Raw genomic sequence first — 224,838 nt, forward strand, 5'->3', positions numbered from 1 at the left:
TCGCTGCGATGCATCCGTACCTCACGGCGGTGTTCGGGAACCCCTCCAGTCACCACACGGCGGGCGAGGCCGCGGCGAGCGCGCTCGACGACGCCAGAGGCCGGGTGGCGAGCGTGCTCGGCATGCGCCGCGGCGACGTGGTGTTCACCGCGGGAGGCACCGAGGCGAACAACCTGGCCCTCAAGGGCATCATGCTCGCGGCACTCGACGCCGGGCGGAGGCACCTCGTGGTGTCCCCCATCGAGCACGAGTCGATCCTCGAATCCGCCGACTACCTGAGCCGCTTCCACTCCGTCGCGGTCACGAGACTCCGTGTCGACGCCGCGGGACGCATCGAGCCGTCCGCCCTCGCGGAGGCGATCCGCGAGGACACGGCGCTCGTCTCCCTCGGCCACGCGAACAACGAGATCGGCACGGTGCAGGATGTCGCGGCTCTCGCAGCGGTGGCCCGCGCGGCCGGCGTCCCGCTTCATCTCGACGCGGTGCAGTCGGCCGGATGGCTGCCGCTGCGAGATCTCGGCGCGGATGCCGTGTCGATCGCCGGGCACAAGCTCGGCGCCCCGAAGGGCACCGGTGCGCTGGCGGTGCGCGGTCGGGTTCCGTTGGAGCCGCTGCTGCACGGCGGCGGTCAGGAGCGCGGACGCCGCTCCGGCACCGAGAACGTCGCCGGCGCCGTCGGCCTGGCGACGGCCCTCGAACTCGCCGAGGCCGAGCGGGAGGTCGCGTCCGCCCGCGTCGGCGCCGCGACGGCGCGGTTCATCGCCGGCGTGCTGCGCGCCGTTCCGCAGGCGGCTCTCACCGGGGATCCCGACCACCGACTCCCGGGCACAGCGAGCTTCACGTTCGCGGGAACCAGTGGCGAGGCGGTGCTGCTGGAGCTGGAGCGCCGAGGGGTGATCTCGTCCAGCGGGTCGGCGTGCGCGGCGGGCAGCGACGAACCGTCTCCCGTGCTCCTCGCCTGCGGCGTCCCGCCCGAGGTCGCGCAGACCTCCGTGCGGTTCACGTTCGGCCGGGAGCCCCTTCCGGACGACGCACCGGAGCGCCTGACGGCCCTCGTCACAGAGTCCGTGCGAGCGGCCTCGGTCTGAGGCGCGGCCATAGACTCGGCTGGTGACTGCATCCGCCCCGATCGTGACGATGATCGTCCCCGGACGTGACATCGCCGCCTTCGCCCCGGCCGCCCTCGCCTCCCTGCGCGCCCAGACGGAGACCCGCTGGCGCGCGATCCTCATCGACGACGGCTCGGCCGACGAGACCGGAGCGATCTTCGCAGAGGCCGCAGGCACCGACCCCCGGTTTACCGTGCTCAGACACGAGGCCTCCCGCGGACTCGGCGCGGCCCGCAACGTCGGACTCGCCCTCGTCGACACCCCGTATCTCGGCTTCCTCGACGGCGACGACGAACTCGCCCCGGAAGCCCTGTCGCGCCTGACCGGGACGCTCGCCGAGACCGGGAGCGACTTCGTCGCGGGCGCGTACGTGCGACTGCGCCCGCACGGCGACTCATACAACGCCGGTCGCGTGCAGCCGTGGATCTCGGCGGCGACCGATCCTGAACGGCTCGGCGCGTCTCTCGCGCAGCACCCGCGAGCGGTGTCGAACATCGTGGCCTGGTCGAAGATCAGCCGCACCGGCTTCTGGCACGATCTCCGTTTCCCCGAAGGCGTCGCGTACGAGGATCAGATCGTCGCCCAGCTGATGTACACCCGGGCCCGTTCGTTCGACGTCATCCCCGACGTCGTCGTGCGCTGGCGGGTGCGCCCCGACGGCACCTCGATCACGCAGGGGAAGTCTCAGCTCCCTGTTCTGCGGGATTACCTCGTCGCCCTCCGCGGCGGCATCCGGGTTCTGCAGGACGCCGGCGAGCGCGCGGCCGTCACCGCGCGGCTCGACCTGATCCTCGCGATGGACATGCCCTCGCTGCTCGACATCGCCGCGACCCACGACGACCCCGCCTACGCTGCCGAGGTCGCCGTGTTCATCGACGAGCTCCGCGCGCTTCCGGAGTTCGCCGATGCCTCCCCCGATGAGGCGATCGCCGCGGCGCTCTCCTGGTGATTCGACGAACGGTGATTCCATGAACGACTACCTCGACGCGCTCTTCTCACTCGAGGGCCGCACCGCCGTGGTGACCGGCGGCAGCTCGGGCATCGGCCGCGGCATCGCCACGGCATTGGCCCGTGCCGGAGCGTCGACCGTCATCGTCGCCCGAGGGGCCGAGCGCATCGACGAGACCGTGCGCGAGCTGCAGGAGAGCGGATGCCGCGTCGCCGGTGTCGTCGGCGATCTCGGCACCCGTGCGGGCATCCACGCCCTCGCCGAGGCGGCGGCCGAACCCTTCGGCGACCCGGACATCCTGGTGAACTCGGCCGGCATCAACATCCGGCCGCCCTACGCGGAGATCACCGAGGACGACTGGGATGCCACGATGACGGTGAACACCCTCGCACCCTTCCTGCTCGGACAGCACTATGCCCGCGGAATGATCGAGCGCGGGTACGGCCGGCTCATCCACATCAGCTCCCAGCAGGCGCACCGCGCGTTCGTCGGCAGCGGCATCTACGGCGCGTCCAAGGGCGCGGTGGAGTCCCTCATGCGGTCCGAGGCCGAGGCCTGGGGCGGCACGGGGGTGACGAGCAACACGCTCGTCCCGGGGTTCGTCCTCACCCCGCTCAACGCGCGACTTCAGGAGGACCCCGAGAAGATCGCCGCCCTCGCCGCACGCACCATGATCGGTCGCAACGGTCTGCCGAGCGACTTCGCCGGTGCGGCGGTCTTCCTCGCCGGGGCAGGCTCCGGCTACGTCACCGGGCACTCGCTCTTCGTCGACGGAGGCCTCTCGGTGCACTGACCGGCACCCGCGCCACGCTCAGGTCTCGGCGGGATAGACCCGCTCGTCGACCCTCGGCTCGGCGAGCAGCGGGACCGCAGCCGTGAGCGCGGCCACCGCATCGGCGCCGGCGGAGTCCACGGGCGCACGGTCGGCCCTGCGATCGGTGAGCGCCGCCTGGATGCCGCCGGTCACCGCGTCCTCGACGACCGCCTCGGTCGCGAGCACGCGCGAGGCCGCGACCTGCTGGGCGGCGAGCTCGGCGTAGAGGCCGTCGTGGGCGAGCAGCTCGGCGTGCGTGCCCGACTCGACGATCCGGCCGGCCTCGACGACGTGGATGACGTCGGCGCCCATGACCGTCGACAGCCGGTGGGCGATCGACAGCGTGGTGCGGCCCTTCGCGGCCTCGTCGAGCGCCTCCTGCACGACGCGCTCCGAGACGGTGTCGAGAGCCGAGGTCGCCTCGTCGAGGAGGAGGACCGGCGGGTCCTTCAGCAGCACGCGCGCGATCGCGATGCGCTGCTTCTCGCCGCCGGAGAGCCGATATCCGCGTTCGCCGACGACCGTGTCGTACCCGTCCTCGAATCCGGCGATGATGTGGTGGATGTTCGCCGCCGTGCACGCCGCGATCACCTCCTCCTCGCTCGCCCCGGGGCGGGCGTACAGGAGGTTGTCGCGGATCGTCGCGTGGAAGAGATACGTCTCCTGCGAGACGATGCCGACATTGTCGATGATCGACTCCTGCGTCAGCGCGCGCACGTCGGCGCCGGCGAAGAGCACCGAGCCGCCCTTCGCCTCGTAGAGCCGCGGTGCCAGGTAGAGGATCGTGGTCTTGCCGGCACCGGAAGGCCCGACGAAGGCGACGTGCTGTCCGGGCTCGGCGACGAAGGAGACGCCGTCCAGCGTGGGCCGGGCCTCCGCCGACGCGTCGGGATAGCGGAACACGACGTCGGCGAACTCGATGCGTCCGCGCGGACCAGGCGCATCGTCCACCGAGATCGCGTCCGGGGCGTCCTCGATCTCGGGGACCAGGTCGAGGTACTCGAAGATCCGCGCGAACAGCGCGGAGGAGGTCTGCAGGTCGAGCGAGACGCGCATGAGCCCCATCAGCGGCATCAGCAGCCGCGCCTGCACGGTGGTGAAGGCGACGACCGTGCCGGCGGTGATCGCGTCGGTCCCGCCGGTGATCAGGTAGCCCGAGACGAGGTAGATGACCGCCGGAACGCTGGCCATCAGCACCTGGACCACGGCGAAGAAGCCCTGACCGCTCATCGCCCTGCGCACCTGGAGTGTCACCTGGTTGCGGTTCTCCGCCTGATACCGCTGCGACTCGGTGCGCTGCCGGTTGAACGCCTTCGAGAGCAGCATGCCCGAGACGCTCAGCGTCTCCTGCGTGATCGAGGTCAGCTCCGACAACGACTCCTGCGTCTCCCCCGCGATCCGCGCGCGCACCTGGCCGACGCGACGCTGCACGAAGATCAGGAACGGCATCAGCACCACCGCGATGAGGGTCAGACGCCAGTCGATGAGGATCATGGCGACGAGCGACGCCACCACCGTCACGACGTTCCCGAGGATGCTGGTGACCGTGTTGGTCAGCACGCCGGAGACTCCGCCGACGTCGTTCTGCAGCCGCGACTGGATCACGCCGGTCTTGGTGCGGGTGAAGAAGCCGAGCTCCATCGCCTGGAGGTGCTCGAACAGTTTGACGCGCAGGTCGCCGGTGACGCTGTTGCCGACCGTCGCCGTCAGCCAGGTCTGCGCGACGCCCAGCACCGCGGAGAACAGGAAAAGTCCCACCATGGCCGCGACCAGCCAGGCCAGCAGCTCGAGCTGCGGGCTGCCGCCGTCGACGGGGAAGAGCGCGTCGTCGAAGATGCGCTGGACGATCAGCGGAGGGATGACGGCGATGGCCGCACCCGCGACGACCAGGATGCCGGTGAAGAAGATCCGCCACCGGTACGGGCGGAACAGCGCGATCACGCGGGCGCCGAGACCGCTGATGCGCGGGGCCTCGGCGTTCAGCCTGCGCTGCGCGTCTTCGTCGACGCCGCGGAACCCGCCGCCGTGCCCACCACCTCTGCCACCGCCCATGCTCATGGCGCCAGCGTACTCAGCGCAGCGGACACCGAGGGCCGTGGGATCCGCTCTCGGCGGATTTCGTCGGGATCGGAATGAAATGTCCGACCCTGTGGTTACGCTGAGAGACTCGCGCGATCTCTCGCACATCCCCCTCATCTCGTCGCCCAGGAGGCCGCCTATGTCTGCCGTCGATACCGGCTCCATCCCGACCACCCGCACGCCCTCGTCCGGCGAGATCTCTCGCACCGACATGCGTGTCATCTGGCTGCTGCTCGTCGCCGCCTTCGTCGCCATCCTCAACGAGACGACCATGGGCATCGCGATCCCCCACCTGAACACCGATCTCGGCATCCCGCCCGAGCTCGGCCAGTGGCTGACCAGCGCCTTCATGCTGACCATGGCCGTCGTCATCCCGACGACCGGCTTCATCCTCCAGCGCTTCACGACGCGCCAGGTGTTCATCGCGGCGATGGTCGCGTTCTCGCTCGGCACGCTCGTGGCGCTCGTCGCGCCCGGATTCGGCGTGCTGCTGGTCGGCCGTGTCATCCAGGCCGCAGGAACCGGCATCATGATGCCCCTGCTGATGACGACGATCATGAACGTCGTGCCTCCGCAGTCGCGCGGCCGCATGATGGGCCGCGTCGGCATGGTCATCTCGCTCGCGCCCGCGATCGGCCCGACGCTCGCCGGTGCCGTGCTCGAGGCGTTCAACTGGCGTGCGCTCTTCGCCATCGTGCTCCCCATCGCGCTCATCGCCCTGGGTATGGGCGTCAAGTGGATGACGAACCTCGGCGAGACGCGTCGCGTCCCGCTCGACGTGCTGTCGATCCCGCTCGCGGCTCTCGGCTTCGGCGGGCTCGTGTTCGGCCTGAGCCAGTTCGGCGGCGAGGGCGGCTCCGGTGAGACGACCGGCATCATCGCCCTGGTCGTCGGAGCCGTGACACTCGGTCTGTTCGTCTGGCGTCAGCTCCTGCTGCAGCGCGTCGACGACGCGCTGCTCGATCTGCGGGTCTTCCGTGCCGGCAACTTCACCTTCGCGGTCATCATCATGACGATCCTCGCGCTGTCGATGTTCGGAACACTCACCCTGCTCCCGCAGTACCTGCAGAACGTCGCGGGACTCAATGCCCTGCAGTCCGGGCTGATCCTGCTGCCGGGTTCCGTGCTCATGGGTCTGCTCGGCCCGGTGATGGGGCGCGTCTACGACTCCCGCGGCACCCGCCCGCTGCTGATCCCGGGAACCATCCTCGTGTCCGCCGCGCTGTTCTACTACTCGACAGTCGGCGAGCACACCGTGTGGTGGGTGCTCATCATCGTTCAGGCCGCGATGTCGGTCGGACTCGCGATGTCCTTCACGCCGCTGTTCTCCGCGTCGCTGGGCTCGCTGCAGCGATCGCTGTATTCTCACGGCTCCGCCGTGCTGAACACGCTGCAGCAGGTGGGTGGCGCTGCGGGCGTCGCACTGCTCACGGTGACGTACTCCGCGATCCTGCACGCCGGAGAGAGCGAAGGCCTCTCGACGGCGACCGCCGGTGCGCCGGGGGCGCGCATGGCGTTCCTGATCGCGGCGATCATCTCCCTGGCCGCGGTGGCGCTGAGCCCGTTCGTGCGCAAGCCCGCTGATGACGCGGGCGAGGGATCCCACGGCGGTCACTGACCGACACGGATCGCACCACTCGGTGGCGTCTGCCCGCTACTGCGTCTTCGGCGCAGGGAAGTGGCAGACGCCACCGCTGCAATAACCGGCCGCATCGGCCTCGAGCAGGTTCAGAGCACCCGCGAGCGGCGGGGGCGCGAGAGGCGCATCCTGTGCTGCGGTGTCCTGCTGCGTCTTCTTCATCCTTCGATGGTACGCCTGCCGGAGGCCACCGGCGCCGCCCGCCCCTTCCCCGCGTGATACGCCCGGCGTATCGTTCGCTGTGATGCCGGGGCGCGTGCGCGCTCCGGCGACCGCAGCGAAGGAGCCGCCATGATCATCGAGACGCCGGGAGAGGCCGCGGCAACGGGCCATGTCGCCGAGATGTATGCGGGCGACATCGACGACGACGGCTTCGTCTTCGGGCACACACGCGCGATGGCGGTGAATCCCGACGCGCATGCCGCCTTCGAGGACCTGATCGGCGCGATCGTGCCGTCGATCGGCATCCGCGTGTACGAGGCGGCCACGCTCGGCGCGGCGCGGGCCATCGGCTCCACCCACTGCCTCCTCGCTCACGGCCGCAAGTCGCTGCGAGCCGAGGTCCTCGACGAGGACGCCCTCGCAGCCTTCGCGGCGGGAGACGACGCCGGATTCACCCCCGCCGAGCAGGTGGTCGTCGCGTATGCCGCGCGACTGTCGGACGACCCCGCCTCGATGACGGATGCCGACACGCAGGCCCTGCGCGACGTCGGCTATTCGGACCGGCAGATCGTGGACATCACCCTCGCGGCGGCGGCGCGGAACTTCTTCAGCCGCGCTCTGCTCGCCCTCGCCGTGCCGGTCGACGAGGTCCCTGGCCTGAATCCGACCATCGCCGCCGCGTTGACGCGCTCGAACGCCGCCGGCCGCTCGCAGCCGACAGCGGATGGATAGCCGGTCTCCCCTACGGTTGAGCCATGCTCAAACGACTCCTCGCCCGCTTGTTCTGGGCGTTCAGCCGCTGGACGCTCACGAGTGAAGGCGCACCGACGCGCCCGACGGTGCTGGTGGGCGCACCGCACACGTCCAACTGGGACTTCGTCCTGATGCTCGCCATCGCGTGGCGCCTCGGCATCGACGTGCACTGGCTCGGCAAGAAGAGTCTCTTCCGCGGGTGGCGGGGTCCGATCATGCGTGGACTCGGCGGCATCCCCGTCGATCGAGCCGACCCGGCGCGCGTGGTGAAGGATGTCGTGGGCCAGGTGCATGCCGGCACGGTCTTCGGGCTGGTCGTGACGCCGGACGGAACCCGCGGCGGCAACGAGTACTGGAAGTCCGGTTTCTACCGCATCGCCCGCGAGACGGGGATGCCGGTGACCCTCGGGTTCGTCGACCGCACGACCATGACCTCGGGTCTGGGACCGACCATCGACCTCACCGGCGACGTGGCTGCCGACATGGACCGCATCCGGGCGTTCTACGCCGACAAGGCCGGCGTGCGGCCCGAGCGGCGGACAGAGCCGCGCCTGCGCGAGGAGGACCCGGCGGCTTCGCCCGACGCCGCCTGACGAACGGGCCGCTCCGGTCAGTCCTTCGACGCGGTGTGCGCCCGGGCGTAGGCCAGGTCCTTGTCGGAGAGCTGCTCCACCATCCCGACGACGGCTCCGGTCAGCACGCGGATCTCCTCTCGTACCGCCTCATCGAGAAGGTGTGAGTCGCTGTCGAGCACGGACTGCTGGGCATCGGGCGACAGGTCCGACCACCAGTCGTCGATCGGGGGAAGGGTCATCTTTCCTTCTTTCAGAGGGGTCGGGCAACGGGCTGGACATCACCGGATCACCGGCACGACACTGAGATCATGACAGCGGATCTGCCTCCTGACGAGCCCGACATCGACGATCGGGCCGACGGTCGCGACGAGACTCCCAACGAGAGGGCGGACCGGAACTGGCTCGAGCTCCTGCAGGAGCTGCGCGTCATGCAGACGGGTACGCAGATCCTCACCGGCTTCCTCCTCGCCGTGGCCTTCCAGCCGCGTTTCACCGACATGGACGAGCTCCAGCGCGATCTGTACGTCGTCCTCGTCGCTCTCGCGGCGATCGCGACGATTCTCGCGCTCGCGCCGGTCGGCATGCACCGCGCGCTGTTCGGGCATCGCCGCAAGCCCGACCTGGTGCGGATCGCCGCCCGCATCGTCCGGATCGACCTGGCCGTGATCGGAGCGCTGACCATCGGCGTGACCACCTTGATCGTCGACTTCACGGTGAACCGCACGGCCGGCATCATCGCGCTCGTGGCCGCGCTCGTGCTGGTCGTGGCGCTGTGGCTGGCCCTGCCGCGGGCGATGCGCGGGCGGCCCCGCTCCGACGACACCGGAGAAGAGTGATCCCGCGCACCTCGCTCAGCGGCCGGCGGGGCTGCGGTTCTCCGCGCTGACCATCCACGCGAACTGCTCCAGGCGCTCGATGACCGCGTGCAGGATGTCCGCCGATGTCGGATCGGCCTCGTCGACGTCGTCGTGCACATCGCGCATCGTCGAGACGACAGCCTCGAGGCGGACGGTGATCAGGTCGATGGTCTCCGAGGTGGAGACCTCGCCGGCCGGGAACTCCGGCAGCGTCGTCGTGGCCGAAACCGTGACGCTGCGTCCATCGGGTACGGCGTGCAGTGCGCGCATGCGCTCGGCGACGGTGTCGCTGAAGGCGCGTGCGTCGTCGATGATCTCGTCGAGTTGGCGGTGCGTGTCGCGGAAGTTGCGTCCGACGACGTTCCAATGCGCCTGCTTGCCCTGCGTCGCCAGCTCCAGCAGGTCGACGAGCACGGCCTGCAGGTTCGCTGCCAGATCGGGCGAGGCGGTGAAGCCCTTCTCGGCGTTCTGGCGCCGGGTCGTCTTCGCTCCGCCCTTCGGCGTACCGGCGGTCTTCTTGGTCGTCTTCGTGTCAGCCATGGGGCGACGCTAACGGGGGCGGAGACGCACGCCGAGGGGGTTGACACCGGTGCGCGCGCGCCTCGAATGTGGCCGGAGGACAGAGAGGCGGACCCGTGACCGACGACCAGCAGCAGAGATCGCAGATCGAGATCAGCACGATCCAGGACAGCGACGCCGGCGAGGTGCTGACGGTGCAGCGCGCCGCCTTCGTGTCGGAGGCGGCGATCTACGGCAGCGTCGACATGCCCCCGCTGACCCAGACGCTTCCCGAGCTGCAGGCCGAGCTGCGCGCGGAATCGGGTTTCGTCGCACGGATCGGCGGACGACTCGTCGGCGCGATCCGTTTCGTCGAGCGCGACGGCCTGCTCTTGATCGGGCGGATAGCGATCGCGCCCGACATGCAGGGCGAGGGCATCGGACGGATGCTGCTCGACGCCGCCGAGGAGTCCTCCAGCGCCGATGTGGCCGAGCTCTTCACCGGCAGCCTGAGCGAGGCGAACCTGCGGCTCTACGAAGCCTGCGGCTACGAGGAGCATGAGCGCGTGCCGGACGGCGACGGGACCGCCCAGGTCTTCCTCCGGAAACGTCTGCGAGCTTGAGAGCCTCCTGACAATCGCGGCAAGGGGGTTGAGCCGATGGACGAGGTCCGGCATCGTGGCCCGGACGTGTCGCGACCGCGGCATGCCCCAACCGGAAGGAGAGTCTCGTGCTCACCCTCACCGACAACGCCACCGCCATCGTCTCCACCCTCGTGAGCCGTCAGAGCGAAGCCCCGGATGCCGGTCTGCGTATCCACTCCACCACCGCTCCCGACGCGCAAGGCGGCGCCCGTCTGGCCGTCCTCGTGACCGCCGACCCGGAGCCGCAGGACCAGGTCGTGGAGATCTCCGGCACCCGCCTCTTCCTCGATGAGGGGGCCGCAACCGCGCTCGACGACAAGGTGCTCGACGCCGGTGTCGACGGCGAGGGCGCCGTCTCGTTCGCGGTGATGCCCAAGGTCGCCTGACGACACAGGATTCCGGATGCCGCGGCCCTCAGGGGTCGCGGCATCCGTCGTCTTCGGGTCGAGGCGCGTGGCGCCACGGCACGCCTCGGGACCCGCCCCTAGCATCGAGGCATGCGAACTCGTGCGCCCCGTGTCGTGATCGTCTCCGCCGTCGCGATCCTCACCGTCATCGCCGCCGGGTGTGCGCCGACAGCGGCACCGCAGTCCACCAGCTCGTCGGGCTCCGCCTCGCCGTCATCGTCGCCGTCCGAGACACCGGAGACAGCGGACGCGCGGGTGACCATCGACGGTCTGTCGATCGACGAGGGCCCGCTGATCGCCTATACCGACCACGACGCCGTGCTCGCGGCGCTCGGAGAGGTCGTGGGGCCCGTCCCCGAGGCGCAGGGACCCGACGCGTACGGGTTCACGTCCTATGACTGGGACGGCGCCGTCCGGCTGAACGTCCCCGAGTCGGGGCCGGCCGCGCTCTGGATCGGGAGCGACGACACCCCCGGCGTCGTGTTCACCGTCGCCGACGGGATCGGCATCGGCTCGAGCCGCGCAGACGCTCTGGCGGCCGGCGCCGAAGAGCTCCCGATGGACGACGACGGCGACGGCGTGAACGACTATCTCGCGGTGGGCACCCGCGAGGTTCCCGGCACGATGTCGCTCGTCCGTCCGGGAGAGGTCGGCGTGCAGTACGTCATGCTCGCGCTCGACGGCGACACGGTGTCGAAGATCTTCGGCCTCGCCGACGACTTCAGCGATCTCTGAGTCGAGACCGCTCGTCAGAGCTCGGTGACGCGACCCGACTCGACACGCCACCGACGGTCGGTGTGCACCGTGGCGAGCATCCGTCGGTCGTGCGTCACCAGCAGCAGCGTCCCCTCGTACGATTCGAGCGCCTGCTCGAGCTGCTCGATCGCCGCGAGATCGAGGTGGTTCGTCGGCTCATCGAGCACCAGGACGTTGGTGCCGCGGGCCTGCAGCAGGGCGAGCCCCGCTCGCGTGCGCTCCCCCGGTGACAACTCGTCGACCGGGCGACCCACGTGGTCGGCTTTGAGTCCGAACTTGGCGAGAAGCGTGCGCACCTCACCGGTGGCCATCTCGGGCACGAGCTCCTCGAAAGCCGCCGCGAGCGGCTGGGAGCCCGCCAGCAGGGAGCGCGCCTGGTCGATCTCGCCGATCTGCACGCTCGCTCCGAGACTCGCCGTGCCCTCGTCCGGATGCTGTTGCCCGAGCAGGGCGCGGAGGAGGGTCGACTTGCCCGCGCCGTTGGGACCCGTGATCCCGATGCGCTCCCCCGCGTTCACCTGCAGCGACACCGGGCCCAGAGCGAACTCACCCTGCCGGTACACCGCGGAGCTCAGGGTCGAGACGACCGAGCTGGAGCGCGGCGCCGCGGCGATGGTGAACTCGAGCTGCCACTCCTTGCGGGGTTCCTCGACCTCCTCGAGCCGCGCGATCCGACTCTCCATCTGCCGCACCTTCTGCGCCTGCTTCTCGCTGGACTCCGTCGAGGCTTTGCGCCGGATCTTGTCGTTGTCGGGTGCCTTCTTCATCGCGTTGCGCACGCCCTGACTCGACCATTCCCGCTGGGTCCTGGCGCGGCCGATGAGGTCGGCCTTCTTCTCGGCGAACTCGTCGTACTTCTCGCGCTGGTGGCGGCGCACCGTGGCCCGCTCCTCGAGGTAGGCGTCGTACCCGCCGCCGAACACACGGTTCGAGCCCTGCGCCAGGTCGAGCTCCAGCACCCGGGTCACGCAGCGCGCGAGGAACTCGCGATCATGGCTCACCAGGACCACGCCGCCGCGGAGTCCGCGTACGAAGGCCTCCAGCCGCTCGAGACCGTCGAGATCCAGATCGTTGGTCGGCTCGTCCAGCAGCGCGATGTCGAAGCGCGAGAGGAGCAGCGCCGCCAGCCCGACACGAGCCGCCTGACCGCCGGAGAGCGAGGTCATCAGGATGCCGTCGGCGTCGCCGCCGTCGAGTTCGAGTCCCAGGTCGGCGAGCACGGCCGGGAGTCGCTCGTCCAGGTCGGCGGCGCCGCTGGCCAGCCACCGGTCGAGGGCGGTCGAGTAGGCGTCTGCCGGGTCGACGCCCGGGGCGGCGAGCGAAGGGTCGCCGAGCGCGGCCGCGGCGGCATCCATCGCGATGGTCGCCGCGGCGCATCCCGTGCGACGGGCGATGTAGGCGGCGATCGTCTCACCGGAGATGCGCTCGTGCTCCTGCGGCAGCCATCCGACGAACGCGTCGGCTGGTGCCAGCGTGATCGTCCCCGCCTGCGGCTCGTCGATGCCCGCGAGCAGGCGGAGCAGGGTGGACTTCCCCGCCCCGTTCGCGCCGACGACTCCGACGACGTCTCCCGGCGCGACCGTCAGATCGAGCGAGTCGAAGAGGGTGCGGTGGCCGTATCCGCCGGCCAGGCCCTGGGCCACGAGAGTTGCGGTCATGACTCAATCCTGTCATCGCGCGGACGCCGGGCTCGCACCCGATCCGCCTGCGGGACTCAGTCGGAGTGATGCGCGCTGTGGTCTTCCAGGTCGGGTCTCGCCCGCAGCGCGTCGGCGATCTCCTCCTCCGGGCGCGGTGCGATCGTCTCGTCTTCTTCGAGTTCCGGAACGGTCGGCTCTCCCGGAGCGGGGATGTGCTCGTGCGAGGAGCGGTCGTTGTGGTCGGACACGGCGAACCCTTCGATCGGCGGCATGCCCAGAGTACGCCGACATCCCGATGGAAGACGCGTACGCTGAAGACCTGCCGCGACTCCTGCGGGAAAGGACTTCTCCCCCGTGAAACTCACTCAACTTCGGCGTTTCGTCGCCGTCGCCGAGACGCTGCATTTCCCCCGAGCGGCAGAATCCCTCGATGTGTCGCTGGCGGCTGTGTATTCGTCGATCGAGCAGCTCGAGGAGGAGGTCGGCCATCCGCTCTTCACGCGCGGAGGCGACACGCGCCTGACGAAAGCCGGCGAGCTTCTGCTCGAGGAGGCACGAGAGCGGATCGCCGCAGCGCCGGCACCGAGCGCGAAGCCGGTCGTCCCGGCGGGTGGCAAGGCCAAGGCGTCCAAGGGCAAGGGCCGCGCGCCCGTGGTGAAGGGTCAGCCGAAGCCGTACAAGAAGCGCCAGGGGCGCTAGCTCCGCGAAGACGCCGAGGTCACAGGTCGACGGCGTCGTGCCGGGCGACCGCGAAGGTCTGCCCGGGATACCGCAGCCCCGAGAAGTACATGTTGGTGTGGGCGACGATCTGCTCCCCCGAGATCGGCACGCCGTCCCACTCCGTGTCGACCGTGGTGTGCGCGTCTCCCACGAGGGTGACGTCGTATCCCTCCGCCGCCGCGCGCTGCATCGTCGTGCGCACGCAGAAGTCCGACTGCGCGCCGGCCAGGACGAGGTGTGTGACCGCAAGACGATCGAGGGTCTCGCGCAGGTCCGTCTCCGCGAAGGCATCGCGATAGCTCTTCCGGACCAGCGGTTCTCCGTCGTGACGAGCCAGCGGCGGGGCGAGGTCCCATGCGGGCGTTCCGTCGCCGACCGGATCGTGGTGCACCCACACGACAGGCACATCCGCCGCGCGGGCGCGTTCCACGAGAGTCGCGGTGCGCGCGAGGGTTCCGTGTTCGTCGAAGCAGCCCGGCATCACGCCGACCTGCGCGTCGATCACGACGACAGCGGTACGCGGCATCCGTGCGGATGTTTGCGCGGAGGGCGAGGTCATCTCAGTCCCAGTCGAGGTATTCCTCGATGTTCACCGCGGTCTCGATCGGGTGCGTCATCGGGAACAGGTGGTCACCACCGGCGATCATCTTCACGCTCGCGCGCTCGGGCACGGTCGACTGCAGACGCTCGCCGTTGGCAGGCGCCGTGGTGGTGTCGTCGGACCCCTGGATGATGAGCACGGGGATCACCGGAGCGACGGGGATCTCGTTCTCCTCCACGCCGAGCAGGAGCAGGCCGTTGACGCGCTCGTGGTGGGATGCGGCGAGCGCACGTGCGATGGTGCCTCCGAAGCCATGACCGCCGACCCAGGTGTCGGTGAGGCCGACGTGATCGATCACCGCGAGGACATCGTCGACGCGCTCCTCGAGTGAGATGTCGGCGTCGCCGGCGCGGTAGCCGATGCGCAGCACGTGGAATCCGGCTTCCTCGGCGAGGTAGTGCCCGACGACGCCCAGGACGTCGGCGGGGAGCCCCTGCTCCTGGATCAGCACGAGCTTGACGGGCCCGTCGCCTTCGTCGACGAAGGGAACGGCGCGGCCGTCGGGCTCGAAGGTCTGGGTGTCGGTCATCGGCGTCAGTCTCCTCGTGCCGTCGGTGTCGGAAGCGCAGGCGGAACGAACTCGGCGGACGCCTGCGGCCGGACCGCGGCTCACGCCGCCTTCGTCCAGCCTATCCGGATGCCGTGGGCGGCACAGAAGCCCGATGCTCCGCGTCGAGACGGCCCTCGGGATCGTGTCGTGGATTCAGCCGGGCTGCCCCGGGCCGAACGACTGCCCGTTGAATGCGGAGAAGAACAGGGTGAACCACACGATGAAGAAGATCAGCTGCGCCAGGGCGCCCAGGACTCCGATCACCATCGCCCAGCGAGCGAGCCCCGCCCCCGATTCAAGGTTGCCGGGCGCGCGCAGCTGCCGCAGCGCGAACACACCGAGAATGAGTCCGGCGACAGGGATCACGAACGCGGCGATGAAGCCGACGAGGGACAGGGTGTTCGTGCGCGGTGCAGTGGTGGCCGTTGTCATCGGGACCTTCCGAGGCTTCGTGTCGCCAGGTGGGCCCATCGCGACGAGTCGACTATAGAAACATTCTGGTGGTTCGTCGCCTCTTTCCGCATGCGCGAGATGCTACGAGACACGCCAGGGGTCGAGCAGGTCGACCCCGGTGTGAGCGAAGTCTTTGACGTTGCGTGTCGCGCACGTGGCCGAGTGGGCGAGGCAGATGGCAGCGATCTGGGCATCAGCCGTGCTGATCGGGCGCCCCGCCGCCTCTCGCGCGAGAAGGACTCTCGCGTAGTGAGCTGCGGAGGCGTCATCGAAGGCCAGGATGGAACGGGTACCGCGAAAGGGGTCGATCGCCGCGTCAACGCGAGCGGTCAGCTCCGCTTTCCGACGGCCGTCCGGGAGCCTTTCCAGGCCCGCCAACAGCTCAGCGAGTGTCACCGCAGTGATGGAGACTTCGTCGGTACACGCCTCGAGCCAGGCAACGACTCGCTCATTCGGCGCGGATCGGAAGACCTCCGAGATGACGTTCGTGTCGAGGACGATCACTCGAAGTCCGCAGCCCGCGCGACGTCATCACGCTTCGGAAGCTCCAGGTCATCCGCAGCACCCCCTTGCTGGGCGGCGTGCATGAGAGCCAGCCCGATGTGCGGTCTCCGAGCGGCCCTGGTCAGAATCTCACGAACCTCGGCCTCCATGGAACGTCCATGGCTCTTCGCCTGCGCGGCGAGTTGCACTTTGACCGACTCATCGAGTCCACGAACGATGATCGATGCCACGGGACGACCACCTCCTTGCTTGATATCATGCATGATATCAAGCAACGTGGAGGATCTGTCTCGCATGCGTCGAGCCTGCACACGCACACGCCATCCTGGGAACAGATTCGAGCGATTGTGGACGACTCTCAGGGACGCGCTGGGAGTGCAGAGCAGGTGAGGCGAGTCTGCGGTTCACCCGAAGCAGTCCACGCCCAGGGGCGCCACGGCCACGCAGTCATGCTTGGCAGGGTCGTAGTACTCGACACCGTCCGGAAGCACAGGCCCCGGCTCGCCGAAGAACGCGCGATAGTCATTCGGGCACCCCTCGGTGCCGCCGCACTCGAAACCGTCCGGGTAGATGAGCCAAACCTGGTGACCCTGCGCCCACTCGGGCAGCTCCGGAGGGTACTCCTGGGGCGGTGTGGGGGCAGGCGTCGGCCAGGGAGGTGCCGCCTGTGGCGCTGTCGTGTCGGCGCACCCTGCAAGCGCGCCGATCGCGAGGACGAGAGCGGCGAGGGTCGTGGTGAGCGGGGCAGCGCGGCGCATGAGGACATGTTCGCAGATGGACACTCACACCTGGAGGGTCCCGGCAGAACCCGAGCGTCGTCCGAATGAGTACGCTACCCGTACGGTGGCCGATTCCGGCAGCTGCCATCGCACCGACCGCCAACAGAACTCTGGAGACGCGCGTGACCGAGACGTACCCGATTCAAGCCGCATTCGCATCGGCACTCGGCACCGCACGCGCCGATGAACTTCTGACCAAGCTCGACAACTACTCCAATCAGCCGAATGCCGTCGCGGGTGCAGCGAAGAGGCCGAGCGACCCGGAGGTCGAAGCGAGCGCGCATGCGGCCTTCGCGGCGGCGACCCCCGAAGAAGTCGATGTGGAACTCGACTCGATCGGAATGTGGGGCCTCCTGACGCTCGCAGCGCGAGCCGACGTCACCATCCTCGACAGTCTTCCCGCAGAGCGTGCGGACAACCCGAAGGTGGCCACGATCAGACGTGCGGCCGCGAAGCATCGGAAGGGGCTGGCCGACGCCGACGGTCGCGGCTGACCCCCGAGTCGGGTGGGGTCAGTTGTTGAAGCGGAACTCCACCGGATTGCGTCGCCGATGGGCATCACGCTCAACGGTCGGCATGGCCCTCCTATTGCGTGGTGATCAGCATCTGCTCGTGCGTCACCGTTTCTCCGAGGATCCCGCCCCTTGCGTCGATGAAGACGATATCGACATCTCCCAGTCCGGTCCAAGGCTCGGGGCTCGTCTCCTCGGGGAAGATCCCGCCCAATCCATCGACCGCACGGAGGATGTCGCGATCGTAGGCGAACCGGCGCCTCACTGCCGTCGGACGCGACCGGACGTAACCATTACTCGGTCCAACACCGACAGTTCTCGTCGACCTGAGGTGAGCGAGCTGAGCCATCAGAGCATGGCCCTCGTCGTCTCCGCGATTGAAGACGAACTCGATATGTGAGGTTCGCGATCGCAGCGATTGCATCCACTCTCGCTGTTCGTCGCTCGATGGGTAGTGACGATGCGAAACAACCAATGGTCTCACCTGTCCTCCGCGATCCGACTAATACGGCCTGATCCTAGCCGTCACCTCAGATCGCCCAGTCAGTTGTTGAATCGGAACTCCACGACATCACGCTTCCGTCGTCGCGAGTCGCCAGTACGTCGGACGCCACCAATACAACTGGGTGTCCTCCTCCGGCCAGGGCGTTCCGACCGGAACCTTCTCGTAGTCGTCTCGACCCAAGTCGATCATCCGCCAACCCGGGTCCATCACGTCAGTCTCGTTCGGCTGACGAGTGTGCGACGACAATTGCAGGTCTGAGGCACCGTACTGCCGGAAGTTGGTCTGAGCATCGATCAAGCTCGGGGCGTTCGCGCCACCCCTGTACTCGGGATATCTCAGCTGAACGGCATCGTCCTCCCACCAGCACACGTCACAGATCTCGTATGAGCCAGGTGGCCCACTCAGCGTGAGATAGCCGCAACACGGACAGGGGTACATCGAGTCAGCCCTACTTGCTTCAACCACCCTCAGTTGTTGAAGCGGAACTCCACGACGTCGCCGTCCTTCATGACGTAGTCCTTGCCCTCGAGGCGCGCCTTGCCCTTGGCACGGGCTTCGACGACCGAGCCCGTCTCGACGAGGTCGTCGAACGAGACGATCTCAGCCTTGATGAAGCCCTTCTCGAAGTCGGTATGGATGACGCCGGCGGCCTGCGGCGCCTTCGACCCCTTGGGGATCGTCCAGGCGCGAGCTTCCTTCGGACCAGCGGTGAGATACGTCTGGAGCCCGAGGGTGTCGAAGCCGATCCGCGCGAGCTGGTCGAGGCCCGACTCGTCCTGGCCGGTCGACGCCAGCAGCTCAGCGGCATCCTCCGGGTCGAGGTCGATCAGCTCGGACTCGATCTTGGCGTCGAGGAAGATGGCCTTCGCGGGCGCGACGAGAGCGGCGAGCTCGGCCTTGCGGGCATCATCCGTCAGCACCCCCTCGTCGACGTTGAAGACGAAGATGACGGGCTTCGCGGTGAGCAGCCCCAGCTCGCGGATCGGCGTCAGATCGATGCCGGCGACCGACAGCAGCACACCGCGCTCCAGAGCGTCCTTCGCGGCGATCGCGGTCTCGAGCACGACGGGCTCGATCTTCTTGCCGCGCACTTCCTTCTCGTAGCGGCTGATCGCCTTCTCGACGGTCTCGAGGTCGGCGAGCATGAGCTCGGCGTTGATCGTCTCCATGTCGGATGCCGGGTTCACTGCACCGTCCACGTGCACCACGTCGTCGTCGGCGAACCCGCGCACGACCTGGGCGATCGCGTCCGCCTCGCGGATGTTCGCCAGGAACTTGTTGCCCAGCCCCTCGCCCTCGCTCGCACCCCGCACGATGCCGGCGATGTCGACGAACGACACCGCTGCGGGGAGGATCCGCTCGCTGCCGAAGATCTCCGCGAGCTTGTCGAGACGCGGGTCGGGCAGGTTCACCACGCCGACGTTCGGCTCGATCGTCGCGAACGGATAGTTCGCCGCGAGCACGTCGTTCTTGGTGAGTGCGTTGAAGAGGGTGGACTTGCCGACGTTGGGCAGGCCGACGATGCCGATAGTGAGAGCCACGGAGGACGAGTCTACCTGTCGGTCCTCGCGTGGCCCTGCGAGTCAGTCGCGTACCGCGCGGAACGCCCTCGTCACGTAAGGGAGATCGATCGTGTCATCGCCGTGGAGGCCGAGCTCGTCGAACAGGGCATCCATGTCCCGCCGGATGCGTGCCTTCTCATCGTCGGATGCCGTGATCACGTAGCTGCGCGACGACGCCATGGTGTGCAGCAGTTCGCGGGTGATGGGTCGGACCCATTCCCAGCGCTGCTGCGCGAGCGGACCGAACGGCGCCGCGACGACGGGGTCTCCCGCGGCGAGCATGATCTCGGCATTGCTGCCGTGCATGATCTCGGTGAGCCGTCGCACCCAGTCCACGCGCTCGTCGCGGATGTTCCAGATGAGTCCGAGCACTCCCCCGCTGCGCACGACGCGCCCGATCTCGGCGGAGGCCGCCACCGGCTCGACCCAGTGCCACGCCTGGCCGAGCACGACCGCGTCGACGCTGTCATCCGGAAGCGGCAGGCGCTCGGCCGTCCCGACGAACGCGGGGACCCCGGGGACCGCGGTGCGCAGGGTCGCGAGCATCTCGGGGTCGGGATCGACGGCGACGACCTCGGCGTCCGGTGCACCGAGGAGGGTGCGCGTGAGCTTCCCGGTCCCGGCGCCCACATCGGCGATGCGACGCGAACCGTGCGGCAGGGCGTCGAGCATCCATGCGACCGCCGCGAAGGGGTACTCCGGCCGACCGACCTCGTAGCTGTGGGCCTGCACGCCGAAGGATGTCGCCTGCTCGTCCGTCATGTCGCCAGCCTACGGCGAGCCTGCGATCCGACGCCGAAATCGCGAGGGAGAGTGGATCCGTGCCACTGGACTTCACTGCGATCGACTTCGAAACCGCGAACTCCAGCCCGGCCTCCGCCTGCTCCGTCGGACTCGTCCGCGTGCGCGGCGGCGAGGTCGTCGCGACCGCCGGATGGCTGATCCAGCCTCCGCCCGGGCACGACGAGTTCCAGGAGTGGAACGTGCGCATCCACGGCATCCAACCGCAGGACGTGGTCTCCGCCGCCACCTGGGCGGACCAGTTCGACCGTCTCTGCGGCTTCGCGGGCGCCGACGTCCTGGTCGCCCACAACGCCGGGTTCGATCTCAACGTCCTGCGCCGGGCGGCCGAGGCCACCGACATGCTGTGCCCGCCGTACCGCTCGCTCTGCAGCCTGCAGGTCGCCCGCAAGACGTATCAGCTCGACTCGTACCGCCTGCCGGTGGCCGCAGCCGCCGCAGGGTTCGCGGAGTTCTCGCACCATGACGCCCTGGCCGATGCCCGCGCCTGCGCGCAGATCGTGATCGATGCCGCCCGCCGCCACGGCGCCGCCGACGTGTTCGCGCTCGCCGACGCGCTCAGCCTGCGGGTGACGGAGCCCGCGGTTCCCGCTCTGGAGCGCGCCGTCGCCTGACGGGGATCGCCGCGCCTGAGCGGGGCTGCCCCGCAATGTCGGATGCCGGCCGCATCATGAGAGACATGGATGCTCTCTCGCTCGTTCTGGTCCTCGCCGCACTCGCGGCGGGTGTCGCCGTGGGCTGGTTCCTGCGCGCAGGACGAGGGGCCGCCGACCTGGCACGGGCAGAGGCCGAGCTTGCAGCCGCGCGCGACGACCGGGATCGCCAGTACGACCTCTACCGCGACGCGGTCGAGCACGCCCGTACGGAGCAGCGCGCGGAGGCGCTGCGCGTCCAGCAGCAGAACGCCGTGCTCACCGCCCTCGCGCCGGTGCGCGAGAGCCTGCAGCAGATGCAGTCGAAGGTGACGGCGATCGAGCAGGAGCGGCAGGCGCAGTTCGGCACCCTCGCCGAGCAGCTGCGGCGCGCGCAGGAGTCCGACGAGGCGCTGCGGGCCACGACCGAGTCCCTGGCCGGGGCCCTGCGATCCACCGCGACGCGCGGCGTCTGGGGAGAGACGCAGCTGCGCCGGGTGGTCGAGGCGGCCGGCCTCACCCGCCATGTCGACTTCGACCTGCAGTCGACGATCTCGTCCGACCGTGGCACCGGTCGCCCCGACATGGTCGTCCGCCTGGCAGGCGGCACGTCGATCGCCGTCGATGCCAAGGTCCCGCTCGATGCGTATCTCGAGGCTTCCGCTCTCCCCGCCGGAGACGCTCACGAGCCGCAGCGACGTGCGCACATGCAGAAGCACGTCAAGGCCGTGCGCGCCCACGTCGATGCGCTCGCGAAGAAGGCCTACTGGTCGGGCCTCGACGCCAGTCCGGAGTTCGTGATCTGCTTCCTGCCGAGCGAGTCCCTCCTCGCCGCGGCGATCGACGAAGACCCCACGCTGCTCGACTACGCCTTCAGCCGTCGTGTCGCGCTGGCCTCGCCCGTCAACCTCTGGGCCGTGCTGAAGACCGTCGCCTATGCCTGGACCCAGCAGGAGGTGTCGACCGAGGCACGGACCCTGCTCAATCTCGGAACCCAGCTCTACGAGCGGCTCGGCACTCTCTCCGGCCACGCCGACGACCTGCGACGAGCACTGGAGCGCACCGTCGACAGCTACAACAAGTTCGCCGGTTCGCTCGAGACCCGTGTGCTCGTGACGGCGCGACAGTTCCCTGGCGTCGACGCCTCGGGCCTTCCCGCCGCGCCGGCGGTCACCGCAGGGGTCACCCGCCGCTTCACCGCACCGGAACTCGTCGGCATCGACGGCGAGAAGTCCGACGCCCCGGTCCGCGCGGATGTGGGAGAGGTGCGCGCACGCCTCGACGACGTGTGAGTCAGGCGGCGCCCGGAACGCCGCTCAGCAGCACGATGACCAGACCGCTGGTGGCGAGGAAGGCCCCGATCATCCACCATGCGCTGATCTCATGACCTTCGTCGAGACGCTTGCGGAAGAGCACGTCGGCTCGTCGAGCGGGGTCGCTGACCGCGGTCTGCGGTGGAGCCGTCGGAGCCGGAGCTATCACCTCGGCGTCGGCGCTCACCCGGAGGATGCGCCCCGTGTTGGTCGTGACGATCTTCGTCGGGGCGGCCTTCGAGCCGCTCGTATGCTGCGTTGTCATCTGTTCGCCCTCCTGGTGCCTGCGGTGCCTGGCGGCTCCGTCGACGGCGACAAACCCAGGGACAATTGTGACACGGCACCCCGAGGAAGCGTGGATCACGACGTCTCGACCCGATACCGGGTCGGTAACGATGACACGGCACCCCCGCGCACAGATCGCTCGCCGAGCGGCCCGTACGACTATGCCGGGCGACTCAGAGCCACTTGGAGACGAGGTGCTCCGAGGCGATGCGGCGAAGGGTGCCCGATGCTCCGCGAAGCACGACGCTCTCCGTGTAGACGAAGCCGCGCTCCCGGCGCACGCCGGCGACCAGCTGGCCGTCGGTGACGCCGGTGGCGACGAAGATCGTGTTCTTGCCCTGCACGAGGTCGTCGGCCTCGTAGACCTTGTCCATGTCGAGGCCGGCGTCGATGCCCCGCTGACGCTCATCGTCGTCACGCGGCCAGAGCCGACCCTGGATGTGGCCGCCGAGCGCCTTGATGGCGCAGGCCGTGACGATGCCCTCCGGGCTGCCTCCGACGCCCACGCACATGTCGGTGCGCGCGTCGTGACGAGCCGCGTTGATCCCACCGGCGACGTCTCCGTCGCTCATCAGGCGGGTACCGGCACCGGCGTCGCGGATCTCCTGGATCAGCTGCTCGTGCCGCGGGCGATTCAGCACCGAGACGACGATCTCGTCGACGGGCTTGTCGAGTGCCCCCGCGAGTCGGCGGATGTTCTCGCCGACGGGGAGGCGGATGTCGACCACACCGACGCCCGCGGGGCCCGTGACGAGCTTGTCCATGTAGAACACCGTCGATGCGTCGAGCATCGTGCCGCGGTCGGACACGGCGATCACCGAGAGCGCGTTCTGCCGGCCGGCAGCAGTGAGAGACGTGCCGTCGATGGGATCGACCGCGATGTCGCAGAGCGGCCCGCGGCCGGTGCCGACGACCTCCCCATTGAAGAGCATCGGGGCGTTGTCCTTCTCGCCTTCGCCGATGACGACACGGCCCTGGAAGTCGACCGTTCCGAGGAACGCGCGCATCGCGTCGACGGCGGCTCCGTCGGCGGCCTCCTTCGCGCCGCGGCCGATGAACGGCACCGCGCGGATCGCCGCCGCCTCGGTCGCGCGCACCAGCTCCATCGCGAGGTTGCGGTCGGGATGAAGAGGGCTCAGATCCGCTGTCAGACTCACCATGCGGTCAGCCTATCGATCAGCCATTGTGAACAGCCCGGCTTTCGGCCCATTTCACGTGAAGGAATCACGATTCTTAACAGTCCGGCAGGAGTCCTGGCCGCTCAGCGCCTCGGAGCCTGCGTCATCGACCCACGCACCCCGATAGAGTGACTGCTGTCCCGGCTTCCCCTATCGCAGGAGTTCTCATGCCCGTCGCCACCCCGGATCAGTACGCCGAAATGCTCGACCGCGCGAAGGCCGGCGGCTTCGCGTATCCCGCTTTCAACGTCTCCAGCTCGCAGACGATCAACTCCGTCCTGCAGGGCCTCACCGAGGCCGGCTCCGACGGCATCATCCAGGTGACCACCGGCGGCGCCGACTACTTCGCCGGCCACACGGTCAAGGCCCGCTCCACCGGCGCGCTCGCGTTCGCACGCTACGCCACCGAGGTCGCCAAGAACTACCCGGTCACCGTCGCGCTGCACACGGACCACTGCCCGAAGGACGCGCTGGCCGGCTTCGTCGAGCCGCTGATCGCGGCTTCCGAGGAAGAGGTCAAGGCCGGACGCAACCCGATCTTCCAGTCCCACATGTGGGACGGCTCCGCCGTTCCCCTCGCAGAGAACATCGAGATCGCCAAGGATCTCCTCCCCCGCATGAAGGCCATCAACGCGATCCTCGAGGTCGAGATCGGCGTCGTCGGCGGCGAGGAGGACGGTGTCGCGCACGAGGGCTCGAACGACGCCCTCTACACGACCTTCGCCGACGTCGACCAGGCCGTTCAGGCGCTGGGCCTCGGCGAGCAGGGCCGATACATCGCCGCCCTGACCTTCGGAAACGTGCACGGCGTCTACAAGCCGGGCGGCGTGAAGCTGCGCCCCGAGCTGCTGGGCGAGATCCAGCAGCAGGTCGCCGCGAAGTACAACACCGGCGCCAAGCCGCTCGACCTCGTCTTCCACGGCGGCTCCGGCTCGACCGACGACGAGATCGCCCTCGCGGTCGCCAACGGTGTCATCAAGATGAACATCGACACCGACACGCAGTACGCCTACACGCGTGCGATCGCCGACTACATGTTCAAGAACTACGACGGCGTCCTCAAGGTCGACGGCGAGGTCGGCAACAAGAAGCAGTACGACCCGCGCGCATGGGGCAAGATCGCCGAGACCGCGATGGCCGCCCGCGTCGTCGAGTCCACCCGCCAGCTCGGCTCCTACGGCCAGTCGAAGAGCTGATCCGCCCCCTGGGTCGCTGAGCTCCGTCCCCTGGGTCGCTGAGCTCCGTCCCCTGGGTCGCTGAGCCTGTCGAAGCGAAGGGGTGCCCGGCCGATCGGCCGGGCACCCCTTTTCTGCGTCGATGGCGGGATCAGCTGCCGCCCATGTTCTCGACGTACGACATGAAGGCGGGATCGCCGAACATCGGCACCGCCAGGCACATCGACGCGATCAGCATCGTCACCACCGCGCCGACGAGGGGAATCCACCAGGCGACCTTCGCGCTGCGGAGCCGCCGGATCGACGCCCACGCCGTGAGCGACCAGCCGACGACCAGCACGACCGCGGCGACGGTGCCCCACAGCTTGCCCTGGTCGTAGTTCGTGAACTCGCCGTCGATGCCGAGGATCTTCATGCTCTCGTTCATCACCCGCGTGAGGTCGAGGTACGACAGCGCGGTGACGATCACGTTGATGAGGCCGTAGGCCAGCAGCCCGATGGTGACGAACCGATCGACGGGGTGGGGACGACGCGGAGCGGCATCCGCGATGACGGGCTCCGGTGCGGGGGCCGTGAAGACCGGTTCCGCCACGACCTCGTTCAGCGGCGGGAGCCCGGCCGCCCTCCGCTGCTCCTCGGGGGTTGCGAGTTCGCCGTACTGAGGACGCTGATCGGTCATCCCGCCATGCTAATCGCCGCGGCTCTGAGCGGCTCACAGCCGACGCAGGCCGAAAATGATGGCGGCCCCGGAGAATTGGGGACTCCTCGGGGCCGCGGACTCGGAACGCTGGGGACGCTCGTCATCCAAGTGGGCTCACGCAGAGCTGGGGACCCTCCGCGAACCTGTAGTGCCGTTTGCACAGACGCCTACGGTTCTGATCATAGGAAAGCGCATGTCCGGCGCGCTAGAGCCGAAACTTCAGATGGTGAACTCGACGTCGGGTGCACCCGCATCCAGAGAATCGGCGCCGAGCTGCAGCGACAGTCTCCGCGCGATGCTCTGCAGCCGCGACACCAGGGCCCGATCCACGACAGCCAGCTCCGAAGGCAGCGAGATCGCGAGCGACGCGGTGATGTTCGGGGCGATCACCGGCACCGCGACGCAGGTCGCCCCGATCGCGTACTCCTCCTGATCGACGACCCACCCCGGAGAGTGCTCGAGCTGCGTCAGCAGCGTGGCGCGATCGCTGATCGTGCGCGGGGTCAGCTCTTCCAGGCGATGCCGCGCCAGATAGTCGAGCCGGTGCTCGTCCGGCAGCTCCGCGAGGATCTGCTTGCCCAGCGCCGTTGCATGGGCGCTCGACTGCAGGCCGACCCAGAGCTCCACCCGCGGGTTGTGCACGGCATCCACGATGTCGACGAGGTGCATCTCGCCGTCGTCGAAGCGCGAGAGGTAGGCGGTCGCGCCGACCTCCTCCGTCACGTTCCTCAAAGCGGAGCGCACGCGGGCGAGGAAGACGCCGCGCGAGTCGATCTCCTGCTGGAACGACGGGAACCTGGTGCCGAGCACGAGACCGTCGGGTTCGGCCGACAGGTATCCCTCGTGGATGAGCGTGCGGATGAGGTTGTACGTCGTGCCCGGGGTCAGTCCGGTGGCGGCGGCCAGCATCTTCGCCGGCAGCGGACGAGGAGAGTTCGCGACGATGTCGACGAGGCGAAGAGCGCGCTGCACCGACCCGATGAGGGTGGGCTCGCCCTCCGTCGGGCTCACCGCTACGCGCCTCCTCCTGAGGCACGACCGCCGAGCGCCCGGGCGTCGCGCTGGCCGGCGGAGTCCTGACGAAGCTCCTTGGGCAGAGAGAACATCAGATCCTCCTCAGCCGTCTTCACTTCTTCCACGTCGCGGTACCCCGCGTCGCTGAGAGCATCGAGCACCTCGCGGACGAGCACTTCGGGGACGGATGCCCCACTCGTCACGCCGACGGTCTCGACGCCGTCGAGCCATTCCTGCTTGACCTCTTCGGCGTAGTCGACACGATACGCCGCCTTGGCGCCGTACTCGAGGGCGACTTCGACGAGCCTGACCGAGTTCGAGGAGTTCGACGATCCGACCACGATCACGAGATCCGCGTTCGCGGCCACCTTCTTGATCGCGACCTGACGGTTCTGGGTGGCGTAGCAGATGTCGTCGGACGGCGGATTGTGGAGCTCGGGGAAGCGCAGACGGAGACGGTTGACGGTCTCCATGGTCTCGTCGACCGACAGCGTGGTCTGTGAGAGCCAGACGACCTTGGACGGGTCCTTCACCTGCACCGTGTCGGCCTCGGCCGGCGAGTTGACGATGGTCACGTGCTCGGGGGCCTCCCCCGCGGTGCCCTCGACCTCTTCGTGTCCCTCGTGGCCGATCAGGAGGATCTCGAAGTCGTCCCGGGCGAACCGCACGGCCTCGCGGTGCACCTTCGTGACCAGTGGACAGGTGGCGTCGATCGCGTGGAGTCCGCGATCGGATGCCGCGTTCACGACGGCCGGCGAGACGCCGTGCGCGCTGAAGACGACGTGGGCTCCGGCGGGGACCTCGTCGACCTCTTCGACGAAGATCGCGCCCTTCTCCTCGAGCTCGGAGACGACGTGGATGTTGTGCACGATCTGCTTGCGCACGTAGACGGGTGCGCCGTAGCGCTCCAGCGCCTTCTCGACGGCGACCACGGCGCGGTCGACGCCGGCGCAATAGCCGCGGGGAGCGGCGAGCAGAATCCGCTTGTGTCCGACGATCGGGTTATCCTGAAGCCGCCCTGCCGCCGCGCGCACGCGTGGGATGCGGGGGACGGGGAGATGAACGGCAGTCGAAGTCACCCCTTGATTCTACCGGCGCGTGCCTGTGGAAGGCCGGGATGCCGCCACACGACGCGAAGGCACGGAACGGGAGCAGATGACAGTCTTCGAAGCGGCCGCGGGTCCGGGCGAGACGCCGCCCGCCGACGCCGTCGCCCCGCGCGACTCCACCTCGGATGCACCCACCTCCGTCGCACGGTTGAATGCGACGATCCGCGACTTCATCGCGCGCTGGAACACCGTCTGGGTGGAAGGCGAGATCACCTCGTGGAACGTCCGGGCCGGGAACATCTTCGCCCGGCTGAAGGACACCCAGTCCGACGCGCAGATCTCCATCCGGATCTGGTCGAGCGTGCGCCCACGCATCCCCTCCGATCTCGGCGTCGGCGATCATGTGGTCGCCGCGGTCAAGGCCGACTACTTCGTCAAGGCCGGCGACTTCAGCTTCGCCGTCTCGGCGATGAAGCACGTCGGGCTCGGCGATCAGCTCGAGCGCCTCGAGAAGCTGCGCGCGCAGCTCCGCCAGGAAGGGCTGTTCGACGCCGCCCGCAAGAAGCGTCTGCCGTTCCTCCCGCACGTGATCGGCCTGATCACGGGTGAGCGCTCCGACGCCGAGAAGGACGTGCACCGCAACGCCGAGCTGCGCTGGCCGCAGGTGCGGTTCCGCACCGAGTACGCCGCCGTGCAGGGCGACCGCTGCGTCCCCGACACCCTCGCCGCCCTCAAGCGACTGGATGCCGACCCCGAGGTCGACGTCATCATCATCGCGCGCGGCGGAGGCGACCCGCAGACGCTCCTCGGCTTCAGCGACGAGCGACTCGTGCGCGCCGTGGCCGCGGCATCCACACCGATCGTCAGCGCCATCGGGCATGAGAACGACCATCCCCTGCTCGACGACGTCGCCGACCTGCGCGCATCGACCCCGACGGATGCCGCGAAGCGCGTCGTCCCCGATGTCGGCGAGCAGCGCGCACTGATCGCGCAGCTGCGCTCTCGGGCGACTTCGCGGCTGACCCAGCGCCTGTCCCACGACATCGCCCAGCTCGAGCAGCTGCGCTCCCGGCCGGTGCTGCGCTCCCCTGCGCCGATCATCGACGCCCGCGCGCAGGAGCTGTGGCTGCTGCTCTCGCGAGGCCGCGACACGATCACCCGGCAGCTCGACACGGCCGGACGCCGCACCACCGAGCTCCGCGCCTCGCTGCGCGCCCTGTCGCCGGCCGCGACCCTGGCCCGCGGCTATGCGATCGCGCACCTCGAGGGCGGCGTGATCCTGCGCGATGCGGCAGACGCGCCGGCCGGAAGCGCCCTGACGATCACCGTCGATCGCGGCTCCGTCGCCGCGCGCTCGGAGGGCGAGATCGCCGAAGGCTCCTGAGCCGGGCACCCGCGACGCACGCCGTAAGATGGAGGAGTGAGCGCCCTGAACGAGATCCCCGTCGAGACGCTGTCGTTCGAGGCAGCCCGCGATGAGCTCGTCACCGTCGTCGCCGAGCTCGAGCAGGGCTCCCCGACGCTCGAGCACTCGCTCGCCCTGTGGGAGCGCGGCGAGGCACTCGCCGCCCGGTGCGAGGAGTGGCTCCTCGGCGCGAAGCGCCGTCTCGAGGCCGCCCGCGCCGCGGCATCCGACTCCGACTCCGCCGGCGGAGCATCGTGAGCAAGCAGCCGCCGATCGTCGCCGAGCTCGGCCGCCCCGAGACGCCGGACGAGACCGCCGCGCGCAAGGCCGCATCCAGCAAGGCGTACCGAGGCAGCCAGACGGTGCGGAACCTCGTCGCGGCGCTCCTGGTGACCGTGGCTGTCGTCGCCGTGATCATCTTCGCCGTCCCGCGCGGCGAGCCGGTGAAGGCCGACGAGATCGACGTCGCCGGCATCGCGGCCGGCGTCGAATCGACCATGGACAGCCCCGCGATCATCCCGGAACTCGATGACTTCTGGCGCGTGAACGCCGCCGAGCTGCAGAGCGGTGCCACCGTCGTGTGGGAGATCACCCTCGCACCGGCCGCCGACGACGAACGCGGCTTCATCAAGGTAGCCCAGGCGTTCGACGCCGATTCCTCGTGGGCGCCGCAGCGCCTGAACGGCAACGCCCCCACCGACGAGGTGCGCATCGGCGGACTCGACTGGGACGTCTACAAGCTCGGCGACGCAGGCGCGAACGCCAACGTCAGCTACGCGATCGGCACGCAGGCCGGAGACGACTACGTGCTGCTGTACGGCTCGCGCTCCGCGGCATCCACCGCCGACCTCGCAGAATCCCTCGTGCCGCAGATCCGCGCTCTCTCGGAGGCTTCATGACGAACACGCTCACCCCCGCCGCAGCCTGGCAGCAGATGCAGAAGGGGAACGCCCGTTTCGTGCGCGACGAGCCCCAGCATCCGAACCAGGACGGCGCCAGGCGCCAGCACCTCGCCGCGGCGCAGCATCCGGTCGCCACGCTCTTCGGATGCTCGGACTCGCGTCTCGCGGCCGAGATCATCTTCGACCTGGGCCTGGGCGACCTCTTCGTCGTGCGCAATGCCGGGCAGGTCCTCGGCGAGTCGATCGTCGCGAGCCTCGAGTACGCGGTCGCCGTGCTGGAGGTGCCGCTCATCGTCGTCCTCGCGCACGACTCCTGCGGTGCGGTGCGCGCGGCGATCGACGGCACCGCCATCGACGCCGCCCCGCTTCCGCCGCACATCTGGCGGCTCATCGCCCCGATCGTGCCCGCGGCGCGCAAGGTGCTGCACGAGAGCGGCGGCACCACGGTCGCCGAGATCGACGCCGAGCTCGTCGGCGAGGAGCACCTGCGCAACACGGTCAAGGACCTGCTGCAGTCCTCCGAGCTGATCAGCAGCGCCGTCGCCGATGGCCGTCTGGGCATCGTGGGCGCCAACTACCGTCTGGCCGAGGGCACCGCGTCGCCGGTGGTCACGGTCGGGATCGACACCGAGGGGGCCACCCCCGCAACCAAGGAGGGTTCGGAATGACCGAGCAGGACTACCGCATCGAACACGACACCATGGGCGAGGTGCGGGTGCCCCTGAACGCGCTCTACGGTGCGCAGACGCAGCGCGCCGTGGAGAACTTCCCCATCTCGGGCAAGGGGCTGGAATCGACGCAGATCGCCGCCCTCGCCCGCATCAAGAAGGCGGCGGCGCTCGCGAACAAGGAGCTCGGCACGCTCGACGGCGCCATCGCCGACGCGATCGCGCAGGCCGCCGACCAGGTCGCCTCGGGTGCGCACGACGGGGAGTTCCCGGTCGACACCTACCAGACCGGTTCCGGCACGTCGTCGAACATGAACATGAACGAGGTGCTCGCGACCCTCGCGACCGGCATCCTCGGCGCGAGCGTCCACCCGAACGACCACGTGAACGCCTCGCAGTCGTCGAACGACGTGTTCCCGACCTCGGTGCACATCGCCGTCACCCAGGCGCTCATCGACACCCTCATCCCCTCGCTCGACCACCTCGCCGTCGCTCTCGAGGCGAAGGCGGAGCTGTGGAAGGATGCCGTGAAGTCCGGTCGCACGCACCTCATGGATGCGACGCCCGTCACCCTCGGCCAGGAGTTCGGCGGCTACGCCCGTCAGGTGCGCCTCGGCATCGAGCGCGTGCAGTCGGCGCTCCCCCGCGTCGCCGAGGTCCCGCTGGGCGGCACCGCCGTCGGCACGGGCATCAACACCCCGCTCGGCTTCCCGCAGAAGGTGATCGCGCTGCTCGCCGCCGAGACCGAGCTGCCGATCACCGAGGCCAAGGACCACTTCGAGGCGCAGGCCAACCGCGACGGCCTGGTCGAGGCGTCCGGCGCGCTCCGCACCATCGCGGTCTCGCTCACCAAGATCAACAACGACCTGCGCTGGATGGGCTCCGGTCCCAACACGGGTCTCGGCGAGCTGCACATCCCCGATCTGCAGCCCGGATCGTCCATCATGCCCGGCAAGGTCAACCCGGTCGTCCCGGAGGCCGTGCTCATGGTCTGCGCCCGCGTGATCGGCAACGACGCGACGGTCGCGTGGGCCGGGGCATCCGGTTCCTTCGAGCTCAACGTCGCGATCCCCGTCATGGGCACCGCGCTGCTGGAGTCGATCCGTCTGCTGTCGAACGCCTCGCGCGTGCTCGCCGACAAGACGATCGACGGCCTGCAGGCGAACGTCGAGCGCGCCGCCGCGTTCGCGGGCATGAGCCCGTCGATCGTGACCCCGCTGAACAAGCTCATCGGCTACGAGGCTGCTGCGAAGATCGCCAAGCACTCCGTGGCCAAGGGCATCACGGTGCGCGACGCCGTGATCGACCTGGGCTACGTCGAGCGCGGCGACCTCACGCTCGAGCAGCTCGACGAGAAGCTCGACCTGCTGTCGATGACGCACCCCGGCTGAGCCCGGAACGACGCAGACGCCCCGATCTGCTGACGTCGCCCCGTTCTGCTGACCTTTCCCGAAGGTTGGTCAGCAGATCGGTACCGCGTCAGCAGATCGGGGCGTTTTGCACAGGAGGGCGGCAGGAACAAGTTGTGCACGGGGAGTGTGATGGTGGACTCAGCACCGGCCGCAACGCGGGCAGGCTGCAGAGATGCTCTCGGCACCAGACACCATTCGACGCCTAGGCGGGCTCGCACGCGGCACCCATCTTCAGACGCTCGGCTTCACGCGACGCGCGCTGTCACGAGCCGTTCGACGCGGCGAGATCGAGCGCATCCGCGACGGAGTGTTCGCCGCCGGGGTCATCTCGCCGCAGGTCCGGGCGGCGACTGCCCATGGCGGGGCGCTGACGTGCGCGAGCGTGCTGCAGCTGCTGCACGTCTGGGTGCTCTCCCCCGTGGTCGTGCCGCATGTCTGGCTCGGAGCCGATCGTCATGCTCATCCGCATGCCGGCTGTGTGTGCGTCTCGCATTTCTACCGCGGCGCGCGACCGCCGCTTGGACGGGTCTCGGTCGAAATGGCGCTCGCGCACTTCCTGCGATGCGCCGGCGACGAAGCGTTCTTCGCCGCATACGAATCGGCGTTGCGTCTGCGGCTCCTGACGAACGCAGCGCGTGCGCGCCTGAGTGCGATGATCCCCGCGTCCGCTCGCTGGCTCATTCGTCTTGCGCGCACGGATGCCGACAGCGGCCTGGAATCGATCCTCCGCCTGAGGTTGTACGTGATCGGCATCCGTATCGATTGCCAGATCAGCATTCAGGGAGTCGGTCGCGTCGACTTCGTGATCGGGGATCGCCTCATCCTGGAGGTCGACGGCAAGGAGAATCACGATGGCACGACCATGCGCCACAAGGATCTGGCTCGGGATGCTGCGGCATCCGCGCTCGGGTACGAGACTCTCCGCTTCGACTACGCGCAGGTCGTGCATGACTGGCCGACGGTCCAATCCGCCGTGCTCGCCGCCTTGATCCGACTCGAGGACCACGCGTGACCCGTTCGACGGGCGATGCCCCGATCTGCTGACGTTTCCTTCAGAGCAGTCAGCAGATCGGGACACATCCCGCAGAGCGGGACGCGTCAGCTGAGCTCTCCACCCTCCAGGAGCTCGGTGACGAGGGCCGCGATTGCCGAGCGCTCGGAGCGCATCAGCGTCACGTGTCCGAACAGATCGTGCCCCTTCAGGGTCTCGATCACGCTGGCGATGCCGTCGTGCCGCCCGACCCGGAGGTTGTCGCGCTGACCCACATCATGCGTCAGGATCACCCGCGAGTTCTGGCCCATCCGGCTGAGGACCGTCAGCAGCACGTTGCGCTCCAGGGACTGCGCCTCGTCGACGATCACGAAGGCGTCGTGCAGCGAGCGTCCGCGGATGTGCGTGAGCGGGAGCACCTCGAGGATGCCGCGCTCCACGACCTCCTCCATGACATTGCCCGACACCACGGAGCCGAGCGTGTCGAACACCGCCTGACCCCACGGGCCCATCTTCTCGCCCTGGTCACCGGGGAGGTAGCCGAGCTCCTGCCCTCCGACGGCGAAGAGCGGACGGAACACGATGATCTTCTTCTGCTGCTGCCGCTCCAGCACGGCCTCGAGTCCGGCGCACAGCGCGAGCGCCGACTTGCCCGTTCCCGCCCGGCCGCCGAGGGAGACGATCCCGACCTCCTGGTCGAGCAGCAGATCGATCGCGATGCGCTGCTCCGCCGAGCGCCCGTGCATTCCGAAGATGTCGCGGTCGCCCCGGACGAGGCGGTACTCGCCGTCGCCGGTCACCCGGCCGAGTGCCGATCCGCGCTCCGAGTGGATGATGAGCCCGGTGTTGATCGGAAGCCCGCGGGCCTCCTCGCTGATGCCGACCTCGCTCTCGTACAGGTCGCTGATGTCGTCGCCGGAGAGATCGAGCGTGGAGATGCCGGTCCACCCGGAATCCACGGCCTGCTCGGCGAGGTACTCCTCGGCCCGGATGCCGAGCGACGCCGCCTTGACGCGCATCGGCAGGTCCTTCGAGACGATGGTGACGTCTTGGCCGTCCTGAGCGAGGTGCATCGCGACCGAGAGGATGCGCGTGTCGTTGTCGCTCAGGCGGATGCCGGCGGGCAGCACCGACGGGTCGGTGTTCGCGAGCTCCACCCGGAGGGTCCCGCCTTCACCGACCTCGACCGGGAAGTCGAGTCGCCCGTGCTCGATGCGCAGGTCGTCGAGGTGGCGGAGCGCCTGCCGGGCGAAGTAGCCGATCTCCGGATCGTGGCGCTTGCCCTCGAGCTCCGTGATCACGACCACCGGGACGACGACCGAGTGCTCGGCGAACCGGAAGAAGGCCTGCGGATCGCTCAGCAGCACCGACGTGTCGAGCACGTAGGTGCGCAGGTCCTGATCCGGCTCGGCGGACGATGCCCGCCTCGTCGTCTTACGGGTGGACTGCTGCGCGGTGCTGGTGGACTGCTGCGCTGTACGTGTGGTCACGACCCACTCCCGACCCGGGGATGATCCCCGCCTGAGAACGAGTCGACCTGGGGCCACGAGTCGCTAACCGGAAGGCCGACTCGATCGGGCTCCTTGCCCGATGCCTAGAACGTACGACTCTTCGACGGCTTAACCGCGCGACGACACGCCATGATTCTTTACGCGCTGATGAACGTCTCGTTACCGAAGGCCGCGAGCGCCTCGTCCAGCAGCTGGAGAGTGGCGGCATCCGTGCCGGCATGCGCGGCGACGCGGACCGAGGACCCGCGGGCGGTGACCACCAGGCCGGCGTTGGCCAGTGCGGCGGCCAGACGGGCCGGCTCCTCGGGCGAGAGCGCGACGATTCCCGCTCGTGCCGCACGGTCCCGGGGCGAGCTCACCGCGATACCGTGACGGTCGGCGATCTCGAGGATCGTGTCGACATGCTCGGCGATGCGCGCCTCGATCGCCGCCACACCGGCGTCGCGGATGTCGCGCGCGCCGATCGCCAGACGCCCGGCCGCGAGCGTGTCAGGCTGGCTCACCGTGAACGCCTGAGCGGATGCCGCAGGCGCGGGCAGCTCGTCGACGACGAGCCCGGGGACCACGGTGCCCGTGATCCCGGAGAGGACGGGGGTGATCCGCTCCCTCGCGCGGGGCGAGAACCACGCGAATCCGCTCCCCCGGCCGGCGCGCAGCCATTTGTATCCATGGCCGACCACGACGTCGGCGGCGGCGTAGTCGACGTCGACGACGCCGAACGACTGGACCGCGTCGACGATCAGCAGCCGATCCGGCCCGATGAGCTCGCGGAGAGCCGGCAGGTCGGCGCGGAATCCCGTGCGGAAGTCGACGTGGCTGACAGCGAGGGCCGTGACCTCGTCATCCAGCGCCTCGGCGACGGCATCCGTCGTCATCCGTCCGTCAGCCGGCGTGACCCAGCGCGGCGTCAGCGCGCGGTTCGAGGCAGCCGCTGCGCGCTCGAGCGTGAGGCTCACACTGGGGAACTCGGCCGTGCCGGCGATCACCGCGCCCGTCATGCCGTAGAGGGCGTGCATGAGGCCCTGTGTCGACGACGGCTGCAGCGTGACGTCGTCCGCCTCGGCGCCGAGCAGCTCGGCGACCAGCTCCTGCGCCTGCCCCACACGCTCCCACACCAGGGACAGGGAGGAGGGACGCCCGCTGCCGAGGAGGTCGGCGTCCGCGAAGATCTCCTCGCGCACCGACGGCGACAGTGGGCCGAACGCGGCCCAGTTCAAATAGCCGGACTCGTTGTCGAACGTGCCGACATACTCCTCGATGGTGCTCACCGCGTCATTCTGGCACGCCTCGTCACCGCGGACGGACCAGTTCGGCCGAGGGCTCAGCGCCCGAAGCGGCGATCCCTGTCCGCGTAGTCGCGGATCGCACGGAGGAAGTCGACCTGCCGCAGATCGGGGCCGAGTGCCTCGACGAAGTAGAACTCGCTGTGCGCGCTCTGCCAGAGCAGGAAGTCGCTGAGCCGCTGCTCTCCGCTGGTGCGGATCACGAGGTCCGGATCGGGCTGACCACCCGTGTAGAGGTGCTCGCCGATCATCTCGGGGGTCAGGTGCGCGGCGAGATCCTCGAGGGTGCCCCCCGAAGCCTCGTGCTTGGTGATGATGCTGCGCACGGCGTCGACGATCTCATGGCGTCCGCCGTAGCCGACCGCCAGGTTCACGTGCAGGCCGGTGTGCTCCTTCGTGCGCTCCTCGGCGTCGGCGAGCACGCGGGCGAGCTCGGACGGAAGGATGTCGGCGCGGCCGACGTGCTGCACCCGCCAGTTCTCCTCCCGCGAGACCGCCTCGGCCAGCTCCGCGATGATCTCGATGAGGTCGGCGAGCTCCGCGGAGTCCCGCTTTCGCAGATTGTCGCTGGACAGCAGGTAGAGCGACACCACGCGCACACCCAGCTCGTCGCACCAGCCCAGGAACTCGCGCATCTTCGCGGCACCCGCCCGGTGCCCCTCCGCCGGAGTCGTGAACCCGAGCTGCCGCGCCCACCGCCGATTGCCGTCGATCATCATGGCGACGTGGTGCGGCACGGACGCCGGATCGAGATGGCGTCGCAGCCGGCTGGTGTAGAGCCGGTACAGCGGTCCGCGCCCCGGGCTCTCGCGTGACATCACCCACCTACGCTACCGTGTCGGGCTCATCTGCGCCGTGTGCGGAGGCTGGGGATATGTACCTGCCCGGGCATGCGCGCCCGCCTAGAGTGAGCACGTGAGCACTCCCGAGTCGTCCGAGCCCGAACTCCCCCAGCTGCCGCTTCTCGAGGAGGCGGAATCGGAGGCCGGGGTCGAGATCAGGCCGACCTGGCGCGGATGGATCCACGCCGGCATCTTCCCCGTCGCCCTCGTCGCCGGGATCGTGCTGATCGTGGTCGCGCAGGGCGGGGCGGCGAAGTGGGCGGCGGCGGTCTTCATGACGAGCTCGCTGCTGCTGTTCGGCAACTCCGCGCTGTACCACCGCTTCGACTGGAAGCCGAAGGTCAAGCTGATCCTGAAGCGGATCGACCACGCCAACATCTTCCTGCTGATCGCCGGCACCTACACGCCGCTCGCGACCCTCGCCCTCCCGCCGGGGAAGGGCGCGCTGCTCCTCGCACTCGTCTGGGGCGGGACCGTGGTCGGCATCCTCTTCCGCGTCTTCTGGATCCACGCGCCGCGCTGGCTCTACGTCGCCCTCTACCTGCTGATGGGGTGGGCTGCCGTGATGTTCATGGCCGACCTGCTCGCGGCGAACGCCACGATGATGGTGCTCGTCATCGTGGGCGGCCTGCTCTACACGGGCGGGGCGATCGTCTACGCGCTCAAGAAGCCGAACCCGTGGCCCGGCCGGTTCGGCTTCCACGAGATCTTCCACGTGTGCACGGTACTCGCGTTCCTGTGCCACTGGACCGCGTGCCTGCTGATCACACTGGAGCCGCTGTCGCCGTCGCTGGGCGCCTGACGCCTGCTCAGGTGGAGCGCGGGTCGTCGTCGCCCTCGCGGGTGATCGGCAGGTCCGCATCGGTCTCCGTCGCCTCGTCGGCGGCCCGTGCGGCCTCTTCGGCGTCGAGCTCCTCGCGCACCTCCTCGCGGTACCGGACACGGCGGATGCGTCGGTTCATGTCCCAGATGAGGAGGATCACGGCGATGAGCACCACCACGATCGCGGCGAAGCCGACGAAGCCGGGAGTCACAGCCTCCGGAGCCACCGTCATGACGGGTGTCGGCATCGGAGTCTCGGACAGAGAGCGCATGTGTCGGCCTTTCGTACTCAGGTCGCATAACCTGGTATCACCAGCCTAACGACCGGAAGACCGCACCCGTGACGACCGCAGAAGAGCTCGACGAACGCTACGGCCGCACCCGCACGCGACGGACGCCGTGGATCATCGGCGGCATCGTCGCCCTGCTGGTGGTCGGAGCCTTCGGCTGGATGATCGTGGCCCAGTCGATGAGCTCCGTGGATGCCGACGACCTCGGCTTCGACCTCGTCGACGAGCACACCGTCGACGTGCGGTTCCAGGTCACCGGCGTGCAGGGCAAGGACGTCGTGTGCGTGGTCGAGGCACTCGACGAGGAGTTCGGCGTGGTCGGCTGGAAGGTCGTCGAGATCCCCGCAGGAGACAGCCACTCGCAGGCCGTGTCGGCCTCGGTCCCGACCGTCTCCGCTGCCACCACAGGTTTGGTGAACACCTGCTGGGTCGCCTAGACTCTTCGCAGACAGACGACGCCCTGGCACCGTGCCGGGGCGTCTTGGCATATCCCCCGCAGTTCGCCGGCGGGACCGAAAGAAGGAGCTTCGTCATGTCCACCGACGCTCAGGTTCCCTTCCTCACGCAGGAAGCATATGACCGGCTCGTCGCCGAGCTGGAGCACCTGTCCACCACCGGCCGCGACGAGATCGCCAAGCGCATCGAAGCCGCCCGTGAAGAGGGCGACCTCAAGGAGAACGGCGGCTACCACGCCGCGAAGGACGAGCAGGGCAAGCAGGAGGCCCGCATCCGCACCCTGGAGGGTCTGCTGAAGACCGCGAAGGTCGGCGAGGCCCCGGCCAGCCGCGGCATCGTCGAGCCCGGCACCGTCGTCACCGCGGTCGTCGCGGGCGGCGAGGAGGTCTTCCTCCTCGGCAGCCGCGAGATCGCCGCCGGCGGCAGCGATCTCGACGTGTACAGCGAGGCGAGCCCGCTCGGCCAGGCGATCCTCGGCCTCAAGGTCGGCGAGAAGTCCTCCTACGAGGCTCCGAACGGCCGTTCGATCGCCGTCGAGATCGTGAACGTGGAGACGTACACCGGCTGACGTCGGTCACACGCGAGCGCCCCGGTGTCCCTGAGGATGCCGGGGCGCTTCGTCTCTGCCGGGAGATCAGTCGGGGACGACGATCGGCTCGAATCCGGCCCGGCGCAGAGTGTCGAGCGTGTGCTCGGAGTGCTCGGGTCCACGCGTCTCGACGCTGAGCTCGAGGATGACGTCGCTGATCTGCAGGCCGTGGCCATGGCGCGTGTGCATGGCCTCCATGACGTTGGCTCCCGCCTCGGCGATGAGCTCGGAGACGCGCGCGAGCTGACCGGGCCGGTCGGGAAGCGGCACGCGGATCGTCAGGTACCGGCCCGAGGCCGCCAGGCCGTGCGAGACGACGCGCTGCAGCAGCAGCGGGTCGATGTTGCCGCCGGAGAGCACCGCCATCGTCGTCCCGGATCCGGTGACCTTCCCGGCCAGGATCGCCGCGACGCCCGCGGCGCCCGCCGGCTCCACGACGACCTTCGCCTGCTCGAGCAGCACGAGGATCGCCCGCGCCAGGTCGTCGTCGGAGACCGTGACGACCTCGTCGACGAGGTCTTTGATGATGTCGAACGGGATGGCGCCGGGACGCGCGACGAGGATGCCGTCGGCGATGGTCGGGCGCGTGACGATGTCGACGGGCTCGCCCGCCGCGAGCGACGGCGGCATGGCGGCCGCGTTCTCGGCCTGCACGCCGATCACCCGAACCGTGCGTCCGAGCTCGGCCGCACGGGCCTTGACCGCCGCGGCGACGCCGGCGATGAGGCCCCCGCCGCCGATGCCGAGGACGATGGTGTCGACGTCGGGGGCGTCGTCGAGGAGCTCGAGGCCGAGCGTGCCCTGGCCGATCACGACGTCACGGTGGTCGAACGGGTGGATGAGCACGGCCCCCGTGCGCTCCGAGAAGTCGGCCGCGAGGCGCAGCGACGTCGCCACGGTCTCGCCCTCGAGCACGACCTCGGCACCGTAGCCGCGGGTGGCCAGGAGCTTGGGCACCGGCACCCCCAGCGGCATGAAGATGGTGGCGGGGATCCCGAGCGCCTGAGCGGCCAGCGCGACGCCCTGCGCGTGGTTCCCGGCCGACGCCGCGACGACGCCGCGGGAGCGCTCTTCGGCGCTGAGTCTCGACAGACGGTAGGCCGCGCCGCGGATCTTGAACGAGCCGGTGCGCTGCAGGTTCTCCATCTTCAGCAGCACCGGAGAGCCGAGCACGTCGGAGAGCGCGCGGGACGGCAGCGTCGGCGTGTGCGAGATCACCTCAGCCAGGCTCTGAGCCGCGTACTCGAACTCGGAAAGGCTGGGGACTGCGCTCATCGATTCCTCCGTCGCCGCTCGCGCGGCACTGTGCTCCAGATCAGATCTCCGCTCGGGGCGGCGCCGGTGCGCCACGATCCCGAGCTCAGGGTCACCGCTGCGACGTTGACGAACGCCGCCAGCGGCACCGCGAACAGTGCGCCGGGGATGCCGGCGATCATCGCACCGCCGGCGACGACGAGCACGACGGCCAGCGGGTGCACCTTGACGGCGGAGCCCATCATGATGGGCTGCAGGATGTGTCCCTCGATCTGCTGCACCGCGAGCACCACGACGAGCATCCACAGCGCGATCCACGGTCCGTTGTAGACCAGCGCGAGGAAGACGGCGATGGCGCCGGTGGCGACCGCACCGACGATCGGGATGAACGAGCCGAGGAAGACAAGCACGGCGACAGGCAGTGCGAGCGGGACCTGCAGGAGGAAGGCTCCGAGGCCGATGCCGATCGCGTCGATCGTCGCGACGAAGAGCTGGGTGCGCGCGTAGTTGACGATCGTCCGCCAGCCGTTGCGGGCCGCGCCGTCGACCGCCGGGCGGGCGTTGCGCGGGAAGAGCTTGACGGTCCAGCGCCAGATGCCGCCGCCGTCGGCGAGGAGGCAGATGAGGCTGAACAGCGCGAGGAGCGCTCCGGTGACGACATGCCCCAGCGTCGTGCCGATCGCCAGCGCGCCCGAGAGCAGCGCCTGCGTCTGCTCCTCGATCATCGCGAAGCCCTGGTCGATGTAGTCGGCGATCTGGCTGTCGGACAGCTGCAGGGGGCCCTCGTGCAGCCAGACCTGGAAGCCGTCGATGGCCTTCGCGGTGCTCTCCTGCACGGCGGGGAGCTCGACGCGGACCTGCCACACGACGAGCCACACGAGTCCGGTGACGATCGCCGCCGTGCCGATGAGCGACACGGCGATGGCGGCCCACCGCGGGAACCGGTGGCGCAGCATCCACTCGAAGGCGGGCCACAGCAGCGCCGTGATGAGGATGGCGACCATCAGCGGGATCACCAGCAGCTTCAGCAGCATGACGAGCCAGATGAAGACGCCGAGGACCGCGGCGATGAGAAGCAGCCGCCACGAGTATGCGGCGGTGATGCGCAGCCTCGGGGGCACGGCCTCGTCGGCCTCGGTCGTCACGGTGCGGTCGGTGGAGACCGGGCGCGGGCGGAACAGGTCTCGCAGCCGGGGTCGCTGGTCCTCGCTCATCGCCCAAGTCTACGGCGGTCGCACGGCGGCTCACGACGCGATGTCACCGGCCGGCGATACGCTGACGACGTGACAGACACCCTCAGCCCCGCCCAGGCTCGCCGCATCGCTCTGGCCGCTCAGGGATTCACCCGCGCTCGTCCGGCATCCGTCTCCCGTCGCCATGTGGATCGGGTGATGGAACGACTCGGCGTGCTGCAGATCGACTCGGTCAACGTCTTCGCGCGTTCGCACTACCTGCCGCTGTTCTCGCGCCTCGGCGCCTATGAGCCGGCGCTGCTGGACCGCGTCTTCCTGGCCCGCACCACGCACTACGTGGAGTATCTCGCCCACGAGGCCACCTTCATCCCGATCGAGGACTGGCCGCTCTGGCGCTTCCGCATGGACGATTTCCGCCGGCGGTGGGCGGGCGAGGACTCGTGGCTGAGCGCCAACGCCCGCACGGTCCGGTGGGTGCAGGACGAGCTGCGCACGCGCGGCCCGCTGCGCCCTGCCGACCTGCGCGCCGATGCCCCGCGGGAACGCGGAACGTGGTGGGACTGGGACGAGGTCAAGCTCGCGCTCGAGCACCTCTGGCGCACGGGCGACGTCGCCGTGAGCGGACGCCGCGGCTTCGAGCGCACCTACGCGCTCGCCGAGCAGGTGATACCCGACGCCATCCTCTCCCGCGAGATCCCGCGCGCCGAGGCGATCCACGAGCTGATGCGCCGCGCCGCGCGATCGAGCGGGGTCGCGACGCAGTCCGATCTCGCCGACTACTACCGCATCAAGGATCGGTCGACGGTGGCACGGTCGATCGCCGACCTCGTCGATGCCGGCGAGCTCGAACCCGTGCACGTCCGCGGCTGGGAGCGGGGCGGAAGACCGATCCCCGCCTGGCGCCACCGTGACGCGGTCCTGCCACGCAGGATTGACGCCGCGGCCCTGCTGACCCCCTTCGATCCGGTGGTCTGGTTCCGCGATCGAGCGCTTCGCACGTTCGACCTCGACTACCGCATCGAGATCTACGTCCCCGCCGAGAAGCGGAGGTTCGGCTACTACTCCCTGCCCGTCCTCGTCGGCGACCGCATCGTCGCGCGGGTCGATCTGAAAGCCGAGCGCGCGACGTCGACGCTGCAGGTGCAGTCCGCGTGGTGGGAGCCGCAGGCGCGAGCCGAAGACGCGGGTCGCATCGCCGAGGAGCTCTCCCTCGCGGCGGCCTGGCAGGGGCTCGAGCACATCTCGGTCTCGGGCTGGGGCGACGCGACCGCCGCGATCCACGACGCTCTTCGCGGCCGCGCCGACGCTTCGATCCAGCGCCATCTGCACGCCAGGGAAAGCGTGTCATGACGCGGCGCCGGTGGTGGCTCGTCGGAGGCCTGGCCGCTCTCGTGGTCGCCGCCGCGGGCGGGGTGCTGATCTGGCAGTCGCTCGCTCGCCCCGGCACCCCGCAGGAGGCGGCGAGCGCCTACGTGCGCGCGCTCGAGTCCGGCGACCCGGCGGCCGTTGCGGCGACCGGAGCAGACGTCTCCGCGACGGCGCTCGGCGCGTTCGCCGGGGCCAGCGCTCTCATCGACGACGCCGAGGTCACCGGGGTCGAGCAGAACGGCGAGGCGGCGGCGACGGCGGACATCTCCTTCCGCCTCGGTGAGGAGAAGCGGACGGCACGGCTGGACATCACCCGGGTCGACGGCCGCTGGACCGTCGGGGCGTCCGCGCTCGGCACCGCGACCGTGACGGCCGACCTGGGTTCGTCCGTCCGCCTCGGCGACGAGACCGTATCCGTCGGCGAGGCGGTGCTTCTGCTGCCCGCCGAGTACGCCGTCTCCGCCGCGCCCTCGTCGCTTCTCGACGGCTCGGCGAACCTGCTCGTGCTGCCGGGCGAGGATGTCGAGGTCACGGTCGAGGTCACTCCCCTGCCGGCGGCGATCGATGCCGCACAGGAGCAGCTCGACGAGCACCTCGCGGAGTGCACCGCATCAGACGACTCGACGCAGGCTCCGACGACGCCGGTCGGCTGCGGCATCCGCATCCCCTGGGGGACGGAGTTCCGCGACGTCACCGACATCCGCTATCGCATCGAGACGTCACCGGAGATCACCCTGGACGCGACGGGGTTCCTCGCTGACGGGGGCGTTCTCATCGCGACCGTCACGGGGACGGGGCAGGACGGCACGGAGCGCACGACGACGTACCGCACTGATTCCTGGAGCATCCGCGGCGACATCGAGTTCACCGAGGAGGAGCTGGTCCTCACGGCGTGGTGAGAGATGCCTCAGCGGCGGGTTTCGACTCGCTGCGCTCGCTCAACCTTGATGCGCAGAGCGCATCAGAACTGCACGCGCGGCGGCTCCGAGATCGCGCCGCTGTCGGCGACCTCGAAGAACTCGCGCTCGGTGAAGCCCAGCCCCTTGGCGAAGAGGTTGTTCGGGAACACCTTGATCTTCGTGTTCAGCTCGCGCACGCCGCCGTTGTAGAACCGGCGCGCGGCCTGGATCTTGTCCTCGGTGTCGACGATCGCCTGCTGGAGCTGGAGGAAGTTCTGGCTCGCCTGCAGCTGCGGGTACGCCTCGGCGACGGCGAAGAGACTGCGCAGCGCCTGCTGCAGGTGTCCCTCGGCGATGCCGGCTTCCCCGGGACCGCCCGCGGACAGCGTCTCGGCGCGTGCGCGCGTGACGTTCTCGAAGACGGCCTTCTCATGGGAGGCATACCCCTTGACCGTCTCGATGAGGTTCGGGATGAGGTCGGCTCGTCGCTTGAGCTGCACCGTGATGCCGCTCCACGCCTCATCGACGCGGACGTTCAGCTGCACCAGCGAGTTGTACGTGGCCCAGAGATAGATGCCGACGAGCAGGATCACTCCGACGACGATCAGTACTGGCACGAGCCATTCCATCAGAGGCCCACCCTTCCTCGTGTTTCTCCCATCCTAGACGCGCTGTCTGCACGTGCACTGGGGATCACGCGCTCCGGCGCCGTCCGAGCGGGTCAGTCGCCCAGCACGCGGTCGAGATAGCGGTTGCTGAACCGACGCTCGGGGTCGAGGCGGTCGCGCACGGCGACGAAGTCGTCGAACCGCGGGTAGATCTCGCGCAGCGTCTCGGCGGTCTGCGTGTGGAGCTTGCCCCAGTGCGGCCGCCCTCCGTGCTCCTGCATGATGGCCTCGACGGCCCCGAAGTACTCCGTCGGATCGGCACGCCAGTAGCGGTGCACGGCGATGTAGGCGCTCGATCGCCCGTGGGCCGTGGAGAGCCACCGGTCGTCCTGCGCGGCGAAGCGCACCTCGACGGGGAACTCGATGCGCCAGCCCCGGTGGTCGATGAGCTCTCGCACGGCGCGGAACGCCGGGACGACGTTCTCGGCGGGGATCGCGTACTCCATCTCGCGGAAGCGCACCGTGCGGCTCTGCGTGAGGACGCGATTCGACAGGTCGGTGTACTCGCGATCTCCGGTGAGCTTCACCGCCAGCCGACTGAACGGCGGGGTGACGGCCGGGACGAGCTGTCCTGCCGCGCACACGAGCCGATAGACGCCGTTGGACAGCAGAGTCTCGTCGATCCACTTCCCCACCGTCGGGAGCGGCTTGCGCACAGCCGATTCAGGCAGGCGGGACTGCCGCTTGGTGAGCGCGACATCGGTGTGCGGGAACCAGTAGAACTCGAAGTGGTCGGATGCCGAGACGTGGCTCTCGATCTGATCCAGCACGTCCTCCAGCGGCATCGGCTCGTCGACCGCGTGCATGACGAACGTCGGGACGCACTGGAGGGTGACCTCGACGATGATGCCGAGCGCGCCGAGTCCGAGCGCGGCGGCGGGCAGGAGTTCGCTGTTCTGCTGCTCGTCGATGCGGAGGAACTCGCCGGCGGCCGTGATGATCGTGAGGCCGACGACCTGGGTGGCGAGCCCGCCGAAAGCAGCGCCGGTGCCGTGTGTGCCGGTCGAGATCGCCCCGGAGATCGACTGCCGATCGATGTCGCCGAGGTTCTCCATCGCCAGGCCGTACGGTGCGAGGAGCGCCGGGATCCGATGCAGCCGGGTGCCCGCGAGCAGGGTCACGCGCCCGGTGACGGCATCCGCCGAGACCAGGCCCTGCATGTCGTCGAGTTCCAGCAGCACGCCCGGCGCGACGGCGATGCCCGTGAAGCTGTGACCGGCACCCACCGCCTTCACCGTGAGCCCGTGGTGCACGGCGGCGATCACCGCCCGCTGCACACCCTCGGGGCTGCGCGGACGCTCCACTCGCACAGGACGGACCGACGCCGACCGCCCCCAGTTCTGCCAGGTGCCGCCGATTCTCGTCACAGGAACGCCTTTCCCTCGCCGCGGTAGGTCGGCAGCTCGTCGATGATCTCGTCACCGGAGACGAGGTGGTACCGCTCGATCCGCTCGGCCGGCTCGCCGCTCTTCGCGTGCCGGAACCAGACCCGGTCCCCGACGCCGAGAGCGGTCGCCGCGGGGCCCTGCAGCGGTGTCTGCACCTCGCCGGCGGCCTCGCGAGTGAGAGTCCGGAGACTTTGCGGCCAGACCGGCTTCGGCTGACGTGAGGCGACGGCCGGGCCCGATGCGATCCACCCCCCGCCGAGCACGGTCGCGATGTCGCGAGCCGGACGACGGACGACATCGAAGGCGAAGGCGGATGCCGGAGCCGGCTGGAACGACCGATAGCCGTCGAACAGGTGACCACCGAGGAGCCCGCTGCCGGCACTCGCCTCGGTGAGGGACTCGTCGCTGCCGGTGAACTCGAGCGACCCCGTGCCTCCGCCGTTGAGGAACTCCATCGGCGCGAGGGCGGTGACGGCCTCGACGATCGCCGCCCGGCGCTCGCGCAGCTCGGCGCGCGACCGCGCCTGCACCATGCGGATCAGCGGCGCATCGGACCCGGCGTCATCGCCCTGACCGGCGATCTGCGCGTCGTACATCTGCAGCCCCACGAGCCGGAAACCGGGGCGCGCGATGACCTTCCGGGCGAAGCCGGCGACCTCTCCCGCGGTGAAGAGCGCCGAGCGGCGGACGCCGATGTGCCCGAGGACCGAAGACTTCCACGAGGCGTCGACATCGACTGCGACGCGGATCTCCGGACGTTCGCCCGGCCCCTTGATGCTGTCGATGAGGTCGAGATGCGCCGGGTCGTCGACCATGAGCGTGATGCGGCGCGCCGCCTGCTCATCGGCGAACAGGCTCTCGAGGCTCGTCCGGTCCACCGTCGGGTAGGCGAGCACGATGTCGTCGTGGGTCTCGGCGAGCCAGAGGGCCTCCGCGAGAGTGAACGCGAGGATGCCGCGGTACCCGGGGAGCTTCAGGACGGCGTCCAGGACCGCACGCACGCGCACCGACTTGGATGCGACGCGGATGGGCAGGCCACCGGAGCGCACCAGCATGTCCATCGCGTTGTAGCGCAGCGCCTCTCGGTCGATCACCGCGACCGGCGCGGGCAGGTGCTGCGTCGCGGCGGAGAGGCGAGGCCAGTATCGAGCCGGATCCTGCCACTCGGGGGCAACCACGGGGGCACCCGGAACGGGGCTCAGTTCTTCGGTGAGGTCGAGCACTCCCCCACCCTATGGCTTCTCGGACTCCGGATCACGTCCGGCGGCACCCCGTCGCACGCACCGGTCGCCGATAGGCTGGCGGCGTGGCCCCCGTAGCCCAATGGCAGAGGCAGGCGACTTAAAATCGCTTCAGTCTGGGTTCGAGTCCCAGCGGGGGCACGCCGATCCTCGGAACCGTGGCACACGCCCGTGTCACTACCTCGTCGCGGCTGCGGCTGCAGAGCCGGCCGCGACGGGCGCCTTCTCATCCGCGCCCTTGATGACCCAGTACACGACGGCGACGGCGAGCAGTCCGATGAACGGTGTGAGCAGCACACCCCAGGCGACGCCCATCGGAGCGAAGCCCACCGAGAACGCGGCCACGTCCCAGAGGCCGTGCAGCACCATCGCCCACACCAGGGAACCCGTCACCCTGCGCACGATGTAGAAGCAGGTCCCCGACATCGCCGCGATGCCCGCCTGCGAAAGCGCGCTCATCAGCGGATCGCCGAGAGCGGCGTTCACCAGGTGCATCGCACCGAACAGGAGGCTCGTCAGCAGCCAGACCCAGACCTCGGAGAATCTCGACCGGAACGCCGTGAGAAGGAGACCGCGAGACATCAGCTCTTCGCAGAATCCGACGCAGACACCCAGCGCGAGGAGCGAGAGGAGGAAGGACGTGTCGAACTTCGACCAGTCGGTGTTGAGGAGGTTGGCGATCGCGACGACGAGCATGATCGCCGGAACGAAGATGGGCCACTTGTGGTGCGATCGGCTTCGCTCGAAGAGTGCCGGGCGCCACCAGCCGAGGAGCGAGGTCGTGATCGCGAGGAGCACGCCGGCGACGGCGAGATCCATCACGGCACCCCGCCAGGTGGTGTCGGCCGACTTCCCGATCTCCGTGAACCCGACCCCGCTGAGCTTCGTGACGGCGAAGATGACGATCACGTAGCCGACGTAGATCGCGAGGCCGATCCAGACACGAGGATGCACACGCATGGCACTGCCCTCCGATTCACCGCGACGGACGGAACGCGCTCAGCGTAGCGCTCGATCAGTGCGCCGCGGAAGATCTGTGCTCACTCGTCGATCACGGCAGGTTCCCGTCGAGCAGCGGCCGCCTCGCGTATCCGTCGCACGACCAGGACCACCAGCGCGATCGCGATGGCCGTGTACACCGCGTAGTCCAGGTATCCGAGGTAGTGCTCGAGCTTCTCGTGCTGCGTGCCGAGCGCCGCGCCCACTCCCAGGAGCAGCGCATTCCACAGCCCGCTGCCGAGGATCGTGTAGACGCTGAATGTGAGCAGATTCATGCGCGATGCCCCGGCCGGGATCGAGATCAGGCTGCGCACGCCCGGCACCATGCGGCCGACGAGCACGGTCCACGCGCCGCTCCGCGCGAACCAGGCCGCGCCCCGCTCGAGATCGGACCTGCTGACGAGGCGCGTGCCGGCGAGCAGCCGGATCGCCCGCGCCATGCCGATGGCCGATCCCAGCCCGTAGAGGAGCAGCGCTCCCAGCCACGACGCGAGCGTGCTCCAGAGGAGGAGCCATCCGAGGGTCAGCTGTCCGCTCTGGCTGAGATAGCCGGCGAACGGCAGGATCACCTCGCTCGGGATGGGCGGCACCAGCACCTCGAGGAAGACGAGCACCCCGACACCGATGTCTCCGAGTGCCGTGAGGACGTCGGCCGCGAAACCGCTCAGGCCGGTGAAGCCGTGGTCGGCATCCGTCATGCGATCCCCGCCTATCGTCCGAAGATGTCGCCGAGCCCCGGGATCCCGAGGTCGCCGAGACGCTCTCCCCAGCCGGTCGCGGTCTCGCCGAGCCCCGACACCGCCTCGCCGGCGGATCCCATCAGCTCCTCCGCACCGCCGGTGAACGCTTCCACATCGACGCCCGAGGCGAGCGCCTCCAGATCGACACCGTCTGCCAGTGCGCTGAAGTCGACGCCGAGCCCCGCAGCCTGCTCCAGGAGCGGAGCAGCGACGGTGCTGAGCACCGCGCCGCCCGCGACCGCACCGAGGATGCCGACCGCCGCGCCTCCGGCCAGGACCGCGGCACCGCCCGTCCCGCTCCCGCGGACGCGGGACAGGAGTCCGCGCATCCGCCCCGGACGCAGGGCCTCGGCGCGTCCGGCCGCGCGCGCGAGGTCATCCGGCGAGGAGGAGTGCGGGCGCTCGCCCGGTGCGAGTTCCGCGCGCATGCGCTCCTCGACCAGGGTGCGCTGCTGCGGCGTCAGGCGGGCGAACGCGTCACGATGGATCTGCTCGATGCGCTGCGGATCGGCGGTGTTCATCAGGTAGTCGTAGCGCGCGATCGCGGCTCGATCGGCGTCGGTCCCTGTCGTGGCCGCTCGAGCTCCCGAGGCCGATCCGATGTGCGCTGCCGTCGCACCGGGAGCGGGCGGCGGCGCGTACGGGTCTGCGGCGGCGAGAGGCGACGGCGGGGCGGGCACCCGGCGTTCTGCGGGGTGCGGGGCACTCTCCGACGGACCTCGCACGGCGTCGACGGCGCCGCGGAGCACGCCGCCCCAATCGGTCGATGACCGGGATCCGTCAGCGGGACTGCCGCTGCGCGCGGACCCGGAGTTCTTCTCCAGGGCTTCGGAGGCGATGCCGATCAAGCGGGAGAGCTTTCCCATGATGGTCCCTTTCGTGGGGCGGTGCGGGCCACCGGGATTCCACGACGTCGGACGACGGCAAGAGTCGAGGCAGCCCGCAGAGCGGGTGCCAAGGTCTCCTCCACCCTCTCGGGCCGACGGGCCGGGACACGATCTCGTGTCCGTAATGACGACTCCGCCGCAGACGGGAGTACTCCCCTTGCGCGCTCGACATTACCGAGCCGAGCTATGCGTGACCTCCACGCCGCGCGCTGGAACGCGAACAGCCCTCCCCGGCAGAGGGAGGGCTGTTCGGACGGGGTGAGCCGAGGTGCTACTTGGCGGGGACCTTCTCGGCGACAGGCTTCTTGGCCGGAGCCTTCTTGGCCGGAGCCTTCTTCGCCGCCGGAGCCTTCGCGGCCGGAGCCTTCTCGGCTGCCGGAGCCTTCTCCGTCGCGGCAGCGTCGACCGGGGCCTTGTCGTCGGGGACCGCGCCGGTCACGGCGGTGGTCGTCGCGGCATCCGACGACGGCGAGGCCGGAACGGCGGGCGCGGCGGGAGCGGCTGCACGCGGACGTGCCGCGAACTCCTCGAAGACGTAGCGCGGGTTCTGCACCGTCTCGAGGTTCACCAGGTCGCGGCCGAGCCACAGGTTGTTCCACCAGCCCCAGATCACACGGAACTTGCGCTCCCACGTGGGCATCGCGAGGCCGTGGTAGCCGCGGTGGGCGACCCACGCGACGAAGCCCTTGAGCGCGAGCTTTCCGGACTGGAAGACACCGTTGTAGAGGCCGAGACCGGCCACGGCGCCCATGTTCTTGTGGAAGTACTCCTTCGGGGTCTCCCCGCGGAGCACGGCGACGATGTTCTTCGCGAGCAGCTTCGCCTGACGCACCGCGTGCTGGGCGTTCGGCACGCAGAAGCCGCCGACGCCACCGCCGGAGAGATCAGGGACGGCCGAGACGTCACCGGCAGCCCAGGCGCCTTCGACGAAAGCCTCGGGGGTGCCGACGCGGAGGTCCGCGCGGGTCTGGATGCGACCGCGCTCCTCGACGGGCAGGTCGCCGCCGCGGACGACGGTCGGGTTCGCCATGACACCGGCGGTCCAGACGATCAGGTCGGTCGGGATGACCTCACCGGTGGAGAGCTCGACGTTTCCGTCGACAGCGCTGGTGAGCTGCGTGTCGAGGTGCACGTTCGCACCGCGCTTGGCGAGGTCCTTGAGCACCCACTCGCTCGTCTTCAGCGAGACCTCGGGCATGATGCGGCCCATCGCCTCGATGAGGTGGAAGTGCGTGTCGTCGAACGTCAGCTGCGGGTACTTCGACACCAGCGACGAGGCGAGCGAACGCAGCTCGGCGAACACCTCGATACCGGCGAAGCCACCGCCGACGACGATGACGGTGAGCAGTCGGTCGCGCTCGGGACCGGCGGGCAGGGACGCCGCCTTGTCGAAGTTCGACATGAGGCGGTCGCGGATCGCGACGGCCTCTTCGATCGTCTTGAGGCCGATCGCGTTGTCGGCGATGCCCGGGATCGGGAACGTGCGCGAGACGGCGCCGGCGGTCACGACGATCTGGTCGTACGCGAACTCGTACGGCTCACCGAGCGGCGGCGTGATCGTCGCGGTCTTCTCGGCGTGGTTGATGTTCGTCACCTTGGCGGTGATGACGTTCGTGCGCTTGAGGTGACGTCGGTGCGCGACCACGGAGTGCCGAGCCTCGATCGAGCCCGCGGCGACCTCGGGGAGGAACGGCTGGTACGTCATGTACGGCAGCGGGTCGACCATGGTCACCTCCGCCTCGCCCTTGCGCAGGTGCTTCTCGAGCTTCCACGCGCTGTAGAAGCCCGCGTAGCCTCCACCGACGATCAGAATCTTGGGCACAGTGCTGTTCTGAGGCACAGGGGAACAACTCCTTGGAGTCAGGAATGTGGCGTACGAGAAACGCGCGCCGATCGGATGCGCCGGGCAGCTGCGGTGACGCCAAGCGCTATCAGGATACCAGGGACTGTGAGGGCGATGAGCGGCAGGGTACCGTAGCGCAGCGAATCAGCGCTGGGAAGCAGCGGTGAGCCCGCCTCGGTCGGCGCGTCGGCATCCGGGAGCGGCTCGACGGCGACCGGAGTGATCGTCGGCTCGGGCTGCGGCTCGGTGTCGGCGCGCCGGAAGAAGTGGATCCATTCGGCGAGATCCCCCATGGGATTCTCGTCCACCGGGGCGATGTCGGCGGAGATCGCCGCCGCCGCATCGACGAGCCCGAAGCCGTACAGCGGATCCCTCGGCTTCACGGCGTCGGCGACGGGCATCGCGGTCTTGATGATCCGGTTGATGACGTCGATCGCCTTGATGTCGGGATGCGCCGAGCGGATCAGCGCCGCGACGCCGGCCACGATCGGGGCGGCACCGCTGGTGCCCCTCCAGGAGACGACCTCGCCGTTCGCGGAGACGCCCAGCAGACCTTCGCTGGGAGCGGAGATGCCGATCGTGATCCCCTGCGTGGAGGCCTCGACGCTGGCCGTACCGGTCTGATCGACGCCGCCGACGGTCAGGACGCCGGGGATCGTGGCCGGCGCACCGATGATGTCGGTGCCGCTCCCCCGGTTGCCCGCGGCGACCACGACGACGACATCGTGCTCGAAGGCGTAGAGGAACGCGTCGTCCCAGCTCTCATCCCAGTCGAGCGTGTTCGTGGTGAACGACAGGTTGATGACGTCGGCGCCGTTGTCGACGGCCCAGCGCATCGCCTTGGCGACCTGCTCGGTGAACGGCACGGCCGCCGCCGCACCGAACCCCACGGAGATGGACAGGAGGTTCGCCTCGGGGGCGACGCCGATCATGCCGGTGCCGTCGGGGGATCCGCGGCCGGCGGCCAGCGACGCCACCCAGGATCCGTGGTTCCCGTCGACCGCTCCGACCGGCGTGCGGCCGTCGGGGGTGCCGGTCCCGGAGACGTCGGTCCCGCCGATCACGGCGTCGCCGAACGTCTGCGGAACCTTGCCGATGCCCGTGTCGATCACCGCGATCGTGACGCCGGCGCCCCTGGTCGTCTTCCAGGCCTCGCGGATCTTGGCCCCGTCGAGCCAGTACTCCGACGCGCGCACCGGATCGGTGGGGTTGTCGGGGATCGGCGGAGGCGTCGCCGTCGCGCCGAGGAGCAGGACGGATGCCGCCACGACCGCGAGGGCCGTGACGCTGCGCAGCATCCGTCGCGGGCTCACGCCGACCGCGCCGCCTCGTCGCGGGTCGCCGCACCGGGGTCCTCGCAGCGGCACACCGACGGCGACCAGGAGGATCGTTCGAGTGCGATGTCGCCGATCGGATTCACTCCCGGCCCTGCCGCGAGCGCATGCCCCGCGAGGGCGTGCAGGCACTTGACGCGGGTGGGCATGCCGCCCGCCGAGATGCCGTCGATCTCCGGCACGTCGCCGAACCGCCCGCGATCGGCCAGATACGCCTCGTGTGCGGCGAGATAGCCGGCTGCGACCGCCTCGTCGTCGGCGAGGAGAGCCGCGAGCTCCGGCATCACCTGCGTGGCCTCGAGGGTCGACATCGCCGCCGTCGCGGACGGGTGGGTCAGGTAGTAGAAGGTCGGGAACGGCGTTCCGTCGGGCAGCCGCGGTGTCGTGGCGACGACCGTCGGGTTGCCGCAGGCGCATCGCGCCGCGATGCCGACCACACCGCGTGCAGGGCGGCCGAGCTGCGCCGAGATGACGGCGAGCTCGGCGGGCGTGGGGGCGGGGAAAGGCGGCGTGGTCACCCCACCAGCGTAGGGGAGCCGCCAGGGAGGATGCTCGGAGCGAACATTCAGGGAGCGACGGCCGCGGTGTCGCTGAGCCCTGTCGAGACGAGGGTGCGCAGCAGCTGCGGCATCCAGTCCGCCGGCTTCTCCTCGAGAGTGTCACTGACCGGATCCTGCTCCCGCGGAAGCGCGGAAGGGTCGAGGTCGTTGTCGATCAGGTACACGACCTCCCCCGGCTTCACGTAGTACAGGCGCTCACGGGCCTGGGTCGTGATGTAGGCGGGATCGCTCCAGCGCTCGCGCTCCGCGATGAGATCCGCGATCTCGTCCTCGCTGACCTTCACGGAGGCCTCGAGCGCCGCGATCTTCTGCCGCTGATCGATGAACGTGCCGAGCGTCGGCACGAGCACCCACGCTCCCAGCACGACGAGGGACAGCATGATGACGGAGAAGGCGGAGAGACGGATGCCGGAAGCCCATTCGCGGACATCGACACCCTGGGTGCTCCCCTTGGCGCGCGTCCGCCCCGGCGCGGACGCCGCTCGAGCGTCGGCCTTGGCGCGCCCCTTCTTGGGCGTCGACGGCGGGGACGCCGGAGCCTTCGGAGACGCCGAAGGAGGAGCCGGTCGTCGTACCACGGCTCCTCCTCCGGTCACCGCTCAGGCGGTGTGAATCTGACTTCTTTCTGAGCGCAGGCCGGGCTCAGCCCTGGTAGCGAGGGAAGGCCGAACGTCCGGCGAACACAGCGGCGTCGCCCAGCTCCTCCTCGATGCGCAGAAGCTGATTGTACTTCGCGACGCGCTCGCTGCGGGCAGGCGCACCCGCCTTGATCTGACCCGCGTTCGTCGCGACGACGAGGTCGGCGATCGTGGTGTCCTCGGTCTCGCCCGAGCGGTGCGAGAGCATCGCCGTGTAGCCCGAGCGCTGCGCCAGGCTGACCGCGTCGAACGTCTCGGTGAGCGTGCCGATCTGGTTGACCTTCACGAGCAGCGAGTTCGCGACGCCGCGCTTGATGCCGTCGGCGAGGCGCTGCGGGTTGGTGACGAACAGGTCGTCGCCCACGAGCTGGACCTTGGTGCCGAGCGCATCGGTGAGGTGCTTCCAGTTGTCCCAGTCGTCCTCGGCGAGAGCATCCTCGATCGTGACGATCGGGAAGTCATTGACCAGACCGACGTAGTACTCGGTCAGCGCGGCGGCGTCCCAGTCCTTGTTGTCGAGACGGTAGACGCCGTCCTTGAAGAACTCGGTGGCGGCGACGTCGAGGCCGAGGGCGATGTCGGAGCCGGGCGTGAAGCCCGCCTTCTCGATCGCCTTGACCAGGAAGTCGAGGCCCTCGCGGTTGCTGGGCAGGTCGGGGGCGAAGCCGCCCTCGTCGCCGAGGCCCGTGGCGTAGCCGGCGGCCTTCAGCTCGGCCCGGAGCACGTGGTAGGTCTCGACACCCCAGCGGAGCGCCTCGGAGTAGGTCTCGGCGCCGATCGGCGCGAGGAAGAACTCCTGCATGTCGATGCCGTTGTCGGCGTGCTCGCCGCCGTTGATGACGTTGAACAGCGGAACGGGCAGCACGTGCGCGTTCGGGCCGCCGAGGTAGCGGAAGAGGGGAAGGTCGGCGGAGTCCGCCGCGGCCTTCGAGACCGCGAGGCTGACGCCGAGGATGGCGTTGGCGCCGACGCGCTTCTTGTTCTCGGTGCCGTCGACCTCGATGAGGATCTCGTCGACGATGCGCTGTTCGCTCGCCTCGACGCCTTCGATGGCCGGGCCCAGCTCGTCGATGATGGCCTCGACGGCCTTGAGCACGCCCTTGCCGCCGTAGCGGCTCTTGTCTCCGTCGCGCAGCTCGTACGCCTCGAACGCACCGGTGGATGCACCGGAGGGGACGGCGGCCCGCTGGACGATGCCATCGTCGAGGAGCACCTCCACCTCGACGGTCGGGTTTCCGCGCGAGTCGAGAATCTCGCGTGCGCCTACAGCCTCGATCAGTGCCACTGATGTGCTCCTTGCTCAGAGAAAACGTTGTGTGGAGCGTCGTCGGTCCGCGCTCAGTCTAGCCCGGCCCCTCGACAAGCTCAGGGACCCGTCAGACGACGAGCGCGAGCGCGACGCCGTCCCAGCCCTTCGCGCCGACCGTCTGCAGAGCCGTCGCGTCGAACCGCGGGTCGTCGCCCAGCATCCGCAGCCCGTCGCGGGTGCCGATCACCTTGGAGTCCGTCGAATCGTCGCGCACGATCTCGCCCTCGCGCCCGATGTTGTCGAGCACGATCACCGTCCCCGGATGGCCGAGCTTCGCCGCCCAGTCGAGGTAGACGGTGTTGGACTCCTTGTCGGCGTCGATGAACACCAGGTCGAATCCGGCGATCAGGGTCGGCAGCACGTCGGCGCCGCGTCCGACGCGGATGTCGACGCGATCGCCCACGCCGGCCGCGTCGATGCTGGCTCGTGCGACGGCGGCGTTGTCCGCCTCGGCCTCGATCGTCACGACCCTCCCCTCCGGGCCGACAGCGCGGGCCAGCCAGATCGTGGAGTACCCGCCGAGCGTGCCGATCTCGAGCACCCGCCGCGCGCCGCTGATGCGGACGAGGAGGTCGAGCAGCTTGCCGGCCACCGGAGCCACCTCGATCTCGGGAAGGCCGGCTGCGCGCTGCGCCTCGAGCGCCGCCTCGAGCGCCGGGTCGTGTCCGACCAGGGTGTCGGCGAGGAAGGCGTCGGCCTGCGACCATGCTGCGGGGGTGGATTCCATGCCCTCAGCCAACCGTCGGCCCGGCGACGAGTCAAGAGCGTGGAGCGGAGAGCAGCCTTCCCGGTGCGCCGGCGAGTTCCGGCTGCCGCCGGAACTGCCCGGTGGCCGCGAGGGCCCCGATCACGACGGCGAGGACGATCCAGCCGGCGACCCCGAGCGGTCCGGCCAGGCCCAGGTCGGGCTTCGCAGCGGCGAAGATGACGATGAGCCCGCCGGCGGCGTTGAGCGAACCGTGCGCGAGGACCGCCGGCCAGACCGACGCAGAGCGCAGTCGCAGCCAGCCGAGCAGGATGCCCCAGGCGACACAGCCGCCGATCATCAGGAGCACCCCGCTCAGGTCGGTGCGGCCGAAGTTGTAGCCGAGGAGGATGATCGGGCTGTGCCAGACGCCCCAGATCGCGCCGCTGAGAAGCAGCGTCGGCCACGTGCCGAGCGGACGGAGGGCGGGGACCAGCCATCCCCGCCAGCCGAGCTCCTCGCCGAACGCGGGGATCGCGTTGAGGAGCGCCGCCAGCGGGATCATCGCGATCTGTGCGAACACGACCACCTCGACCGGTGGCATCGGCGCGCCCGCAGGAAGAGCCTTCTGCAGCTCCGCGGCGAAGGCGGCGAACGTGAGATCGAGCCGGACGAAGCCGAGGGCGGCGGACACGAGGATGCTCAGCCCGACCAGCAGCGGCGGCACCAGCCAGGCGGCGACCATCAGCCAGACGATGCGCTTCGCCGGACGCAGCGGCCACAGGCCCAGGAAACGCGCGCGTTCCCCGCGCGCCGGGGTGCGCAGAGCGAAGGTGACGACGAGCGCCGCGATGGCAGGCGTCAGCATCATCACCGGCAGCAGTGCGGCTGCCAGGGGCTCCGCCAGGCCGTCACCGAGCCACAGAGGCAGCGCGACCAGCCAGGCGAGACCGCAGGCGAGCACCGTGAAGACGATGACGGCACCCCAGGGCACCCGTCGCGTCTCGAGCAGCGTGGAGTCGTTCATGAGGTCGCCTTTCCCTGGTCGGTCCGGGTCGTGCCGTGCGGACGTGCACGGTCGACGTAGGCCTGGAGCAGCGCCGCGGCCTCCTCGGCGCCGTCGATCGTCGCGAGGAACGGTCGTCGGCCGCGACGCGCGACCTCGATCGCGGGTCCGCGGCGGATCACGATGCCGGTCCGACCGTCCAGGGCGATGCGCCACCCCCACCCGCCGAACTCCCCGAACGGCGAGACATCGACCGCGCGCGCGGACTCGACCTCGTCGAGCGGGATCTCGATGCGGGGCCAGCCGATCAGCGCCCTGGCGGCGAATCCCTCGGGCGTCACGCGCACACGGAACGCGGTGGTGGCCACCATCGCGAAGGCGACGACGAGCACCACGACCGCGACGACCCACCCGCCCTGCACCCCAGTGCCGAGCATGAAGGCGGCGAGCGCGGCGAGCGAGAGCAGGAGCAGCAGGAGGACGGCGACCGCGGCGCGCGGCATCGAGGTCGTGGCCAGCCAGACGACGCGCTCCCCCTCGGCGATGCGCACGATCTGACGCGATTCGAGCGTGGGACCCGACTCGGGGCCGACCCGGGGCTGCACCGCCCAGGCGACGGCACCGACGGCCGCGAGCGCGGCGAACGATCCGAGCATCACCAGGCCGATGCCCGGCACGTCGGCCTCGGGCGCGAGATCGCGCTGCATCGCGAGCGAGCCGAGGCTCATGGCGGTGGCGAAGGCGGCGAGGCCCGCGGCCAGTGCGCCCATGAGCCGTGCGGCGCCGCCCCAGTGCGCACCCACCGCGGCGAACGTCGTGATCGCCATGAGCACGGGAAGCACCAGACCGACCCCGAGCAGGATCCAGAGATAGGTGGATGCCGGGGCGAACCCGTCGGCGCCGCTGACACCCCAGTGGACGGCGACCTGGTCAGGCATCGACGGCAGCCAGGCGACGATCACCGCGACGCCGATGGCCGAGATCACGACGGGCACGACGACCGCGACGAGGAAGAAGGTGAGACGCGCTCTGCGCAGCGGCGCCGGCGGTATGCGGGTCAGGTCGTGTGCGGTCATGGCGAGACCTCCTCGGGGTTCCTGGGGGCGTTCTTCTCGGATCGTGGATCGCGATGCGCGTGCACGATGCCGGCGAGCGTCTCAGCGGAGACGCCGAGGGCACCGGCCCGGCGCACGAGCGCGTCGATCTCCTGCGCGAGCTCTGCCAGCGGCGCCGCCGACCCCGCGATCACCGCTCCCCTGCCACGGCGGAGGTCGACGAGTCCCTCGTCGCGCAGCCGCTGATAGGCGTGGAGAACGGTGTGCTGATTGATGTCGAGGGCTTCGGCGACGTCGCGCGCCGCGGGCAGCCGGTCTCCCGGAACGAGAGCACCGGCGAGGATGTCGGAGCGGATGGACGCCGCGACCTGGTCGTACAGCGGTCGGGGACTGTCGGTATCGACGCGGATCAGCATCGGCACTCCTCCTCTCGAATCGCTACTTATTCTAAGTGAACTAGAACAACTGTGGCAACCCTCCAGTCGTCTTGGACGGTGTGGCGCGCATCCGGGACACTGACGCCATGCGCATCACTCCCCGCCGTCTCGCCATCGGCATGAGCCTCTGGATCCCCAATCTCTTCAGCGGCATCCGCATCCGCCGGTTCAGCGAGGACTGGACCCGCGCGACCGTCGAGCTCCACGTGAACGTCTTCACCCGCAACTACGTCAAGACGGCGTTCGGCGGCTCGATGTCGGCGATGACCGACCCCTACTTCTTCATGCTGGTGATGCATCAGCTCGGGCGCGATCACGTCGTGTGGGACACGCGCGGCGAGATCGAGTTCCTCAAGCCGGGGCGCGGCGTGCTCACCGCCGAGTTCGAGGTCTCGAAGGAGAAGGCCGACGAGATCCGCGAGCGCGCCCGCGGCGGAGCGAAGGTGCTCGAGTGGTTCGAGACCGTGATCACCGACCGTGACGGAGACATCGTCGCGAAGGTGCGCCGGGAGGTCTACATCCGCGAGAAGAAGCGGGTCACCGCCGCACGCGGCTGACCGGACCCTGTCGTTCACCCGGGCATGCGACGATGTCGCCATGCCCCTCGCCCGCCGACTGACGCTCGGAGACGCCGTCGCGATCGGCCTCGGCTCCATGATCGGCGCCGGCGTGTTCGCGGTCTGGGCACCTGCGATGGGCGTGGCCGGCAGCGGCATCCTCGTCGCGCTCGCGATCGCCGCCGTCGTGGCGTTCTGCAACGCCACCTCGTCGGCCCAGTTGGCCGCGGTGCATCCCGTCGCCGGAGGCACCTACGCCTACGCCCGTGCGGAGATCGGCCCCTGGTGGGGATTCATCGCCGGGTGGAGCTTCGTGATCGGCAAGATCGCGAGCGGCGCGGCGATGGCCATGACGTTCGCCGCGTACGCCGCCCCCGAGGGCTGGCAGACGCCGGTCGCCGTGGTCGCGGTGGCGGCCCTCGCCACGGTGAACTGCTTCGGAGTGACCCGCACCGCCCTGCTGACGCGGATCCTCGTGGCGTGCTCGCTGCTCGGTCTCGCCGTCACGGTCGCCGTCGGGTTCGGGTCCGCCGCCGCGGCATCGCCTCCTCCGCTCCCCGACGCCTCCGCGTACGGGGTGCTGCAGGGCGCCGGGCTGCTGTTCTTCGCGTTCGCCGGCTATGCGCGGATCGCGACCATGGGCGAGGAGGTCGTCGATCCCGCGCGCACGATCCCCCGCGCGATCGTGCTCGCCCTCGGCGGCGCGGTCGTCGTCTACGCTCTGGTGGGTCTCGCGGTCATCCTCGTACTCGGGGGCGACGCCGCCTCGTCGACCGCCCCGCTGGCCGATCTCCTCGTCGCCGCCGGATGGCCCGCGCTCGCACCGCTCATCCGGGTGGCCGCCGCCGCGGCCTCCCTCGGCGCGCTGCTCGCCCTGCTCACGGGCATCGGACGCACGACCCTCGCGATGGCCCGCGAGAGCGACGTGCCGCGGTTCCTGGCGAAGGTCGACGAGCATCGTCAGGTGCCGCAGCGCGCGGAGATCGTGATCGCCGCGATCGTCATCGGCATCGTGCTCGTCGCGGATCTCCGCGACGCGATCGGCTTCTCCTCGTTCGGGGTGCTGCTGTACTACCTGATCGCCAATGCGGCGGCCTTCCGGCAGACCGGACCCGCGCGCCGCTATCCGCGCGTGCTGCAGGTCGTCGGGGCGCTCGGCTGCCTCGTGCTCGTGAACAGCCTGCCGGTCATCGCCTCACTCGTCGGGACGGCGGTCGTCGTCTGCGGCGTCGGGTACCGGATGCTGCGCCTGCGCCTCGCCCGCCGCTGAGTCGACGGCGGACGCGGAGCGGTACGTCCGCGGAGCGATCCCGAGCACGGACTGGAAGTCCCGCGTCAGGTGCGCGTGATCGGCGTACCCGAGTTCGGCGGCGATCCTCGCGAGATCGGTCGCCGGCTCGTCGCGGACCAGCTGGGCCGCCTCCTGCAGACGCCGCCGACGGATCATCGCGGCGGGCGACAGACCCACGTGCCGGTGTGTCATCCGCTGCAGCGTGCGCACCGACACCGCCAGTCGCATGGCCGCCTCCTCGGGCGTGAGCGCGGCGTCCTCCCCCATCAGCGCGTCGGACAGGGCGTTCGCCTGACGTGCGGCCTCGCCGGGTCGGCCGATCCGCTCGCCGAGCCACCGCGAGAACGACGCGACCGCGCGCTCCCTGTGCCCCTCGCCCGACTCCATGGCCGCGGTCACGGCATCGAGCAGTCCCGGCGCGTCGACCCGTGTCTCGGTATCGATGAGCGCAGCCGGCTCCTCGACGAGAGCGGGCACCGCGGCGGGGCGCAGCAGAGCCCCCACGGCCCAGCCGCGTCCGCGCAGGTCGCGGTGCGACACGCGGGTCGTCGCGCCCGACAGCGAGACCCCCTCCGGCTCGACCACGAGGTTGAGCGCGGGATACGAGACGATCTCCTGCCGGGACGAGCGCCCCGGGGCGATGTCCCACTCGGGGATCCAGAACCACGCGACGAGGTCTGCCGCATCGGCCGGTGCCGACAGCCGATGGAACTCCGGCAGGCGCGCCGGGTACAGGATGCCGCGGGTCGGATTCACCATGGGCCCAGCGTAGGGTCCGGCCCCGACACCGCGGAGGACCGAGGTTGGCGCAGATCTTCAAGCCGCCGGCATCCTGCCCCTCGTACCGTGAGGACATGACTGATGAGACCCCCACCACCGGCGCGAACGGCACCTACACGACAGACGGACGACCGAACAGCGCGACGTCGCTCACGCCCTTCCTCGCGATCCCGGGAGCGAAGCAGGCGATCGAGTTCTACCGGGACGTCTTCGGCGCGCGCGTCGTCGACGTGACCGAGTTCGACGGCGTCGTCGCCCACGCCGACCTCGACTTCGGGCTCGGGCTCCTCCAGCTCGGCGAGCCGAGCCCCGACTACCACCTCGTCCCCTCGCCCGAGGGCGACGACGACTGCTATTCGATGGGCCTGTACGTGCCCGACGTCGACGCGGTGGTCGAGAAAGCCGTCGCCGCGGGAGCGACCGTGCGCGAAGCTCCTGCGCCGTTCGTGTCGGGCGACCGTTTCGCCAGCATCCGCGATCCGTTCGGCGTGCGCTGGTCGGTGATGACCCGGGTCGAGGACATCTCCGACGAGGAGAGCAGCCGGCGCGTGGCCGAATGGGCCGAGTCGTTCACCTCGGCTCCGGCGGACGCCGCGAGCTGACGGCGACCTCGGCAGCGCGGCACACGGCAGGGAGCAGCGCCTCCGCCGTGCGCCGGTAGCCGAGGGCGCTCGGGTGGAAGCGGTCGAGGCTGAACATCGCCTCCGGCTCGTCGAAGAACATCGGCCCGACCGCGCGACGCAGGTCGACGGGTTCGGCGCCCGCGTGCCGCGCCGTCTCCGCCTGGATGTCGGCGAGGCGGCGCGACATGCTGGAGGCCAGGCGCCGGAGCGGCTGCGGCACCGGGCGCAGCGCGCCGAGGTCGGGACACGTGCCGACGACGATCTCGGCACCCGCCTCGCGCAGCCGTCGGATCGACTCGTGCAGGTGCTGGGCCGAGAGCGAAGGCGGAAGGCGATGCGTGACGTCGTTCCCGCCCACGACGATCACGGCGATGTGCGGACGATAGGCGGCGGACAGCCCGTCGAGCTGCGCCGGAAGATCCGGGGACTCCGAGCCCACGATCGCCGCGGTGTGCAGGCGCACGGGACGGCGCATCCGTCGTGCCAGTCCCTTCGCGAGCCGCCCGCCGAGCGTCTCCTTGCGCCGTTCCGCGCCGAGCCCGGCCGCGATCGAGTCGCCGAGGATCAGCAGGTCGATCGGGTCGCCGTCGAGCGACCGGCGCCAGACGCGATCGGCATCCAGCGACTCCTCGCCCAGCGGCTTCCCGATCCGCTCCCTGGCGAGCGCCGCCTGCCGGGTGAGGACGAGACGGATGCCGACGAGGACGGCCGCGACCGCGAGGCCGGCGACAAGACCCCGGAGCACCAGGACGCGGATACGGCTCACGCCTCGATTCGACACGATGGTCGTGAACGCGGCATGAACTCCGCCCGACATCCGTGCCTTCTCCGGACAGTCGGGTCGGGTCAGCGGCTCAGGACAGGGGCTTGAGCTCCAGCTCGCCGCTGCCCGCCGACACCGTCGCGAACGCGGTGTAGCCGTCGGCGGCCGAGCGCTCGAGCAGCGCCTTGAGGTTCTTGGTGCGACGCTCGAGACGAACCCGTGCACCGCCCGCGATGAGACGGGCCTTGTGCGCGACGAGCTCGCCGACGGGAACGTCGGCGTCGTGGATGAGCACGACGGCTTCCGCCGCGGCATCCGGTTCCGCCGTCACGAGGTCGACCAGGCGTTCGAACCCGAGCGAGAACCCGACGGCGGGAACCTGCTGGCCGAGGAAGCGGCCGATCATGCCGTCATAGCGTCCGCCGCCGCCGAGCGAATATCCGACCGAGGGGTGCGCGAGCTCGAAGATCGTGCCCGTGTAGTAGCCCATCCCCCGCACGAGGAACGGGTCGAAGACGAGCGGGATCTCTGACGCCTGGGTCCCTGAGCCCATCGAAGAGCCTGTCGAAGCACGCCCGGCAGCCACGGCGTCGCCGATGCCGACCAGGTGCGCGACGATCTCGTCCGGTGCACCCTCGGGCAGCGCCTTGCGGATCTGCCGCTCACCGTAGGGGTTGTACTCCATGGTCTGCGGACGCCGCAGGAACTCCTCGAACGCGTCGACGGGTTCCGTGCTGCTCCCCTGGCGGAGTGCACGCTCGCGGAGCTCGGCCCCGACGCCCTCCGGACCGATCTTGTCGAGCTTGTCGATCGTGATCAGCACACCGGGCCGCTCGTCGGCCGTGAAGCCGAAGCTGTCGAGCATCCAGTCCAGCACCCGCCGGTCGTTGATCCGTACCGTGGCGCCCTCGAGTCCGAGTGCGTCGACGGCGTCGAGCGAGGCGACCATGAGCTCGGCCTCGGCGCGCGAGGAGTCATCGCCGATGATGTCGATGTCGCACTGCACGAACTGACGGTAGCGGCCCTTCTGCGGACGCTCGGCTCGCCAGACGGGTCCGATCTGGATCGAGCGGAACACCCCGGGAAGCTGTCCGCGGTTGCTCGCGTAGAACCGGGCGAGCGGCACGGTGAGGTCGTAGCGCAGCCCGAGATCGGACAGCTCGGCCGGATCCTCCGCCGCCGCGCGGATGGCTTCGGCGTCGAGACCCCGCCGCAGGATGTTGAACGACAGCTTCTCGTTGTCGCCGCCGATGCCGGCGTGCAGGCGGTCGTAGTCCTCGACGACCGGCGTCTCGATCTCGTCGAATCCGTGCGCGAGGTAGCGGTCGCGGATGACGGAGAGCACGCGCTCACGGCGCGCCTTGTCGGCGGGGAGGATGTCGCGCATGCCGCGCGGCGGGTTCACAGTAGCCACGGTCCCATCTTCCCAGGTCCGTCGCCGCGACCGTGCCCGGTCGGTCTCAGGCGCCCGCCTCGGCGGTGCGCACCTCGTCCTCGAGCGTCCGCAGCCGCTCGCGCAGGGCGCGCTCGGCATCCCATCCCTCGGCACGCGCGGTCGCCACCAGCGCGAGGAGCGCGTCTCCGAGCTCGGCCTCGGATGCCGGAGCGGCGGCATCGGCCCGTGGCACGATCCCCGCCCCGGCGGCCCGCCCGACGAGCTTCTGCGCGAGCGCGAGCGCCGGCATCCCCCGGGGCACGCCGTCGAGCACGCTCGTCCTGGTGCGCTTCTCCGCGGCCTTCGCCGCATTCCAGTGCACGAGCACCTCTTCCGGCGTCGTGGCCACCTCACCGGCGAACACGTGCGGATGCCGGCGCACCATCTTCTCGGTCAGCGTCTCCGCCACGTCGTCGATGTCGAAGGGGTCGTCCGGATCCTGCGCGGCGATCGCCGCGTGGAACAGCACCTGCCAGAGCAGGTCGCCGAGTTCCTCGCGCAGATCGGCGCGAGTGCCGTTCTCGACCGCGTCGATGACCTCGTGCGACTCCTCGATCAGGTACGGGACCAGGTCGCGGTGGGTGATGCGCTGCGACCACACGCAGCGCTCGCGCACCTGGCGCATGGTCTCGGCCGCGGCGCGCAGCGGGTCGTCCACGTTCGCGCGGGGTTCGGGGCCAGTGCTCACGCTTCCTCCTTCGATGCCTTCGGATGCGCTCCGGCCGGTGTCGCTCACGACGACGCGGCCGCGACCCGACGGTACCAGCGCGCGCGCAGCGACACGATGATGCCCGAGAGCACGAGGGCGATCAGCGAGCCGACGAGCACGCCGAGGATCGCCTGGTCGCGGATGCCGCCGTCGTCGGCGAATGCCAGGTTGGCGAGCAGCAGCGAGACCGTGAAGCCGATGCCGCCCAGAGCGCCCGCCGCCAGGATGTCCCCGAACGGCAGGGCCGGCGGCGCGCCCTTCGGCCGGATGCGCATCGCGATCCATCCGAACAGCGCGATGCCGAGGATCTTGCCCACGGGGAGCGCGACGACGATGGCCCAGAATGCCGGCGACAGCTGCGCAGGCGAGAGGGCGGGAATCACCACGAAAGCCGCGACGAACGCGAACACCGGCAGGATCACACCGTTCACGGTCGGCTCGAACGCGTGCCGCGTGCGCCCGGCGGGCACGGGCGACATGACCAGTCCGAGCATCACGCCGGCGATCGTGGCGTGGATGCCGGAGGACGCGACCAGCCCCCAGGTCACGACCCCGACGATGACCATGGCCACCGCGATCAGCACATGTCCGTGTTCGTGGAGCAGGCGGCTGAGCACCCAGAACGCCGCGACGCCGACGACCGCGAGCCCAAGCAGCAGCCACTGCACATCGTGTGCGAACAGGACCGCGATGAAGATGATGCCGATGATGTCGTCGAGGATCGCGAGCGCGAGCAGGAAGACGCGCACGCTCGACGGCAGGCCGCGACCGAACATCGCCAGGACGCCGAGGGCGAAGGCGATGTCGGTGGCGGTCGGGATGGGCCACCCCGTCGCCGTGTCGCCGCTGCCGGCGATCAGCAGGTACACCGCGATCGGCACGAGCACGCCGCCGGCGGCGGCGATCGCGGGCTGCACCGCCTTGCGCGGGGAATCCAGCTCGCCGTGGGTCAACTCATGCCGCAGCTCGATCGCCACGACGAGGAAGAAGACGGCGAGCAGCCCGTCGGACACCCAGTGCGCGACCGACAGGTCGAGCCCCGTACCGGGCACGGCGATGTGGAAGTCGAGGACGGCGGCGAGCGCATCGTGTGAGGGGAGGTTCGCCAGAAGAAGGCCGAGCCCTGCCGCGACGAGCAGGAGGACGGCGGGGAACTGCTGGCCGCGGAGAGGGTTCGCTGAGATGCGCATCCCCTCCATCGTAGGTCGCGGGGTGAGAGCGTCCTCGGGCGTCATGCGTTCAAGACACCCCGACCGACGGGGATACTCTCGAAGGGTGACCCCCGCACAGAGCTTTCCCGAGCCCACGAACACCGAGGCCATCCGCGTGATCGGCCGCTTCGAAGCCGGCCAGGGCATCCCGGATGCCATGCGCTCCGACGTCAGGATGCTGGGCGGCCTGCTCGGTCAGGTGCTGCGCGAAGCCGGCGGCGACGACCTCTTCGAAGACGTCGAGCGCCTGCGCCTCGCGACGATCCAGGCGTACGAGGAGGAGAACTCCGACGCCTTCGAGCGGGCAGCGGCGATCGCCGAGTCCTTCACCGTCGCACGCGCCGATGAGGTCGCCCGCGCCTTCACCTGCTACTTCCACCTGGTGAACCTCGCCGAGGAGCATCAGCGCGTGCGGGTGCTGCGCGAGCGCGCCGGCCAGCCCGGCCCGTCGACAGGCTCAGGCGCCCAGTCCGCCGACACCGTCGCCACCGCCTACGCGCGTCTGCGGAGCGAGGTCGGCGACGACGAGGCGCGCCGCCGCCTGGACGGGCTGCGCTTCCACCCCGTCTTCACGGCGCACCCGACCGAGGCCCGCCGCCGCGCCGTGTCGTCCAGCATCCGCCGCCTCTCCGAGCTGCTCACGCAGCACGACGCGGCGAGCGAGGGCGGCGCCGAGCAGCACCGCGCCCGTCGCCGGATGCTGGAGGAGATCGACACGCTCTGGCGCACCGCGCCGCTGCGTTCGCAGAAGCCATCGCCGACCGACGAGGTGCGCACGGTCATGGGCGTGTTCGACGAGACCCTCTTCACGACCGTGCCTCACGTGTACCGCCGCATCGACGACGCGCTGCGCGGCGAGGAGTCCGGCTCCAGCGCACCCGTCGTCCCGGCCTTCGTCCGCATCGGATCCTGGGTCGGCGGCGACCGCGACGGGAACCCGTTCGTGACGGCATCCGTCACCCGCGAGGCATCGCAGATCGCCGCGGACCACGTGCTCCGCGGACTGGAGCGCGCCCTCGATCGCATCGGCCGCACTCTCACGCTCGCCGCGGACGACACGCCGCCGAGCGCCGCCGTCACCGCGCTCTGGGACGCCTTCGCCGCCGCCGAGCCCGACGTCGCCGCCGAACTGGCCGCGCGCTCCCCCGAGGAGCCGCACCGCCGGGTGCTGCTCGTGCTCGCGCGCCGGGTCGCGGCGACCCGTCGCGGAGACGGCGAGCACGGATACGCCCGTCCCGAGGAGCTGCTCGCCGACCTGCGCGCGGTGCAGAATTCGCTGGCGGCTGCCGGTGCCAGGCGCCACGCGTTCGGCGGGGTGCAGCACCTGATCTGGCAGGTCGAGACCTACGGCTTCCACCTCACCGAGCTCGAGGTCCGGCAGCACTCGCAGGTGCACGCGAAGGCGCTGGCCGAGCTCGAGGCGGGCGAGGCGATCAGCGCGCAGACCGAGGAGGTCCTCGAGCTCTTCCGCGTGATCGCCGAGATCCAGCGTGACCGGGGCGTCCGGGCTGCCGGCCGCTACGTGGTGTCTTTCACGCAGGCCGCATCCGATCTCGCCAACGTGCACCGCCTCGCCCGGCATGCGCTCGGCGATGATGTGCCGGTGCTCGACGTCGTGCCGTTGTTCGAGACTTTCGCCGACCTGCAGGCCGCGCCGGAGATCCTCGCCGAGGCGGTGACCTTCCCGGAGTTCCGCGCGCGCATGGCCGAGACCGGCAACCGCCTCGAGGTCATGCTCGGATACTCGGACTCGTCGAAGGACGTCGGCCCGGTCGCCGCGAACCTCGCCCTCTACGAGGCGCAGGAGAAGATCGCCCGGTGGGCGCAGGAGTCGGGCATCGAGCTCACCCTCTTCCATGGTCGTGGCGGCGCGCTCGGCCGCGGCGGCGGACCCGCGAACTCCGCGATCCTCGCGCAGCCGCCGCACTCCGTCGACGGCCGGTTCAAGCTCACGGAGCAGGGCGAGGTCATCTTCGCGCGCTACGGCGAACCCGCGATCGCCATGCGGCACATCGACCAGGTCGCCGCGGCGACCCTGCTCGCCTCCTCCCCCTCGGAGGAGAAGCGCACGAGCAGCGCGGCGGCCCGCTACGCCGAGGTCGCGTCGATCATGGATGCGACCTCGCGCGAGCGGTTCTTCTCGCTCGTCAAGGCCGAGGGCTTCGCTCCCTGGTTCGCGACCGTCACGCCGCTGGAGGAGATCGGCCTGCTGGCCCTGGGCTCGCGGCCCGCACGGCGCGGCCTCTCCGTCGAATCGCTCGAAGACCTCCGGGCGATCCCGTGGGTCTTCGCGTGGACGCAGGCGCGCATCAACCTCGCCGGATGGTTCGGCCTGGGCACGGCGCTGGAGGCCGTGGGAGACGTGGAGCTGCTCACCGAGGCGTACCGGGACTGGCCGCTGCTGCGCACCATGATCGACAACGTCGCGATGAGCCTGGCGAAGACCGACGAGCGGATCGCCCGTCAGTACCTCGCACTCGGGGACCGCGACGACCTCGCCGCCCTCGTGCTCGACGAGCTCGCGCTCACCCGGCAGTGGGTGATCCGTCTCACCGGAGGCGAGGGCCTCCTCGAGAACAAGCCCGTGCTGCAGCGCGCCGTCCAGCTGCGGAGCCCCTACGTCGACGCGCTCTCGCTGCTGCAGCTCCGTGCGCTCCGGGCGCTCCGCTCGGCCGCCGAGCAGGCGGAGGGCTCGGGAGCGGATGCCGAGCAGCAGCGACTGCTCCTGCTCTCGGTCAGCGGCGTCGCGGCGGGCCTGCAGAACACCGGGTGATTCTCGGCCGGGGCGACGTGAGAGTTCTCACATCCGAGGCACCGCTAGAGTGAAATATCGGTCGTATCCGGCCGTTCCCCTCTCACGCGACACGATCGCCTGCGCCCTCATCCCCCACCAGAAAGCCCACCTCGCGTGACCTCTCCGTCTTCCGTCGACTTCCACCCGCTCTCCGCCGCCGTGCAGCCCGTCTTCGACACGGTGCTGTCGCGGAGCCCGCACGAGCCCGAGTTCCACCAGGCCGTGCACGAGGTGCTGAACTCGATCTCGCCGGTGCTGGAGCAGCATCCGGAGTACGTCGACGGCGGCATCCTGGAGCGCCTGGTCGAGCCGGAGCGTCAGATCCTGTTCCGCGTGCCGTGGGTCGACGACGCCGGCCGGCTGCAGGTCAACCGCGGCTACCGCATCCAGTTCTCCTCGGTGCTCGGCCCGTACAAGGGCGGACTGCGCTTCCACCCCTCGGTGAACCTCTCGATCATCAAGTTCCTCGGGTTCGAGCAGATCTTCAAGAACGCGCTCACGGGTCAGGGCATCGGCGGCGGCAAGGGCGGGTCGGACTTCGATCCGCACGGCAGGTCGGATGCCGAGGTCATGCGGTTCTGCCAGTCGTTCATGAACGAGCTCTACCGTCACCTGGGCGAGCACACCGACGTCCCGGCCGGCGACATCGGCGTGGGCGGCCGCGAGATCGGCTACCTGTTCGGCCAGTACCGCAAGGTCACCAACCGCCACGAGTCCGGCATGTTCACCGGCAAGGGCACCGGCTGGGGCGGCGCCGAGGTGCGCACCGAGGCCACGGGCTACGGCGCCGTGTTCTTCGCCCAGGAGATGCTCGCCGTGCACGACGACTCCCTCGCGGGCAAGCGCGTCGGGATCTCGGGCTCCGGCAACGTCGCGATCTACGCGATCCAGAAGGCGACCCAGCTCGGCGCGACCCCGGTGACGGCATCCGACTCCTCCGGCTACGTCGTCGACGACGCCGGCATCGACGTCGATCTGCTCCGTCAGCTCAAGGAGGTGGAGCGCGCCCGCATCGTCGAGTACGCGAACCGCCGTCCGAGCGCGCGCTTCGTCGAGGGCGGCAGCGTCTGGCAGGTGCCGGTCGACATCGCGGTCCCGTCGGCCACGCAGAACGAGGTGAGCCTGGCGGACGCCGAGGCGCTGATCGCGAACGGCGTGCGCGCGGTCTCCGAGGGCGCGAACATGCCCTGCGAGCCGGCGGCGGTCGACGCGTTCCAGAACGCCGGGGTGCTTTTCGCGCCCGGCAAGGCCGCGAACGCCGGCGGTGTCGCGACCTCGGCGCTGGAGATGAGCCAGAACGCCTCGCGCCAGCGCTGGACCTTCCACGACAGCGAGAACAAGCTGCGCGAGATCATGGGCGACATCCACCGCGCGGCCTTCGACGCGGCCGAGCGTCACGGCCGGCCGGGCGACTACGTGGCGGGCGCCAACATCGCCGGCTTCGAGCGCGTCGCCGCCGCGATGCTGGCGCAGGGCGTCATCTGATCACCGGCACACCGCGAGCGGATGCCGTCAGCCGCCGACCTGCCGATCGTCGGCGTGCCGAGCGAGGGAACGGCCGTAGCGCTCGGTGAGCTGCACCATCAGGTCGGGAGTGTCGCGATCGACGCCGAACACGTGGCCGGGGAAGTCGAGCTCCGGCTGCGCGGCGGTGATCTCGGCCTCCCGGTCGGGTGACAGCAGCTGCACCGGATCTCCGACGGCGACCCAACCGATCGGCACCACGGTGCCGGCCGGAAGCACGGCCCTGCGATGCACGATGGCGTTCACGCGCACCTCGCAGCGGTCGCCGACCAGGGCTCCGTTGAAGATGCGCGCGCCGGAGGCGAAGAACACCTCCTCGCCGACGGTCGCACCGGCGATGCTCGCGAGCGTGCCCACGAGCGTGTGCGCCCCGATGTGCACGGCGTTCGCCGCGGTCGCGCGGATGAGAGCGTTCTCCATCACGATGACGTTCTCGCCGAGCGTGATGGGTCCGCCCTCCGCGGTGATCACGGCGCCGTGCAGCACCTGGCAGTCCGGGCCGATCTCCACGTCGCCGGAGATCACGGCGGTGGGAGCGATGACGGCGGTGTCATGGATCCGGGGCCGAGCCCCGAGGTGCTCGTACAACATGCCGCCAGACTAGTCCTGCGGATGCCGCGGCGCCCGGCATCCGCTCGGAAAACGCAGAGCATCGCCGACGTCGTCGGCGTGGCGGGCGGGGACACGCACTGCCTTGAGCATCTCGTCTCCGTTTTCCGGCGGGATATCCACCGCGACGGACCGTTGACAGCGTCCGACCGCCGACCTACTCTCCCGGGCATGACGATCAGCCTGTTCCCCATCCTCCGCACGCCCGATCTCGCGCGACTCGGCGGCTTCTACGAACACGCGTTCGGGGCCGAGGTCACGTACCGCTTCGACCACGAAGGTGTCGACGTCTACGTCGCCCTCGCTGTGGGCGGCGGGCAGCTCGGCATCGGCTACGAGGCCGACATCGCGCGCGGGGACGCGATCGCCCTGTGGCTCTACGCCGACGACGCCGACGCGGCATACGCCGCAGCCCTCGCAGCCGGCGCGGCATCCGTCGTCCCACCGGAGGACATGCCGTGGGGCGAACGGGTCGCGCAGCTGCGCGACCCCGACGGCAACCTGCTCTACCTCGCTACGCCTACTCCGTCTTGACGGGCTCCGGGAAGATCGCCGTGAACAGCTGGCCGACCCACTCGAGCAGCTGCGCGTCAGGCAGCGGCTCGAGACCGACGCCCACCGCGGCGGGCACGGTCGGCATCGGCACGACCAGCGCGTCTCCCCCGGCGACGAGCTTCGCCTTGGGGTAGAGCCGCTGCAGCCGCACCTTGATGGAGTCCTCCAGGCGCGCCGGCGCGATGCGCAGGTTCGACCCCATCACCACGACATCCGTCAGCCCTGCCCGCGCGGCGCGGCGGCGCAGACGCGAGATCGCGAGCAGCCCCTCGACCTCTTCGGGCGGGGTGCCGTAACGGTCGACGAGCTCCTCGATGACCTGGTCGATCGCTTCGTCCTTCGCCGTGGCTGCCGATGCCGCCGAGAGCTTCTGGTACGCCTCGAGACGCAGCCGCTCGCTGTCGATGTAGTACTCCGGGATGCGGGCGTCGAGCGGCAGCTCCAGCCGCAGCTCCTGCCCGCTCTCGACCTCGTCACCGCGGAACGTGGCCACGGCCTCGCCGATCATGCGCAGGTACAGGTCGAATCCGACACCGGCGATGTGCCCGGCCTGCTCGGCGCCGAGCATGTTGCCCGCGCCGCGCAGCTCCAGGTCCTTCAGCGCCACCTGCATGCCCGAGCCGAGATCGTTGTTCACCGCGATCGTCTGCAGGCGGTCGGCGGCGGTCTCGCTCAGCGGCTTCATCTCGTCGTACAGGAAGTAGGCGTAGGCGCGCTCGCGTCCACGGCCGACACGGCCGCGCAGCTGGTGCAGCTGACTCAGGCCGTACTTGTCGGCGCGATCGATGATGATCGTGTTCGCGTTCGAGATGTCGAGCCCGGTCTCGATGATGGTGGTCGAGACGAGCACGTCGAACTTCCGCTCCCAGAAGTCGTCGACGACCTGTTCCAGCTGGTGCTCCCCCATCTGTCCGTGAGCGACGGCGATCCGGGCCTCCGGCACGAGCTCGGCGAGCTGCGCGGCGACCCGCTGGATCGACTGGACGCGGTTGTGCACGAAGAACACCTGGCCCTCGCGCAGGATCTCGCGGCGGATCGCCGCCGCCATCTGCTTGTCGCTGCGAGGGCCGACGAACGACAGGATCGGATGCCGGTCCTCGGGCGGTGTCGCGAGCGTCGACATCTCGCGGATGCCGGTCACCGCCATCTCGAGCGTGCGCGGAATCGGCGTCGCACTCATCGCGAGGATGTCGACGTTCATCTTGAGCTTCTTCAGCGTGTCCTTGTGCTCGACGCCGAAGCGCTGCTCCTCATCGATGATCATCAGGCCGAGGTCCTTGAACAGGACGCCCTCGGTGAGGATGCGGTGCGTGCCGATGACCATGTCGACCGAGCCCTCGAGGAGCCTCTGCAGCGTGAGCCGGACCTCCTTGTCGGTCTGGAACCGCGACAGCGCCCGCACCTTGACGGGGAAGCCGGCGAATCGCTCGGTGAACGTCTCCATGTGCTGCTTGACCAGCAGTGTCGTCGGCACGAGCATCGCGACCTGCTTGCCGTCCTGGATCGCCTTGAACGCCGCACGCACGGCGACCTCGGTCTTGCCGAAGCCGACGTCTCCGGAGAGCAGGCGGTCCATCGGGATGGGCCGTTCCATATCGGCCTTGATCTCGTCGATCGTCTGCAGCTGATCGGGCGTCTCGGCGAAGGGGAACGCCTCCTCGAGCTCACGCTGCCACGGGGTGTCCGGGCCGAACGCGTGGCCCTTGGCGCCCATCCGCGCGGAGTACAGCTTGACGAGCTCGACCGCGATGTCGCGCACGGCCTTGCGGGCCTTGCCCTTGGCCTGCGACCAGTCGCTGCCGCCCATCTTCGACAGGGTCGGAGCCTCGCCGCCGACGTACTTCGACAGCAGGTCGAGCTGGTCGGTGGGAACGTACAGCTTGTCGCCGGGGTAGCCGCGCTTCGACGGCGCGTACTCCAGGACGAGATAGTCGCGGACCGACTTGGTGGCGTTGCGACCGCCGGTCGACACCTCGCGCTTGGTCATCTCGACGAAGCGGCCGATGCCGTGCGTGGCGTGCACCACGTGGTCGCCGGGCTTGAGCTGCAGCGGGTCGACGACGTTCTTGCGGCGGGAGGCGAGTTTCTTGACGACGCGCTGGTCGCCGCCGATCGTGCGGCCGTAGAACTCGTTGTCGGTCAGGACGGCGAGCTTCGCCTCGGAGATCTGGAAGCCGGCTTCGACCGATCCCGTGACGAGCGTCGCGATCCCCGCCTCCGGAGCCTCGGTGAGCGACTCGACGACGCGTGCGGCGATGCCCCGATCGGCGAGCACGTCGCGCGCGCGATCGACGAGCCCGGAGCCCGCGGAGATCACGACGACCCGCCATCCGTCCGAGACCTTCGCCTCGACGAACGAGATCGCACCGTCGACGTTGCCGTGGAACGACGGGATGACGGCGGCATCGAGGTTCGTCGCCTCGGCGTCGCCTTCGCCGAGGCCCGCACCGAACGGGCTCAGCCGCCACCAGACGCCGCCGCGATCGCGGACGACCTCGCGCAGCTGGGCGATCGTGCGGAAGTCGCCGGCCCCGAGGTCGATCGGCGCCGATGCGCCCGAGGTGGCCGCGCTCCACGCGGCGTCGAGGAACTCGCGGTTCGTCTCGCCGAGCGTGATGGCACGCGCCGTCGAGCGTTCGGGGTCGACGACGGCGGTCGCGCTGCCCTCCGGCAGATACTCGGCCAGCGACTTGAGCGGACCGGACACGGCGGGGAGCAGCGATTCCATGCCCTCGACCGGGATGCCCTCGGCCATCTTCTCGAGCATCCCCGAGATCGCCGGGAATCCGCCGATCAGGGCTCGTGCCCGCTCGCGGACATCGGGCGTCAGCAGCAGCTCGCGGCTCGGGGGCAGGTCGACACCCGGGATGTCGCCCGGCAGCGAGCGCTGATCGGCGACCGAGAACGCGCGGATCTGATCGATCTCGTCGCCGAAGAACTCGACGCGGTACGGATGCTCCGACGTGGGTGGGAAGACGTCGAGGATGCCGCCGCGCACAGCGAACTCGCCTCGACGCGAGACCATGTCGACGCGCGAGTAGGCGCGCTCGACGAGCTGCTCGGCGACCTGGTCGAGCTCGTTGCCGCGGCTGCCGGTCACGAGTTCGAGCGGCGCGATCTCGCCGAGGTTGCCGGCGATCGGCTGGAGTGCCGCACGCACCGAGGCGACGACGACGAGGGGATGCTCGCCCGACCACTCGGCGATCCGGCGCAGCGTCTGCAGCCGCTGCCCGACCGTGTCGGGGCTCGGGCTCAGCCGCTCGTGCGGGAGCGTCTCCCATGCGGGGAAGGTGAGGATCTCGGCCGTCGGGAGGTAGGCCTCGAGCGCGTGTGCGAGGCTCTCGGCGCGGCGGCCGGTCGGCGCGACGGCGAGCAGCGCGGAGGGGTGCCCCGCGGCGCCGCGCTTCTCGAGCAGCCCCGCGAGCGCGGGAGCGTCGAGCCCGTCGACCAGGCCGAGGTCGGCGTCGGTGTGCGCCCAGCTGAGGGCGTCACGGTACAGAGACGCCTCTTCCAAGGCGCGCAGAATCCCCGGAACAGTCACCGGACAAGACTAGTCGCGCCCACCGACATGGCGGCTCGCCTCCTCGTAGGCTGTCGGGATGGAAACGGTCACCCTCACCACCGAACGACTCGTGCTGCGCGCTCCGACCGAGGCCGACATCGACGCGATCGAGGCGGCGTGCCAGGATCCGGAGATCCCGCGGTGGACGACGGTGCCGAGCCCCTACACGCGCGAGAACGCCGTGGACTTCGTACGGCTCGTGGCCGGGTGGTGGGCCGAGGACAAGGAGACGGTGTGGGCGATCTTCGTCGACGATCGCCTCTCCGGCATGATCGGGCTGCACGACATCGAGCAGCACCACACCGGTGGTCACGCCGAGATCGGCTTCTGGATGACGGGAGACGCCCGAGGCCGGGGATACCTCGCCGAAGCGGCGCGCGCCGTGATCGACTGGGGCTTCTCGGAACTCGGACTCGTGCGACTCACGTGGCGTGCTGTCGCCGGCAACATCCCGTCCGCGCGCTCCGCCAGGGCACTCGGCTTCCGCTACGAGGGTCTGCAGCGCCAGGCGCTCACGAGTCCGCGCGGTCGCGACGACGGCTGGTTCGCCGGTCTCCTCCCGACCGATGACCGCACTCCGGTCGAGTGGCCGGTGCTCTGAGGCGAACGGTCCTCGGGTGACAGTGTCGGATGCCGGTGGCAGGATGACACCATGCCCGAGATGCCGGAGGTCCAGGGACTCACCGCGTTCCTCGGCGGGCGCGCGGTGGGGCGCACGATCACCCGCGCGACCGTCGCTGCGATCGCCGCGCTCAAGACCTACGACCCGCCGATCTCCGCGCTCCAGGGCGCCGAGATCACGGCATCCGCTCGTCTGGGCAAGTTCGTCGTGCTGTCGTGCGGCGATGACCTGCACCTCGTGTTCCATCTCGCCAAAGCCGGCTGGCTGCGCTGGTACGACGCCCTCCCCGCGACGCTGATCAAGCCGGGCAAGTCGCCGATCGCGCTGCGCATCGCGTTCGACGACGGCAGCGGGTTCGACCTGACCGAAGCGGGGACGAAGAAGTCCCTCGCGGTGTACGTCGTGCGTGATGTGCAGGATGCCCCCGGCATCGCGAGGCTCGGACCCGACCCCCTCGCTCCCGGCTTCACGCGCGACGCGTTCGCTGCTCTGCTCACGGACCGCCGCATGCAGATCAAGGGCCTCCTGCGCGATCAGGCGGTCATCGCCGGCATCGGGAACGCCTATTCCGATGAGATCCTGCACGCCGCGAGGATGTCACCGTACGCCATCGCCGGCAAGCTCGACGACGCCGAGGTCGATCGGCTCTTCGCCGCGATGCAGGAGACGCTGACCGACGCCGTCGCCGAGGCATCCGGCAAGCCTCCCGCCGATCTCAAGGATGCGAAGCGTCGGGGCATGCAGGTGCACGCCCGGCGCGGCGAGACGTGTCCGGTCTGCGGCGACACGGTGCGCAGCGTGTTCTTCGCCGACCGCTCGCTCGAGTACTGCCCGACCTGTCAGACGGGCGGCAAGGTGCGCGCCGATCGTCGTCTCTCGCGACTTCTGAAGTGACCGGTGCGCTCTGCGCGATGACGCGGAATGAAATGTGTCCGGACGCGTTGAGTACACTCAGAGCATTGAACGTGCTCCGGGGTCGGTGGGAATCCGAACCGGCGGTGACAGTCCGCGAGCGTCTCGGCCGAGCCGAGATGCCGATCCGGTGGAATTCCGGGACCGACGGTGATGCGAGGGAGACCTCGCTAGTCCGGAAGGGAGGCAGCACGAGGCGCAGCTGCGCGCGCCTTCTGTCTGCCGCTCTCTCCGATCAGGAGAAGCTCCGGAGCCTCACAGGAGGACGACGGATGGCAGTGAACGGGACAGAGCGCGAGGCGATGAGCCGTGCGCTCGAGCTCGCCGCCCGCGGGCCGCGCGGCGTGAATCCGCAGGTCGGTGCCGTCATCCTCTCCCCCGGCGGCGAGGTCCTCGCGGAGGGCTGGCACCACGGCGCCGGCACACCGCACGCCGAGGTCGACGCGCTGTCGAAGCTCGCTCCCGGCGCGGCGCGCGGCGCGACCGCGGTCGTGACGCTCGAGCCCTGCAACCACACCGGACGCACCGGTCCGTGCGCCGTGGCCCTGATCGACGCGGGCGTGTCGCGCGTCGTGTACGCGCTGGACGACCCCGGCATCGCCTCGGGCGGCGGAGCGGAGCGTCTGCGCGCCGCCGGTGTGAGCGTCGAGTCCGGCGAGCAGGCGGATGCCGCGCACGCGCTGATCGACGGATGGCTCACCGCTCAGCGTCTGGGTCGACCGCACATCACGGTGAAGTGGGCGCAGAGTCTCGACGGGCGTGCGGCCGCGGCCGACGGCTCGAGCCAGTGGATCACGGGTCCCGCGGCCAGGGCCGACGTGCACCTCCGTCGCGCGCAGGCCGACGCCATCGCCGTCGGCACCGGCACCGTGCTCGCAGACGACCCGGCGCTCACCGCGCGGGACGGCGACGCGCTGCACCCGAACCAGCCGATCCCCGTGGTCATCGGAACGCGTCCGACGCCGTCGGATGCCGCGGTGCACCGGCATCCGCACGCGCCCCTCTTCTACGACACCCATGACCTGCAGAGCATCGCGGCCGACCTGCACGCTCGCGGGATCCAGAGCGTGTTCGTCGAGGGCGGGCCCACACTTGCCAGCGCCTTCCTCCGCGCCGGTCTGGCCGACCGCGTGCTCGCGTACATCGCTCCCGTCCTGCTCGGCGGCGACCGCCTCGCCCTCACCGACATCGGCGTGGCGTCGATCGATGAGGCCCGCCGCCTCACCGTGACGGAATGGGTCCCTCTCGGGCCCGACCTGCTCGCGATCGCGCGCCCCGCCGAAGACCCTCACTCTCAAAACGAAGGAACCGACTGATGTTCACCGGAATCATCGAGGAGATCGGCGAGATCACCGCGATCGCGCCCTCAGGCGACGGCTGGCGTCTGACCGTGCGAGCGCCCAGGGCCGCCGCGGATGCCGTGCACGGCGAGTCCATCGCCGTGTCGGGTGTGTGCCTCACGGTCGTCGGATCCACGGACGACACGTTCGACACCGATGTGATGAAGCAGACCCTCGACGTCGCCGCGATCGGCGGGGCGGTCGTCGGCACGCGGGTCAACATCGAGAAGGCCATGCCGGTCGGTGCCCGCCTCGGCGGCCACATCGTGCAGGGCCACGTCGACGGGGTCGGCGAGGTGCTCGAGGTGCGCCCCGGCGCCCAGTGGAGCGTGCTGCGCATCAGCCTGCCGGCCGATCTCGCGCCGCTCGTCGTCGACAAGGGATCGATCTCGGTCGACGGCACCTCGCTCACGGTGAGCGCGGTGAGCGACCCGGGTGCCTCATCCGCGTGGTTCGAGGTCTCGCTCATCCCCGAGACGCTCGCCGCGACCACTCTCGGCGCCCGCGCCGTCGGAGACCGCGTCAACCTCGAGACCGACATCCTCGCCCGCCACGTCGAGCGGCTGCTCGCGTTCAGGCCGACCACCTCCGCCGCACCGGAAGGAGGCTCGCGATGAGCCTTTCCACCATCCCCGAGGCCCTCGAAGCGCTGCGCGCCGGGCGTCCCGTCCTCGTCGCGGACGACGAGAACCGTGAGAACGAGGGCGACGTCATCCTGTCGGCCGAGCTCGCCACCCCCGAGTGGGTCGCCTGGACCGTGCGCTGGTCGTCCGGCTTCATCTGCGCCCCCATGCCCGCCGACCTCGCCGACAGCCTGAACCTGCCGCCGATGGTCGCCGCGAGCGAGGACGCCCGCTCCACCGCCTACACCGTGAGCGTGGATGCCGCGGAGGGCGTCACCACGGGCATCAGCGCACACGACCGCGCCCACACGCTGAACGTGCTGGCGAATCCGGCGTCGACCGCGACGAGCATCATCCGCCCGGGGCACGTGCTGCCGCTGCGCGCCGTCGACGGCGGCGTGCGGGAACGCAGCGGTCACACGGAGGCCGCCGTCGAGCTGATGAAGCTCGCAGGTCTCCAGCCGGTGGGCGGCATCGCCGAGGTCGTCGCCGAGGACGGCAGCATGATGCGCCTGCCCGGCCTGATGGAACTCGGCGCCCGCGACGGCGTTCCGGTGATCACGATCGAGCAGCTCATCGCGCATCTCAACGAGATCGATCCGGAGGGCTCCACGCCGAAGGCTGTCCGCGGACGCCGTGTGAGCCTGCGCGCGGACGCGACGGTGCCGACCACGCACGGCACGTTCCGCTTCCTCGCATACAAGGACCGGGTGACCGGCACCGACCACATCGCGGTCGTCTCCGGTGAGCTCACCGAGACGGCCCTCGTCCGCGTGCACTCGGAGTGCCTGACCGGCGAGGCCTTCGGCTCGCTCAAGTGCGAGTGCGGCCCGCAGCTCGACGCGGCGCTCGACGCGATCGAGAAGGAGGGCGGCGTCGTCGTCTACATGCGCGGCCACGAAGGACGAGGGATCGGGCTCATCAACAAGCTGCGGGCGTACAGCCTGCAGGAGGAGGGCCTCGACACCGTGGATGCCAACCTCGCGCTCGGCCTGCCTGCCGACGCCCGCGAATACGCTGCGGCCGCCGGCATCCTGCACGACCTCGGAGTCTCGCGCGTGCGCCTGCTGACGAACAACACCGACAAGGTGACGCAGCTGCGCGAGCTCGGACTCGACATCATCGAGCAGGTGCCGCTGATCGTCGGCGTCGGCCCGAACAACCACCAGTACCTGGAGACCAAGCGTGACCGCATGGGTCACATCATCGGTGCGGACGAGCTCGCAGAGGCTCTCGCCCACGGAGAGGACCACGAATGAGCGGCGCAGGAGCACCCCAGACCGAGAAGATCGACGGCCGCGGGCTGAACGTCGTCATCATCGCCGGGACCTGGCATGAGGCGATCTCCGACGGTCTGATCGCCGGAGCCGAGCGCGTGCTGGGCGAGGCGGGCGCCACGTACCGCGTCGCGCGCGTGCCCGGTTCCTTCGAGCTGGCGATCGCCGCACAGGCCGCTTTCGCGGGCGGAGCGGATGCCGTGGTCGCGCTCGGGGTCATCATCCGCGGCGGCACCCCGCACTTCGAGTACGTGTCCGCGGCCACGACCGACGGTCTCACGCGGGTCTCTCTCGATGCGGGCAAGCCCGTCGGGTTCGGCGTGCTGACCCTCGACGACGAGCAGCAGGGTCTGGACCGCGCAGGGCTCGCGGGCTCCAAGGAGGACAAGGGCGCCGAGGCCGCGGATGCCGCGCTGCGCACCGCCCTCCTGACGCGCGAGCTTCGCGGCTGAGGTCAGCCTCTCCTTGCTGGCGGAATATCGGCCGGGATCGCTACGGTGAGCGCATGGAGACCCTGCGCCTGATCGTCGTGCTCGTCCATCTCATCGGCTTCGCCGTGCTCTTCGGCTCGTGGGCCGCTCAGGCGTTCGGCGGCGAGCGCAAGATCACCAGGATGATGGACTACGGACTGGCGATCGCCGGTCTCGCCGGTCTCGCTCTGGCGGCTCCCTGGGGCATCGACCACGACCTGAACTACGTCAAGATCGGCACGAAGCTCGTCATCCTGCTGGTCATCGGCGCGATGCTGGGCATCGGGATGGCACGCCAGAAGCGCGGGGACGCGGTGCCGTCGGCGGTGTTCTGGCTCATCGGCATCCTCACGGTGACGAACGCCGCTCTCGCCCTGCTCTGGCGCTGATCGCGGTCAGCGCCCTCGCGGTGGAGCCGTGCTCTCGCGCACGATCAGCTCCGTGCCCACCAGCGGCGTGTGCAGGCGGTCTTCGCCGCCGAGCTCGGCGAGCAGCGCATCGACCGCGAGCGCACCGACGCGCTCCGGATGCTGCTGCACGGTCGTGAGGGGCGGCCAGAGCTGCGCGGCATCCGGCAGCCCGTCGAAGCCCACGATGCTGACGTCGCCCGGCACTTCGCGACCGGCCTCCCGGAACGCGCGCAGCACACCGATCGCCATCTGGTCGTTCGCGGCGAACACCGCCGTCACGTCGTCGATCTCGCGCAGGCGCAGTCCCGCCGCGTAGCCGGATGCCGCCGACCAGTCGCCCTGGAGCGGTTCGGGCACGACGCGGCCGCGGGCATCGAGCGTCGCCTGCCAGGCCTCCCTCCGCCGCTCGGCGGAGTAGGACTTGGCGGGGCCGGCGACATGCCAGACCGTGTCGTGGCCGAGATCGAGCAGATGCTCGGTCGCGAGCCGCGCTCCCTGCGCCTGGTCGGTGTCGACGAACGGATGCAGGTCGCCGCGGTTCGAGTCCACGAAGACGACGGGCAGCGCGGCGGGGATCTCGATGTCGGCCTCATCGAGCTGATGGGCCTCGATCACGATGATGATGCCGTCGACCGCATGCTCCTCGAGCCGGCGGAAGGCGCCTTCGACGGTCTCCCCCGCGCTCGACTCGACGGGGATGAGGGTGAGGGCGTATCCGAGCTGCGCGGCGCGCACGGCGATCGCGTCGAGCGTGCGCTGGTTGCCGTAGGAGCTGAACGAGAACATCACCACGCCGATGGTGCGGAAGCGCCCGGATCGCAGGGCGCGGGCGGCGCTGTTCGGTCGGTAGCCGAGGCTCTGCATGGCCGCTTCGACACGTTCCCGCGTGGCCGCGCCCACGTATCCGCGCGCGTTCACCACGCGAGAGACGGTCTGACCGGAGACCCCGGCCTCCCGTGCCACGTCCTCCATCGACGGCTCGCGACGACGCTGCGAGGGCTCTGCCAGATGCTCCGAGGACACGATCAACCATCCATTCATATGTTGACGTTGACACACTAGCAGTCGATCGCATATGTTGACGTAGACACATGGCGCATCGAGCGCACTTACTCGAAGAAGGTCTCGTCGATGACGACTGAAAACCCCGCAGCACTCGGAGCCCTCGGCATCCGACGCCGCGACAAGCGCGACTGGAAGGGATGGGCCTTCGTCGGCCCGTTCATGGTCGTGTTCGCCCTGGTGTTTCTGACACCGCTCGCCTACGCGCTCTACCTGAGCTTCTTCCAGGAGAAGCTCATCGGCGGCACCGCATTCGTCGGCCTCGACAACTACGTCCGCGCGCTGAGCGACCCGCAGTTCTGGGAGGCGTTCGGCCGCGTGCTGATCTTCCTCGTCGTGCAGGTGCCGATCATGCTGATCCTCGCCCTCGGCGCGGCGCTCGCCCTCGACAGCGCCCGGCTGCGCGGAGCATCCTTCTTCCGCATCATCATCTTCCTGCCCTATGCCGTACCCGCTGTCGTCGCCGTGCTGATGTGGGGCTACATCTACGGCGACCAGTTCGGCCTCGCGAGCAACGTCAACGACTTCCTCGGCATCGACGCGATCACCCCGTTCGCGAAGGAATGGATGCTGGTCTCGATCGGCAACATCGTGACCTGGGAGTTCGTCGGCTACAACATGCTGATCTTCTACTCCTCGCTCAAGACCATCCCCACCGACATGTACGAGGCCGCCTCGCTCGACGGCGCAGGAGCCTGGCGCACGATCTTCTCGATCAAGATCCCCTCGGTCCGCGGCGCTCTCGTGATCGCGACGATCTTCTCGATCATCGGCAGCTTCCAGCTGTTCAACGAGCCCAACATCCTGCGCCCGCTGGCACCCAACGTGATCACGACGTTCTTCACGCCGAACATGTACGCGTACAACCTGTCGTTCGCAGGCCAGCAGTTCAACTACGCCGCGACGATCGCCATCATCATGGGCGTCATCACCGCGGTCATCGCCTACGTCGTGCAGCTGCGCGGCTCGAAGTCTGAGGTGCGCTGACATGGCACTCCCCCTCGCCCGTTCCTCGCGCAAGCGCCACGATCCGATGAACCCGCGCAAGTCCCACACGCTGCTGATCGTCATGATCCTGTACGCGCTGTACACGCTCGTCCCGCTGGTGTGGCTGCTCTTCAGCTCGACCAAGACCCAGTCCGGGCTGTTCAGCTCGTTCGGCCTCTGGTTCGCCGACGACTTCGCGTTCTTCGACAACCTCGTAGCCACGTTCTCGTACCGCGACGGCATCTTCCTGCGCTGGCTGGGCAACACGCTGCTCTACGTCGTGGTGGGCGCCGGCGGTGCGACGCTGCTGGCCACCCTGGCCGGCTACGGTCTGGCGAAGTACCGGTTCCCCGGCCGCCGCGCGGTGTTCGCCGTCGTCCTCGGCGCGGTCGCGGTGCCCGGCACGGCGCTCGCAGTCCCGACCTTCCTGCTGTTCAGCGAACTGGGACTGACGAACACGCCGTGGGCGGTGATCATCCCGTCGCTGATCAGTCCGTTCGGCCTGTACCTCATCTGGGTGTTCGCCTCCGAGTCGGTGCCGACCGAACTGCTCGAGGCGGCGCGAATCGACGGCGCCGGCGAGTTCCGCACGTTCTTCACGATCTCGATGCGGCTGCTCGCTCCCGGCATCGTGACCGTCGCGCTCTTCACGGTCGTCGCCACCTGGAACAACTACTTCCTGCCGCTGATCATGCTGTCGGACCCCGCCTGGTACCCGCTCACCGTGGGTCTCAACCAGTGGAGTTCGCAGGCGATCGGCGCCGGATCCCAGCCCATCTACAACCTCGTGATCATGGGCTCGCTCCTCACGATCATCCCGATCGTCATCGCCTTCCTGCTGCTGCAGCGTTTCTGGCAGTCAGGTCTCACCGCGGGAAGCGTCAAGCAGTAGCCTCCCGTACCCCTGCATCACCCTCGCGCTCCGATGCCGGATCGCACCCCCCGAAAGGACACAGCAATGAAGCACCTTCCCTCACCGACGCGGCGCACCCTCGCAGTGCTCGCCGCAGGAACCGTGGCAGCGCTGGCGCTGGCCGGCTGCAGCACCGGCGGCAGCGGCGACACCGGCAGCGGCTCCGGCACCGGCTCGTTCGACTCCGTGGAGGCGGCCCTCGAGAAGGGCGGCGAGATCACCTACTGGTCGTGGACCCCGTCCGCCGAGGACCAGGTCGCCGCGTTCGAGAAGGAGTACCCGAACGTCAAGGTCAACCTCGTCAACGCGGGCACCAACAACGAGGAGTACACGAAGCTGCAGAACGCCATCAAGGCGGGCTCCGGCGCTCCCGACGTCGTGCAGGTCGAGTACTACGCGCTGCCGCAGTTCGCCCTGACCGACGCGTTCGTCGACCTCTCGCAGTACGGCTTCGCCGACTTCGAAGACGACTACACGGCGTCGACCTGGAACTCCGTGACCGACGGCGACGCGATCTACGGCCTCCCCCAGGACTCGGGCCCCATGGCGCTCTTCTACAACAAGGCCGTCTTCGACGCGGCCGGCATCGCCGTGCCGACCACGTGGGATGAGTACTACGAAGCCGCCAAGGCGATCCACGCGGCGAACCCCGACGCCTACATCACGAACGACACGGGCGACGCGGGCTTCGCGACGTCGATGATCTGGCAGGCAGGCGGCAAGCCGTTCGAGACCTCCGGCACCGATGTCACCCTCGACCTGCAGGACGAGGGGTCGAAGAAGTGGACCGAGAACTGGAACCGCCTCGTCGAGGAGGGCCTCGTCGCGCAGACCAGCAGCTGGAGCGACGAGTGGTTCCGCGGGCTCGGCGACGGCAGCATCGCCACGCTCGTGATCGGCGCCTGGATGCCCGGCAACCTGATCTCGGGTGCTCCCGACGGCGCCGGCGACTGGCGCGTCGCGCCGATGCCGACCTACGACGGCACCCCGGCCAGCGCCGAGAACGGCGGCGGCGGCCAGGCCGTGACGAAGCAGAGCAAGAACCCGGAGCTCGCCGCAGGCTTCCTGTGGTGGCTGAACAACTCCGAGGAGAGCATCTCGATCTTCCTCGAGTCCGGCGGCTTCCCGTCGACCACGGCAGAGCTGTCGAGCGACGAGTTCCTGGCCGACGCGCCGGAGTACTTCGGCGGTCAGAAGATCAACGAGGTGCTCGCGGGTGCGGCCGATGACGTGGTCGAAGGCTGGAGCTACCTCCCCTACCAGGTGTACGCGAACAGCATCTTCGGTGACACCGTCGGCCAGTCGTACCAGAACAACAGCGACCTGAACGAGGGCCTCACCGCCTGGCAGGACGCGCTGGTCGAGTACGGCAACGACCAGGGCTTCGCCGTCAACAAGTAACACGCAGGCCGGATCGGGTCCCGCCGGGTCCCTGAGCCTGTCGAAGGGCCCAGTGGGACCCCTCCGGCCTCCCCCATCGAAAGCACCGCGAAAACGTGACCTCCTTCTCCATCGGCGACACCGACTTCCTTCGCGACGGCTCGCCGCACCAGGTGATCTCCGGCGCCATCCACTACTTCCGGGTGCACCCCGACCAGTGGCAGGACCGCATCCGCAAGGCGAGGCTCATGGGCCTCAACACCATCGAGACCTACGTCGCGTGGAACGCGCACGAGCCCCGGCGCGGGGAGTGGGACGCGAACGGCTGGAACGACCTCGGTCGATTCCTCGATCTCGTGCACGCAGAGGGCATGGACGCCATCGTCCGCCCCGGACCCTACATCTGCGCCGAGTGGCACAACGGGGGCCTCCCCGTCTGGCTCACCGGCGGCGAGCGCGAGCTGCGCTCCTCGGAGCCGGCGTTCCTGGCCGACGTGAGCTCGTATCTCCGCCGGGTCTACGAGATCGTCGCGCCGCGGCAGATCGATCGCGGCGGGCCCGTCGTGCTCGTCCAGATCGAGAACGAGTACGGCGCGTACGGCTCCGACAAGGCCTACCTCGAAGCGCTGGTCGCCGTCACCCGTGACGCCGGCATCACCGTGCCGCTCACCACGGTCGATCAGCCGGTCGACCGGATGCTCGACGACGGCAGCCTTCCCGAGCTCCACAAGACCGGGTCCTTCGGCTCGCGCAGCGCCGAGCGGCTGGCGACGCTCCGGAAGCACCAGCCGACCGGACCCCTGATGTGCTCGGAGTTCTGGGACGGCTGGTTCGACTGGTGGGGCGGCGTGCACCACACGACCGACGTCGCCACCGCCGCTGCCGACCTCGACGAGCTGCTCGCCGCCGGCGCGTCGGTGAACATCTACATGTTCCATGGCGGCACCAACTTCGGCCTGACCAACGGCGCGAACGACAAGGGCCGCTACCTCCCGCTCGTGACCTCCTACGACTACGACGCCCCGCTCGACGAAGCCGGTGACCCCACGGAGAAGTTCTTCGCCTTCCGCGACGTCATCGCGAAGTACGCTCCGGTTCCCGAGGAGCTTCCGACCCGGACCGCGGCGGCGCCGACCTTCGACGTCGCGCTCTCTCCCCTGGGCGCATGGACGGATGCCACGGCATCCGGTCCCGTCACCGAACATCCCCTGACGTTCGACGAGCTCGGTCACCTCAGCGCCCTGGTGCGCTACGACGTCGAGATGCCCGGCCAGGGCGGGCTGCTCGCGGTCGAGGACGTCCGCGACCTCGCCTGGGTGAGCGCCGACGGGCAGCCTGTCGGAACGCTGTCTCGCACGCGGCACGATCGCACCATCCGGATCCCGGCCGGCGGCCTGCTCAGCATCCTCGTCGAAGACCAGGGCCGTGTGAACTACGACCACCGCCTCGGCGAGGAGAAGGGGCTGCTCGGCTCCGTGACCCTCGACGGCGTCCCGCTGACGGGCTGGCGCTCGACCCCCCTCGACGTCGCGGCGATCGCGGCGGCGGTCGGTCGAGCCGCCGGCGACGGCACAGATGCGGATCCGCTCGCCTGGTCGGCGGACTTCAGCCTGGATGCCGCGACGGATCTGTTCCTCGAGACGTCCGCCTGGAGCAAGGGCTACGCCTTCCTCAACGGCTTCTTCCTCGGCCGCTACTGGCGCAACGGACCGCAGCGCACGCTGTACGTCCCGGCACCGGCGACCCGGGCGGGTGCGAACCGCCTGATCGTGCTCGAGCTGGAGCACCTCGTGGCACCGCGGGCGTCGTTCGTCGGCGCCCTGTCGCTCGGCGACACCGAGGAGTGACAGGCGTTCAGTCGCGGAGCGTGTGCCAGAGCACGGCGGACAGCCGCTCGGCATCGTCGTCGTGGATACGCTGCCAGTTCCGACCGTTGCGGGCGAAGGTCGCCCGCACACCGGCCGGCACCTCCGCCGGGTCGATCGGTTCCGCGAGCCACTCGCAGCGGCGGACGTGTACGAGGTCCGCCGCTGCGGCGTCGTCTCCGGCGTCGTACGCCCACGGGCCGGCGATGCGTCCCAGATAGGTCAGGCCGTCGACATCCCTCGTCCACACGAACGCACCGATCGGCGCCTTCGCGAACCGCTCGATACGCCATGCCAACCGGATGCCGGACTGCGCGTCTGCCGTGACCACGGCCTCGGCCAGTGAGCCGGGAGCCGGCTCCAGTCTGCCGCCGATGCCGCAGATGCCGAGCTCGAGCGCCCGCTCGGGCCCCACGCCGCGGGGCACCGTATCGACGCGGGAGCGCATCGGAGCGCGGTAGACCGGCATCTCGCTCATCGAACGGGCACCAACGTCGTCTCGATCGACGCCCCATCGATCGAGACCCTCATCATCGTGCAGACAGGCTGTCGGCGCCGATCCGTCGGAGATCCGGGGTTCAGCAGCCGCATCCCGGCCGGTGACACCGTGTCCCAGGGGATGTGCGAGTGGCCGAAGATCAGCAGATCGATGCCGGGGAAGGCCTCGTCCATGCGCTGCTCGCGCCGCGTCGCCGCCCCCGTCTCGTGGATGACCGCGATGTCGACCTCCTCGACGGTGAATCGCGCGACCTCGGGCAGGCGGGCACGCAGCTCGGGTCCGTCGTTGTTGCCGTAGACGCCGCGGAAGAGGCGAGACCTCGACTCGAGCAGTTCGAGGGTCGCCAGGTCCACCCAGTCCCCCGCGTGCACCACGATGTCGGCCTCGTCCACCGCACGCAGCACGACGTCGGGCAGGCGTCTCGCCCGCTTCGGCACGTGGGTGTCGGCGAGCAGCAGCATCCGCGTCGTCATCCCCGACACGCTATCCGACCCCGACCCACAGCGAACACTCAGGAAGGCGTAAACTCACCCGAGTCCCTGGCGTACCAGGCACTGATCGGAGAAGCATCTTGAGTACTGCACCCGCGCCCGCGAATCCGCGCTCGCGCGTCATCACGGCCAGCCTCGTCGGCACCACGATCGAGTTCTACGACTTCTACGCGTACGCGACGGCCGCCGTGCTCGTGTTCCCCGCCCTGTTCTTCCCGACGGGCAACGACACGACATCGCTGCTCTCGTCGTTCGCCGTGTTCGGCGCGGCGATGGTGGCGCGCCCGATCGGCGCGGTCGTCTTCGGCCACTTCGGCGACAAGTTCGGCCGCAAGGCGACACTCGTCGCCTCGCTGCTCACGATGGGCATCGCGACGTTCGTGATCGGCCTGCTGCCCACGTTCCAGCAGATCGGCTGGTGGGCGGCGCTCCTGCTGCTGCTCCTCCGTCTCGCGCAGGGCTTCGCGCTCGGCGGCGAGTGGTCCGGTGCCGCGCTGGTCGCGACCGAGAACGCCCCGAAGGGCAAGCGCGCCTGGTACGGCACCTTCCCGCAGCTGGGCGCGCCGCTCGGCTTCATCATCGCGAACTTCCTGTTCCTCGGGATCAACTGGCTGCTGCCCCACGCCGAGAACCCGGCGCTGAAGTCCGAGGCGTTCCTGTCGTGGGGATGGCGCATCCCGTTCCTGTTCTCCGCTGTCATGGTGATCATCGGCCTGTGGGTGCGTCTCAAGCTCGTCGAGTCCGACACCTTCAAGAAGGCCGAGACCAAGGGCGTGATCCGCAAGCTCCCGCTCGCCACGGTGTTCCGTCACCACTGGAAGCACCTGATCCTCGGCACGTTCATCATGCTCGCGACGTACGTGCTCTTCTACCTGATGACCAACTTCACGCTCGCCTACGGCACCAAGGCGGCCTCGCTCGAGACGGCATCCGCAGCCGCCCAGGCCGCCGCCGAAGCCGCAGGCAAGGACTTCGACGCGTCGGCGTTCGCCGCCCAGTTCTATCCCGGACTCGGCTTCGGCTACACCGACTTCGTGCTGATGCAGATCGTCGGCGTGGTCTTCTTCGGCATCTTCACCCTGCTGTCCGGGCCCTTCGCCGACCGGTACGGCCGCCGGAAGGTCCTGCTGGTGGTGACCGGGCTCATCATCGTGTTCGGCCTCACCTTCAACCTGTTCCTGCTGCCCACCGCCGACCCGCGACTGACCACGACACTCGTGCAGGCGTTCCTCGTGATCGGCTTCCTGCTGATGGGCGCGACGTTCGGGCCCATGGGCGCTCTGCTTCCCGAGCTCTTCCCGACGAACGTGCGGTACACGGGGTCGGCGATCTCGTACAACGTGTCGTCGATCCTGGGTGCGGCCGTCGCTCCGCTCATCGCGGTGGCGCTGTGGGAGCTCGGCGACGGCGCTCCGTGGCTCGTCGGGCTGTACCTGTCGGTGATGGGCGTGCTGACCTTCGTGGCGCTGATCCTCTCGCCCGAGACGAAGGACCACGACTACGAGGAGGACCTCGGAGTGTCGTCAGGCGCCGCGCTCTGACCCAGCGGTCGTGCCGCCGGAGAGGAAGCTCTCGATCGCAGCGATCGTCTCGGCGTTGTCGCGATGCAGGATGCCGCGGATGCCGACGCCGGCGGCACCCACGAGCGACTCGGTGTGGTCGTCGATGAACAACACGTCCTCCGGGGCGGCCCCGAGCCGACCGAGCGCGAGGAGGTAGGCCCGCGGATCGGGCTTGTTGACGCCCTGCTCGTGGCTGTAGCAGATCGGGTCGAAGACGGCGGCGAACCCGAAGCGGCGCTCCTCCTCCTCCCGCGCGCCGTCTGCCGAGTTCGACAGGATCGCCGTGCGGGCGCGACCGCGGAGCGACCGCGCATACTCGATCAGCTCGGTGTTCGCCGTGCCGCAGTACGCGTCCCAGAAGTCCGTTCGTATCGCGGTCGCCTGGTCGGCGTCGAGGTCGAGCGCGGCCGCCAGACGCTGCCAGAACACGCCGGCCTGCCCGTCGGTGACATCGATGGGCGGCAGATCGGCGGCGGCGACCCGGGCGTCGAACTCGGCACGATCGAGGCTCGACCGGTCGCGCCAGCGACCCCACCACTGCTCCTGCCAGGTGTCGTCGTCGACGACCTCGAGCACGCCGCCGATGTCGAACAGGATCCACTTCTCGTCGGTCATCCGGACACCCTAGGTCAGGTCGCCGAGAGTCAGTACTCGGCCACGATGGTGCGCGCCGCACCGTCCAGCATCATCGTGCCGCCATGGGGCAGGATCCACTGCGGGCGGGTGTGCCCGAACGGAACGCCGACGCACACGACGGCATCCGGGTTGTAGCGGGCGACCTGATCGAGCACGGCATCCCGTTGCGCCGCGCGGAGCGAGGCCGCCTCCCCGGTCGACGGGTGGAACTCGAAGTCGCTCACCGGCGGGCGCGCGACGACCACCCCCGACACCGCGCCCAGGATGCCCCGTTCCCCGAGCCCCCGCACCCAGCGGGCGACCCACCCGGCGGACGGGCGCTCCTCGCTCGTCTCGAGCAACAGGATCGCGCCGGTCAGCTCGTCGACCGCGGGCAGACGGTCGGCGAGCGCGAGTCCGTCGATCACCTCGAGGCAACCGCCCCAGGTGCGTCCCTCGACGCGCTTCGCCGGACCGGCCCACGCCCACTCCTCGGTCGGGGTTCGGTCGCCGAACTCGGTGAGCGCGCGCGGGTCGTCCCAGCGCCGCCCGACGTCCTCCGACTCCCCCGGCTCGGTGATGGCGAGGGAACCGCCGTCCAGGAGCAGCGCCCGCAGCGAGAGCAGGTGGATCTCGTCGACCCCAGGCCCGGGACCGAGATGCACGGCCGTCGAGCCGCCGTAGTATCCCCGGACGCCGAGACTCCAGAGCCAGTTGAGGATGTTCGTGTTGTCGCTGTATCCGACGAACGGCTTCGGATCGGCCACGGGGAGCGCCGGGTCGAGATGCGGGACCAGGAGGATCTGGTCGTCGCCGCCGATCGTGGCGAGGATCGCGCGGATGCCGGGATCGGCGAAGGCCGCGTTCACATCCGCGGCGCGCGCCTCCGGCGATGCGTCCAGCACGCGGGTCGTCGGATACTCGACAGGGACCAGCCCGGTGAGCTCCTGCAGGCGGCGCATCGCCTGCTCATGCAGCGCGGGCGCGACGGCCGGAGCCGCGAAGGCGGGCGAGAGGATGGCGACGCGGTCGCCGGGGACGAGCTTCGGTGCGGACAGCATCCGTCCAGTCTGTCGCCGCACGCGGCCGGGGTCGCAGAATCACACGCATCCGGTGCGGAAATCGCTGACATATCGCGACGGAAGGGCGGGAGCACGGGAAGCGCGTCAATGAGTGTTGACAACCGATGGAGCGTCAACAATGATTGACACAGGAGGCTCATCATGACCAGACCGACAGCGATCGCCGAAGAAGACGGAGGCGAGCCGCTGGCAGAGCTGCACCGGCTCGCCGGCATCCGCAAGGAGATCTCCCGCGCAGAGGAGGGCCAGGTGCGCCGCGCGCGGAACGCGGGCTACTCCTGGCAGGCGATCGCGAGCGCCCTGGGCGTGAGCAAGCAGGCCGCACACCGGAAGTACGGGCGGCACTGACCCCTGGGCACACAGCCCATCCACAGAATCCGCGCACGCACGAAGTACGTTCTAAGTACCCTTCTCAGATCGAGGTCCCGCATGTCCCGCACGGCGACACCACGCCGCCGCGGACGCGGCGCGCAGCCCGAAGGCCCCCGCGCCACGTTCCGCCAGCTCCTCCCCTTCCTGTTCGAGCACAAGCGCACGCTGATCGTCGTCGCGGTGCTGAGCGTCGTCGGCGCCGCGACCTCGCTCGTGCAGCCGCTCCTCGTCGGGCAGGTCATCGAGGCGGTGCAGTCCGGCGGCACGCTCGGGATCCTGGTCTGGCTCCTCGTCGGCTTCGTGATCGTGTCGTCGATCATCTCCGGCTTCCAGCACTACCTGCTGCAGCGCACCGGCACCGCGGTCGTGTACTCCAGCCGGCGCAAGCTCATCGCGCGCATCCTGCACCTTCCGGTCTCCGAGTTCGACGCCCGGCGCACCGGCGACCTCGTCTCGCGCGTCGGCACCGACACGACTCTGCTCTACGCCGTGCTCACCCAGGGACTGGCGGATGCCGTGGGCAGCGCGGTGCTGTTCCTCGGCGCGCTCATCGCCATGCTGGTGATCGACCCCGTCCTCCTGCTGCTCATCGTCGTCGTGATCGGCATCTCGGTAGTGACCGTGGTGCTGCTCAGCGGACGCATCCGCACGGCCTCGACCGCGCAGCAGGAGAAGGTCGGAGAGCTCGCCTCCGGCGTGGAGCGGGCGATCGGATCGATCCGCACGGTCCGCGCATCGGGAGCGACGGAGCGCGAGACCGCCGCCGTGTCGGAGCTCGCGTCGGACGCCTACGGCATCGGCGTGCGCATCGCGAAGATCTCCTCGCTCGTCGTCCCCGTCTCGGGCATCGCCCTGCAGCTGTCGCTCCTGGTCGTCCTCGGCGTCGGCGGCTTCCGTGTCGCGGCCGGCGTGATCTCGATCGCCTCGCTGATCGCGTTCATCATGTTCCTGTTCCTGCTCGTCATGCCGCTCGCCACGACCTTCGGCGCGATCACCTCGGTGAACCAGGCGCTCGGAGCCCTCGGACGCATCCAGGAGGTCCTCGACCTGCCGACCGAGACCCAGGACGACGAGAAGATCGCGGCCTCCCTTCGACAGGCTCAGGGACCCATGGAGGCTCAGGGGTCCGCCGAGGCTCAGGGACCCATGGAGGCTCAGGGACAGAGCGTCGGCGGATCCGCACCGGCCATCGAGTTCCGCGACGTGCGCTTTCACTACCCCGAGAACGTCGTCGCCGCTCGCCAGGCCGCCGCGAAGGAGGCGCGGAGCCTGCTCGCCGACGCCCACTTCGAACAGGCGGATGCCGAGCCGGCCGCGACGCCGGACCTCGAGGTCCTGCGGGGCGTGTCCTTCGTCGTGCCGCGCGGCGCGCGCGTGGCCCTCGTCGGACCGAGCGGGGCGGGCAAGAGCACGATCCTGTCGCTGGTCGAGCGCTTCTACGACCCGACCGGAGGGTCGATCCGGCTCCATGGCCACGACGCACGCACGTACCCGCGCGATGAACTGCGCGCCCAGTTCGGGTACGTGGAGCAGGATGCTCCCACGCTCGCCGGATCGCTCGCCGAGAACCTGCGCCTCGCGGCCCCCGACGCCTCCGACGCCGACTGCGAGCGCGTGCTGCGCGCGGTCAATCTCGGCGACGTGCTCGAACGCAGTCCGCTCGGGCTCCAGGCCCCCGTGGGCGAGGACGGGGTGATGCTCTCCGGCGGCGAGCGCCAGCGGCTCGCGATCGCCCGTGCACTGCTGACGAATGCGCCGATCCTGCTCCTCGACGAGTCGACGTCGTCGCTCGACGGCGTCAACGAACAGCGGATGCGAGAGGCCATCGACGCCGTCTCGACGGACCGCACGCTCGTGGTGATCGCCCACCGCCTGTCGACCGTGGTCGACAGCGACCTGATCGTCGTGCTCCAGGACGGCGCCGTCGTCGGGCAGGGCACCCACGCCGAGCTGGTGGAGTCCACCCCGCTGTACCGCGACCTCGCGCGTCACCAGCTGCTCGCCTGACCCTTCGACGAGCTCAGGGACCCAGAACCTCGAGCTCAGGGACCCAGAACCTCGAGCTCAGGGACCCAGAACCTCGAGCTCAGGGACCCAGAAACCGAACGGGTGATGACAGACGCGAAGGCGGGACACCGGAGACACACTCAGCCATGGGTTCGTCTCTGACGTCCCGCCTTCGCGGGTTCGACCGGCCGCGCGGGCCGGAAGGGGAGGTGCCGACTCCCCCGAGTCGGCACCGGTCTGGGGCTACGCCTTCGCGAGGCGGTAGCGGAGCGAGGCGAGCTCTGCGCGCAGAGCCGCCGGGACCTTGTCGCCGAAGGTGTCGTAGAACGCCTCGGTGAGGTCAGCCTCGGTCTTCCACGCCTCGGCATCGACGGAGAACAGCTCGTCGAGGTCGGCGGCGGGGATGTCGAGTCCGTCGAGGTTGAGGTCCTCGGGGCGCGGCAGGCGTCCGATCGGGCTGTCGACCGCGGGCACGTCTCCCGCGATGCGGCGGATGATCCAGTCGACGACGCGCGAGTTGTCGCCGAAGCCGGGCCACAGGAACCGGCCGTCGTCGCCGCGACGGAACCAGTTCACCTGGAAGATGCGCGGTGCGCGGTCGAAGCGCAGACCGCGACCGACCTTCAGCCAGTGGCCGAAGTAGTCCGCCATGTTGTAGCCGCAGAACGGCAGCATCGCGAACGGGTCGCGGCGGAGCTCGCCGACCTTGCCCTCGGCCGCGGCGGTGCGCTCGGACGAGATGTTCGACCCGAGGAAGACGCCGTGCGTCCAGTCGGTCGCCTCGACCACGAGCGGCACGTTGCTGGCACGTCGCCCGCCGAAGAGGATGACGTCGAGCGGAACGGCCTGCTCCCAGTCCTCGGAGATCTGCGGGCACTGCGCCGCAGACACGGTGAAGCGCGAGTTCGGGTGCGCCGCCGGCCGATCGGAGTCGGGCGTCCAGTCGTTGCCCTCCCAGTCGATCAGGTTCGCGGGCGCCTGCTCGGTCAGCCCCTCCCACCAGACGTCGCCGTCCGGGCGGAGCGCGACGTTCGTGAAGATCGTGTTGCCCCACAGCGTCTCGACCGCGGTGACGTTGGTCGACTCACCGGTGCCGGGAGCGACGCCGAAGAAGCCCGCCTCGGGGTTGATCGCCCACATGCGGCCGTCCTCGCCGGGACGGATCCAGGCGATGTCGTCGCCGAGAGTCTCGACCTTCCAGCCGGGGATGGTCGGACGCAGCATCGCGAGGTTCGTCTTGCCGCACGCCGAGGGGAACGCCGCGGCGACGTGGTACGCCTTGCCCTGCGGATCGATCACGCGGATGAGGAGCATGTGCTCGGCGAGCCAGCCCTCGTCGCGGGCGATCACCGAGGCGATGCGCAGCGCGAAGCACTTCTTCGCGAGGATCGCGTTGCCGCCGTAGCCGGAGCCGAACGAGTAGACCTCGAGCGTCTCGGGGAAGTGCACGATGTACTTCTCGTCGTTGCACGGCCATTCGACGTCCTGCTCGCCGGGCGCGAGCGGTGCGCCGACGGTGTGCACGGTCTTCACCCAGGGCGCGCCTTCGGCGATCCGGCTCGTCACGGCTTCGCCGACGCGGGTCATGATGCCGATCGAGGCGACCGCGTAGGCGCTGTCGGTGACCTGCACGCCGATGTGGGAGAGCGGTCCGCCGACCGGACCCATCGAGAACGGCACGACGTACATCGTGCGTCCGCGCATCGAGCCCTCGAAGATCTCGTCCATCTTCGCGTGCATCTCGGCGGGGGCTGCCCAGTTGTTCGTCGGGCCGGCATCCTCTTCGCGCTCCGAGGAGATGTACGTGCGTCCCTCGGTGCGGGCGACGTCGCTCGGGTGCGAGCGGGCGAGGTAGGAGCCGGGGCGCCACTCGGGGTTGAGCTTGATCAGCTTGCCCTCGGAGACGAGCCCGCGCAGGAGCCAGTCGTTCTCGGCTCGCGAGCCGTCGACCCAGTGCACGGAGTCGGGCTGGGTGAGCGCGCGGATCTCCTCGACCCAGGCGACCAGCTCGGCCATCGCGGGAGTGTCATACGTCGGTGCGGCACCGAACGTGCGCTCCGCGGCGACGGGTGACGTGCGAGGGGTGATGACTTCGGCCATGGCCATGACTGCTCCTTCGAAGTGTGGGGCGTTGCATCCATCTTCTTCCGACTCGGGAGGTATTTTCGGACGAAACAGACGATAAGAATTAGAATTCTTTCGCTAGACTCAAGGAATGGCGTCCTCCGGCATCCATCTCACGACCCTCGGTCACCGCATCCGTCACCACCGACTCGAGAACGGGTTCACGCTCGACGAGCTCGGCGCGCTCGTCGGCGTCGCAGGCTCCCAGCTGAGCCTCATCGAGAACGGCAAACGCGAACCGAAGCTGTCGCTGCTCCAGGCGATCGCGCAGGCGACCAGCACCCAGGTGACCGACCTCATCTCCGGTGAGCCGCCGAACCGCCGCGCGGCACTCGAGATCGAGCTCGAGCGCGCACAGGAGAGCCCGGTGTTCCGCCAGCTCGGCGTCGCGCCGATCCGCGTCACCAAGGGCACCAGCGACGAGACGATCGAATCGATCCTCGGGCTGCACCGCGAGCTGCAGCGCCGCGAGCGCGAGGCCATCGCGACGCCCGAGGAGGCGCGCCGCGGCAACACCGAGCTGCGACTGCGGATGCGCGCGCAGAACAACTACCTCCCCGACATCGAGAAGCTGGCCGAGAAGCAGCTGAAGTCGGCAGGGCACGTGCAGGGTGCACTGACGCACCGCACCGTGAGCATCATGGCGGAGAAGCTCGGCTTCGAGCTGATCTACGTGAACGATCTCCCCCATTCCACCCGCTCCGTCACCGACCTCGAGAACGGGCGCATCTACCTTCCGCCGGCGTCGATCCCGGGCGGCCACGGACTGCGCTCGATGGCGCTGCAGGCCATGGCGCACCGGCTGCTCGGCCACACGCCGCCGACCGACTACGCGGACTTCCTGCAGCAGCGCCTCGAGATCAACTACTTCGCCGCGTGCTGCCTCATGCCCGAGACCGCGTCGGTCGCCTTCCTCCAGCAGGCCAAGAAGGACCGCAACCTCGCGGTCGAGGACTTCCGCGACGCGTTCGGCGTGACGCACGAGGCCGCGGGGATGCGCATGACGAACCTCGTCACGCAGCACCTCGGGATGCCGCTGCACTTCCTGCGCGTGGATGCGACCGGAGCGATCACGCGCGTCTACGAGAACGACGACCTGCCGCTGCCGATGGACGTCACAGGCGCGGTCGAGGGCCAGCGCGTCTGCCGGAAGTTCCAGGCGCGGGCGGCGTTCACGCAGCAGAACCGCACGACCGAGCACCACCAGTACACCGACACCCCGTCCGGCACGTTCTGGTGCTCGACGCAGACGGGTTCGTCGAGCGACGGGGAGTTCTCCATCACCGTCGGCGTCCCCTTCGACGATGCGCGCTGGTGGCGCGGCCGTGAGAGCGTCGACCGCGCCGTGTCGACCTGCCCGGACGAAGCCTGCTGCCGCCGTCCTTCCAACGACCTCGCGGAGCGCTGGAACGGGAAGGCCTGGCCGAGCGCGCGCGTGCACACGCACATGTTCTCGCCGCTCCCCCGTGGCGCTTTCCCCGGCGTGGACGACAACGAGGTGTACAACTTCCTCGGGCGGCACGCCAGCGAGTGACGCGCCTCAGGGCGAGGTGATTAAGATATATTCAATTCAGTCATTCACCTTCACGAGGGAGCCCTGTGACCGACTCGACCATTGCTGAGACCCCCGCCGAGACCTTCACCTCGCGCCGCCACCAGCTGTCGACGGGCGGCCGCTCGCTCGAGTACACCGCGGGAGCAGGAACCCTCATCGTCCGAGACGATGACCACCGCCCCCTCGCGAGCGTCTTCTACACCTCGTACGTCGCCGACCGCGAGGAGGGAGCACCGGCGCGCCCGATCACCTTCCTGTTCAACGGCGGCCCCGGCTCCGCCAGCCTCTGGTTGAACATCGGCGGGTTCGGGCCGAAGCGCACTCCCACCCGCACGCCGCACGCGACCCCGCCTGCGCCCTATGCCACCGACGAGAACCCCTACACGCTGCTCACCGAATCCGACCTGGTGTTCATCGATGCCCCGGGCACGGGTTACTCCCGGCTCCTCGGCGACGCGACAGCGGCGCAGCTGTGGGGTGTGGACCAGGACGTGGACGCCTACGCCAAGGCGATCACGCGGTGGCTCACTCGCACGAACAGTTGGAACGCCCCTCGTTTCCTTTTCGGCGAGTCGTACGGTACGACGCGCGCGGCTGCGCTCGTGCATCGGTTGCAGAACCAGGGTCTGGACTTCAACGGCGTCATCCTGCTGTCGACCGTCCTGAACTGGGGGGAGAGCAACCTCGGCGGGCCTCGCGAGTACATCAATCTGCTGCCGTCCTACGCGGCCACTGCGTGGTATCACGGCAGGGCACGGACGACGCACCAGGCACTCGAGCCCTTCCTCGCCGAAGCACGTGCGTTCGCGCAGGGACCGTTCGCGGAGGCGCTGCTGCGCGGCGACCTCCTCCCCTCCGAGACCGAGACAGCCGTGGCAGAGCAGATGAGCGCCCTCGTCGGCCTCGACGCCGGAATGCTCACGAAGAACCACTTCCGAATCGGCATGGAGCAGTACCGCTACGCGCTGCTCGCCGACGAGGGCCGCGTGATCGGTCGCTTCGACACCCGATTCACGGCGGAGCACCAATACGTCCGGGGCAACGGATCGCATGATCCGGCGACGGATGACGCCGCGACCGCCGGCGTGAACAGCGCGCACCTGTCGACCTATCGTGCGCACCTCGTCGATGACATCGGCTACACCAGCGACCTGCACTACCGACACCTGTACAACATGCCCATCTCGCGAGCCTGGGACTGGAGGCACAAGGCTCCGGGTGTCGACGCCCCGCAGCTCGTCCCCGACGTGTCCCTCGATCTCTCCGCCGCCGTGCGCCGCAATCCGAATCTGAAGGTCTACGTGATGGGCGGCTACTACGATCTGGCGACCCCGTTCTTCGGACCGGAACTCGACGTCGCGCACCTGTACCTCGCACCGACGCTGCGCGAGAACATCCGCTTCACGTTCTACGAATCCGGTCACATGACCTTCGTCGACGAGCGGGCCGTCGAGCAGATGAAGCGCGACCTCGACTCGTTCTACCACGACGCGACCGCGCACTGAGGTGGGCGCCGACGACCGCGCCCCCGGACGCATCGGATCTCTGGAGTACACGGCTCGACGCGAGGAGCTCCCGCTGCGGAGATCGACCGGAGGCGCGCTCGGCACCCTCTCCGCTTTCAGCTACACGGTGGAGGCGGCGCGGGATCGCCCCGTGCTGTTCCTCACCAACGGCGGGCCCGGGGTCTCGTCTGTCTACCTGCATCTCAGCGGAATCGGTCCGTGGCGCGCGAGGATCCCTCGCGACCCGGCGTGCGACGGCGCGCCCCCGTACGGGATCGAGGAGAGCCCTTCCACCGTTCTCGACGTCGCCGATCTCGTCTTCCTCGACGCCCCCGGAACCGGCTTCGGCAGGATCGACGACGACGCGGATGCCGCAGCGTTCCGCTCCGTCGAGGGCGATGCCGATGTCATCGCGGTCGCCATCGCCGAGTGGGTGAACCGACACGGCCGGTGGGACTCCCCCAAGTACTTCCTGGGCGAGAGCTACGGAACGCAGCGCGCCGCATTCCTCGCGACCTCGGCGCACGGCATGGACACCGCCCCGCTCACCGGCATCGCGCTGCTCGGTCAGGCCGTCAACATCCAGGAGACGCTCGACCGCCCCGGCAACATCGTCGGAGCCCTCGCGAATCTGCCCTACAAAGCCGCCACCGCGTGGTTCCACGGCAAGGGGTCCCGCGAACACGCCACCGTCGAGGCCTCGATCACTGCGGCGCTGGAGTTCGCCGGCGCGGATCTCGCCCTTGCGATGCTGAAGGGGAACGCGATCGAGAAGGACGAGCTCGCAGCGACCGCAGCGCAGCTCTCGGCGATGATCGGCATCCCTGCGCAGGAGCTGATCGACTCGCGACTGTGGATCAGCAAGCAGGACTTCCGGGCGCGGCTTCTGAGCGGTCGGACCCTTGGAGTCACCGACAGCCGATACCAGGCGGCGACCGCGGACCGCTCCGTCGGCGAGCTCGCGATCGATCCCTCGGACGTCGCCCTGACGCCGCGCTACACCTCCGGGATCGCTCGACTGCTGACCGAGGTCTTCCGCGCAGCCGTAGACGAACCGTACCGGATCGTCGACCCCTCAGCGGGGGCGGACTGGGAATGGGAGGACGAGGGAGCGGCGATGTTCATCGCGATGGGACGCCCGTCGCCGTTCCACACCTATCCCTACCCCGCCCGGCTCTCCCGGTGGATGAAGCAGATGCCGCAGGCGCGCCTGTTCATCGGAACGGGGATCTACGACTCCCTCACCACCGTCGGCGCCGCCGATCATCTCCTGCGCCACTGGGATCTGCCGACGGAGCGCACCGAGTCCCACTGGTACCCCGCAGGACACATGATGTACAGCGACCCGGAGGCGTCGATCCGTCTGAACGCCGATCTGCGAGCCTTCCTGGGCGGGCTCAGCCGCTGAGGCTGTCCAGAGCGAAGCCGGCGAGGGCGGCTGCCTGGTCGGCCAGCACGGCGTCGTCGAACTCGACATGCGGCGAGTGGTTGGGCGCCGCGGTCTCGAGGTCGAGTCCGGCCGGAGTCGCGCGCAGGAACAGGAATGCTCCCGGGATGCGTTCGAGGACATACGAGAAGTCCTCCGAGCCCATCACAGGATTCGGCGTCTCGCGCACCCGCTCCTCGCCGAACAGCGCGATCAGGCTCGCGCGGGCATCTTCCACCGCGGCCTCGTCGTTGACCGTCGGAGGGCACAGCACGACGGTGTCGATCGCGGCCGTGCAGCCGTGCGCCGCCGCGATCTCCTGGACCAGCAGAGGAAGCTCGGTCTGCACGCGCGCACTGCTCTCGTGCGAGAGCACACGGACCGATGCGACGAGGGTCGCGGTGTCGGAGATGATGTTGCGGGCCGGTCCCCCCGCCTGAAGCTGGGTGACGCTGAGCACGACGGGGTCGAACACGTCGAAGCGGCGCGTCACGAACGCCTGCAGGGCCGTGACGAGCTCGGCGATCACCGGCACAGGGTCGCGGGTGAGGTGCGGAGCCGAGGCATGGCCGCCCTGGCCCGTGATCGTGACCTCGACCTCGATCGCCCCGGCCATCAGCGCGCCGACGCGCGTCGAGAAGATCCCGTACTCCCCCGGCACCACGTGGATCCCGAAGGCGGCGACGGGGATCGAACCCGTGAGCTCCAGCAGCCCCTCATCGATCATCCGCTTCGCCCCGTCCCCGATCTCCTCGCCGGGTTGGAACATCAGCAGGACGTCGCCGTGCAGCTCCTCGCGTCGCGCGGCCAGGAGGTGAGCGGCTCCGACGAGTCCCGCGACGTGCAGGTCGTGCCCGCACGCGTGCATCCGCTCACCGGTCGCGGCGAAGTCGAGACCGGTCTCCTCTGCGAGGGGAAGCGCATCCATGTCGGCGCGCAGCAGCACCGTCGGCCCCGGGTGCGCACCGCGGACGACCGCCGCGACCGAGCTCAGCCCCGTACCGCATCGGGTCTCGAGATCCCAGGGCGCGAGCGCGTCGAGCACGCGCTGCTGGGTGCGCGGAAGCGCGAGACCGAGCTCGGGATCCGCATGGATGGCACGGCGGAGGGCCACGAGCTCCGGGAGCAGGCCGCGAGCGTCGTCGAGCAGGGTCATTCAGGATCCGATCGAGTGGAGGAGGCTGTCGGTGCCGGCGTTCTGGATACGGGGTATCGCCGCGACCAGAGCCTGGGTGTAGGGGTGCACCGGATGCGACACGATCGCATCCGCATCGCCGTACTCGACGATCTCGCCGCTGCGCATGACGGCTGTCGTGTCGGCGATGTAGCGGACGGCCGCCAGGTTGTGCGTGATGAAGAGCACGGATAGCTCCAGCTCTCGCTGCAGCTCGCGCATCAGATTCAGCACGGCCCCCTGCACGGAGGCGTCGAGCGCCGAGGTGATCTCGTCGGCGATGATGAGCCGCGGCTTGACCGCGAGGCAGCGCGCGATCGCGACGCGCTGGCGCATTCCGCCGGAAAGGCTCGACGGGTGCAGGTCGGAGACGCCCGGCTTCAGACGGACGAGCTCGAGCAGCTCCTTCACACCGGCGGCACGCGCGCGGGCGCTCCCGGACCCGTGGGTCGCCAGCGCCTCATCGAGGGTCTCCCCCACCGACATCCGCGGGTTCAGCGACGAGTACGGATCCTGGAAGATCATCTGCACGTCTCGGGCGTGCGCCCGCCGGTCGCGTCGCCCCAGCGCCAGATCCTTTCCGTCGAGCAGGATGCGTCCGGAGGTGGCTTTCTGCAGACCCGCCACCGTGCGCGCGACGGTGGACTTGCCCGAGCCGGATTCCCCCACGAGGCCGACGGTCGTTCCGTGCGGGACGGTGAGCGACACGTCGTCCACCGCGTTCACGGCGTGGTGTCCGCGGCCGAATGTGACCACCAGGTTCTCGATGACGAGATCGGCCATCATGCACCCGCCTTCAAGTAGGTGTCGTCGCGAGCGCCCACGTTCTGCGGATGCCAGCACGCGACGCGCCCGGATCCGTGAGCGACGAGCTGCGGAGTGTCGGTGCGGCAGGTCTCGGTCGCGAATGCGCAGCGAGGCGCGAAGGCGCAGCCCACGACGGGGAGTGACAGGTCCGGCGGCTCGCCGGGGATGGTCGCGAGCGGGGCCGTGCGATCGGTGTCGAGATCGGGCAGCGATTCCGCCAGCGCCCTGGTGTACGGGTGGGCGAGCCGTTCGGGTTCGGCGAGATGCCGCACGTCGACATCCTCGACGATCCGACCGCCGTACATGACCAGGATCCGCTGGCAGAGCTCGGCGAGCACCGCGATGTCGTGCGACACCACGATCGCCGCGGCCCCGGTTTCCTCGCACTCCTGCCGGAGGAGGGCGAGCACGCGCTGCTGCACCGTGACGTCGAGGGCGGTCGTCGGCTCGTCGGCGATGATCAGACGCGGCTTGCCGATCTGCGACATCGCGATCAGGGCGCGCTGGCGCATGCCGCCGGAGAACTCGTGCGGGAACTGCTTGGCGCGGCGTGCGGGATCCGTGATCGACACCGCAGCGAGAGCGTCGACGGCGGCCGCGTCGGCCTCTCTCCTCGTCGCGTTCCGATGGACGCGCGGCACTTCGGCGAGCTGGGTGCCGACACGCAGCGCGGGATTGAGAGCAGTCAGCGAGTCCTGGAACACCACGCCGACGCGGGTGCCGAGCTTCCTCGCCGCGCGTTCGCCCGACAATCCGGCCAGCTCCTCGCCTGCGAACCGCAGGTGCCGAGCGCTCACAGCGGCGCCTGCGGGTGCGAGCTGCGCGATCGCCATCATCGTGACGCTCTTCCCACTGCCCGATTCGCCGACGACGCCGACGATCTCTCCGGGCGCTATACGGAAGGACACGTCCTGCACCGGCCGCACCCATCCGTGTTCGCCCGGGAAGGAGACGCTCAGTCCGGAGACCTCGAGGAGCGATTCGACGGCATCCTCCCCGTCATCCGACACTGCCGCGGCGTCGACGCGCTCCGGCTCGCCGAGTTCGCGCGCCGACAGCGTGCGCGCTCGCCCGCGCCCGCGCATGTGGGAGGCGAGGGCCTCGCCGAACATGCCGAAGACGATGCCGGCGAGCACGACCATGACGCCGGGGCCCACCACCGCGGAGGGCTGACTGTAGACCTGCTCGAAACCCTCACTGAGCAGGCGCCCCCAGTCGTACTCCGGCGGCTGGACGCCGACACCGAGGAAGCTGAGGCTCGACAGGGCGAGCAGCCCGCCGCCGATGGAGATCGTCACGTTCACGATCACCGGCTCGGCGATGTTGGGCAGGATGTAGCGGGTGAACTGACGGGTCTTGGAGACACCGAGCAGTCGCGCCGCCGCGAGATACTCCGAACCGCCGACACGCGAAGACAGCGTCTGCGCGAGACGGGCGAACGACGGTGTCATGGTCAGGGCCAGCGCGATCACGGCCGTCGTGGAGCCGGTGCCGAGCAGGATGACGGTGAGCATCGCGACGAGCAGCACCGGGAAGGCGAGCCAGGTGTTGATGACGGACCCGAACATCCGCTGCACCCGGGGCCCCGAGACGACGGGCAGAGCGCCGAGGATCAGACCGGCCACGGCGCCGAGGGCCGTCGCCGTCAAGGCCATCACGAGCGAGAGACGGGTCGCGACCAGGGTGCGCAGAAGCAGATCCCGCCCCAGCGCGTCGGTTCCGAGCGGATGCTCCGCGCTCGGCGGCTGCAGCAGATCCGCCGGTGAGGGTGTCTCGGCCTGCGTCCCCCACAGAAGGGGGGCGACGACGGCCAGCACGGCCAGGACCGTGATGACGGTTAGGGAGATCAGCGCCATGGGCGACTGGAGGAGCCAGGAACGTCGCCGGCGAGCGGAGGTCATGCGGTCTCCAGAATGGTCGTTCGGCGGTCGAGGACGGCGAGGACGATGTCCACCAGCAGGTTCACGACGAGGATGATCGCCGCGTACACGATCGCGAGTCCCTGCACGATGCCGTAGTCCTTTGTGATGATCGCCTGTACGAAGGCGCTTCCCATTCCGGGCCAGTTGAAGACCCGCTCGACCAGGACGCTGCCGGCGATCATCGTCGCGAGCAGTGCACCGCCGAGCGTCAAGGTCGCGGTGAGCATGTTCGGAAGAGCGTGGCGGAAGTAGATCATCGCGGCGGGCAGGCGCTTGGACCGTGCTGTGCGGATGTAGTCGTCGCTGAGGACGTTCAGTGCCTCGACACGCGCGATGCGGGAGAGCGATGCGGACGCCCCGAGCGCGAGAGCGAGCACCGGAAGGATGTAGGACTGAGGGCCGCTGATCCCCGCCACGGGCAGGAGCGGGATCGTGATCGCGAAGAGCAGGAGCAGGGCCACGCCGATGAGGTACTCGGGCACGGCCGCGAAGAACCCGGTGACCGAGGTGAACACCACCTCGACCGGGCGACGTCGGTTGCCCGCGGTGAGGATCGCGATCGCCAGTCCGAGCGGAATGGCGATGAGCAGGATCACCACGAACGCGATGCCGGCGAGCTGCACCGTCGCCGGAAGCCGGAACTCGACCAGCTCGTTCACGGATCGTCCGGTGATGAGCGAGACGCCGAGGTCGCCACGGAGGACGATGCCCGTCAGGTAGTCCCAGAACTGCACGACGAGCGGGTCATCGAGCCCCAGCTGCGACCGGCGCTCGGCGACGACGGACGCCGGAGCGGTGGGGCCGAGCGCGGCGCGCACGGGGTCTCCTCCGGCGGCGCGGAGCACGACGAATGCCGCCGTCACGATCACCAGCATCGCGGTGATCATGCGCCCGATTCGGCGGAGGAGGAAGGGGACCCAGCGCCCGCCGCCGCGGCGACCACCCCGAGGGGTGGTCACCACGACGGTCTTCGGCCGCGTCACGATCTGCGACGTCATACGGTCACTCTGTCACGCGGATCGTGGTCGGAGCGAGGATGCTCTTCGACATGCCGAACTCCACGCCGACGCCGTAGAAGGTCGACGTCGAGGAGTACACCGGCAGCACCTGCAGGTTGCTGAAGAGCGAGTCCTGCGCGGCCTGCCAGGCATCGCACGAGTCCGCACCGGCGAGCGCCTGCGCCTCGCCCACCAGGTCGAAGTACTCCTGGTTGGCGTTGTAGGTCCAGTTGCCGCCGTTCGGCGGGAACTCTCCCCCGAGGATGCCGGCCCAGTCGCTCGGCAGGCTCGTGAAGATCGGGGCCCACACGATGTCCCAGTCGCCACCCGAGAAGATCACGTCGGTGTATGCGGCCGAGGGCGTCGGCGTCGCCTCGACGCCGATCTTCGCGAACTCGGTCTGCAGGAGCTCGATCGCGGCGGTCACTCCCTGGCTCTCCGACGCCGGGTAGAGCATCAGGATCGACAGCGGCTTGCCGTCCTTGGAGCGGATGCCGTCGGCCCCCTCCACCCATCCGGCGGCGTCCAGCGCCGCAGCAGCCGCCTCGACGTCGTAGGACGGGATGGCGGAGGAGCTGTCCATCGTCGTGCAGGCGGCGCCGAACTCCGACACCAGGGTCGTGATCTGCTCGCCGCGCCCCGCCGAGGCGACGGGTCCGACGGCTTCACGGTCGACGGCCTGAGCGAGGGCTTCACGGACCGCGAGATCGTGACCGACGCGGCCCTCCGCCTGGTTGAAGAAGATCAGCCCCGGCCGCAGCGGAACCTCGAGCTCGCTCGCGAACTCGGTGCCGTCGAGCCGGTCGCGTTCGCTGCCGCCGACCTCGGCGATGTTGGCCTCGCCCGTCTGCAGCAGGTTCGCCGCAGTCGAGTCGCTCTCGATGATCGAGACCTCGACCGTGCCGGGAAGACCCGCGGTCTTGCTGGTCGTGTCGTCAGGGCCCCAGGCGTAGTCGTCACGCAGCGTGAACGTGTACGACTGACCGGGTGACGAGGACTCCAGCGCGTAGGCGCCTGTTCCGTGGAACTCCGTGTCGAGGACTCCCGGATCCGACAGTCCTGTCGCGCAGACGATGGGCAGCGCGCCGATCGTCTCGGCGAGGAAGCTCTGCGCGTTCTCGCTCGTGAACGTGACCGTGCGGGCGTCGTCGTCCGCCTCGATCGTCAGCCCTTCGGCCGGGAAGTAGACCCCCTTGTAGGGAGAGCCGGTCTCATCCGCGGCGGCGTACTCGAAGGTCGCCTTGACGTCGCTCGCCGTGAGAGGCTCGCCGTCGACGCAGAGGACGCCGTCCTTGAGCGTGAACTGCACGGTCGTGGTGGTGGCCTCCCACGATTCGGCCAGGAGCCCCTGCGGCTCTGCACCGGTCGGGTAGAACAGCAGCGACTCATAGCCGAATGTGGAGACGGACTCACTCGCGTTCGTCGCATTCGTGATGGGATTGAGCGTTCCAGGGTCAGACTGCACGGCGATCCTGATCGTCTGCGCTTCTCCTCCCCCGGGCTCCGCCGTTCCGGCGCAGCCGGACAGGGCAAGGGCCGTCACGCCGACGGCGGCCGCGGCGACAATGCTGCGTCTCATGGTGTCCTCTCTCACGGGTTCCGCACGGTGCGGTTCAACCCAATTGAATGTTATGAATTGCTCTTTATGGACTCGTGTCGACGGTGTTTCGGGCATGTAACCGATCACGAGTGGTCGTCGATGAGGGCAGCGGCGCCCATCACCGACTTGAGCTCGAGGAACTCCTCGAACCCGTGCACGCCGCATTCCCGGCCGATCCCCGACTGCTTGTACCCCCCGAAGGGTGCACCCACGTCGAGGCCCGCGCCGTTGATTCCGACGGTGCCCGTGCGCATGCGCAGAGCGACATCGAAGGCGCGTCGAGGATCACTCGACCAGACGCCGCCCGACAGCCCGTACACACTGTCGTTGGCCAGGTCGACAGCCTCATCGACCGTGGCATAGGGAGTGATCGTGAGCACCGGGCCGAAGACCTCCTCGTGGAAGATCCGCATCTCCGGTGTCACGTCGGTGAAGATCGTGGGCTGCACGTAGGCTCCGCCTGCCGTCGGTTCGACGATATCGAGGCCGCCGGCGAGCAGGCGCGCACCCTGGTCGATCGCGGTCTCGATGTGCGCACGCACACGGTCGCGCTGCAGCCCCGATGCGACAGGTCCGGTCGCCGTGGACTCGTCCGCCGGATCGCCCGGCGCCCATCCCGCGGTCGCCCGCACAGCGGCGTCCTGCCAGGCGTCGAGCAGCGACGCGGGCACGAGCACCCGCGTCTGAGCCGCACAGGTCTGGCCCGCGTTCGCGAAGCACGACGCCAGCACGGAGTCGACCGACTCCTCGATGGGCGCGTCCTCGAGGACGATCGCCGCGGACTTGCCTCCCAGTTCGAGTGCGACCTTCTTGATGGTCGCGGCTGCCGCGCGGGCGACGCCCTCACCCACCGAGCGCGAGCCGGTGAACGTGACCATGTCGACGGCGGGGTGCGTCACGAGCGCCGATCCCACGCCGGCGCCGTCCCCGTGGACGATGTTGACCACTCCGGCGGGGAGGTCGATCTCGCGGAGGATGTCGCCGACGAGCGCCGCGTTGAGGGGTGCCACCTCGCTGGGCTTGAGCACCACGGTGCAACCGGCGAGGATCGCCGCGCCCACCTTGAGCATGATCTGATGGAGCGGGAAGTTCCACGGCGTGATCGCCGCCACGACCCCGACGGGCTCGGCGATCACGAGGGAGTTCGACACCGACTCCCTCGCCACATGGGAGCGCGCGGCATCCACGAGACGGGCCAGGTCGGCGATCGCGACCCCGACCTGCGCGGCGCGGGAGAACGCGATGGGCGAGCCCATCTCCGCACTCAATGTCGCAGCGAGTCGCTCCCGGTGGCGCGCCAACCCCTCGGCGAGCGCCTCGACGTGAGCGATCCGCTGCGACATCGGCCTGGTGGACCAGGCGTCGAACGCGGCGACGGCAGCGGCCACCGCACGATCGACGTCTTCCGAGTCACCGGCGACGACGGCGCCGACGATGCTCCCGTTCGCCGGATTGACGACATCGATCGACCGGCGTCCTTCGGCATCCTCTCTGATGCCCGCGATGTCGTGACCGATGATCATGTCAGACCCCTGCCCGCTGGATCAGGTGCGATCCGGTGGCGAGCGGCGCGGGCCGCGGCACCCCTTCGTGGATCAGGTGCCAGGGTGAGGGGAACTCACCCACCGGGACGTTGATGAGGATGGGCTCGTTCGCGGGGACCGCGTCCGCGAGGACGCCCGCGAGCTCCTGCGGCGTGAACGCCTGGGCGGAGCGGATGCCGAACGCGTCCGCGAGCACGCCGTAGTCGGGGTTCGTGAGGTCGCTGGCGAAGTAGCGCGCCCCGTACCGGTTCTTCTGGATCCTTCGCACGTTGCCGTAGAAGCCGTCGTGGAAGACGATCGCCACCAGTCCCAGCCCGTAGCGCTTGGCCGTGGACAGCTCCTGCAGCGTCCAGGAGAAGCCGCCGTCGCCGTTCACCGAGACCACGGCGCGCGCGGGATCGGCGGCCTTGACGCCGAGCGCGGTCGCGAAGCCGTAACCCAGCGTCCCCTGATACCCGGGCCCGATGTAGGTTCGCGGCTGGTATGCGGGGTAGCACGCGCTGGCGGCATAGCCGACCTGCGTGAACTCGCTCACGAACACGCCGTCGTCCGGCAGCGCGGCACGGATCGTCGAGAGGTACTCGCGCTGCGGCGCGATGTCGTCGAACTGCGCGGCGAGCCACGAACGCACACGGACGAACTCGCCCTCACGGGAATCGCGGGTCGAGCTGCCGATCTCGGCGGCGAGCGCGGAGAGCGCCAGGCGGGCGTCGGCGTGCAGACGGTGCACGGCCTCGCGCGGGTCGCCGAGGTCGGCTTCCTCGGCGTTGATCAGGATGACCGGGGCCCCGTGGGTGTCGACCTGCGTGCCGAAGGTGGACACGAAGCGCGTGCCCACCGCGAGGACGAGGTCGGCATCCTCTCGGAAAGCGCGGAGCGCGAGAGCATCGAAGGCGAGGCGATGGCGGGCATCGATCGCTCCGCGACCGTTGTCCGTCATGAGGACCGGCGCTTCCAGGGCCTCTGCGAGCGCCTGGAGCGCGACGGAGGCATTCGCGGCGAGCACTCCGCCGCCCACCACGATCATGGGACGCTCGGCGGCGGCGAGCAGCGCGGCCGCCGAGCGGATCTGCTGCTCGTCCGGCACGAGCGGCGCGGCCGAGACGAGCTCGGCTGCGGCGACCCGCGACGTCGCCGCCAGCACGTCCGGCGGCACCTCGATGGCGACCGGGCGGGGCCGCCCGCTGCGCAGCTGCACGAAGGCCTCGCGGACCAGTCCGGGGATCTCATCCGCGGAACGCGCCGTGCCCGTCCACTTCGTGAGGCGCTCGAGGATGCCGGTCTGGTCCGGCAGTTCGTGGAGAGCGCCGAGTCCGCGTCCGATCGCCTTCGAGTCGATCTGACCAGCGATCAGGAGCATGGGCGAGTTCGCGGAGTACCCCGTCGCCACGCCCGAGAGCGCGTTGAGGACGCCGGGGCCGGGAACGACCATCGCGACACCCACGTCTCCGGTGCTGCGCGCATATCCGTCGGCCATGTACGTGGTGGCCTGCTCGTTGCGTGCACAGATGAAGTCGACCTGATCGGTGCGGGACTGGAGAGCGTCTGCGGCGGCATCGAGCTGGACGCCCGGAATGCCGAAGATCGTCGAGACGCCCTGGTTGATCAGGGAGTCGGCGAGCAGATCGCCACCGGTGGGGTCGGTCATCGGGTTCCTCTCGTGAGCAGCATTGCGTGATTGACTGTATTAGATACATTCAATTACTGCAAATAGGAGATTCGCCTCGTGTCACGCCCCCGCGGCATCGAGGCGTCCCTAGGATGTGAATGATCCGCTCCGCACGCCGCCCCGAACCGAAGGACCACCGTGGCCACCACCCAGGAAGACGCACGTACGTTCCAGCGTGTCGCGCCGGCGCAGTCCGTAGCCGACCGGGTCGTCACCGAGGTCGAGGCGATGATCAAGGCGGAGGACCTCGCGCCCGGTCACCGGATCGGCACCAGGCAGGAGCTGTGCGAGCAGTTCGGAGTCGCGCCGGCCACGCTCGGCGAAGCGCTCCGCGTGCTGCGCGCCCGCGGTTCGGTCGACCTGCGCCCCGGACCCGGCGGCGGCATCTTCGTCGCAGACCAGTCCCCGCTCATCCGCCTCGCACACAGCGTGCTGCGACTGCGGCAGACCGGCGCCCCCGTGCACGACGTCGTCAAGGTGCTCGACGCGCTCGACGAAGCCGTCATGGGCGACGCGGTGGCGCATCGCACCGACGACGACATCGCGGATCTCGACGCCCTCATGGCCGAGATCGCCGATCATTGGCACGACCCCGTCGAGGGCCTGCACGGGAACTGGCGCCTGCACCGTCGCATCGCGGAGATCTCTCCCAACGCCGTGCTGCGGACGTTCTACCTCAACCTCGTCGACTACATCGAGGGCGAGACGAGCGGGAGCGTGGACGACAGCGACCTGTCGGTCCCGGGCTTCCGACCCGACACCGACGAGCGCCTGCACATCCACACCGCGCTGATCGAGGCCATACGCTCCGGCGATGTCGAGGCCGGCCGCAAGGCCGTCCTCGACCACCGCACGCTCGGACGCTGAGACGTCGTCACCCGCTGCGTGCACCCACGTGGCGCAGCGCGAGTGCGGCGAGAGCCGCCGCCTGATCACCGAGCACGCCGTCGTCGAACACCGCACGAGGCGAGTGATTCATCGGGATGTCCCCGCCGACCATCTCCGGTGGAGTGGCGCACAGGAAGACGAAGGCACCAGGAACCTCGCGCAGCACGTAGGAGAAGTCCTCCGAGGCCATCCACGGGGCCGACAGCTCCTCGACGCGCGACGGTCCGAAGAGATCGCGGAGCACGGTGATCGCGTCGGTCGTCTCGGGCGCGGTGTTGACCGTGACCGGATAGCCGACGATCACCTCGACGTCCGCCGTGCACCCGTGCGCCGCCGCCAGACGCTCGACGAGAGGCGGGAGCTCGGTCCGTGCCTGAGCGATCGACGCCTCGGACAGCGTGCGCAGGGTCGCCGAGAACCCTGCCTCCTCCGGGATGACGTTGACGATCTCTCCCGCGTGGAGCTTCGTCACCGAGAGCACGACGGGATCGAAGACGGAGACGCGCCGCGTCGTCCACGCCTGCAGCGCCAGGATCATCTCGGCGACCACGGGAACGGGATCGACGGCCTGATGAGGACGCGATCCATGTCCTCCGCGCCCGTGGACCCGGACTCTCAGGGTGTTCGCCCCGGCCATGATCGTTCCCTCCTTGAGCTGGAAGGTGCCGCGCGATCCCGGACCGACGTGGATGCCGTAGGCCGCCTCGACGCGGACGCCCGCGGCATCGAGCACACCGTCTCTGATCATCAGCGGCGCTCCGCCCCCGGCCTCCTCCCCCGGCTGGAACATGAAGACGACAGACCCCGCGATGCGCTCCCGGCGCGCGGCGAGGAGCCGCGCGGCGCCGACGAGGCCCGCCACGTGAAGATCGTGACCGCACGCGTGCATCGCCCCGTTGACCGCGGCGTACTCGAGCCCTGTCTCCTCGACGATCGCCAGCGCATCCATGTCGCCACGCAGCAGCACGGACGGTCCGCCCACCGCTCCCCGCAGCACCGCCGTGACCGAGCTGAGGTCCTCCCCGGTCGTGATCTCGAGGTCGAGGCCGGCCAGCGCATCGAGCACCGCCGCCTGCGTGTGCGGGAGGTCGAACCCGACCTCGGGTGAGCGATGCAGGCGCCGTCGCAGCGCCACCAGCTCGGGCTGCAACCGGGCGGCGTCCTCGCGCAGCGTCATCCGCGCGCCTCCGGTGCGGTGTAGACGGTCCGACCCTCGATCAGCACCTCTCGCACGGTCGACGCGACCTCGAGGGGATCTCCTGTCCAGAGGACCACGTCTCCGTCTCGACCCGGCTCCAGCGCCCCCACTCTGTCGCCGATGCCGGCGATGTCGGCCGCGACGGAGGTCATCGCCGCCACCGCTGTGTCGCGCGGCAGGCCGGCACGCGCCGCGACAGCGGCCTGGAGGGCGAGGAGACCGATCGGAACGACGGGATGATCCGTCGTCAGCGCGACGCGCACGCCGGCGGCGGCGAGCTTCGCGAGGTTCGCCGGATCGGCCTCGCGGACCTCGACCTTGGACCGGCTGGAGAGCACGGGCCCGAAGATGACGGGGACGTCGCGCTCGGCGAGCACATCCGCGAGCTTGTGCGCCTCGGTGCCGTGGTTGATCACCAGGCGCAGGCCGAACTCCTCGGCGATCCGGAGCGCGGTGGCGATGTCGTCGTGCCGATGAGCGTGCTGCTCCCAGGTCAGGGTGCCGTCCAGCGCCTCGGTGAGCGCCTGCATGCCGAGGTCAGCGGCGAACGGCGCCCCCTCCGCTCTGGCGCGATCGCGGCGCTGCGCGTAGTCGCGCGCATCCGTGAGCGCCTGACGGATCACGAGAGCGATCCCCAGGCGCGTGGACGGGAGCTGCTTGCGCTCGCCGTACGTCTGCTTGGGATTCTCGCCGAGAGCCGATTTCATCCCCAGCGCATGACGGATCACCTGCTCATCGACCGAGCGACCGCCTCCGGTCTTGATCGCCACGCTCTGTCCGCCGATCGGGTTGCCCGACCCCGGTTTCACCACGACGGCGGTGACCCCTCCGGCGACGGCGTCCGCGAAGGCCGAGTCCTCGATGTTGATGGCATCGATCGCGCGGACGCCCGCTGTCACCGGAGACGACACCTCGCTGCCGTCGAATCCGGCCGGACCGTTGGCCTCCTCGTGAGCGCCGATGTGGCTGTGCGGATCGATGAGTCCCGGCAGCACCCAGCATCCGGTCGCGTCGATCACGCGCGCGTTCTCCGGAACCGGGATCCCGATGCCGACGGCGGCGATCCGCCCGCCGGAGACGAGGACCGTGCCCTCCTGGTGCTCGTCGCCGAGGCCGGTGACCACACGCCCCCCGACGATCGCGACATCCTCGCTCATCCGTCCTCCTTCCGCGTCGAACGCTCGACCAGCGCACGCGACCGATCGCGCAGATCGGCCACGTCCACACCGAGAAGGCCGACCGCCGGATCGACCCTCACCACGATGCCGTCCTCGCATGCCGGCGGTTCTCCGCTCAGATCGACGATCGGATCGTCGACCCAGACCCATGGCAGGCCCGCGGCGTACTCGCGGATCGTCCGCAGCTTGTCGAACTGGACCGGGAGGAACGGCCACGGCTCCGCCGGCAGATCGAGGGCCCTCCGGAAGGCGGTATGCGCGTTGTGCCCCCATTCGGAGGCCCAGACCACCTCGAAGTGCTCGGCGAGCTCTCTCAGACGCGCGGGAGCGCCATCCGGGATCTCGACATCCCGCACCCAGCGCCCCCATGCCGAGAGATGGTGCGTCGACACGGGCACGGATGCCGCGCCCTCGATCACCACGACCCCGCTGATCCCGAGCACGAGCAGCGGCCGATCGCCACGCGGCGGACGTGCCGTGTACTTCGCCATGTCAGTCGTCCACGGCGTCCGCGAGCAGCGGCGCGTCCGCCGCTCCCTCGAAGTAGTTCCCGCCCTCGATGCGCACGACGCTCTCCGCCTCGTCGAAGACGACACCGACCGGATCACCTCCGGCCGCGACGGCCCGATGCTGCTTCGCCATCATCCGACGGATCATCGCGATCCCCTGATCAGTGGTCGTCAGGTGATCCTCGGAGTGCAGCGAGATCGATCCCTGTGACTTCTGCGCCTCGTAGTCGCCGGGGAGTCGCTGGTGTTCGAGATCGGTGAGCTCCTTCCACGGCTTGCCCTCGTGGGTGGAGCGCAGCTTCGCGAGGAAGTCGGCGTCCTCGTCGCGCGCCACGGTGAAGATGCGGAAGTTGGTGTCATCCATCGGCACGACCCAGCCGATCATGTTCGTCTGTCCTGAGCTGAGCTTCGGACTCGCCACGACGCGGAGGTTCGGGAAGATGACCTCCGTGACCCGGCGCAGCTGCCGACCGTCACCCAGGTCGCGCATCTGGATCGATCGCACCCCGAGCGGCGTGTACTCGTAGCTGACCTCGGGGATCAGCGCCATCTCCGGTGTGAACTGATTGCCGCTGAACCGCGCGTGCAGGATCGGCACGTGGAAGGGATCCATGACGTTCTCCCAGTGCTGCAGCCAGTTGAAGTCGAGAACCGCGGGTCCTCCGCCTCCCACGCCCTGGTCGTTGACGATCAGCTGCTCTTCCGGGCCGAGCTGTTCGAGCGTGTCGTATCGCGGGAGCACCGGCTTCTTGTCCGGCGGCCCCATGTAGGCCCAGAGCAGGCCGTACTGCTCCTCGACGGGGTACCACGGCTGACGCACGCGGTCGCGATGCAACCCCAGATCCGGTTCGCAGGGCTGCTCGAGGCAGTGCCCTTCGGTGTCGAAGACCCAGCCGTGGTAGCAGCACCGGATGCCCTCGTCCTCCACGCCGCCGTAGAACAGCGAGGCACCGCGGTGGATGCATCGCGGATGCAGCAGTCCCGGCTTGCCCTTCTTGGTGCGGAACAGCACGAGCTCCTCCCCCAGCACCCGCAGGGAGACCGGTCGCGTCGTCGCGTCCTCGACCTTCGCCACCGGGTGCCAGTAGCGCCGGAGCACCTCGCCGTAGGGGGTGCCGGGCCCGACCTGGGCGAGCTCGTTGAGAGGCTGCCCGAGGCGGAGGCCGTATGCGGTTCCGGTGTCCATGTTGTCTCCGTTCAGATGTCAGATGTCGAGGACGAGCTTCGAGTCGAGTGAGCGCGAGACGCAGATCATCATGGTCTCGTTGCTCTCGCGCTCCTCAGGGGTGAGGATCGAGTCGCGGTGTTCCGGGGCGCCGTCGATCACGCTGGTCTCACAGGTGCCGCAGACGCCCTCGAGGCAGGAGCTCGGGACCCCGATCCCCGCCTGCTCGAGCATCTCGAGGATGCTGCAGCCGCGCTCCACCGTCACGATCAGACCCGAGGCACTGGCCTCCACGTCGAATGTGTCGGCGCCGAGGGACTCGCCGAACGCCTTCGCCTGGAACCGTTCCAGATGCAGCGCCCCTCTCGGCCAGCCCGCGCTGAGCTCCTCCAGCTCGTCGAGCATGCGCCCCGGCCCGCAGGCGTACACCCCCGTGTCGTCGGGGACGGGACCGATCCAGGTGGCGAGGTCGAGGCGCTCGTCGCGGTCGCGCGAGACGATCGACGTCGCGTCGTGGACGAGGTGCGGGGCGTCGGCGAATGCCATGCCGTCACGGTGCGCCCCCAGATAGGCCAGTCGCCAGGGGATGCCGCGGCGTCGCGCCTCGGCGATCATCGGCAGGATGGGGGTCACGCCGATGCCGCCCGCGACGAACACGAAGGCGGCGTCGTCGCCGAGCTCGAAGTGATTGATGGGCTCCGAGGCCGCCACCGGATCGCCGGTGCGCAAGGTCTGATGCACGTAGCGAGACCCACCGCGACTGGGAGTCTCGGCGAGCACCGCCACCCGCCAGGAGCGCCGATCGGCCGGGTCGGAGCACAGCGAGTACTGGCGCTCGACGCCGTTGGCGAAGCGGAGGTCGATGTGCGCACCAGGGGTCCACGTCGGCAGAAGGGCGCCCGTCGGGTCGTCGAGTTCGAGAGAGAGCACGTCCGTCGCCTCCCAGCGCATCGCCCGCACCCGGAGATCGAGGGTTGTCGAAGAGACCTGGGCCGCGAACTGAGACACCGTCGTTCCGCTCCTTCCGTCGATCCGATCACCGCCGATCGAATTGACAACAATGGATATAGTCAATTGCGATACTATGAATCCCGCCCGGGACTGTCAAACGGGCGATGAGCGAAAGGCGGAACGGATGTCCGAGTTGAGGCTGCGCGAGGATCTGAGGGCGATTCCGGACTACAGGCCCGGCAGAGCGACGACGCAGTCGGCGTCCGACGGACCGATCTACAAGGTCTCCTCGAATGAGAACCCCTATCCTCCTCTGCCGTCCGTGGCGGCGGCGATCGCCGATCGCGTCTCCCACATCAACCGCTACCCGGAGACAGCCGCGACCGCGCTCACCGCGCTGCTGTGCGCCCGGTTCGACGTCGAGCCCGCGAACGTCGTCCTCGGGAGCGGATCGGTCGAGGTCGTCTCCCAGCTCATGCGGGCGACGGCCGGCGAGGGCGACGAGGTGCTGTTCGCCTGGCGCTCGTTCGAGGCGTATCCGATGCTCGTACGCGCCGCCGGCGCCATACCCGTGGCCGTCCCGCTCACCGCCGACCACCGTCATGATCTGGATGCGATGCTGGCCGCGATCACCGACCGCACGCGTCTCGTCATCGTGTGCAACCCGAACAACCCCACCGGCACGACGATCGGCGCCGAGGAGCTGACGGCGTTCCTCGATGCGGTCCCTCGCGACATCGCCGTCGTCATCGACGAGGCCTACGTGCACTTCAACGAGCGCGCGGACTCCCCCTCCGGCATCGAGTACTTCCGCCGCTACGACAACGTCGCCGTCGCGCACACGTTCTCGAAGGCGTACGGCCTCGCCGGACTCCGGGTCGGCTATGCCCTGGCTCCCGAGCGACTGGCGAACGCGCTCCGCAAGGTCGCGATCCCGTTCGGCGTGACCGATCTCGCCCAGACGGCGGCTGTGGCCTCGCTGAACGCCGAGAGCGAGCTCTCGGCCCGTGTCGCCGATCTCGTGACCGAGCGTGAGCGCGTGGTACACGCGTTCCGCGACGCCGGCATCGACCTGCCCGAGACGCAGGCGAACTTCATCTGGGTGCCGTTCGGCGACGCCACCGTCGCGGCTGCCGAGCTGCTCGAACAGCACGGCCTCCTGGTGCGCCCTTTCGCGGGCGAAGGCTTCCGCGTGACGATCGCGGAGCGCGAAGCGAACGATCTGCTGGTGCAGCTCGCGCCCGAGCTGGCACGACTCGTCGCGCCGGCAGCAGTGGGCTGAAGGGGCGGGTCTCAGCTCTCCGTGAAGCGCTCGAAGCGGGCGAGTGACGCCATCGCGGCGTCGGTGTCGGCCGGCGCCGCGAAGTACTCGGGTGGCACTCCCCTGCTCGCGGTCGCGTGCATCCAGCATCCGATGATGCGTCCGTCCTCGACGAGCGTCGCGCGCACCATGCCGTTCTTCCCCGGGCCGACGGTCGCGAGGTGCTCCGGCGCGCAGACGGTCGTGCGGTCGGCGTAGGAGAGGTAGTACTCGTCGAAGGCGCCGAGGGCGAGGACGGATGCCGCCCCCGGGGCGCGCCGCGGACGCTCGATCGCGACGAAGAGGCCCTCGGCGACCTCGTCCACGCGTCCGGCAGCACGCACAGCCGCCTCGCGGGACTGGCCCAGCGTGAGCCCCGACCACCAGGCGAAGTCCGCGACCCCCGCCGGCCCGTGGCCCGTGATGTACCGGACGAACAGCTCGGCGAGCGGATCGTCGGGGACCGCGTGCTCACGGATGTGGTCGTCGACGAGCACGAAGCGCTGCTCGCGCGTCACGCCGTCGCGGGCGACGACCGGCCCCTGGCAGATGAGTCCGTCGATCGTGAGCACGAAGAGCAGGTGGAGGCCGCGCTGACCCGTGGGGTCGATGCCCACACCCTCGAGGATCTCGAAGATCTCGGCGCGGGTCCGTCCGCCGTCGTGCAGCGCCGGAGTGAGCGCGCGCACGGCGAGGGCGACCATGTCGTCGTCGATCCCGAGGTCGCGGTGCCGCCCCGCAGCCTGCTGCCGCTGCCGCGCCGCCGTCACCGAGAGGACCCAGCCGAGGTCGTGTGCCGGCAGCGTGTGCAGCGTCCCGCGCATCGGCCACGCGCGCACGAGGGTCCCCGCGTCGAACGCCCGGTCCACGTCGCTCATCCGCGGCTCGCCCCGCGTGCGCACGGCGAGAGCCCAGCGCCCGGCGGTGAAGTCCTGGCTCTGCACGGCGAGCATGTGGTGCGCGGCATCCGCCACCGTCTTCGTCGGCGCGGTGAGCCGGTGCGATCGGAGACGCTCGGCCAGCAGGGTCGCGGTCTTCATGACCCCATCATGCCGGGCACCGCCGACGTCGCGCACCTGCGGCGGGATCAGGAGTGCAGCGTCACCTCTCGACGCGCCGGAAGCACGACGGGATGCGATCCTGCCATGACCTCCAGGACGCGGATCACCTGGCACGAGTATCCGAACTCGTTGTCGTACCAGACGTAGAGGATCAGAGTGTTATCGTCGGCGACCGTCGCCAGTCCGTCGACGATGCCGGCGCGGTGGGAGCCGACGAAGTCCGTCGACACGACCTCGGGCGACTCGACGTAGTCGATCTGCTGCCGCAGCTTCGAGTGCAGCGACACACGGCGCAGGTAGTCGTTGACCTGCTCCTTCGAGACCGGTCGCTCCGTGGTGAGGTGGAGCACCGCGAGCGAGACGTCGGGGGTGGGCACCCGGATCGAGCTGCCGGTGAGCCTCCCCTCCAGCTGCGGAAGGGCCTTGGCCACGGCCTTCGCCGCGCCGGTCTCGGTGATGACCATGTTCAGCACGGCCGAGCGACCCCGCCGGTCGCCCTTGTGGAAGTTGTCGATCAGGTTCTGGTCGTTCGTGAACGAGTGCACGGTCTCGACGTGACCCCGCACGACCCCGTAGGCCTCGTCGATAGCCGCCAGGACCGGCGTGATGGCGTTCGTCGTGCACGACGCGGCCGAGACGATGCGGTCGCCGACGTCGATCGTGTCGTCGTTGATGCCGTGCACGATGTTCTTGAGCGGCCCCTTGCCCGGTGCCGTGAGCAGGACGCGGGCGACGCCCTTGGCCTCGAGGTGCTGCGAGAGGCCGGCCTCGTCGCGCCAGCGCCCCGTGTTGTCGACGACGATCGCATCCTGGATGCCGTAGGCCGTGTAGTCGACGGACGCCGGTGCGTCGGAGTAGATGACCTGGATGCGCGTGCCGTTGGCGATGATCTGCTCGGCCTCCTCGTCGACCGTCACCGAGCCGGCGAAGCGCCCGTGCACCGAGTCGCGCAGCAGCAGGGACGCGCGCTTGATCAGGTCGTTCTCGGATCCCCGCCGCACGACGATCGCGCGAAGGCGCAGGCCGTTGCCGCCGCCGGTGTGGGCGATGAGGATGCGGGCGAGCAGGCGTCCGATCCGCCCGAAGCCGTAGAGCACCACGTCGGTGGGCGCAGCGGCGACCGCGCCGACCGCCGGAGCGAGCACCTCGGCGACGTAGTCCTCGAGAGGCTGATCGCTCTCGGCATGCCCGGAGACCAGTCGTGCGACGTCGAGGGACGAGGCGCCGGGGGCCAGCCGGTGGATGGCCTGCAGGACGGCGAGGCTGTCTTCGAGACGGAGCTGCTCATGCCCGAGCTGGGCGACGCGCTCGTGCACCTCGACGAGTCCCGCGGCGGAGAGCCCGAGCAGGCGGTGGCCGTGGAGCGACGTCACCACGTCGTGTTCGCGCTTGAGTGCGCCGATGAGCGGGATCATCCGCTCGGCCAGCTCTTCTCTCGCCGTCCAGTCGTCGTGGGGTGCGGCGGAATCGTTCATCTGCGTCCTTGCATGTGTGAGCGCGCCGAGATCGCCGGCGCGCGAGGTTGCCGGGTGAGATTCGGGGGATGCCACCAGCGTACGCGTGGTCGGCGGCGGTTTCGAATCCAGGAGTGTTGCCGGAGCATGCGATCCCATTATTCGTCTACAGTGGTGGAATAATGAGTGAGGCAATCTCCGGCGACGACGCCGATCTGATCATCCGCGGCGGGCGGATCCACACCTTCGACGAGTCGGACACGACCGTCCGCGCCCTCGCGGTCCGAGCGGGTCGGATCGTCGGCCTGGATGCCGAGGCGGAACGCCTCCGCGCGCGTTCGACGATCGAGCTCGACGGACGGACCGCGATCCCCGGCATCAACGACGCGCACCTGCACGCGGCATGGCTCGGAGCCCGCTGGCCGCACCTGTTCTTCTCCGACACCCCGCCCGACCAGCAGCCCTCCGGACGCCTGGTGTCGACCGAGGCCGAACGGCGATCGGCGCTGCGGGCGGCATGGCGCCTGCTCGCAGAGCTCGGCGTCACGAGCTACACCGAGCCGGGCATCGGACCCGGTGAGGACGACGGCGAGACCGGGTGCTTCGGCTCGGACATGCTCGCGACCTACGTCGCCCTGCACGGGGAAGGCGCGCAGACCTCGCGGGTGACGATGCTGCGGCTGTTCGGGACGATCGACGGCGAGAGCACGCTCGAGGACTTCGAGCGCGGCATCCGCACGCCGCTACCGACGACCGATCCCCGGTGGCTCGCGATCACCGGCGTGAAGATCTTCGCCGACGGCATCCCTCCTCTCGCGACCGCGTGGGTCGACGAGCCGTACACCGACGGCACGACCGGCGGCCTGCTCACGCGCGGCGGCCACGATCCCCTCTCCGCCTTCCACCGGATGCTGGGACTCGCAGCGTCGCTCGGACTGCAGATCGCGGTGCACGCCACGGGCGACCGTTCGATCACGGAGTTCGTGCGGGTGCTCGAGCGGTCCAACGGGCACCCGGCACCTCCCGGACCGCACTATGTGGTGCACGGCGACCTCGCGACCCTCGAGCAGATCGAGCGCATGCGGCGGCTGGGGGCGGGGTTCGCCGTGCAGCCGCTCATCGCCGCGCACACGCACAGTTGGGCCCGCGCTCAGCTGGGCGCGGAGCGGCTCGCCACCGCCTGGCCTCTCGCGGAGATGCTCGCCTCCGGCGTGCTGACCACCATCACGAGCGACGCCCCGATCGCCACGCCGGATTGGCGGCGAGGCCTCGCCGCCTCGCTCGACCTGCTCGCCGCGGCGGGATCTCCGGACGACGCCGGCACGCGACGAGCGCTGCTGCGGACCATGACCGTGGACGCGGCGCGTCAGGACGGAGCTCCGACCTGGAAGGGCACCCTCGAGATCGGCAAGGTCGCGGACCTCGCGATCCTCGACGAGGACCCGCTCGAGCCGGGTCGCGCGTTCTCCTCGCTCGACGTCGCGCGCACGATCGTCGACGGCCGCACGGTCTTCGCTCGGGAGTGAGCACGCTCGGGACGGAGCACCTTCGGGACGGAAACGGCGGGCGGCATGTTCACGCATGCCGCCCGCCTCTGATCCCCCTCGGACCAGTCCCTGCCCCGGCGCCGCCTGAGCGGGCGCCGGGGCAGAGCTCATACCGCGGTGGCCAGCAGCACCCGCGGGCTGCCGGGGAGCGCGACCTTGTCATGCACCTTCCACCCGGCGTCATCCAGCCATCCGCGCACCTGCGCCTCGGGATACACGACGGTGCCGTCGATCACGAGGTACTCCCCCGCGTGCAGGGCATCGAGGCCGCGCTGATCCGCGTCGTCATCCAGGAAGAAGTCGAGCACCGTCAGAGTCGCGCCGTCGCCCGCGGCCGCCCGCAGGTTGCGGAAGATCTGCGCGTTCTCCTCCGCGGTGAAGCGGTGGATCACGTGGTTCGCGTAGACCAGGTCGTATTCGCCCTGCGGAGTCGCCGTGGCGGTGTCGCCGACCTCGACCGCCGTCCGATCGGCGACACCTGCGGCCTCGACCGCGTCGGCGATGCCGTCTTCGAAGCCCGGAGCGTAGACGAACGTGGTGTGCAGCCCGGGATTCCCCGCCATCACCGAAAGGGCGAACTCGGCGGACAGCCCGCCGAAGTCGAGCGCTCGCGTGGCGCCGGTCAGGTCGAGGTGTCGGCCGAATTCCTGCGCGTGGAGACGGTTGTACGTCATGACACCGGCCATGAATGTCGCCCAGCGCGCGTCATCCATCTGCAGATCACCGGGCTCCGTGGTGTCGACCGTGTGCCCGAACTGCAGCCAGTGCGGATAGCTGATCTCGCCGAGGAAGGTGAGGAAGGGGGCGAGATCGACCTGCGCCTCGGCACCGGTGAGGTACGCCGCAGCGTCGTCGGCCACCGTGTACCGCGCATCGGTGCGCACGAGCAGTCCCTTCGCCGCCATCGCGTCGGCGAGGATGCGGGCGATGCGCTCGCTCACCCCGCAGCGCACGGCGATCGCCTCGATGGTGTCGGCGCCGTCGGCGATCGCGGCGAAGAGCCCGATGCGGCTGGCTTCGAAGAGCTGCTGCGAGGCCATGTAGCCGGTCGCGATGTCGAGGATGCGTGCGGCATCGGGGGCGTGGGTGGTCCTCATGGTTCTGCCTTTCATGGGTGAGCCGCAGGAGTGCTGCGACTGTCTGCGTCTGGGAGATGGAGAATCGGCGCTAGGCCGTCAGGAAGCTCTGTACGGCGGTGCGGAACTCGGCGGTGTGCAGAGCCGTGACATGGTCGCCGGGGACCCGCACTGCACGCGCGTCCGGCAGCAGCGCGGCGAGCGCGTCGATGCCGTCGGACATCGTGTCGTGCACGCCTCCGACCAGGAGCACCGGCATCTCCGGGCCTCGAGCCTCAGGCGCGAACGGCTCTGCGGCCAGGCCCTCGATCAGATCGAGCAGCTGCGCCGACCGGGCGCCGGGCAAGGAGACCATGTGCACGATCATCGCCGTGAGCGGGTCCTGCGGGGCGGGTCCGCCGCCGATCGCCGCCCTCGCAGCCGCGAGGTCGAGATGACCGAACGGCTCCGCAGCACTGAGCCCGCCGAGCACGAGGCGGCGCACCCGCGCGGACGGATGCTGCGCCAGATCCCAGGCGAGACGTGCCCCGAGCGAGTAGCCGACGAGGTCGATCTCCTCATCGCCGACCGCGAGCGCCAGCGCGTCGATCACCGCCGATGTGGCCGCGGTCCCCGTCGCAGGGCTCCGGCCGTGTGCGGGGAGGTCGACGAGGACCCGAGGACGATCGGTGAAGACCGCCGCCCACTCGGCATCCGGCCAATCCTGCTTCCCGCGCGACGCGAGGCCGTGCAGGAAGACGACAGGCCGGCCGGAGCCGCGGTGGTGATCGGTGTGCAGGGAGATCGTCACGGCGCGCCGTCCTCTCGGATCGGGCGCGTCGCCGTCAGCGGAGTCGCGCCAGGAACTGGTCGATGTAGGTCTCGTAGTCGGCGATGCGCTCGCCGTCCGGGTACATGAGGTTGATGACGGTCGCTCCGACCGCGACCGAGATGTACTCGTTCGCCCTGGCGCCGAAGTCCTGGTCGCGGATCGTGCCCTCGTCGCGCGCGGCTTCCATCCGCTCGATGAGCGACGCCCGCCAGGCAGCGAGGTGGCTCCGGTACAGGTCCGCGAGCGACTCGTTCGCCATCGCGTACTCCCACAGGGCGAGCAGCACCCGGCCCGCGGCGATCTGTGCCTGATCGCGCGGGATCGTGGCCTCCAGGAACCCGCGCAGCGCGGCATCCGCCGTCGTCGGCTCCGCGCCTGCGGCCTGAACGCCCTCCGACATCTGCTGCAGGATCGTCTCGAAGGTCGCCGCGACGATGCTCTCCTTGCCGGGGAAGTAGTGCTTCAACGCGCCGTTGGCGAAGCCCGCCTCGGCGGCGATGCTGCGCATCGTCGCCGCTTCGAAGCCACCCTTGAGGATGATGCTCTTCGCCACCTCGACGATGTCCCGTCGACGCTGGTCGTGATCGATGATCTTCGGCATGGAGTCCTTCCGGCCGGTCGTGGACGACGCGATGATCCGGCCTGGAGCTACCGTACCGCCGCATCGCGCACCTCCCGGAGAGCGAGCCATTCGGCACGTCGTCCTCGCTGGGCGACGGGGTCTGCGACCGGAGAGGCGAGGCGCAGCCGCTCGGAGTACGGATGCTGCGGCGACCGCGTGACCTGTTCCCCGTCGCCGATCTCCACGATCTCGCCCCGGTACATGACCGCGACCCGGTGGCAGACCCGGCGCACCACGCCGAGGTCATGAGACACGAAGAGGTAGGCGACGCCGGTGTCTCGCTGCAGCTCGATGAACAGGTCGAGGATGGTCGCCTGCGTCGTGAGGTCGAGCGCGCTGACCGGCTCGTCGCACACGATCAGGCGAGGTCCGCGCACGAGCGCCCTCGCGATCGCGACGCGCTGACGCTGTCCGCCCGAGAACTCGCTCGGATACCGATCCATGGACGACTCGGGCAGCCGCACGCGATCGAGCATGTCGCGCACCCGGCTCTCGGCGGCCTTCGCGCCGATGCCCGTGGTGAGCAGGGGTTCGGCCAGGATGTCGCCGATCGTCATCGCGGGGTTCAGTGAGCCGTACGGGTCCTGGAAAACGACCTGCACATCGTCGGCGAGCGCACGCCTTCGCCGGGCGCCGAGGCGGCTGATCTCGTGACCGTCGAAGCGGATGGAGCCGCTGGTGACCGGCGCGAGTCCGAGGATCGCCTTGCCGAGAGTCGATTTGCCGGAGCCCGATTCCCCGACCAGCCCGAGGCACTCGCCCGGCGCGATGTCGAGGGAGATCCCGTGCAGTGCGCGGAATGCACGGCGTCCGTGGCCGTAGTCGACCACGAGGTCTTCCACTTCGAGCAGGGCAGTCATGCCGTCACCTCCGTGGTCTGCACGACCGGGCGCTCGGCGCGGTCGAGATCGGCGCGGTCGAGTTCGGCGCGCCCGGCGACATCGTCGAGTGACGCCGAGATGAGGGCGCGCGTGTAGTCGGCGGCCGGCGTCGCGAAGAGTTCGTCGACCGGGCCCGCTTCGACGATCTCGCCGCCGCGCATCACGATGACGCGATCGCAGATGTCGGCCACGACGCCGAAATTGTGGGTCACGATGAGCAGCGCCATCCCGTATTCCGCCTGCAGCTCACGCAGGAGCTCGAGCACCTCCGCCTGCACGGTGACGTCGAGTGCGGTCGTCGGCTCGTCGGCCACGAGCAGCGAGGGCTTGCCCGCGATCGCGCCGGCGATCAGGACGCGCTGTGCCATGCCGCCGGAGATCTGGTGCGGGTAGCTGCGCAGGACGCGGACCGGATCTGTGATGCCGACGCGGACGAGCATGGCTCGAGCGCGCTCCTTCGCCTCGACCCGGCTCAGCCCGTGGGTCCGCCGGAGCGGCTCGATGAGCTGGTGGCCGATCGTGTAGGACGGGTCGAGGTTGCTCATCGGCTCCTGCGGCACGTAGCCGATCTCCCGCCCGAGCAGCGCGTGGCGCTGCTTCCCACTCGCGCGGCTGATGTCCTTGCCGCCCACCCAGATCGCATCGGCCGTCGCTCGCCCTGTCGATGGCAGCAGGTCGAGCACCGAGAACACGGTCTGCGACTTGCCCGACCCCGACTCCCCCACGATCCCGACGACCTCGCCCGGCGCGATGTCGAGGGTGACACCGTGCACGACCTCGGTCTCGCCGTTCGGCGTGACGTGCGCGACACGAAGGTTGTCGATGCGGAGCGCGGCGTGCGCGGCTTCGTGCTGGGCGCTGCCCGTGGCCGAGGTCGATGGCCCAGCGACGACGGCATCCGCCTTCCGACGCGACGCCCGTGGGGTGCGCACCTGCACCAGCTCGGCGAGGGTCGACCCCATGATCGCCAGGACGGCGATCGTGAGCCCGAGTGCAGCCGACGGCCAGAGCAGCATGAGCGGATAGGTGAGCATGAGGCGGAAGCCCTCGAGCATCATCGCGCCCCAGCTGGGGACGTTCGAGTCGCCGATACCGAGGAACTGGAGCCCGGCCTGCATGCCCATCGCGATGCCGGCCGTCAGCGCCGTCTGGATGATCACGGGCGGATACACCGCTCTGATCACGTGGCGGAAGATGATGCGCGCGTCCGACAGTCCGGAGACGCGGGCGGCGTCGATGTACGGCTCGCCCCGCACAGCGAGCGTCTGCGAGCGCGAGATCCGGAAGTAGCCGGGCACCATGAACACCCCGACCGTCGCCATGAGCAGCTCGAAGTTGTTGCGGCTGCCTGCGGCGACCACCAGCAGGATGATCATGCCGGGGATCGACTGCAGCGCATCGCTGATCCACGTCGCGAGGCGGTCGAAGACGCCGCCGAAGTAGCCGGCCGCCACACCGGACGGCACGCCGAGCACGAGCGCCGTGACGACCGTGATGAGAGCCCCCCACAGCGTGGTGCGCGTGCCGTAGATGAGGCGGGACAGGATGTCGCGGCCGGTGGAGTCCCCGCCGAGGAGGTGCTCCGGTCCCGGCGCGGCCTTCGCCGCGGCGAGATCGACGAGGTTCGGATCCATCGGCGCGAGAAGCGGGGCGAGGACGCCGACCAGCACGACCGCCGCGAAGATCGCCAACGGGATGAAGCCTCCGGGGTGCCGGAGGAAACGGCGGAACAGGCCGGACCGGCGCTTCTGGGCCGCCCTGTCGAAGGCGACACGGATGTCTGTCGTGGTCATGCGACGCGCACCTTCGGGTTGATCCAGCCGAGCACGAGGTCGAGCAGGAGGTTGATGAGGACGACGAAGACGATCGAGATGACGGTGATGCCGAGCAGCATCGGGATGTCGCCGTTCTGCGAGGACTGGTTGGTGAGCTGCCCGAGACCCGGGAGGCTGAAGATCTGCTCGACCACGACCGCGCCGGAGAGCAGCCCGACGAACATCAGGGCGATCACCGTGAGGGCGGCCGGCGAAGCGTTGCGCAGGATGTGCAGGTTGACCCTGGCGGGCGACAGGCCACGACTGCGGAGGGTGCGGACCCAGTCCTGCCGGCTCTGCGCGATCACCGCATTGCGCAGCTGCTCGGCGACGGCGACGATGCCGCCGAGGGCTAGTGAGACGGCGGGGAGCGTGATCGACCGCAGCCACCCGTCGACGGACTGCGTCGGCGGCACGTAGCCGACCGCGGGGAACCACTTGAGCTGGACGGCGAGCCACATCACCAGCACGAGGCTCACCCAGAAGCCGGGGAGGGCGAAGAGCACGACAGAGATCCCCTTGATGCACCGGTCGAACCACGTGCCGGGTCGGAGACCGGTGATCATCCCGAACACGACGCCGATCACCGCGGTGATGAGAGTCGCGAGCGTCACCACCGACAGGGTCACCGGGACCTTGACGGCGAGCTGCTCGGAGATCGGCTGGAAGTTGCGCCAGGAGACGCCGAAGTCGAGCAGTGCCGCGTGCGAGAGCCAGTCCCAGAACTGCACGAGCAGGGGACGGTCGAGCCCGATCTTCTCGGCGAGGGCGGCCTGCTGCGCGGGGCTCGCCGTGGTGCCGAGGAGCGATGCCGTCGGGTCGCTGATCGCGAGGTGGGCGAGGAAGAAGGTGCCGATCGAGACCGCGACCAGCAGAACCAGACCGGACAGCACGCGCTTCGCCGTGAACAGAAGCATGGGGACCTCTCGGGTCGGAGGGGAAGGGGTGGGCCGGGGCGGACGCGAGCGCCGCCCCGGCCGGAGCGTCAGCCCCGAGTGATGTAGCGCAGCGTCGGGAACATCATCCCGACGACCGGCTGCAGCTGGATGCCGCTCGCGGTGTAGTAGATGTTGTTCGCCTGATACCAGACCGACCACCACGCCTGATCGACGAGAGCCTTGTTCAGCTCTTCGATGGCCGCGGTCTGCGCGTCGCCGCGCTCGGTCTGCACCTTCTCGACGAGCGGAGCGATGACGTCGTTCTGCGCGTAGTCGGGCTCGGGGTTGAACCACTGCACGCTGGTGACCTGACGAGCCACCGTCGCGACGTCGTTCCCGTCCATCGCCAGGAAGGAGATGAACATCGGGTAGTTCGGCGCGTTCAGCTGGTAGTCCGGCATCTGCATGTTGTCCCAGGTCACCGTCACCCCGAGCTCGTTGAGCGCCTGCTCGGCGGAGGGCTTCCACATCTCGAAGATCGGCGACATGGGCATCGAGATCGCGAAGCCGTCGGGGTATCCGGCATCCGCCAGCAGCTCCTTGGCCTTGCCCATGTTGTAGGCGTAGGTCTCGTTCAGCGCCGGATCGTTGATGTCGCCGCCGTCGGGGAAGACCTGGTTGGTGGCGACTCCGGCTCCGCTGCCGACGGCGGCGAGGACCGCGGCGCCGTCGAAGGCGTAGTTGAGTGCCTGCCGCACCTCGAGCTTGCCGAGCGGCTCGCTCTTGGCACCGGTGTGGTCGGTGATCACGAGGCCCGCCCAGCCGGAGACGCGCTGGGCGACGTTCCATCCCTGCTGCCCCGCCTGCTCGAGGTTGGCGACGTCGCCGTACTGCACGTTGATCTGGCCGCTGAGCATGGCGTTGTGCCGAGCGGTGGCGTCGGTGATCGGGAAGATCGACAGCTCGGAGAACGGATACGTCGCGGCATCCCAATGGTCGGCGGTCTTGGTGAAGTGGTACTCCGCGCCGGCGACGCTCGTGGTGCTGTCGAGCACATAGGGGCCGGAACCGATCGGCTCCTTGCCGAGAGACCCGGCCTCGATGGACGCCGGCGACATCACGTAGCTGCGGCCGAGACCCATCAGATAGAGGATCGTGTCGTCGCGTTGCGTGAGCCGAATGCTGATCGTGTCGTCGTCGACCTTCTCGAACGAGGCGACATTGAGGTACGCCTCGCCGGAGCGCGGGCCGGCCTTGAGGTATTCGAGGCTCTTCACCACGGCATCCGCATCGACCGGGGTGCCGTCGCTGAAGACCGCGTCGGTCCGGATGTCGAGGTCGATGCTCAGATCGTCGTCGGCGACGGTCCATTCGGTCGCGAGCGACGGGATGGGCGCGCCGTCCTCGTCGAGGGCGATCAGCGCGTCATAGACCGCAGAGAGGTAGGGACCGTCGAAGCCGATGTCGGCCAGTGACGGATCCCAGGAGGTGACGTCGAGGAAGTTGCCGATGTTGAGAGCGTCGGGTCCTTCGGCGCCGCTGCCGTCGGACGGTGACGGAGACGTTCCGCCGCTGCAGCTGGTGAGCGCGAGGGTCGCGGCCACTGCTGCGGCGAGCGCGAGGGGCATTCGTTTCATGGTTCCTTCTCTCGGATGCAGGGAGGGTGAAGAAGGTTCGAAGAGCCGCTGGCCGGAGAGCCGGATCCGACGCCACTTCGATGTGTCGTGCTGGTTAGTCTACATGTGTGGAAAAAGAGCGCAACAGCGATCTTCGCCCGACGACGCAGCGGTCATGCCTCCCGACGCACCCGGCTCGTCCGAGCGCGCAGGACTCGTCGGCGAGGACGGGTCTGGCGCTGCTCAGGCGGCGATGTCGAACCGTGCGCGGCCGCCGAGGCGCGGTGTGCGGGCGGGATCGACGTACCGGGGCGGGGTGAACCAGACCCGGGCCGCGATACCCGTGCCGTCGATGTGGATGTCCCACCCGTTGTCGTGGATACGGTGATGACAGGTCTCGCAGAGCAGGACCCCGTTGGCGAGATCGGTCGGCCCGTGATCGCGTTGCCACCAGCGGATGTGGTGGGCTTTCGTCATCTCGGGCGGGAGCCCGCACATCGCACACCCGCCATCCCGTTCCACGAGCGCCAGGCGTTGCGCCCGGGTGAAGAGGCGTTTCTCCCGACCCCAGTCGAGAATCTCGCTGCGCCCGCCCATGACCCACGGGATGACTCCGCCCCCGGCGGCCATCCGCCGCGCAGCGCCCACACCGACTCGCTGGTCGAGTCCGTCCACGGTCGCTGATCCGGCCCCGGACTGCAGATCATCCAGGGTGAGCCGGACGATCACGGTCGCCCCGGCAAGCGGCATCCGCGATTCGCACCCGAGGATGTGCGCGCAGAACGCGGCCAGGGCATCAGCCTGAATCGTCGCCACTGTGCGGCGATCCGCATCCGCCGCCTCCGCATCGGGGGCATCCTTCCGGGCAGCGAACGCCGCCGACACGAACCCGCGGATCGCGGTCACCACCGGCGCCGCGGTCTCCGCATCGAGCACCGCACTGAGGTGCACCATCCCATCGCGTTCGAAGATCTTCAGCGCCCGCTTCGCCCGCCTCTCCTCCTCCTTCGGCTCGACCCCGTCGGGATCCAACCAGGCCTCAGCCCGAGTGATCAGCTTCCGCAGCTCATCCAACCCCAACCCCACCGCACGCTCCGTCAGCAGCGTCTCCGCCTCGAGGATCCGTTCCGTCCCCGCCACGACGCGGCACCGGTCCAACAACGCGATGATCAGCCCCGCGGCCGCCACACCAATGACCCCAGCAGCCAACGCTGCCCGCAACACCTCGTACCGGGCGGGCAACCGTGCCCCCAACAGGTCTGTGCGGGGTGCGGTCGCCTGCCCCACCGTCACCAACCGCGACGCATCACCCGACGAGATTCCGGTGGTCGCGGCGATCAGCTTCGCCGCCGTCCGGAAGCCGTGCTCCTTCGCCAGACTCCCCGCCCCCAACTCCCTCCGCGACTCGTGCGCGATCCCCGCCGCAACCCCCGCATGCACAGCATCGGCGCATCGCTGCAGCGCCCCGAGAGCGTCGTTCACGGCGATGAGCTGCTCCCGCGACAACCCCATCGCGTCATCCGCGCCCGCCCACGCCACATCGAGACGGGCGACCGCCTGATGCAATCCAGTGAGCTTCGACATACCCCGATTCTACGGTGCGTACACTCTATATTCGAAGCTATGTTCGAAGTGAATGCTGATAGATCGGCATACTGCGCCACCACCGCACCCCCCGCGGGAATCCCCCGAGCTCCGGACTCGTTCTCCCCCTCGGACGCTCCACGAAAGGCGCACGATGACCCCTCACCCCCGCGGTTCGGCCTGGCCGCCGCTGCTGGTCGCCATCGCCCTCGAGGTGTCGGCCACACTCGCCCTGCGCGCAGCTGAGGGCTTCACGCATCCGCTCTGGCTCATCCTGGTGGCCATCGGCTACAGCGGCTCGCTCTGGCTGCTGTCGATCGTGCTGGATCGCGGGATGCCGGTCGGCGTCGCCTACGGGATCTGGTCGGCGATCGGCGTGGTGCTCACCGCGGTCCTCGGAACGGTTCTGTTCGGCGAGCTGCTCGGCCCGGTGCAGATCGTCGGCGTCGGGGTGATCGTGGTCGGAGTGCTGCTGGTCGAGCTCGGATCCCACGCACGCGACAGCGCAGGGGCGGCGTCATGACCTGGCTGCTGCTCGCCCTCGCGATCGCGAGCGAGGTCACCGCGACTCTGAGCCTGCGCGCATCAGAGGGACTTCGTCGCAAGCGCTGGATCCCCGTGATCGTCGTGGGCTACCTCGCCGCATTCACCCTGCTCGGCGCGATCCTCGCGATGGGGATGCCGGTGGGCGTGGCCTACGGCGTCTGGGCCGCCGCCGGCGTGGCCCTCACCGCGGTGCTCGGTCGCGTCATCTTCAAGGATCACTTCTCCGCCATGATGGCGATCGGGGTCGCCCTGATCGTGGTCGGGGTGGCTCTCATCGAATTCGGCGGCGCCCACTGACGCAGGCCGGCCGACCCGCGCGACGTCCGCCGCCGGGTCACCACACCCCGTCTGCCCTCACCTCCCGGTCGACCCAGCATCCGGCGAGCGCGGCCCGGACCTCCGCGCCGTGGTCGCGGGCCAGCGCCAGCGCCGCGTGATTCTGCTCGAGCTGCGCGACCCGTGACGCGCCGAACAGCACGTTGGACGTCGCGGGATTCGCCAGGCAGAACGCGATGCCGAGGGCGGCGGGAGAGACGCCGAACTCTCCGGCGACCCGCTCGACCTCCGGGTAGATCTCGGCGATCCGCTCCCGGATGCCGCCGACGTCCGCGCCGATCTTGCGCTGCGGCGCGCGACCCGTGGCGAGGATGCCGCCCTCGAACACGTCGGACGCCTGCAGGGTCAGCGTGCCGTCCGCGAACAGCGGCCCGTACGCCTGCCCCTCCGCCATCGAGCGCCGGGCGATGCCGTATTTCAGCTGCGCGAACACAGGGCCGGCGACCCCCTGGGTCGCGGCCTCGGCCAGGGCCGCTCGCGTGTGCTCGATGCGCCAGTTGTTGATGCCCCAGGAGCCGACGAGCCCTTCGTCGATCAGCTCGTCCACGTCGGCGACCAGGCGCGACAGGTCGGGCGCGTCGATGTAGTCACCCACGACCAGCGTGTCGAAACGATCGAGGCCGGCGCGTCGGAGCGACTCGACGATCTGCGCCCGGAAGCCCTGGTTCGGCCAGTCCCACAGCCAGAGCTTTCCGCACAGCACGATCTCGGAGCGGTCCACCCCGCTCCTGCGGAGCGCCTCCCCGAAGAGGATGTCCGTCCTCGAGTTCTCCGCGTGCGGACCCATGTTGTAGAAGGCGACATCGAAGAATCCGGCATCGAGGTCGACGGCCCGACGGATCAGCGAGACCGCATCGTCCTGCGACATGCGGTCCCACGTGTTCCAGGACCCGAGCGCGAGCGGCGGCACCGGTGCGCCGCCCGGGCGCAGCGGCCTCCGGGCATATGTCTGATCGGGCATGACGACTCCTTCGGGACGCGCGAACGCGGGGTTGTGTTTTTCTATGTTTGTAGAATATAACGGAGACACCCCCGTCGCGACACCGTCAGTGAGGACGAACATGACCAAATCCCCCCGCCGCATCCTGGTCACCGGAGGCGCCTCCGGGCTCGGTCGCGGCATCGCGGCCGCGTACCGCGCCGAGGGCGCCACCGTCTTCATCGGAGACGTGAACGCGGATGCCGCCGCCGAAGCCGCAACCGCGATCGGCGCGACCGCTCTCACGCTCGACATCGGCGACGAAGCATCCGTCCTCGCCGCCGCCGAGCGGATCGTCGCGGCCGGCGGACTCGACGTGCTCGTGAACAACGCGGGGATCGTCGCCGGCGGAGGCACCCTGCAGGAGGTTCCCGTCGACGTGGTCGACGCCGCGCTCCGCGTCAACGTGCGCGGCACCTTCCTCATGCTGAGGGTCTTCGGAGCCCTCCTCGCCGAGGCCGGTCGCGGCAGCATCGTGAACATCTCATCGATCGGCGCGCGGCAGCCCACACCGGGCCTCGGCCACTACGAGGCGACGAAGGCCGCGGTCGACGCCCTCACGCGTACCGCGGCGATCGAGCTCGCCGCCTCCGGCGTCCGAGTGAACGCCGTCGCCCCCGGCCCCGTCCTCACTCCCCTGACCGCCGCGTTCGCCGACGACCCGCAGGCCCGCGCCGCCTGGGAGTCGCGCATCCCGCTCGGCACGATCGCCGAGGTCGACCAGATCACCCCGCTCGTCCTGTTCCTCGCGAGCGACGCCGCCAGCCACATCACCGGGGTCTCCGTCGCCGTCGACGGCGGACAGCTCCTGGTCTGAACCGACTTCGCCCTCACCGGACAGGACATCATGACGATCCCCACCACCACGCGCGCGGCCGTGCTCACCGCGCACCACGAGCCGCTCACCCTGCAGGATCTTCCCCTGCCGACCGAGATCGAGCCGGGCGCCGCTCTCGTCCGCATCGCGTGCACCACACTCTGCGGCACGGACATCGAGATCTGGGAGGGACGGATGACCTTCCCCGGCATGCTCCCGATGGTGCTCGGTCACGAGATGGTCGGCGAGATCGTCGCCGCCGGCCCGGAGACGAGAGACGCCCTGGGCCGCCCGCTCGCCCCCGGCGACCGCATCGGCTGGTCCGAATCGACCTGCGGCGAATGCCACGGCTGCGTCGTGCTGCGCGAGCCCGTCGCGTGTTCCCGCCGCGGCTACGGCTTCCTGCAGCGCACGGACGTGCACCCCTTCGCCACCGCCGGTCTCGCCGAGTACGCGTACGTCACTCGGGGCGCGGCCAAGCTCCTGCTGCCGGCATCGGTCAAGGACACCTGGGCCTCGATGGCGGGATGCGCCGCGAAGACCGTCCTCCGATCCTTCGAGCGCGGCGGACGCATCCGCCCCGGTTCGACGGTCGTGGTGCAGGGCTCCGGTGCTCTCGGCATCTTCGCCACCGCGGTCGCCAGGATCGCCGGCGCCGGCCAGGTGATCACGGTGGGCGCGCCGGCCGCGCGTCTCGAACTCGCCGCGCGGTTCGGAGCGGATGCCGTCGTCGACTTCCGCGAGGGACCGGTCATCGAGCAGGTCATGGAGCTGACCGACGGTCGCGGCGCCGACCACGTCTTCGACTTCGCCGGCGCTCCGAGCGTCGGCCCCGACGCGATCGGCATGGCCGCCCAGCGCGGCACGGTCGTGATCGTCGGCTCGACCGGTCCGGCCGGCGACGGCTTCGCGCTCAGCACGATCATGGGCAAGGAGCTCACCGTGGTCGGCTCCCTCAACGGCGACATCTCCGACTACGCCCGCGCGATCGACTTCTTCACCGCCTTCGCCGGCCGCTTCCCCTGGGACGACCTGTTCAGCGCACCCGTCGGACTGGCCGATGCCTCCGCGAAGATCGCGAACATGCACCACCTCGATGAGGTCAAGGCCGTCATCGACCCGAGACTGTGAGGACCACCGTGACCACTCCCCTCGCTCGCCGCGAGATCGGCCGCAGCGGCATCGACGCCTCGCTGCTCTCGCTCGGCTCCTGGCACACCTACGACCGGATGGACTTCGCCGACGCGGTCGCGATGCTCCGTGAGGCCGTCGACCGGGGCATCAACCTGTTCGATGTGGGCGTGTACTCCGCGCCGGGCATGCCGCCGGTGTTCACCGACGTCATCTTCGCAGGCATGGTCCGCGCAGCGGGGCTCCGCCGGGACGAGTGGCTGCTGTCGTCGAAGCTGTGGCTCGAGTCGTTCGGGGCCGAGGGATTCCGCCCACAGCTCGAGAACGCGCTGATGCGCGTCGGCGTGGAGCACGCCGACCTCGTGATCCTCGGCGACCTCCGTCGCGACGACCTCGATCTGCGCGATCTCGTTCTCGACCTCGCCGGATTGACGGATGCCGGGCTCATCCGCGCCTGGGGCGTGAACAACTGGTCCGCGGCGAGCATCCAGCAGCTGATCGACATCGCGGCGGCCGAAGGGGTCGCGGGTCCCCAGATCGCTCAGCTCAAATACAGCGTCTCGCGGCGGTCGATCCCCGATGGGGAGCCGTTCGCCCGCCTGTGGGAGCAGGGCCTCACGCTGCAGGCATCCGACTGTCTCGAGGGCGGTGTGCTGGCGGGCAAGATCGCCGGCGACCGGCAGATCGGCCGCGACCCCGGCGACATCCGCGAGCGGATCATCGACGACGTCCCCGCATTCACCGCAGCGGCGGCGTCTCTCGACGTCTCGCCGGCGCAGCTGGGCATCGCCTTCACCCTGACCCATCCGGCGCTCACCACCACGCTGTTCGGGGCATCGAGCGTCGAGCAGCTGCGCGCGAACCTCGACGCCGCCGCCCTCGTCGACCGCATCGGGGCGGCCGAGCTGCGCCGTCTCGTCGAACCGTTCTGGGCGGACCGCGACGTGGTCTCGCCCGAAGGACCCTGACCCCCGCGCTTCGACACGCACAGCGAACACCCACGAAGGAAAGAGACCATGACCGCCACCGCCACAGCCGCCGGCCGACCGACCGTGACACCGGTGCCCTTCGACCCCGAGGTGCAGGCCGTGCTCGACGAGCTCGCTCGGAACCCGCAGCCCGCTCTCACACGCGCGACGCTCCCTCGCGAAGGAACGGATCGGATGTTCCCCGACAACGACTCGGTGATCTCCGGTCGCAACATCGACTGGGAGGATCGGGTCATCCCCGGCCCGGCCGGCTCCCCGGACGTGGAGATCACGATCTTCCGTCCCCGCGGCAGCATCGGCGAGGTCCTCCCCGCTTTCCTCAACATCCACGGCGGCGGCATGATCGTCGGCCACCGCTCGTGGGAGACCGCGCGGGTCGTCGACATCGTCGCCGAGCACAGGGTGGTCGCCGTCAACGTCGAGTACCGCCTCGCGCCCGAGCATCCGTTCCCGGCAGGGGTGGAGGACTGCTACGCCGGATTCGTCTGGCTGCATGAGAACGCCGCCGCACTCGGCGTGGACCCCGACCGCATCATCGTCGGCGGCGGAAGCGCCGGCGGTGGCCTCACCGCCGCCGTCGCCCTCATGGCACGCGACCGGCAGGGGCCGGTCATGGCGGGCCAGCTGCTGCTCTGCCCCATGATCGACAACACCAACACCACGGTCTCGAGCCGGCAGTACGACGGCATCGGCACGTGGCAGCGCGAGATGAACCTGCTCGCCTGGTCGTGCGTGCTCGGCGAGGAGCTCGCCTTCAGCGCGGAGGCTCCGGCCTACGCGGCCGCCAGCCGCGCGACCGACGTGTCGAACCTCCCTCCGGCCTTCATCGAGGTCGGCGAAGCGGAGGCGTTCCGCGATGAGGACACCGAGTACGCCCTGCGCCTCTGGGCGACGGGCGGCCAGGCCGAGCTCCATGTGTGGGGCGGAGGCGCGCACGGCTTCGACATGTACATGCCGGATGCCGAGATCTCCCGCGCCGCGCTCGCCGCCCGCGCCTCCTGGCTGCGCCGCACGTGGAGCAGCGGACGATGAGCCTGCCCCCTGTCCCCTACGATCCCGAGCTCGTCGCGGGACTCGAGGCATTCGTGAGTCTCGTCGAGATCATCCCGCTGCGCGCCGACACCATCCACGCGAACCGCGACCACTTCGCCACGATCATCCCGCCGATGTCCGTGCAGGTCGAGGGCCGGGCCGTGAGCTGGGAGGACCGCGTCATCCCGGGGCCGCCGGGAGCGCCGGACATCGAGATCACGATCGTGCGACCGCGCAGAGCAGCGACCGCCCCCGCCCCGGCGGTGCTCTCGATCCACGGCGGCGGCATGGTCCTCGGGACGAGGTTCTTCGGCACGGGCGAGCTGATCGATCTCGCAGAGCGACACGGCGTGGTCGGCATCGCCGTCGAGTACCGCCTCGCCCCGGAGCATCCGGGCCCCGCGCAGGCCGAGGACTGCTATGCGGCGCTGGAGTGGATGGTCGCCCATGCCGAGGAGCTCGGCATCGACCCGGACCGGATCATCGCGTCCGGCGTGAGCGCGGGCGGAGGGCTGTCAGCTGCCGTGGCGCTGATCGCCCGCGACAGAGGAGGGCCACGACTGGCCGGACAGCTCCTCGGCTGCCCCATGCTGGACGACCGCAACCAGACCGTCTCGAGTCGTCAGTACGACGGCTTCGGCGCGTGGGACCGCAACAACAACGACACCGCCTGGGATGCGATCGCCGGGACCGAGCGGTTCACCGACGCGGTCTCGCCGTACACCGCACCGGCACGAGCGACGGATCTCGCCGGCCTCGCGCCGGCGTTCATCGAGGTGGGCGCCGCCGAGACCTTCCGCGACGAGGCGGTGGACTACGCCCTGCGCATCTGGGCGACCGGCGGTCAGGCCGAGCTGCACGTCTGGGCAGGCGGATATCACGGCTTCTCCGGGTTCTCCCCCGATGCCGCCGTGTCGAAGGCGGCGGACGACGCCCGCGAGAGCTGGCTGCGCCGCACGCTCCGCCTCGACGGATGAGCATCCCGGTCTCCGGCGAACCCGGGCGCCCGCGGATGGGCACGCTGCACGCGATGCTCGTGCTGGGGATGCTGGAGGCCTTCGGTCCGCTGTCGATGGACCTGTATCTGCCGCAGCTGCCGCAGCTGGCTGCCTCCCTCGCGACGACCGAGGCACTCGGCCAGGCGACGATGTCGGCGTGCATGATCGGGCTCGGACTCGGGCAGCTCGTCGCGGGGCCGCTCAGCGACCGCTACGGCCGGCGACTCCCGCTGATGGCGGGGGTGACGGCTTTCGCGCTGCTGTCGGCGCTGTGCGCGATGGCGCCGAGCATCGAGCTGCTGCTGCTCGCCCGTTTCCTGCAGGGCCTCGCCGGCTCCGCCGGGATCGTGATCTGCCTGGCGATCGCCCGTGACCAGTTCGACGGCGTCGAGCTCTCCCGCATGCTGTCGCTGCTGTTCCTGGTCTCGGGCACGGCGCCGATCATCGCTCCCGTGGTGGGCGGGCAGCTCGCGCGCATCATGGACTGGCGAGGGATCTTCTGGGTGCTCGGCGGTGTCGGGATCGCCCTCCTCCTGGTCGTGGTTCTCGCGCTGCCGGAGACCCTGCCCTCCGCCGAGCGGCACGGGGGCGGCCTGCGAGCACTCGGCGGGCACGCGGGCGCCGTCGTGCGCGACCGCCTCTTCCTCGCCGTGCTCATCGCCGCAGCGGGTGGCGGTGTCGCCTTCTTCACCTACCTGTCGATGTCCTCCTTCGTCCTGCAGGACGAGTTCGGCCTCACCCCGCAGGAGTTCAGCCTCGCCTTCGCTGCGGGCGCGCTGGCCAGCATCGTCGGCGGACAGACGAGCCGCCTGGTCGTGCGCCGCTGGGGACCGCTGAACGTGTACCTCGGCGGGATCACCACGACCCTGGTCGCGACGACGATGTTCCTCGTGCTCGCGCTGATCGGCACCGGAGTCACCGGGGTCGTCGCGGCACTCGTCGGCTTCATGCTGTGCGCGGGGATCGGCGGGCCGAACGGGCAGACGCTCGCCCTCGCCCACCACCGCGCCAGAGCAGGCACCGCGTCAGCGCTGCTCGGGATGGCGACCTTCCTCTTCGGACCGGTCGTCGCGCCGCTCGCCGCAGGGATCGGCGGCACCGATGCCGTGACGATGGCCCTCACCATGACGGTCGCCGCAGCGGCGTCGGCCTTCGCCGCCTGGGTGTTCGTTCGACCGGCGGCTCGCGGCTGAGCCGCGTGGGGCGGCGTCTCAGTACCGCGCCGAGAACGCCCCGTCGGACTTGAGCAGCTGACCCGAGATCCAGCGCCCTTCGTCGGACACGAGGAACTCCACGACTGCCGCGACGTCGGCCGGTCGACCGAGTCGACCGAGCGGGGTCATCTCTCCCAGCTGCGTGCGCGTCTCGTCATCCATCCATCCGGTGTCGATCGGGCCGGGATTCAGCACGTTCGCCGAGATGCCCCGTGGACCGAGCTCGCGCGCCGCCGAGATCACGAGCCGATCGAGCGCGCCCTTGGACGCGCCGTACGGCAGGTTGCCGGTGACGTGGTCGCTCGTGAGCGCCACGATCGCGCCGCCGTCGTCGCCGATCTGGCGCGCGAACGCCGCGATCAGCAGCAGGCTCGCTCGGGCGTTGACGGCGACGTGCAGGTCGAAGCTCTCGGCGGTGGTGTCGAGGATCCCGGATTCGACGTCGTGCGCATGGCTGAGGATGAGCGCCGAGATCGGTCCGTGCGCGGCGGTGACCTCGGCGATCAGAGCGTCAGGGCCCTCCGCTGTCGAGAGGTCCGCCGGGTGATCCGCATCGCGCAGGTCGCTGGTGACGACGGTCCAGCCTGCCGCGCGCAGACGCGGCACGATGCCGGCCGCGATGCTGTTCGCGCGCGCGGCGCCGGTGATCAGGGCGAGGGGCATCCGGCCACGCTACCGGACCGCATCAGCGGTCAGAACCCGAGGCACATCACGGCGACTCCCGCCGCCATGGCCCAGGACTCGGTCGTGAGCAGGCGCGCGGTGCGCCCGTGGTGCACCGGCTCGATGACCCACTCCGCGACGACCGTCCACAGCACGACGCTGATCACCCCGACCACGACGACGACCGAGAGCAGACCCGACAGCCCCTGGCCATGACCGTGACCCGCCACGGCGGCGGCCTGGCCGGTCGACGCGCTCTCGAAGGAGCAGATCGCCATCACCAGCGACACGAGCGCGCGGTGGCAGCATGTGGCGGCGGCCGGCGTTCCACGGACCCCCATGGTCCCGAGCATCGCGGAGAGCAGCAGCACCGCACCGAGGATCAGGCCGAGGACGGGACCGCCCTCGCCGACCGCCACCAGCAGCATCACCGCCGCCATCACGAGCGCCGACTGCCTGCCCTGCCAGGGCACGGAGCGCCACGCGGCCACGCAGGCCGCGGCCGAGACGATCGCCGCCGCGGTCATCAGCCACGGCGCCGCCGGCAGGAGATGCTCCACCCGCGAAGTATATTGATCGAACGCTCAAGATAGCTATACCCCCTCGGATGCGACAGGATGTGAACGTGCCCCGCATCGTCGATCACGATGAGCGCCGCCGGCAGATCGCCGAGGCGCTGCTGACCGTCGCCGCCCGCGACGGTCACGAGAACGTGTCGTCGCGCGCGGTCGCGAAGGAGCTCGGCGTGGCGACCGGATCGCTCTGGCACTACTTCGACGGGTTCGACGACGTCGTGCGCGCCGCCGCCGCCGAGGTCACCCGTCGCACCGACACGCGGATCGCCGACGCCACCGCGGGCCTGCGCGGCCTCCCCCGACTGCACGCGCTCATGCGCGAAGTCCTTCCGATCGACGAGCGCACGCGCACCGAGGCCCACGTGGTCGTCGGATTCTGGGGCCGCATCGCCACCCTCGAGACGACGCCGGATGCCGGGGCGCCCACCCTCGCGACATGGCAGGACAGCATCCGCTCCTCCCTCGAGGAGGCGGTCGCCGATGGAACGCTCCGCGCCGAGACCCCGCAGGATGCCGTGATGGCGCTGCTGCGCTCGATCACCTACGGCCAGCAGGTGGTCGAGGTCACCGAGCCTCAGCCGGCCTCGGCGCACCTGGCCGTGCTCGAGGGCATCCTCGCCCCCTGGCGCGCCTGATCCGCACCGCCGCGGCCCGGGTCTTGTGACGCCGGGCGTTCCGTCGTACGATCGTGCCAACCCGTTTATTGAGCACTTGCTCGAAAATAGTGAGGTCGACGATGTCCCACCGCCCGCAGCCCGTCTCGATCGAGAAGATCGCCGTCCCGCATCCGCTCGATCCGCTCACCGGCCCGGAGATCGCCGCCGCCCGCGCCGTCCTCGACGCCGCCGGCCTCATGACCGAGACCACGCGCGTGCCGATGCTGCTCCCCGACGAGCCGACGAAGCAGGAGCGCGCCGCCTGGCATCCCGGGGCGCCGATCGACCGGCGAGTCGACGTCACGCTGCTCGACATCGCCACCGGCGTCGCCACCGAGGTCATCGTGTCGATCACCCGCGGCGAGGTCCTCCGCACCGAGCGGGTGCCCAACGACGCGCCGCCCTACGGCCAGCCGCAGTACCTCTTCGAGGAGTACGAGCGCGCCGAGACGATCGCGAAGGCCTCGCCCGAGTGGCAGGCCGCGATGACGCGCCGCGGCCTCGCCGCGCACATGGCGCTGGCGTTCTGCGGTCCGCTCGCTCCGGGATACACCGGCCGCGCCGACGAGGTCGGCCGCCGCGTCATCCGCTCCCTCACGTTCCTCAAGGACGACGAGGCCGACTCCCCCTGGGCGCACCCCGTCGAGGGACTGATCGTGCACATCGACCTCACGACGAACAGCGTCATCCGGGTCGAGGACCACGGCGATGTACCGGTCCCCGCCGGACACGGCAACTACTACCCCGAGGCGCAGGGAGCCGCGCGCACGACCCTCAAGCCCATCGAGATCACCCAGCCCGAGGGGCCGAGCTTCACGGTCACAGGCTCCCTCGTCGAGTGGGAGGGCTGGTCGATGCGCGTGGACTTCAACGCGCGCGAAGGCCTGGTGCTGCACGACGTCTCGTTCGCCGGGCGCTCGGTGCTGAGCAGGGCGAGCGTGCCGGAGATGGTCGTGCCGTACGGCGACACCGCACCGGGACGCTTCTGGATCAGCTACTTCGACGCCGGCGAGTACCTCCTCGGCAAGAACGCCAACCACCTCGAGCTCGGCTGCGACTGCCTCGGCGTCATCCGCTACCTCGACGGCCATGTGGCCGACGATCACGGCAACCCGGTGCGCATCCCGAACGTGATCTGCATGCACGAAGAGGACTACGGCATCCTCTGGAAGCACACCGACCTCTCCGGCCGCTCCGACGTGCGCCGCTCGCGCCGCTTCGTGGTGTCGTACTTCTCGACGATCGGCAACTACGACTACGGCTTCTACTGGAACTTCTCCCTCGACGGCTCGATCGAGGTCGTCGCGAAGGCCACCGGCATCGTCTTCGCCGCAGCCGGCGAGCCCGGCGTGCGGCAGAAGCACGCGACCGAGCTCGCACCCGGCGTCTTCGCCCCGGTGCACCAGCATCTGTTCTGCGCCCGACTCGACGTCGCGATCGACGGAGACGACAACCGACTCCTCGAGATCGACGCCCAGCGCGTGCCGATGGGTCCGGACAACCCCTTCGGCAACGCGTTCACCTGGTCGGAGACGCTCCTCGCGACGGAGCAGGCAGCGCAGCGCGAGGCCGACACGTCGGTCGCGCGCGTCTGGGAGGTGCAGAGCGCCACGCGGACCAACCGGGTGGGCCGCCCCACCGCGTATCACCTGATCCCCGAGCCGACCGCTCTGCTGATGGCCGATCCGGAGTCGTCGGTCGCCGCACGTGCCGCCTTCGCCACGAAGCACCTCTGGGCGACGCGGCACGAGCCGGGGCAGATCTGGCCCGCGGGTCGCTACCCGAACGCGCATCAGGGCGGTGCGGGGCTGCCGGAGTACTCGGCGGGCGATCGCTCGATCGACGGCGAGGACATCGTGCTCTGGCACACGTTCGGGCTCACGCACTTCCCCCGCCCCGAGGACTGGCCCATCATGCCCGTCGACTACGCGGGCTTCTGGTTCAAGCCGAACGGCTTCCTCGACCAGAACCCCGCGATGGACGTGCCGGAGTCCTCACAGGCGCATGCCGCTCCGGCGGCGGAGAGATGCTGCGGCGGAGGCGACGCCTGCAGCTGCGGTCACTGAACGCGACCGCATCCCGTCAGGCGAGCGCGGCGATCGCGTCGCGGAGGATGCCGTCGGCGTCGACGAGCGCGGATGCCGCGGCCTCGGGCGACGCGTCGACGGCGAGCATCAGCAGGGCGAGCTTCACCGAGCCGTCGGCGGCACGGAGCGCCTCCGACGCGGCGTCGACGCCGACGCCGGCCAGCTGCGACACCGTGCGGATGGACCGGGCGTGCAGCTTCTCGTTGGTGGCGAGCAGGTCGACCATGACCCCGCGATAGGTCTTGCCGAGCTTGATCATCGACAGCGTGGTGAGCATGTTCACCACGAGCTTCTGCGCGGTGCCGGACTTCAGCCGTGTGGATCCCGAGATGAACTCGGGTCCGGTGACCACCTCGATCGCGATTTCGGCGGCCGCGCCGATGGCGGAGTCGGCATTCGAGGCGATCGCGACCGTCAGCGCGCCGAGCCCCCGCGCGTACTCCAGCCCGCCGACGACGTAGGGCGTCCGCCCGGATGCCGAGATGCCGACGACCGTGTCGCTCGCGGACAGGTCGAGGTCGCGCAGCGATGCGGCGGCCGCCTCGTCGTCGTCCTCCGCGTTCTCGACGGCGGACCGGATCGCGGTCTCGCCCCCGGCGATCAGCCCCACGACCATCGAGGGGTCCGTCCCGAAGGTGGGAGGGCACTCGCTCGCGTCGAGCACGCCGATGCGCCCTGCGGTTCCCGCACCGATGTAGATGAGCCGTCCGCCGCGGCGGAACCGCGCGGTGATCCCGTCGATCGCCGAGGCGATCTCGGCGGCGCGCTCCGCGACCGCGGCCGGGACGCGGCGGTCCTCGGCGTTCATGCGCCGGATGAGCTCGGCGGTGTCGAGCAGGTCGAGGTCGCCGCGCTCCGTGGTCGACGCCTCGGTGTCGAGGCTCTCGAGCACCGAGAGCAGGGCGGTCAGTCGGGCGTCGTCATTCGGCACGGTGCACGAACCTTTCGTGGGGAAGATCGACACGGCGCGCGAGGAGCAGCGCGCCGTCGAGAGCGGTCCCGGCTGCGGGGACGGTCTGCCGTCCCGCCGCCTGCAGCGAGGAGACCAGGGCGGCACGGAACCAGGGATGCTGGGTGAGCCCGCCGTGGAGCGCGACCGTGAGCGTGCGGGACGAGGCGGCGACCGCGGAAGCGGTGAGCAGCCGCACCGCGTCGTCGACGATCTCGCCGGCCACGCGATCACCTGCGGCCGCGGAGTCGAGCACCAGCGGGGCGAAGGTCGCGAGCCGCCGCGCGAGCGGCTCGGGATCCGCCAGCCAGCCGATGATGTCGGATGCCGTGCCGATCCGCTCCTCGATCGCCGGGGCGAGCACAGTGTCGGGCGACAGACCCGCGGATGCGCGGAGCACCGCGCGCAGGGCCTCCCGGCCGAGCCAGGACCCGCTCCCGAAGTCGCCGAGCTCGGGCCCCCATCCGTCGACGAGCCTGGCGCCGTCGGCATCGATGCCGAGTGCCGCGGCGCCGGTGCCGGCGATGAGGAGCACACCCTCCCCGCCCGCGAGCGCACCGGCGTGCGCGGCGACGACGTCGGACGCGACGGCGACCCTGGCGTGCGTCGCCGTCGCCAGAGCGGCGGCCAGCCGTCGGGCTGCGCCGGGGGCGCTCCATGCGCCCGCGGCGCCGACTCCGACGAGGTCGATGGGGCCGTCGTCCGCCCGCAGCAGAGGCAGGATGGCGGCGGTCGCCGCGTTCACGCCGTCGGCCGCGGCGAGGCCGGGGGCGCCCACGCCCTCGCGGACCACGTCGCCGGACGAGACACGGCACCGGGACTTGCCGAGATCGACGGCGACGGCGGGGCGCGGGGAACTCATGAAAATAGTCTACGCAGAAGCAACTAATCGTGGAACAATTGTTCATCCGGCCGTTTCCGAGCCCAGGAGGGGCATGAGCATCCAGACGACCATCGCGACGGCCGCCGAGACCCTTCCGCCCTCGCTCGCTCGGATCGCCCGCGTCATCGCCGACGATCCCACCACCGCCGTCGAGAGCACGATCTCCGAACTCGCCGCTCTCTGCGACACCTCGGTCGCCTCTGTCGTGCGCTTCTGCCGCGTCATCGGCCTTCGCGGCTACGCCGCACTGCGGATGGCGCTGGCCGCCGAGCTCGGGCGCGAGTCCGTGCAGTTCAACGCCCCCGCCGGTTTCGGCTCCGAGATCGCCACGGGCGACACCCTTCCGGATGCCGTCGGCAAGATCGCGGCGCTCGAGCTGCTCGCGATCGAGGAGACGATCGGGAATCTCGACTTCGACGTGCTGGCTGCGGCCGTGGAGGCGATCGATCAGGCGGACCGCATCCTGCTCTTCGGCGTCGGCGCGAGCCGCCTGGTCGCCGACGACCTCGGACACAAGCTCCTCCGGATCGGGCGCTCGGCGATCGTGCTGTCCGACGCGCACGAGGCGAGCGCCGCGGCGTCGCTCAGCGCGACGAGAGCGGTCGCGATCGGGTTCTCGAACTCGGGGTCGACGAGGGAGACGCTGCGGTTCCTGCAGGCGGCGCACGGCGCCGGCACGACGACGGTCGGAGTCACGAGCGTCGTCGACTCCCCTCTCGCCCGCGAATCGGACCATGCCCTGTTCACCCACGCGCGCGAACCCCGTTTCCGGGCGGGAGCCATGGTCAGCCGCATCGCCCAGCTCGCGCTCGTCGACTGCCTCTTCGTCGGCGTCGCCCAGCGTCGCCACGCCCACACGGTGCACGCGCTCCAGCGCACGGCCGACGCAGCCAGGGCGCTCCGCGACGAGTGACGTCGGCCGCGGCGCCGTCAGTGCGCCGACGCCGCTTCAGGAGCGGGGGCGGGGGTCCGGGGCGACCCGGTCGAGCTCGCCGTGCGCAGGAACACGATGATCCAGCTGAAGATCAGCACGGCCGCGATGAGCTCCACCGCCGTGAGGTTGTAGTAGCCGACGACGAAGAACACCGCCAGCAGCACGATGACCAGCACGTACACCCAGCCGAAGACGACGAAGACGCGGGGGATGCTGCGCAGGAACCACGGAAGCCCGACCACGACCACCGCGAACACCACCGTCATGCCGGTCGCCACCGTGTTGTGCACGAGGAAGAACTCGTCGACGGGGAAGATGCCCACGCACGCGAGGAAGACGCCCAGCAGGATCAGGCCTCCCCGAACGACGAACCGGCCGCGGCGGTCGATCGGATCCGATGCCGGCAGGCCGGCCGTGGCGTAGCGCGAGATCGTCGTCACCATGACGCCGGCAATGATGAGCGTGATGTTGAAGGCGAGCGAGGCGCTGTTGGTGCTCATCCCGAGCGCCGAGAGGTTGTCGCGCCACCAGTGCGGATCGCTCGACGCGAGCATGCTGGCGAAGGCGCCGACGACGAGGAACACCGCGAGCACGAGAGACAGGACCGTCGGCGTGAGCGCGACGGCGCTGAGGAAGGAGACGTAGCCGGTCAGGGCGAAGGCCACGGCCACGAGCACCGCGCCGGGGAACGCGAACACCGGGGCATCCGTGAAGCTCCGCTCGAGCAGCTCCGCGATCCCGATCCAGCCGAGGTGGGCGATCGCCGCGTGGGCGAAGGCGATCGCGACGAGGTCGTACCACCGCAGCCGGTCACCCGGCACGCTGAAGCCGTCGCGAAGCCCGTCGGCGTCCGGCTCCGCCGGCCGCACCGCCAGGCGTCCCACCACGAAGGCGATGACCGCCGTGACGGCTCCCCCGACCGCCGCGAAGACGCCGATGGAGCCGGAGCCGCTGATCGCGAGCTCACGACCCCAGAAGACCGGCAGTCCGATCGCGAAGCCCAGCACCAGGAAGGCCGCGCCCACGATGAGCGCCGTCTCCTCGAAGACGGCATCCGATCTGTCCGCTCCCCGCACCTGCCGCAGGACGAGCAGGATCCTGTCACCGAGAGCTTTCATCGTCCATCCTCCGGTCACATCCTAGGAGCAGTGCTGTGCGGCCGCCGCCGGTGATAACATCGCGGAACGGATCGTATACAACGTCGTCGTTCCACCATCCCGAGGTGATCAGTCATGAACGGTGCATTCGCTGCCCCCGTCGCCCCTGCCGAGTCGGTGTCGTCGCTCATCGCGCGCAACATCAGCGAGTTCCGCGCTGCCGTCTCCCAGTCCTTCGTCCCTCTGCAGGTGTCCAGCGACGGCCCCGATCACTTCCGCGGCGTCATCCGCGGCGCGTCCGTCGATGAGGTGCACGTGACGGAGGTGCGTGCGACGTCGCACGTCGTCGAGCGCACGCCCGAGCTGATCGCCCGCGGCGACCGCTCCTACTTCAAGGTGAGCCTGATGCTCGCCGGCACCGGCCTGCTCATCCAGGACGACCGCGAGGCCGTGCTGCACCCCGGCGACCTCGCCGTGTACGACACGGATCGCCCGTACTCCCTCGTCTTCGACCAGGACTTCCGCACGATGGTCGTGATGTTCCCGAAGCACCTGATCAGTCTGCCGTCCGACATGATCGGCCAGCTCACCGCGGTCCGGATCTCCGGCCAGGAGGGCCTCGGCGGTATGGTCGTGCCGTATCTGACGCAGCTCGCCGGAAACCTCGACCAGCTCGCCGGCACCACGGGCGCCCGCCTCGCGCACAGCGCCCTCGACCTCGTGACGACCGTGTTCACGCGCGAGCTCGGACTCGACGAGGTCTCCGCCGACCCGCATCGCGCGCTTGTGCAGCGCATCCGCTCGTACATCGACCGCAACCTGGCGTCGACCGACCTCGGCCCCGCGACGATCGCCGCGGCTCATTTCATCTCCACCCGTCACCTGCACGGGCTCTTCCAGGAGCAGGGGGTCACCGTCTCGACGTGGATCCGCACCCGTCGCCTCGAGCAGTGCCGACGCGACCTGCTCGACCCGATGCTCGCCGACCGCCCCGTCGCCGCGATCGCGGCCCGCTGGGGTTTCGTGGATGCCGCGCACTTCAGCCGCGCGTTCAAGGCGGCATTCGGGGTCTCCCCGAGCGAGTACCGCGCCGCGCACTGACGCCGCCGATCGCGGGTCCTTGCCCGGGAGGGCACGCCGGTTGACTCTCGGCGCGCGATGGTGCCCCCGCTCTTGAGCGGATGCCGCGCCGCGGCTGAGCATGAGGCAAGCGCACCGCGATGACGCGGCGCCCGGAGCATCGATGCTCCGCCACGTGCGATGTCAGGACCTCCATGACCGACACCTCCCTCGATCCGGCGCTCGACGAGTGGCGCACCTACGACGAGTTCGCCGCGGGGATCGACACCTTCCGGCTTCCGAACGTGTCCTTGGCCGGCACCGCGCTCGCCCTCAGCCTCGACGACGGCTCCGCGCTGTCCCTGAGCTTCGACTCCATCGCCGTCACCTGGACCGGATTCGATGCCTCCGGCACCGATCCCTACGATGCCGTCGCCGTGCGCGACGACGTCGTGTTCGTCAACATCCCGCTGGAGAGCCGCGAGCGCGAGGCGATCACCGTCGTCTTCTCCCGCACGACGCATCGCGCGACCGTCATCCGCTCCCGCATCGCGGCGGAGGCCGTGGAGGGCGTTCCGCAGGTCGGACAGGAGTTCTGGGCCGCGACGACCGACGCCGGCGAGGCGACGGGCGAGGTCCCCGGCCCGAGCCGCGACCTCATCGGCAAGCGCAACGTCTACCGCTACAGCCCGCACCACCTGTACGAGCACGTCTACGTGTCGAGCACGCGATACGCGTGGCAGTGCCTGGAGGGCGTGCAGCGCGGTCACGGCGACATGGATCTGTCGACCGTGTGGAAGTTCGCCGACGGACTGTACCTCTTCTGCTTCCGTGAGTTCCGCATCGCCGTGGCGAGCGTCTGGCTGCACGACCTCGGCTACCAGCTGATGACCACGGGCATCTTCCTCGGACTCAACGGCGAAGGCCGGGCCGAGCACTCCCGGGGCGGTGGTCACATCTACCCGCTCGGCTCCGTCGCCTATCCCGACGCCCAGCCGGTCTGACCCCCTTCGACAGGCTCAGGAACCCGGAAGAGATCGAGGAGAGCGCATATGAGCAACGCAGACATCATCCGCGGCCACTACGCCGCCAGCGACCGGGGCGACCTCGACGGCATGCTCGCGCCGTTCGCAGCGGACATCCGGTGGACCGAGGCCGCCGGATTCCCGTACGCCGGCACCTACGTCGGACCGGATGCCGTCGCCGCGAACGTCTTCGCCCGCCTCCAGGAGGACTGGGACGACTACACCGTGGCGATCGACGAGGTCATCGACGGCGGAGACGTCGTGGTCGGCATCGGCACGTACTCGGGCACCAACAGGGCCACCGGACGGTTCTTCGCCGCTCGCGTCGCGCACGTCTGGCGCCTGAAGGACGCCGAGGTCGTCGCCTTCGAGCAGTTCACCGACACCGAGATGGTCAGCCGCGCGCTGCGCGACCCGTCGACAGGCTCAGGGACCCCGGCCTGAGCCGCAGCACGACACCGCACGACCCGAACACACGAGAGGCAGGAAGCACATGAACAGACGAGCATCCGGCACCGCGGCGCTCCTCGCCGTGGCAGCCCTCACCCTGGCCGGCTGCGCCGGCGGGGACGGCGGCGGAGGCGACGGCGCCCCGATCGTCGTCGGCTCCGTCAACACGATCAGCGGACCGGCGACGTTCCCCGAGGCATCGCAGGCGGCAGCCGCCGTCTTCGACGCCTTCAACGAGGCCGGAGGGCTCGATGGTCGCACGATCGAGTACAAGACCCTCGATGACAAGGGCGATCCCGCGACCGCCACGGCATCCGCTCGCGAACTGGTGGGCAGCGACGGCGCCGTCGCTCTCGTCGGCTCGGCCAGCCTCATCGAGTGCGAGATCAACGCCAAGTACTACGAGCAGGAGGGGATCCTCTCGATGCCCGGCATCGGCGTCGACACCGGATGCTTCGCCAGCGAGAGCATCTCACCGGCGAACGTGGGGCCGTTCAACGACATGACCCTCACGCTGCAGTACGGATCGGAGGTGCTCGGCCTGGACGACATCTGCATCCTGCTCGAGATCGCCGGCTCCACGCGCCCGACCTACCAGGCCGCGATCGACCAGTGGACGGAGATCACCGGCAAGGAGCCGAAGTACGTCGACGACACCGTGCCGTACGGCGCCTCGGATTACACGCCCTACATCGTCAAGGCACGGGACCAGGGCTGCAAGGCGCTCGCGATCAACCCGGTCGAACCCGACGCGATCGGTCAGGTCAAGGCGGCCAACGCGCAGGGCTGGGACGACGTGACCTGGCTCTACCTGACCAGCGTCTACAGCGAGAACTTCGCCGACGCGATCGACGACGCCGGCGCCGGGATCTACGTGCCCGCGGAGTTCTACCCGTTCACCGACGACAGCGAGATCAACGCCGACTGGCGGGAGCTGATGGAGGCGAACGACATCCCGCTCACCTCGTTCAGCCAGGGCGGGTACCTGGCCGCGACGTACTTCATCGAGGTGCTCGAGGGCATCGACGGCGACATCACGCGCGAGAGCGTCTCCGAGGCGCTCAAGGCCATGGACCCGATCGAGAACCCGATGGTGGGAACACCGTACGCGTTCGGCACCCAGAACACCGCGGGGTGGCCGATCATCCTGAAGTCCGGCACGAACGCCTGGGAGCAGGTCGCCGACGACTGGCTGCGCATCGGCGAATAGACACCCTTCACGCCCTTCGTCTCGCTTCGCTCGCTCAGGGACCGGAAGCACCCCCGGTCCCTGAGCCTGTCGAAGGGCCCCTCCCCCTCAGATCAGAAAGGACGCCTCATGCTGCAAGGCGCGATCGCCGGCCTCGCCGCCGGCGGACTCTACGCCGTCCTCGGCGTATGCCTGACGCTGATGTCACGCCTCGTCCGCGTGGTGAACTTCGCGCAGGCCGCGACCGGGATGTTCGGCGCGTTCACGGCGGTGTGGTTCGTCCGCGAGATCGGGCTGCCCATCTGGCTCGGGTCGGTGCTCGGTGTGCTGGTCGCGGGGCTGCTGGCCGCGGCGATCGGCTTCATCGCGGCGACCTGGCTCTCCGAGGCGTCGACCACCACACGCTCCGCGATGACGGTCGGGCCGCTGCTCCTGCTGATCTCGATGTCGTTCATCCTGTTCGGCAACAAGCCCCAGCCGTTCACACCGATCATCGCCGGGCCCGCCTTCTCGTTCGGCGGCGTCGTGGTCAGCCAGGTCACGGTCGCGACCGTGGCGATGGCGATCGTCACCGCCGTCGTGGTGCGGATCGTGCTTCGTCGCACCAGGGTGGGCACGCAGCTCCGTGCCCTCTCGGAGCGGCCGACGACGGCGGAGCTGCTCGGCATCCGCTCGCGTCCGCTGTCGATCGCGGTCTGGTTCGTGACCGGCGTGATCAGCGCAATCGCGATCATCGTCGTGGCCCCGTCGCAGTCGAACGACGCGACGAGCCTCGCGATGCTCATCGTCCCCGCGGCCGCTGCCGCCCTGCTCGGCGGGTTCCGGCGTCTCGACCTCGCGGTGATCGGCGGCGTCGTGCTCGGCGTGCTCGGCGGCCTGGTCGCCCAGATCGACGAGGTCGCGCTCGTGCGCAACTTCCTCCCGTTCCTGTTCATCGTCGTCCTCCTCCTCTGGACGCAGCGCAAGGAGGTGTGGGATGCCGCTCGCTGACCGTCCCTGGTTCCGGATCACCTGGCCGTTCGCGATCGCCCTCGCGGGCATCGGGGCCGGCGCGATCCTGAGCGCGGCCCTGCCGGGCTATTTCGTGTTCCTCGCCATCAGCGCCGTGATCGCCGCCATCGCGATCCTCGGTCTCGGCATCGTGACCGGGTCCGCCGGCATGATCGCGCTGTGCCAGCTCACGTTCGCAGCCGTCGGCGCGTGGATCGTCTCACTGCTCAACGTGCTGCAGGCACCGGGCGGATTCATCGTCTGGCTCGTGCTCGGCGGCATCGCCGCAGGGCTCGTCGGCGTGCTCGTCGGACTCCCCGCACTCCGCCTCCGCGGCGTGAATCTCGCGGTCGTCACACTCGGCTTCGCGGCAGCGGCCGACGTCACCCTCGTGCAGATCCAGTTCCCCGGCTCCGCCGACGGCACCGCGATCGAGCGCCCCACGATGTTCTCCGACGATCGCCAGTTCTTCTTCCTCTCGATCGTCGTGCTCGCACTCTGCGCGCTCGGAGTCTTCTTCCTCCAGCGCGGACGCTGGGGATCGAGCTGGAAGGCCGTCGCGTTCTCCGAGCGCGGCACCGCCGCCGCGGGCCAGAGCGTGCAGATCGCGAAACTCACGGCGTTCGCGGTCTCGGCCGCGCTGGGCGGCGTCGCCGGGGGTCTGCTGGCCGGTCAGGTGCAGCTGCCGTTCGCGTCGAGCTTCACGCCGCTGCAGTCTCTCGCGCTCTACGTGCTGGCGATCATGTCGGGCGCGCACCTGATCGACATGGCCATCTTCGGCGGCATCCTCTGGGTGCTCGTCCCCGAGCTGCTCAAGCGCTGGGGAATCCCGCAGGACTGGGGCTTCGTCATCTTCGGCGTGCTCGGCGTGCAGGCCCTCACGAGCGGGACCAACCTCGGTCAGGGGATCCGCAACCTGTTCTACCGGCGCGCCGACCGACGAGCGGCGAACGCGGAGCTCACGGCGCTCCCTCCGGATGCCGAAGCGGATGCCGGTGCCATCACCACGACGACCACCGCCACGGTCGATGAGGCCGCCCTCGACGGTGCACCCGTGCTCTCGGTCGAAGGGCTCACCGTGCAGTTCGGCGCACTCAAGGCGCTCGACGACGTGTCGGTCGTGGTGCCGGCCGCGTCGATCATGGGGCTGATCGGGCCGAACGGCGCGGGGAAGTCGACGTTCGTCGATGCGATCAGCGGGTTCCTGCCGAAGCACGGCGGACGCGTGCTCCTCGGCGATCGGGATCTCGGAGGCCTCTCCCCCACCCGGCGCGCACGGCTCGGGCTGCGCCGCACGTTCCAGCAGGACCGCGTGCCGCCCGCGCTCACGATCGGCGCCTATGTGCGGTTCGTCGCACGGCGCCGGCTCGCGGCATCCGACATCGACGAGGTGCTGGAGTTCTTCGGATGCCCGCCGGCCCGCGCTCGCCTGTCGAGCGTCGACGTCGGAACGAGACGACTCGTCGAGGTCGCCGCGAACGTGGTGGCCCGCCCTCGGCTGCTGATCCTCGACGAGCCTGCTGCCGGGCTCTCGCATGACGAGCATCTGGCCCTCGCCGCGCGGCTCCGAGAGCTCCCGGCGCGCTACGGCATCGCGCTGATCATCATCGAGCACGACCTCGATCTCGTGCGCTCGGTCTGCCCGACCCTGACCGTCCTGGACTTCGGCCGCGTGCTCGCCAGCGGACCGCAGGCCGAGGTCCTCGCGAACCCCGACGTCGTGAAGGCGTACATGGGAGAGACGGAGCTGCTGAAGTGAGCGAACTCGTCGTGGACGCCGTGAGCGTCAGCCGCGGGGCGGGCGCCGTCATCTCCGATGTCTCCCTGCGGGTCGAGGGCGGCGAGGTGCTGGCCCTGGTCGGTCCCAACGGCGCAGGAAAGACCAGCCTGATCGAGTCGATCTCGGGTGTGACCCCGCACTCCGCCGGCACCATCACGCTCGACGGCGAGCCGATCGACAGGCTGTCGCGGGTCGCGCGATCACGGCGCGGCATCGTGCACATCGAGCAGGGCAGAGCGGTGTTCCCCTCGCTCACCGTGCGGGAGAACATCTCGCTCACCGCCCGCACGTCCGCGGAGCTGGATGCGGCGATCGCGCAGTTCCCCGAGCTGGAGAAGCGCATCGACTCGCCGACCGCCCTGCTCTCGGGCGGAGAGCAGCAGATGGTGGTGCTGGCGCGCGCCTTCGCCGCGAAGCCCCGCATCCTGCTCATCGACGAGATGTCGCTCGGGCTCGCGCCGGTCGTCTTCCTGCGGCTCATGCCGATAGTGCGCTCGATCGCGGACTCCGGCGTCGGGGTGCTGCTGGTGGAGCAGTTCACGCAGGTCGCCCTCGGGCTCGCGCGCGAGGCCGTGGTCGTCGCGGGCGGCCGGGTGTCCTTCCAGGGCACGGCGGAAGAGCTCAGCGCCGATCCCGCCCTGCTGCACCGCGCGTACCTCGGCGGCTGACGACATCCACGTCCTCCGCCGACCGGCCCCCTAGGTGGAGAGTTCGCCAGCTAGCCTGGAGAGGTGACCGAAACGATTCGCGCCCGCGCCGTCCTGCTCGACATGGACGGCACCCTCGTCGACTCGACTGCGGTCGTGGAACGGCTCTGGCTCGCCTGGGCGGAGCCGCACGGAATCGACCCCGAGCACGTGCTCAGCGTCGTGCACGGTCGGCAGGGGCACCAGAGCATGTCGATCATGCTGCCGGAGCGCGATCATGCGATCAATCTCCGCGAGAACGACGAGATGCTCGCGACCGAGACGAACGACGTCGACGGGGTCATCGAGATCTCGGGGGCGAAGGCGCTGCTCCTGGCACTGCTCCCCTACCCGCACGCGATCGTGACGTCCGCGAACGTCGCGCTGATGACGGCACGGATGCAGGCGGCAGGTCTCACCGTCCCCGCCCTCGCCGTCACGGCCGAGAGCGTCTCGGCATCCAAGCCGGATCCCGAAGGCTTCCTCCTCGGCGCGAAGACGCTCGGCGTCGACCCCGCCGACTGCATCGTGTTCGAGGACTCGGGGGCCGGCATCCAGGCGGGCCTCGCCGCCGGCATGCGCGTGGTCGGCGTCGGAGAGCACGCCGCAGCGCACAGCCCGACCTACCTCGTCGACGATCTCACGCAGGTCGCGGTCGTGGCGACGGGCGACGGCTTCGCGCTCGCCATCGACTGAGCGGGCTGCTACATCCCGGCGTGGTCGAACGCGATCGTCGGCACATCGACGACATGCGATCCGCCGTCGGCCACGATCACCGCGCCCGTGATGTACGACGACTCCCCCGAGCCGAGGAATCGCACGACCGACGCGATCTCCGACGGCTGTGCGGGTCGGCGCAGCGGCACGTCGGCGGTGACCGCCGCATAGGCCTCCTCGCGGGAGGAGAGATCCGCGTGGTTCGCGAACTCGTCCATCTCGTCGTCGGCCATCGGCGTCTGCACCCAGCCGGGGCAGATCGCGTTCACGCGCACCCCGTGCCGGCCGTAGTCGCGGGCGAGCGTGCGGGTCAGACCGATCAGCGCATGCTTGCCCACGGTGTACCCCGCGACCGACGGCCCGGCGAAGAGCCCGGCGAGCGACGACACGATCACGATCTGCCCCTTCGCCTCGATCAACGCGGGCAGCGACTCCCGCGCCATCGTGAAGGCGGTCGTGAGGTTGGCGCGGATCGCCGCCTCCCAGCCGGCGTCGTCGGTCTCGCCGACCGGCGAGAATCCGTGGCCTCCGGCATTCGCCACGAGCACGTCGATGCGTCCGAAGCGCGCCAGCACCTCGGCGACGGCCGCCTTCGCCGAGGCGGTGTCGGCGGCGTCCGCGACGACCGGCACGGCGCCGACGGCGCGCTCGACCTCCTGCAGCGGCTCCGGGCGGCGCCCGACGACCACGACGTGCGCGCCCTCGGCCGCATAGCGCTGGGCGATGGCGGCGCCGATGCCGGTGCCGCCTCCGGTGATGACGACGACGCGTCCGGCGACCGTCGATCCGACTGCGAGTCCCATTTCTGCTCCCTGTACTGATCTGGCGCCTGCGCGCGGTGGATTCGTGCTCGACGGCTCCCTCGTCACGCGGGGAACCCCGAGCGGGCGGTGTATCCGAAGTCGCTGAGCAGCGTCGTCCCGTTGATCGCCCTGCTGAGCGGCGACACCAGATAGGAGACGTGCGCGGCGACATCCGCAGCGCTCTGCACCGGGAATCCCGGTGCGTCGAACGCGGCGGAGCCGAGATCGCCGCGGCTCATCGGCGTGTCGACGATCGACGGCGCCACCGTGTTCACGCGGATGCGCGTGTCGGAGAGATCGACCGAGAGCGCCCGCCCGAACTGCACGAGTGCGGCCTTCGATGCCCCGTACGGCACCATGCCCGGCGACGCGACGAAGGCCGAGTCGCTTGCGAGCAGGACGACGGATGCCGCCGGCGCGGCACGCAGCATCGGGAGCGCGTGCTTGAGCACGAGGAACGCTCCGGTCACGTTCACGGAGAGCACGGCATCCCAGTCGGCGAGATCGGTGTCCTCGATCGACGTGCCGACGGGCCCCGATATCCCGGCGCAGCAGACCACGGCGTCGAGGCGGCCGAGCGTCATGGCAGCGGAGCCCACCGCCGCACGCACCTCGCTCTCGTCGGTCACATCCGCGACGAGGATCAGGGCCCCTAGACATCCGCTCGCCGTCTCGCGGAGCGCGGCGGCGTCGCGATCCAGCAGGGCGACCCCCACGCCTTCCGCGGCGAGCGCGAGCGCCGTGGCGCGGCCGATCCCGCTCGCCGCGCCCGTCACGAGCGCCGTCGTACCCTGCAGCTGCAGATCCATCGCACCCTCCGGGGCCGCCGCCGGGCACCGGATGGTGCGGAGAGGACGGCGGTGTCGTCTCGGTCATCCTGCTCCCCCCTCGCGATGACGCGAACCGCCGTCGGCGGGGTGTGCGCGCTCGCACCATCGTCCTTCACTCAGGGTCAAGCGCCCGAGGTGCCGCGCGAGCAGACTCGCTCTATCGACGATTCCCCTCGTCGTCGGTGCCGTGCGAGCACGGCGTCACCGAGCAAAGGAGCCGACGTGGCACCCTCGACCGAAACATCTCACGAGCACACCGCTCTCCGCCCCGGTGCCCTCGGCGTCGCCGGCATCGTCTTCCTCGTGCTCGCCGCGGTCGCACCGCTCACGGGCATCGTGGTCGTCGCGTCCCTGGCGATCGCCCTCGGCAACGGCGGCGGCACCCCGATGTCGTTCTTCCTGGTGGCGGCGATCCTGCTGCTCTTCGCCGTCGGCTACGCGCAGATGTCCAAGCAGCTCGTGAACGCCGGCGGCTTCTACGCGTTCGTCGTGAAGGGCCTCGGCCGCACCGGCGGTCTGATCGCCGGGCTCATCGCGACTCTCGGCTACAACTTCTTCGTCGTGGGCACGATCGGCACCAGCGGATTCTTCATGCAGACGATCATCCGCGACCTCACCGGTCTCGACGTGCACTGGCTCGTATGGGGCCTGCTCTCGATCGTGGTGTGCTTCGTCCTCGCCCGCATCGGCGTCGACTTCAGCTCGAAGGTGCTGGGCGTCTGCCTGGTGCTCGAGGTGCTGATACTCGTCGTGTTCGACGTGTCGGTGCTCGTGCAGACCGGGTACGACCTGGGTGCGTTCAGCCCGGAGGCGGTGTTCTCCGGCTCCCTGCCGATCGGACTCCTGCTCGCCGCGACCGGCTTCCTGGGGTTCGAGGCGACCGCGCTCTTCAGCGAAGAGGCGAATCAGCCGCTGCGCACCATCCCCCGCGCCACCTACACCTCGATCATCGCGATCGGCGTGATCCTGGGCGTCACGACCTGGGCCGTGGTCAGCGCGACCGGAGTGGCGCAGGCGCAGGCGACCGCGCTCGAGCACCTCCCGACGGGCGACCTGATCTTCTCCCTGTCGCAGCAGTACCTCGGGGGCACCCTCACCACGGTGATGATGGTGCTCCTGCTGGTGAGCCTGTTCGCCGCGATGCTCGCCTTCCACAACTCGGCGACCCGCTACCTGTACTCGCTGGGACGCTCGCGGATCCTGCCGCAGGCGCTCGCGCGCACCAGGGCCAACGGCGCCCCGCAGCTCGCCGGTATCGTGCAGGCCGCATTCGCCGGCATCATGGCGATCATCTTCGCGATCGCCGGCGCCGACCCGATCCTCACGCTCGTTCCCGCGATGCTCGGCTTCGGTACCCTCAGCGTGCTGATCCTGCAGGGACTCGCGGCGATCTCGATCGTCGTGTACTTCCGCCGCAACCGGGACCCGCGCTGGTGGAGCACGTTCATCGCACCCGGAATCGGATTCCTCGGCATCGCGGCGATCTCGGTCCTCGCCGTCGTGAACTTCAACATCGTCGCCGGCTCCGAGGAGCTCGCGATCCGGCTGATGCCGCTGCTGCTGGTCGTCGCGCTGATCGGCGGCATCGCGTACGGCGCCTACCTCAAGCGCGCGAAGCCCGCCGTCTACGACGGACTCGCCACCGACCTGGAGAAGTTCAGCGACCGCTGACGCTCTCCCCCGCCTCCCCCATCGACAGAGCAAGGACGACGCATGACGACCCTGAACCCCGCAGACACCTCCACCTGGCTGCCGCTCGAGGGCCTCGCCCCCGGCTTCGACGCCAACAAGGCGCCGCACACCACGGCGCTCAGCGGCCGTGAGATCGCGGTCGTCGACGCCCGCGGCACCCGCATCGTGCACCGCTTCGGCGACACCACGGTCTCCTGGCAGTATCACCCGGGCTCGGAGGATCCCACCGAAGCCGCAGCGGACACCGATGACTACGAGGCGTTCGAGGTCGATGACGATCTCTACTTCGTGCAGTTCCATCACCGCTACCTGCCGAACGAGGCCGTCTCGCTCGTGCTGGATCTCCGCGCCGGTCGTGCCCTCGCCGTGATCTCGATCATCCTCCCCGCCCCGGAGCAGGGCCGCACCCGCGTGCAGCACGTCTTCGCGCCGAGCGTGATCGAGGGCGCCGACGTGTCGGGCGCCGAGGCCGCACCGACGACGACCCTGATCGGGCGTCGGGTCGAGTGGGTCTACAGCGCCGAGCACGCCTACGAGCACGTGTACCTGTCGTCGCGGTGGTACTCGTGGCAGTGCCTGGCCGGGCCGGAGCGCGGCCTCGCCGACACCGACGAGAACACCGTGTGGGAGGTGCGTCCCGGCATCTACATCTTCGCGTGGCGCGAGAAGGTGATCCCCTGCGCCTCGGTGACGATCGCCGACCACCGCGACGTGAACGCGATCCGCTCGCACGGCGTGCTGTTCGGGCTCGACGAGACGGGCGAGGTGCCAACGCACTTCACGTTCGGTGCGCACGGACGGCTGCTGTCGACCACGCTCCACGCGCCCGAGCTCGAGCCGGCCGCCTTCGGAGAGGACTGAGATGGAGGCCGCCGCCGACCTGGTCGTCACCGGCTCCGTGATCCGAACCGCCGACCGGTCGAACCCGCTCGTCGAGGCCTTCGCGGTCCGCGACGGACGAGTGCTCGCGGTCGGTTCCCTCGCCGATGTCATACGGCTGCGAGGACAGGGAACGCGGATGCTGGACGTCGGGGACGCGGCGGTCTATCCCGGTTTCGTCGACGTGCACAACCATCACGCGCTGGCCGGCCGCACCGACCTGTTCGAGCTGTCGCTGCCGCCGTCGCTGACCCTCGATGAGATCCTCGCGCACGTGCGCGACAGGGCGGCCGCACTGCCCGCCGATGCCTGGATCGTCGGCGGCGCGGTGCCGACGACGCTGCTGCCTTCGCTGGCGAACACGTACTCGCGCCGGCGACTCGACGACGCATCCGGCGGACGGCCGGTGATGCTCATGGAGGACTCCCGGCACAACCGCTGGGTGAACACGCGTGCGCTCGAGCTCGCGGGCATCACCGCGACGAGCATCCCGTCGTCGGGCGTGACGATGCTCGACCCCGACGACGGCACCCCCACGGGCGTGCTGCTGGAGGCGGCGGGGATCCCGGTGCAGGAGGCCTTCGACGTCGGCGGCGGGCTCACACCGGAGCAGCATGTGGCCGCCTCGCGCCGCGGCGTCGAGCTGCTGAACTCCTTCGGTATCACGACCTTCCAAGACGCGGGTGTCTCGGTCGACATCCTCGGCGCCCTCGCGACCCTCGACCGCGCGGGAGCGCTGAACGCGTGGGTCGTGTCGTCGATGCTCATCAACGACGACATCTTCGGCGTCGCGCCGATCGGCACGCCCCTCATCGAACGAGGAGAGGAGTTCCGCACGACGCACCACCGCCCCGACTTCGTGAAGATCTTCCTCGACGGCGTGCCCCCGGCGCACACGGCCGCCTTCCTCGATCCGTATCCGGCCGACGCCGCACACGGCGCGCACTTCCACGGCGAGACGACGATGACGTTCGACGAGCTCGCCGGCTGGCTGCGCGTGGTCGCCGACAGAGGTCTCGGCGCGAAGGTCCACTGCACCGGCGACGGCTCCGCCCGGCTCGTGCTGGATGTCGCGGAGCGCCTGCGGGGCGAGGGCGTCACCACCCCGATCCAGATCGCGCACGGACAGTTCCTCGCCGACACCGACATCCCTCGGCTGCAGGCACTGGACGTGTCGGCCGACATCTCCCCGTTCATCTGGTTCCCCGGTGTCATCCCCCAGGCGCTCGCCGACGTGCTCGGCGAGCGCGCGGAGCACTCGCAGCCGAACCGCGCGCTGATCGACTCCGGCGCACTGGTTGCCGGCGGGTCGGACTGGCCGGTGAGCGAGTCCCCGAACACCCTGGAGGGACTGCAGGGCCTGGTGACGCGAGCCGATCCGCTCGGGCGCGCACCCGGCGTGCTCTGGCCGGAGCAGGCCATCTCCGCCGAGGAGGCGCTCGAGGTCTTCACGATCAACGCGGCGACGGCCATGGGCCTCGGTGCGGAGACCGGTTCCCTGACGCCCGGCAAGTCCGCGGACTTCGTCGTGCTGGCGCGCGACGCGATCGCCGGGCCGCCGGACGAGATCGTGCACACGCCTGTCATCTCGACGTGGTTCGCCGGCCGCGAGGTGCACGCCGCCTGACGCGAGGACCACCCGTACCGCCGAAACCCCCACCCGCGGTCATCGCGGGTGGGGGTTTCTCGTCGGCGTCGCGCGCGGCGTCTCAGTCCGCGAGCACGAACCCCGCCCCGCGCTCCCCGATCATCGCGGCGGGCGCATTGGTGTTGCCGGTCGGAACCGTGGGGATGACAGAGGCGTCGATCACCCGCAGACCGTCGACCCCGTGCACGCGCAGTCGAGGGTCGACCACGGCATCGGCATCCGTCCCCATCCGGCACGTGCCGACCTGGTGGTGGTAGGTGATGGCGGTGCGGCGCACCCAGTCCTCGACGTCGGAATCCGACACGTCGGGACCGGGATAGGCCTCCACCGCGCCCCACCGCTCGGCGAGGGCCGGCTGGGCACCGATGCGGCGGCACTGGCGCACGGATGCCGCGAGCGAGGCGACATCGCGGTCGTCGGCCAGCGCGGCCAGGTCGATGTCCGGTCGATCGCCCAGCCCGGGGCCGGTGAGTGTCAGCGCACCACGGCTGTACGGCGTCACGAGCCCGGCCATCAGGGTGAATCCGTCGTCCCCCTTCGGATCCAGCTCGCCCCACATCGGCACCGAGAAGTGGATGGGCTGCGTGTCGGGCTCCGCGAGGTCGTCGCGACTGCGCCAGAAGAGGTGAGTCTGCGTCACCGAGACGCCGGGCTGCGGCGGACCGACCGGGCGCGCCGTCGTCGTGAAGACGACCGGCGAGAGGAGGTGGTCGTGCAGGTTCTTCCCGACCCCCGGAGAGTCCTGCACGACCGGGATCCCCAGGGCCTCGAGCTCCGTCGCGGGTCCGATGCCCGATCGCAGCAGGATGATCGGCGAACCGATGGCGCCGGCCGAGAGGATGACCTCGTCGGCGAACACGTCCTCGGAGTCCGCGCCCTCCCCCAGCCGGACCCCCCGCGCCCGGCCGTCCTCGATGATCACCGAGTGGACTTCCCGTCCGGTGATGATCGTCAGCTTCTCAGCGACCGGTTGCGCGTACGTCGTCCAGGTGTTCACCCGGCGACCGTCGCGGATCGTGACCTGCTGCTGGGAGACCCCGTCGAGGACGCCGCCGTTGTAGTTCGGATTGTGCGGCAGCCCCTCCTCCACGGCGGCGGAGATGATCGACTCCTGGATCGGCGAGAGCGCATAGTCGTCGCTCACGTACAGGAGGTCGTGCTCGATCGCGTCGTACACGGGTTCGACCTCGGACCAGCCCCAGCCGGTCGCGCCGGCCGTCTCCCACCCGTCGTAGTCGGATGCCGCTCCGCGCACCCAGATCATGGCGTTGAGAGCGTGCGATCCTCCGGTCACCTTGCCCCGGGGCAGGTGCAGCCGACGCCCGGCCGCATGTTCCTGCGGCACGGTGAAGTAGTCCCAGTCCTCGGCCGAGTGCCACAGCTCTCCCGCGCGCGAGGGATCGTGGATGGCCGGATTCGTGTCGTACCCGCCCGCTTCGATGAGGGTCACCGCGACGCCGGCATCCGCCAGCCTCCGCGCGACGATGGCCCCCGAGGTGCCCGCTCCGACGACGATGGCAGAGCGCATGGGTCAGCCCTTCCGACCGGGGCCGGACACGACCTGGGTCACGGCGACCGACTTGAGGCCCTCGACACCGAACTCCAGACCGTAGCCCGAGCTCTTGACCCCGCCGAACGGCACCATCGGATGCAGACCGCCGTGCGAGTTGATCCACACGGTCCCGGCCTCCATCCGCGAGGCCGCAGCGCGCGCCGCCGCAGGGTCGCTCGACCAGACCGACGCTCCGAGACCCACGTCGACCGCGTTCGCCCAGGCGAAGGCCTCGTCGACGTCGGAGTACCGGATCACGGGGAGCGCCGGACCGAACTGCTCCTCCTGCACGAGGGCGGCGTCGTTGTCGATGTCGGCGACGATGGTCGGGCGGTAGAAGAGCTCCCCCAGCTCCGGCGCCGCGTCGCCACCGGTGACGATGCGGGCGCCGCGGCTCTTCGCGTCGTCGACCAGGCGGGTGACGATGTCGAACTGGGCGCGGTTCTGCAGCGGCCCGAGCACGTTGTCCTCGTCGAGGCCGTTGCCCATCGGCACGGATCCCGCGATCTCGGCGAGCGCACCGACGACGTCGTCGTAGACGGAGTCGTGCACATAGAGGCGCTTCATCGCCGCACACGTCTGGCCGGTGTTGATGAAGGCGCCCCAGAAGAGATCCTCGGCGATGGCGGCGGCATCCGTCCCCGGCAGGACGATGCCGGCGTCGTTGCCGCCGAGCTCGAGGGTGAGACGGGCGAGGTTCCCGGCGGAGCTCTCGATGATGCGTCGTCCGGTCGCGGTCGATCCGGTGAACATGATCTTGGCGATGTCGGGGTGGGAGGCGAGTCGCGCCCCCACCTCGCGGTCTCCGGAGACGCCGATCAGCACATCGGCCGGGAGCACCTCGTTCATCACGGCGAGCATCGCGAGCACGCTGAGGGGCGTGTACTCGCTCGGCTTCGCGACGACCGTGTTGCCCATCCGGAGCGAGGGCCCGATCTGCCAGATGGTGATCATGAGCGGCCAGTTCCACGGACCGATCGCGCCCACGACGCCGGCGGCCTTGTAGACGAGCTCGGCATGGAGTGTCTCGTCGTCGACCAGCACCTGCGGTTCGATGACGATGCTCGCGTTGGTGCGCAGCCAGGCCGAGCAGGCGCCCAGCTCGAAGCGGGCGTTCGGGCCGTTCAGGGGCTTGCCCTGCTCGCGCGAGAGCAGGTGGGCCAGCGCCTCGGCGTTCGCGTCGATCGCGTCGGCGGCCGCGAGCAGCAGCTCGCTGCGCCTCTCGTGGCCGAGCGCCTCCCAGGCGGGCTGCGCGGCCGCGGCACGCGCGACCGCGTCGTCGAGATCGGCGACAGCGTGCACCGGCGCGCGGCCGATGATCTCGCGGGTCGCCGCGTCGGGGATGTCGCGCCCCGCGCCCTCCGGCGCCTGGATGCGGTCGAGCAGCACGGCGGCTGCTGCGGCGGATTCGGACATCGGTGACTCTCCTTCGAGCGGGACGGGGCCGGCATCGGGGAGGCCGGTCGTCATCTCATTGTCGGATGCCGTCCGGCACGGCACTTGTCCGGGAGCGCGTCGTAGATGTCCGAGTGCGAAGGATGCCGCGGCTCAGCGCGTGCGCAGACCGTCGAGCGCTACGGTCAGCACGTCTCCGGCGAGCGCATCGGCGTCTTCGGCTCCGCCGGGCCGGTACCACTCGACGAGCGAGTTGACCATGCCGAAGAGCAGTCGCGTCGCGACCGAGGCGTCGACATCCGCTCGGACGGCACCGTCCCGCTGGGCGGCGCGGACGATGCGCGTGACCTCCTGGTCGAAGGCACGGCGTCGTTCGAGCGCCCGACGTTCCACGTCGCTGTTGCCGCGGACGCGCAGCAGCAGGGTCACCGACGGCAGGTGCGCGGCGAGCACACGGACCGCGCCCTGGAGCACGGCCGCCAGACGCTCGCTCGGCACGACCGTCCGAGTGTCGGCGAGCACGCCTTCGAGACCGTCCAGCGCTTCGCCGAGTGCCGTCTCGAGGATCTCCTCCTTCGAGGAGAAGTGGTGATAGAGAGCGGCTTTCGACAGTCCGAGCCGGGTGGCGAGGGCGGCGACCGAGGTGGCGTCGTAGCCGGATTCGTTGAAGACGGCGACAGCCGCGTCGAGCAGGCCGCGTCGGTCGTATCCCGGACGGCCGCGCCGGGCCGGTTCGGTCGCGCCGCTCTGACTCATCCCGTCAGTCTGGCAGGTTCGTCCGCCGTTCCCATGGCAGCTGCGGCGGATTCAGCGGCCGTCGACCCGCCACAGGTGCCACGGGAGCGCGGGGTCAGCTCGGCCCGAAGTCCTCGAAGATCAGCGTCGTCCGTGTCGAGCGGATCGACGGGATCGCCTGGATGTCCTCCAGCACGATGCGACGGAGATCCCGCGCATCGTTGGCCCGCACGAGCAGGATGACGTCGAAGTCGCCGCCGACCAGCGCCATGTGCTCGATCTCGGGAATCGCGCGCAGGCGGTCGCGCACGTCCTGCCAGGTCGCCTGCTCGATCGCCAGCGTGACGTACGCGCTCGCGTGGTGTCCCAGCAGCACCGGATCCGTGCGCACCGAGTAGCCGGTGATGACACCGGCATCCGTGAGCCGCTTGATGCGCGCGTGGGCACCGGCGCGCGAGATGTGCACGGCCTCCGCGATCGCCGTCATCGACGACCGGGCGTCCCGGCGGAGCTCTCCGAGGATCGCATGGTCGATGTCATCCAGCACGGTCATGGGAACCCCTTCGTTCGTCCATCGAATTCTGACACTTCGAACGTGGAATCGGCAATTTGCCATGCATCGTCCAGCTTTCATCGCAATCTCTTGGACGACTGAGTTCTGCGAGGCATGCTGGGCTCATCGAGTTCGGCAGTGGCGACGAACAGTTGGAGGCGACGGATGCAGCACACCGACATGCTCCCGCGTGACACCGCGGTGCAGCTGATCGACCAGAACGGCGCTCCCGTCGCCGACGAGCAGTACGCGCTCCCTGAGGCGGACGTGCTGCTGCGGGCCTACCGTGGCCTTGTCGAGGGACGACGGATCAATGATCAGGCCGGCGCCCTCGTGCGCCAGGGCCGTCTCGCCGTCTATCCGTCGTCTCATGGCCAGGAGGCCTGCCAGGTGGGCGCGTCCCTGGTTCTCGGCGACGCCGACTGGCTGTTCCCCACCTACCGTGACTCGGTCGCCGTCATCGCGCGCGGAGTCGAGCCCGCCGACGCACTGGTCCTCCTCAAGGGCGACTGGCACTCCGGCTACGACGTGCGCGCGCACCGGGTCGCACCGCAGGCGACCCCCCTCGCGACGCAGCTCCTGCACGCGGTCGGCTTCGCCCAGGCAGCGAAGCACCGCGGAGAGGACACGGTCGTCCTCGCCCTCTGCGGCGACGGCGCGACGAGCGAGGGCGACTTCCACGAGGCCATGAACTTCGCCGCCGTGTTCCACGTGCCCGTCGTCTTCTTCGTGCAGAACAACGAGTTCGCGATCTCCGTGCCCCTCTCCCGCCAGACCGCGGCCCCCTCTCTCGCCCACAAGGCGATCGGGTACGGGATGCCCGGGCAGCGGGTCGACGGCAACGACGTCGCCGCGGTCCTCGCCGTGCTCGGCGAGGCGGTCTCCCGTGCACGCGCCGGTGGCGGCCCTTCGCTGGTCGAGGCGCACACGTATCGGATGCAGGCGCACACGAACGCCGACGACGACACCCGCTACCGCGAGCGCGCCGAGGTGCAGGAGTGGGTCGCCCGCGATCCCCTGCTGCGCCTGCGGGCCCACCTGACGCAGACCGGCGCCCTCGATGCGGATGCCGAGGAGCGGTTCGCCGCGGGAGCCGAGGAGATCGCCGCCGCCATGCGGACGGCGCTGAACACGGATGCTGACCTCGACCCCGAGGACCTCTTCCGATTCGTGACCGAGAAGCGCTCGCCTCAGCTCGAGGAGCAGTGGCAGCTGCTGCGCGACGAGATCGACCGCTCGCAGCTGGAGACGGAGGGACAGCGATGACCATCGCCCACGACGACGTGCACACGGAGACCGCCGTGCCGCCCCGCGAGGTGACGACCATGAGCATGGCCGCCGCCCTCAACCGAGCTCTCGCCGACGCGATCGAGTCCGACCCCGAGGTGGTCGTCTTCGGCGAGGACGTCGGCGCTCTCGGCGGCGTCTTCCGCATCACCGACGGACTCACCGCGCGCTACGGCGAGGACCGGTGCTTCGACACGCCTCTCGCGGAGTCCGGCATCGTCGGCACCGCCGTCGGCATGGCCATGAACGGCATGCGTCCCGTGGTCGAGCTCCAGTTCGACGCGTTCGCCCTCCCCGCCTTCGAGCAGGTCGTGAGCCACGTCGCAAAGCTCGGCAACCGCACACGCGGAGGGATGCGGATGCCGCTGGTCATCCGCATCCCGTTCGGCGGAGGCATCGGCGGCGTGGAGCACCACTGCGATTCCTCGGAGGCGTACTACGCGCACACGCCGGGACTCACCGTCGTGAGTCCCGCCACCCCGCAGGACGCCTACTCCCTGCTGCGTGCGGCGATCGTCTCCCCCGACCCCGTGATCTTCCTCGAGCCGAAGAAGCTCTACTGGAGCAAGGGCGAGGTCGACACGTCGATCACGGCGGAGATCGGCACCGCGCGCATCGCCCGCGAGGGCACCGACGTGACCCTCCTCGCCTACGGCGCCTCTGTGGTGCTCGCTCTGGAGGCCGCCGAGGTCGCCGCCGCGGAGGGCCGGAGCGTGCAGGTCGTCGACGTGCGCTCGCTCTCGCCCTTCGACGACGCGACCGTGACGGCCGCCGTGAAGTCGACGGGGCGTGCCGTGGTCATCGCCGAGGCACCCGGCTATGCGTCGGTCGCCTCGGAGATCCAGGCCCGCGTCTTCGAGCGGTGCTTCGAGTTCCTCGAGGCGCCCGTGCGCCGGGTCACCGGCTTCGACGTGCCCTACGCCCCGCCGAAGCTCGAACACTGGTACCTGCCCGACGTCGACCGGGTTCTCGACGCGATCGACACGCTGCACTGGGACGAGGATGTATGAGCACCGAGCTGAAGAACGGCACCGCGCAGGTCTTCCGTCTCCCCGACCTCGGCGAGGGACTGACCGAGGCCGGACTCGTGCAGTGGCTCGTCTCGGTCGGCGACACGATCGTCACCGACCAGCCCATCGCCGAGGTCGAGACCGCGAAGAGCGTCGTCGAGCTGCCCTCGCCGTTCGCGGGTGTCGTGACCGCGCTGCACGGGGAGGCGGGTGACACGATCGACGTGGGAGCCCCGGTCCTCGAGGTCGCGGGAGCCCAGGAGAGTCAGAACGCTGCGGGCGCTGCCGTGGAGCAGGAGGCCTACCGCGAGGAGGAGCGCGCCGGATCCGGCAACGTGCTCATCGGCTACGGCACCACGGAGCGCGCCGGATCCGGTCGTCGTCGCCGCCCCGCCGCGGTGCGTGCGAAGACTCCCGCAGATCTCGGAGAGACCTCCGTCTCGCGGACCGTCCCCGCGGAATCCTCCGAGAAGCCGACGAGCGTCCGAGAAGCGGATGCCGCGCGGCGTCGGCCGGTCGCCGTACGCTCTCCGCTGGTACGACGCCTCGCGCGCGATCTCGGCCTCGACGTGCACACGATCGCCGCGACCGGACCCGACGGCGCCGTGACGCGCGCCGACGTGCTCCGGGCCGCGGTGGACAGCGCCGTGGACGGCGCGGCCGCGCACCATCGCGAGACGAGCAGCGCAGCGGCTGTCACCGGGGAGACCGTCGACGGACTCGCGGTCCGGACGCGGGAGCGGATGTCGCCGTTGCGCAAGGCCGTCAGCGCCAAGCTCAGCCGCAGCAGGGCGGAGATCCCGGAGGCGACGGTCTGGGTCGACGTCGACGCCACCGCCCTCTGGGACCTCCGCGCGCAGATGGCGCCCGAGGGCGGCAGGGCACCGTCGGTCACCGCCCTTCTCGCCCGCTTCGTGCTCCTCGCCCTCGAGGACTTCCCGATCCTCGCTTCGCGTCTCAGCGAGGACGCCGGCGAGCTGATCTCCTTCGACGGGGTGAACCTCGGCGTCGCCGCCGACACCGAGCGCGGGCTGATGGTCCCGGTGATCCCGGGCGCTCACAGCCTCACGGTCGAGCAGCTCGACGTGGCTCTGCGCGAACTCGCCACCTCGGCGAGGGCCGGATCGCTGCCGCCGGAGCGCCTCCGCGGGTCGACGTTCACCCTCAACAACTACGGCGGGCTCGGCGTCGACGGGTCTGCCGCGATCATCAACCATCCGGATGTCGCCATCCTCGGCATCGGCCGCATCATCGAGCGCCCCTGGGTCGTGGACGGCGAGATCGTGGTGCGGCGCATCGCCCAGCTGTCGCTCGTGTTCGACCACCGCGTCTGCGACGGCGGGTACGCGGCCGGCTTCCTCCGGCGCGTGACCGAGCTCATCGAGCATCCGCTGCGCGCCTTCGGGAGGGTCTGATGACGGAGGCGTTCCTCGTCGGCGGTGTCCGCACACCGGTCGGACGCTACGGCGGAGCCCTCGCCGGGGTGCGACCCGACGACCTCGCCGCTCTCGTCGTGCGCGAGGCGGTCGTCAGGGCCGGAATCCCGGATGCCGCGATCGACGAGGTCATCCTGGGAGCGGCCAACCAGGCGGGCGAGGACAACCGGAATGTCGCGCGCATGGCCGTGCTGCTCGCGGGACTCCCCGACAGCATCCCCGGCATCACCGTGAACCGGCTCTGCGCATCCGGGATGTCGGCGATCGCGATGGCCGCCCAGGCGATCCGTGCCGGCGACGCCGACCTCATCGTCGCGGGTGGTGTCGAATCCATGACCCGGGCGCCGTGGGTGCAGGCGAAACCCGAGCGCGCGTGGGCGAAGCCCGGTGAGGCGTTCGACTCCTCGATCGGCTGGCGCTTCACGAACCCCCGTCTCGCCGCGCGTGACAAGGCGACGTTCTCGATGCCCGAGACCGCCGAGGAGGTGGCGCGCCGCGACGGCATCACCCGTGCGGATGCCGACGCCTTCGCCCTCCGCAGTCAGCAGCGCGCCGTCGCCGCGATCGACGCCGGTCGCTTCGCCGCCGAGATCGTCGCCGTGCCCACGCGGTCCGGCGATGTCACGGTCGACGAGGGCCCGCGTCGCGACACCAGCCTGGATGCCCTGGCCGGGCTCCGACCGGTCGTCGCCGGAGGCGAGGTGGTCACCGCCGGGAACTCCAGCTCGCTCAACGACGGCTCCTCCGCGATCGTGGTCGCGAGCGCCGACGCCGTGCGACGCCATGGACTCGTGCCGCGTGCCCGCATCATCGCAGCGACCTCGGCGGCCCTCGCCCCCGAGATCATGGGCCTCGGACCGGTACCGGCCACCGAGAAGGCGCTCCAGCGCGCCGGACTCGAGATCTCCGACATCGGGGCCGTCGAGCTGAACGAGGCCTTCGCCACGCAGTCGCTCGCGTCGATGCGCCGACTCGGCCTGGACCCCGAGATCGTCAACCGGGACGGCGGCGCGATCGCCCTGGGGCACCCCCTCGGCTCGAGCGGATGCCGTCTCGTCGTGACCCTGCTCGGGCGCCTGGAGCGAGAAGGCGTCGAACGCGGCCTCGCCACGATGTGCGTCGGCGTGGGCCAGGGCTCCGCGATGATCGTGGAGCGCGTCTCATGACGCTGCAGGTCGAGGCGCGACCCGACCGCGTCATCGCCGTGCTGGATCGCCCGGAGAAGCGCAACGCGATCGACCAGGAGACCATCGACGCGCTGCACGACCTGTGCGCGTCGCTCGAGGAGCACCCGCGCACGCTCATCCTCACCGGCGCCGACGGCGTCTTCGCCGCGGGCGCCGACATCGCCCAGCTCCGCGAGCGCACGGCCGACGACGCCCGCCGCGGCATCAACGCGACCGCGTTCATCCGCATCAGGGAGCTGCCGATGCCGGTGATCGCCGCGATCGACGGCTATGCGCTGGGCGGCGGCGCCGAACTCGCCTACGCCGCCGACATCCGCATCGGCACGCCCGCGCTGCGGATCGGGAATCCGGAGACGGGGCTCGGGATCATGGCCGCGGCCGGCGCCACCTGGCGGCTGCCCGAGATCATCGGCGAGGCCAGGGCGAGCGAACTGCTCCTGACAGGTCGCACACTCGACGCCGAAGAGGCGCTCGCCTGGGGGCTCGTCTCGGCCTTGCACCCGGCCGAGGACCTGCTCAGCGCGGCGCACGCCCTCGCCGACCGGATCGCCGCGAACGACCCGCTCGCGACCCAGCACACCAAGAGGGCCCTGCGGACGCCGCGCGCCGAGCACCCCGCGATCGAGTTCGCGCTGCAGGCCGAGCTTTTCGAGTCCCCGGCGAAGCACCGTCGGATGACGGAGTTCCTCGAGAGGCGGGCACGTCGATGAGCGGGATCGACGCACCGGCACACGTCGGAGTCCTCGGCGGAGGGCGCATGGGCGCCGGGATCGCCCATGCCTTCCTGCTCGCCGGATCCCGCGTGAGCGTGGTGGAGCGCGACAGCGCCAGTGCCGACGCCGCCGCCGAGCGCGTGCACGACAGCATCCGGCGCTCGGTCGACCGCGACCCGCTGCTCGACGGATCCGCTCTCCGCGCCCGCCTCGACTGCGGCACCGAGATCGCCGAGTTCTCGGCGTGCGCGCTGGTCGTGGAAGCCGTTCCGGAGGACCGGGCGCTCAAGGAGGAGGCGCTGAGCCGCGCCGAGGGGGCGATGCACGACGGCGCGATCCTCGCCTCGAACACCTCCTCGATCTCGATCGACGACCTCGCCACGAACCGCGCCCGTCCCGAGACCTTCCTCGGGCTGCACTTCTTCAATCCGGTGCCGGCCTCCGCCCTCGTCGAGATCGTCCGCGGCTCGGCCACGCGGTCCGACGTCGTCGAGACCGCTCGCACCTGGGTGCAGACGCTCGGCAAGTCGCCGATCGTGGTGCGCGACTCCCCCGGCTTCGCCTCCTCACGGCTCGGCGTGATGCTCGGTCTCGAGGCGATCCGGATGCTGGAGGAGGGCGTCGCGAGCGCCGCCGACATCGACGCGGCGATGACCCTCGGCTACCGGCATCCGACCGGCCCCCTGCGCACGACTGACATCGTCGGACTCGACGTGCGACTCGGGATCGCCGAGGAGCTGGCCGCGACGCTGGGCCCGCGCTTCGAACCGCCCGCGCTGCTGCGCGCGATGGTCGCCGACGGAAAGCTGGGCCGCAAGAGCGGCGAGGGCTTCTACAGATGGAACGAGGAGACGCGATGACCGACCACCTTCCGAGCTACGTCGAGGGATCCTGGTGGACGCCCCTCCGACAGGCTCAGGGACCCGTCGCCGGGACCGACGTGCGCGATGCGTCGACGGGCGAGATCGTGACCCGCGTGAGCACCGAGGGACTGGATCTCGCGGCGGCTCTCGAGCACGCCCGCACGGTCGGCCAGGCGAGCCTGGGCGCTCTCACGTTCCACCAGCGCGCCGTGCTGCTGAAGCAGTTCGCGCTCGCGCTGACCGAGCGCAAGGACGAGCTGTACGCGCTGTCCGCTCGCACGGGTGCCACCCGGACGGACTCCTGGGTCGACATCGACGGCGGGATCGGGGTCCTGTTCTCCTACTCGGGCAAGGGTCGCCGCGAGCTGCCGAACAGCACCGTGCACGTCGACGGCCCGGTCGAGCCGCTCTCGAAGGACGGCTCGTTCCTCGGTCGCCACGTCTACACGACCCTGCCGGGCGTCGCGGTGCAGATCAACGCCTTCAACTTCCCGGTGTGGGGGTCGCTCGAGAAGCTCGCCCCGGCCTTCCTCGCCGGCATGCCGACGCTGGTGAAGCCGGCGACGCCGACCGGGTACCTGGCCGAGGCGATGGTGCGGATCCTCGTCGAGTCCGGACTCCTGCCCGCGGGCTCGTTGCAGCTCGTCAGCGGCAGCGTCCCGACCCTGTTCGATCACCTGCGCCTCGGCGACATCGTCGGATTCACCGGCAGCGCATCGACGGCGGAGAGCCTCAAATCGCACCCGGCCGTGCAGACGGGCGGTGTGCGATTCACCGCCGAGACCGACTCGATCAACGCCTCGGTGCTCGGCACGGACGCCGTGGCCGGCACTCCGGAGTTCGACGCCTACGTGCGCCAGCTCGTGACGGAGATGACGACCAAGGCCGGTCAGAAGTGCACGGCGATCCGCCGGGCGATCGTGCCGACGGAGACAGCGGATGCCGTGATCGCGGCGGTCCAGGCTCGGATCGCCGAGAAGACGGTGCTGGGTGACCCGCGAGCCGACGGCGTCACGATGGGCCCGCTCGCCTCCCTCGCCCAGCGTGACGAGGTTCTGCGCCAGGTGAAGGTGCTGCAGGACGCCGGCGGGCGGCTCGTCATCGGATCGACCGAGACTCCCGAGGTGCGTCTCGCCGACGGGACCACCGGTGCGGCGGCGGACGGCGCTTTCGTCTCCCCCGTCCTGCTGCGCTTCGACGATCCCGGGACCGATGCCGTGCACAGCGTGGAGGCCTTCGGCCCGGTGGCGTCGCTCCTGACCTACGACACGACGGCCGAGGCCGCGGCGCTCGTCGGACGGGGCGGCGGCTCGCTGGTCACCAGCATCGCGACGCACGATCCCGTGCAGGCCGTCGACCTCGCCACGCGCATCGCCCCCTTCAACGGGCGCATGCTGCTGCTCGACCGCGATGACGCCCGATCGTCGACCGGTCACGGCTCGCCGCTCCCCAATCTCGTGCACGGTGGCCCGGGGCGGGCGGGCGGCGGCGAGGAGCTCGGCGGCATCCGCGCCGTCCTGCATCACATGCAGCGGACGGCCGTGCAGGGCTCGCCGCAGATGCTCACCGCGCTCACCGGCATCTGGCACGCCGGCGCCACGGCCCGCAGCGAGGGCCGGCATCCGTTCCGCAAATCGCTGGCCGAGCTGCGCATCGGCGATCAGGTCGTCTCGGCGTCTCGCGAGGTGACGCTGGCCGACATCGAGACCTTCGCGCGGTTCACGGGCGACACGTTCTACGCGCACATGGACGAGGATGCCGCGGCCGCCAACCCGTTCTTCCCCGGACGCGTCGCCCATGGGTATCTGCTCGTCTCCTGGGCGGCCGGGCTCTTCGTCGACCCCGAGCCCGGTCCCGTGCTCGCGAACTACGGGCTGGAGAACCTGCGGTTCCTGACCCCGGTGTCTCCGGGCGACGAGATCCGGGTCGAGCTCACCGCGAAGCAGATCACTCCCCGCGAGACCGACGAGTACGGCGAGGTGCGCTGGGACGCCGTCATCCGCAACCAGGCCGACGAGACGGTGGCCACCTACGACGTGCTCACGCTCGTCAGCAAGGAGCCCGCTCCGGCGGCGGTCCCGGTATGAGGCCGATGATGCAGCGCGACCGGGCGTCTGCCGCGCTGGGCATGAGCGTGGACCGCGACGAACCCGGTGCCGCGGTCGTGTCGATGGTCGTGCGCGACGACATGCTGAACGGGTTCGCGATCACGCACGGCGGCCTCGTCTTCGCGCTCGCCGACACCGCGTTCGCCCTCGCGTGCAACGAGGACGAACGCGTGACCGTGGCGGCGGGTGCCGACATCACGTTCCTGAAGTCGACGCACGCCGGACAGACGCTGACCGCGACGGCGGTGCGCCGCGTCGTCAGCGGACGCACCGGCCTCTACGACGTCACGGTCACCGACGACACGGGCGACGTGGTCGCGGAGTTCCGCGGCCGCTCGGTCACGACGAGCCGCCGGATCGACTGAGCGTCCGTCACCCGAAGACGGGCTCGCGACGCGTCGTCGCGTCCTCCACGGTGATCCCGATGATGAGCGATCCGGCGTCGACGACGTCGCGGTCGGCGTGGAATCGGAACAGGCGCCCGTCCCGCGTGGCGACGTCGTACCAGTCGTCGCCCGACGAGGCGACGGTGACGGTGGTGCCACCGGGGTAGGCGGCGATCGCCTCGGCGACCGTGTCGCCCACCCGCACGTCGCCCCGGGCCGGGAGAACCGCCCCCGACTGCGCGGCCTCGTCGAAGGTGCGGTCGTTGCCGACCGTGATCGACGTCACGACCGTGCCGCCCTCGTCCGGCTGGATCAGCATCGACGCGCTCGCGTCCTGGTTGACGACCCGCCACGGCCCCTGCTCGAAGGCGGGCTCGAGCGCCTGCGCCCCCGCCGCGGCCTTCACGGCGTCGTCGATCGGGTCCCCGAGACGGACGGGACCGACACCACCGACCGAGACCGCCCACTCGCTCCAGGGCGCGGAGGCATCGGAGGCGGGTTCCTCCTCCTCCGTCGGCGGGTTCGCCGTGAGCTCGTCGATCAACGCCGCGTGGGCGTCTTCCGCGCGCCACAGGAGCAGCTCGGCGATGGCCTCCCCGTCGATCACCGTGTCGCCGACGACGGGCTGCCAGATCTGCACGAGAACGTTGCCGACGGAGGCGACGGCGGAGAACGTGCGGGCTCCGCCCTCGATCTCGGGGAAGGTCAGGACGCCGGCGAACGCCTGCGCGTTCTCCGAGGCGTCCGGGAGCACGGCGTCGAAGCTCGCCTCGCCGTTGTAGTCGAAGGTGCCGCACTGCTCCGCCGCGGAGCGGAGCTGGTCCATGCGCTTCGCCGCGTGGTCCTCATCGGCGAACTGCAGGACGGACAGGCTGCCGGCACCCCGCTGCGCGTCGTCCGGCACCTTCCACGAGACGGTGCGCGACCCCACGGTCCACAACGATTGCTCGGCGAACAGCGCCGCGCAGATCGCGGGTTCCGGGCTCGGGCCGCCCCCGTCGGAGATCTGCTGCAGGACCGACGACGACGCACCCACCTCGGTGCTTCCGGGCAGGAGCTCCGTGATCTCGTCGGGCGTGAGCAGCAGCATGTCGAGCTCGTCGCCCACGAAGACCGCCGGACCCGTGTACGGAGAGGCACCGGGCCCCTCCGTACCTGTGGGCTCCGGGCCCGTTCCCGGTTCCGGCGCGCACGCCGCGAGCAGAAGCAGAGAACCGGCGGCGATGACCCCGACCGCCGTCGTCGTGAGTGAGCGTGAGCGCGACATATGACCCTCCGATGCAGAACCAAGCGTCGTCCGTCGACGCCCCCTGCGGCGAGCGTAGAGCCTGCGCGCGACGCGGCGGAGAATGACGACCCATGTCGAGATCAGAATGATAAGAAACGCATGCCGCTGTGCGCATACACCCGCGCCTCGGGGCTCAGGACCGGAGCGCGACGCCGAGCTCGGAAGCCGCCGCCGCCCGGGCATCGGCGACCGTGGAGGCCGCGATCGCCGCGAGGGCCGCGCGTCGGCAGGTTGCCTCATCGACATCCGCGAGTGCGGCCGCGACCCTGCCGAGCGATCGGGAGGTCATCGACAGCGAGGTGACGCCGAGCCCGACCAGCACCGGCGCGAGCGCCGGATCCCCGCCCGCCTCACCGCAGACCCCCACCGGCTTCCCGACCGCACGGCCCGCGTCGCCCACGGCGCCGATCAGACGCAGGACGGCGGGCTGCCACGGATCGTTCAGATCGCCGAGCTCGCTGAGCAGACGATCCGCCGCCAGCGTGTACTGCGCCAGGTCGTTGGTGCCGAGGCTGACGAAGTCGACGACCTCGAAGAGCTCGGCGGCGAGCAGCGCGGCGGCCGGCGTCTCGATCATGATCCCGACGCGTGCGATCCCTGCCGACCGGCAGCGCTCCGCGAAGTCACGGGCCTCCTCGACCGTCGACACCATCGGGGCCATCACCTCGACCAGCGCCGACTCCGCGTCGGCAGCGAGCGCGAGCGCCCGCAGCTGCTCGTCGAGGAGCTCCGGGGAACGACGGGCGATGCGGAGACCACGCACGCCCAGCGCCGGGTTCTCCTCGTGGTCGGCGTTCGCGAAGGGCAGCGGCTTGTCGCTGCCCGCGTCGAGCGTGCGCACCACGACCTTGCGTCCGGGGAACGCGGCCAGCACCCCGCGGTAGGCGGCGACCTGCTCCTCGATGCTCGGGGCATCCGCCCGGTCCAGGAAGCAGAACTCGGTGCGGAAGAGCCCGACGCCCTCCGCTCGGGCGGACGCGGCGGAGGCGGCATCCGCCCCTCCGCCGACATTCGCCAGCAGCGGGACGGGGTGTCCGTCGGCGAGCACACCGGCGCCGTCGAAGGCGACGACGACGGCCGCCGCCCGCGCCTCGGCGATGCGCTCCTCGGGAGGATCCACCTCGACCGTGCCGTGGTCGCCGTCGACGAGCAGCAGAGCGCCCGCGACCACGCCCGTCGCACCGGCGACGCCGACGACCGCCGGCAGCCCGAGGGACCGCGCGATGATGGCGGTGTGCGAGGTCGGCCCGCCCTGCTCGGTGACCAGTCCGACGCACTGCCCGCCCTCGAGCGACGCGGTGTCGGCCGGGGCGAGATCCGTGGCGACCAGCACGAACGGCTCGTCGCGCTCCGGCACACCGGGCAGGTCGACCTCGAGGACCTCGGCAATGATCCGATCCCGCACGTCGCGGATGTCCGCGACTCGCTCGGCCATCCGGCCGCCGAGCGCGCGGAGGCCCTTCTCGTGGACCGCTGCGGCCTCCCACACCGCCCGCGCGGCGCTGCGCCCCTTCGTCTGCACGAGAGCGGTCGCATCCGCGACGAGCTCCGGGTCTGAGGCGAGGAGCCGAGAGGCGTCGAGGATCGCCCTGGCCTCCCCCGTGGCCTGCGCCGTGCGGGAACGCAGCTGATCGGCGACCGCCACCGCCGCCCACTCGATCGCGGAGACCTCGTCAGCGCGGTCCTCCGGGGCGATCACCGTCGCCGGATCGGGCTCAGGAAGCGGAGGGGCGAGACGCACCACGGGCGCCGCGACGCGCCCCGCGCTCACCCCGCGTCCGCGGAGAACGGCACCGGAGGCGATCTCGGCCGGAGCCGCGATCTTCGTCGCGGGCGCGGCAGAGCTCTGCGGCGCGGCGGTGGGACGCCCAGCCGATGCGTCCTCGGTCCCCTCGCCGAATCCGTCGTCGAAGAGCGCGGCCACGCGGGCCAGCGCCGCCTCAGCGTCTGCTCCCCGGGCTGTCAGCTCCACCTCGTCTCCCTGGCGGGCTCCGAGGATCAGCAGTCGGGAGAGGCTCGCGGCAGACGCATCCGGTCCCTCCGGAAGGCGACGCAGCCGCACGTCCGAACCCGCGGCGGCTCGGGCGATCAGCGCCGCCGGGCGCGCGTGGATGCCGAGGGGGTTGCGTACCCGCACCCGACGGACGTGCGCGTCGCCCGCGTCCGCGGTCGTTCCCGTCGAGGCGGTCTCCACAGCATCGGACTCCCCGGGGCTCCCGAGCTGCCCGGTCTTCGCGCCGAGGGCCGCACCGGCCTCCGCCGCCACATCGTCGAGCGAACCGCCCGCGGCCGCCGAGACCACCGCTGCCAAGAGCCCCTCCACGAAGGGAGCGGGGGCGAGGCGCACCGGCACGTCGCTCCCGCGCAGCTCGAGGGCGAGCTCCGCGCTCAGCACGGCAGATCCGAGATCCATGAGCACCAGCACCCCGTCGCAGTCGGCGGCCAGCTCATCGATCGCGCCCGCGACGGCGACGGCATCCGTTCCGAGGATCGGCGCCCCTTCGCCGTCGGTTCCTGCACCGGCGGCGACCTTCACCCGCACATCCCCGCCCTGCACCATCTGCAGGGCAAGCTCCAGCGCCGCCTCCCCGAGTCGTGCACTGTGGGAGACGGCCACGATCCCGATCATCAGGAGCTGCCGGAGATCGCCGCGGAGAGCGTGTCGAACAGGATGGCCGTCGAGGCGGCACCCGGGTCGAGGTGTCCGGCGCTGCGTTCGCCCAGATAGCTCGCCCGGCCCTTGCGGGCCACGAGCGGTTCGGTCGCGTCTCGTCCTGCGGCCGCGGCATCGGCGGCCCGCCGCGCCGCCGACGACAGATCGGCGCCTTCGGCGATCGCCGCATCGAGCGCGTCGACCGCGGGTGCCATGGCGTCGAACATCGTCTTGTCGCCGGCCTCGGCCTTGCCGCGGGCGACGATGCCCTCGAGTCCCGCGCGCAACGCGGATGCGAGGCCGGCGGCGTCGAGCTCGTCGACCGCGCCGGCCGTCATCCCCATGCGCAGGAAGAAGGTGCCGTAGAGCGGCCCGCTGGCGCCGCCGACCGAGCTCACGAGCGTCATGCCGACGCTCTTCAGCAGTTCGTCCGCCGTCGCGGGGGCTCCCGCGGCGAGCTTCTCCCCCACCGCGCTCATGCCGCGCGCCATGTTCGCGCCGTGGTCGGCGTCGCCGATCGCCGAGTCCAGCTCCGTGAGCCACTCGCGCTTCTCGGTCACCGCGTCGCGGAAGCGCGAGATCCAGTCGACCAGGGTGTCGGTTCCGATGGTCGCCATCACGCCCCCCACCGCAGACCAGGGGTGTTCACCGGGGCGTCCCACAAGCGCAGCAGCTCGTCGTCGACCTTGAGCACCGTGACGGAGCATCCGGCCATGTCGAGCGAGGTGATGTAGTTGCCGACGAGGTTCCGCACGATCTGCACGCCCGCCTTCTCGAGGAGCGCCGCGACCTCGGCGTACATCAGGTACAGCTCGATCTGCGGTGTCGCCCCCATCCCGTTGACCATCACGATCGCGGGTCCGGCGAAGTCGAGGTCGGCGAGGATCGGCTCGACGAGCTGACGGGCGATGTCGGATGCCGGAGCCAGCGGCTCACGGTGCCGACCCGGCTCGCCGTGGATGCCGATGCCGATCTCCATCTGGTCCTCGGGGAGGTCGAAGGTCGGCTTGCCCGCGGCCGGGACCGTGCAGCTCGTGAGCGCCATGCCCATCGAGCGCCCCTGGCCGTTGACGCGCTTCGCGAGCTCGACCACCGAGGCGAGGTCCTGGCCCTCCTCCGCGGCGGCACCGACGATCTTCTCCAGCAGCACGGTGAGGCCGACGCCGCGACGCCCCGCGGTGTAGAGCGAGTCCTGCACGGCCACGTCGTCGTCGACCACGACGCTGCCGACCTCGATGCCCTCCATCGACGCCAGTTCGGCCGCCATCTCGAAGTTGAGCACGTCGCCGGTGTAGTTCTTCACGATGTGCAGCACCCCGGCACCGCGGTCGACGGCCTTGGTCGCGGCCTGCACGCGGTCGGGCGTGGGCGAGGTGAAGACCTCTCCCGCCACGGCGGCGTCGAGCATGCCCTCGCCGACGAACCCGCCGTGCAGCGGTTCGTGTCCTGATCCGCCGCCGGACACGATGGCGACCTTGCCCTGCGCCTTGGGCGTCGCGCGCGTGATGACGTGGGTCTCGAGGTCGACCGAGAGCTCGGGGTGGGCGAGCGCCACGCCTCTGAGCGATTCGACGAGCACGTCTTCCGGGGCATTGATGAGCTTCTTCACTGCGATCTCCTTTGATCTCTTTCGCGAAAATCGGAAAGCAATTCGTTAATGTCGAATATGCTCGGACCCGGTCGGGTTGTCAAGATCAATCCGGAAGACCAGCACGACGAGCCGGTTCGACGTCGAACCGGAAGAAGGGATGCCCCGTGATCCAGGCGATCGACCGTGCGGCGAAGATCCTCGAGCTGCTCCAGGGCGCGCGCCATCTGGGCATCACCGACCTCGCCGCAGCCCTCAGCCTTCCGCCCTCCACCGTGCACGGCATCGTGAAATCGCTGCGCTCGCACGGCCTCGTCGCGAAGGAGCGCGGCGGACAGCGCTACATGCTGGGCCCCACCCTCCTGCGTCTCAGCAACGTCTACCTCGACACGCTCGACGTGCGCGCGCGGGCGATGCGCTGGACGCAGGAGCTCGCCCGCCGCACCAACCTCTCGGTACGGCTCGGCGCCCCGCACTTCACCGATGTGCTGGTCATCCACCACAACCTCCGCCCCGATGACAGTCAGCAGATGCTGGAGACGGGGGTCGCGATCCCGGCTCACGCCTCGGCGATGGGCAAGGTGCTGCTGGCCTACGACCTCGGGTTCCAGCGGAGCGTGTTCGAGCAGCCGCTGCGCAGCCTCACCGGCGACACGGTGACCGACATCGCACGGCTCACCCTGGAGCTTCCCGCGATCGCCGAGCGCGGGAACGCGGCAGAGTTCGATGAGGCGGTGCTCGGCGAGTCCTCGATCGCGGCCCCCATCGCGGATGCCTCGAACGACATCGTCGCAGCCGTGGCGGTGGTGATGCCGACCACGCAGACACCGCCCTCGGATGCCATCCTCGACGCGCTCCGCGAGACGGCCCGCAACATCTCGCGGGAGCTCGGCGCGACGTCCTGGCCGCCGCGCGTCGCCCCCGCGGAGGACTGACCGCGCGAGGCCGTCAGCCGCGCAGGGCCGACAGCCACGAAGGGTCGTCAGCCGCGCAGCGCGAGAGCGAGCGGAAGGACGTCGGTCGCGCCCGCCTGCCGCAGCGCACGAGCGGCGACCGTCATCGTCCACCGGCTGTCGACCAGGTCGTCGACGAGCAGCACAGGGCCGGCAGGCACCTCCAGGTGCTCGGCGCTGAACCGGTCCCAGAGACCGGCGAGGCGGAAGACGCTGTTCCCGCCGGGCTGCCCTGTCGGGCCGCCGCCGACCGGTTCGAGCGCCCCCAGGTACGGCAGGCGGCCGACCTCGGCGATGCCCCGGGCGAGCGAATCCACCAGCAGCGGACGCGAGCGCGACGGCAGGGCGACGACCGCCACCGGCCGCTCGGCCCAGCCCCACCCGGCGAGCACCCGGACGCACGCCTGGAGCAGCGCCGGCGTGACGGCTGCATCCGACGCGCCCGCCGCGAACAGGTCACGCAGCGTGTTCCCCCATCCCAGGTCGGTGAGACGCGCGAGCGCCCGCCCCTCCCCGGCCTGCTCGTCGGCGGCGATGCGGCCCTTGAGCGGCACCCCGAGCCGGTCGGCTCCCGTCGGCCAGGCCCGTCGGGGCTCGATCGGAACCCCGACCCGATCGAGCGACTCCGCGGCCTGCGTGCTCGCCGCCGTCCCGATCTCGCGCGGGAACCACCCGCCCGCGCAGTTGTCGCATCTCCCGCACGGCGCGGCCGTGTCGTCGTCGAGCGAGCGCTGCAGGAACTCCATCCGGCATCCGTCGGTCTGCTCGTACTCGATCATGTGCTGCTGCTCGGCGACGCGCTCGGCGGCGATCCGCTCGTAGCGCTCGGCATCGTAGGTCCACGGCTCGCCGGTCGCGACCCAGCCGCCCTGCACGCGCCGCACTGCCCCGTCGACATCGAGCACCTTCAGCAGCAGCTCGAGCGGCGTCCGCCGGATGTCGACCATCGCCTCGAGCGCCGGCGTCGAGATCGGCGTATCGCCGAGGGCGCCGATCACCCGCTCGGCGCGCTCCCTGTCAGGCATGGACGCGGTCGCGAAGTAGTGCCAGATGTCGCGGTCTTCCACCCCGGGCAGCAGCAGAACGTCGGCGCTCTCGCTCGCACGACCGGCACGACCCACCTGCTGGTAGTACGCCACGGGAGACGAGGGCGCGCCCAGGTGCAGCACGAAGCCCAGATCGGGCTTGTCGAAGCCCATGCCCAGAGCGCTGGTCGCGACGAGCGCCTTGACCTCGTTGCGCTTCAGCATCCCCTCCGACTCGGCGCGCTCCTCGGTGTCTGTCTGCCCGGTGTACGCCCGCACGTCGTGGCCGTGGTCGCGCAGCAGCCGGGCGGTGTCGACGGCCGCGGCGACGGTCAGCGTGTAGATGATGCCGGAACCGGGCAGGTCATCGAGATGGCTCAGCAGCCAGGCCAGGCGGCTCGCCGAATCGCGCAGCCGCAGCACGCCCAGCCGCAGCGAGGTGCGCGCGAGGGGGCCCCGGATCGTGAGCACCGGCGCGGCGGCTGCGGCGGCCTCCCCCGTGCCCTCGCTCAGACTGCCGAGCTGCTCGGCCACATCGGCCACGACCCGGCTGTTCGCGGTCGCCGTCGTCGCGAGCACGGGCACGTCGGCCGGCATCTGGGCGATGAGGTCGCGCAGCCGGCGGTAGTCGGGACGGAAGTCGTGTCCCCAGTCGCTGATGCAGTGCGCCTCGTCGACGACCAGCATGCCGATGCGCCGGACCAGTGCCGGCAGCTGCTCCTCGCGGAACGCGGGGTTGTTCAGCCGCTCGGGCGAGACCAGCAGCACGTCGACCTCGTCGCGGTCGAGCTGCGCGAGCACGTCGGTCCACTCGTGCGCGTTCGTGGAGTTGATGGCGACCGCGCGCACCCCGGCGCGCTCGGCGGCGGCGATCTGGTCGCGCATGAGCGCCAGCAGGGGCGACACGAGCACGGTCGGCCCGGCGCCCTGCCGCCGCAGCAGAAGCGTCGCGACGAAGTAGACCGCCGACTTGCCCCAGCCGGTGCGCTGCACCACGAGCGCGCGGCGGCGCCCCTCGACCAGCGCCTCGATCGCCTCGTACTGTCCGTCGTGGAAGTCGGCGTCGGGGCGGCCGACGAGCTCGCGCAGTGCGGCGAGCGCGGCCTCGCGGGTGTCGACGGGAGAGGGGGAGGTCATGCCCCCACTCTGCCTCACGCCACCGACACCTCGCGGCCGTCATCCTCGACCGCGCCCGCGCCCGCGCCCGCGCCCGCGCCCGGGATCCCGGCATCCGGCATCCGGCATCCGGGCCCGACTTGTCGGATGAAAACACAGATGCAGGTTCAGAACACCTCTCCGGACCTGCATCCGTACTCTCAACCTGCAGATGTGTCGATCCCGGGCCGCAGATCGCGCCTAGCGTAGGAGCATGATCACCCGCGAACTCGCCGTCGCCCTGCGGGATGCCGGCATCGGCTGGCACCCGTCCGAAGGCGACCGCTTCCAGCTCGACCTGCCCGACGACGTGGAGCTCGAGGCGGAGGCCGACGTCTTCACGGTCAGCGAGATGACGATCGAGGCGCGCCAGACGCCGAGCGGCACCGACCTCGCGTTCAACGGCACGACGGAATGGGCCCTCGACGCCGTGACTCTCGCCGACGCGGTCTGGCTGCCGCGCGAGGATCAGCTGCGCGAGCTGCTCCGGGGGACCTTCCGCTCGCTGGTGCGCCTCGACGACACCTTCCGCGTGGACATCGAGATCGCCGGGAACGGCCTCTCGTTCGAGCATCCGGACCCGGCCGAGGCATACGGTCGGGCCCTCCTGGAACTGATCTCGCGCTCGCACTGACAACCGCCTTGAAGAGGGGCGACCTTCTGTGTCAGAATAACCTAACGATCGGTCAGTAAAGATGCTGAATGAGGAGCCACGATGACCAGCCCCGCAGACCTCTCCCTCGTTCCGAGCGAGATCTCGGATGAGGAGCGCGTGTTCGACGAGCTCATCGCGAACGAGCAGCGCATCGAACCCCGCGACTGGATGCCCGACGCGTACCGCAAGACACTCATCCGCCAGATCTCCCAGCACGCCCACTCCGAGATCATCGGGATGCAGCCCGAGGGCAACTGGATCACTCGGGCGCCGAGCCTCAAGCGCAAGGCGATCCTGATGGCCAAGGTGCAGGACGAGGCCGGCCACGGTCTCTACCTCTACTCGGCCGCGCAGACCCTCGGCATCACGCGCGACGAGATGATGGACCAGCTCATCAGCGGCAAGGCCAAGTACTCGTCGATCTTCAACTACCCCACCCCGACCTGGGCCGACATGGGCGCGATCGGCTGGCTCGTCGACGGCGCCGCGATCGTCAACCAGGTGCCGCTGTGCCGCGCATCCTACGGACCCTACGGCCGCGCCATGGTGCGGGTCTGCAAGGAGGAGTCCTTCCACCAGCGCCAGGGCTTCGAGATCCTGCTGAGCCTCATGCAGGGCTCCGAGGAGCAGCGGCAGATGGCGCAGGATGCCGTGAACCGCTGGTACTGGCCGAGCCTGGCGATGTTCGGGCCGCCCGACGAGCAGTCCCCGAACTCGGCGCAGTCCATGAAATGGAAGATCAAGCGCTTCTCGAACGACGACCTGCGTCAGCGCTTCGTCGGGATGCTGGTGCCGCAGGCCGAGATCCTCGGCGTCACGCTGCCCGATCCCGAGCTGCGCTTCGACGAGGAGAGCGGCCAGTACGTGATCGGCGAGATCGACTGGGACGAGTTCTTCGAGGTGCTGCGCGGCAACGGCCCGTGCAACGCCGAGCGACTCGAGCGCCGCCGCACCGCCCACGACGAGGGTGCCTGGGTGCGCGAGGCCGCGGCCGAGTACGCCCGCAAGCAGGCCGTCAAGACGAAGGCCGTGGCCTGATGGCGAGCCCCGGCGCCGACGAGCGCGAGCCCTGGCCCCTGTGGGAGGTCTTCGTCCGCGCGAACCGCGGCCTGAGCCACGTGCACGTCGGGTCACTCCACGCACCGGATGCCGAGATGGCGATCCGCAACGCCCGCGACCTCTACACGCGTCGCGGCGAGGGCGTGTCGATCTGGGCCGTTCCGGCCGATGCGATCACCACCAGCGACCCTGACGCGAAGGGCGCGTACTTCGAGAGCCCCGCCGGCAAGAACTACCGGCACGCCGTGTACTACACGGCGTCCGAGGGGGTGCCGCACCTGTGAACACGCCAGACCCGGTCGTTGAGCGAGCGGAGCGAGACGAAACGCACGACATCCACGGCGACGTGACCGTCGACGCGCTGCAGCTCAGCGATGAGCTCTCCGGCACAGGCGCGATCGCCGCGTCCGCCGACATCGCCGAGTACGCGCTCCGCCTCGGCGACGACGCGCTGATCCTCTCGCAGCAGCTCGGCGCCTGGATCTCCCGCGCACCCGAGCTCGAGGAAGACGTGGCGCTCGGCAACATCGCCCTCGATCTGCTCGGCCATGCCCGCTCGCTCCTGCACTACGCCGGCTCCTATGACGGCCGGAGCGAAGACGACCTCGCGTTCTTCCGCGACGAACCCGAGTTCCGGTGCGCCTGGATCGTGCAGCAGCCCAACGGCGACTTCGCGCAGACCATCGCCCGGCAGTTCGTGGTGTCGACCTACATGTTCGAGCTCTACTCGGCGCTGCGGACGAGCAGTGACGAGACGTTCGCGGCGATCGCCGAGAAGTCTCTGAAAGAGGTCGACTACCACCGCGATCACGCCGTGCAGTGGATGCTGCGCCTCGCCGGCGGCACCGAGGAATCGCGCGAGCGGATCATCCGTGCGGTCCGGGATGTCTGGCCCTACGTCGAGGAGCTGTTCCGCGACGACGACCTGATCGACCGGCTGGGCGATGCCGCCGTGCGCCCGTCGAGCCTGCGCGCGGGCTTCGACGGTGTGGTCGACACGGTGTTCGCCGAGGCCGAGTTGGCCGTGCCGCCGGTCGCCTCCTCCTCCGCCGGAGGACGGCGCGGAGCACACGCGACTCCCCTGGGCCACATCCTCGCGGAGATGCAGGTGCTCGCGCGCCGGCATCCGGGGGCATCATGGTGACCCTTCGTCAAGCTCAGGGACCGGTTCGATCGCGCGCATGGCGGATCGCCGCCGCCGTCCCCGACCCCGAGGTTCCCGTCCTCACGATCGAAGACCTCGGGATGCTCCGCGCGGTCGAGGCCGACGGCGACCGTGTGCGCGTCGACATCACGCCGACGTACAGCGGATGCCCGGCGATGGACACGATCCGCGACGACGTGATCATGTCGCTGACGGCGGCGGGCTTCGCGGAGGTCGACGTGCGCTTCGTCCTCTCCCCCGCCTGGACGACGGACTGGATGACGGATGCCGGCAAACAGAAGCTCGAGGCCTACGGCATCGCGCCGCCCTCCGGCCGCGCCGCTACGGGGTCCCTGAGGCTGTCGAAGGGCGGTCCGATCCGCCTGGCGATCAGCGTGCGCTGCCCGCGCTGCGGCTCGCTCGACACGCACGAGGTCTCCCGCTTCGGCTCCACCTCCTGCAAGTCCCTGTTCGAGTGCCGCGCCTGCCTCGAGCCCTTCGACCACTTCAAGGTGCACTGATGTCGCTCTTCTCCTCCGCGCGAGCCGCCGCCTCGGCATCCGTCCCGCCGCATCGCTCGCCCGGCGAGCGCACGCGCGCCCGCTTCCACACGCTCACGGTCGAGGACGTGCGTCCGCTCACCGACGACGCCGTCGAGGTGACCTTCACCGTGCCGGCCGAGCTCGCCGACGACTACGACCATCTCCCCGGCCAGTACGTGGCGCTGCGCACGACGCTCGAGGGCACGGAGGTGCGCCGCTCGTACTCGCTGTGCCGAGCTCCCGAGCACCGCACCGACGGCCGGCCGACCCGGCTCAGCGTCGCGGTGAAGCGCGACGAGGGCGGCCTGTTCTCGACCTGGGCGCAGACCGGCCTGCATCCCGGGTTCGAGATCGAGGTGATGAGCCCGCAGGGCACCTTCACGTCGGGCCTCGACGATCTCGATCACAAGCACGTGGTCGGCATCGCCGCAGGCTCCGGCATCACGCCGCTCATGGCGCTCGCGCACACGGTGCTCACCCGGTCGGCGACCTCGCGCTTCACCCTCCTCTACACGAACCGGTCGACGCTCGACGTGATGTTCCTGGAGGATCTCGCCGATCTCAAGGACCGGTACCCGACCCGCGTGACGCTGCATCACGTGCTGTCTCGCGAGCAGCGGACGGCTCCGGTGCTCTCGGGGCGGATCGACGAGGAGAAGCTGCGCACGATCTTCGCCTCGCTCATCGATCCCGCCGACGTCGACGAGTGGTTCCTGTGCGGGCCCCTCGCGCTGGTGGATCTGTGCCGCGAGGTGCTCGCGGACGTCGGCGTCGCACGCGAGCACATCCGGTTCGAGCTGTTCACCACGGGCGAGGAGCCGCTGCGCACCGCCCGCCCCGTTCAGGTGCGCGCGGGAGCTGCGACATTCCGCATCGAAGTGAATCTCGACGGCGTCTCCTCGACGGTGGAGAGTCCGGTCGACGCGCACGAATCGGTGCTGAATGCGGCGCTGCGCGTGCGTCCCGATGCCCCGTTCGCCTGCGCGGGCGGCGTCTGCGGCACGTGCCGCGCCCGCGTGATCGAGGGCAGCGTGAGCATGACGGAGAACTACGCGCTGGAGCCCGACGAGCTCGAGCGGGGCTACGTACTCACCTGCCAGTCCCATCCCACCAGCGACCGCGTGGTCGTCGACTACGACGTATGACCGGAGTGCGTCGCCTGGCTCCCTGAGCTTGTCGAAGGGCCCGCCGAGAGGAACCCCATGATCGATCTCACCATCGCCGATGACGTCGCCACGGTCGTGCTGAACGCGCCCGACAAGCTGAATGCCCTCGACGAGCAGGCGCTGCACGGGCTCGACGCCGCGTACGCCGAAGCCGAGTCCGCGGGCGTCCGCGCCCTCGTGCTCCGCGGCGAAGGGAGGGCGTTCTGCGCCGGACGCGACATCTCCGGCGTCGACCCGCGAGAAGACGACGTGATCGGCTACCTCGGCGGACTCGTGACACCGCTGCTGCAGCGCATGTCGCGCTTCCCCGCACCGACGTTCGCGGTCGCGCACGGCGCCTGCCTCGGCGTGGGGCTCGGCCTGCTGATCGCGACGGATGTCGTCTACGTCGCGGAGTCCGCGAAGATCGGCTCGCCGTTCGCCGCGCTCGGGGCGACGCTCGATTCGGGAGGGCACGCGCTCTTCCTCGATCGGCTCGGTGCCCACAAGACCCTCGACCTCATCTACACCGGCCGCCTGATGAGCGGTGCCGAGGCCGTGGCATGCGGTCTGTTCTCGCGGGTCTTCCCCGACGACGAGGTCGTCTCCGCGACGACGGATGCCGCTGCCACCGCCGCACGAGGAGCCACAGCTGCGTTCCTCGCCAGCAAGCAGCTCGTCGCCCGGATCCGCGACGAGCGACTGGCCCTGTGGGACTCGGTCGACATCGAGAACGCCGCGCAGGCCGCGCTCTGCGACACGGACGACTACCGCGAGGGCTTCACCGCCTTCCAGGAGAAGCGGAAGCCGGAGTTCCGGGGGCGCTGAGCGCATCGGCATCCGCCAGCCGCCGCGCGGAATCAGGCCTGCATGTCCGAGGCCGATGCGAGAATGCGGGGATGAAGCTCTCCGACCTCGTCTCCACCACAGAAGAGGTCGCCGCCACGTCGTCGCGCCTGGCGAAGATCGACGCGCTCGCACGGCTGCTCGCGACGGCAGAGCCGGATGAGATCGCATCCCTCGTCGGACTGCTCCTCGCGTCGCCGCGTCAGGGCAAGCTCGGCGTCGGATGGCGAGGGATCGCGGCACTGGAGGTCGCGCACACCGACAGCTCGAGCCTGACCATCGCAGACGTGGACGACGCGTTGAATGCTCTCGCCGCGGCATCCGGCACAGGCTCGGCCGCCACGCGCACCGGCGCGCTGGGCGCCCTCGCCGCACGATCGACCGCCGACGAGTGGGACTTCCTCACGCGCGCCATGCTCGGCGAGCTCCGCACGGGTGCTCTCTCGGGTGTACTACTCGATGCGATCGCGAAGGCATCGGACCGCGCCGCCGCGACCGTGCGAAGGGCGGCGATGCTCTCCGGCGACCTCGGCGAGACCGCGCTCATCGCCCTCACCAGGACCGAGGAGGAGCTCGACGCCGTCGGCCTGCAGGTCGGGCGTCCCGTGCTGCCGATGCTGGCCGCCACGGCGGCGACTCCCACCGCAGCGCTCGAGATCACCGGCCAGGCTTCCGTCGAGTACAAGCTCGACGGCGCCCGCATCCAGGTGCATCGTCACGGCGACGACGTCGGCGTCTACACCCGCAGCCTCGCCGACATCACGCACCGCGTCCCGGAGCTCGTCGAGATCGTGCGGTCGCTTCCAGCGCACGATCTCATCCTCGACGGAGAGACCCTCTCCCTCGACGAAGACGGCGGGCCGCGTCCGTTCCAGGAGACGATGTCGCGCTTCGGCGCCGACGTCTCCCGCGAACTCCTGCTGCGGCCGTGGTTCTTCGACCTCCTGCACGTCGACGGCCGCGATCTGCTCGACGAGCCGCTGTCCACCCGCCTCGCCGAACTCGAACGCGTGGCCGGAGAATGGCGGATGCCGGGTGTCGTCACCGCCGATCCGGATGCCGCCGAGCAGCTGTCCCGCGCGGCCCTCGCGGCCGGGCACGAGGGCGTGGTCGTCAAGTCGATCGATGCACCCTACGCCGCCGGTCGGCGCGGCAAATCCTGGGTCAAGGTCAAGCCGGTGCTGACCTACGACCTCGTGGTCCTCGGCGCCGAGTGGGGATCCGGCCGACGACAGGGCTGGCTGTCGAACCTGCATCTCGGCGCCCTCGACCCCGACGGCGAGTTCGGCGATCCCGGTGGCTACGTCATGGTGGGCAAGACGTTCAAGGGCCTCACCGACGAGCTGCTGCGGTGGCAGACCGAGACGTTCCCCGAATACGAGACGCGGCGTACGCAGGGCACGGTTTTCCTGCGACCCGAGATCGTCGTGGAGATCGCGATCGACGGTGTGCAGCGCTCTCCGCGCTATCCCGGCGGCATCGCGCTCCGCTTCGCCCGCGTGAAGGGTTACCGCCCCGACAAGACGCCCGCCGAAGCCGACACGATCCAGACGCTGCGCGCGCTGCTCCGCGGGTGAGGATAAATATCGCGTATCCGCAATAAACTAGCGGCATGCGACGAGCAGCAGCACTCATAAAAGAAGCACGCAGACGCTCCAACCTGACTCAGACCGCACTCGCCGAGAGGTCCGGTATTCATCAGAGCGTCATCAGCGAGTACGAGAGCGGACGTCGTGAACCGTCGGTATCCGCTCTCGACAGACTCCTCGGCGCTGCCGGCCTCGCGCTGTCGCTCGTCGATGAGCCTGAGACTTTGAAGCAGGTCCGCATCCGCGCTGCGGATCTCCGCTCCCTCCTCGCCGAGCACGGCGCGACCAACATCGAGGTCTTCGGCAGCGTCGCCCGTGGCGACGATCACCCGGACAGCGACGTCGATCTCCTTGTCGACTTCGCCCCCGACGTCAGCCTGTTCGACGTGCTCCGGATGCGATCCGCCGCTGAGAAGATGCTCGACCGCCCCGTCGACATCGTCTCTCGGGCGAGCCTCAAGCATGACGTCGCAGGCAGCGCGATACGAGAGGCCGTTCCACTGTGACCCGTCGGGCTCGGTCCCGTTTGGGCGATATCGCGCTCGCGTGCGCAGCGATATCGCGCTCGCGTGCGCAGCGATCTCGCGGTACGCACTCGGCGACGATGAGTGAAACGAAGGCGACGGCAGTCGCTCACGCCGACGGCGGAAGCCCCAGGTCCTCTTCCCGCACGGTTCCCTGGAACGACCACGGGAAGTTGATCCAGAGGTCGGTGTCCTTCCAGGCGTAATCGGGCTGGATGATCGTCGAGGGCTTCGTGTAGATCGTGACCGAGCGCACATCGGCGCCCTTGTCTTTCAGGAGCTCCACCGCGAGCGCGAGGGTGCGACCCGAGTCGGCGACGTCGTCGACCAGCAGCACACGACGCCCGTCGAGGTACGCCATGTCGAGCTCGGGAGGGAGGACCTCCGGTGCGTCCAGTACGGTGCCGATCCCGGTGTAGAACTCGACGTTGATGGCGCCGCAGTTCTTGGCGCCCAGCCCGTAGGCGATGGCGCCGGCGGGAAGCAGTCCGCCGCGGGCGATCGCCACGACGACTTCCGGCTCGAAACCGCTGGCGAGGATGCTCCGCGCCAGTTCGCGTGTCGCCGTGCCGAAGCCGTCCCAGGTGAGCGTCTCGCGCTCGGTCGTCGTAGTCGTCATCGCCTCATTCTCCCCCACGCACCGTCAGTCGAGTCGCGTGACCTCGACGGAGACGAACAGCTCCGATGCGCTCGGCCCCGCGTACACGCCGCGCAGCGGTGCCACGTCCCCGTAGTCGCGGCCGTGCCCGACGTAGACGTGCGATTCTCCGATGTCCAGGAGGTTCGTCGGGTCGTACCCCCGCCACTCCCCCGAGTACCACTCCACCCACGCGTGCGACTCGCCGATCACCGGCTGGCCGATCGGCGCCGTCGGATCCGGATGCAGGTAGCCCGACACGTAGCGCGCGGGGATCCCCGCCGCCCGCAGCACGCCCAGCGCGACATGCGCGATGTCCTGGCACACCCCGGATCGCGCGGCCCACGCCTCGCGCGCCGTGGAGTTCACGCCGGTCACGCCGCTCTGGTAGTCCATGGCTCCGCCGACCGTCCGGCAGATCTCGAAGGCGGTGTCGTCGACGCCGCCTCCCTCGGCTCTGATCCGCAGGGCGAGCTCGCGCATCTCGTCGTCGGGCATGGTCGCCGGTGTCTGCGTGACGCACTCGGCGAGCGAGAGGGACGACGGGATGCGCGCGTCGAGCTCTTCCCACCCCACCGCGTCGCCGGTGTGAGGCAGAGCGCGCACATCGACGACGCTGGTCGCCGTCACCGACAGCAGCTGATGCGGCGTGAGCACCTCGAACGTCGACACGCGGGTGTCCCAGTAGTCGGCATAGGAGTGCTGCGTCGCCGTCGGAGAGATGTCCAGGGTCGCCTGCAGCACGAACTGCCCGTCGCGCGAGTGCGGCAGCATCCGCGCCTCGTTGTACGAGGCGGTCGCCGGCTTCTCGTAGCGGAAGCCGGTCCGGTGCACGATCCTCAACCTGCTCACAATGCTTCTCCGATCCACACCGGCATCGCGATCGACGGGAAGTAGCGCTCCCGGATCGCATCGCTCGCCACCGAGATCGCCACCTGCACCTCTTCCATGCTCTCCGAGAGCCGGTGCACGATGTCGGCGACGGGTCGGTACTCCAGTTCCGATCGCATCCGGCCGAGCACCCGATGGGCACGATCAGGTGCGCCGAACGCTCCGGCCGGGTCGATCCCGCGCAGACACTCCTCCGCCTGCAGGATGCTCGACAGCACCGACCTCGGGAACAGCTTGTCCACGAGCAGGAACTCCACCGCTGAGGCCGCCGTCGGCACGGCACGATGACCGCGCAGATGTGCTTCGTACGCGCCGCAGCTGCGCAGCAGCGTGGTCCAGCTCGGGCCGCCGGCATCCGTCAGCGACCGGGTCGCCAACAGGCGGGCCGTCATGTCGGCGCGCTCGATCGAACGGCCGAGGACGAAGAACTGCCAGGCCTCGTCGCGGCTCGTCGACGAGTCGACCACGCCGAACGCGAGCGCCGACCGGTCGCGGACCCAGCGGAAGAACGGGTGCGTCTTGTCGGAGGCGACCCACCGCGGCATCCGCGCATTCGACTCGTTGAGGGTCTCCCAGAGATCCGTCGAGATGATCTCCCGTGCCCGCCGTGCGTTCTCGCGCGCGGCGGCGATCGAGTGGGCGATGGATGCCGCGTGATCGCGGTCCAGCGCCAGCAGCCGCACCACGTCGTCGCGCCCGACCGTGCGTTCGCCGTCGGCCGTGGTCCCCATGACCGAGAGCAGGGCCCGGCACGCAGTGTCCTCCTCGACCCACGGATCCTCCAGGAGCAGCTGCAGGTGCACGTCCAGGATGCGGGCGGTGCCGTCGGCGCGCTCGACGTAGCGGCCGATCCAGAACAGCGCCTCGGCGATGCGGCTCAGCATGTCGCGCCTCCCTGCTGCTGCTGTTGTTGCTGCTGGTGATGCCGGGTCTCGAGGTCCTCGTCCTGCGGCGACGACAGGAACGGCGGATGCGGCTCCTCTCGCGGAGACGACACGATCCCGATGGCGCCTGTCGCGATCGACACCTCGTCGGTCGCAGGGTCCGAGAGCCCGGCCAGCGTCGCGGTCGGCCCGGTGAACAGGGAGGGATCCAGCACCCAGGTGTCCTTGGACCCGCCGCCCTGGCTCGAGTTGACGACCAGCTGTCCCTCGGGGAGCGCGACGCGTGTGAGCCCTCCGGGCAGCACCCAGATGTCCTCCCCGTCGTTCACGGCGAAGGGGCGGAGATCGACGTGCCGCGGGCGGAAGCCGTCCTCCACGAGCGTCGGGATCGTCGAGAGCTGCACGACCGGCTGCGCGATCCAGCCGCGCGGATCGGCGAGCAGCTGCGCCCGCAGGGCGTCCAGCTCCGCGCGCGTCGCATCCGGGCCGACCACGAGTCCCTTGCCGCCCGACCCGTCGACCGGCTTCACGACGAGCTCGTCCAGTCGATCGAGCACCTCGGCGAGAGCATCCGGCTCTTCCAGCCGCCAGGTGTCGACGTTCGGGAGGATCGGATCCTCGCCGAGGTAGTACCGGATGAGCTCGGGGACGTACGTGTAGACGAGCTTGTCGTCGGCGACGCCGTTGCCGATCGCGTTCGCCAGCGTGACGTTGCCGAGGCGCGCGGCGAGCATCAGCCCGGGGGCGCCCAGCACCGAGTCAGGCCGGAAGTGCTGCGGATCGAGGAACTCGTCGTCCACGCGGCGGTAGATCACATCGACACGGGTGGGCCCTGCGGTCGTGTGCATCCACACCCGTCCGCCGGAGCAGAAGAGGTCGCGACCCTCGACGAGCTCGACGCCCATCATGCGCGCCAGCAGCGTGTGCTCGTAGTACGCGGAGTTGTACACGCCGGGCGTGAGCACGACGACGGTGGGGTCGTCGACGCCGGCCGGCGCCGCGGCGCGCAGAGCCTGGAGCAGTCGTCCCGGATAGTCGACGACCGGTCGCACCCGGAGGCTCGTGAACAGCTCCGGGAGCGTCTGCGCCATCACCCGTCGGTTCGCGAGCACATAGCTGACGCCGCTCGGCACACGGACGTTGTCCTCGAGCACCCGCCAGGCGCCCTTCTCGTCGCGGATGACGTCGATCCCGGCCACGTGGATGCGCACGCCGTTCGCGCCGACGATGCCCGCCGCCTGGCGGTGGAAGTGCGAGGAGGAGCTGATCAGCGTCGCGGGGATCACCCCGTCGCGCACCGCCGACTGCGGGCCGTAGACGTCCGCGAGGAAGGCCTCGAGCGCCCGCACGCGCTGCTTGACCCCGGATTCGACGTACATCCAGTCCTCGGCGGCGATCACACGCGGCACCACGTCGAGCGGGAACGGCCGCTCCTCGCCCGCGAAGTCGAACGTCACGCCCTGCGCGAGGTACGAGCTCGCCAACGCATCCGTCCGCGCCCGCAGCTCGGCATCGTCCATCCCGGCGAGCGCCGGGTACATGTCGCGGTACGGGAGGCGCACATCGCCCGCGCCCGCCACGACCTCGGACGGGAACATCTCGTCCCAGGGCTGCGGCCCTCGGCGCATCGCGGTGCGACGAGAGGTGTATCCGTTGAACAGCGACTCCATGACGGAATACTTCCGTGGCGGAGTTTCGGCGATGTTTCCGGGGGAAGACGACGCAGCGACACGCCCGCTGCCGCGGTAGAGTCGAGGAGTCCGGCGGTCGCTCGCCGGTGCCTGAAAAAGAGGCACGAAGCACCTCGCGCAGCAGCGAGGGCGAGACACATACGGATCCGCAGTTCTCCGTCCCTGTCTCGAAAGGCATTCCCATGCCCACCGTGTCCGCGCATGTCGCCCTCACCCTCGCCCAGCACATCGACGCCGTCTTCGGCGTGATGGGCAACGGCAACGCCTACTTCCTCGATGCGATCGAGAAGCAGACGGATGCCGTCTTCACCGCCGTCCGCCATGAGCAGGGCGCCGTGGTCGCCGCCGACGCGCACTTCCGCGCCTCCGGGCGCATCGCCGCCGGCACCTCGACCTACGGCGCCGGCTTCACGAACACCCTCACCGCTCTCGCGGAGGCCGTGCAGGCGCACGTGCCGCTCGTGCTCGTGGTCGGCGACGAGCCGACGTCGGGCCCACGCCCGTGGGACGTCGACCAGATCGCCCTCGCGTCGGCCGTCGGGGCCCGCACCTATACGGTCGGACGGACGGATGCCGCGGCGACCACGGTCATCGCGATCGAACACGCCCTCACCTATCGTGTGCCCGTCGTGCTCGCGATCCCGTACGACGTCGCCGCCCTCGAGGCGGGCCCCGTGGCGGAGGCGCCGTCGCCGCGCCTGCCCGCACCGCTCACCCCGACGGGCGAGTTCGCCGAGGGGATGCTCGACGAGATCGCCGCGGCGCTGCGCGGAGCCGAGCGCCCGTTCCTGCTCGCGGGACGCGGCGCATGGCTGGCCGGTGCGAGCCATGCGCTGGGCGAGCTCGCCGAGCTGACCGGCGCGCTCACCGCGTCGTCCGCCCTCGGCCGCGGGGTCTTCCCCGACCCCCGTTACGACCTCGGCGTCACGGGCGGATTCGGTGCCGACGGTGCGATGGAGCTCGTCCGGACGGCCGACGTCGCCGTCGTCTTCGGGGCGTCGCTGAACCAGTTCACGATGCGCTTCGGCGAGCTGTTCGCCCCGGGTACACGGGTGTTCCAGATCGACATCGCCCCCGCCGCCACGCACGCGCACATCGGAGGTTTCGTCCGCGCGGATGCGCGCGTCGCGGCCGCGGAGCTCGTGACCCGGCTGCGGTCCACGTCGGCCGACGGGCACGGCTTCGGAGATCGGGCTCGGCACGCCGCATCCGCCGAGGGTTCTGCCGCCGAGTCGGCCGCGAGCTCCGAAACCGTGCCCGCCCGGCCGTGGCGGGAGAGCGTCGACGTGACATCCGCCCGCTCATACGAGGCCGGGGAGGAACTTGCCGCCGACGGGCGACTCGACCCGCGTTCGGCGGCACGGCGCATCGCCGAGCTCCTGCCCGAGGATCGGGTGGTCGTCTCGGACGGCGGACACTTCATCGGCTGGGCCAACATGTACTGGCCCGTCGCCGCACCGGATCGCATGATGATGATCGGCACCGCGTTCCAGTCGATCGGGCAGGGCTGGCCGAGCGTCGTCGGAGCCGCTCTCGCACGCCGCTCCTCCACGATCGTGCTGACCTCGGGCGACGGCGGCGGCCTGATGGCGATCGCGGACCTCGAATCCGCCGTGCGCGCCGCGGGCGGTCGCGGCATGGCCGTCATCTGGAACGACGCCGCCTACGGGGCCGAGGTCAACCTCTACGGTCTCAAGGGGCTCGCCGAGGGCCCGATGCTCATCCCCGAGGTCGACTTCGCCGCGTTCGGGGCTGCGGTCGGGGCCGAGGGCGTCGTGGTCCGCACGCTCGCCGATCTTGACCGGCTGGAGGCCTGGGCGCAGGAGGATGCCGCGACCCGCCGCTTCCTGCTCCTCGACCTTCGCATCTCCGGCGCTGTCATCGCCCCGTACCAGCAGGAGATCATCCGCGTGAACTCCTGACGCTCCCGTGGCAGCTGTGGCGGGTGAATCGGCTCGACACCCACCGCAACTGCCACGGGAACGAAGGCGCGGGACTCTCAGCTCTGGGCGCCGTAGTCCGGAAGCTCCTGCAGCGTCCACGTGTTGCCGTCGGGGTCGTCGAAGCTGACGAATCGACCCCACCCCTGCTCGTCGACGCCCTGCGCCTCGACACCGACACTCCGCAGGTGCGCCAGCGCCTCATCCGCATTCGGCACCACGACCTGGATCGTGTTCTGCTGCCCCGGTTCGAGATCGATGCCGAGACCGGTGCCGAACGCGATCGAGCAGGCCGACCCCGGCGGCGTCATCTGCACGAACCGCATCCCGTCGAACGGTGTCTGGTCGTGGTCGGCGTTGAAGCCGATCTTCACGTAGAAGTCCTTCGACCGGTCGACATCTGTCACCGGCACGAAGATGAGTTCGATCTTCCAATCCATCACGCACTCCTCCTGGCGGGCGCCGTCGCCCGTCCGCGACCACGGTACGACGCACTCGACGTGCGGCGCCACCGTCTTGTACAAATGCGCTTGTACAGACGCCGACCACGGAGATCGGCCGCGTCAGACCGCCGGAAGCAAGGCCCCCTCGAAGAACTCCGCGAGCTCGTCGACCCCCTCCAACGGCAGGATCGCCGCGACGTACTGGTCAGGACGGACGACGATCACGACGCCGTCGCGAGACAGCTCCCGCGCCTCGAAGATGTCGGTCTCCGTCCACTTCGAGGGTCCCGCGGCGTACACCTTCTCCCAATCCGTGAGTCCGAGCGGCCCGGTCTTGGGCTGGAACAGCGCAGGTGCGCTCGTGACCTCGACCTCCTCGTACGGCTGCTGGTACACCGCCTTCACGTCGAAGACCGCGTCGGCGTCGGCATCCGCGGGGGTGAAGCGAGCGAACACCGGCGCAGCGGCATCCGCCCACGCGGCGAGCGCTGCCCCGGCGCGGTCGCCGAACGCGTAGACGCGCCACCGTCCGTCCGCGCGAGCATGGTGACCGAGATGCACGACGTTGCCGTCGCCGACCCTGATGACCTCGGCCGACTTGAACCGCTTGCCGAGCGGGAACCCGCCGGCCAGCCCCTGGTGCGCATCGGATCCGGTGATCATCGACGCGGTGTACTGCGTCATGAAACCCGACGGGAACTCGGCCGTCGCCAGGTAGTACGTGGCGAGCTCGCCCGGGTCCGAGATCTCCTCGGGCTTGCGCGCCATGAGCGACGACCACTCCCGATCGAAGTCGATGAGCTGCTGCGCGACCGGGCGCCGCTCGGCGCCGTACGTCGCGAGCAGAGCCTCCGGTGCGCGACCGGTCAGCACGGAGCCGAGCTTCCAGCCCAGGTTGAAGCCGTCCTGCATCGAGACGTTCATGCCCTGTCCTGCCTTGGCACTGTGCGTGTGGCACGCGTCACCCGTCAGGAAGACCCGCGGGGTGCGGCCCGACTCCTCGAGCACGTCGTCGAAGCCGTCGGTCACCCGGTGTCCGACCTCGTACACGCTGTGCCAGGCGACCTGCTTCACGTCGATCGTGTACGGATGCAGGATGTCGTTCGCCTTGCGGATGATCTCCTCGATCGGCGTCTGCCGCACGCGGTGGTCGTCGTCCTGCGCGACCTCGCCGAGATCGATGTACATCCGCGACAGGTAGCCGCCCTCGCGGGGGATGTGCAGGATGTTTCCTGCCTGGGAGTTGATCGCGCACTTGGTGCGCCAGTCCGGGAAGTCGGTGTTCACGAGCACGTCCATGACACCCCAGGCGTGCGCGGCGCTTCCGCCGACGTGGGTGCGCCCGATGGCCTGACGCACGCCGCTGCGGGCGCCGTCGCAGCCCGCGACGTACTTCGCCCGGATGGTCTGCTCCTCGCCGGACCGCTCCCCCGCCACGTGGCGCACGCGGACCTCGACGGGGTGCTCGCCCTCGTCGTGCACGGTGAGCCCCACGAACTCGACGCCGTAGTCGGGCGCGATCCGGCCCGGCCCTGTCGCCGCCGCCTCGGCGAAGTAGTCGAGCACGCGCGCCTGGTTCACGATCAGGTGCGGGAACTCGCAGATGTCATAGGCGTAGTCGGCGGTGCGCGCGGTGCGGATGATCTCGCGCGGATTCTCCGGGTCAGGACTCCAGAAGTTCATCCAGCCGATGTTGTAGGCCTCGGCGACGATGCGCTCGGCGAATCCGAACGCCTGGAAGGTCTCGACGCTGCGCGGCTGGATGCCGTCGGCCTGCCCGAGCACGAGCCGCCCCTCCCGCTTCTCGATGATGCGCGTCGAGATGTCGGGGTACTGCGACATCTGCGCGGCGAGGAGCATGCCGGCCGGGCCCGAGCCGACGATGAGCACGTCGACCTCGTCGGGCAGGGCAGCCGGACGATCCGTGCCGAGCCCTGCGGCATCGTGCACGCGCGGGTCCCCGGAGACGTAGCCGTGGTGGTGGAACTGCATCGTCGTCGATTCCTTTCGAGGAGTCTTCTCATTCTGCGCTCCTGTGGCACGTCGTGGGGTCATCGCGACGATGACCCCACGACGTGCCACAGGAGCGGGCGAGGTCAGGCCTTGGCGAGTCCGTAGATCGGGCTGACCGACTGCTCTTCCTCGTGATCCGGGCCGAGCGGGATGCCGGAGCGATCGCGCAGCAGCAGGGTGGCGATGAGGCCGAGAACCGTCATGCCGGCGAGGTAGCCGGTCACCGCCTGGGTCGACCCCGTCGCCTGCACGATCGCCGTCGCGATGGTGGGCGCGAACGCACCGCCCGCGATCGCGCCGATCGCGTACGAGATCGAGACGCCGGAGAAGCGGATGCTGGCGGGGAAGAGCTCCGTGTACAGCGCCGCCTGCGGGCCGTACGTGAACCCGAGGCCGATCGTGAGGATGGCGAGCCCGGCGAAGAGCAGCCCGATCTGTCCGGTGTTGACGAGCGGGAACAGGGCGAAGACGCCGATGAGCTGCAGCACCCAGCCGATGATGTAGGTCGTGCGGCGACCGATGCGGTCGCAGATCCATCCGGCCAGCAGCGTCGTCAGCAGCCAGGTGACCGCGGACCCGGCGACCGCCCAGAGCACCGGACCGCGATCGAGGCCGATGGGGCCATCGGGGTTCGTGGCGTAGTTCTGGATGTAGCCGCCCGTGGTCATGTAGCCGACCGCGTTGTTGCCGGCGAAGACGAAGGCCGCGATGATCACGAGCAGCGCGTGCTTGCGGAACAGCTGCACGATCGGCATCCGCGCCTTCTCCTTGCGCGCGGCGAGCTCGGTGAACACCGGGCTCTCCTCGACCTTCCGGCGCACGTAGTAGCCGACGAGGATCAGCACGACGCTGAGCAGGAACGGCACGCGCCATCCCCACGCCGCGAACTGGTCACCGGGTGCGATCGCGGTCATCAGCGCCATCACGCCCGAGGCGAGCAGCAGCCCCAGCGGTACGCCGATCTGCGGCGAGGCCCCGAAGATGCCGCGCTTCTTGCGCGGGGCGTGCTCGACGGCCATGAGGACCGCACCGCCCCACTCGCCACCGGCCGAGATGCCCTGGATGATGCGCAGCAGCACCAGCAGGATCGGCGCGGTGATGCCGATGGCCTCGTAGGTCGGAAGCAGACCGATCAGCGCGGTGGCCGCGCCCATCAGGATCAGCGTCCACATGAGCACCGTCTTGCGCCCGAGCTTGTCGCCGTAGTGGCCGGCGAGGAACGCACCGAGCGGGCGGAAGAGGAAGCTGACCCCGACGGTGGCGAAGGCGATCAGCGCGCTGTTCGCGCCCAGGGGCTCGAAGAAGAGCTGGCCGAACACGAGGCCGACCGCGGTGGCGTAGATGAAGAAGTCGTACCACTCCACCGTGGTCCCGACGACGGTGGCGAACACGACGCGGCGCCGATCGGCCGCTGTCGCGATGGTGCCGGTGGGCGTGAACCCAGCCTGTGACTGCCCGCTCATGGGGTGTCTCCTTTGATTGTGACTGCACTGTCACGGCGTGCGGGGACGTGAATCCCGAGTTGCTTGCCGAGGGGTGATCCGATGATATATGATTTCGAATACGACGCACAAGGCGTCCTGCAGCACACCGCTGACGAGCGCGAGGAGGCGCCCCGTGACGGACCAGATCGCCCGCCCCGGCAAGATCATCGCGATCCATCTGAGTTACGCATCCCGCGCGGATCAGCGCGGCCGGCGCCCGGCAGCCCCCTCCTACTTCTTCAAGCCGGCCAGCTCCGTCGGAGTCTCCGGCGGCACGGTCGAGCGCCCGGCCGGGACCGAGCTCCTCGCCTTCGAGGGGGAGATCGCCCTGGTGATCGGCACCACCGCACGCCGCGTCTCGCTCGACGAGGCGTGGTCGCACGTCGGCGGGGTCACCGCGTCGAACGACCTCGGCCTGTACGACCTGCGCGCGAACGACAAGGGCTCCAACGTCCGCTCCAAGGGCGGCGACGGGTATACGCCGCTCGGACCGCAGCTGATCGATGCGCGCACGGTCGACCCCGCCGCGCTGCGCGTGCGCGCCTGGGTCAACGGCGAGCTGCGTCAGGACGACACCACCGCCGGCCTCATCTTCCCGCTCGCCCAGCTCGTGGCCGATCTCTCCCAGCACTTCACTCTCGAGCCCGGCGACGTGATCCTCACCGGGACACCGGCCGGCTCCTCCGTCATCGTCCCGGGTGACGTCGTCGAGATCGAGGTGGACGCCCCGGATGCCGCGGGCGCCCCCACCTCCGGGCGCCTGATCACCACCGTCACGCAGGGCGACGTGCCGTTCGACGCGGAGCTCGGATCTCTCCCCGCAGTCGACGACCTGCAGCGCACCGAGGCCTGGGGATCCGCCGAGGCGGCGGGACTGGCCGACGGCCCTTCGACAGGCTCAGGGACCCAGCATGGTGAGACGCCCGCGAAAAGCGGGGTCGCTGAGCCGGTCGAAGCGTCCCCCACGCTCTCCCCCGAACTCCGGGCTAAGCTCCTCGAAGCCCCCACCGCCGGGCTCTCCGCCCAGCTGCGCAAGCGCGGGCACCACTCCTGCTTCATCGACGGCGTCTCCGCCAACATCCCCGGCGCCAAGATCGTCGGCACGGCCAAGACGCTCCGCTTCGTGCCTTTCCGCGAGGACCTGTTCCAGAGCCACGGCGGCGGCTACAACGCCCAGAAGCGCGCCTTCGACGCGGTAGACGAGGGCGAGATCATCGTGATCGAGGCTCGCGGCGATGCGACGACCGGCACGCTGGGCGACATCCTCGCCCTCCGCGCCCGGGCCCGCGGAGCAGCCGGAGTGATCACCGACGGCGGGGTCCGCGACTTCGACGCGGTGGCCGAGATCGGCCTTCCCGTCTTCTCCCAGGGCGCCCACCCCTCGGTCCTCGGCCGCAAGCACGTGCCGTGGGACGTCGACGTGACGATCTCCTGCGGCGGAGCGACCGTGCAGCCCGGCGACATCATCGTCGGCGACGGCGACGGCGCGATCGTCATCCCGCCGTCGCTCGTCGAGGAGGTCGTCGACGCCGCACTCGCCCAGGAGATCGAAGACGCCTGGATCGCGGAGCAGGTCGCCGCCGGACACCCGGTCGACGGGCTGTTCCCGATGAACGCCGAATGGCGCGCCCGCTACGAGGCGGAGAGCCCTTCGACAGGCTCAGGGACCCAGCTATGAGCACGACCGCTGTCAGCAAGTCCGAGGTCGCCTACGAGTGGATCCGCTCGCGCATCACCGCGCACATGTTCAGCCCCGGCTACCGCCTGGTGCTCGGATCGATCGCAGACGACCTGAAGATGAGCGTCGTGCCGGTGCGGGAGGCGATCCGGCGACTCGAGGCCGAGGGCCTCGTCACCTTCGAGCGCAACGTCGGCGCCAGGGTCACCCTCGTCGACGAGAGCGAGTACGCCCACACCATGCAGACGCTTGGCATCGTCGAGGGCTCGGCGACGGCGCTCTCCGCTCCCCTGCTCGATGAGGCGGCCCTCGACGAGGCGGCCCGGATCAACGACCGGATGTCGCGGATGCTCGAGCACTTCGACGCCCACGCGTTCACCGAGCTCAACCGGCAGTTCCATTCGGTGCTGTTCGAGCCGTGCCCGAACCCGCACCTGCTCGACCTCGTCCACCGCGGCTGGTCTCGGCTCTCCGGCATCCGCGAATCGACGTTCGCGTCGGTCCCGGGTCGCGCCCAGCACTCGGTCGAGGAGCACGCCGAGATCCTCGCACTCATCCGGGCGGATGCAGATCCGCTCGAGATCGAGCTCGCCGCCCGCAACCACCGCTGGCGCACGATGGACGCGTTCCTCGATGCCCTGCACACCCGTTCCGCCCACGCCACAGGAGAAGCCTCATGACCGACTCGCGCATCCCCGCCGATCTTCCTGACCACATCCAGCACTACATCGACGGCGCCTTCGTCGACTCGGTCGACGGCGACACGTTCGACGTGCTCGACCCGGTGACCAACAAGACCTACACGACGGCCGCCGCCGGCAAGAAGGCCGACATCGAGCTGGCCGTGGCCGCCGCGAAGCGCGCCTTCGACGAAGGCCCGTGGCCGCGGATGCTGCCGCGCGAGAGAAGCCGCGTGCTGCACCGCATCGCCGACATCGTCGAGTCCCGTGACGCACGGCTCGCCGAGCTCGAGTCCTACGACTCCGGCCTGCCGATCACCCAGGCGCTGGGCCAGGCCCGCCGGGCGGCCGAGAACTTCCGCTTCTTCGCCGACCTGATCGTCGCGCAGTCGGATGACGCCTTCAAGGTGCCCGGCCGCCAGATGAACTACGTCAACCGCAAGCCGATCGGCGTCGCCGGCCTCATCACGCCATGGAACACGCCGTTCATGCTCGAGTCGTGGAAGCTCGGCCCCGCGCTCGCGACCGGCAACACCGTGGTGCTGAAGCCGGCGGAGTTCACGCCGCTCTCGGCATCCCTCTGGGCGGGCATCTTCGAAGAGGCGGGACTCCCCCGGGGCGTCTTCAACCTCGTGAACGGCCTCGGCGAAGACGCGGGCGACGCCCTCGTCAAGCACCCCGACGTCCCCCTGATCTCCTTCACGGGCGAGAGCCGCACCGGACAGATCATCTTCGGCAACGCCGCCCCCTTCCTCAAGGGCCTGTCGATGGAGCTCGGCGGCAAGTCGCCCGCCGTCGTCTTCGCGGATGCCGACCTCGAGGCCGCCGTCGACGCCACGATCTTCGGTGTCTTCTCCCTGAACGGCGAGCGCTGCACCGCAGGATCCCGCATCCTCGTCGAGCGCTCCATCTACCAGGAGTTCGTCGAGCGCTACGCCGCACAGGCGAAGCGCGTCAAGGTGGGCTACCCGCACGACCCGGCCACCGAGGTCGGCGCGCTGGTCCACCCGGAGCACTACGACAAGGTGATGAGCTACGTCGAGATCGGCAAGAGCGAGGGGCGACTGGTCGCCGGTGGCGGACGCCCCGACGGGTTCGAGGAGGGCAACTTCGTCGCGCCGACCGTGTTCGCCGACGTCTCCCCCGACGCCCGCATCTTCCAGGAGGAGATCTTCGGCCCGGTCGTCGCGATCACGCCGTTCGACTCCGACGACGAGGCGCTGTCGCTCGCGAACAACACGAAGTACGGCCTCGCGGCGTACATCTGGACCAACGACCTGAAGCGCGCGCACAACTTCGCGCAGTCGGTCGAGGCCGGCATGGTGTGGCTGAACAGCAACAACGTGCGCGACCTCCGCACCCCGTTCGGCGGAGTGAAGGCCTCGGGTCTCGGTCACGAGGGCGGCTACCGCTCGATCGACTTCTACACCGACCAGCAGAGCGTGCACATCACGCTCGGCGGAGCCCACAACCCGACCTTCGGCAAGAACTGACCCGCCGCTCTGATCTGCAAGGACGCTGACATGACCGATCGCGAAGACATGACCCTGACCTCTGCCGGCTACTACGTGTCGCAGGAGGCGCCGATCCGCACGACGAACCCCGTCGCGACGCCGCAGAGTTCCCCGCCCGACATCCTGCGCTGCGCCTACATGGAGCTCGTCGTCACCGACCTGGCCGCGTCACGGCAGTTCTACGTCGACGTGCTGGGACTGTACGTGACCGAAGAGGACGACGAGGCGATCTACCTCCGCTCGACCGAGGAGTTCATCCACCACAACCTCGTGCTGCGCAAGGGGCCGGTCGCGGCCGTGGCCGCGTTCTCGTATCGCGTCCGCGCGGCGGAAGACCTCGACCGTGCGGTCGCGTTCTACACGGAGCTCGGCTGCGACGTGCGCCGCAACCCCGACGGGTTCGTGAAGGGCGTCGGCGACTCGGTCCGCGTGGTCGACCCGCTCGGCTTCCCGATCGAGTTCTTCCACCAGTCCGACCACGTCGAGCGCATGTCGTGGCGCTACGACCTGCACATCCCGGGCGAGCTCGTGCGGCTCGACCACTTCAACCAGGTCACCCCCGATGTGCCGCGCGCGGTGAAGTTCATGCAGGATCTCGGCTTCCGCGTCACCGAGGACATCCAGGACGACGAGGGCACGGTCTATGCCGCCTGGATGCGCCGCAAGCCCACCGTGCACGACACCGCCATGACCGGAGGCGACGGTCCCCGCATGCACCACGTGTGCTTCGCGACGCACGAGAAGCACAACATCCTCGCGATCTGCGACAAGCTCGGCGCCCTCCGCCGCTCCGACTCGATCGAGCGAGGGCCGGGCCGCCACGGCGTCTCGAACGCGTTCTACCTGTACCTGCGCGATCCCGACGGCCACCGCGTCGAGGTCTACACGCAGGACTACTACACGGGCGACCCGGACAACCCGGTCATCACCTGGGACGTGCACGACAACCAGCGCCGCGACTGGTGGGGCAACCCCGTCGTCCCGTCCTGGTACACCGATGCCAGCCTGGTGCTCGACCTCGACGGCAACCCGCAGCCGGTCGTCGCCCGCACCGACAGCTCGGAGATGGCGGTCACGATCGGCGCCGACGGGTTCTCGTACACGCGCGCGGACGAGGGCGAGAAGAAGCTGGGCAACCAGCTATAGGTCACCACCGACGCTTCGACAAGCTCAGCGACCCAGTGGCTGGGTCCCTGAGCTTGTCGAAGGGCCCGACCGAACAGAGAGAAGGAACGGATGCTGTCGCAAGAAGTCATCGCAGAGATCGCGGCCCAGCTCGCCGAGGCCGAGCGTGCACACACCGTGATCCCGCGCATCACGGCGCGCTACCCGGATGCTGTGATCGAAGACTCCTACGCGATCCAGGGTGTCTGGCGCGACAGCCAGATCGCCGCGGGCCGCCGGCTCGTCGGGCGCAAGATCGGACTGACCTCCAAGGCGATGCAGCAGGCGACCGGCATCACCGAACCCGACTACGGCGTGATGTTCGACGACACGGTGTACGAGTCCGGCGCCGAGATCCCCGTCGACCACTTCTCCAACGTGCGCATCGAGGTGGAGCTGGCGTTCGTGCTGAAGCATCCGCTCGAAGGTCCCGACTGCACGCTCGATGACGCCCTCGCGGCGATCGACTACGCCGTCCCCGCGCTCGAGGTGCTCAACTCGCACATCGAGCTCGAGGGGCGCACGATCGTCGACACCATCAGCGACAACGCCGCCTACGGGGCGATGGTGCTGGGCACCGAGCGTCGCCGCCCGGACGAGATCGATCTGCGCTGGGTCCCCGGTGTGCTGTCGCGCAACGGCGAGATCGAGGAGACCGGAGTGGCCGCGGGCGTGCTCGGGCATCCGGCCACCGGTGTCGCGTGGCTGGCGAACAAGTTCCATCAGCACGGCGCGCGTCTGGAGGCGGGAGAGATCATCCTGGCAGGATCGTTCACGCGCCCGATGTGGGTGTCGCGCGGCGACGAGGTGCTGTGCGATTACGGACCGATGGGAACAATCACATGCCGCTTCGTCTAGACCCGTCGTTCCGCGAGCGCATCGCCGCCTCCGATCGTGCGCTGATCGGCATGTGGGCATGCTCGGGCAGCACGCTCGTCACCGAGGTCGCCGCGGGTTCCGGGCTCGACTGGCTGCTGATCGACATGGAGCACTCGACGAACACGCTCGAGTCGGTGCTGCTGCAGCTGCAGACGGTCGCGGCGTACCCGATCACCCCGCTCGTGCGGGTGCCCTCCAACGACACCGTCGCGATCAAGCAGATCCTCGACCTCGGCGCACAGAACCTGATCGTGCCGATGGTGTCCTCCGCCGATGAGGCGCGAGCCGCCGTGTCCGCCACGCGCTATCCCCCGGCCGGCGTCCGCGGGGTCGGCAGCGCGCTGGCGCGCAGCGCCCGCTGGAACCGGGTCGACGGCTACCTCCAGGAGTCGGCGCGGCACACCTCCCTCACGGTGCAGATCGAGACGGCGGCCGGCGTGGACGCGGCGGGGGAGATCGCCGCCGTGGACGGCATCGACGCGGTCTTCGTCGGCCCGTCCGACCTCTCCGCCTCGATGGGTCTCCTCGGCCAGCAGACGCATCCCGATGTCGTCGCCGCCGTCGAGAAGGTCTTCCATGCGGTCAAGGCGGCGGGCAAGCCGGTCGGCGTCAACGCCTTCGACCCGGCCGCCGCCGATGCGTACGTCGCGGGCGGTGCGGACTTCGTGGCGGTGGGCGCCGATGTGGCGCTGCTCGCGCGGGCATCCGAGGCGCTGGCCGCCCGCTTCATCACGGCGGACGGATCGGCACGCGCCAGCTACTGACGTGGCAGGATCGTCTGATGCGGACGAGGGCGGTGAACCGATGAGCCGCGGGCTCGCCGCGATGCGGGACCGCAACTTCCGGTGGTTCTTCCTCGCCAGGGCGATCACCATGATCACCGGCTCGATGTCGTCGATCGCGCTCGCGTTCGCGGTGCTGGAGATCGACAACGACGCCCGCTCCCTGTCGTTCGTGCTGACCGCCTTCACGGTGAGCAACATCGTCTTCCTCCTGTTCGGCGGCGTCGTGGCCGACCGGCTGCCGCGGGCCCTGATCATCCAGACCTGCTACGTGATCGACATCCTCACGATCGGCGCGATGGCGGCGCTGCTGTTCACGGACTCGGCGACCGTCGCGCTCCTGGTGGTGCTCTCGGTCGCCAACGGCGCCTCCACGGCGTTCGTGCTGCCGGCCATGCAGGGCATCATCCCGCAGCTGACGACGCCCGAGAACCTTCAGCAGGCCAACGCGATGCTCTCGTTCGTGCGCTCCGCCGTGACGATCGGCGGCCCGATCATCGCCGGCATCCTCGTCGCCACAGCCGGCCCCGCCTGGGCGATGGTCGTGCAGGCGGCCGGCTGGGTGATCGCCATCCCGGTCCTCGCCCTGGTGAAGCTCCCGCCTCCCGCGCATGCCGGCGGCACGACAATGTTCCACGATCTGCGCGTCGGCTGGCAGGAGTTCTGGAGCCGATCCTGGCTCTGGACGATCGTGCTGGCCTTCATGGTCATGAACGCGATCCACGTCGGCGCCTGGGGCGTCGTGGGTCCGTACATCGCGAAGAACGACGATCTGCTCGGCATCGCCGGGTGGGGCTGGGTGCTCAGCGCCGAGGGCGCCGGCGTCCTCGTGATGACGCTGATCCTGATGTGGTTCCCGCTCAGACGGCCGCTGCGCTACGGGATGCTCGGCATGGCCGCGTTCGCGATTCCCGTGACCATGCTGGGCGTGCACCCCGCCGTCGTGCTCCTCGCCATCGCGGCCTTCATCGCGGGTGCGGGCGCCGAGGTCTTCAGCACCGGATGGAACCTCGCGATGATGGAGAACGTGCCCGGCGAGAAGCTCTCCCGCGTGTCCAGCTACGACATGCTCGGCAGCTTCGTCGCGATGCCGGTCGGCACGTTGGTGTTCGGCTGGCTCATCACCCATGCGGATGCCGCGACGGTACTGATCACGTCCGGGATCGTGTACGCGGGCGTCGCGCTCCTCACTCTCGCCGTGCCAAGCGTGTGGCGCATGGGAAGGCCGGACGGCGCCCTGAATCCCGACGCCTCGCCTCAGCGCGCCTGAGTGATCCCGGTCCGGGATCAGCGCACCGCCCCTGCCGTCAACCCGCCCACCAGCCAGCGCTGGAAGAACACCGCGGCCGCGAAGACCGGGATCACGCCGATGAACGACGCGGCGGCGATCTTGCCGAAGTGCGGCGTGCGATCGCCGTAGAACAGCGAGAGGGCGACCGGGAACGTCTGCGCGTCCACGCTCTGCGTGAGGAACGTGGCGAGCAGGAACTCGTTGTAGTTGAGGATCGCGACGATGATCCCGATCGCGACGAGGCTGGGCAGGAGCAGCGGCACGACGACCGACCAGAGCATCCGCGGGGTCCCCGCTCCGTCGATGCGCGCCGCCTCCTCGATCTCCACCGGCAGCCGGCGGACGAATCCCTCCAGCAGCCAGACGGCCACCGGGACGTTGACGAGCGCGTAGACGAGCGTGAGCCCGACGAGCGTGTTGTTGAGCCCGATCGAGCGCAGCAGTGTGAGCAGCGGGACCACGGCGACGATCGGCGGGAGGAGCCACGGGCTCATGAGCGTCGCGGCGAGCGTGCGCCCACCGGCGTTGTGCCGGACGATGGCCCAGGCACCGGGGACCGCGATGACCAGCGACACCACAGCGCCGCCGACGGCGGCGGCCAGGGAGTTCAGGATCGAACGCGGGATGTCGGTGGCCAGCACATCCCCCCAGTTCTCCCACTGCGGGGCAGCGCTCCACAGGACTCCGGAGACGGTCTCGTCGCGCCCCATCAGCGACACCGAGAACAGATAGGCGAGCGGGACCAGGGTGACCGCGAGAGCCACGAAGAGCACCGTGCTCGCGACGGGCCGCGGACGGGTGCGCCGGTCAGTCATGACGGGCCTTTCGGGCGAAGACGGCCACCACGAGCGTCACCACCGTGACGATGACCGCGAACACGAGGGTGATCGCCGACGCGCGACCGATGTCGAACTCCTTGAGGGCGACCTGCTGGATGAGGTACGTGGTCACGGTCGAGGCCTGACCGGGTCCGCCCGACGTCATGACGAACACAAGATCGAAGACCTTCAGCGCGATGACGAGACGGATGAAGAGCGCCGCGATCACGGTGCCCGCGATCGCCGGCCAGGTGATGTGCCGGAACAGCCCCGCGCCGTGAGCGCCGTCGAGCGACGCGGCCTCTCGCACCGAGGGGTCCTGCGTGAGCAGCGCGGCGTAGACGAGGATCACGATCAGCGGCGTCCACTGCCAGACATCGGCGAGACCGATCGCCGGGAGCGCCCAGGCCGTCGTCGACAGCGGCGTGAGCGAGACGCCGGGAAGCAGCGTCGCGAGCAGTCCGCCGCCCGGGTTGAACACGAGCTTCCACAGCGTGCCGACCACGACCGGGGGCGTGATCAGCGGGAGCAGGAGCAGCGTCCGCAGGACCGCGCCGGCTCGGGTCGCGCGCTCCAGCGCGACGGCGATCACGACGCCCAGCACGACGCTCACGACGGCGACCGCGACCGCGTACGCGACAGTCCGTCCGAACGAGGCGACGACGTCGGCATCGGCGAGGATCGTCTCCAGGTTCGCCGTCCCGACCCACTCCTGGAAGGGCCGCCCGAGCGTCGAGTCCGTGAAGGCCGCGGCGAGGATGAACAGGAGCGGATACGCGCCGAGCACCACGATCGACAGGATCGTCGGCGCCGTGAGCAGCCCGGCGCCCGCCCGCGCGGAGCCGCCCGCCCGTCTCGGCACTCGGCCGGACGCGCGGGCGGCACGCACCTGGATCGCGGAGGCGTCAGCCAAGGATCTCTTCCCACTCGGCCTGGACGCGGTCGAGGGTCTCCTTGGCAGTGCCGCCGTCACCCGCGATGAGCTTCGCCAGCTCGTCGGTGAGGATCTGCGCCGCCTGCGACGCGTTCTCTCCCGTCGGCCAGGCGAGCGATCCGCTGAGCGTCGTGCGGTTGACCCGCTGCAGGTCGGGGTAGGTCTCCCCGTACGCCGCGCTCTCGAGCGAGGACTCGCGGTTCGGGTCGATGCCCGTCTGCGGGTCGGCGACGATCAGCTCGGAGTTGACCTCGCTCGACGCGGCGTACTCGATGAACGCCTTCGCCAGGTCGGTCTTCTCGGTGTTCGCGGCGATGACCCACGTGAAGCCGGCCACGAGCGATGCCCGCGCCTCGGTGTTGTCGCCGCCGACGGGCAGCGTCGTCACACCCCACTTGCCCGCGACCTTGGAGTCGGGGTTCGTCTCCGAGCCCACGCCGAGGTCGGTCCAGTTCTCGATGAAGCCGACCTTGCCGTCGTACCAGGCGCCGTTGCCGACGCCGAAGTCGGTCTCGGCCGCCGTCGGGAAGGCGTACGGCACGGCATCCACCAGCGACTGGGCCGCGGCCACCGCAGCGGGAGAGTTGATCGTGGGCTTGCCGTCCTCGTCGACGAACTCCCCGCCGAAGCCGGCCAGCCGGTTCGCGTAGGCGGCGCCGAGGATCAGGGGCGACTTCTGTCCGAAGATCGCAGAGCCGTACACGCCGTCCGCGCCTTCGTTCTCGGTGATGGTCTTGACGTCGGCCACGTACTCGTCCCAGGTCGCGGGCGGCTCGGTGATGCCGTTCCGCTCGAGGATCTCCTTGTTGTAGAAGAGCACGTGCGTGTCGCCGTCGAAGGGCAGACCGTAGCGGCGGTCGCCGACCAGGGTGTACGGGTCGTTGATGGAGGGGATGAAGTCGTCCTCCTCGAGCGAGGGGGTCTCGGCGATCCAGTCCGTGAGGTCCTGGATCGAGCCGCCCTCGGCGAGGTCGCCGATCGACACGTACCAGGGAGCCGCGACATCGAACGTGTTCGCTCCCGACTGCTGGTCGAGTGCGAGTGTGGAGCCGATCTCGTCGTAGGGGACGATGGTGAGGTTCACCTCGGCGCCGGTCTCCTCTTCGAAGTGCTCCTTGAGCCAGTTGGCCGCACCCTCGTGCGAGGTGATGAGCAGAGCGTTCAGGCTCTGCCCGGAGAAGTCCCCGTCGTCGCCCGCTCCGCCCGCGTCGGGAGTCTGCGTCGCGCAGCCGGCGATGACGAGGGTCGCGACCGTGAGGGCGGCGGCACCGAGAAGGATGCGGCGTCCACCGCGGCTCGGAAGGGATGACATGGGGGCTCCTCAGGCGTCGGGTCGGGGAAGCGGATCGGCGCTCAGGCTAGGTCTCGGCCGTGGACCGACGCATCGCGGACGTAACAGTTCGTCGTGCGGCGACGCGAAGAGTCATCCCGCGCGACAGAGCGCAACCCGAGTGGCTATGGTCGCGGAGTCCCCGACCACCTGAGGAGCACCGTGTCACGCCGCATCATCCTGAACGCCTTCGACATGACATGCGTGACGCACCAGGCTCCCGGACTCTGGCGGCACCCGGAGAACCAGGCCGACCGGTACCACGATCTCGACTACTGGGTGGACCTGGCGAAGACGCTCGAGCGCGGCAGGTTCGATGCGATCTTCATCGCCGACGTGCTCGGGACCTACGACGTCTACCGCGACTCGGCCGCCACGGCGCTCGGCGATGCGGCGCAGGTGCCCCTCGGCGATCCGGTCGTGCAGATCTCCGCGATGGCGCACGCGACCGAGCATCTCGGATTCGGGGTGACCGTCGCCACGACCTACGAGCAGCCCTACGCGCTCGCCCGCCGGTTCTCGACCCTCGACCACTTCACGCGGGGGCGGGTGGGGTGGAACGTCGTGACCAGCTACCTCGATTCCGCCGCACGCAACCTCGGGCTCGACACGCAGATCGCCCACGACGACCGGTACGAGATCGCCGAGGAGTTCCTCGACGTGACCTACAAGCTGTGGGAGGGGTCGTGGGAGGACGCCGCGGTGCTCCGCGACCGCGAGTCCGGTGTCTTCGCCGATGCGGCGCGCGTGCACCCTATCGCACACGAGGGGCGGCACTACCGGGTCCCCGGCATCCACCTCGCCGAGCCGAGCCCCCAGCGCACTCCGGTGATGTTCCAGGCGGGAGCCTCGCCGCGCGGGCGCCAGTTCGCGGCGAAGCACGGTGAGGCGATCTTCATCAACGGGCTGCGTCCGGAGGTGACGCGACCGGTGACCGACGACATCCGCGATCGTGCGGAGGCTCTCGGACGCCCGCGGGACTCGGTCAAGATCCTCACCCTGATCACGATCGTGGTCGCGGCCACCGACGAGGAGGCGCAGGCCCGGCTCGAGGACTACCGCCGCTACGTCTCGGTCGAGGGCGCCCTGGCGCTCTACGCGGGATGGACGGGACTCGACCTGTCACAGTACGACCCCGACGTCCCCCTGGAATACATCGACACGGATGCCGGGCGCTCGGCGCTGTCGCTCTTCACCAAGGCCGATCCGGAGCGCCGGTGGACGCCGCGCGACATCGCCCACTACGTCGGGATCGGCGGCATCGGCCCCGTCATCGTCGGCAGCCCGCAGACCGTGGCGGACGAGCTCGAGCGATGGGTCGAGGTCGGCGGCGTCGACGGCTTCAACATCGCCTACGTGGTGACGCCGGGATCGTTCGAGGACATCGTCGAGCACCTCGTCCCCGAACTCCGCCGCCGTGGCCGCACGTGGGATGACTATCCCGAGGGCACGCTGCGCGGGAGGCTCACCGGCGACGGCTCTCCGGTCGTTCCGGAGTGGCACCCCGCGCACGCGTATCGGGGCGCCTACGTCGGCGGTCCCAGCGCGCTCGACGGCACACTCGGCGGCCCGCTGGTGGATGCCGCGAACGACGACCTGACCGAACTCACCGAGAAGGAGGGCGCCCGATGAGCGTCATCGCAGAGACCACGAATCGCAGCCGCTGGACGGGTACCGCGGATGCCGCGGAGCGAGCCCACTGGCGTGGAGTCGCAGAGCGTGTCGCCGACGAGCTCGCGAGCGACGCCCTGCAGCGCGACCGCGCGAATCAGGACCCCACGGTCGAACTCGACCTGCTCCGCGATGCGGGGCTGGTGACGCTGCTCGAACCGGCCGAGTTCGGCGGAGGCGGCGCGCACTGGGAGACGGCATTCCTCGTCATCCGCATCCTGTCGCGTGCCGACGCATCGGTGGCCCAGGTCCTCGCCTACCACTACATCAACTCGAGCAACATCGGCTTCGCGGCCGACCCATCGGTGCAAGAGGCCTGGCATCGCAAGACCATCGCGGGCCGGTGGGTGTGGGGCGACTCCGTGAACCCGACCGACCCGGACCTCGAGCTGACGGCGGACGGCGACGGCTTCCGACTCAACGGCCTGAAGCGCTTCTCGACCGGCGCATCGGCCGGCGACGTGGTGCTGGCCGCGGCGCTCGTCCGCGGCGGAGACCGCGACGGACAGGTGCTGTTCGTCGTGCTCGATCACGATCGCGAGGGAATCCGCTATCTCGGCGACTGGGATGCGCTCGGACAGCGCCTGTCCGCCAGCGGGTCCGTGCGCTTCGACGACGTCCGCGTCTCGGCAGACGATGTGCTCGGCGAGCTCGGCGACGAGCCGTTCTCGACGCTGATCACGCCCGGCATCCAGCTCGCCTTCGGAAATCTGTATCTCGGGATCGCCGAGGGAGCCCTCGCGCGAGGACTCGACCTGGTGCGTGCGCGCCCCCGCGCCTGGTTCCTCAGCCAGGCCGACTCCTACCGGGACGACCCGTTCGTGCAGCGCGTCGTCGGCGAGTTCGCCTCGCGCATCGCCGCGGTCGAGGCTCTGACGGACCGCGCCGGACGCCTCTTCGACGAGGTCGTGGATGAAGGGGACGCCGTCACGGCAGAGCGCCGCGGGGAGCTGGCGATCGAGATCGCCAAGGTGAAGGTGGTGTCGACCGAGGTCGGCATCGAGGTCGCGAACCGGATCTTCGAGATCACGGGTTCGAGCTCGGCGCGCGCCGATGTCGGGCTGGATCTTTTCTGGAGGAACGTCCGCACGCACTCGCTGCACGATCCGGTCGACTACAAGAAGCTCGAGGTCGGCGCCTGGACGCTGAACGGCGAGCTCCAGCCGATCTCCCTGTACACCTGATGAGCGAGCAGACGCAGCGGCTCACCGTCGCTCGAGAGCACCTGCGGCCCGTGTTCGCCGAGATCGCGGCGGGCGCGGTCGTGCGCGAGCAGGGCCATGAGCTTCCTTTCACCGAAGTCGAGGCACTGCGCGACGCCGGCTTCGGGAGGCTTCGGCTGCCGATCGACGACGGCGGCTTCGGGCTCGACTGGCCGTCGTTCGCCGAGCTGCTCATCGAGCTCGCCGCGGCGGACTCGAACCTCCCCCAGATCTTCCGGGGCCACATCGCGTACGTCGAGCACGTGCTGGCCGCGGCGCCGAGCGATCGACGATCACGGTGGCTCGACCGCATCGCCGACGGCGAGCTGGTCGGCAACGCGTGGTCGGAGAACGGCGCGGCGGCGGTCGGCACGAACGCGACACGGGTGAGCCGGCGAGCAGACGGCACCTGGCGGGTGGACGGACGCAAGTTCTACACGACGGGCAGCATCTTCGCCGACTGGGTGGACGCCACCGTCGATCTGGACGGCGAGACCGTCACCGCGCTGATCCGGCGGCACCAGGACGGCGTGGAGATCTCGGACGACTGGGACGGCTTCGGACAGCCGCTGACGGGGACCGGCACGGCCGTGTTCACCGACGCGAGCGTCGACGAGGACGACGTCGAGCCGTTCACCTCGAGGTTCCCGTATCAGACGGCCGTCTACCAGCTCACGCTGCTGGCGGTGCTCGCGGGGATCGCCGCCGCGATCGAACGCGACACGGTCGCGCAGGTGCGTGCGCGCACCCGCACCTACAGCCACGGGAGCGCGAACCGCGTGGCCGACGACCCGCAGGTGCTGCAGATCGTCGGAGAGTTGACGGCGACGAGTGCGACGGCACGTGCGCTCGTGCTCGATGTCGCCCGTGCCGTGCAGCAAGCGGCGGACGTCCTGGGCACGTCCGAGACCGAGGATGCCGTGGCGGCAGCGGAGCTCGGCTCGTCGAGAGCGCAGATCGTGCTCACCGATCTGGTCCCTCGCGCCGCGTCCCGCCTGTTCGACACCCTCGGCGCATCCGCCGTGCGATCGGGGACGGCACTGGATCGCCACTGGCGCAACGCCCGCACGGTCGCGTCCCACAACCCGTGGATCTTCAAGGCGCGCCAGCTCGGCGACCACGCGGTCAACGGACGCACCCCCGACTTCGTCTGGGCGGTCGGAGAGTCGAAGGCCGCCGTCGAGAGCGCTCTGCCGGGGTGACCTCCGGCTCTGGCGTATTCATAGCAATCCGGGCGAGACTGTCAGCATGACCTTCGCCGCGCTCCAGCCCCTCGCCGACCGTGCCGCCCTGTTCACCGCGCTCCGCCAGGACGCTCTCGCCGCCGCGGCAGACGCGCTGGGTGAGCACCGCTGGGACGCGGACATGGCCGCGGGCACCATCACCTTCACGGCGAACGCCGACCCCTCTCGCCAGCTCGTCACGCGGGCGCACCTGATCGCGACGATCGCCCCGGGGCCACGGTCGATGCTGTGGGCCTGGGCGCACCCGCAGGGCGATGCCCAGGGCATCGCCGCACAGCTGCGTTCCTACGGGGCGGAGCACGGCATCGCCGATCTCACCGCCCCCGAGGTCCCCTTCCCGGCAGACGCGGCCGCGGACGAGGCATGGATCGCCCAGGCGGCTCACGTGGTCGGCGGGGTCGCGGTGGAGCTCACCGGCCGCTCGCCCTACTACTCCGCGCCGGTGGGCGGCGGCACCAGAGCCGTCTTCCTCCTCGACGCGCCGCTCCCGCCCCTCACGGTGTCCGACGCCGTCATCGCGCTCCCCCGCATCCTCTCGGGCCTGGCCCTCACCGACGCCCGCACGTCCGTCTGGGACCTCGCCCGCCTCGCCGGCTGGACCCTCACCTGGACGGATGAGGCGTTCTCCGGAGCCTCTGTCGTCGACGCTTCGGGCTCGGCGACGTTCCGCTTCGACGAGCAGGCGCGGATCAGCGGGATCGAGGGGTCGCTCCAGGCGCAGGCCTGATCCGACGCGGGCGCGGCACCTGCGGGATCAGGCCCGGTGTGGGACTCTGGTCGCATGAAGAACGGAATCGTCCGGTTCGTATCGCTGTACGTCTTCAACGTCGCGGTCCTGCTGCTCATCGGTGTGCTGCTGCGCGGAGTCTCCGTCGGGTGGAATGCGCTCTGGGCCGCCATCATCCTGACGCTCGCGGCCCTGTTCGTGAAGCCGCTGCTGCGGAACGTCTTCCGACGGTCTGCCGCGAAGTCGGCCGCGGACCGCACGAAGACGGGCGAGAAGGTCGTCCAGTACGTGCTCGTGTACATCGTCGAGCTGATCGTGTGGGTCCTCACGGTGTGGCTGAGCGGCGTGCGCTCCACGAGCTTCTGGGGCTACGTCATCCCGCCGCTGATCCTGCTGCTCGGCTGGGTCGTCTACGACCAGATCGACGACAAGCTCCACGCCAAGACCGGAGAGATCTACGACGTCGTCCAGGCGCGCGTCAAGGGCGGCGGTGCGAAGCCCACGGCATCCGCCCCTGCCCCCGAGACGCCGGAGACGACGGCCGCCCGCGACGAGCTCAAGGACGGCCTCACTCCCGAGCAGCGGCGGATGCTCGACGAACTCGGCTGACTCCGAGCCCGCTCCGATCGCGAGAAGGCAGCCATCCACGGTGGAATGGGTGCCTTTCTGCGACGGGAGCTTGGGCTAGGCGACCCGCTCGGCCGCCTCGACCACGTTCGTCATGAGCAGGGCCACCGTCATCGGGCCGACACCACCCGGGTTCGGCGACAGGTAGCCGGCGACCTCGGCGACGTCGGGGTGCACGTCGCCGAAGACGAGGCTCTTCCCGGTCTCGGCGTCGGTCTCCCGCGTGACGCCGACATCGAGCACGGCCGCGCCGGGCTTGACGTCCTCGGCGCGGATGAGGTGCTTGACCCCCGCTGCCGCGACGATGACGTCAGCCTCGCGCAGGTAGCGCGGCATGTCGACGGTGCCGGTGTGCGTGAGCGTGACCGTCGCGTTCAGGTCGCGTCGCGTCAGCAGCAGACCGATCGAGCGTCCGATGGTGACACCGCGTCCGACGACGACCACGTGCTTGCCCTTGAGGTCGTAGTCGTTGCGCAGGAGCAGCTCGATCACGCCCCGCGGGGTGCACGGCAGCGGCGTGTGGATCGGTGCGTTCACGTTCAGCACGAGCCGACCGAGGTTGGTCGGGTGCAGGCCGTCGGCATCCTTCGCCGGGTCGATGCGCTCGAGGATCGCGTCGGTGTCGATGTGCTTCGGCAGCGGCAGCTGCACGATGTAGCCGTGGCATGCCGGATCGGCGTTGAGCTCGTCGATCAGCGCCTCGACGTCGGCCTGGGTGGCGTCCGCGGGCAGCTCGCGCTGGATCGAGTTCATCCCGATCGCCTCCGACTGCCGGTGCTTCATGCCCACATAGAGCTGCGATGCCGGGTCGGCGCCGACGAGCACGGTCGCGATGCCGGGCGTGACGCCCTTCTCCTTCAGCGCGGCGACCCGCTCCGTCAGCTCGGCGCGGATCTCGGCAGCGGCCGCCTTGCCATCGAGGACGACAGCGGTCACTGCTGCAGGTCCGGGTAGAGCGGGAAGGCCGCGGCGAGCGCGTCCACGCGCGCACGGAGCGCCTCGACGTCGGCGCCGGGGATCAGCGCGAGCGCGATGATGTCGGCGACCTCGGTGAACTCCGCGTCGCCGAAGCCGCGGGTCGCGAGCGCCGGCGTGCCGATGCGCAGACCCGAGGTGACCATCGGCGGACGCGGGTCGTTCGGCACCGCGTTGCGGTTCACCGTGATGCGGATGTCGTGCAGCAGGTCTTCGGCCTGCTTGCCGTCGATCTCGGCGTCACGCAGGTCGACGAGCACGAGGTGCACGTCGGTACCGCCGGAGCGCACGCCGATTCCGGCATCCTTCACGTCCTGCTGCGAGAGGCGCTCCGCGATGAGAGCGGCACCGCGCAGGGTGCGCTCCTGACGCTCGGCGAACTCGGGAGTGGCGGCGAGCTTGAACGCGGTCGCCTTGGCGGCGATCACGTGCATGAGCGGACCGCCCTGCTGGCCCGGGAACACGGCGGTGTTGATCTTCTTCGCGATGTCGGCGTCGTTCGTGAGGATGAAGCCCGAGCGAGGACCGCCGATGGTCTTGTGCACGGTCGACGAGACGACGTGCGCGTGCGGCACCGGGTTCGGGTGCAGGCCGGCGGCCACGAGACCGGCGAAGTGCGCCATGTCGACCCAGAGGAGCGCACCGACCTCGTCGGCGATGGCGCGGAACGCCGCGAAGTCGAGCGTTCGCGGATAGGCCGACCAGCCGGCGATGATCACCTTCGGCTTGTGCTGGATCGCGAGCCGGCGCACCTCGTCCATGTCGATGACGGAGGTCTCGGGGTTCACGCCGTAGGCGACGATGTCGTAGAGACGGCCGGAGAAGTTGATCTTCATGCCGTGCGTCAGGTGGCCGCCCTGGTCGAGCGACAGTCCGAGCAGCGTGTCGCCGGGGCGGGCGATCGCGTGCAGCACGGCGGCGTTCGCCGAGGCACCCGAGTGGGGCTGGACGTTGGCGAACTCCGAGCCGAACAGGCTCTTGGCCCGCTCGATCGCCAGCGACTCCGCGACGTCGACCTCTTCGCAGCCGCCGTAGTAGCGACGACCCGGGTACCCCTCGGCGTACTTGTTCGTGAGCACCGAGCCCTGCGACTGCAGCACGGAGACAGGCACGAAGTTCTCGGAGGCGATCATCTCGAGGAACGTCTGCTGACGCTTCAGCTCGCGGTCGAGCACCTGGGCGATCTCGGGATCGACCTCGGAAAGCGGGGCGTTGAAGTAACGGTCGGTCATGACATGCTCCTCTGACGACGGATTCGAAGGGTGTACCGATCGGCCCAGGCGCGCGGTCGAATTCCGTGGTCAGTCGCTCCCCGGTGGTAGTCCACCCAGACGCCAGTTGCGACGGTTACGAGCATAGCGGATCGCCGCTGCACGCCGCGTCCCGCGACGACGCTGCGAGATCATCCGACCGGTACCACGTGGACGTCGGCATGGGCGCCCGGGACCGTGGCGAGTTTGCGGTCGATCGTCAGCACCCTGGCCTCGAGCAGCTCTCCCAGCGCAAGGTACGCCGCATCGTAGGCCGTGGCATTCATGGCGAGGTCGGCGACTCTCCCGAGGAGCGGCGACACCGGAAACAGCACCAGCTCCATCCGCTGAAGCAGCGCAAGCTGTCCACGAAACTCCGCATCGGTCGTCAGACGGGCGAGACGCAGCCCTCGAAGGGCGTTCGCGACCTCCGTCGGACCATGCGCGGGCATCGCCCAGTCACCATCACCCATCATGACCTCACGCACCTGCTGTCCTCGATCACCGAGGTCGGTGATCGCCTCGACCAGGGCCGAAGCGTCGAGAACGATCACGAATCGGCTGGCGTGCCCAGCACGTCCATGATGCGTTCGTCACGTTCGTCCCGGCCTTCGCGGATCAGCTCTGCGATGCGATCGGAGGACATCTCTCCGGAGACCGGAATCGGCGCCATCGCACGGAGGAACTCGCGGTTTCGCGACTTCCTCGCCTCGACTTCCAGGACTTCACGAAGGAACACCTGCAGTGATTGCCCCCGCTCGCGAGCCGCCCGCATCAGATCGTCCCGGATCCCGTCCGGCACATCTCGCACTTGAATCGCCACCATGCGACAGATATTAGCATGCACATTTGCATGCATTGTCTGCGATCTCAGCATGGGGAGACGGTAGCGGGGGAGGACGCATCGCCGCGGAGGTTGTCCACAGAATCGATTCGACCTCCACCATTCCGCTGGCTGCTGCCGCCGGGTAGGTTTTGTTCATGGTCTTTACCCATTCCCTTCCGCTCGTGCCAGCGCCCGTGTCCGCCACCGCAGGAGAGGGACGGATGCCGATCACCGCGACGACGCGTGTGCTCGGCCCCTCCCCCGCCGCGACCCAGCTGATCGAGGCGGTCGAGCGACGCAGCGGCATCCGCCTCTCTCACTCGGACGCGGCCCCGGCCGACATCGAGCTCCGCGTCGACCCGGCCGTGGCCGCCGCCGAGGGCTACACGCTCTCCGTCGGCGACGGCGCGGTCGTCGTCGGCGCCGACGAGGCCGGCCTGTTCTACGGCGTGCAGACCCTGCTGCAGCTGTTCCGCGAGGACGAGAGCGGATGGGGCTTCCTGCGCTCCGAGGTGCAGGATGCTCCGCGGTTCGGTCGTCGCGGCGTCATGCTCGACGTCGCCCGGCACTTCTTCGACGTGGCCGAGGTGAAGACCTTCATCGACAGCACCAGTGCGCTGAAGTTCAACCACCTGCACCTGCACCTGAGCGACGACCAGGGCTGGCGCATCCACATCGACTCGTGGCCGCTCCTCACCGAGCTCTCCTCCGCCACCTCGGTCGACGGCCACCCCGGCGGCTTCTACACGAAGGACGACTACCGCGAGATCGTGTCGTACGCGGCAGAGCGCCACATGATCGTGATCCCCGAGATAGACCTGCCGGGCCACACGCATGCCATCGGCGTCGCGTACCCCGATCTCGTCGAGCCGCCGGTGCTGAACGACGGCCTCGTCGCCGAATCCGCGAGACTCGGGCAGCCGCTGCCCGTCGCCGGGGAGACGTACCTGGGCTGGGGCGTCGGCCACTCCAGCGTCCGCATCCACGAGGAGCGCACCTACGAGTTCGTCCGCGACGTCGTCCGCGAGCTCGCCGAGCTCACGCCCGGACCGTACATCCACGTCGGCGGAGACGAATCGCTCGGCACCCCGCAGGCGGACTTCGACCTGTTCGCCGAACGCGTCACCGCCATCGTCTTCGCCGAGGGCAAGACGCCGGTCGCCTGGCACGAGATGGGCTCGGCAGCCGAGATCGCCGAGGGAACGGTCGGCCAGTACTGGGGCAAGACCACACCGGAGGGCACCCACGCCGAGGAGGCGACCCACTTCGTCGAACGCGGTGGCGCGCTGATCATGTCTGCCGCCGACGTCGCCTACCTCGACATGAAGTACTCGGAGGACTTCCCCCTCGGGCTGACCTGGGCGGCGATCATCGACGTCCGCTCGGCCTATGAATGGGAGCCGACCGCGGTACTCGAGATCCCGGATGCCGCCATCCTCGGCATCGAGGCTCCGCTCTGGTCCGAGACCACGCGCACGCTGAGCGACGTCGAGAAGCTCGTCTTCCCGCGCGCCGCCGCGCAGGCGGAGATCGCATGGTCGCCGAAGGAGGCGCCCGACCGCGTCTGGTCGTCGTTCCGCGAGCGGCTCGGCTCCCTCGCCCCGCTGTGGAAGGCTGAGGGAGTCGATTTCCACCCCGCCGACGAGATCCCCTGGAGCGAACGTTGAGCATCCACTCCTCCGCGACCGGCTCGCTGGTCATCCATTCCGCCCGCATCGTCGACCGCGGCGAGATCGTCGAAGACGGCTGGGTCCGCTTCGCGGACGGCGAGATCGTCGGACGCGGGACGGGGACGACCTGGGAACCCGCGGATGAGACGATCGACGCCGCCGAGCTCGCCGGCCCCGGCGCCGTGCTCACCCCCGGTTTCGTCGACATCCACGGGCACGGCGGAGCCGGAGCCGCGTTCGACGACGGCGTGGAGGCCATCCGTACCGGGCGCGCCCTGCATCGCGCTCACGGTACGACCCGCGCGGTGATCTCGCTCGTGACGGCACCCCTGGACGATCTCGCCCGCAGCGTCGCGACGATCGCCGACCTCATGGAGACGGATGCCGACATCCTCGGCATCCACCTGGAGGGTCCCTTCCTCGATCCCGCCCACCACGGCGCCCACGAGCCCTCGCTCCTCAGGGCACCGGCGGCCGATGATGTCGCCCGCCTCCTCGAAGCCGGGCGCGGCACCGTCCGTCAGGTGACGATCGCCCCGGAACTGCCGGGCGGACTCGACGCGATCCGACAGATCGTCGCCGCAGGCTCGGCAGCGGCGGTCGGGCACACGAGCGCGGATGCGACGATGGCGGTCGCCGCCTTCGAAGCGGGCGCATCGATCCTCACGCATGCGTTCAACGCGATGCCGGGCATCCACCACCGCGCACCCGGTCCCGTGCTCGCCGCCGCGGCGGATCACCGCGTGATCCTCGAGGCGATCGCCGACAACGTGCACCTCGATCCTCACGTGATCAAGCTGATCTTCGACTCCGCTCCGGGACGCGTGGCACTGATCACCGACGCGATGGCCGCCGCCGGCAGCGCCGACGGCCATTACGACCTCGGCGCCGTGAGCGTCACGGTCGAGAACGGCGTGGCCCGCGCCGACGACACCGGCTCGATCGCGGGCTCGACCCTGACGCAGGACGTGGCGCTGCGCCGAGCGGTCGATGCGGGTGCCGTGCTGCCGGAGGCCGTTCGAGCACTCACCGAGACGCCGGCGCGGGCGATCGGCCGCGACGCCGTGCTCGGCAGCCTCCGCGCCGGCATGACCGCGGATGCGGTGCTGCTGGATGCAGAACTGCGCGTCGCGCGTGTCTGGGTGGGACCGCGGCTCCGCTGACAGGAACCGCATCTCGCGACGACGCGCAGCTCTGAGCACTCCGGTCGATCCGACGACGGGGCGGGAGGCCGCCTCTCCCCAGATCGGCGGCCTCATCCCCCTCACAGAGAGGGGGGCCGAGAACTCCTCCCCCGAGGCTCTCGACCCACCCAGCCGGTGCAGTTGCCCCTCGCACCAGCGCCTGAACTCCGCCCCCCGGTGGAATTCGTACGGCTGTCTCTATGGGATGAGACGACGCCGACGCCGATTCATTACGCGACTTCTCAGATTTTCCTGGAATCTTTTCTCGACGATCCGGAGAAATTAGTCCAGACCTGGGATTTATCCACGAAAAGATTCTGCCGGCGAGATCCCGCCGAGGGGTGGCCAAGCTGGGAGATCCGGGAGAGAATGGAAAGACGCGTGATGAGATCCACTCTCGCGCGTCTCTTCCTGTGGAGGCGTTCCTGCGCCCCAGGAGCGATGGATGACAGTGCACGAACAGAACTCACACCACGACGAACCGATCGGCGACGCCGACCTGATCCTCCGCGCCCGCTCGGGCGACACGGAGGCCTTCGGTGAGCTCTGGCGACGCCACTACCCGTCCGGCCTGTCCGTCGCGCGCTCCATCACCTCGTCGATCGACCCCGACGACCTCGTGCAGGAGTCGTACACGCGCATCTACCAGGCGATCATCAAGGGCGGCGGCCCGAACGGGTCGTTCCGCGCCTACCTGTTCACGAGCATCCGCAACACGGCGGCGGCATGGGGCCGGTCGCGTCGGGAGACCGCGATCGACGAGCTCGACACCGTCGCCGACCCGGACACCACCGACCAGGCAGCCAACGAGGCACTCGATCGCAGCCTGACCGCGCAGGCCTTCCGCAGCCTTCCCTCCCGCTGGCAGGAGGTGCTCTGGTACACCGAGATCGAGCAGATGAAGCCGCAAGAGGTGGGCCCGCTCCTCGGCATGAAGTCCGGCGCCGTCTCGCAGCTGGCCTTCCGGGCCCGCGAAGGTCTTCGTGAGGCGTGGATCCAGGCTCACCTGCGCAGCGCCGCTGAGGGGTCGGACTGTCAGTGGACGATCGAGCACCTCGGCGCATACTCGCGGGGCAACCTCGGTACACGTGATCACAAGCGACTCGAGCTCCACCTCGACGAGTGTGCGCGCTGCATGATCGTCGCCGCCGAGGCGAAAGACGTGTCGAAGCGGCTCGCCCTCGTCCTGCTGCCTCTCGTGCTGGGCGTCACCGGCGCCGCGGGGTACCTCGCCACGCTGCAGGGCGGCGGAACGCCGATCGTCGCTCTCGCCGCGATGCCCTCGAGCATCCCCGGCAGCGTTTTCGCCGGCGACCCCGGCGCCGCGGCCCTCGGCGCGGGCGCCGGCAGCGGTGCAGCCGGTTCGAGCGGCACGGCGGGCGGCGGCGCGGGTGTCGCGACCGGTGCCGGCACCTCCGGCGGCGTGCTCACCGGGATGGGTGCCCTCGTCGGCGCGGGCTCGGCTGCTCTGGTCGTCGCCGGCGTCGTCGCCGCGGCGACGATCATCCCCGGCCTGGCGGGCGCCGATCCATCGACCTCCCTCCCCAGTGCCGCCGACGCGGACTCGTCGTCGATCACGTCCGACGTCGGACCCGACGCGTCGATGAACCTCGAAGAGCCGGTCGTCATCGCGCCGGTGACGAAGCCCGACGCGACGCCGCCCCCGCCGGCGGATGAGACCGCGGTGCGGTCGACTCCGGAGCAGAACGGCCCGGTCGTCGCCCCGCCGGCGCCTCCGGTGACGGCTCCCGACCCGGAGGACGACGTCGATCCCACGGACCCGACCGACCCGACCGACCCGACCGATCCGACCGATCCCACGGACCCGACCGACCCGACGGATCCCACGGACCCGACCGATCCCACGGACCCGACCGATCCCACCGATCCCACGGACCCGACCGACCCGACCGATCCCACGGACCCGACCGATCCCACCGATCCGACAGACCCCGGAGTGCCGACCACCGCGCCCTCCTGGTCCGCCGCCACGATCTGGTTCGAAGGTCTGCGCATCCACTACAGCGTGCCGATCACGGGCGTTCCCGGAGCGACCGTGGAGGCGCTGCTCGACGGGAGCCGTGGCGGAGGAGACGAGATCGTTCTCGACTCCCTCGGCCAGGGAACGATCGATCTGCGGCCCGGTCTGGCCCAGCTGGTGTTCGCATCCGACACGACGGTGACCTTCCGCTACGTGCTCGCCGACGGCATCGGCCCCTCCGCCGACACGACGTTGCGCGCACTGGGCAATCCCCTCCTCGTCGACGCGGATGCGGCTCCGGTCGCGGAAGCCACGCCCCTCGACGACAGCGCCGCAGGCGTCCCTGCCGGAGAGCCTGTCGAGACGGCCGCCCCGGTGGAGGTCGCCCCCGCCTCGGCGGAGGAGGCTCCGGCTCCGGTCGAGACCGATCCCGCCCCTGTCGAGACGGAACCGGCTCCTGTCGAGACGGAACCTGCCCCTGTCGAGTCCGCACCCGCGGTCGTCGAGCCGACACCGACCGTCGACGCCGCCCTCGCCCCGGTGGACGAGGCCCTCGCCACGACCGAGGGGTCCGCACCCGCCGAATAGACTGGGAGCATGCCCCAGGATTCCGCACCCGTCCCCGGCGTCGACCGTCCGGTCATCACCGCTCTCGACATCGTCCGCGCCGTCGTGCTGGTCGTCGCGGTGGCATCCCTCGCCCTGTGGGGCTTCGCCAGCTGGTCGCTTCCGTGGAACGTCATCGCCGGTGTGGGTGCGCCGGTCGTCGTCCTCCTGGTGTGGGCTCTGTTCCTCTCCCCGCGCCCTGTTCTGCGAGTGCACCCATTCCTCCGTGCCGCCGTCGAGCTCTTCATCTACGTGGGCGTCACGATCGCCTGGTGGTCGATGGGCCAGGCGCTCATCGGCACCGCGTTCGCCCTGGTCGCGATCGTCACCGGCGTCCTCAGCGGTCGACGCGCCCTGTCGTGAAGACGCGGTCATGACCGCACTGTCGCTGCTGCAGGAGGCGCTCGGCCCGCTCGTCGACGTGAGCGATGCGACGCTCGAAGAGGCGCGCGCCGACCGCTCCGGGCACGCCGCCGTCGGTCGCCCGCTCGCGGTCGTGCACGCGGAGACCGTGGACCACGTGCAGCAGACCATGCGGATCGCCACCGCCACCCGCACACCCGTGGTCGTCCGCGGCGCGGGCACGGGGCTGGCCGGTGCGGCCAACGCCGGCGAAGGAGAGATCGTGCTCTCCACCCGACGGATGGACGCGATCCTCGAGGTGCGCCCCGACGACCTGCTCGCCGTCGTCGAACCCGGCATCCTCAACGCCGACCTCAACGACCGTCTCGCGGTCTCCGGCGTGTGGTGGGCGCCCGACCCCGCCAGCCGCGACATCTCGACCGTCGGCGGCAACATCGCGACCGGCGCGGGCGGACTGCTCTGCGCCAAGTACGGCGTCGTGCGCGACGCAGTGCTCGGCGTCGACCTGGTGCTCGCCGACGGCCGCCTGCTGCACCTCGGGCACCGCAGCGTCAAAGGCGTGACGGGCCTCGACCTCACCTCGCTGGTGATCGGCTCGGAGGGCACGCTCGGCGTCGTCGTCGGCGCCACGCTGAAGCTGCGCCGCCTCGTCGCGGGTGACGTCTGCACCCTCACCGCGACCTTCCCCGGCGTGCGGGCCGCGGCCTCGGCATCCGCTGCGGTCACCGCCGCCGGCGTGCAGCCGGCGATCATGGAGCTGATGGATGCCGCGAGCCTCGCCGCCG

Annotated in this window: 217 protein-coding genes, 1 tRNA gene, 1 pseudogene and 1 riboswitch (2 of these 220 cut by a window edge); of the genes and pseudogenes, 111 read left to right on the plus strand and 108 right to left on the minus strand. The window is 70.0% G+C overall.

Annotation, left to right across the window (positions count from 1 at the left end; translation table 11 throughout):
- The 3 genes in view from LBN7_RS02430 to LBN7_RS02440 are tightly spaced (at most 22 nt apart) and all read left to right on the plus strand, a layout consistent with a single transcriptional unit that may run on beyond the window.
- A protein-coding gene (locus LBN7_RS02430) for a cysteine desulfurase family protein (protein ID WP_407360841.1) crosses the window boundary here: on the plus strand, window positions 1-1,088 show its 3' portion. Its footprint begins 49 nt before the window's first position; 1,088 of the gene's 1,137 nt are visible here — the last part of the coding sequence; its start codon lies beyond the left edge, outside the window; its stop codon occupies window positions 1,086-1,088.
- A gap of 22 nt (window positions 1,089-1,110) precedes the next feature.
- Window positions 1,111-2,058: a glycosyltransferase family 2 protein gene (locus LBN7_RS02435; RefSeq protein WP_407360842.1), complete on the plus strand. Its 948-nt coding sequence runs from the start codon at window positions 1,111-1,113 to the stop codon at window positions 2,056-2,058.
- Between the two features lie 19 nt (window positions 2,059-2,077).
- Window positions 2,078-2,851, plus strand: coding sequence for an SDR family NAD(P)-dependent oxidoreductase (locus tag LBN7_RS02440; protein WP_407360843.1), 774 nt, complete (start codon window positions 2,078-2,080; stop codon window positions 2,849-2,851).
- An 18-nt stretch (window positions 2,852-2,869) separates the two neighbouring features.
- On the opposite strand, the gene LBN7_RS02445 is transcribed toward LBN7_RS02440, so the two are convergent.
- A complete protein-coding gene (locus tag LBN7_RS02445) occupies window positions 2,870-4,924 on the minus strand; it encodes an ABC transporter ATP-binding protein (protein ID WP_341947856.1) in 2,055 nt (684 codons plus the stop codon).
- A gap of 166 nt (window positions 4,925-5,090) precedes the next feature.
- Between LBN7_RS02445 and LBN7_RS02450 the strand changes: the two genes are divergently transcribed.
- The gene (locus tag LBN7_RS02450) at window positions 5,091-6,569 is read left to right on the plus strand and encodes an MDR family MFS transporter (protein WP_407360844.1); all 1,479 of its coding nucleotides are present in this window, start codon (window positions 5,091-5,093) and stop codon (window positions 6,567-6,569) included.
- A gap of 36 nt (window positions 6,570-6,605) precedes the next feature.
- On the opposite strand, the gene LBN7_RS02455 is transcribed toward LBN7_RS02450, so the two are convergent.
- A complete protein-coding gene (locus LBN7_RS02455; protein ID WP_407360845.1) occupies window positions 6,606-6,752 on the minus strand; it encodes a hypothetical protein in 147 nt (48 codons plus the stop codon).
- Window positions 6,753-6,881: 129 nt separating this feature from the next.
- On the opposite strand from LBN7_RS02455, the gene LBN7_RS02460 reads away from it, so the two are divergent.
- Complete coding sequence (locus tag LBN7_RS02460; RefSeq protein ID WP_407360846.1) at window positions 6,882-7,484, plus strand: carboxymuconolactone decarboxylase family protein; 603 nt, start codon at window positions 6,882-6,884, stop codon at window positions 7,482-7,484.
- Between the two features lie 23 nt (window positions 7,485-7,507).
- The gene (locus tag LBN7_RS02465; protein ID WP_407360847.1) at window positions 7,508-8,098 is read left to right on the plus strand and encodes a 1-acyl-sn-glycerol-3-phosphate acyltransferase; all 591 of its coding nucleotides are present in this window, start codon (window positions 7,508-7,510) and stop codon (window positions 8,096-8,098) included.
- A 17-nt stretch (window positions 8,099-8,115) separates the two neighbouring features.
- Here the strand turns inward: LBN7_RS02465 and LBN7_RS02470 are convergent, their stop codons facing one another.
- A complete protein-coding gene (locus LBN7_RS02470; protein WP_407360848.1) occupies window positions 8,116-8,319 on the minus strand; it encodes a hypothetical protein in 204 nt (67 codons plus the stop codon).
- Between the two features lie 69 nt (window positions 8,320-8,388).
- Here LBN7_RS02470 and LBN7_RS02475 point away from each other — a divergent pair, with 69 nt between their 5' ends.
- On the plus strand, window positions 8,389-8,916 hold the full coding sequence (locus tag LBN7_RS02475; protein ID WP_341945840.1) for a DUF6328 family protein: 528 nt from the start codon (window positions 8,389-8,391) through the stop codon (window positions 8,914-8,916).
- Between the two features lie 15 nt (window positions 8,917-8,931).
- On the opposite strand, the gene LBN7_RS02480 is transcribed toward LBN7_RS02475, so the two are convergent.
- Window positions 8,932-9,477 carry a Dps family protein gene (locus LBN7_RS02480; RefSeq protein ID WP_116636598.1) on the minus strand — a complete coding sequence of 182 codons (546 nt, stop codon included), beginning with the start codon at window positions 9,475-9,477 and terminating at the stop codon, window positions 8,932-8,934.
- A gap of 95 nt (window positions 9,478-9,572) precedes the next feature.
- Between LBN7_RS02480 and LBN7_RS02485 the strand changes: the two genes are divergently transcribed.
- The 3 genes from LBN7_RS02485 (at window position 9,573) to LBN7_RS02495 (ending at window position 11,221) form a co-directional block, all read left to right on the plus strand.
- Window positions 9,573-10,058, plus strand: coding sequence for a GNAT family N-acetyltransferase (locus LBN7_RS02485; protein ID WP_341945841.1), 486 nt, complete (start codon window positions 9,573-9,575; stop codon window positions 10,056-10,058).
- Between the two features lie 107 nt (window positions 10,059-10,165).
- On the plus strand, window positions 10,166-10,465 hold the full coding sequence (locus tag LBN7_RS02490; protein WP_407360849.1) for a Fe-S cluster assembly protein HesB: 300 nt from the start codon (window positions 10,166-10,168) through the stop codon (window positions 10,463-10,465).
- A gap of 111 nt (window positions 10,466-10,576) precedes the next feature.
- Entirely contained in the window at window positions 10,577-11,221 is a 645-nt protein-coding gene (locus LBN7_RS02495; RefSeq protein WP_407360850.1) for a hypothetical protein, read from the plus strand.
- Between the two features lie 14 nt (window positions 11,222-11,235).
- Here LBN7_RS02495 and LBN7_RS02500 read toward each other — a convergent pair whose 3' ends face one another.
- Together LBN7_RS02500 and LBN7_RS02505 are read right to left on the minus strand one after the other, a co-directional pair.
- On the minus strand, window positions 11,236-12,900 hold the full coding sequence (locus tag LBN7_RS02500; RefSeq protein WP_407360851.1) for an ABC-F family ATP-binding cassette domain-containing protein: 1,665 nt from the start codon (window positions 12,898-12,900) through the stop codon (window positions 11,236-11,238).
- Between the two features lie 56 nt (window positions 12,901-12,956).
- A complete protein-coding gene (locus LBN7_RS02505) occupies window positions 12,957-13,130 on the minus strand; it encodes a hypothetical protein (RefSeq protein WP_341945844.1) in 174 nt (57 codons plus the stop codon).
- Window positions 13,131-13,236: 106 nt separating this feature from the next.
- Between LBN7_RS02505 and LBN7_RS02510 the strand changes: the two genes are divergently transcribed.
- Complete coding sequence (locus tag LBN7_RS02510; protein ID WP_116636604.1) at window positions 13,237-13,581, plus strand: LysR family transcriptional regulator; 345 nt, start codon at window positions 13,237-13,239, stop codon at window positions 13,579-13,581.
- Between the two features lie 19 nt (window positions 13,582-13,600).
- Here LBN7_RS02510 and LBN7_RS02515 read toward each other — a convergent pair whose 3' ends face one another.
- The 6 genes from LBN7_RS02515 to LBN7_RS02540 all read right to left on the minus strand — a co-directional run bounded on the left by LBN7_RS02515 (window position 13,601) and on the right by LBN7_RS02540 (window position 16,468).
- Window positions 13,601-14,128 carry a cysteine hydrolase family protein gene (locus LBN7_RS02515; protein WP_407360852.1) on the minus strand — a complete coding sequence of 176 codons (528 nt, stop codon included), beginning with the start codon at window positions 14,126-14,128 and terminating at the stop codon, window positions 13,601-13,603.
- Between the two features lie 34 nt (window positions 14,129-14,162).
- Entirely contained in the window at window positions 14,163-14,732 is a 570-nt protein-coding gene (locus LBN7_RS02520; RefSeq protein ID WP_341945847.1) for an alpha/beta fold hydrolase, read from the minus strand.
- Window positions 14,733-14,906: 174 nt separating this feature from the next.
- Window positions 14,907-15,185, minus strand: a complete 279-nt coding sequence (locus LBN7_RS02525) for a DUF4190 domain-containing protein (protein WP_116636607.1) — start codon at window positions 15,183-15,185, stop codon at window positions 14,907-14,909.
- Window positions 15,186-15,287: 102 nt separating this feature from the next.
- Complete coding sequence (locus LBN7_RS02530; protein WP_407360853.1) at window positions 15,288-15,710, minus strand: type II toxin-antitoxin system VapC family toxin; 423 nt, start codon at window positions 15,708-15,710, stop codon at window positions 15,288-15,290.
- Window positions 15,707-15,940: a FitA-like ribbon-helix-helix domain-containing protein gene (locus LBN7_RS02535; protein ID WP_341945849.1), complete on the minus strand. Its 234-nt coding sequence runs from the start codon at window positions 15,938-15,940 to the stop codon at window positions 15,707-15,709. Before LBN7_RS02535 ends, LBN7_RS02530 begins: the two co-directional genes overlap by 4 nt.
- 174 nt (window positions 15,941-16,114) lie before the next feature.
- Window positions 16,115-16,468: a hypothetical protein gene (locus tag LBN7_RS02540; RefSeq protein WP_407360854.1), complete on the minus strand. Its 354-nt coding sequence runs from the start codon at window positions 16,466-16,468 to the stop codon at window positions 16,115-16,117.
- Window positions 16,469-16,611: 143 nt separating this feature from the next.
- On the opposite strand from LBN7_RS02540, the gene LBN7_RS02545 reads away from it, so the two are divergent.
- Complete coding sequence (locus LBN7_RS02545; RefSeq protein WP_407360855.1) at window positions 16,612-16,983, plus strand: hypothetical protein; 372 nt, start codon at window positions 16,612-16,614, stop codon at window positions 16,981-16,983.
- A 589-nt stretch (window positions 16,984-17,572) separates the two neighbouring features.
- Here LBN7_RS02545 and LBN7_RS02550 read toward each other — a convergent pair.
- From LBN7_RS02550 to LBN7_RS02565, 4 genes and pseudogenes are all read right to left on the minus strand, one after another.
- A complete protein-coding gene (locus tag LBN7_RS02550; RefSeq protein ID WP_407361740.1) occupies window positions 17,573-17,716 on the minus strand; it encodes a hypothetical protein in 144 nt (47 codons plus the stop codon).
- Window positions 17,717-17,731: 15 nt separating this feature from the next.
- Window positions 17,732-17,944, minus strand: a pseudogene (locus tag LBN7_RS02555) (CPCC family cysteine-rich protein); the annotation flags it as partial.
- A 29-nt stretch (window positions 17,945-17,973) separates the two neighbouring features.
- A complete protein-coding gene (gene ychF, locus LBN7_RS02560; RefSeq protein ID WP_341945852.1) occupies window positions 17,974-19,047 on the minus strand; it encodes a redox-regulated ATPase YchF in 1,074 nt (357 codons plus the stop codon).
- 42 nt (window positions 19,048-19,089) lie between these two features.
- The gene (locus LBN7_RS02565) at window positions 19,090-19,830 is read right to left on the minus strand and encodes a class I SAM-dependent methyltransferase (protein WP_116636612.1); all 741 of its coding nucleotides are present in this window, start codon (window positions 19,828-19,830) and stop codon (window positions 19,090-19,092) included.
- Between the two features lie 59 nt (window positions 19,831-19,889).
- On the opposite strand from LBN7_RS02565, the gene LBN7_RS02570 reads away from it, so the two are divergent.
- Together LBN7_RS02570 and LBN7_RS02575 are read left to right on the plus strand one after the other, a co-directional pair.
- Window positions 19,890-20,483, plus strand: coding sequence for a 3'-5' exonuclease (locus LBN7_RS02570; RefSeq protein ID WP_341945854.1), 594 nt, complete (start codon window positions 19,890-19,892; stop codon window positions 20,481-20,483).
- Window positions 20,484-20,548: 65 nt separating this feature from the next.
- Entirely contained in the window at window positions 20,549-21,793 is a 1,245-nt protein-coding gene (locus tag LBN7_RS02575; RefSeq protein WP_407360856.1) for a DNA recombination protein RmuC, read from the plus strand.
- A 1-nt stretch (window position 21,794) separates the two neighbouring features.
- On the opposite strand, the gene LBN7_RS02580 is transcribed toward LBN7_RS02575, so the two are convergent.
- Both LBN7_RS02580 and glpX read right to left on the minus strand, forming a co-directional pair.
- Window positions 21,795-22,079, minus strand: a complete 285-nt coding sequence (locus tag LBN7_RS02580) for a hypothetical protein (RefSeq protein ID WP_116636614.1) — start codon at window positions 22,077-22,079, stop codon at window positions 21,795-21,797.
- Window positions 22,080-22,272: 193 nt separating this feature from the next.
- Window positions 22,273-23,259, minus strand: coding sequence for a class II fructose-bisphosphatase (glpX, locus tag LBN7_RS02585; protein WP_116636615.1), 987 nt, complete (start codon window positions 23,257-23,259; stop codon window positions 22,273-22,275).
- 185 nt (window positions 23,260-23,444) lie between these two features.
- Between glpX and fbaA the strand changes: the two genes are divergently transcribed.
- On the plus strand, window positions 23,445-24,473 hold the full coding sequence (gene fbaA / locus LBN7_RS02590; RefSeq protein ID WP_341945857.1) for a class II fructose-bisphosphate aldolase: 1,029 nt from the start codon (window positions 23,445-23,447) through the stop codon (window positions 24,471-24,473).
- A 130-nt stretch (window positions 24,474-24,603) separates the two neighbouring features.
- Here fbaA and LBN7_RS02595 read toward each other — a convergent pair whose 3' ends face one another.
- The 3 genes from LBN7_RS02595 to LBN7_RS02605 all read right to left on the minus strand — a co-directional run bounded on the left by LBN7_RS02595 (window position 24,604) and on the right by LBN7_RS02605 (window position 27,209).
- Entirely contained in the window at window positions 24,604-25,131 is a 528-nt protein-coding gene (locus LBN7_RS02595; protein ID WP_116636617.1) for a DUF6264 family protein, read from the minus strand.
- 240 nt (window positions 25,132-25,371) lie between these two features.
- The gene (locus LBN7_RS02600) at window positions 25,372-26,163 is read right to left on the minus strand and encodes an IclR family transcriptional regulator (RefSeq protein ID WP_116636618.1); all 792 of its coding nucleotides are present in this window, start codon (window positions 26,161-26,163) and stop codon (window positions 25,372-25,374) included.
- 2 nt (window positions 26,164-26,165) lie between these two features.
- Complete coding sequence (locus tag LBN7_RS02605) at window positions 26,166-27,209, minus strand: 4-hydroxy-3-methylbut-2-enyl diphosphate reductase (protein WP_165808125.1); 1,044 nt, start codon at window positions 27,207-27,209, stop codon at window positions 26,166-26,168.
- Between the two features lie 112 nt (window positions 27,210-27,321).
- On the opposite strand from LBN7_RS02605, the gene xseA reads away from it, so the two are divergent.
- From xseA to LBN7_RS02635, 6 genes are all read left to right on the plus strand, one after another.
- Window positions 27,322-28,599, plus strand: coding sequence for an exodeoxyribonuclease VII large subunit (xseA, locus tag LBN7_RS02610; protein WP_407360857.1), 1,278 nt, complete (start codon window positions 27,322-27,324; stop codon window positions 28,597-28,599).
- Between the two features lie 36 nt (window positions 28,600-28,635).
- Complete coding sequence (locus tag LBN7_RS02615) at window positions 28,636-28,878, plus strand: exodeoxyribonuclease VII small subunit (RefSeq protein ID WP_116636620.1); 243 nt, start codon at window positions 28,636-28,638, stop codon at window positions 28,876-28,878.
- Window positions 28,875-29,519, plus strand: a complete 645-nt coding sequence (locus tag LBN7_RS02620; protein WP_116636621.1) for a DUF4245 family protein — start codon at window positions 28,875-28,877, stop codon at window positions 29,517-29,519. Before LBN7_RS02615 ends, LBN7_RS02620 begins: the two co-directional genes overlap by 4 nt.
- Entirely contained in the window at window positions 29,516-30,190 is a 675-nt protein-coding gene (locus LBN7_RS02625; RefSeq protein ID WP_407360858.1) for a carbonic anhydrase, read from the plus strand. Before LBN7_RS02620 ends, LBN7_RS02625 begins: the two co-directional genes overlap by 4 nt.
- Window positions 30,187-31,581, plus strand: a complete 1,395-nt coding sequence (locus LBN7_RS02630) for an aspartate ammonia-lyase (RefSeq protein ID WP_116636623.1) — start codon at window positions 30,187-30,189, stop codon at window positions 31,579-31,581. Before LBN7_RS02625 ends, LBN7_RS02630 begins: the two co-directional genes overlap by 4 nt.
- A 193-nt stretch (window positions 31,582-31,774) precedes the next feature.
- Complete coding sequence (locus LBN7_RS02635) at window positions 31,775-32,614, plus strand: DUF559 domain-containing protein (RefSeq protein WP_407360859.1); 840 nt, start codon at window positions 31,775-31,777, stop codon at window positions 32,612-32,614.
- A gap of 86 nt (window positions 32,615-32,700) precedes the next feature.
- Here the strand turns inward: LBN7_RS02635 and LBN7_RS02640 are convergent, their stop codons facing one another.
- From LBN7_RS02640 to LBN7_RS02650, 3 genes are all read right to left on the minus strand, one after another.
- Window positions 32,701-34,083, minus strand: a complete 1,383-nt coding sequence (locus tag LBN7_RS02640) for a PhoH family protein (protein WP_116636939.1) — start codon at window positions 34,081-34,083, stop codon at window positions 32,701-32,703.
- A gap of 158 nt (window positions 34,084-34,241) precedes the next feature.
- Window positions 34,242-35,372 (minus strand): aminotransferase class V-fold PLP-dependent enzyme, encoded by a 1,131-nt coding sequence (locus tag LBN7_RS02645; RefSeq protein WP_407360860.1) that lies wholly within the window; start codon window positions 35,370-35,372, stop codon window positions 34,242-34,244.
- A 53-nt stretch (window positions 35,373-35,425) separates the two neighbouring features.
- Window positions 35,426-36,205, minus strand: coding sequence for an isoprenyl transferase (locus tag LBN7_RS02650; RefSeq protein WP_116636937.1), 780 nt, complete (start codon window positions 36,203-36,205; stop codon window positions 35,426-35,428).
- A gap of 97 nt (window positions 36,206-36,302) precedes the next feature.
- Here LBN7_RS02650 and LBN7_RS02655 point away from each other — a divergent pair, with 97 nt between their 5' ends.
- Complete coding sequence (locus LBN7_RS02655) at window positions 36,303-37,031, plus strand: hemolysin III family protein (protein WP_116636936.1); 729 nt, start codon at window positions 36,303-36,305, stop codon at window positions 37,029-37,031.
- Window positions 37,032-37,038: 7 nt separating this feature from the next.
- On the opposite strand, the gene LBN7_RS02660 is transcribed toward LBN7_RS02655, so the two are convergent.
- Window positions 37,039-37,323: a hypothetical protein gene (locus tag LBN7_RS02660; RefSeq protein ID WP_116636935.1), complete on the minus strand. Its 285-nt coding sequence runs from the start codon at window positions 37,321-37,323 to the stop codon at window positions 37,039-37,041.
- Window positions 37,324-37,391: 68 nt separating this feature from the next.
- On the opposite strand from LBN7_RS02660, the gene LBN7_RS02665 reads away from it, so the two are divergent.
- Complete coding sequence (locus tag LBN7_RS02665; protein WP_341945868.1) at window positions 37,392-37,778, plus strand: DUF4307 domain-containing protein; 387 nt, start codon at window positions 37,392-37,394, stop codon at window positions 37,776-37,778.
- Window positions 37,779-37,873: 95 nt separating this feature from the next.
- Window positions 37,874-38,365, plus strand: coding sequence for a transcription elongation factor GreA (gene greA / locus LBN7_RS02670; RefSeq protein WP_116636933.1), 492 nt, complete (start codon window positions 37,874-37,876; stop codon window positions 38,363-38,365).
- 66 nt (window positions 38,366-38,431) lie between these two features.
- Here the strand turns inward: greA and ilvA are convergent, their stop codons facing one another.
- Entirely contained in the window at window positions 38,432-39,661 is a 1,230-nt protein-coding gene (gene ilvA, locus LBN7_RS02675; protein WP_407360861.1) for a threonine ammonia-lyase, read from the minus strand.
- A complete protein-coding gene (locus LBN7_RS02680) occupies window positions 39,658-40,854 on the minus strand; it encodes an AI-2E family transporter (protein WP_407360862.1) in 1,197 nt (398 codons plus the stop codon). Before LBN7_RS02680 ends, ilvA begins: the two co-directional genes overlap by 4 nt.
- A gap of 69 nt (window positions 40,855-40,923) precedes the next feature.
- On the opposite strand from LBN7_RS02680, the gene LBN7_RS02685 reads away from it, so the two are divergent.
- Together LBN7_RS02685 and LBN7_RS02690 are read left to right on the plus strand one after the other, a co-directional pair.
- Window positions 40,924-42,183, plus strand: a complete 1,260-nt coding sequence (locus LBN7_RS02685) for a winged helix-turn-helix domain-containing protein (RefSeq protein ID WP_407360863.1) — start codon at window positions 40,924-40,926, stop codon at window positions 42,181-42,183.
- Window positions 42,180-43,100 (plus strand): hypothetical protein, encoded by a 921-nt coding sequence (locus LBN7_RS02690; RefSeq protein ID WP_407360864.1) that lies wholly within the window; start codon window positions 42,180-42,182, stop codon window positions 43,098-43,100. The genes LBN7_RS02685 and LBN7_RS02690 overlap by 4 nt, the downstream gene beginning before the upstream one ends.
- Before the next feature lie 62 nt (window positions 43,101-43,162).
- Here the strand turns inward: LBN7_RS02690 and LBN7_RS02695 are convergent, their stop codons facing one another.
- The 3 genes from LBN7_RS02695 to LBN7_RS02705 form a co-directional block, all read right to left on the minus strand.
- On the minus strand, window positions 43,163-43,729 hold the full coding sequence (locus tag LBN7_RS02695) for a LemA family protein (protein ID WP_116636928.1): 567 nt from the start codon (window positions 43,727-43,729) through the stop codon (window positions 43,163-43,165).
- A gap of 92 nt (window positions 43,730-43,821) precedes the next feature.
- Entirely contained in the window at window positions 43,822-45,135 is a 1,314-nt protein-coding gene (locus LBN7_RS02700) for a D-arabinono-1,4-lactone oxidase (RefSeq protein WP_407360865.1), read from the minus strand.
- A complete protein-coding gene (locus tag LBN7_RS02705; protein WP_341945873.1) occupies window positions 45,132-46,379 on the minus strand; it encodes an amino acid deaminase/aldolase in 1,248 nt (415 codons plus the stop codon). The genes LBN7_RS02700 and LBN7_RS02705 overlap by 4 nt, the downstream gene beginning before the upstream one ends.
- 86 nt (window positions 46,380-46,465) lie before the next feature.
- Between LBN7_RS02705 and LBN7_RS02710 the strand changes: the two genes are divergently transcribed.
- Window positions 46,466-46,538 (plus strand) — tRNA-Leu (locus LBN7_RS02710).
- Between the two features lie 36 nt (window positions 46,539-46,574).
- Here the strand turns inward: LBN7_RS02710 and LBN7_RS02715 are convergent.
- The 12 genes from LBN7_RS02715 to LBN7_RS02770 form a co-directional block, all read right to left on the minus strand.
- The gene (locus LBN7_RS02715) at window positions 46,575-47,357 is read right to left on the minus strand and encodes a CPBP family intramembrane glutamic endopeptidase (protein ID WP_341945874.1); all 783 of its coding nucleotides are present in this window, start codon (window positions 47,355-47,357) and stop codon (window positions 46,575-46,577) included.
- Between the two features lie 80 nt (window positions 47,358-47,437).
- Window positions 47,438-48,094, minus strand: coding sequence for a DedA family protein (locus tag LBN7_RS02720; protein ID WP_407360866.1), 657 nt, complete (start codon window positions 48,092-48,094; stop codon window positions 47,438-47,440).
- Window positions 48,095-48,105: 11 nt separating this feature from the next.
- A complete protein-coding gene (locus LBN7_RS02725; RefSeq protein WP_407360867.1) occupies window positions 48,106-49,002 on the minus strand; it encodes a cation-transporting ATPase in 897 nt (298 codons plus the stop codon).
- Between the two features lie 292 nt (window positions 49,003-49,294).
- Window positions 49,295-50,845 carry an NAD(P)/FAD-dependent oxidoreductase gene (locus tag LBN7_RS02730; RefSeq protein WP_407360868.1) on the minus strand — a complete coding sequence of 517 codons (1,551 nt, stop codon included), beginning with the start codon at window positions 50,843-50,845 and terminating at the stop codon, window positions 49,295-49,297.
- 38 nt (window positions 50,846-50,883) lie between these two features.
- Window positions 50,884-52,164, minus strand: coding sequence for a S8 family serine peptidase (locus tag LBN7_RS02735; protein ID WP_116636922.1), 1,281 nt, complete (start codon window positions 52,162-52,164; stop codon window positions 50,884-50,886).
- Window positions 52,165-52,175: 11 nt separating this feature from the next.
- Complete coding sequence (locus tag LBN7_RS02740) at window positions 52,176-52,718, minus strand: DUF501 domain-containing protein (protein WP_407360869.1); 543 nt, start codon at window positions 52,716-52,718, stop codon at window positions 52,176-52,178.
- A 47-nt stretch (window positions 52,719-52,765) separates the two neighbouring features.
- Complete coding sequence (locus LBN7_RS02745) at window positions 52,766-53,338, minus strand: FtsB family cell division protein (protein ID WP_407360870.1); 573 nt, start codon at window positions 53,336-53,338, stop codon at window positions 52,766-52,768.
- 64 nt (window positions 53,339-53,402) lie between these two features.
- Complete coding sequence (eno, locus tag LBN7_RS02750; protein ID WP_116636920.1) at window positions 53,403-54,683, minus strand: phosphopyruvate hydratase; 1,281 nt, start codon at window positions 54,681-54,683, stop codon at window positions 53,403-53,405.
- 91 nt (window positions 54,684-54,774) lie between these two features.
- Window positions 54,775-55,434, minus strand: a complete 660-nt coding sequence (locus LBN7_RS02755) for an O-methyltransferase (RefSeq protein ID WP_407360871.1) — start codon at window positions 55,432-55,434, stop codon at window positions 54,775-54,777.
- A 31-nt stretch (window positions 55,435-55,465) separates the two neighbouring features.
- Window positions 55,466-56,419, minus strand: a complete 954-nt coding sequence (locus LBN7_RS02760; RefSeq protein ID WP_407360872.1) for a CPBP family intramembrane glutamic endopeptidase — start codon at window positions 56,417-56,419, stop codon at window positions 55,466-55,468.
- Window positions 56,416-57,474: a DUF1648 domain-containing protein gene (locus tag LBN7_RS02765; protein WP_407360873.1), complete on the minus strand. Its 1,059-nt coding sequence runs from the start codon at window positions 57,472-57,474 to the stop codon at window positions 56,416-56,418. The genes LBN7_RS02760 and LBN7_RS02765 overlap by 4 nt, the downstream gene beginning before the upstream one ends.
- Window positions 57,471-57,869: a GntR family transcriptional regulator gene (locus tag LBN7_RS02770; protein WP_407360874.1), complete on the minus strand. Its 399-nt coding sequence runs from the start codon at window positions 57,867-57,869 to the stop codon at window positions 57,471-57,473. Before LBN7_RS02770 ends, LBN7_RS02765 begins: the two co-directional genes overlap by 4 nt.
- A gap of 107 nt (window positions 57,870-57,976) precedes the next feature.
- On the opposite strand from LBN7_RS02770, the gene LBN7_RS02775 reads away from it, so the two are divergent.
- Window positions 57,977-58,447, plus strand: a complete 471-nt coding sequence (locus tag LBN7_RS02775) for a PaaI family thioesterase (protein WP_407360875.1) — start codon at window positions 57,977-57,979, stop codon at window positions 58,445-58,447.
- Between the two features lie 40 nt (window positions 58,448-58,487).
- Window positions 58,488-59,717 carry an APC family permease gene (locus LBN7_RS02780; RefSeq protein WP_407360876.1) on the plus strand — a complete coding sequence of 410 codons (1,230 nt, stop codon included), beginning with the start codon at window positions 58,488-58,490 and terminating at the stop codon, window positions 59,715-59,717.
- On the opposite strand, the gene LBN7_RS02785 is transcribed toward LBN7_RS02780, so the two are convergent.
- Window positions 59,643-60,497: a helix-turn-helix domain-containing protein gene (locus tag LBN7_RS02785; protein ID WP_407360877.1), complete on the minus strand. Its 855-nt coding sequence runs from the start codon at window positions 60,495-60,497 to the stop codon at window positions 59,643-59,645. The genes LBN7_RS02780 and LBN7_RS02785 overlap by 75 nt on opposite strands.
- Window positions 60,498-60,592: 95 nt before the next feature.
- Here LBN7_RS02785 and LBN7_RS02790 point away from each other — a divergent pair, with 95 nt between their 5' ends.
- On the plus strand, window positions 60,593-61,120 hold the full coding sequence (locus LBN7_RS02790; protein WP_407360878.1) for a VOC family protein: 528 nt from the start codon (window positions 60,593-60,595) through the stop codon (window positions 61,118-61,120).
- Here LBN7_RS02790 and LBN7_RS02795 read toward each other — a convergent pair.
- The 4 genes from LBN7_RS02795 to LBN7_RS02810 form a co-directional block, all read right to left on the minus strand.
- A complete protein-coding gene (locus LBN7_RS02795) occupies window positions 61,089-61,907 on the minus strand; it encodes an SGNH/GDSL hydrolase family protein (protein ID WP_407360879.1) in 819 nt (272 codons plus the stop codon). The two genes, LBN7_RS02790 and LBN7_RS02795, sit on opposite strands and share 32 nt — an antisense overlap.
- 88 nt (window positions 61,908-61,995) lie before the next feature.
- The gene (locus LBN7_RS02800; RefSeq protein WP_407361693.1) at window positions 61,996-63,291 is read right to left on the minus strand and encodes a histidine--tRNA ligase; all 1,296 of its coding nucleotides are present in this window, start codon (window positions 63,289-63,291) and stop codon (window positions 61,996-61,998) included.
- 73 nt (window positions 63,292-63,364) lie between these two features.
- A complete protein-coding gene (locus tag LBN7_RS02805) occupies window positions 63,365-63,964 on the minus strand; it encodes a MazG family protein (RefSeq protein WP_407361694.1) in 600 nt (199 codons plus the stop codon).
- A 107-nt stretch (window positions 63,965-64,071) separates the two neighbouring features.
- Window positions 64,072-65,238: a Na+/H+ antiporter NhaA gene (locus tag LBN7_RS02810; protein WP_407360880.1), complete on the minus strand. Its 1,167-nt coding sequence runs from the start codon at window positions 65,236-65,238 to the stop codon at window positions 64,072-64,074.
- 43 nt (window positions 65,239-65,281) lie between these two features.
- Here LBN7_RS02810 and LBN7_RS02815 point away from each other — a divergent pair, with 43 nt between their 5' ends.
- The gene (locus LBN7_RS02815) at window positions 65,282-68,032 is read left to right on the plus strand and encodes a phosphoenolpyruvate carboxylase (RefSeq protein ID WP_407360881.1); all 2,751 of its coding nucleotides are present in this window, start codon (window positions 65,282-65,284) and stop codon (window positions 68,030-68,032) included.
- Between the two features lie 135 nt (window positions 68,033-68,167).
- The gene (gene gdhA / locus LBN7_RS02820) at window positions 68,168-69,538 is read left to right on the plus strand and encodes an NADP-specific glutamate dehydrogenase (RefSeq protein ID WP_116636908.1); all 1,371 of its coding nucleotides are present in this window, start codon (window positions 68,168-68,170) and stop codon (window positions 69,536-69,538) included.
- 27 nt (window positions 69,539-69,565) lie between these two features.
- Here the strand turns inward: gdhA and LBN7_RS02825 are convergent, their stop codons facing one another.
- Window positions 69,566-70,168, minus strand: a complete 603-nt coding sequence (locus LBN7_RS02825; protein WP_407360882.1) for a gamma carbonic anhydrase family protein — start codon at window positions 70,166-70,168, stop codon at window positions 69,566-69,568.
- A 189-nt stretch (window positions 70,169-70,357) separates the two neighbouring features.
- On the opposite strand from LBN7_RS02825, the gene LBN7_RS02830 reads away from it, so the two are divergent.
- Complete coding sequence (locus tag LBN7_RS02830; RefSeq protein WP_407360883.1) at window positions 70,358-70,720, plus strand: VOC family protein; 363 nt, start codon at window positions 70,358-70,360, stop codon at window positions 70,718-70,720.
- On the opposite strand, the gene mfd is transcribed toward LBN7_RS02830, so the two are convergent.
- Window positions 70,707-74,282: a transcription-repair coupling factor gene (mfd, locus tag LBN7_RS02835; protein WP_407360884.1), complete on the minus strand. Its 3,576-nt coding sequence runs from the start codon at window positions 74,280-74,282 to the stop codon at window positions 70,707-70,709. The genes LBN7_RS02830 and mfd overlap by 14 nt on opposite strands.
- Before the next feature lie 58 nt (window positions 74,283-74,340).
- Between mfd and LBN7_RS02840 the strand changes: the two genes are divergently transcribed.
- The 7 genes from LBN7_RS02840 (at window position 74,341) to LBN7_RS02870 (ending at window position 79,936) form a co-directional block, all read left to right on the plus strand.
- Complete coding sequence (locus LBN7_RS02840) at window positions 74,341-74,904, plus strand: GNAT family N-acetyltransferase (RefSeq protein WP_341945895.1); 564 nt, start codon at window positions 74,341-74,343, stop codon at window positions 74,902-74,904.
- Between the two features lie 51 nt (window positions 74,905-74,955).
- Window positions 74,956-75,819 (plus strand): Fpg/Nei family DNA glycosylase, encoded by an 864-nt coding sequence (locus LBN7_RS02845; protein WP_407360885.1) that lies wholly within the window; start codon window positions 74,956-74,958, stop codon window positions 75,817-75,819.
- A gap of 290 nt (window positions 75,820-76,109) precedes the next feature.
- Entirely contained in the window at window positions 76,110-77,153 is a 1,044-nt protein-coding gene (gene ribD / locus LBN7_RS02850) for a bifunctional diaminohydroxyphosphoribosylaminopyrimidine deaminase/5-amino-6-(5-phosphoribosylamino)uracil reductase RibD (protein WP_341945898.1), read from the plus strand.
- On the plus strand, window positions 77,153-77,794 hold the full coding sequence (locus LBN7_RS02855; protein ID WP_407360886.1) for a riboflavin synthase: 642 nt from the start codon (window positions 77,153-77,155) through the stop codon (window positions 77,792-77,794). Before ribD ends, LBN7_RS02855 begins: the two co-directional genes overlap by 1 nt.
- Entirely contained in the window at window positions 77,791-79,059 is a 1,269-nt protein-coding gene (gene ribA / locus LBN7_RS02860) for a GTP cyclohydrolase II (RefSeq protein WP_116636898.1), read from the plus strand. The genes LBN7_RS02855 and ribA overlap by 4 nt, the downstream gene beginning before the upstream one ends.
- Window positions 79,056-79,529 carry a 6,7-dimethyl-8-ribityllumazine synthase gene (gene ribH / locus LBN7_RS02865; RefSeq protein WP_116636897.1) on the plus strand — a complete coding sequence of 158 codons (474 nt, stop codon included), beginning with the start codon at window positions 79,056-79,058 and terminating at the stop codon, window positions 79,527-79,529. The genes ribA and ribH overlap by 4 nt, the downstream gene beginning before the upstream one ends.
- A gap of 53 nt (window positions 79,530-79,582) precedes the next feature.
- Window positions 79,583-79,936 (plus strand): Fe-S protein, encoded by a 354-nt coding sequence (locus LBN7_RS02870; protein WP_116636896.1) that lies wholly within the window; start codon window positions 79,583-79,585, stop codon window positions 79,934-79,936.
- 6 nt (window positions 79,937-79,942) lie between these two features.
- On the opposite strand, the gene LBN7_RS02875 is transcribed toward LBN7_RS02870, so the two are convergent.
- Window positions 79,943-80,929, minus strand: coding sequence for a LacI family DNA-binding transcriptional regulator (locus LBN7_RS02875; RefSeq protein ID WP_407361695.1), 987 nt, complete (start codon window positions 80,927-80,929; stop codon window positions 79,943-79,945).
- Window positions 80,930-81,088: 159 nt separating this feature from the next.
- On the opposite strand from LBN7_RS02875, the gene LBN7_RS02880 reads away from it, so the two are divergent.
- The 4 genes from LBN7_RS02880 to LBN7_RS02895 all read left to right on the plus strand — a co-directional run bounded on the left by LBN7_RS02880 (window position 81,089) and on the right by LBN7_RS02895 (window position 86,146).
- Complete coding sequence (locus LBN7_RS02880; protein WP_116636895.1) at window positions 81,089-82,006, plus strand: carbohydrate ABC transporter permease; 918 nt, start codon at window positions 81,089-81,091, stop codon at window positions 82,004-82,006.
- 46 nt (window positions 82,007-82,052) lie between these two features.
- The gene (locus LBN7_RS02885; RefSeq protein WP_116636942.1) at window positions 82,053-82,898 is read left to right on the plus strand and encodes a carbohydrate ABC transporter permease; all 846 of its coding nucleotides are present in this window, start codon (window positions 82,053-82,055) and stop codon (window positions 82,896-82,898) included.
- A 66-nt stretch (window positions 82,899-82,964) separates the two neighbouring features.
- Complete coding sequence (locus LBN7_RS02890; protein WP_407360887.1) at window positions 82,965-84,320, plus strand: ABC transporter substrate-binding protein; 1,356 nt, start codon at window positions 82,965-82,967, stop codon at window positions 84,318-84,320.
- Window positions 84,321-84,415: 95 nt separating this feature from the next.
- Window positions 84,416-86,146: a glycoside hydrolase family 35 protein gene (locus LBN7_RS02895; protein ID WP_407360888.1), complete on the plus strand. Its 1,731-nt coding sequence runs from the start codon at window positions 84,416-84,418 to the stop codon at window positions 86,144-86,146.
- Window positions 86,147-86,153: 7 nt separating this feature from the next.
- Here LBN7_RS02895 and LBN7_RS02900 read toward each other — a convergent pair whose 3' ends face one another.
- Together LBN7_RS02900 and LBN7_RS02905 are read right to left on the minus strand one after the other, a co-directional pair.
- Window positions 86,154-86,642: a GAF domain-containing protein gene (locus LBN7_RS02900; RefSeq protein WP_407360889.1), complete on the minus strand. Its 489-nt coding sequence runs from the start codon at window positions 86,640-86,642 to the stop codon at window positions 86,154-86,156.
- A complete protein-coding gene (locus LBN7_RS02905; protein ID WP_407360890.1) occupies window positions 86,639-87,136 on the minus strand; it encodes a metallophosphoesterase family protein in 498 nt (165 codons plus the stop codon). The genes LBN7_RS02900 and LBN7_RS02905 overlap by 4 nt, the downstream gene beginning before the upstream one ends.
- Window positions 87,137-87,234: 98 nt before the next feature.
- Between LBN7_RS02905 and LBN7_RS02910 the strand changes: the two genes are divergently transcribed.
- Complete coding sequence (locus LBN7_RS02910; RefSeq protein ID WP_116636890.1) at window positions 87,235-88,695, plus strand: MFS transporter; 1,461 nt, start codon at window positions 87,235-87,237, stop codon at window positions 88,693-88,695.
- Here the strand turns inward: LBN7_RS02910 and LBN7_RS02915 are convergent.
- Both LBN7_RS02915 and LBN7_RS02920 read right to left on the minus strand, forming a co-directional pair.
- On the minus strand, window positions 88,678-89,331 hold the full coding sequence (locus LBN7_RS02915; protein WP_407360891.1) for an HAD family hydrolase: 654 nt from the start codon (window positions 89,329-89,331) through the stop codon (window positions 88,678-88,680). The genes LBN7_RS02910 and LBN7_RS02915 overlap by 18 nt on opposite strands.
- Before the next feature lie 29 nt (window positions 89,332-89,360).
- Entirely contained in the window at window positions 89,361-90,392 is a 1,032-nt protein-coding gene (locus tag LBN7_RS02920; RefSeq protein WP_407360892.1) for a S66 peptidase family protein, read from the minus strand.
- Window positions 90,393-90,554: 162 nt separating this feature from the next.
- Here LBN7_RS02920 and LBN7_RS02925 point away from each other — a divergent pair, with 162 nt between their 5' ends.
- Together LBN7_RS02925 and LBN7_RS02930 are read left to right on the plus strand one after the other, a co-directional pair.
- Entirely contained in the window at window positions 90,555-90,761 is a 207-nt protein-coding gene (locus tag LBN7_RS02925; RefSeq protein ID WP_407360893.1) for an AsnC family protein, read from the plus strand.
- An 81-nt stretch (window positions 90,762-90,842) separates the two neighbouring features.
- Complete coding sequence (locus tag LBN7_RS02930; protein WP_407360894.1) at window positions 90,843-92,792, plus strand: ABC transporter ATP-binding protein; 1,950 nt, start codon at window positions 90,843-90,845, stop codon at window positions 92,790-92,792.
- Window positions 92,793-93,035: 243 nt separating this feature from the next.
- Here LBN7_RS02930 and LBN7_RS02935 read toward each other — a convergent pair whose 3' ends face one another.
- A complete protein-coding gene (locus LBN7_RS02935) occupies window positions 93,036-94,898 on the minus strand; it encodes a phosphoenolpyruvate carboxykinase (GTP) (RefSeq protein WP_116636886.1) in 1,863 nt (620 codons plus the stop codon).
- Window positions 94,899-95,007: 109 nt separating this feature from the next.
- Between LBN7_RS02935 and LBN7_RS02940 the strand changes: the two genes are divergently transcribed.
- The 3 genes from LBN7_RS02940 (at window position 95,008) to LBN7_RS02950 (ending at window position 99,384) form a co-directional block, all read left to right on the plus strand.
- The gene (locus LBN7_RS02940; RefSeq protein ID WP_116636885.1) at window positions 95,008-96,450 is read left to right on the plus strand and encodes an XRE family transcriptional regulator; all 1,443 of its coding nucleotides are present in this window, start codon (window positions 95,008-95,010) and stop codon (window positions 96,448-96,450) included.
- 65 nt (window positions 96,451-96,515) lie between these two features.
- Entirely contained in the window at window positions 96,516-97,976 is a 1,461-nt protein-coding gene (locus LBN7_RS02945) for a S10 family peptidase (protein WP_407360895.1), read from the plus strand.
- Between the two features lies 1 nt (window position 97,977).
- A complete protein-coding gene (locus LBN7_RS02950; RefSeq protein ID WP_407360896.1) occupies window positions 97,978-99,384 on the plus strand; it encodes a S10 family serine carboxypeptidase-like protein in 1,407 nt (468 codons plus the stop codon).
- On the opposite strand, the gene LBN7_RS02955 is transcribed toward LBN7_RS02950, so the two are convergent.
- From LBN7_RS02955 to LBN7_RS02985, 7 genes are all read right to left on the minus strand, one after another.
- The gene (locus LBN7_RS02955; RefSeq protein ID WP_407360897.1) at window positions 99,374-100,558 is read right to left on the minus strand and encodes a M20 family metallopeptidase; all 1,185 of its coding nucleotides are present in this window, start codon (window positions 100,556-100,558) and stop codon (window positions 99,374-99,376) included. The two genes, LBN7_RS02950 and LBN7_RS02955, sit on opposite strands and share 11 nt — an antisense overlap.
- Window positions 100,559-101,362, minus strand: a complete 804-nt coding sequence (locus tag LBN7_RS02960) for an ATP-binding cassette domain-containing protein (protein WP_341945912.1) — start codon at window positions 101,360-101,362, stop codon at window positions 100,559-100,561.
- Entirely contained in the window at window positions 101,359-103,284 is a 1,926-nt protein-coding gene (locus LBN7_RS02965; protein ID WP_341945913.1) for a dipeptide/oligopeptide/nickel ABC transporter permease/ATP-binding protein, read from the minus strand. The genes LBN7_RS02960 and LBN7_RS02965 overlap by 4 nt, the downstream gene beginning before the upstream one ends.
- Window positions 103,281-104,303 carry an ABC transporter permease gene (locus LBN7_RS02970; protein WP_341945914.1) on the minus strand — a complete coding sequence of 341 codons (1,023 nt, stop codon included), beginning with the start codon at window positions 104,301-104,303 and terminating at the stop codon, window positions 103,281-103,283. Before LBN7_RS02970 ends, LBN7_RS02965 begins: the two co-directional genes overlap by 4 nt.
- A gap of 4 nt (window positions 104,304-104,307) precedes the next feature.
- Complete coding sequence (locus LBN7_RS02975) at window positions 104,308-105,882, minus strand: ABC transporter substrate-binding protein (protein ID WP_341945915.1); 1,575 nt, start codon at window positions 105,880-105,882, stop codon at window positions 104,308-104,310.
- A gap of 104 nt (window positions 105,883-105,986) precedes the next feature.
- A complete protein-coding gene (locus LBN7_RS02980) occupies window positions 105,987-107,426 on the minus strand; it encodes an aldehyde dehydrogenase family protein (RefSeq protein WP_407360898.1) in 1,440 nt (479 codons plus the stop codon).
- Window position 107,427: 1 nt separating this feature from the next.
- Window positions 107,428-109,095, minus strand: coding sequence for a thiamine pyrophosphate-binding protein (locus LBN7_RS02985; RefSeq protein ID WP_407360899.1), 1,668 nt, complete (start codon window positions 109,093-109,095; stop codon window positions 107,428-107,430).
- 159 nt (window positions 109,096-109,254) lie between these two features.
- Between LBN7_RS02985 and LBN7_RS02990 the strand changes: the two genes are divergently transcribed.
- Window positions 109,255-109,983: an FCD domain-containing protein gene (locus LBN7_RS02990; protein ID WP_341945918.1), complete on the plus strand. Its 729-nt coding sequence runs from the start codon at window positions 109,255-109,257 to the stop codon at window positions 109,981-109,983.
- A gap of 7 nt (window positions 109,984-109,990) precedes the next feature.
- Here LBN7_RS02990 and LBN7_RS02995 read toward each other — a convergent pair whose 3' ends face one another.
- The 5 genes from LBN7_RS02995 to LBN7_RS03015 are packed head-to-tail and all read right to left on the minus strand — an operon-like array spanning window position 109,991 to window position 115,062.
- Complete coding sequence (locus LBN7_RS02995) at window positions 109,991-111,181, minus strand: M20 family metallopeptidase (RefSeq protein WP_407360900.1); 1,191 nt, start codon at window positions 111,179-111,181, stop codon at window positions 109,991-109,993.
- A complete protein-coding gene (locus tag LBN7_RS03000) occupies window positions 111,178-112,359 on the minus strand; it encodes an amidohydrolase family protein (RefSeq protein ID WP_341945920.1) in 1,182 nt (393 codons plus the stop codon). Before LBN7_RS03000 ends, LBN7_RS02995 begins: the two co-directional genes overlap by 4 nt.
- Window positions 112,356-112,871 (minus strand): hypothetical protein, encoded by a 516-nt coding sequence (locus LBN7_RS03005; protein WP_341945921.1) that lies wholly within the window; start codon window positions 112,869-112,871, stop codon window positions 112,356-112,358. Before LBN7_RS03005 ends, LBN7_RS03000 begins: the two co-directional genes overlap by 4 nt.
- 1 nt (window position 112,872) lies before the next feature.
- Window positions 112,873-114,075 (minus strand): aromatic ring-hydroxylating dioxygenase subunit alpha, encoded by a 1,203-nt coding sequence (locus LBN7_RS03010; RefSeq protein WP_341945922.1) that lies wholly within the window; start codon window positions 114,073-114,075, stop codon window positions 112,873-112,875.
- Window positions 114,076-114,093: 18 nt separating this feature from the next.
- Complete coding sequence (locus LBN7_RS03015) at window positions 114,094-115,062, minus strand: PDR/VanB family oxidoreductase (protein WP_407360901.1); 969 nt, start codon at window positions 115,060-115,062, stop codon at window positions 114,094-114,096.
- A gap of 127 nt (window positions 115,063-115,189) precedes the next feature.
- Here LBN7_RS03015 and hisC point away from each other — a divergent pair, with 127 nt between their 5' ends.
- The gene (gene hisC, locus LBN7_RS03020) at window positions 115,190-116,287 is read left to right on the plus strand and encodes a histidinol-phosphate transaminase (RefSeq protein WP_341945924.1); all 1,098 of its coding nucleotides are present in this window, start codon (window positions 115,190-115,192) and stop codon (window positions 116,285-116,287) included.
- A gap of 11 nt (window positions 116,288-116,298) precedes the next feature.
- Here the strand turns inward: hisC and LBN7_RS03025 are convergent, their stop codons facing one another.
- Window positions 116,299-117,345, minus strand: coding sequence for a winged helix DNA-binding domain-containing protein (locus LBN7_RS03025; RefSeq protein WP_407360902.1), 1,047 nt, complete (start codon window positions 117,343-117,345; stop codon window positions 116,299-116,301).
- A 47-nt stretch (window positions 117,346-117,392) separates the two neighbouring features.
- Entirely contained in the window at window positions 117,393-118,841 is a 1,449-nt protein-coding gene (locus LBN7_RS03030; RefSeq protein WP_407360903.1) for a glyceraldehyde-3-phosphate dehydrogenase, read from the minus strand.
- Between the two features lie 161 nt (window positions 118,842-119,002).
- Here LBN7_RS03030 and LBN7_RS03035 point away from each other — a divergent pair, with 161 nt between their 5' ends.
- Window positions 119,003-120,346 (plus strand): amidohydrolase, encoded by a 1,344-nt coding sequence (locus LBN7_RS03035; RefSeq protein WP_407360904.1) that lies wholly within the window; start codon window positions 119,003-119,005, stop codon window positions 120,344-120,346.
- A 128-nt stretch (window positions 120,347-120,474) separates the two neighbouring features.
- On the opposite strand, the gene LBN7_RS03040 is transcribed toward LBN7_RS03035, so the two are convergent.
- The 8 genes from LBN7_RS03040 to LBN7_RS03075 form a co-directional block, all read right to left on the minus strand.
- The gene (locus LBN7_RS03040) at window positions 120,475-121,464 is read right to left on the minus strand and encodes a methyltransferase dimerization domain-containing protein (RefSeq protein ID WP_407360905.1); all 990 of its coding nucleotides are present in this window, start codon (window positions 121,462-121,464) and stop codon (window positions 120,475-120,477) included.
- A gap of 70 nt (window positions 121,465-121,534) precedes the next feature.
- On the minus strand, window positions 121,535-122,233 hold the full coding sequence (locus LBN7_RS03045; RefSeq protein WP_407360906.1) for an alpha/beta fold hydrolase: 699 nt from the start codon (window positions 122,231-122,233) through the stop codon (window positions 121,535-121,537).
- Between the two features lie 34 nt (window positions 122,234-122,267).
- Window positions 122,268-122,855: a TetR/AcrR family transcriptional regulator gene (locus LBN7_RS03050; protein ID WP_116636879.1), complete on the minus strand. Its 588-nt coding sequence runs from the start codon at window positions 122,853-122,855 to the stop codon at window positions 122,268-122,270.
- 47 nt (window positions 122,856-122,902) lie between these two features.
- Complete coding sequence (locus LBN7_RS03055; protein WP_407360907.1) at window positions 122,903-123,736, minus strand: ATP-binding cassette domain-containing protein; 834 nt, start codon at window positions 123,734-123,736, stop codon at window positions 122,903-122,905.
- Window positions 123,733-125,550: a dipeptide/oligopeptide/nickel ABC transporter permease/ATP-binding protein gene (locus LBN7_RS03060; protein WP_407360908.1), complete on the minus strand. Its 1,818-nt coding sequence runs from the start codon at window positions 125,548-125,550 to the stop codon at window positions 123,733-123,735. Before LBN7_RS03060 ends, LBN7_RS03055 begins: the two co-directional genes overlap by 4 nt.
- Window positions 125,547-126,488 (minus strand): ABC transporter permease, encoded by a 942-nt coding sequence (locus LBN7_RS03065; RefSeq protein ID WP_116636876.1) that lies wholly within the window; start codon window positions 126,486-126,488, stop codon window positions 125,547-125,549. Before LBN7_RS03065 ends, LBN7_RS03060 begins: the two co-directional genes overlap by 4 nt.
- A gap of 68 nt (window positions 126,489-126,556) precedes the next feature.
- Window positions 126,557-128,086 carry an ABC transporter substrate-binding protein gene (locus tag LBN7_RS03070; protein ID WP_407360909.1) on the minus strand — a complete coding sequence of 510 codons (1,530 nt, stop codon included), beginning with the start codon at window positions 128,084-128,086 and terminating at the stop codon, window positions 126,557-126,559.
- A 222-nt stretch (window positions 128,087-128,308) separates the two neighbouring features.
- A complete protein-coding gene (locus LBN7_RS03075; RefSeq protein ID WP_407360910.1) occupies window positions 128,309-129,547 on the minus strand; it encodes a DUF222 domain-containing protein in 1,239 nt (412 codons plus the stop codon).
- Window positions 129,548-129,803: 256 nt separating this feature from the next.
- On the opposite strand from LBN7_RS03075, the gene LBN7_RS03080 reads away from it, so the two are divergent.
- Both LBN7_RS03080 and LBN7_RS03085 read left to right on the plus strand, forming a co-directional pair.
- Complete coding sequence (locus LBN7_RS03080) at window positions 129,804-130,172, plus strand: DMT family transporter (protein ID WP_407360911.1); 369 nt, start codon at window positions 129,804-129,806, stop codon at window positions 130,170-130,172.
- The gene (locus LBN7_RS03085; RefSeq protein ID WP_407360912.1) at window positions 130,169-130,492 is read left to right on the plus strand and encodes a DMT family transporter; all 324 of its coding nucleotides are present in this window, start codon (window positions 130,169-130,171) and stop codon (window positions 130,490-130,492) included. Before LBN7_RS03080 ends, LBN7_RS03085 begins: the two co-directional genes overlap by 4 nt.
- Window positions 130,493-130,529: 37 nt before the next feature.
- Here LBN7_RS03085 and LBN7_RS03090 read toward each other — a convergent pair whose 3' ends face one another.
- Window positions 130,530-131,492, minus strand: coding sequence for an aldo/keto reductase (locus LBN7_RS03090; protein ID WP_407360913.1), 963 nt, complete (start codon window positions 131,490-131,492; stop codon window positions 130,530-130,532).
- A 100-nt stretch (window positions 131,493-131,592) separates the two neighbouring features.
- On the opposite strand from LBN7_RS03090, the gene LBN7_RS03095 reads away from it, so the two are divergent.
- From LBN7_RS03095 to LBN7_RS03120, 6 genes are read left to right on the plus strand one after another with little or no spacing between them, the layout of a single operon-like run.
- The gene (locus LBN7_RS03095; RefSeq protein WP_407360914.1) at window positions 131,593-132,327 is read left to right on the plus strand and encodes an SDR family NAD(P)-dependent oxidoreductase; all 735 of its coding nucleotides are present in this window, start codon (window positions 131,593-131,595) and stop codon (window positions 132,325-132,327) included.
- Window positions 132,328-132,357: 30 nt separating this feature from the next.
- On the plus strand, window positions 132,358-133,458 hold the full coding sequence (locus tag LBN7_RS03100; protein ID WP_407360915.1) for a zinc-binding dehydrogenase: 1,101 nt from the start codon (window positions 132,358-132,360) through the stop codon (window positions 133,456-133,458).
- A gap of 8 nt (window positions 133,459-133,466) precedes the next feature.
- The gene (locus LBN7_RS03105; protein ID WP_341945938.1) at window positions 133,467-134,426 is read left to right on the plus strand and encodes an aldo/keto reductase; all 960 of its coding nucleotides are present in this window, start codon (window positions 133,467-133,469) and stop codon (window positions 134,424-134,426) included.
- A gap of 48 nt (window positions 134,427-134,474) precedes the next feature.
- Window positions 134,475-135,479 (plus strand): alpha/beta hydrolase, encoded by a 1,005-nt coding sequence (locus LBN7_RS03110; RefSeq protein WP_407360916.1) that lies wholly within the window; start codon window positions 134,475-134,477, stop codon window positions 135,477-135,479.
- On the plus strand, window positions 135,476-136,456 hold the full coding sequence (locus tag LBN7_RS03115; protein ID WP_116634724.1) for an alpha/beta hydrolase: 981 nt from the start codon (window positions 135,476-135,478) through the stop codon (window positions 136,454-136,456). Before LBN7_RS03110 ends, LBN7_RS03115 begins: the two co-directional genes overlap by 4 nt.
- Complete coding sequence (locus LBN7_RS03120; protein ID WP_243408854.1) at window positions 136,453-137,670, plus strand: multidrug effflux MFS transporter; 1,218 nt, start codon at window positions 136,453-136,455, stop codon at window positions 137,668-137,670. The genes LBN7_RS03115 and LBN7_RS03120 overlap by 4 nt, the downstream gene beginning before the upstream one ends.
- 18 nt (window positions 137,671-137,688) lie before the next feature.
- On the opposite strand, the gene LBN7_RS03125 is transcribed toward LBN7_RS03120, so the two are convergent.
- Both LBN7_RS03125 and LBN7_RS03130 read right to left on the minus strand, forming a co-directional pair.
- Window positions 137,689-138,354 carry an SDR family oxidoreductase gene (locus tag LBN7_RS03125; protein WP_116634722.1) on the minus strand — a complete coding sequence of 222 codons (666 nt, stop codon included), beginning with the start codon at window positions 138,352-138,354 and terminating at the stop codon, window positions 137,689-137,691.
- A 29-nt stretch (window positions 138,355-138,383) separates the two neighbouring features.
- The gene (locus LBN7_RS03130) at window positions 138,384-138,914 is read right to left on the minus strand and encodes a hypothetical protein (RefSeq protein WP_407360917.1); all 531 of its coding nucleotides are present in this window, start codon (window positions 138,912-138,914) and stop codon (window positions 138,384-138,386) included.
- A gap of 65 nt (window positions 138,915-138,979) precedes the next feature.
- Here LBN7_RS03130 and LBN7_RS03135 point away from each other — a divergent pair, with 65 nt between their 5' ends.
- Together LBN7_RS03135 and LBN7_RS03140 are read left to right on the plus strand one after the other, a co-directional pair.
- Window positions 138,980-139,564, plus strand: coding sequence for a TetR/AcrR family transcriptional regulator (locus LBN7_RS03135; protein WP_407360918.1), 585 nt, complete (start codon window positions 138,980-138,982; stop codon window positions 139,562-139,564).
- A 101-nt stretch (window positions 139,565-139,665) separates the two neighbouring features.
- Window positions 139,666-141,651, plus strand: a complete 1,986-nt coding sequence (locus LBN7_RS03140; protein ID WP_407360919.1) for a primary-amine oxidase — start codon at window positions 139,666-139,668, stop codon at window positions 141,649-141,651.
- Window positions 141,652-141,667: 16 nt separating this feature from the next.
- Here LBN7_RS03140 and murQ read toward each other — a convergent pair whose 3' ends face one another.
- Window positions 141,668-142,603 (minus strand): N-acetylmuramic acid 6-phosphate etherase, encoded by a 936-nt coding sequence (gene murQ, locus LBN7_RS03145; RefSeq protein ID WP_407360920.1) that lies wholly within the window; start codon window positions 142,601-142,603, stop codon window positions 141,668-141,670.
- Complete coding sequence (locus tag LBN7_RS03150) at window positions 142,593-143,483, minus strand: N-acetylglucosamine kinase (protein WP_407360921.1); 891 nt, start codon at window positions 143,481-143,483, stop codon at window positions 142,593-142,595. The genes murQ and LBN7_RS03150 overlap by 11 nt, the downstream gene beginning before the upstream one ends.
- Before the next feature lie 73 nt (window positions 143,484-143,556).
- On the opposite strand from LBN7_RS03150, the gene LBN7_RS03155 reads away from it, so the two are divergent.
- On the plus strand, window positions 143,557-144,417 hold the full coding sequence (locus LBN7_RS03155) for a MurR/RpiR family transcriptional regulator (protein ID WP_116634717.1): 861 nt from the start codon (window positions 143,557-143,559) through the stop codon (window positions 144,415-144,417).
- 17 nt (window positions 144,418-144,434) lie between these two features.
- On the opposite strand, the gene LBN7_RS03160 is transcribed toward LBN7_RS03155, so the two are convergent.
- Window positions 144,435-145,556 (minus strand): DUF998 domain-containing protein, encoded by a 1,122-nt coding sequence (locus tag LBN7_RS03160; protein ID WP_407360922.1) that lies wholly within the window; start codon window positions 145,554-145,556, stop codon window positions 144,435-144,437.
- Window positions 145,557-145,670: 114 nt separating this feature from the next.
- Between LBN7_RS03160 and LBN7_RS03165 the strand changes: the two genes are divergently transcribed.
- The 8 genes from LBN7_RS03165 (at window position 145,671) to LBN7_RS03200 (ending at window position 153,410) form a co-directional block, all read left to right on the plus strand.
- Window positions 145,671-146,636: a helix-turn-helix domain-containing protein gene (locus LBN7_RS03165; protein WP_116634715.1), complete on the plus strand. Its 966-nt coding sequence runs from the start codon at window positions 145,671-145,673 to the stop codon at window positions 146,634-146,636.
- A gap of 173 nt (window positions 146,637-146,809) precedes the next feature.
- Entirely contained in the window at window positions 146,810-147,598 is a 789-nt protein-coding gene (locus LBN7_RS03170; RefSeq protein WP_341945947.1) for a MoaF C-terminal domain-containing protein, read from the plus strand.
- 48 nt (window positions 147,599-147,646) lie between these two features.
- The gene (locus tag LBN7_RS03175) at window positions 147,647-148,063 is read left to right on the plus strand and encodes a nuclear transport factor 2 family protein (protein ID WP_116634713.1); all 417 of its coding nucleotides are present in this window, start codon (window positions 147,647-147,649) and stop codon (window positions 148,061-148,063) included.
- Window positions 148,064-148,112: 49 nt separating this feature from the next.
- Window positions 148,113-149,279, plus strand: coding sequence for an ABC transporter substrate-binding protein (locus tag LBN7_RS03180; RefSeq protein ID WP_407360923.1), 1,167 nt, complete (start codon window positions 148,113-148,115; stop codon window positions 149,277-149,279).
- Between the two features lie 108 nt (window positions 149,280-149,387).
- Window positions 149,388-150,248, plus strand: a complete 861-nt coding sequence (locus tag LBN7_RS03185; protein ID WP_407360924.1) for a branched-chain amino acid ABC transporter permease — start codon at window positions 149,388-149,390, stop codon at window positions 150,246-150,248.
- Window positions 150,235-152,007: an ABC transporter permease subunit gene (locus tag LBN7_RS03190; RefSeq protein WP_407360925.1), complete on the plus strand. Its 1,773-nt coding sequence runs from the start codon at window positions 150,235-150,237 to the stop codon at window positions 152,005-152,007. Before LBN7_RS03185 ends, LBN7_RS03190 begins: the two co-directional genes overlap by 14 nt.
- Complete coding sequence (locus tag LBN7_RS03195) at window positions 152,004-152,696, plus strand: ABC transporter ATP-binding protein (RefSeq protein ID WP_116634709.1); 693 nt, start codon at window positions 152,004-152,006, stop codon at window positions 152,694-152,696. Before LBN7_RS03190 ends, LBN7_RS03195 begins: the two co-directional genes overlap by 4 nt.
- A 63-nt stretch (window positions 152,697-152,759) precedes the next feature.
- Window positions 152,760-153,410, plus strand: coding sequence for an HAD-IA family hydrolase (locus tag LBN7_RS03200; RefSeq protein WP_341945953.1), 651 nt, complete (start codon window positions 152,760-152,762; stop codon window positions 153,408-153,410).
- 8 nt (window positions 153,411-153,418) lie between these two features.
- Here LBN7_RS03200 and LBN7_RS03205 read toward each other — a convergent pair whose 3' ends face one another.
- Together LBN7_RS03205 and LBN7_RS03210 are read right to left on the minus strand one after the other, a co-directional pair.
- The gene (locus LBN7_RS03205) at window positions 153,419-154,234 is read right to left on the minus strand and encodes an SDR family oxidoreductase (protein ID WP_341945954.1); all 816 of its coding nucleotides are present in this window, start codon (window positions 154,232-154,234) and stop codon (window positions 153,419-153,421) included.
- A 62-nt stretch (window positions 154,235-154,296) separates the two neighbouring features.
- Window positions 154,297-155,043, minus strand: a complete 747-nt coding sequence (locus tag LBN7_RS03210; protein ID WP_341945955.1) for an SDR family oxidoreductase — start codon at window positions 155,041-155,043, stop codon at window positions 154,297-154,299.
- 243 nt (window positions 155,044-155,286) lie between these two features.
- On the opposite strand from LBN7_RS03210, the gene LBN7_RS03215 reads away from it, so the two are divergent.
- From LBN7_RS03215 to LBN7_RS03225, 3 genes are read left to right on the plus strand one after another with little or no spacing between them, the layout of a single operon-like run.
- Window positions 155,287-156,735, plus strand: a complete 1,449-nt coding sequence (locus tag LBN7_RS03215) for an APC family permease (protein ID WP_407360926.1) — start codon at window positions 155,287-155,289, stop codon at window positions 156,733-156,735.
- A 42-nt stretch (window positions 156,736-156,777) separates the two neighbouring features.
- Window positions 156,778-157,617 carry a molybdenum cofactor biosynthesis F family protein gene (locus LBN7_RS03220; protein WP_341945957.1) on the plus strand — a complete coding sequence of 280 codons (840 nt, stop codon included), beginning with the start codon at window positions 156,778-156,780 and terminating at the stop codon, window positions 157,615-157,617.
- Window position 157,618: 1 nt separating this feature from the next.
- On the plus strand, window positions 157,619-159,262 hold the full coding sequence (locus LBN7_RS03225) for an amidohydrolase (RefSeq protein ID WP_341945958.1): 1,644 nt from the start codon (window positions 157,619-157,621) through the stop codon (window positions 159,260-159,262).
- 82 nt (window positions 159,263-159,344) lie between these two features.
- Here the strand turns inward: LBN7_RS03225 and LBN7_RS03230 are convergent, their stop codons facing one another.
- The 4 genes from LBN7_RS03230 to LBN7_RS03245 all read right to left on the minus strand — a co-directional run bounded on the left by LBN7_RS03230 (window position 159,345) and on the right by LBN7_RS03245 (window position 163,518).
- Window positions 159,345-160,811, minus strand: coding sequence for a GMC family oxidoreductase (locus LBN7_RS03230; protein WP_407360927.1), 1,467 nt, complete (start codon window positions 160,809-160,811; stop codon window positions 159,345-159,347).
- Window positions 160,812-160,814: 3 nt separating this feature from the next.
- Window positions 160,815-162,251, minus strand: coding sequence for an aldehyde dehydrogenase family protein (locus LBN7_RS03235; protein ID WP_341945960.1), 1,437 nt, complete (start codon window positions 162,249-162,251; stop codon window positions 160,815-160,817).
- 132 nt (window positions 162,252-162,383) lie between these two features.
- Window positions 162,384-162,986, minus strand: a complete 603-nt coding sequence (locus LBN7_RS03240) for a TetR/AcrR family transcriptional regulator (RefSeq protein WP_407360928.1) — start codon at window positions 162,984-162,986, stop codon at window positions 162,384-162,386.
- A 94-nt stretch (window positions 162,987-163,080) separates the two neighbouring features.
- Window positions 163,081-163,518: an Lrp/AsnC family transcriptional regulator gene (locus tag LBN7_RS03245; RefSeq protein WP_207769925.1), complete on the minus strand. Its 438-nt coding sequence runs from the start codon at window positions 163,516-163,518 to the stop codon at window positions 163,081-163,083.
- Window positions 163,519-163,683: 165 nt separating this feature from the next.
- Here LBN7_RS03245 and LBN7_RS03250 point away from each other — a divergent pair, with 165 nt between their 5' ends.
- The 8 genes from LBN7_RS03250 to paaI are packed head-to-tail and all read left to right on the plus strand — an operon-like array spanning window position 163,684 to window position 172,487.
- Window positions 163,684-164,784, plus strand: coding sequence for a thiamine pyrophosphate-dependent enzyme (locus LBN7_RS03250; RefSeq protein ID WP_116634700.1), 1,101 nt, complete (start codon window positions 163,684-163,686; stop codon window positions 164,782-164,784).
- A complete protein-coding gene (locus LBN7_RS03255) occupies window positions 164,781-165,815 on the plus strand; it encodes an alpha-ketoacid dehydrogenase subunit beta (protein WP_407360929.1) in 1,035 nt (344 codons plus the stop codon). The genes LBN7_RS03250 and LBN7_RS03255 overlap by 4 nt, the downstream gene beginning before the upstream one ends.
- Window positions 165,812-167,230 carry a dihydrolipoamide acetyltransferase family protein gene (locus LBN7_RS03260; RefSeq protein WP_407360930.1) on the plus strand — a complete coding sequence of 473 codons (1,419 nt, stop codon included), beginning with the start codon at window positions 165,812-165,814 and terminating at the stop codon, window positions 167,228-167,230. Before LBN7_RS03255 ends, LBN7_RS03260 begins: the two co-directional genes overlap by 4 nt.
- Entirely contained in the window at window positions 167,230-168,417 is a 1,188-nt protein-coding gene (locus LBN7_RS03265; protein ID WP_407360931.1) for a thiolase family protein, read from the plus strand. Before LBN7_RS03260 ends, LBN7_RS03265 begins: the two co-directional genes overlap by 1 nt.
- Window positions 168,414-169,148, plus strand: coding sequence for an enoyl-CoA hydratase/isomerase family protein (locus tag LBN7_RS03270; protein ID WP_116634697.1), 735 nt, complete (start codon window positions 168,414-168,416; stop codon window positions 169,146-169,148). The genes LBN7_RS03265 and LBN7_RS03270 overlap by 4 nt, the downstream gene beginning before the upstream one ends.
- Entirely contained in the window at window positions 169,145-170,011 is an 867-nt protein-coding gene (locus tag LBN7_RS03275; protein WP_407360932.1) for a 3-hydroxyacyl-CoA dehydrogenase family protein, read from the plus strand. The genes LBN7_RS03270 and LBN7_RS03275 overlap by 4 nt, the downstream gene beginning before the upstream one ends.
- Complete coding sequence (gene paaZ, locus LBN7_RS03280) at window positions 170,008-172,101, plus strand: phenylacetic acid degradation bifunctional protein PaaZ (RefSeq protein WP_407360933.1); 2,094 nt, start codon at window positions 170,008-170,010, stop codon at window positions 172,099-172,101. The genes LBN7_RS03275 and paaZ overlap by 4 nt, the downstream gene beginning before the upstream one ends.
- Window positions 172,098-172,487: a hydroxyphenylacetyl-CoA thioesterase PaaI gene (gene paaI, locus LBN7_RS03285; protein ID WP_116634694.1), complete on the plus strand. Its 390-nt coding sequence runs from the start codon at window positions 172,098-172,100 to the stop codon at window positions 172,485-172,487. Before paaZ ends, paaI begins: the two co-directional genes overlap by 4 nt.
- A 7-nt stretch (window positions 172,488-172,494) precedes the next feature.
- Here paaI and LBN7_RS03290 read toward each other — a convergent pair whose 3' ends face one another.
- The 4 genes from LBN7_RS03290 to dhaK all read right to left on the minus strand — a co-directional run bounded on the left by LBN7_RS03290 (window position 172,495) and on the right by dhaK (window position 178,058).
- Window positions 172,495-173,775, minus strand: a complete 1,281-nt coding sequence (locus LBN7_RS03290) for a hypothetical protein (RefSeq protein ID WP_407360934.1) — start codon at window positions 173,773-173,775, stop codon at window positions 172,495-172,497.
- Between the two features lie 154 nt (window positions 173,776-173,929).
- Window positions 173,930-176,413 (minus strand): phosphoenolpyruvate--protein phosphotransferase, encoded by a 2,484-nt coding sequence (gene ptsP, locus LBN7_RS03295; RefSeq protein ID WP_407360935.1) that lies wholly within the window; start codon window positions 176,411-176,413, stop codon window positions 173,930-173,932.
- Window positions 176,414-176,424: 11 nt separating this feature from the next.
- On the minus strand, window positions 176,425-177,066 hold the full coding sequence (gene dhaL, locus LBN7_RS03300; protein WP_407360936.1) for a dihydroxyacetone kinase subunit DhaL: 642 nt from the start codon (window positions 177,064-177,066) through the stop codon (window positions 176,425-176,427).
- Window positions 177,066-178,058: a dihydroxyacetone kinase subunit DhaK gene (dhaK, locus tag LBN7_RS03305; protein ID WP_341945971.1), complete on the minus strand. Its 993-nt coding sequence runs from the start codon at window positions 178,056-178,058 to the stop codon at window positions 177,066-177,068. Before dhaK ends, dhaL begins: the two co-directional genes overlap by 1 nt.
- A 146-nt stretch (window positions 178,059-178,204) precedes the next feature.
- Between dhaK and LBN7_RS03310 the strand changes: the two genes are divergently transcribed.
- Window positions 178,205-178,972, plus strand: coding sequence for an IclR family transcriptional regulator (locus LBN7_RS03310; protein ID WP_116634689.1), 768 nt, complete (start codon window positions 178,205-178,207; stop codon window positions 178,970-178,972).
- Window positions 178,973-179,019: 47 nt separating this feature from the next.
- Here LBN7_RS03310 and LBN7_RS03315 read toward each other — a convergent pair whose 3' ends face one another.
- The gene (locus LBN7_RS03315) at window positions 179,020-181,152 is read right to left on the minus strand and encodes a DEAD/DEAH box helicase (RefSeq protein WP_341945972.1); all 2,133 of its coding nucleotides are present in this window, start codon (window positions 181,150-181,152) and stop codon (window positions 179,020-179,022) included.
- Between the two features lie 232 nt (window positions 181,153-181,384).
- On the opposite strand from LBN7_RS03315, the gene LBN7_RS03320 reads away from it, so the two are divergent.
- The 9 genes from LBN7_RS03320 to LBN7_RS03360 all read left to right on the plus strand — a co-directional run bounded on the left by LBN7_RS03320 (window position 181,385) and on the right by LBN7_RS03360 (window position 188,656).
- Window positions 181,385-181,804 (plus strand): pilus assembly protein CpaE, encoded by a 420-nt coding sequence (locus LBN7_RS03320; RefSeq protein WP_407360937.1) that lies wholly within the window; start codon window positions 181,385-181,387, stop codon window positions 181,802-181,804.
- 81 nt (window positions 181,805-181,885) lie between these two features.
- The gene (paaA, locus tag LBN7_RS03325) at window positions 181,886-182,863 is read left to right on the plus strand and encodes a 1,2-phenylacetyl-CoA epoxidase subunit PaaA (RefSeq protein ID WP_407360938.1); all 978 of its coding nucleotides are present in this window, start codon (window positions 181,886-181,888) and stop codon (window positions 182,861-182,863) included.
- Window positions 182,863-183,168: a 1,2-phenylacetyl-CoA epoxidase subunit PaaB gene (gene paaB, locus LBN7_RS03330; protein WP_116634685.1), complete on the plus strand. Its 306-nt coding sequence runs from the start codon at window positions 182,863-182,865 to the stop codon at window positions 183,166-183,168. The genes paaA and paaB overlap by 1 nt, the downstream gene beginning before the upstream one ends.
- Before the next feature lie 62 nt (window positions 183,169-183,230).
- Window positions 183,231-184,028, plus strand: a complete 798-nt coding sequence (gene paaC / locus LBN7_RS03335; RefSeq protein WP_407360939.1) for a 1,2-phenylacetyl-CoA epoxidase subunit PaaC — start codon at window positions 183,231-183,233, stop codon at window positions 184,026-184,028.
- Entirely contained in the window at window positions 184,022-184,549 is a 528-nt protein-coding gene (gene paaD / locus LBN7_RS03340; RefSeq protein ID WP_407360940.1) for a 1,2-phenylacetyl-CoA epoxidase subunit PaaD, read from the plus strand. The genes paaC and paaD overlap by 7 nt, the downstream gene beginning before the upstream one ends.
- Window positions 184,549-185,715, plus strand: coding sequence for a 1,2-phenylacetyl-CoA epoxidase subunit PaaE (gene paaE / locus LBN7_RS03345; RefSeq protein ID WP_407360941.1), 1,167 nt, complete (start codon window positions 184,549-184,551; stop codon window positions 185,713-185,715). The genes paaD and paaE overlap by 1 nt, the downstream gene beginning before the upstream one ends.
- Window positions 185,716-185,772: 57 nt before the next feature.
- Window positions 185,773-186,543 (plus strand): enoyl-CoA hydratase/isomerase family protein, encoded by a 771-nt coding sequence (locus LBN7_RS03350; RefSeq protein ID WP_407360942.1) that lies wholly within the window; start codon window positions 185,773-185,775, stop codon window positions 186,541-186,543.
- Between the two features lie 71 nt (window positions 186,544-186,614).
- Window positions 186,615-188,138: an ATP-dependent DNA ligase gene (locus LBN7_RS03355; protein ID WP_407360943.1), complete on the plus strand. Its 1,524-nt coding sequence runs from the start codon at window positions 186,615-186,617 to the stop codon at window positions 188,136-188,138.
- A 35-nt stretch (window positions 188,139-188,173) separates the two neighbouring features.
- Window positions 188,174-188,656, plus strand: a complete 483-nt coding sequence (locus LBN7_RS03360; protein ID WP_407360944.1) for a helix-turn-helix domain-containing protein — start codon at window positions 188,174-188,176, stop codon at window positions 188,654-188,656.
- A 127-nt stretch (window positions 188,657-188,783) separates the two neighbouring features.
- On the opposite strand, the gene LBN7_RS03365 is transcribed toward LBN7_RS03360, so the two are convergent.
- From LBN7_RS03365 to LBN7_RS03380, 4 genes are read right to left on the minus strand one after another with little or no spacing between them, the layout of a single operon-like run.
- Window positions 188,784-189,293 (minus strand): phosphoribosyltransferase, encoded by a 510-nt coding sequence (locus tag LBN7_RS03365; RefSeq protein WP_116634675.1) that lies wholly within the window; start codon window positions 189,291-189,293, stop codon window positions 188,784-188,786.
- A 24-nt stretch (window positions 189,294-189,317) separates the two neighbouring features.
- Window positions 189,318-190,163 (minus strand): transglutaminase N-terminal domain-containing protein, encoded by an 846-nt coding sequence (locus LBN7_RS03370; protein ID WP_407360945.1) that lies wholly within the window; start codon window positions 190,161-190,163, stop codon window positions 189,318-189,320.
- Window positions 190,160-191,086, minus strand: coding sequence for an alpha-E domain-containing protein (locus tag LBN7_RS03375; RefSeq protein ID WP_116634673.1), 927 nt, complete (start codon window positions 191,084-191,086; stop codon window positions 190,160-190,162). Before LBN7_RS03375 ends, LBN7_RS03370 begins: the two co-directional genes overlap by 4 nt.
- Complete coding sequence (locus LBN7_RS03380; protein WP_407360946.1) at window positions 191,080-192,756, minus strand: circularly permuted type 2 ATP-grasp protein; 1,677 nt, start codon at window positions 192,754-192,756, stop codon at window positions 191,080-191,082. The genes LBN7_RS03375 and LBN7_RS03380 overlap by 7 nt, the downstream gene beginning before the upstream one ends.
- Before the next feature lie 203 nt (window positions 192,757-192,959).
- On the opposite strand from LBN7_RS03380, the gene LBN7_RS03385 reads away from it, so the two are divergent.
- A complete protein-coding gene (locus LBN7_RS03385) occupies window positions 192,960-194,699 on the plus strand; it encodes a thiamine pyrophosphate-binding protein (RefSeq protein ID WP_407360947.1) in 1,740 nt (579 codons plus the stop codon).
- A gap of 77 nt (window positions 194,700-194,776) precedes the next feature.
- Here the strand turns inward: LBN7_RS03385 and LBN7_RS03390 are convergent, their stop codons facing one another.
- The 3 genes from LBN7_RS03390 to LBN7_RS03400 form a co-directional block, all read right to left on the minus strand.
- Window positions 194,777-195,157 (minus strand): VOC family protein, encoded by a 381-nt coding sequence (locus LBN7_RS03390; RefSeq protein ID WP_341947864.1) that lies wholly within the window; start codon window positions 195,155-195,157, stop codon window positions 194,777-194,779.
- A gap of 123 nt (window positions 195,158-195,280) precedes the next feature.
- Window positions 195,281-197,152 (minus strand): FAD-dependent monooxygenase, encoded by a 1,872-nt coding sequence (locus LBN7_RS03395; RefSeq protein WP_407360948.1) that lies wholly within the window; start codon window positions 197,150-197,152, stop codon window positions 195,281-195,283.
- A 104-nt stretch (window positions 197,153-197,256) separates the two neighbouring features.
- The gene (locus LBN7_RS03400; RefSeq protein WP_407360949.1) at window positions 197,257-198,636 is read right to left on the minus strand and encodes an MFS transporter; all 1,380 of its coding nucleotides are present in this window, start codon (window positions 198,634-198,636) and stop codon (window positions 197,257-197,259) included.
- A gap of 154 nt (window positions 198,637-198,790) precedes the next feature.
- Between LBN7_RS03400 and LBN7_RS03405 the strand changes: the two genes are divergently transcribed.
- The 7 genes from LBN7_RS03405 to LBN7_RS03435 all read left to right on the plus strand — a co-directional run bounded on the left by LBN7_RS03405 (window position 198,791) and on the right by LBN7_RS03435 (window position 206,624).
- Entirely contained in the window at window positions 198,791-200,335 is a 1,545-nt protein-coding gene (locus LBN7_RS03405) for a fumarylacetoacetate hydrolase family protein (protein WP_407360950.1), read from the plus strand.
- On the plus strand, window positions 200,332-201,015 hold the full coding sequence (locus LBN7_RS03410) for a GntR family transcriptional regulator (protein WP_407360951.1): 684 nt from the start codon (window positions 200,332-200,334) through the stop codon (window positions 201,013-201,015). The genes LBN7_RS03405 and LBN7_RS03410 overlap by 4 nt, the downstream gene beginning before the upstream one ends.
- The gene (hpaE, locus tag LBN7_RS03415; protein ID WP_407360952.1) at window positions 201,012-202,508 is read left to right on the plus strand and encodes a 5-carboxymethyl-2-hydroxymuconate semialdehyde dehydrogenase; all 1,497 of its coding nucleotides are present in this window, start codon (window positions 201,012-201,014) and stop codon (window positions 202,506-202,508) included. The genes LBN7_RS03410 and hpaE overlap by 4 nt, the downstream gene beginning before the upstream one ends.
- Before the next feature lie 30 nt (window positions 202,509-202,538).
- Window positions 202,539-203,675 carry a 3,4-dihydroxyphenylacetate 2,3-dioxygenase gene (gene hpaD, locus LBN7_RS03420; protein ID WP_116634664.1) on the plus strand — a complete coding sequence of 379 codons (1,137 nt, stop codon included), beginning with the start codon at window positions 202,539-202,541 and terminating at the stop codon, window positions 203,673-203,675.
- A 90-nt stretch (window positions 203,676-203,765) separates the two neighbouring features.
- A complete protein-coding gene (locus tag LBN7_RS03425) occupies window positions 203,766-204,551 on the plus strand; it encodes a fumarylacetoacetate hydrolase family protein (RefSeq protein WP_116634663.1) in 786 nt (261 codons plus the stop codon).
- The gene (locus LBN7_RS03430) at window positions 204,536-205,336 is read left to right on the plus strand and encodes an HpcH/HpaI aldolase/citrate lyase family protein (protein WP_116634662.1); all 801 of its coding nucleotides are present in this window, start codon (window positions 204,536-204,538) and stop codon (window positions 205,334-205,336) included. The genes LBN7_RS03425 and LBN7_RS03430 overlap by 16 nt, the downstream gene beginning before the upstream one ends.
- Window positions 205,337-205,376: 40 nt before the next feature.
- On the plus strand, window positions 205,377-206,624 hold the full coding sequence (locus tag LBN7_RS03435; protein ID WP_407360953.1) for an MFS transporter: 1,248 nt from the start codon (window positions 205,377-205,379) through the stop codon (window positions 206,622-206,624).
- Between the two features lie 17 nt (window positions 206,625-206,641).
- Here LBN7_RS03435 and LBN7_RS03440 read toward each other — a convergent pair whose 3' ends face one another.
- From LBN7_RS03440 to LBN7_RS03450, 3 genes are read right to left on the minus strand one after another with little or no spacing between them, the layout of a single operon-like run.
- A complete protein-coding gene (locus LBN7_RS03440; RefSeq protein WP_407360954.1) occupies window positions 206,642-207,460 on the minus strand; it encodes a carbohydrate ABC transporter permease in 819 nt (272 codons plus the stop codon).
- Window positions 207,453-208,376 (minus strand): sugar ABC transporter permease, encoded by a 924-nt coding sequence (locus LBN7_RS03445; protein WP_341945996.1) that lies wholly within the window; start codon window positions 208,374-208,376, stop codon window positions 207,453-207,455. Before LBN7_RS03445 ends, LBN7_RS03440 begins: the two co-directional genes overlap by 8 nt.
- The gene (locus LBN7_RS03450; RefSeq protein ID WP_407360955.1) at window positions 208,369-209,709 is read right to left on the minus strand and encodes an ABC transporter substrate-binding protein; all 1,341 of its coding nucleotides are present in this window, start codon (window positions 209,707-209,709) and stop codon (window positions 208,369-208,371) included. Before LBN7_RS03450 ends, LBN7_RS03445 begins: the two co-directional genes overlap by 8 nt.
- 180 nt (window positions 209,710-209,889) lie before the next feature.
- Here LBN7_RS03450 and LBN7_RS03455 point away from each other — a divergent pair, with 180 nt between their 5' ends.
- The 5 genes from LBN7_RS03455 to LBN7_RS03475 are packed head-to-tail and all read left to right on the plus strand — an operon-like array spanning window position 209,890 to window position 215,180.
- A complete protein-coding gene (locus LBN7_RS03455; RefSeq protein ID WP_407360956.1) occupies window positions 209,890-211,359 on the plus strand; it encodes an LLM class flavin-dependent oxidoreductase in 1,470 nt (489 codons plus the stop codon).
- Window positions 211,356-212,582 carry an acyl-CoA dehydrogenase family protein gene (locus LBN7_RS03460; RefSeq protein WP_116634656.1) on the plus strand — a complete coding sequence of 409 codons (1,227 nt, stop codon included), beginning with the start codon at window positions 211,356-211,358 and terminating at the stop codon, window positions 212,580-212,582. Before LBN7_RS03455 ends, LBN7_RS03460 begins: the two co-directional genes overlap by 4 nt.
- Window positions 212,582-213,802 carry an acyl-CoA dehydrogenase family protein gene (locus LBN7_RS03465; protein WP_407360957.1) on the plus strand — a complete coding sequence of 407 codons (1,221 nt, stop codon included), beginning with the start codon at window positions 212,582-212,584 and terminating at the stop codon, window positions 213,800-213,802. The genes LBN7_RS03460 and LBN7_RS03465 overlap by 1 nt, the downstream gene beginning before the upstream one ends.
- Window positions 213,803-213,848: 46 nt before the next feature.
- Window positions 213,849-214,571 carry a DUF6882 domain-containing protein gene (locus LBN7_RS03470; protein WP_116634654.1) on the plus strand — a complete coding sequence of 241 codons (723 nt, stop codon included), beginning with the start codon at window positions 213,849-213,851 and terminating at the stop codon, window positions 214,569-214,571.
- 54 nt (window positions 214,572-214,625) lie between these two features.
- Complete coding sequence (locus LBN7_RS03475; RefSeq protein WP_407360958.1) at window positions 214,626-215,180, plus strand: phage holin family protein; 555 nt, start codon at window positions 214,626-214,628, stop codon at window positions 215,178-215,180.
- Between the two features lie 75 nt (window positions 215,181-215,255).
- On the opposite strand, the gene LBN7_RS03480 is transcribed toward LBN7_RS03475, so the two are convergent.
- The 4 genes from LBN7_RS03480 to LBN7_RS03495 all read right to left on the minus strand — a co-directional run bounded on the left by LBN7_RS03480 (window position 215,256) and on the right by LBN7_RS03495 (window position 218,249).
- Entirely contained in the window at window positions 215,256-216,134 is an 879-nt protein-coding gene (locus LBN7_RS03480; protein ID WP_407360959.1) for a bifunctional methylenetetrahydrofolate dehydrogenase/methenyltetrahydrofolate cyclohydrolase, read from the minus strand.
- Window positions 216,131-217,405, minus strand: a complete 1,275-nt coding sequence (glyA, locus tag LBN7_RS03485) for a serine hydroxymethyltransferase (RefSeq protein ID WP_116634651.1) — start codon at window positions 217,403-217,405, stop codon at window positions 216,131-216,133. The genes LBN7_RS03480 and glyA overlap by 4 nt, the downstream gene beginning before the upstream one ends.
- Window positions 217,406-217,440: 35 nt before the next feature.
- A riboswitch (ZMP/ZTP riboswitch) is annotated at window positions 217,441-217,525 on the minus strand.
- A gap of 50 nt (window positions 217,526-217,575) precedes the next feature.
- Window positions 217,576-217,977, minus strand: a complete 402-nt coding sequence (locus LBN7_RS03490; protein WP_341946005.1) for a type II toxin-antitoxin system VapC family toxin — start codon at window positions 217,975-217,977, stop codon at window positions 217,576-217,578.
- Complete coding sequence (locus LBN7_RS03495; RefSeq protein WP_407360960.1) at window positions 217,974-218,249, minus strand: hypothetical protein; 276 nt, start codon at window positions 218,247-218,249, stop codon at window positions 217,974-217,976. The genes LBN7_RS03490 and LBN7_RS03495 overlap by 4 nt, the downstream gene beginning before the upstream one ends.
- A gap of 155 nt (window positions 218,250-218,404) precedes the next feature.
- Between LBN7_RS03495 and LBN7_RS03500 the strand changes: the two genes are divergently transcribed.
- The 5 genes from LBN7_RS03500 to LBN7_RS03520 form a co-directional block, all read left to right on the plus strand.
- Window positions 218,405-219,916, plus strand: a complete 1,512-nt coding sequence (locus LBN7_RS03500) for a family 20 glycosylhydrolase (protein WP_407360961.1) — start codon at window positions 218,405-218,407, stop codon at window positions 219,914-219,916.
- Window positions 219,913-221,082, plus strand: a complete 1,170-nt coding sequence (gene nagA, locus LBN7_RS03505; RefSeq protein ID WP_407360962.1) for an N-acetylglucosamine-6-phosphate deacetylase — start codon at window positions 219,913-219,915, stop codon at window positions 221,080-221,082. Before LBN7_RS03500 ends, nagA begins: the two co-directional genes overlap by 4 nt.
- A gap of 466 nt (window positions 221,083-221,548) precedes the next feature.
- Entirely contained in the window at window positions 221,549-223,672 is a 2,124-nt protein-coding gene (locus LBN7_RS03510; RefSeq protein ID WP_407360963.1) for a sigma-70 family RNA polymerase sigma factor, read from the plus strand.
- Window positions 223,673-223,681: 9 nt separating this feature from the next.
- The gene (locus LBN7_RS03515; RefSeq protein ID WP_407360964.1) at window positions 223,682-224,053 is read left to right on the plus strand and encodes a YrdB family protein; all 372 of its coding nucleotides are present in this window, start codon (window positions 223,682-223,684) and stop codon (window positions 224,051-224,053) included.
- Between the two features lie 10 nt (window positions 224,054-224,063).
- Window positions 224,064-224,838: the 5' portion of an FAD-binding oxidoreductase gene (locus tag LBN7_RS03520; RefSeq protein ID WP_407360965.1), read on the plus strand. Its footprint extends 590 nt past the window's final position; the window shows 775 of its 1,365 coding nt (coding positions 1-775); its start codon is at window positions 224,064-224,066; its stop codon lies beyond the right edge, outside the window.

Origin of the sequence: Microbacterium sp. LBN7, assembly GCF_045690345.1 — a bacterium.
GTDB lineage: Bacteria > Actinomycetota > Actinomycetes > Actinomycetales > Microbacteriaceae > Microbacterium.

Coding starts and splice junctions, on each gene's coding strand:
- LBN7_RS03360 (WP_407360944.1), top strand. CDS start 188,174: ATGCGACGAGCAGCAGCACTCATAAAAGAAGCACGCAGACGCTCCAAC.
- LBN7_RS03140 (WP_407360919.1), top strand. CDS start 139,666: ATGTCCCACCGCCCGCAGCCCGTCTCGATCGAGAAGATCGCCGTCCCG.
- LBN7_RS03500 (WP_407360961.1), top strand. CDS start 218,405: ATGGTCTTTACCCATTCCCTTCCGCTCGTGCCAGCGCCCGTGTCCGCC.
- LBN7_RS03120 (WP_243408854.1), top strand. CDS start 136,453: ATGAGCATCCCGGTCTCCGGCGAACCCGGGCGCCCGCGGATGGGCACG.
- LBN7_RS03440 (WP_407360954.1), bottom strand. CDS start 207,460: ATGACTGACCGGCGCACCCGTCCGCGGCCCGTCGCGAGCACGGTGCTC.
- LBN7_RS03000 (WP_341945920.1), bottom strand. CDS start 112,359: ATGAGCGAGGATGTCGCGATCGTCGGGGGGCGTGTGGTCACCGGCCTC.
- LBN7_RS03465 (WP_407360957.1), top strand. CDS start 212,582: ATGAGCGAGCAGACGCAGCGGCTCACCGTCGCTCGAGAGCACCTGCGG.
- LBN7_RS02735 (WP_116636922.1), bottom strand. CDS start 52,164: ATGCTGCGCAGCGTCACGGCCCTCGCGGTCGTGGCGGCATCCGTCCTG.
- LBN7_RS02760 (WP_407360872.1), bottom strand. CDS start 56,419: ATGAACGACTCCACGCTGCTCGAGACGCGACGGGTGCCCTGGGGTGCC.
- LBN7_RS02595 (WP_116636617.1), bottom strand. CDS start 25,131: ATGACCGATCAGCGTCCTCAGTACGGCGAACTCGCAACCCCCGAGGAG.
- LBN7_RS02475 (WP_341945840.1), top strand. CDS start 8,389: ATGACAGCGGATCTGCCTCCTGACGAGCCCGACATCGACGATCGGGCC.
- LBN7_RS03355 (WP_407360943.1), top strand. CDS start 186,615: ATGAAGCTCTCCGACCTCGTCTCCACCACAGAAGAGGTCGCCGCCACG.
- ribH (WP_116636897.1), top strand. CDS start 79,056: ATGAGCGGCGCAGGAGCACCCCAGACCGAGAAGATCGACGGCCGCGGG.
- LBN7_RS02470 (WP_407360848.1), bottom strand. CDS start 8,319: ATGACCCTTCCCCCGATCGACGACTGGTGGTCGGACCTGTCGCCCGAT.
- LBN7_RS02495 (WP_407360850.1), top strand. CDS start 10,577: ATGCGAACTCGTGCGCCCCGTGTCGTGATCGTCTCCGCCGTCGCGATC.
- LBN7_RS03495 (WP_407360960.1), bottom strand. CDS start 218,249: ATGGTGGCGATTCAAGTGCGAGATGTGCCGGACGGGATCCGGGACGAT.
- LBN7_RS02790 (WP_407360878.1), top strand. CDS start 60,593: ATGACTGATGAGACCCCCACCACCGGCGCGAACGGCACCTACACGACA.
- LBN7_RS03235 (WP_341945960.1), bottom strand. CDS start 162,251: ATGTCCGAATCCGCCGCAGCAGCCGCCGTGCTGCTCGACCGCATCCAG.
- LBN7_RS03475 (WP_407360958.1), top strand. CDS start 214,626: ATGAAGAACGGAATCGTCCGGTTCGTATCGCTGTACGTCTTCAACGTC.
- LBN7_RS03435 (WP_407360953.1), top strand. CDS start 205,377: ATGAGCCGCGGGCTCGCCGCGATGCGGGACCGCAACTTCCGGTGGTTC.
- LBN7_RS03125 (WP_116634722.1), bottom strand. CDS start 138,354: ATGCCCCTCGCCCTGATCACCGGCGCCGCGCGCGCGAACAGCATCGCG.
- LBN7_RS02500 (WP_407360851.1), bottom strand. CDS start 12,900: ATGACCGCAACTCTCGTGGCCCAGGGCCTGGCCGGCGGATACGGCCAC.
- LBN7_RS03005 (WP_341945921.1), bottom strand. CDS start 112,871: ATGGCGAAGTACACGGCACGTCCGCCGCGTGGCGATCGGCCGCTGCTC.
- LBN7_RS02960 (WP_341945912.1), bottom strand. CDS start 101,362: ATGATGGCCGATCTCGTCATCGAGAACCTGGTGGTCACATTCGGCCGC.
- LBN7_RS02770 (WP_407360874.1), bottom strand. CDS start 57,869: ATGCTGATCCGCGTCGATACCGACAGTCCCCGACCGCTGTACGACCAG.
- LBN7_RS03395 (WP_407360948.1), bottom strand. CDS start 197,152: ATGCAGTTCCACCACCACGGCTACGTCTCCGGGGACCCGCGCGTGCAC.
- LBN7_RS03430 (WP_116634662.1), top strand. CDS start 204,536: ATGCCGCTTCGTCTAGACCCGTCGTTCCGCGAGCGCATCGCCGCCTCC.
- LBN7_RS02900 (WP_407360889.1), bottom strand. CDS start 86,642: ATGAGCGAGATGCCGGTCTACCGCGCTCCGATGCGCTCCCGCGTCGAT.
- LBN7_RS02975 (WP_341945915.1), bottom strand. CDS start 105,882: ATGAGACGCAGCATTGTCGCCGCGGCCGCCGTCGGCGTGACGGCCCTT.
- LBN7_RS02660 (WP_116636935.1), bottom strand. CDS start 37,323: ATGCGCTCTCTGTCCGAGACTCCGATGCCGACACCCGTCATGACGGTG.
- LBN7_RS02445 (WP_341947856.1), bottom strand. CDS start 4,924: ATGGGCGGTGGCAGAGGTGGTGGGCACGGCGGCGGGTTCCGCGGCGTC.
- LBN7_RS02775 (WP_407360875.1), top strand. CDS start 57,977: ATGCGCATCACTCCCCGCCGTCTCGCCATCGGCATGAGCCTCTGGATC.
- LBN7_RS02460 (WP_407360846.1), top strand. CDS start 6,882: ATGATCATCGAGACGCCGGGAGAGGCCGCGGCAACGGGCCATGTCGCC.
- LBN7_RS03510 (WP_407360963.1), top strand. CDS start 221,549: ATGACAGTGCACGAACAGAACTCACACCACGACGAACCGATCGGCGAC.
- LBN7_RS03115 (WP_116634724.1), top strand. CDS start 135,476: ATGAGCCTGCCCCCTGTCCCCTACGATCCCGAGCTCGTCGCGGGACTC.
- LBN7_RS03110 (WP_407360916.1), top strand. CDS start 134,475: ATGACCGCCACCGCCACAGCCGCCGGCCGACCGACCGTGACACCGGTG.
- LBN7_RS03180 (WP_407360923.1), top strand. CDS start 148,113: ATGAACAGACGAGCATCCGGCACCGCGGCGCTCCTCGCCGTGGCAGCC.
- LBN7_RS03080 (WP_407360911.1), top strand. CDS start 129,804: ATGACCCCTCACCCCCGCGGTTCGGCCTGGCCGCCGCTGCTGGTCGCC.
- greA (WP_116636933.1), top strand. CDS start 37,874: ATGTCCACCGACGCTCAGGTTCCCTTCCTCACGCAGGAAGCATATGAC.
- LBN7_RS03315 (WP_341945972.1), bottom strand. CDS start 181,152: ATGACCTCCCCCTCTCCCGTCGACACCCGCGAGGCCGCGCTCGCCGCA.
- LBN7_RS02905 (WP_407360890.1), bottom strand. CDS start 87,136: ATGACGACGCGGATGCTGCTGCTCGCCGACACCCACGTGCCGAAGCGG.
- LBN7_RS03025 (WP_407360902.1), bottom strand. CDS start 117,345: ATGAAGACCGCGACCCTGCTGGCCGAGCGTCTCCGATCGCACCGGCTC.
- LBN7_RS03410 (WP_407360951.1), top strand. CDS start 200,332: ATGAGCACGACCGCTGTCAGCAAGTCCGAGGTCGCCTACGAGTGGATC.
- LBN7_RS02805 (WP_407361694.1), bottom strand. CDS start 63,964: ATGCGCCAGGTGCGCGAGCGCTGCGTGTGGTCGCAGCGCATCACCCAC.
- LBN7_RS02715 (WP_341945874.1), bottom strand. CDS start 47,357: ATGCGTGTGCATCCTCGTGTCTGGATCGGCCTCGCGATCTACGTCGGC.
- ribD (WP_341945898.1), top strand. CDS start 76,110: ATGGCAGTGAACGGGACAGAGCGCGAGGCGATGAGCCGTGCGCTCGAG.
- LBN7_RS03060 (WP_407360908.1), bottom strand. CDS start 125,550: ATGACCACGACAGACATCCGTGTCGCCTTCGACAGGGCGGCCCAGAAG.
- dhaL (WP_407360936.1), bottom strand. CDS start 177,066: ATGGCGACCATCGGAACCGACACCCTGGTCGACTGGATCTCGCGCTTC.
- LBN7_RS02885 (WP_116636942.1), top strand. CDS start 82,053: ATGAACCCGCGCAAGTCCCACACGCTGCTGATCGTCATGATCCTGTAC.
- LBN7_RS02855 (WP_407360886.1), top strand. CDS start 77,153: ATGTTCACCGGAATCATCGAGGAGATCGGCGAGATCACCGCGATCGCG.
- glyA (WP_116634651.1), bottom strand. CDS start 217,405: ATGACCGACCGTTACTTCAACGCCCCGCTTTCCGAGGTCGATCCCGAG.
- LBN7_RS03165 (WP_116634715.1), top strand. CDS start 145,671: ATGAACGGTGCATTCGCTGCCCCCGTCGCCCCTGCCGAGTCGGTGTCG.
- fbaA (WP_341945857.1), top strand. CDS start 23,445: ATGCCCGTCGCCACCCCGGATCAGTACGCCGAAATGCTCGACCGCGCG.
- LBN7_RS02440 (WP_407360843.1), top strand. CDS start 2,078: ATGAACGACTACCTCGACGCGCTCTTCTCACTCGAGGGCCGCACCGCC.
- LBN7_RS02920 (WP_407360892.1), bottom strand. CDS start 90,392: ATGCTGTCCGCACCGAAGCTCGTCCCCGGCGACCGCGTCGCCATCCTC.
- LBN7_RS03270 (WP_116634697.1), top strand. CDS start 168,414: ATGACGCTGCAGGTCGAGGCGCGACCCGACCGCGTCATCGCCGTGCTG.
- LBN7_RS02755 (WP_407360871.1), bottom strand. CDS start 55,434: ATGGAATCCACCCCCGCAGCATGGTCGCAGGCCGACGCCTTCCTCGCC.
- LBN7_RS02580 (WP_116636614.1), bottom strand. CDS start 22,079: ATGACAACGCAGCATACGAGCGGCTCGAAGGCCGCCCCGACGAAGATC.
- LBN7_RS03100 (WP_407360915.1), top strand. CDS start 132,358: ATGACGATCCCCACCACCACGCGCGCGGCCGTGCTCACCGCGCACCAC.
- LBN7_RS02765 (WP_407360873.1), bottom strand. CDS start 57,474: ATGACCGCACACGACCTGACCCGCATACCGCCGGCGCCGCTGCGCAGA.
- LBN7_RS03245 (WP_207769925.1), bottom strand. CDS start 163,518: ATGACCGTGCTGGATGACATCGACCATGCGATCCTCGGAGAGCTCCGC.
- LBN7_RS03380 (WP_407360946.1), bottom strand. CDS start 192,756: ATGGAGTCGCTGTTCAACGGATACACCTCTCGTCGCACCGCGATGCGC.
- LBN7_RS03070 (WP_407360909.1), bottom strand. CDS start 128,086: ATGAAACGAATGCCCCTCGCGCTCGCCGCAGCAGTGGCCGCGACCCTC.
- LBN7_RS03400 (WP_407360949.1), bottom strand. CDS start 198,636: ATGAGCGGGCAGTCACAGGCTGGGTTCACGCCCACCGGCACCATCGCG.
- LBN7_RS02455 (WP_407360845.1), bottom strand. CDS start 6,752: ATGAAGAAGACGCAGCAGGACACCGCAGCACAGGATGCGCCTCTCGCG.
- LBN7_RS02870 (WP_116636896.1), top strand. CDS start 79,583: ATGGAGACCCTGCGCCTGATCGTCGTGCTCGTCCATCTCATCGGCTTC.
- LBN7_RS03230 (WP_407360927.1), bottom strand. CDS start 160,811: ATGCGCTCTGCCATCGTCGTCGGAGCGGGCACCTCGGGGGCCATCGTC.
- LBN7_RS03450 (WP_407360955.1), bottom strand. CDS start 209,709: ATGTCATCCCTTCCGAGCCGCGGTGGACGCCGCATCCTTCTCGGTGCC.
- LBN7_RS02845 (WP_407360885.1), top strand. CDS start 74,956: ATGCCCGAGATGCCGGAGGTCCAGGGACTCACCGCGTTCCTCGGCGGG.
- LBN7_RS03425 (WP_116634663.1), top strand. CDS start 203,766: ATGCTGTCGCAAGAAGTCATCGCAGAGATCGCGGCCCAGCTCGCCGAG.
- LBN7_RS03255 (WP_407360929.1), top strand. CDS start 164,781: ATGACCATCGCCCACGACGACGTGCACACGGAGACCGCCGTGCCGCCC.
- LBN7_RS02680 (WP_407360862.1), bottom strand. CDS start 40,854: ATGAGCGAGGACCAGCGACCCCGGCTGCGAGACCTGTTCCGCCCGCGC.
- LBN7_RS02650 (WP_116636937.1), bottom strand. CDS start 36,205: ATGTCACGCGAGAGCCCGGGGCGCGGACCGCTGTACCGGCTCTACACC.
- LBN7_RS03470 (WP_116634654.1), top strand. CDS start 213,849: ATGACCTTCGCCGCGCTCCAGCCCCTCGCCGACCGTGCCGCCCTGTTC.
- LBN7_RS03155 (WP_116634717.1), top strand. CDS start 143,557: ATGAGCATCCAGACGACCATCGCGACGGCCGCCGAGACCCTTCCGCCC.
- LBN7_RS03040 (WP_407360905.1), bottom strand. CDS start 121,464: ATGAGGACCACCCACGCCCCCGATGCCGCACGCATCCTCGACATCGCG.
- LBN7_RS03365 (WP_116634675.1), bottom strand. CDS start 189,293: ATGACGACTACGACGACCGAGCGCGAGACGCTCACCTGGGACGGCTTC.
- hisC (WP_341945924.1), top strand. CDS start 115,190: ATGTCCGAGTTGAGGCTGCGCGAGGATCTGAGGGCGATTCCGGACTAC.
- LBN7_RS03090 (WP_407360913.1), bottom strand. CDS start 131,492: ATGCCCGATCAGACATATGCCCGGAGGCCGCTGCGCCCGGGCGGCGCA.
- LBN7_RS02690 (WP_407360864.1), top strand. CDS start 42,180: ATGACGCGGCGCCGGTGGTGGCTCGTCGGAGGCCTGGCCGCTCTCGTG.
- LBN7_RS02780 (WP_407360876.1), top strand. CDS start 58,488: ATGCCCCTCGCCCGCCGACTGACGCTCGGAGACGCCGTCGCGATCGGC.
- LBN7_RS02940 (WP_116636885.1), top strand. CDS start 95,008: ATGGCGTCCTCCGGCATCCATCTCACGACCCTCGGTCACCGCATCCGT.
- LBN7_RS02875 (WP_407361695.1), bottom strand. CDS start 80,929: ATGGAGGACGTGGCACGGGAGGCCGGGGTCTCCGGTCAGACCGTCTCT.
- LBN7_RS03160 (WP_407360922.1), bottom strand. CDS start 145,556: ATGAAAGCTCTCGGTGACAGGATCCTGCTCGTCCTGCGGCAGGTGCGG.
- LBN7_RS02930 (WP_407360894.1), top strand. CDS start 90,843: ATGTCCCGCACGGCGACACCACGCCGCCGCGGACGCGGCGCGCAGCCC.
- LBN7_RS02800 (WP_407361693.1), bottom strand. CDS start 63,291: ATGCGCGACATCCTCCCCGCCGACAAGGCGCGCCGTGAGCGCGTGCTC.
- LBN7_RS03515 (WP_407360964.1), top strand. CDS start 223,682: ATGCCCCAGGATTCCGCACCCGTCCCCGGCGTCGACCGTCCGGTCATC.
- LBN7_RS03190 (WP_407360925.1), top strand. CDS start 150,235: ATGCCGCTCGCTGACCGTCCCTGGTTCCGGATCACCTGGCCGTTCGCG.
- LBN7_RS02540 (WP_407360854.1), bottom strand. CDS start 16,468: ATGCGCCGCGCTGCCCCGCTCACCACGACCCTCGCCGCTCTCGTCCTC.
- hpaD (WP_116634664.1), top strand. CDS start 202,539: ATGACCGATCGCGAAGACATGACCCTGACCTCTGCCGGCTACTACGTG.
- LBN7_RS02815 (WP_407360881.1), top strand. CDS start 65,282: ATGCGTTCAAGACACCCCGACCGACGGGGATACTCTCGAAGGGTGACC.
- LBN7_RS03175 (WP_116634713.1), top strand. CDS start 147,647: ATGAGCAACGCAGACATCATCCGCGGCCACTACGCCGCCAGCGACCGG.
- LBN7_RS02925 (WP_407360893.1), top strand. CDS start 90,555: ATGACCAGACCGACAGCGATCGCCGAAGAAGACGGAGGCGAGCCGCTG.
- LBN7_RS02970 (WP_341945914.1), bottom strand. CDS start 104,303: ATGACGTCGCAGATCGTGACGCGGCCGAAGACCGTCGTGGTGACCACC.
- LBN7_RS02725 (WP_407360867.1), bottom strand. CDS start 49,002: ATGGGAAAGCTCTCCCGCTTGATCGGCATCGCCTCCGAAGCCCTGGAG.
- LBN7_RS03010 (WP_341945922.1), bottom strand. CDS start 114,075: ATGGACACCGGAACCGCATACGGCCTCCGCCTCGGGCAGCCTCTCAAC.
- LBN7_RS03240 (WP_407360928.1), bottom strand. CDS start 162,986: ATGAGTCAGAGCGGCGCGACCGAACCGGCCCGGCGCGGCCGTCCGGGA.
- LBN7_RS03385 (WP_407360947.1), top strand. CDS start 192,960: ATGCCCACCGTGTCCGCGCATGTCGCCCTCACCCTCGCCCAGCACATC.
- LBN7_RS03460 (WP_116634656.1), top strand. CDS start 211,356: ATGAGCGTCATCGCAGAGACCACGAATCGCAGCCGCTGGACGGGTACC.
- paaI (WP_116634694.1), top strand. CDS start 172,098: ATGAGGCCGATGATGCAGCGCGACCGGGCGTCTGCCGCGCTGGGCATG.
- paaB (WP_116634685.1), top strand. CDS start 182,863: ATGGCGAGCCCCGGCGCCGACGAGCGCGAGCCCTGGCCCCTGTGGGAG.
- paaZ (WP_407360933.1), top strand. CDS start 170,008: ATGACCGACCACCTTCCGAGCTACGTCGAGGGATCCTGGTGGACGCCC.
- LBN7_RS02520 (WP_341945847.1), bottom strand. CDS start 14,732: ATGACCGACACCCAGACCTTCGAGCCCGACGGCCGCGCCGTTCCCTTC.
- LBN7_RS02985 (WP_407360899.1), bottom strand. CDS start 109,095: ATGACCGACCCCACCGGTGGCGATCTGCTCGCCGACTCCCTGATCAAC.
- LBN7_RS02575 (WP_407360856.1), top strand. CDS start 20,549: ATGGATGCTCTCTCGCTCGTTCTGGTCCTCGCCGCACTCGCGGCGGGT.
- LBN7_RS03210 (WP_341945955.1), bottom strand. CDS start 155,043: ATGGATCTGCAGCTGCAGGGTACGACGGCGCTCGTGACGGGCGCGGCG.
- LBN7_RS03170 (WP_341945947.1), top strand. CDS start 146,810: ATGACCGACACCTCCCTCGATCCGGCGCTCGACGAGTGGCGCACCTAC.
- LBN7_RS02480 (WP_116636598.1), bottom strand. CDS start 9,477: ATGGCTGACACGAAGACGACCAAGAAGACCGCCGGTACGCCGAAGGGC.
- LBN7_RS02980 (WP_407360898.1), bottom strand. CDS start 107,426: ATGATCATCGGTCACGACATCGCGGGCATCAGAGAGGATGCCGAAGGA.
- LBN7_RS02465 (WP_407360847.1), top strand. CDS start 7,508: ATGCTCAAACGACTCCTCGCCCGCTTGTTCTGGGCGTTCAGCCGCTGG.
- LBN7_RS02995 (WP_407360900.1), bottom strand. CDS start 111,181: ATGACGCTGCGCGAGGACGCCGCCCGGTTGCAGCCCGAGCTGGTGGCG.
- xseA (WP_407360857.1), top strand. CDS start 27,322: ATGACAGTCTTCGAAGCGGCCGCGGGTCCGGGCGAGACGCCGCCCGCC.
- LBN7_RS03390 (WP_341947864.1), bottom strand. CDS start 195,157: ATGGATTGGAAGATCGAACTCATCTTCGTGCCGGTGACAGATGTCGAC.
- LBN7_RS02965 (WP_341945913.1), bottom strand. CDS start 103,284: ATGACCTCCGCTCGCCGGCGACGTTCCTGGCTCCTCCAGTCGCCCATG.
- LBN7_RS03250 (WP_116634700.1), top strand. CDS start 163,684: ATGCAGCACACCGACATGCTCCCGCGTGACACCGCGGTGCAGCTGATC.
- LBN7_RS02635 (WP_407360859.1), top strand. CDS start 31,775: ATGCTCTCGGCACCAGACACCATTCGACGCCTAGGCGGGCTCGCACGC.
- LBN7_RS03275 (WP_407360932.1), top strand. CDS start 169,145: ATGAGCGGGATCGACGCACCGGCACACGTCGGAGTCCTCGGCGGAGGG.
- LBN7_RS03055 (WP_407360907.1), bottom strand. CDS start 123,736: ATGACTGCCCTGCTCGAAGTGGAAGACCTCGTGGTCGACTACGGCCAC.
- LBN7_RS03260 (WP_407360930.1), top strand. CDS start 165,812: ATGAGCACCGAGCTGAAGAACGGCACCGCGCAGGTCTTCCGTCTCCCC.
- LBN7_RS02955 (WP_407360897.1), bottom strand. CDS start 100,558: ATGACCCTGCTCGACGACGCTCGCGGCCTGCTCCCGGAGCTCGTGGCC.
- LBN7_RS03375 (WP_116634673.1), bottom strand. CDS start 191,086: ATGCTGAGCCGCATCGCCGAGGCGCTGTTCTGGATCGGCCGCTACGTC.
- LBN7_RS02890 (WP_407360887.1), top strand. CDS start 82,965: ATGAAGCACCTTCCCTCACCGACGCGGCGCACCCTCGCAGTGCTCGCC.
- LBN7_RS03320 (WP_407360937.1), top strand. CDS start 181,385: ATGATCACCCGCGAACTCGCCGTCGCCCTGCGGGATGCCGGCATCGGC.
- LBN7_RS02825 (WP_407360882.1), bottom strand. CDS start 70,168: ATGTTGTACGAGCACCTCGGGGCTCGGCCCCGGATCCATGACACCGCC.
- LBN7_RS02565 (WP_116636612.1), bottom strand. CDS start 19,830: ATGACGGACGAGCAGGCGACATCCTTCGGCGTGCAGGCCCACAGCTAC.
- LBN7_RS02840 (WP_341945895.1), top strand. CDS start 74,341: ATGGAAACGGTCACCCTCACCACCGAACGACTCGTGCTGCGCGCTCCG.
- LBN7_RS03150 (WP_407360921.1), bottom strand. CDS start 143,483: ATGAGTTCCCCGCGCCCCGCCGTCGCCGTCGATCTCGGCAAGTCCCGG.
- LBN7_RS02695 (WP_116636928.1), bottom strand. CDS start 43,729: ATGGAATGGCTCGTGCCAGTACTGATCGTCGTCGGAGTGATCCTGCTC.
- LBN7_RS02525 (WP_116636607.1), bottom strand. CDS start 15,185: ATGACAACGGCCACCACTGCACCGCGCACGAACACCCTGTCCCTCGTC.
- hpaE (WP_407360952.1), top strand. CDS start 201,012: ATGACCGACTCGCGCATCCCCGCCGATCTTCCTGACCACATCCAGCAC.
- LBN7_RS02935 (WP_116636886.1), bottom strand. CDS start 94,898: ATGGCCATGGCCGAAGTCATCACCCCTCGCACGTCACCCGTCGCCGCG.
- LBN7_RS02810 (WP_407360880.1), bottom strand. CDS start 65,238: ATGCGCATCTCAGCGAACCCTCTCCGCGGCCAGCAGTTCCCCGCCGTC.
- LBN7_RS03265 (WP_407360931.1), top strand. CDS start 167,230: ATGACGGAGGCGTTCCTCGTCGGCGGTGTCCGCACACCGGTCGGACGC.
- LBN7_RS03035 (WP_407360904.1), top strand. CDS start 119,003: ATGAGTGAGGCAATCTCCGGCGACGACGCCGATCTGATCATCCGCGGC.
- LBN7_RS03225 (WP_341945958.1), top strand. CDS start 157,619: ATGGAGGCCGCCGCCGACCTGGTCGTCACCGGCTCCGTGATCCGAACC.
- ribA (WP_116636898.1), top strand. CDS start 77,791: ATGAGCCTTTCCACCATCCCCGAGGCCCTCGAAGCGCTGCGCGCCGGG.
- LBN7_RS02625 (WP_407360858.1), top strand. CDS start 29,516: ATGACGAACACGCTCACCCCCGCCGCAGCCTGGCAGCAGATGCAGAAG.
- LBN7_RS03050 (WP_116636879.1), bottom strand. CDS start 122,855: ATGCCGAAGATCATCGATCACGACCAGCGTCGACGGGACATCGTCGAG.
- LBN7_RS03095 (WP_407360914.1), top strand. CDS start 131,593: ATGACCAAATCCCCCCGCCGCATCCTGGTCACCGGAGGCGCCTCCGGG.
- LBN7_RS03085 (WP_407360912.1), top strand. CDS start 130,169: ATGACCTGGCTGCTGCTCGCCCTCGCGATCGCGAGCGAGGTCACCGCG.
- LBN7_RS03220 (WP_341945957.1), top strand. CDS start 156,778: ATGACGACCCTGAACCCCGCAGACACCTCCACCTGGCTGCCGCTCGAG.
- glpX (WP_116636615.1), bottom strand. CDS start 23,259: ATGGTGAGTCTGACAGCGGATCTGAGCCCTCTTCATCCCGACCGCAAC.
- LBN7_RS02515 (WP_407360852.1), bottom strand. CDS start 14,128: ATGCCGCGTACCGCTGTCGTCGTGATCGACGCGCAGGTCGGCGTGATG.
- LBN7_RS03185 (WP_407360924.1), top strand. CDS start 149,388: ATGCTGCAAGGCGCGATCGCCGGCCTCGCCGCCGGCGGACTCTACGCC.
- LBN7_RS02785 (WP_407360877.1), bottom strand. CDS start 60,497: ATGGTGAATCCGACCCGCGGCATCCTGTACCCGGCGCGCCTGCCGGAG.
- LBN7_RS02880 (WP_116636895.1), top strand. CDS start 81,089: ATGACGACTGAAAACCCCGCAGCACTCGGAGCCCTCGGCATCCGACGC.
- LBN7_RS03350 (WP_407360942.1), top strand. CDS start 185,773: ATGATCGATCTCACCATCGCCGATGACGTCGCCACGGTCGTGCTGAAC.
- LBN7_RS02630 (WP_116636623.1), top strand. CDS start 30,187: ATGACCGAGCAGGACTACCGCATCGAACACGACACCATGGGCGAGGTG.
- LBN7_RS03205 (WP_341945954.1), bottom strand. CDS start 154,234: ATGGGACTCGCAGTCGGATCGACGGTCGCCGGACGCGTCGTCGTCATC.
- ilvA (WP_407360861.1), bottom strand. CDS start 39,661: ATGAGCGCAGTCCCCAGCCTTTCCGAGTTCGAGTACGCGGCTCAGAGC.
- LBN7_RS02720 (WP_407360866.1), bottom strand. CDS start 48,094: ATGACGGATGCCGACCACGGCTTCACCGGCCTGAGCGGTTTCGCGGCC.
- LBN7_RS02915 (WP_407360891.1), bottom strand. CDS start 89,331: ATGACCGACGAGAAGTGGATCCTGTTCGACATCGGCGGCGTGCTCGAG.
- LBN7_RS02830 (WP_407360883.1), top strand. CDS start 70,358: ATGACGATCAGCCTGTTCCCCATCCTCCGCACGCCCGATCTCGCGCGA.
- LBN7_RS02450 (WP_407360844.1), top strand. CDS start 5,091: ATGTCTGCCGTCGATACCGGCTCCATCCCGACCACCCGCACGCCCTCG.
- LBN7_RS03290 (WP_407360934.1), bottom strand. CDS start 173,775: ATGTCGCGCTCACGCTCACTCACGACGACGGCGGTCGGGGTCATCGCC.
- paaE (WP_407360941.1), top strand. CDS start 184,549: ATGTCGCTCTTCTCCTCCGCGCGAGCCGCCGCCTCGGCATCCGTCCCG.
- paaA (WP_407360938.1), top strand. CDS start 181,886: ATGACCAGCCCCGCAGACCTCTCCCTCGTTCCGAGCGAGATCTCGGAT.
- LBN7_RS03030 (WP_407360903.1), bottom strand. CDS start 118,841: ATGAACGATTCCGCCGCACCCCACGACGACTGGACGGCGAGAGAAGAG.
- paaD (WP_407360940.1), top strand. CDS start 184,022: ATGGTGACCCTTCGTCAAGCTCAGGGACCGGTTCGATCGCGCGCATGG.
- LBN7_RS03065 (WP_116636876.1), bottom strand. CDS start 126,488: ATGCTTCTGTTCACGGCGAAGCGCGTGCTGTCCGGTCTGGTTCTGCTG.